Here is a 227,332-nt window from a genome sequence, read left to right as displayed (position 1 = left end):
GTTCAGCAGCACCTGCTTGTTGTTCGGGTGCCGGAAGTCGAACATGCCCGCCAGGGAGCCGGCGGTGGCGTCGAAGGAGTGGTCACCGATCCGGCCGGTGTGCCAGTTGTCCTCGATGAAACGGATGATGGAGGACTGGTCGGTCTGCGTGTGGTCGACCTTGTTGACCTTGCTGTACGGGGAGACCACAAGCAGCGGCTGGCGGGTGCCGGGGCCGCAGCGGTCCTGGTAGCCGCCGGCCGGGGCCGGGCCCGCCTGGCAGGCCGGGCTGTCGGTGGCCTTGCCGTTGGAGCCGGTCGAGGTGTCCGTGGAGCCGTTGCGCGGCTTGGCGTACGCGTGGTCGTACCAGCCGTCGGAGTCGTCGTAGGCGATGACGACCGCGGTCGACTTCCACTGCGGCGACTTCTGGATCGCGTTGATCTCGTCGACCAGGAAGTGCTGCTCGTCGATCGGGTCGGAGTAACCGGCGTGACCGTCCTGGTACTCGGCGGCCTTGAGGAAGCTGACCGCCGGCAGCTTGCCCGCCTTCAGGGCCGCGTCGAAGTCGGTCAGGTCGTAGTTGTGGTTCGCCTGCCCGTTGTGGCCGATTTCGTCGACGCTCTTCGGCGGCAGGTGGTGCGGGTTGGACGTCGACTTGTAGTACTCGAACGGCGAGTGGTGCGGGCTGTAGTCGACGACCGCGGCACCGCCGACGTTGGTGTGCGTGGTGTCGCACTTGGCGTAGTCGCCCTGCTTGCCGTCCCACGCGGTGGACGGACGGAAGCCGCCCTGGAACCAACCCCAGGTGACCTTCTTGGAGTTGAGCAGGTCACCGATGTTCTGGCCCTGCATCGCGGCCAGCGCGTTCTTGCTGGTGTGGTCCTTGCCGGAGCAGTCGTCGTAGGCCGGGTCCGGGTCGTTGATGACCGTGCCGACGCCCTTGGCGTCCGGCGACTGGACGGTGTACGAGTCCGGCGTCGAGGTCTGCTTGGGGTTCTCGGTGCCGGTGGTGGGGTCCACGGAGATGACGCCGTGCGTCTGCCCGGAGACCAGGTTGAGCGCGCCGGGGGTGGACGGGCCGTAGACCGAGCTGTAGGAGCGGTCGTTGAGGGCGTAGTGCTGGGCGTAGTTCCACAGCCCGGTGACGGTGTTGCCGTCGTAGTAGTCCATGACCAGGCCCGGCTCGCCGAACAGGGTGCCGGAGCACTTGCCGGAGTCGGTGTTCTGCACGAACTGGTCGTTCTTGCCGCCGTTGTACGCGTACTGCTCGGGCCCGTAGGCGTGGTTCTGGTCGCAGGTCATGGCCTGGGACGGAGTGAGCCGCTTGGGCGCGTACTGGTTGGGGTTCTTCGTCAGCAGCCCGGCGTTCGCCAGGGTGTCGATGTCCTTCGGGGTCTTCTTCGACGCCGTGAACTTCGTGCCGTCGGTGTTCGCGGCCTTGGGGTAGGTCGCGAAGTAGTGGTCGAAGGAGATGTTCTCGTCGAAGAGGACGACCACATGCTTGATCGGCGTGGCCGTCGAGGAGTGGGTCCCGTGGCCGTCCGGCGCCGCCGCCCAGGCGGGCGCGCCGGCCCCCAGGGCCGTGAGCGCGGCGGCGCTCGCGAGCGCGCCGAGGCTCCTCATCGTTGCTCGTCTACCTCTGCTGGCCATGCTGGTTCACCTTCCGGGCACGAACGTGATTGCGCCATACGGTCAGGGATGCTCTGCCGAACGAACGGCACGATGCTGGAGGCGCGGTGGCGGTCAAGTGAACACCGGGTCAGGGATGCCTAGGGAAATCTTGACCGCCTGTTGACCCGGCGGCGGCCCGTACCCGTTCAGGACGTTCCGGCCAGCAGTTCCCGTCCGTACCAGTCCGCGCTGTCCCGCACCCCGGGCAGGGCGAAGAAGTAGCCGCCGCCGAATGGCTTGATGTAGTCGGTGAGGGGTTCGCCCGCGAGGCGGCGCTGCACGGTCTCGAACTGCCGGGCGAGGTCCTGCTGGTAACAGCAGAACAACAGCCCCATGTCGAGGTTGCCGTTGCTGTCCAGCCCCGCGTCGTAGTTGTAGCCGCGGCGCAGGATCCGCTGGTCGGTCGTGGCCGCCGTGCGCGGGTTGGCCAGGCGTATGTGGGCGTCCAGCGGGATGACGTCGCCCTTGGGGTCGTTGGCGTAGTCGGGTGTGTCGTGCTCGGCGTCGCCGTCCAGGGGCGCGCCGGTCTCCCGGGACCGGCCGAACATCCGCTCCTGCTCGGTGAGGGAGACCCGGTCCCAGAACTCCACGAGCATGCGGATCAGCCGGACGACCTGGTAGCTGCCGCCGACGGCCCAGTCCGGTTCTCCCAGGCCGGGGCCCACCCACACCAGGCGGTTCATCTCGCGGGCGTCGGCGGTGTCCGGGTTGGCCGTGCCGTCCTTGAAGCCCATCAGGTTGCGCGGTGTGCCCGAGGGGCGGGGCGGGCTGGAGAAACCGTCGAGGCGCCAGCGGACCTGCAGGCCGCCGCGGGTGTGCCGGGCGATGTCGCGCAGGGCGTGCAACACGGTGTCCGCGTCGTCGGCGTGCAGCTGGAGGCTGAGGTCGCCGTGGCACCACTCGGGTCGGAGGTCGTCGTCGGGGAAGGACGGCATCGTCGTCAGCCTGCGCGGACGGTGACCGGAGAGGCCGAAGCGGTCGTCGAAGAGGGACGCGCCGACGCCGACGGTCACCGCGAGCGCACCGGTGGGCAGCCTCTCACCGAGGATGCCGGAGTCGGCGGGCGGGCCGGTGATGCCGACCGGCGAGGGCGTGCCACCGGAGGTGAGGAAGCGGGCGCGGGCGGTGAGGGTGCGCAGGAGGTCGCCGAGGTCGGCGCGGTTCTGGGCGGTCACGTCGAGGGCCGCGAACGCGGTGACCCGGCGCGGGGTGGCGAGCACCGACTGCTGGTGGGAGCCGTGGAACGGCGCGACTGGCGACGCACTCGCGCCTCCGGTGGCGGCCGGGGCCGCCGCGCCGCCCACCGCGAGCCCGGCGCCCGCGAGGGCCGCACCGCGCAGGAAGCCGCGCCGCCCGACCCCGTTGGTCTCCGCGGACGCGCTCACACCGTCCTCCGCGGGTCGCAGAGTGTCGCCACCGAGGCGAGTCGCTCGACCAGGTCGTCGAGGGCCGCGTCGACCTGTTCGCGCTGCGAGCGGTCCAGGCGGTCGAGCGGCGTCCAGCTCTCCTCGTGGTGGAAGCCGTCCAGCGTGTGCTGGGCACGGTCCAGTTCGCGGTCGAGGCCGGGCAGGTCCGGGTACCGGGTGGTGAGCAGGGGGTGCAGCCGGGACAGCACGGCGCGGGTGCCGTCGAGGTTGGCGCGTGCGGTGGCGAGGTTGCTGCCGCTGCCGTAGTCGGTCCGCCCGGTCAGCTCGAACTGCACGGTGTTCTCCAGGATCTCGTGTGCCCTCAGGCCCAGCTGCGCCGGGTCCATACGGGCCTGCGCCCAGCTGTCGCGCAGCGCGGTGACCGCCTTGACGAGGGCGCCCGCCGGGGCGCGCAGGGCAGCGGCCGTCTGGCCGTGCCACAGTCCGTACTCGATGCGGTGGAAGCCGGTGAAGGACGGGTCGTGGACGCCCCCGGCGAGTCCCGCGTCCGTTCCGTTGATCTGCTTGTCCGCGTCGCCGAAGGCGTCGTACGCCGCGCCCAGCCGCTCGTACTCCAGGTGCGCGGGGAGCCAGGCGGCCCTGGCCCCCTTGAGGTCGCCGCCGTCGATGGCGTCGTTCAGCCGTCCGGTCAGCCGTACGACCTGGTCAAGACCGCCCGCGACCCACTTCTGGTAGTCGATCGCCAGGGGGATCAGGTCGTGCTCGGTGACCGGGGCCGCCGCGGGCCCGGACTGTCCCGAGGTGATGCGGACAGTGGGGCCGGTGACCGCGTCGGCGTCGTCGGGCAGGCAGCTGAAGGCGTACGAGCCCTTGCCGAGGCGCACGGTCAACGCCCGTGTCGTGCCCGGGGCCAGGCCCTCCATCTCGCCGTAGACGGCCCTGGTGCGGGCGTCTTCGAGGTAGACCTCGGCGGGGCCGCTGGAGGTGTTGTGGAGATCGAAGACCTGCAGGCCGGGGACCGGCCGGTCCCAGCCCCGTCCGCAGCCGCTCGGTGACACCTCGACGGTGGTGTGCGGCAGCCCGTCGTCGGCGGCGGCCCGCGCGCGCCGGGCTCCGCCGAGGGCCGTGGCCAGCAGCGCCGTCGCCAGGACGAGGGTGAGGAGAGCTCCGCCCGCGGCCCAGAGTCGGGCCCGCCGTGATGCGAGGCCGGGCACCGGCATTTTGCTCCGCGCCTCCCCGGACGACGTGCGAACGTACCGACGCGCCCGGGTGCCGGGCGCGATCATTCATGCTAGGCAGCACGGTACGCCCGAACGGCCCTGCGACGGGGGCGGACACCAAGAGTTCCGTCAGGGTTCACCGGGTGCTCGCCGGGCGCGGTCGTCGTCAGTCCCAGCGGGCGCGGTCGTAGTCAGTCCCGCGGACCTCTTCACCGTGCCACGGGCCCGCACCCTTCGTACGCTGGTGCCCTCGGGGCATGTCACGGAGGTCTGCGATGCCCCGGAGCATCTGGTCGGGAGCGATCAGCTTCGGTCTGGTCACGATTCCGGTCAACGTGGTGCCCGCGACCGAGGATCACAGCGTGCGCTTCCATCAGTACCACTTGGAGGACATGGGCCGGGTGCGGGTGCGCAAGTACTGCGAACTGGAGGACCGTGAGGTCCCGCCCGAGGAGGTCGGCAAGGGCTACGAGCTGTCCAGGGACCGGGTGGTGCCCGTGCTCGACGAGGAGCTGCGTGAGCTGCCGCTGCCCACGGCGAAGGCCATCGAGATCGCCGCGTTCGTGCCGGCCGGTTCGATCGACCCGTTGCGCATCGGCGAGGGCTACTACCTGCAGGCGTCCGGCACGGTCGCCGCGAAGCCGTACGCGCTGCTGCGCAAGGCGCTGGAGCGGACGTCGAAGGTCGCGGTGGCGAAGTTCGCCTGGCACGGCCGGGAGAGGCTCGGGCTGCTGAGGGTGCGGGACGAGGCGATCGTGCTGCACGCGATGCGCTGGCCCGACGAGATCCGCGACCCGGGTGAGCTGGCTCCGCAGCAGGTCCGGCTCTCCGACGACGAGATCACCGAGGCGGAACATCTGATCGACCGCATGACCCGTGAGGACCTCCAGGGACCCGACTTCGTGGACCACTACACCGAAGCGCTCGAGCGGGTGATCGAGGCCCGGCGCGAGGGGCTGGCGCCCCCCGAGATGCCGGAGCCGGAGGCGGGGCCCGGAAAGGTGCTGGACCTGATGACCGCGCTCCAGGCGTCCGTGGCCCAGGCGAAGGCCTCTCGCGGCGAGCAGACGGAGGCCGGGGCCGAGGTCCACGAGCTGCCGAAGAAGAAGGCCGCCGCCGGCAGGGCGGCGAGGAAGGAGCCCGCCGAGAAGGCCGCGGCGAAGAAGACGGCCGGGAAGAAGACCACGAAGAAGACCGCGGCGAAGACCGCCTCGAAGGCCGGGGCGCGAACCGCCGCCCGGAAGGACACCGCGCAGAAGGACACCGCGGCGAAAGGGGCCGAGGCCAAGAAGACGGCGGAGAAGAGGACGGCCCGTCGGCCGCGCAGCGCCTAGGCTCGGGCACGGCCGACGGGAACACCGCGTATCCGGGTCGTCCACGAAGCCGACCTGGGGGAAGCTGGAACTGCGGCTACTCGTTCATCCAGGGGCACACCATGGCGTTCCACGCGATATCCAAGCGGCACCCTCCGCGCCTGCCCGCGCACCTGCTCTCCCCCGCCGACCTGGCGACGGAGAACGAGCGGCTGCACGAGGAGAACGCGCAGCTGCGGCAGGCGGTGACCTCCCACGCCACCATCGACCAGGCCATGGGCGCCGTGGTCGTGCTGGGACGGATCGCGCCGGAGGAGGCATGGCGCGTCCTGCGCGACGTCTCCCAGCACACCAACACCAAGCTGCGGGTCGTGGCCGAGCACATCCTGAGGTTCGCTCAGGGTGACGCCCTGCCCGACCCCGAGCTGAACCAGCTGCGGGAGGCGCTCAGCCGGTACGAGATCCGTTCCCGCACCGACCGGCCCGACCGGTGAACCGCCGACCGGCCCGACCGGTGAACCGCCGGCCGGTCAGTCCTTCTCTCCGCGCCCCGTGAGCGCGTCGCGGATACGGTCCACCAGGCCGGCGCCGGGCGCGAGCAGCTTGTTGGCCGGCGGCTTGTCCGGGGCGGAGGGGTGCGGGCGGGTCGGTGCCGTCTGCTTCGCCCGCCGGACCTTGTCGCCCAGCTCGTCGAGGGCTTCGGCGGAAGCCGTCGCGCCCAGCCTCGGGAAGAGGTTCCCCTCCTCGTCGGCCACATGGGACCGGATCTCGGTCATGAGCATCCCGATGAGCCGGTCGAACTCCGGGTCGTCGGCCTCGTGGCGCTCCAGATCATTCATGATCTGCTCGGCCTTGGCGTGGTCCTCGAGCTCCTTGTCGGCCACCGCGTCCCCGTCGGGCAGGAACTGCCGTACGGCCGGGTAGAGGTAGGCCTCCTCGGCCACCGAGTGACGCACGAGTTCCATGACGGCCTGTTCGGCGTACACCTTGCGGTTCTTGTCACCGGGCGGCAGTGCCTCGATCCGGCCGAAGAGCTCCTCCACTTCCCGATGGTCCGTCATCAGCTCGTTGATGACGTTCCCTCCATGTCCCATGTCCGACGCCTCCTTGTGGATTCGGCTGGATAGGACGACCCCACGAGGGCTCGCCCGGCACACCGGGTGCCCCCGTCGGCGGACGGATAACCGGGGTGTCGTGGCAGGCCCCGGTCCTCTCGGCTCACGATCGGGTCGGCGCCGGGTGACGCGGTGGCCCTGACCGCTTCGCCCAGGCCGGTGTCCAGGTCTCGGTGCCGGAGTGGTCGAACCGCCCGGAGCCGAGGTGGTCGCGGAGCGCGGCGAGCGCCGGGTGCGGGTTGTCGCGATGCCACAGCAGTGAGTGCGGGTAGACCGGTGCCGGGTCGCGCACGGCGATCCGCCGCAGGCCGTGGTCGGCGGGCCAGACCAGGCGTGTCTGCTCGCCGACGAAGGTCGCCAGTGACCGGGAGTCGGCGATGGTGTCCAGCAGGGGCTCGGTGCCGAAGTCGGGGCCGGTGATCTCGATGGTGAGTCCGAACGCGGCGGCGAGGGCATCGTAGTAGGCGGCCCACTCGGTTCCCGGAACGATGCCGGGCATCCAGATCCGGTGCCCGACGAGCTGGGCGGGCGTGACCGCGCGGGCGGCGGCGAGCTTGTGGTCCGGTCCGGTGAGAAGCTGGATGGGCTCGTCCAGGGCCCAGGCGACCTCGATGTCGTCGGGGAGCTTCCGGCCGGGCATGGCAACGGCGCGGAAGGACGCGTCGATCGTGCCGGAACGGATGGCGTCGACGGCCGCGTCGGCATCGAAGAGGGTCACGACATCGAGCTCGACCTCCGGGTGCGCGCGGTGGAAGCCGCGCAGCACGGCGGCGGGGGCCAGCCGTCGGCCGATCACATCGACGCGCAGCGCGCGGCGGCCGGGACGGACCGAGGCGACCGCCCGCTCTTCGGCACGTAGGAGATCGCGGGCGTGGGGCAGGAACGCCTGTCCGTCGATCGTCAGCTTCGCTCCTCGCGCGGTGCGGGTGAACAGCCGTACGCCGAGGATCTTCTCCAGGGTGGCGATGCGTTTGGAGACGGCCTGCTGGGTGATCGACAATTCGGCGGCGGCGTCCTGGAACCGTCCCGCGTCAGCGGCGGCCACGAAGGTGCGCACAGCATCGAGATCCACGTCACCCACCGTATCCGTACAACGAATGGTTGTGCCTTCCTGGTGGATCGGTTGTTTGCTCTCGCCGTCTGCCACTCGCTTTGATTGCCGATGGTCAGCGGCTGGTTGTTCGGGGTGGCGAGGGGTGCGTCGGGTATGGCGGGGAGACGGGCGCTGGGGCGGCGGTTCGGGTGGTTGTGGGCAGCGTATGCGGTCAGCTCGTACGGTTCCGGGTTCGGGTTCGGCGCCTTTTCCCTGATCGCGGTTCTCGTGCTGCACTCCGGGCCGACCCAGGTGGCGGCGCTGTCCGCCGCGGGGCGGGCAGTGGGGGCCGTGGTGGCGGTGCCACTCGGTCCGTGGGTGGAGTTCCGCCGTAAACGGCCGGTCATGGTGGCGATGGACCTGATCCGGTTCGCGACCTTGATGAGCGTCCCGGCCGCGTTCGCGCTCGGCCGGCTCACCTTCGCCCAACTCCTCGTCGTCTCCGTGGTCGTCGCGGCGGCCAACATCGCCTTCAACGCGGCCGGCGGTGCGTATCTGAAGGCGCTGGTGCCGCCGGAGGACCTGCTCGTCGCGAACGGCCGGTTCGAGTCCACGATGTGGAGCGCGACGGTGATCGGACCGCCGCTCGGCGGGGCGGCGATCGGCATGTTCGGCCCGGTGACGACCGTGGTGGCCGATGCGGTCAGCTACCTGCTCTCGGCGCTGGGCATCCGCGCCATCGGCGGGAGGGAGGCGCGCCCCGAGCGGACCGGCGCGCCGCGGCTGCGCGCAGGCGATCTCCTCGAGGGATGGCGCCACATCCTCACCCACGCCGCGCTGCGCCCGCTGTTCCTCAACACGATCGTGGTCAACGGCCTGATCATGGCCTCCGAGCCGCTGCTCGCCGTACTCCTGCTGGGCCGCCTGGGGTTCGCGCCCTGGCAGTACGGTCTGGCGTTCGCGGCCCCTTGCGTCGGTGGTCTCGTCGGTTCACGCCTGGCGCGCCGGCTCGTGGCCCGGTTCGGGCAGCGCAAGGTGATGCTCACCGCGGGGGTGCTGCGTGCGTGCTGGCCTGTCGGACTGGCGTTCGTCCGGCCCGGTGTCCCCGGGATGGTCCTCGTCATCGTCGTGCAACTCGGCCTGGTCACCTGCATCGGCGTGTTCAACCCGGTGCTGGCCACCTACCGGCTCGACCACACGGGCCCCGACCGGGTCGCCCGCACCCTGGCCGCGTGGTCGGTCAGCAGCAGCGCCGCCATCGCAGCCCTGACCGCTCTGTGGGGTCTGCTGGCCACCGTCACCGGCCCCCGCGCCGCGATCGCGGTCGCCGGAATGCTGCTCCTGGCCACCCCGCTGCTGGTCCCGCGCCGCGAGAACGTGCCCGGGAACGCAAGGGAACAGGCTGCCACCCTCACATGACACGGGTGCGTTGTCGGACGACGGGCTCTGGGTACTCGGCGTGCATGAACGACAAGCACCGCAACCACGACAGTGACGAGCGGCGTACGGCCGAGCAGGCCGCCCGCGAGCAGCGCGAGGCAGAGGAGCAGCGCGCCGCTTCGCGTCCGTTCGAGTACCCCTACCCGGAGCGCCGGGCAGGTGTCAGGGCCCGGCGCCGTGTGACGGAAGACGAAGCGGACGCCGACATGGCGCCCGGCGTTCCCGGCGGCTACGGCACCACCGGTGGCGGCCAGCCGGGCGGCACGGGCGCGGCCCATCCGCCCCGGCCTTCCCGGCGGCAGCGCGGGGAGGGCGAGGGCGACCCGCAGGAGCCCTGACGGTACCCACTGACAGGACGACGCCACCGCCGGTGTCCGCCGGCGGTGGCGTCGTCCGTCTGCCGGTGCGCACACCCGTTCAGCGTGCGCCCGCGTGTCTCAGGTGCGGCCCGACGATCCGGTGATCGCGTCCTTCACCCGGTCGACCATGGACGCGAAGGGACCGGTCAGCAGCTGGGCCGCGGGCGATCCCGCAGCGGTGGGGTGCGGATGGGTCGGTGCCACCTTCTCGACCATCTGCAGCCTTGCCCCGAGGCCCTTGAGCTGTTCCTCGTCGCAACCGCGCCGCACCGCGGGGAACTCCTCCTGCTCCTCGTGCTCGGCGTGGTCGATGACGGACTTCTCGAAGGCGGTGAACTTCGCGTCGAACTCGGCGCTGGTGACGTCCATCTTCTCCAGCTCGGCGAGGACCTTGTTGGCTTCCTCTTCCTCGTGGTTGCGGGCGTCGGCCTCGGCGTCCCCGGCCGTCTTCTTCGCGGTGGGACGCAGGATCAGCTCCTCCGCCGTCTCGTGCACCGCCAGCAGCGCCCTCAACTCGTCGAACGTCTGCTTCTTCTGCTCGCCCTGCACGCTCTTCACCTCGTCGAACAGGTCTCGGATACGTGCGTGCTGCTCCAGCAGGACGCGGACCACGTCGCCTTCCGGAAGCCTCGCCGCCTCCTTGCGTTCCATCGTCGCATTGCTCACGGCACTGCCCTCCTCTGAGCGTCGTTCACTGGGCGGGTAACCCCATCCCACTAGGGCAAACAGAACAAACAGGGCACAGATCGCACGGGGACCTGCCGCTCATGCCCTCATCGCGCCGCCCCGTGAGGCGGAAGCGCGGGCGTTGTGACGCACCTCTTGACCAGCCGCGATCAGGGGAAGATCGTGTGACCGGGGGCGGACCGGCACGCAGGAGGCGCCGTGACAAGCACATCAGCAGAGCCGCGGATGCCGGGCCTGGAGATCCGCTCCATCGACTACGTCCCCCTCGACGAACGCCACGGCAAGCTGTGGCACCTCGGGCCGCTGTGGTTCATGTCGAACGCGCAGATCGCCACGCTGGCGGTGGGCCTGATCAGCATCACCGAGGGCGGCAACCTCATCTGGTCGCTGATCGCGATCGTGGCGGGGACCGTCGTCGGCACCTTCTTCATGGCCTTCCACTCGGCCCAGGGCCCGCAGCTGGGGCTCCCCCAGATGATCCAGTCGCGGCCGCAGTTCGGCTATGTCGGGGCCCTTCTGGTGTGGCTCTTCGCCTACCTGCAGTACGCCGGGTTCAACGTCTTCAACACCATCCTCGCCGGGGACGCCCTGCACACCACGCTGCACGGAGGCGTCGACCTGTGGGTGGTCGTGGTCACCGTCGTCGCCTTCCTCGTCGCGTTGGTGGGCTACGACGTCATCCACCGGGCCGAGCAGGTGCTGACGTACACCTTCCTGGTCGTCTTCGGGATCTTCACGGTGGGAATCCTGTTCACCCTGCACTACCCGCCGGGCTCCTTCGACCTCGGCGCCTTCCGGTGGACGCCGTTCCTCGCCCAGTTCGGCGTGGTGGCCGGCTATCAGATCAGCTGGGCCATCTACGTCTCGGACTACTCGCGCTACCTTCCGCCGGACGTGACGGTCCGCAAGACCTTCTACTGGACCTACTTCGGATCGGCGCTCGGCGGCATCTGGCTGATGGTGCTCGGGACCCTGCTCGCCGCCTGGGCGGGCAAGGACTTCGACACCATCCGCTCGATCGAGGCCGCCGGCGACAAGGTGTTCAGCGGATTCGGCGCGATCGTGTTGCTGTTCGCCGCGCTGGGGCTGGTGTCGGTCACCGCGCTGAACATGTACGGCGGGTCACTGACGCTGATCAGCGCCATCGACTCCTTCAGGAGGGTGCGCCCGACGCTCGCCGTACGGCTCATGACCATCGGACTGACCGCGGTGCTCTCCCTCATCGGCGCACTGTCCGCGACGTCCGACTTCCTCCAGAACTTCAACAACTTCCTGTTGCTGGTGCTCTACCTGTTCATCCCGTGGACCGCGGTCAACCTCATGGACTACTACGTCGTGCGCCGCGGTCACTACGCCATCGCCGAGATCTTCAATCCGCGCGGGGTCTACGGGCGCTGGGGGTGGCACGGCATCATCGCGTACCTGGTCGGGTTCGCCGCCATGGTGCCCTTCTTCTCCGTCGCGAACCTCTACGTCGGGCCCGCCGCCGAGGCACTCGGCGGAGCCGACATCTCCTTGTTCATCGGACTGCCGGTCGCCGCGCTGCTGTACTGGCTGCTGACCCGGTCCATCGATGTGGAGGCCGAGAAGCGACTGGCCGAGGCGGAGGCCGCGGAACTGGAACGAGCGGCACACGAGCACCGCGAACCCTAACGCCCGTCCACGGATCAGCTCATACGGCGGTCACGACCAGCGCGGCCTGGTCGTCCAGCGAGGTGTCGTGCGTGAAGGCGGCCACGGCCGTGGTGACGGACTCCAGCAGGGCGGTGGCTGTGGGCGGAACCGTGGTCAGCGTGTCGGCCAGCCGTTCCTCACCGAACAGCTCGCCCTCCGGGGACCGCGCTTCGGTGATGCCGTCCGTGACGAGGACCAGGCCGTCGCCCGGGTGCAGGTCGACGCGCGCGGGTGATCCCACACCGCCCAGGCCGAGGCCCAGCAGCAGGCCGGGCGGCACGAGCCGCTCGACGGTGCCGCCTGCGCGGCGCACGAGCGGCGGCACATGGCCGGCGCGCATGAGGGTCACCGCCTGTCCGGTGGCGGTGTGCCGCAGCTCGCCGTAGACGAGCGACACGAACAAGTCCTGGCCCTCGGTGTGCTCGGCCAGAGCGTCGTTGATCGCGGCGACCACGGACACGGGGTCGCGCAGCAGACGGGCGACCGCACGTGCCGTGTGCCGGACCATACCGGTCGTGGTGGCGGCCACCGCTCCGTGACCGCACACGTCGCCGATCATGACGGCCCACCGGTCGCCGGGCAGCGGGAAGACGTCGTAGAAGTCGCCGCCGACGTCGAGACCCTCGCCGGCCGGATGGTACGAGGCCGCCAGGGCCGCGCCCGGCACGTGCGGCAGCTTCGGGGGCAGCAGCCCGGCCTGGAGCTCATGCGCGAGCCGCACCCGGTGCGTGAACTGGCGGGCGTTGTCCGCACTCATGGCCGCCCGGCCGGCGAGTTCTTCGGCCAGCGCGACGACGTGGCCGTCCCAGTCCCGGTCGACGGCCAGCAGCGCCAGGGCACCGAACGTGGATCCGCGAGCCGTGAGCGGTACGCACAGGTAACCGGCGCCGCGTCCGCCGGGCACTGTGCCGGGGCGGAGGAGGAGGGACCCGGTCTCCGTCGTGCCGGAGGCCAGGACGCGGGCGACCGCGCGGTCCACCACCTCGCACCACTCAGGTGCCACGAGCAGCTTCTCGTCCGCCCGGGGCGCGGCCGCGGAGGCGATCCGGCTGCGGTGGCCGCCGTCGGCCACGTAGACGGCGCACAGCTGCGCCAGTCCCGGGACCGTCAGCTGGGCCAGACGCCGCAGACTGTTCGCGTAGTGCTGTTCGCGCGCGATGGCGGTGCTCGCCTCCAGGACGAAGGCCAGGTCTTCGCGGGCCGAGCTCTCACGCTGCCGCGCGGCTCGGCCCGCCGCCACGGCCTGGTGCCGCTCGATGGCCAGGGCCGCGATGCGCGTGAAGGCGGCGCCGAGGGCCAGGTCCTTCAGTTCCGGGATCTTCGGCGTCCGGTGGTACATGGCGAAAGTGCCCAGCAACTGGCCGTCCGTGCTCAGGATCGGGGTGGACCAGCAGGCCCCGACCCCGGCCCGCTTCGCCAGCTCGCGGTACTCCGCCCACAGCGGATCGGTGGCGATGTCGGTACAGACGACCGGGGCGCGCCGGTACGCGGTGGTGCCGCAGGATCCCTGGCCCTCGCCGATCGGGACGCCGTCGATCGCCTCGTTGTAGAAGTCGGGCAGGCTCGGGCCGGTGCCGTGCCGCAGCCGCCGGCCGTCGGCGTCGACGAGCAGCACCGAGACGAGCAAGCCCGGGGAGAAGTCCTCGATCGTCCTGGCCATGCCGGTGAGAATCTCCTGCAGCGGGGCCTCGCGCGCGATCTGCTCCAGCAGGGCGCGCTGCTCCGCCGCCAGCAGCTGTGTGTCACGGTAGGCGGTGGTGTCCATGGCGATCACCACGACCCCGTCGACCCTGCCCACGGCGTCCCGCCGGGGCTCATAGGTGAGGTCGAAGATCCTCTCCTGTTCCGCCCCCGGCTCGCCGAGAACCAGCCGTTTGTCCCGGGTGCGGTGGGGAACGCCGGTGCGGTACACCTCTCGGATGCGGTTGATCACGCCTTGCAGAGCCGCACCGGGTATCAGCTCGACGATCGGTACGCCGGTCCGCCTCCGGCCGCCGCAGACGATGTCGAAGAACGCCGAGTTCGCGGTCTCCACGATGTGCCCGGGACCGCTCAGAGAGGCGAAGATCACCGGGGCCGGTCCGAACAGGTCCGCGTCCGGCGGCCACTGGGGGGAGAGCATGGTCGCACCGGGCGGTCCTGGGACATCGGGCCTTATGGACATGACCGGGTCCCCTTTCCGCCGTCCGCTTCCAGACAATTTATACGTCTTTTTAGCGGAATTTCATGCTTGGGCGGATTTTGGCTGTCATTCGGAGAGGGGCGGGCTATGCGGCGTCCACAAACGGGCGACGCCCGGGCCGGCCGTGCGGGCCTGCCCGGGCGTCGTGATCGGGACGATCAGACGAGGTCGAACCGGTCGAGGTGCATCACCTTGTCCCACGCCGCGACGAAGTCCTTGACGAACTTCTCCTTCGCGTCGTCGCTGGCGTAGACCTCCGCGAGCGCGCGCAGCTCGGAGTTGGAGCCGAAGACGAGGTCGGCCCGGCTGCCGGCCCACTTCAGCTCGCCGGTGGCGGCGTCGCGGCCCTCGAACGTGGTCTGGTCCTCGGAGGTCGCCTTCCACGTCGTGCCCAGGTCGAGCAGGTTGACGAAGAAGTCGTTGGTGAGGACGCCGGGCGTCTTGGTGAAGACACCGAGCTGCGAACCCTGGTGGTTGGCGCCGAGGACACGCAGACCGCCGACCAGGACGGTCATCTCGGGGGCGCTCAGGGTGAGCAGGTTCGCCTTGTCGAGCAGCAGGTACTCGCCCGGCAGGCGGTTGCCCTTGCCCAGGTAGTTGCGGAAGCCGTCCGCCGTCGGCTCCAGCGCCTCGAAGGACTCGACGTCGGTGTGCTCCTCGCCGGCGTCCACGCGGCCCGGGGTGAAGGGCACCTCGACCTCGAAGCCGGCTTCCTTGGCGGCCCTCTCCACGGCGGCGGCGCCGCCGAGGACGATGAGGTCGGCCAGGGAGACCTTCTTGGCGCCGGAAGAGGCGTTGAACTCCTGCTGGACGCCCTCGAGGACGCGCAGCACCTGGGCGAGCTGGTCGGGGTCGTTGACCTCCCAGCCGCGCTGCGGGGCGAGGCGGATGCGGGCGCCGTTGGCGCCGCCGCGCTTGTCGCTGCCGCGGAAGGTGGAGGCTGACGCCCAGGCGGTGGTGACCAGCTGGGACACGGTGAGGCCCGAGTCGAGCAGCTTGGTCTTCAGCGCCGCGATGTCCCCGTCGTCGATCAGCTCGCCCTCGCGCTCAGGCAGCGGGTCCTGCCACAGCAGGGTCTCCTCCGGGACCTCCGGGCCGAGGTACAGCGACTTCGGGCCCATGTCGCGGTGGGTGAGCTTGTACCAGGCGCGGGCGAAGGCGTCGGCGAATTCCTCCGGGTTCTCGTAGAACCGGCGGGAGATCGGCTCGTAGATCGGGTCGAAGCGCAGCGACAGGTCGGTGGTGAGCATCCGCGGGCGGTGCCGCTTCGCCGGGTCGTGCGCGTCCGGGATGATCTCCGGGGCGTCCTTGGCCACCCACTGGTGGGCGCCGGCCGGGCTCTGCTCGAGCTCGTACTCGTACTCGAAGAGGTTCTTGAAGAAGCCGTTGCTCCACTGGGTCGGCGTGGCGGTCCAGGTGACCTCCAGGCCGGACGTGATGGCGTCCGCGCCCTTGCCGGTGCCGTAGGTGCTCCTCCAGCCGAGGCCCTGCTCCTCCATGGAGGCGGCCTCCGGGTCGGCGCCGACGTGGTCCGCGGGGCCCGCGCCGTGGGTCTTGCCGAAGGTGTGGCCGCCGGCGATCAGCGCGACGGTCTCCTCGTCGTTCATCGCCATGCGGCGGAACGTCTCACGGATGTCGCGGGCCGCGGCGATCGGGTCCGGGTTGCCGTTGGGGCCCTCCGGGTTGACGTAGATCAGGCCCATCTGGACCGCGCCGAGCGGGTTCTCCAGCTCGCGGTCACCGGTGTAGCGCCGGTCGTCGAGCCAGGTGGTCTCGGGACCCCAGTAGACGTCCTCCTCCGGCTCCCAGACGTCCTCGCGGCCGCCACCGAAGCCGAAGGGCTTGAATCCCATCTGCTCCAGCGCGACGTTGCCGGTGAGGATCATGAGGTCGGCCCAGGAGATGCTCTGGCCGTACTTCTTCTTGACCGGCCACAGCAGACGGCGGGCCTTGTCGAGGTTGCCGTTGTCCGGCCAGCTGTTCAACGGGGCGAAGCGCTGCTGGCCGGCGCCGGCGCCGCCGCGGCCGTCGCTGATGCGGTAGGTGCCCGCGCTGTGCCAGGCCATACGGATCATCAGCGGGCCGTAGTTGCCGAAGTCGGCGGGCCACCAGCCCTGCGAAGTGGTCAGCACCTCGGCGATGTCCCGCTTCACCGCCTGAAGGTCTAGGGACTTGAACGCCTCCGCATAGTCGAACTCCTCACCGAGGGGATTGGCCACGGCGGGGTTCTTGGCGAGGATCTTCAGATTGAGCCGCTCCGGCCACCACTGGCGGTTGCCGCCGCCCTGCGTCGGGTGCAGGGCGCGCCCGTGCGCGACGGGGCAGCCGCCGCCTCCACCCTCCGTCTTCGGGTCTGTGACGACTGCGTCGTGGTTCTCGGTCATGGCAATCCTTCCGGATGAGAGCGGATCACGGTGCTCAGGAACTGCGGGCGGTGGAACATGCGGAGCACAGGCCCCAGTAGACGACCTCGGCCTCGTCGATCGAGAAGCCGTGGTCGTCGGACGCGGTCAGGCAGGGCGCCTCGCCGACCGCGCAGTCGACGTCGGCGACGGCGCCGCACGACCGGCACACGACGTGGTGGTGGTTGTCGCCGACGCGTCCCTCGAACCGGGCGGGGCTGCCGGCCGGCTCGATACGGCGTATGAGCCCCGCCGCGGTGAGCGCGTGGAGGGCCTCGTACACGGCTTGAAGCGAGATGTGTCCTACGCGGTCGCGCACTCCGGAGGCGATCGCCTCGACGCCGAGGTGGTCGCCTTCCCGGACGGTCTCCAGCAGCGCGACGCGGGCCGCCGTCACCCGCAGGCCGGCACCGCGCAGCTCCTCGGCGGTGGTCGGAATCCGGGATGCGGTCATGGCGTCGAACCTACCCCCACAAACACGAACTGTTCAAGAAAACGAGCAGACCAAGTTTGGCGCGTCGCGACGGAGGCCGCAGACCGGAGCCTGATTGAAGCGGCCATGCCACGAAATGCTCGCCTCCCACCACTGGCCCCGGTGATGCGGCGACCGGTATACAGGCCCCGGCGAACGTGCGCCGGCCGCCGCCCGACGCGGGCTCCGCGCGCCGTTCCGGCCTCAGGGGGAGGACTTACATGGCGCACGCCGGGCTTTCCATGGCGCACAGCACGCATCCGGGCGCAGCGGCGAGACGCCGCCGATGGCCGCTCGCCGTGGGGGCGGCCATCGGCGGTTGCGCCCTCTTCGCCACCTCGACGGCGCCTGCCGCGGCGCACGGCGCGGCACCCGGCCGCCACACGCGCTACGTGTCACTCGGGGACTCCTACACCTCCGGCCCCGTCATCCCCCGGCAGGTGGACGCCGCCTGCGCCCGCTCCGACCACAACTACCCCTCGCTCGTGGCGGCGGAGCGGCAGGTGGCCGCGTTCAAGGACGTGAGTTGCGGCGGAGCGAGGACCGACGACATGTGGAAGGCGCAGGGCACCAACGCGCCCCAGCTCGACGCGGTGCGGCGCGACACCGATCTGGTGACGGTTCAGATCGGCGGCAACGACATCGGTTTCGGCTCCATCATCGCCGTCTGCGCGCACCTGAGCTCCCAGGACCCGACGGGAGATCCGTGCCGGCGCTCCTACTCCTCATCGGGGATCGACCGGTTGACGCTCGCCATCGCGGAGACGGCGCCGAAGGTGGACCGTGTCCTGCGGGCCGTGCACGCCAGGGCTCCACACGCCCGGGTGCTCGTCGTCGGCTACCCGGACCTCCTGCCCGACGACGGCGGCGGCTGCTACCCCTCGGTCCCGTTCGCGTCCAAGGACTTCCCCTATCTGCGGGACACCGAGAAGCGACTGAATCTGATGCTCCGCCTGGTGGCGGAGTGGAACCGGGCGGACTACGTCGACACCTACGGTCCCACGCGCGGCCACGACATGTGCAAGGCCCCGGCGGACCGCTGGATCGAGCCGTTGCAGCCGGCCTCGCCCGCGGCCCCCGCGCACCCCAACGCCCTGGGCGAGGAAGCCATGGCGCGGGCCGTCCTGGAACGCTTGAGCGAGGGACGCGGACGCCACTGAGCCGGGCGACACCCGCAGCCCCGCCCCTGTGGCGGATCCGGACACGCGGCCAGGGGAGATCGTCCGTGCCGGTGTGACGTTCCCAACTGCCCCCGAATGAAACGTCGCGAACGGGCAACGGTCCCCCTCATGCCCGTTCGCACACCCCCGGTAGATGACACGACGACGGCGCCCGCCGCCACCACCGAGCCCGCCACAAGAGTCCCTCCATCCGCTCCGGCGCCCTCGCTGCCGTCCCTCACCGGACTGCGCTGGATGGCCGCACTCCTGGTCTTCGGACTGCACGTGGGCAACTTCGGCTATTTCGGAGGCACCGGCGGCCACATCATGACCTGGGCGTTCCAAGCCGGTAGCACGGGGGTGTCGTTCTTCTTCATCCTGTCCGGGTTCGTTCTGATGTGGACCGCGCGGCCGAACGACCGCGCGGTCTCCTTCTGGCGGCGGCGCATCGCCCGTGTATTCCCCGTTCACCTGGTCACCGCCGGGATCGCGCTGATCATGGTCTACACGCCCCCCCATCTGGCGAAGCCGACGGCGGCCCAGGGAGTGGCCAACGTGCTGCTGGTGCACTCCTGGCGGCAGTCCTGGTGGCAGACGCTCAACCCGGTCAGCTGGTCGCTGGCCTGCGAGGCCTTCTTCTACGCCGCCTTCCCGCTGATGATGGTCGTCCTGCGCCGTACGGGACCCCGGGCGTCGGCGGCGCTGGCCGGGGCATCCGTGCTGGCGGTCCTGGTCCTCGCCCGGGCGGACATCCACGACTGGGTGAGCCAGTCGCTCTACTCCCTCCCCGCCGCCCGCCTGCCCGAGTTCGTCCTCGGCGCCGCCACCGCCCGGCTGGTGCGGCTCGAACGGTGGCGCGGTCCCGGCCTGGAAGCCTCACTCGCCCTGGCGATCATCGGCTACTTCCTCGTGCCGCAGATCACCGAAGGGGGTTACCCGGCCACCGCCTGCACCCTCATCGGCTTCGCGCTGCTCATCCCGGCGGCGGCCGTCGCCGACCTGCGCGGCCTGCCCTCGCTGTGGCGGCACCGGCGACTGGTGCGCCTGGGGGAACTCTCGTTCGCGTTCTACATGATCCACCTTCTGGTGCTGCGGGCCGGCACCAGCCTGCTCGGCAACACGCCCCACTTCGGCCTGCCGACGGCCGTGGCCGCCACCGCCGTCGCGTTCGGCCTGTCCCTCGGCCTGTCCTGGGTGCTGTACGAGGCGGTGGAACGCCCCGCACGACGGCTGCTGCTCCGCGGTCTCCGGTCCTCCCGTACACAGCCCGCCCCGAAGGCCGCCAGGCCGGAGCCCGTCGCGCCCGTCCGCGAGGCTCCGGCCGCGGCACCCGACTGACGGGGGGTGCCCGCACGGGCGGGCGCGGCGGCGCCCCCATCGGGGTGACGCCACGCCCGCCCGCATCGGACTCACTCGCCGCTCCCGGGCCACCACGTCACACCGCGCCGGCACCCCCGCGGGGCCGGAGACGGACACTCGGGACGAATGGGCGCGGATGCGAGCCCTCCGCCGGACCCATGCATGAGTGCGGCACCCAGAGGATCGGGCGCCGCTTCCGGCAAGGTCAAGACATCGGCGGCACGTCGGGGCGGCAGCCCACACGGCGACAACTTCCGTCCCCCGCGGGTATTGACCGCCCATGACGCGCATGAGAACGTTCTCTCACCCAATCGGGAGAACGTTCTCCCGCTCACTCTGAGAGAACGTTCTCAGCAAGCACGGGAACACGCTCTCGCGCCCCTCGCGTGCCGTCCGCGGTCGCGGAGGGGCATCCGGCTCCGCAGTCGTCGACCGCCCGGCCACCGCCGTTCGGCCCCGTCGATCAGGCCGTCACCACCCGCACCAATCGACCGGAATCCCGTGCGCCCGGGCACGGATCCGGTGCTCAGCGCACGCATGACGTTCCAGCACGCATGGAGGAGACATGGGGAAGTTCCGCTCGGCCAGAGGGGTGGCCGCCGCGGCGGCCGTGCTGGCCCTCGCCGCGACCGGCTGCGGTTCCGGTTCCGCCGCGGACGGGAGCTCTTCGGCCGCGAACGCGTCCGGCGTTGCCCAGGCCGGCACGCTGAAGGTCGGCACGTCGAACGACACCAAGCCGTACACCTACGAGGACGACGGCAAGCTGACCGGCTTCGACGTCGACCTGATCTCGGCAGCGGCACAGAAGCTGAAGCTGAAGCCGGAGTTCGTGTCGCTGGACTTCGCGGGACTGCTGCCGGCGGTCAACAACCGGCAGTTCGACGTGGCCGCCGCGGCCGTGGGCATCACCACCGACCGAGTGAGGATGGTCGACTTCTCCGACGGCTATCTCGCGGGTTACTTCGGCCTGTTGACGGCCGCCAAGAGCGGCATCACGTCCAAGGTCTCCAGCGTCGAGGGGAAGAAGATCGCGGTCCTCCAGGGCTCCATCACCGACGTCAACTCCGCCACACTGATCCCCGGCGCCCAGATCGTCCGCTTCCCCGACAACAACACCGCCGCCCTGGCCTTGAAGAACGGCCGCGTCGACGGGTTCTTCAACGACTACGGCCCCAACCGCGCCATCGCCGGCAAGTACCCGGCCCTGCATCTGAGCCAGCCCCTCACCGTCCCCGCAACCGACTTCCCCGCCGGCTGGGCGGTCCGCAAGGGCAACACCGCGCTGCGGAGCAAGCTCGACACCGCGCTGAAGGAAGTCGTCGCCGACGGCACCTGGCTGAAGCTCTACAAGAAGTACTTCCCCGAGGACCCGGTGCCGAGCAGCAGCCAGCTGCCTCCCTACAAGGCGAAGGCACTGAAGTGAACGACCTCATCGGCAACTTCTTCGACTGGCACCTGATCGGGCGGGTACTTCCGGACCTGCTCACCTACGGTCTGCGCAACACCCTGCTGCTGTCGGTGCTCTCCGCACTCCTCGGCAGCGTCATCGGCATGGTGCTCGCGGTCATGGCCCTGTCGTCCCGCTCCTGGCTGCGGTTCCCCGCCCGCGTCTACACCGACGTCTTCCGCGGTATGCCCGCCGCGCTCACCATCCTGGTGATCGGCGAGGGCGTGTTCGCGGCCAGGATCAGCTGGCTCGCCTCGCCGTACCCGGCGGCCATCCTGGCGCTGAGCCTGATGTCCGGGGCGTACATCGGGGAGATCTTCCGCTCGGGCATCCAGAGCGTCGACAAGGGACAGGGCGAGGCGTGCCGGGCCCTCGGCCTCACCCACGGCCAGGCGCTGCGGCTGGTGGTGGTGCCGCAGGGTGTGCGGCGGGTGCTGCCGGCGATGGTGAACCAGTTCATCGGCATCATCAAGGACTCCAGCCTGGTGTACTTCCTGGGGCTGATCACCACCCAGCGCGAGCTGTTCCGTATCGGCGAGGACGAGTCGGTGACCTCGGGCAACCTGTCACCGCTGCTGGCCACCGGCCTGTGCTACCTGCTGCTGACGGTGCCCCTCACCCACCTCGTCAACCACATCGACCGGCGACTGCGCGAGGGGACCCGTCCGGCCGCGGCGCCCGAGGAGCCCTCGCTCGTCGACCCGAAGGAGGTGCTGGCGTGAGGACGCCGGACCTGACCGTCTCCCCGACCGAGCAGCGGTACACGGGAGCGTCCCTTCAGGCGCGCGACATCCGGATGCGGTTCGGGCCCGTCGAGGTGCTGCGCGGTGCGGACCTGACGGCGCCGGCCGGTGAGGTGGTGTGCGTGATCGGTCCCTCCGGCTCGGGCAAGTCGCCCCTGCTGCGCTGTCTGAACGGCCTGGAGACCCGCACGTCGGGCGAGGTGCTGCTGGACGGCGAGGACACCACGGCGATGGACCCCAACGTGCTGCGGCAGCGCATCGGCATGGTGTTCCAGCAGTTCAACCTGTTCCCGCACAAGACAGCCCTGCAGAACATCACGCTGGCACTGCGCACCGTGAAGAAGCTGTCGAAGGAGGAGGCCGCCGGGATCGCGCTGCGGCGTCTGCGCGACGTAGGGCTCGGCGACCGTGGCGGGCACCGGCCGGGCCAGCTGTCCGGAGGGCAGCAGCAGCGGGTCGCCATCGCACGGGCTCTGGCCATGGAGCCGCAGGTGATGCTGTTCGACGAGGCCACCAGCGCGCTGGACCCCGAACTGGTCAAGGGAATCCTGGAGTTGATGGCCGAGCTGGCCGACGCGGGCATGACCATGGTGGTCGTGACCCACGAGATGGGCTTCGCCCGGCAGGTCGCCGATACAGTGGTGTTCATGGATGCGGGAGTCGTCGTGGAGTCCGGGCCGCCGGAGCAGATCTTCGACGCGCCGCGGTCCGCGCGGCTGAAGAAGTTCCTCTCGCAGGTGCTGTGATGGCGGGGAACGGTACGGGAGCGCACGGCGGACGCAGGCGTCCGACGGTGGCCGACGTGGCCCGCGAGGCCGGCGTGTCGGTGGCCACCGCGGGCCGCGCCCTCGGCGACTACGGCCGCGTCGGTGACGCCCTGCGCGACCAGGTGCGGGCCGCCGCCGCCAGACTCGGCTACTCCCCCAACGGCGTCGCCCGCAGCATGCGCTCCGGCGGCACCCGCACCATCGGCTTCATCGGGGTCGACATCTCGAACCCCTACTTCGCGACCGCGATGCGCGGCATCTGCGACGTGGCCCGTGAGGAGGGCTACGAGGCGATCCTGGCCAACAGCGACGACCGTATGGACGCCGAGCGGGCCGCGGTGAAGGTCTTCCTGGAGAAGCAGATCGAGGGCCTCGTCGTCGCGCCGAACGCCGTGATCGACGTCGCCCACCTGCGGCGTGCCCAGGACCTCGGGGTGCCGGTGGTCCTGCTCGACCGCCACAGCAGCGCCCTGGACGCCGACAGCGTCGTCATCGACAACGAGGGCGCCGCGAAGGAGGCGGTCGAGCATCTGCTGGAGCTGGGCCACCGGCGGATCGGGATGCTCCTGTACGTGGATCCCGACGAAAGCCCCGAACTGGTCACGTCGGACAGCGGCCGGATGACCGTACGGGGTGCGGCACGCCCCTCGATCGACCGTATTCGCGGCTACCTGGCCGCTCTGGACGCGTACGGCGCGGAGTCGTCCCGGGAGCTGATCCGCTGCTCGGTGATCGGGGACGCCGCCGAGTTCGAGAAGGAGGCCCACGCACTGCTGTCGCTTCCCGAGCCTCCGACCGCCGTCTTCGCCGCCGACAACGTCGCCACGCAGGGGCTGTTCACGGCCGTCCGGCAGCGCGGCCTCGCACTCCCGGGCGACATCTCGCTCGTGGGCTTCGACGACCTGGACTGGACGACTCTGGTCGATCCGCCGCTGACCGTGGTGGGCCAGTCGCCGATGGACATGGGCCGCACCGCGGCCGAGCGGCTCTTCGCCCGCATCAAGGGCGACGACGGCCCCGGCGAACGGATCGTCCTGCCCACCCGGCTGCTCGTCCGCTCCAGCGCCGCACAGCCGCGGCGCGGCGGCGCCCGCGCCGACTGACACAGGGCCTCACCCCCGAGACCCTCACCCTCGTCCTCACTCCGCGCAGCGCGATCACGACGCGGCGCACGCACACAACACGCTCATGCGAGCGCATCCCTCACGGCGCCCGCGGAAAGGCACGTTCATCATGCCCGTTTTCTCACCTTCGTCCTCCTCTTCCTCCAGCCGTCGCCGCGTGGCCGTGGTCGGCGGCGGCGTGCTCGGCGTGTCGACCGCGGCACAGCTCGCCCGGCGCGGCGCCGAGGTCGTCCTGGTCACCGACTCCGACCTGGCCTCCGGCGCGTCGGGGCGGTCCCTGTCGTGGCTGAACTCCTTCGGCGGTCCCGGCGTACGGTCGGCGGCCTACCACGACCTGCGGATGCTGGGCCTGGACCGCTACCGCACGTTCGCACACCGGGTTCCGTCCTCTTCTCCTTACCTCCGCTTCGACGGCGGGCTGACCTGGGCGCCGTCCGGGGACGCCGGACAGCATCGCTCGGCGTTCGCACACATGCGGCGGTGCGGCTACGACGCGGTGTGGCTGAACCGCGACGAGGTCGCCGACTGGACGCCGGGCGTCGACCCGGCCGCCATCCCCGACGAGGGGGCGATCTTCAACCCCGGTGAGGGCTGGGTGGACCTCGCGGCGCTCGTCCGGAAGCTCGCTGCCGACCTCACGGGGGCGGGCGGCCGGATCGTCACCGGTGCGGGAACGGCCTCGGTCGTGGTGGAGGGAGGCCGTGCCAGGGCCGTGCGGACCGGGTCGGGTGAGCGGATCGAGGTCGATGCCGTGCTCCTGGCGACCGGTGCCGCCGTGCCGCGGATGGTTCAGGAATACGGTGTCACCGTCCCGGACGCCACCCCGGTGGCCCTCCTGGTGCGGACCCCGCCCGTGGACACCGCCCTGCGAGCGGTGCTCAACACCCCGCGTGTGGCGGTGCGTCCAGCGCCGGACGGTTCACTGGTGATGGACTCCGACGCGGCGGCGGACGAGGTGGTCGTCCACCCGGACGGCTGCTACGAGGTCAAGGACGCCACGGTCGAGCAGCTGCTGCGCGAGGCGTCGGCCGTGCTGGAGGGCAACCCCGTGCTGACCGCTGCCTCCTACGGCGTCGGGCCCAAGCCGATCCCCGGCGACGGCGAGCCGGTCTTCGGCGAACTGGAGGAGGTACCCGGTCTGTTCGTGGCGTTCTCGCACAGCGGGGCGACGCTCGCTCTGATCGCGGGTGAACTGCTGGCCGACGAGATCGTCACCGGGGAGCCCAGCCCGCTCCTCGCGGCCTTCCGTCCGGGCCGCTTCGGCTGACCCAGTCCGGAACGGCAGGGTGCACCGGGGGCGCCCTGCCGTTCCGCCGTGCGGTCAGGCACCCTGACGGCGCGCCGCACCGGCCGGAACCCGCACTTGCGGGGCCCGTCCGCTCACTCCCCGGCCGGAGGCTGAACGTCGTAGACGAGCAGTCCGTCCTCGCGCAGCCGCACTCCCTGGCTGAGGGAGTGCGGGACGAGCCGGCCGTCGTGCATCAGATGCAGGACGGGTCGGCCGCGTGCGAGCACCACGAAGTCGGCGATGAGGCGACGGTGGCAGCGCCACCAGACGGCCTCCCCGCACATCACGGCCGTCCGGCGCTGTGCGGCTTCCTCGAGGAGCAGCGTGATCGCGTCGACGAACTCGGCCGTCCGGGTGTGTCCGGCGTATCCGCGGAAGGACTCGTTGCGCCACACGGTGTCGGGTGAGTCCTGCGGCACCTTGCGGAATCCGCCCAGCCGCGGCTCCCAGCGGTAGCCGATCCCGCACTCGGGCAGCCACTGCCGCAGCCGCTCCCTGCCGACGTCCGGGTTGCGGCGGCTTCCCGGCGCGGTCCTGACATCCACCACGGCGGCAATCCGCGCCTCGCGCAACAGGTCCGAGAGCCGGTCGCGGTCCGCCGTACCGTGTCCGAAGGTGACGAGCGCCTGTTGCCTCACAGGTCCAGGATCGTCCGAACGCCTGGTCCCGCAGCCGCTCAGGCTCGGCGGCCGACCCGGGTCGTGGGCGCTCCCCGCGAGGTTCGGTTCACCGTGTCAGCACACTGACGCCCAGCGCGATCAGGCCGACGACCTTGAGGATCTCCAGGGCCACGTAGTACAGGTGCGCCCGGGAGCGGGGCGCGGCGTCCCCGCTCTCTCCGGCCAGCACACGATCGGACCGCCGGTTGAGAATCGGCCGGACCAGAGCGAGCTGCACCGCGAGCAGCGCCACCACGCACACGGTGGGCACGACGACGCCGGTCGGCGGGCCTCCGGCCGCCACCGCCGCGATCACGACGACGGCAGCTCGACGCCAACCTCATCCGCCTGCCCGCCCGGCAGCGCGTGGACACCCACACCGAGCCGGACCTGGACGTCCTTCTCCTGGTCGTCGCGGGCGACGGCGTCCTCGGCAGCCCCGAGGGGCCACGCCAACTCACCGAGGGCACGCTGCTCTGGCTGTCGCGCGGCTCGACCCGCAGCGTCACCGCGGGGGAGACGGCCTGTCCTACCTCACCGTCCACAAGCGCCGCCCGGGCATGCAGATCCGCCGCCGCTGAACGATTCGCGGCTCAGGGCCCGTCACAGCGCATCTTTTGCGGCGCCCGGCGGGGCCATACAGGACAAAAGCGATCGATTTGGAGCCGCATCGCGCCATGCCGGACCATGGGTCCGCCCCGGCGATCCCGGGCACCAGTTCGATGAAAGGCGCACCACCTCATGCACGTCACCGGAACCGTCCCTCCGTCGGCTCCGGCCCCTCAGGAGGCCCTCAAGACCTCCGATCCCGCCGAGGACTCCAGCGGCGACACCGGCAGGCACGCCCGCCGCTTCGGGCTGCCCGTCGCCACCGCGCTGGTCATGGGCAACATCATCGGCGGCGGCATCTTCCTGCTGCCGGCCTCCGTCGCCCCGTACGGCACGGTCAGCCTGGTCGCCTTCGGCGTCCTGACCGTCGGCGCGATCGCCCTCGCCCTGGTCTTCGGCCGGCTCGCCGAGCGTGACCCGCGCACCGGCGGGCCCTACGTCTACGCCCGCGAGGCGTTCGGTGACTTCGCCGGTTTCCTCGCCGCCTGGGCGTACTGGATCACCACCTGGGTGTCGAACGCGGCGCTCGCCGTCGCCGCCGTCGGCTACCTCGACGTGCTGATCCCGGTGAACGGTCACCGCTGGAGCGCCTGCCTGGCCGCGCTGACCCTGCAGTGGCTGCCCGCCCTCGCCAACTTCGCGGGCACCCGCTATGTGGGCGCCGTCCAGTTGGTGTCCACCGTGCTGAAGTTCGCACCGCTGCTGCTTGTCGCCGTCGGTGGGCTGTTCTTCTTCGACCCGCACAACCTCGGCCCGTTCCACGCGGGCGGCGGCAGCGCGATCGGCGCGGTGTCCGCCTCCGCCGCGATCCTGCTCTTCTCCTACCTGGGCGTGGAGTCCGCCGCCGTCAGCGCGGGCGAGGTCAGGAACGCCCGGCGCAACGTGGGACGCGCCACCGTCATCGGCACCACGGGCGCGGCACTGGTCTATCTCCTCGGGACCCTGTCCGTCTTCGGCACGGTCGCGCACGACCGCCTGGTGAAGTCCACCGCGCCCTTCTCGGACGCCGTCAACGCCATGTTCGGCGGCAGTTGGGGAGGCTGGGCCGTAGCGCTCGCGGCGCTCGTGTCGATGACCGGCTGCCTCAACGGCTGGACGCTGCTGAGCGCCCAGACCCCTTACGCCGCGGCCAGGGACGGCCTGTTCCCCGCCCCCTTCGCGCGCCGGCGGCGGGGCGTTCCCACTGTCGGCGTCGCCGTCACCGTCGTCCTCGCCTCGCTGCTCACCGTCTACAACTACACGTCAGGCTCGGCGAAGGTCTTCGAGATCCTGGTCCTCCTCACCACGTTCACCGCGACCGTGCCCTATCTGCTGGCCACCGCCGCGCAGCTCTTCCATCTCGTCTCGGGGCGGCAGGAACTGGTCGACCGGGCGCGGCTGGTACGGGACGCCCTGGTCGCGTCGGTCGCGGCCGCCTTCTCACTGTGGCTCGTGGCGGGCGCCGGATACGCGGCGGTGTACCAGGGCGTGCTGTTCCTGTTCGCGGGGGTCATCGTGTACGCGGTGCTGGCCGCCCGGCGGCAGAGGACGGCCTGATCCCACCGCTGCCGTTCCCGCCGGACTCGGCCGGTCGCGGTGCCGGAGGGAGTGCCGGATTCGGCGGCGGGGCCTGGCCGTGCAGACCTGAGAGGCGGTTGACGCCGATTCCGTCCGGTTGCGTGGCGCGGCGGGGGGTACCCGCGCCCGCAGCGTTTCGCTGGTTGCACTGCTCGGTGACGGTGACGGAGGACAGATGAAGGGCCCAGGTTCCGGGTTCCGGTCGGCACTGCATGTCTCCTCGGAAATGGTGGGTGGCCGCTACCGGCTGGGAGCCGGGATCGGCCGGGGAGGCGCCGCCGACGTCCATGAGGCGTTCGATGTCCGCCTGGGGCGGGAGGTGGCCGTCAAACTCTTCCGGCCGGACACCGATCCGCGGATGGAGGAGCGGTTCTCCGAGGAGGCCGTCCTCCTCGCGCGCATGCAGCACCCCGGCCTGGTCACCATCTACGACGCCGGCCGGCACAGGGGGCGCGCCTATCTGGTGATGCAACTGATCAAGGGCGAGACTCTGCGCACGCGTCTGGCCGCAGGGCCCCTGCCCCCCGGGCGTGTCGCCGAGCTGGGTGCCGCCCTTGCGCAGGCGCTCGCCCATGTGCACGGCGCCGGCATCGTGCACCGTGACGTGAAGCCGTCGAACGTCCTGCTGAACGCCTCCGGGGCCCCTCACCTGGCGGACTTCGGTATCGCCCGCCTGGTGAACGCCACGCGGCACACGGCCTCCGACGTACTGATCGGGACCGCGGCCTATCTGGCCCCGGAGCAGGTCATGGGCAAGGGAGTGGGACCGTCCGCCGACGTCTACGCGCTCGGCCTGCTCCTGCTGGAGTGCCTGAAGGGCGAACTGGAGTACGAGGGCACCCCGTTGGAGTCCGCCGTGGCCCGTCTTCACCGCCAACCCGTGGTTCCGCCCTCGGTGCCCCATGAGCTGGCCTGTCTGCTGCGAGCCATGACCGCTCAGGACGCGGAGGCCCGTCCCGACGCCGAGCACTGCGCCCAGGTCCTGTCCGCTCTGCGCGCCGATCGGCACGTCCTGTCGTCCTCGGCCTCCTTCGGTCCCCGGTCGACCGCATCCACCGATACACGTGTCCACGCGCGTACCGGTGGGATCGCGGTCCAGGAGGCCAAGGAGCCCGCGGTCGACACCACAGCCGCGGATCCGCGCACCGGAACGCGGCATCCGAGCCGGCCGCAACACGGACGCCGCCGTACGGCGGGCGCCGTCCTCACAGCGCTCTCGGCCACGCTGACGGTCACGCTCGCCGTGGCTCCGGGCAGCAGCGAGACCAACGCCGGACGAGCCGACTCCGCCCCGCGCACGTCCCCGTCGGCGAAGCCGCCCACCAAAACCGCGACCAGGGAAGCTCCGTCCACGGCAGCCCCTCGACCGACCGCGTCCGTGTTCCCGACCGACTCGAAGACTTCGCCCTCCTCCGTGGCCGGCGCCTCGGGCGACGGCCACGGCGCGGGCAGCCGTGCTGCCCGAACGGGGGCCGCCCTACGCGACGCCCGTCAGGCGACCAAGGAGGCCGAAGAGGCCAGGAAATCCAAAGAGACGGACGCAAACGAGGCCGCCCGGGCCGCGGAGGCCAAGGAGGCCAAGAAGCCTCAAGCGCCCAAGGGACGCGAAGGCCACGGTTGACCCGCGTGCAAGGCGGACGTTCGGAGCATGAGTTCGGTCTGTCGGTCACTCTGTCGATCGCGTCCGATCTGGACCGAGTCGGCGTCTGCCGGGCCTCACGGCCCGGCAGACCTGTCCCGTCACACTGTCACTGACTGCGGCGCCCGGACGGATCGTGCGCGACCGTGTCCCGGGCTTCACCGGGGACGGGCCCGGAACCGAGGGATCCGTCGACTGTGCCGTCCGCCGCTTCCTCTGCGCGGTCCCCGTGCCCCGGCCACCAGGCCGCGTGGCCGATCAGCGCGGTGAGGCTCGGTGTGAAGAACATCGCCATGACGAAGGCGGCGACCGCGATGCCGAATGAGACCGCGAAACCCATCTCCGTGAGCAGCGAGTTGCCCGCCAGCATCATCGTGGCGAAGGTCGCCGCCAGGATGAAGCCCGCGGCGGCCACGGTCGGTCCGGCGTGCCTCAGCGCCATGCCGGCCGCCTCACGTGGCTCGCGGCCCTCCCGGGCCTCCTCGCGGAGCCGGGCGATCATGAGGATGTTGTAGTCGGTGCCGATGGCGACCACGAAGAGATACATGATCACCGGGAGCATGAACATCAGCCCCGAATGTCCCTGTCCCGCCTGGAAGATCCAGACCGTGGCGCCGAGGGTGGCGCCGAAGCCAAGGCCCACCGAGGCGATCAGGTACCAGGGGGCGACCACACTACGCAGCAGCAGCCCCAGGATGACCATGATCAGGACAGCGGCGACAGGGAAGACCGTCCGGTAGTCGTGGTTGACCGCGGCATTGATGTCCTTGTAGATCGAGGACATGCCACCGACGAGGGCCTCGGTGCCCTGCGGGGCGGAGGAGTGGGCGATGTCGCGCACCCTGCCCACGGCGTCGATCGCCTTGTCCGTCGACGCCTCGTACTTGAGCGTGACGGTGAAGTCCGCGGTGGTGCCGTCCTTGTCGACCTGGGCCATACGGGCGCTTGCGACGCCGTCCACGGCGCCGAGTTTCTTCGCGTACGCGTCGAAGGCGGCCCTGTCCAGCGGCTTGCCGTCGGTACTGGAGAGGTAGACGTCGGTGGGTGCGGCGGCGCCCGCCGAGTACGCCTTCTGCATCTCGTCCTGGACGACCATGGACTCCTTGGTCTTGGGCATGGAGCCCGAGGCCAGGTCGAAGGTGGCCTTGTAGCCGAACGTGCCGAGCGACAGCGCGACCAGGACGAGGCCGGACACCGCGGCGGTCAGCGCCGGGCGGCGCTGCACACCGCGACCGAGGGCGGCGAAACGGGCGTTGTCCGGCTCGCGTTGCCAGGACTTGGAGGGCCAGAAGACCTTCGGTCCGATGAGCGAGACCACGGCCGGAATCAGGGTCAGGCCCGCGATCAGGGTGGCGGCGACCGCGATGGCGAGCGCCGGGCCCATCTGCTTGAGGAACCCGAGCGTGGACAGGACCAGTGCGAGGAAGGCGATGATGACCGCTCCGGCGGCCGAGGCGATGGCCTCGCCCACCCGGTCGACCGCGTTGACCATGGCCTGCTTGGGCTCGTCGCCGGCGCGCAGGCGTTCGCGGTAGCGGAACATCAGGAAGAGGAAGTAGTCCGTGCCCACGCCGAAGAGCACGACGATCAGGATGGATGAGATCGAGCTGTTGGCCTGCAGGTCGAACAGCTTGGTGGCGTACGCGATCAGCCCGTTGGCGACAGCGGACACCAGGCCGATCAGGACCAGGGGCAGTAGGGCCAGGATCGGCGCCCGGAAGATGATCAGCAGCGTCACCAGGATGATCACGAAGGTGCCGATGCCGATCAGTGCCTGACCGCGCTGGGAGGAGTCCTGCTGGTCGAGGGCCTGCGCGGCGGAGCCGCCGAGCCTGGCGTCGAGATGCGTGCCTTTGGCGAGCTCCTTGGCATCCGCGCGCAACACCTTGGCCGCGTCCGCCTGTTTGGGCTGGCCGGCGTTCTTGCTGTCCATCTGGACCAGGGTCAGGGCGTACCTGCCGTCCTTGGACGGCTGGCCGGGGACGACCTTCTGCACCTGGTCGATGTGCTTCCTGCCCAGTTCGGAGGTGATCCGGGCGACGTCCTGCTGGTCCGAGGCCGTCAACTTGCCGCCGTCGGTGCGCTGGTACAGCACGATCGCGGACGGGGTGAAGGCGCTGGGGAACGCCTTCGTCTGGAGGTCCGCGGCTTTGATGGACTCGTAACTCTTGGGCAGGAAACTGCTCTCGTCACTGTTCGAGGGCAGGCCGGGAGCGGTGGCGACGATCGCCACCGCAGCGATTAACCATGCCACGATCGTCCAGACGGGATGTCGGACGACGGCGTTCCCAATACGTCGGAACATGCGGGAGGGTCCTCCTGATGCAGGAAGATCACCGCAGCCCGGGGAGCGGACCCTGGCATCGGCGACCCCGACCGGCACGCACCGAACGGGCCGGTCGAATGGTTGTCTTGGGGTCCGATCGTAGTGGCCGCACGCCGAGATCAATCCGTCGGGCGTCCCCTGATGTGACAAACCGTTGCCTTGGGCTCAGGGCTGTCGGGTCTCCGGCGCTGAGCAGTGAACTGCGGTTCACCGAGGGAGCGTTGGAGCGTCGCACGGGGTCACGCGGGAGGGGCCGTCAGCGGCGGCGGCCCCTGCTGGGCCGCCGGGTACGTTGCCCTAGCCTCCCGCGGTCACGGCCTTGAGCTCGTCCAGCGATTCCCGCATCAGCTGCGACATCTCGCGTTCCTCGGCGGCCTCGATCCAGCGCTCGAAGCCGACCTTGAAGACGGCCACCCCCGCCTCGGCGGTCAGGCTCGCGGCCGGCTCCTCGACGCCCCGCCGGCGCAGGGTGTCGGCGAGCGCGGCAGACATCGAGGCGAGCTTGATCAGTTCACGCTCGCGGAGTTCCGCGTTCGCCACGATCACAGCGTGCCGCTTCCGCGCGTGCTCGCGCCGGTCGGTGAACACCTTGGAGACCGCGTCAAGGCCCAGGGCCACCGCGTCGATCGGCGCTGCGGACTCCGGAGCGCCGGCGACCGCCTTGACGAACAGCTCCTGCAGTTCACCGGAGCCGGAGAACAGCACCTCGCGCTTGTCGGCGTAGTGCCGGAAGAAGGTCCGCTCCGTGAGCCCGGCCCTTCTGGCGATCTCGGCCACGGTGGTCTGCTCGAACCCGCGCTCGGTGTAAAGCTCCAACGCCGCCTTCGCCAGGCGCCCGCGCGCGTTCGGCTCCCATCTACCCATGCACCGATCCTAGCGTGATGACAGCAACTGACATCGAGTGCTAGCCTCGATGACAGTAACTGACATCAACAGTTCGGGGTCTTCGTCATGCGCATCTTTGTCACCGGCGCGTCCGGTTGGATCGGTTCCGCCGTCGTGCCCGAGCTCATCGACGCGGGGCACCAGGTCGTCGGGCTCGCCCGCTCCGACACCTCCGCCGACGCGCTCACCGCCGCCGGGGCGGGGGTCGTCCGCGGCACCGTCGACGACCTCGGCGTCCTGCGGGACACGGCCGCCGCCTCGGACGGGGTGATCCACCTCGCCTTCAAGCACGACATCGCCTTCACCGGCGACTTCCAGGGCGCCGCGGAGGCCGATCGACGCGCCGTCGACGCCTTGGGCGACACGCTCGCCGGCACGGACCGCCCCTTCGTCATCGCCTCCGGCGTGGTCGGACTCGCGCCCGGGCGTGTGGCGACCGAGCAGGACATGCCCACGATCGACGGCTCGCCGATGTCGATCCGGGCGGCCACCGCGCAAGCGGTGCTGGCACTCGCCTCGCGCGGTGTGCGCTCGTCCGTGGTGCGGCTCTCTCCGACCTGCCACGGCGAAGGAGACCACGGCTTCATGGCGACCCTGGTCACCATTGCCCGCGCCAAGAAAGTCTCCGGCCACATCGGCGACGGCGCCAACCGCTGGCCGGCCGTCCACCGCCTCGACGCCGCACGGCTGTTCCGTCTGGCGGTCGAGAAGGCCCCCGCCGGATCGGTGTTGCACGGCGTCGCGGAAGAGGGCGTCGCGATCCGCGACATCGCCGAGGTGATCGGCCGTCACCTCGACGTGCCGACGGCTTCCGTGACCCCCGAGGCCGCAGCCGAGCACTTCTCCTGGCTGGGCGCCTTCCTCGGCGCCGACGCCCCGGCGTCGAACACCCTGACCCGCGAACTGCTGGGCTGGGAACCGACCCAGCCCGACCTCCTCACCGATCTCGACAAGGGTCACTACTTCCACACCTCTGCCACCACCGACTGACACCGGCCGCCGGGACGCCGTCTGCGGCAAAGGCCTCCGGTCAGGGAGCCACACGTCGAAGCCCTGGGCAGAAGCCCACGTCAGGAACCCTGTCGCAGTCCGGACCGGCCCAGGCGGAGCCGCTGTCGCATCACCGTCGGCACTCAGTCGTCGGCCGGGAGCTCTCCGGTGAAAGCGGCGGCCATGCGCAGCCAGGGCGCGGCGTCCTCATGACGCCCCTGGCGTTGCAGCGTGCGGCCCAGCATCAGGTGGGCGTAGTGCTCCACGGGGTCACGGTCGATGATCCGCCGCAGCTGCTCCTCAGCACGCCGCAGCTGGGCCGACTGGTAGTAGGCGCGGGCCAGCAGCAGCCGGGGCGCGGTCTGCTCGGGGACCTCCTCGACGACGGCGGCGAGCAGTTTCGCGGCGCCGATGTAGTCCTTCGCCTCGAACAGCAGTCGGGCCCGCTCCCAGCGCTCCGCCGTGGTCTCCTCGTGCGGGACGCCGGCGCCCTTGTCGAACAGGTGCAGGGCGCTCGCCCAGCGGTCCGGCGCGACTCCGTCCGTCGCCGGGTAGCCGTTGAAGGTGTCGCTCATCAGTCCTCCTCTTGGAGTTGTCCGGCGTGAGCACGGTCCCTCACAGGGGCCGGAGCTCAGCCGGTCGCCGTTCGTACGGCACGGTGGGCACGCCGCCGCCGCGCGCCCTCGGACACCGGCTCGGCCGGGCGACTGTTGATGTATCAACTGACTGCCCGAACATGTGCCGACCGCCCTCTATTCCAGGCGCGGAGCGCCGGCCTGCCCCTCCGGTAAACCCCTCGAATTGCCGGCCGGCGTCGTCTCCGCCTCCGGCGTCGTTCCCCCCACTGCTCGGCAAGGGCGGCGGCCTGCAGGCTCAGGGAAGAAGGTCGCGCAGGGCTGTTCCGATGGCGGCGATGCCCTCGTCGATCTCGTGCGCCGGGCCCGCCGCGTAGCCGAGGACCAGGCCCGGAGGGCCGGGCGTGATGCGGTGCCAGGACAGGGGGTGCACCTTGACGCCTCCTGCGAGAGCGGCCGCGGCGAGGTCGGTGTCGCGGAAGCCGCTGTCGCGGGCACCGTCCCGCGGGTCGCTGAAGGTGACCATCAGGTGCAGGCCGGCTGCCGCCCCGTGGACGCGGGCGCCGGGCAGATGCCTCTCGATCGCTCGCAGCATCACGTCCCGGCGCCTGCGGTGGCGCTGCCGGACATGGCGCAGGTGCCGTTCCAGCTCGCCCGAGTCCATCAGGCGGGCGAGGACGAGCTGGGTGAGGACGCCGTTTCCGAGGTCGGCGTACCGCTTGGCCGTCACCAGGGCGTCGCGGCGGTCCGGCGGTACGAGGAGCCAGCCCACTCGGAGCGCCGGCGCGAGCAGTTTGGAGACGCTGCCGGCGTAGCAGACGCCGCCGGGCAGCAGCGAGCGCAGCGCAGGCACCGGCGGCCGGTCGTAGCGGTGCTCGGCGTCGTAGTCGTCCTCGATGACCACGCCGCCCTCGGCCGCCCAGCTCAGCAGCTCGCGACGGCGTTCCCCGTCGAGGACGACACCGGTGGGGAACTGGTGGGCCGGGGTCAGCAGCACCGCCCGGGTACCACTGGCACGCAGCGCTCCCACGTCGAGGCCGCCCGCGTCCACGGGAACAGGCACGACCTCGTGGCCGCCGTACTCCAGCTGCTGGCGTGCCCCGAGCGAACCGGGATCCTCCACGGCGACGCGGCGGATCCCGTCCGCCCGCAGGATCTGCCCGAGCAGGCCGAGAGCCTGCGCCACGCCCGCGACGACCACCACCTCCTCCGGGTCGGCCCGAATGCCGCGGTTGCGGGCCAGCCAGCCGACCACGGCCCGGCGAAGGGCGGGCGCACCCCGGGGGTCGCCATAGCCGAAGTCGGCCGGTCCGACTCCCGCGAGGACGGCGCGTTCGGCGCGCAGCCAGCCGGTGCGCGGGAAGGCCGCGAGGTCGGGGACGCCCGGGGAGAGGTCGATACGGCAGGGCAGGGCGCGCAGAGCGTCGATGAGGCCGTCGCGGTCGCCCGAGCCGAACAGCGCGGGGCCGGCCACGGCCCCCGATCCGGCCGCGTCGCGGGCGTGGTCGCGGGGCGCGGCGGGAGCCGCCACGACCACCGTGCCCAGCCGGCCGCGCCCGGCGATCTGACCGGACTCGGCGAGGCGCCGATAAGCCTCGGTGACCACGCCCCGGGTGACGCGCAGCTCCTCGGCGAGTACGCGGCTGGCGGGCAGTCGTGCGCCGATGGGCAGCCGACCGTCGGCGATGGCTGACCTCAGCCGGTCGGCGAGCCAGGCGGTACGCCCGCCGGGCGGTGCCTCACCGATGTCCAGCTGGAGGAAGTCCGAGCCGGCAACCGCGCCTGAGGCTGCCCTGCCGTCCACCGGCACGTCCGCTGCCGCGGCCCTCGAGCGTGCACTTTTGGACCCCTGAGCCGATGGCTTTGTGGACCTGTCCATGGCGTCCATTGTCACGGCAGCGTGGGCGGTATGGACACACCTTCCGCTTCGTTCACCAAACTCCTCCCCGGCATGGTCGGGATGACGCTGGTCGGCAGCAGCGTCACCGTCTCGCGCACGCTGGTCGACGCCCCGCTGTTCACCACTCAGGCGGTCCGGTACGCGGCCGCCACCGTGATCCTTTTGCTCATGGCCCGGCTCGCCGGGGCTCGCCTGCTGTGGCCCCGTGGCCGGGAGTGGCTGTGGCTGGCCGGGATCGCGGTCACCGGTCTGGTGCTGTTCAACGTGGCCGTGGTCCGGGGCGTCGGCCATGCGGAGCCCGCGGTGGTCGCCGTCGCGATCGCGTGCGTACCGGTGGTGCTCGGGGTGGTGGGCCCGGCGCTGGAGCGGCGCAGGCCGAGCCGGCAGGTCCTGTTGGCGGCGCCGGTCGTCATGGCGGGCGCGGTGCTGGTGGAGGGGACGGGTCGCACCGACGCCGTGGGGGTGGGCTGGGCGGTGGTGGCCCTCGGGTGCGAGGCCGCGTTCACACTGCTCGCGGTGCCGGTGCTGCGACGGCACTCGCCCTGGGGGGTGTCCGTGCATGCGATGTGGCTGGCCGCTGTGCTGCTGGCCGTTCTCGGCGCGACCTCGGAAGGTCCTTCGGCGGTCCGGGAGTTGTCCCGCTCCCAGTGGGCTGCCGCCGGCTATCTGGCGCTGATGGTGACGGCGGTCGCCTTTGTGCTGTGGTACTCGACGGTCCGCGCCGTCGGGGCCGGACGAGCCGGGCTGCTCACCGGCATCGCGCCGCTGTCCGCGGCGGTCGTCGGCGCCGTCTCGAGCAGCGGCGCGCCGGGACCGTCGGTATGGCTGGGCATCGCCGTGCTGATGCTCGGGCTGGTCGGTGGCCTGCGCCCACACGGCGATCCCTCCCGCGGCGTCACAGCCATGGATCAGTCGCCCACGGCGGACTCCTCACCCGCGACGGCGCGCTCCAAGTAGCGGGCCGCACGCACAACAAGGTTGCCGCAACGTCCTCGGGACCCGCGAGCACCGGCGCCGCACGGTGGCCACCGCCCGCAGCCGGGCTCGACATGCCCCTCTCCTCTCTCCTCGTTCCGCGTCCTGCGGAGCACGCCCCGCCGCTTGCACGGACGGTGACCTGGGCGGTCGGTCAGTCGCTGCCTCGGCGGGTGTGTGCTTCGGCGAGGAGGAGGTAGCTGCTGGCCGTCCAGGTGTAGGCGCGGTCGCGCAGACCGGCTCCGGTGAGGGCGTCGAAGTTCTCGGCGAAGCCGTGGGTCTCGCACAGGGCGCGGAAGCGGGCGCTTATGTCGTCAGCCAGCCGCAGGTGGCCGGCCCTGCGCAGGCCGTCCTCGATGAGGACGGTGGCGGGGGCCCAGATGGGGCCGCGCCAGTAGCCGTCGGCGAGGTAGCGCGGTGATGTGGTGAGCTCGGTGGCCAGGCCGTGCGGCGTCAGATGGGCCTTGATGCGGTCCGCAAGTGCGCTGCCGACGGGGCCGGGCAGGTGCTCGCCCAGCACGATGGGCATCAGGTCGAGGAGGCTGGTGCTGCTCCAGGTGTCCCCGCTGTCGACCCCCCGGGAGACGAACCTGTCGTGTGACCAGAGCTGGTCGAGCAGGGCCGAATGGGCGGCATCCGCCGCTCGCGTCCAGCGGAGCGTCTCATCTGCCCTTCCCAACTGTGCCGCCAAAGCCGCGAGTTCCCGCATCTGGAGGATGAGGAATGCGGTCAGGTCCGCGGTGACGACCACCCGCTCGGGGTCGAAGGTGGTGGCGTTGTCCCAGCCGCTGTCGTTGCCGTGCTGGTAGTGGGCCAGTTCGCTGCCGGGGGCTCGCCGTGCGGTGAGCCAGAAGTCCGTCCACCGTTCCAGCCGGTCATAGGTCTGGGCGAGTTCCGCACGGCCGGGAGGTGTCGGCAGACGGCGGCGCAGGTGACCGTAAGCCCAGCCGTGGATGGGCGGTTTGACGAAGTTGTACAGGACTTCGGAGTGGGTGACCGAGTCGGGCAGGGCGCCGCCGGGTTCCTGGTGGTCGAAGGGCAGTGCGAACTGGTCCGATGCGAGTTCCGGGCACCCGGGAGCCAGAGCGAGCGCGTTGAAGCAGTGGTCCCAGCTCCACACCTTGTCCATCCAGTGCTTGGACATGAGCACGGCATGCCTTGTGACCAGGCCCGCAGGGCGTACGGTGGCCGACCAGAGGACGTAGGCGGCGAGTTCGGCGGCCGGGGTGGCGGATGAGCGCCAGGGTGCCACCGCCTCGAGGAAGTCCGCGAACGAGCTCCGCGCGGACGCCACGATCTCGCCGAAGGTCGCCGAGGACGCGTACGGCGGGCGGGACGCGTCGAACTCCTCGAGCGCGACCTCCCAGGTGCCGTTCGCGCCGGCGGTCGTGACGAGGCCACGCTCGCCGGTGCCGAGCGCCTGGCCTCCGGCTCTGCGGGCCACGGTGCCGGAGAGCACGGTGACACGGTAGCGGCGCCCGGTCTCGTACGACGTGAACACGTGCGCGTCCGCTGCCGGGTCGTGGAAGAAGTACGTGCCGCTGAACGGGGTCAGGGCCTCGGCGGCTGCGGACACCTCGAGGTCCAGACCGGTGCCCCGCAGGCGCACGGTGTCCGGCGACTCGAAGGCGAGGTCGACGCGCCCGCCCTCGCCGATCCAGCTGAGCAGGCCGGGCGTCGCCTCGACGCGGGTCTCGGCACGGTCGCCGGTCCCCAGCAGGGGCATCAGGCGCAGAACGGCGTGCATGCCGTTCTGGTGGGAGACGAGATGGAGGTCCTCGGCGTACGTCTTCTCCGCCACGACGGGCGAGATGTCGAACCAGGATCCGTGCGTGCTAAACGGGATGTCGTGGACGGAGAAGGCCGGACCGGATCGGGCGGCGGTCATAGGGTGAGACTCGTTTCTCGAGCAGGGGAGATCGGCGGTCCGACGGGCGGACGGTGGAGCCGTGACGGTGTGAGGCCGTCAGTCCTTGACGGCACCGGCGGTCACGCCGGCGGCGACGTAGCGCTGGGCGAGGACGAGGATGACCGCGGCCGGCAGGGAGGCCACGACGGCGGTGGCCATGATGGCGTTCCACTCCTGGTTGTTGTTGCCGATGTAGTGGTAGATGCCGAGGGTGATCGGCTCGTGGGCGCCGCCGTTGACCAGCGTGCCGGCGAAGACGAAGTCCGACCAGGACCACAGGAAGGCGAACAGCGACACCGTGACGACGGCGTTGCGGCTCATCGGCAGGACGATCGACCAGAAGGTGCGCAACGGTCCGGCGCCGTCCGTCTTCGCGGCCTGGAGCAGTTCGCCGGGGATGCCGGACATGAACGCGGTGAAGATGAGGACCGCGAAGGGAACCGCCAGGGTGGAGTCGGCGACGATCAGGCCGGGGACCGTCTGGAGCAGACCGAGCTGGAGGTAGATGGCGTAGAAGCCCATGGCCATGATGATGCCGGGGATCATCTGCGCGGCCAGCAGGACGAAGCCCAGGACGCCGCCGCCGCGTGGACGCAGCTTGGCGAGGGCGTAGCCGGCCGGTGCGGCCAGGACGACGGTCAGGACGACGGTGCCCACGCCGATGACGAGGCTGGTGCCCAGGTAGGGCAACTGCTCGTCGAGGACGGTGCGGTAGCCGGCCAGCGTGCCGTGGACGGGGAGCAGGTCCGGCGGGCTCTTGCGCATGTCCTGGTCGCGGGTCAGGGAGACGTTGAGCATCCAGTAGACCGGGAAGAGCATGATCGCGGTCAGCAGCAGGCCGACGGCCGTCCTGGTCCACGTACGGCTGGTGCTTCGGTTCATGACAGCGCCTGCTTTCGCTGGGCCCTCACGTAGACCAGACCGAACACCAGGGCGGCCACCACCAGGAGGTTCCCGACGGCCGCGCCCGGGCCGAAGGCGGGCAGGAGATTGCCGAAGCCGAGCCGGTAGGACCACGTGGCGAAGGTGGTGGACGAGTCCGCCGGGCCGCCCTTGGTCATGATCCAGATGATGTCGAAGACCTTGAGCGTGTAGACCAGGCCCAGGAGCAGCGTGATCGCCGAGACCGGGCGGAGCAACGGGAAGGTGATGCTCCGGAACCGGCGCCAGGCGCCCGCACCGTCGAGGGCGGCGGCCTCGTACAGGCCGGCCGGGATCGACTGCAGGCCGCTGTGGAGGACCACCAGGTTGAAGGGGACGCCGATCCAGATGTTCGCGATGATCACCGAGGTCAGCGACCACGACGGCGAGGTCAGCCAGTTCACCGGTCCGATGCCCATGACGTGCAGGGCGGCGTTGACGATTCCGGAGTCGCTGTTGAGCATCCACGACCAGATGGACGCCGACACGATCAGCGGCAGCAGCCAGGGCACCAGGAACAGGGCACGCAGGGTCGCCGACAGCCGGAAGTGCTGGTTGAAGAAGACCGCGAGGGCCAGCCCGATGGCGTACTGGAAGACCAGGCACACGGCGGTGAACACCACCGTGTGCAGCAGGGCGGGGGCGAAGGTCGGGTCGTCGAAGACGGTCCGGTAGTTCTTCAGGCCCGTGAAGGGCGCGTCGCCCTGCACGAAGGAGCGGACCGTGTAGTTGCGCAGGCTCAGATCGATGTTGCGGTACAGCGGATAGGCGTAGAAGAGGGCGAGATAGAGGGTCACCGGGGCGAGGAAGCCCCAGGCGGCCCACTGCGTGGAGGTGGGCCGGCGCCGTGACCCGGTGCGGGCGGGGGCCGGGGCGGCGGAGACCGCCCCGTTCCGGGTGTGCGCGGAGCGATGGTCCGGCAGCTGTGTCGTGTGGTTCATGAACGACCCCCGTGGTCGGGTTACTTGGCGGCGGACTGCGCCGCGGCCAGCGCGTCCTTGGGCGACTTGGACCCGCTGAGGGCGGTCTGGACGGCCTTCCACATCTGCTCGGAGATCTTCGGGTACTTGGTGCCCAGATCGTCGCTGGTGCGGCCCTTGGCCGACTTGACCGCGTCGACCCATGGCTTCAGTTTCGCGTTCGCCGCCACCTGCTTCGCCTGCACCTCGCTGGTGGGCGCCACGTAGGACAGCGTGGTGTCGGTGTCGTAGAGGTTCTGGGTGCTGGTCAGGCAGGTCGCCAGCTTCTGGGAGGTGGCGTAGCGACCGGTGTCCTGCTGGACGGGGACGGTCACGAACTCACCGCCGGTCGGGGCTGCGGCGGTGCCTTCGTTCGCGCCGGGGACGGGCAGCACCCCGTAGTCGAAGCCGACTTTCTCCGCGTTCGCGAGCTGCCAGGTGCCGTTCTCCGCGAACGCGTAGTCACCACTGGCGAACTCCTGCCAGCTGGTCGTCTGGGTGTTGTTGAGCACCGAGTTGGGTGCGTAGCCCTGCTTCAGCCAGTCCCTCCACAGCGACAGGGCGGCCACGCCCTGGGCGGAGTCGAGTTCGGTCAGCTTGGCGCCCGCGCCCCAGAACCACGGCAGGAACTGGAAGCTGCCCTCCTCCGTGCCGATCGCCGAGAAGGTGACGCCCTTCTTGCCCGCCTTCTTGACCTTCTCCAGTGCCGCCGTCAGCGACCTCCAGTCCTTGACCGAGGAGATGTCCACCCCGGCCTCCTTCAGCACCTTCTTGTCGTAGTAGAGGGCGAGCGTGTTGGCGCCGATCGGTGCGCCGTACGTCTTCCCGCCCGACTGGCCGGCCGCGAGCAGGTTGGGGTCCACCTTCGAGGTGTCCAGCTTGTTGTCGTCGGTCGTGGTGAGCACGCCCGCCTCGGCCAGGGTCGACACCACCGGGTTGTCCACGATGAGGACGTCCGGGGAGTTGCCCTGCTGCGCCGCCAGCAGCGTCTTGTTCGCCAGGTCGCTGGTGTCGAACCCGGTCCGCTTGATCTTCACGCCGGCCTGGGTGCCGCACTTGTCCAGCAGCCGCGTCCACGCCGAGCCCTTGGCGAACTGCGGGTACGGGTCCCAGACGGTGTACGTGCCGCTGTCCGCGCCCTTGGTGCCGGTGCTGCCCGAGCCGGAGGAGCAGGCGGTGCCGACGAGGGCGACGAGTGTCGACAGAGCGGCGGCAAGGAGCCGTCGGGAGGAGCTGTGCATGGGGGGTCCTTCGTTTTTGGGCACAGGGATGCCGTGGGAGGGGCGACGTGGAGGAAACGGGCACGCCGAACGACGGGGGGAGACGGGATGCCCGGTGTCGAGAGGAAGGGGGAAGGAGGGAAGGAGGGTTACGGGTACGGCGGCCGTGATGGTGCGGTCAGGAATGCCGGCCCTCGGTGCAGGACGTACCGGCGGCGGGCCCGGTGCTGGCCCGCAAGGAGATCGGCGGCGTGAGCAGGTGGTGCCGGGCGGGAGCGGCAGGATGGTCGAGCCGCTCGACGAGCAGGTCGACGGCGCGCCGGCCCATCTCCGCAGCCGGTACGTCCGCCGCGGTGAGCTGCGGGGTCACCGTCTCCGCCCACCGGCCGGCCACGACCCCGGTGACGGAGAAATCGCGCGGCACATGGCGGCCCGCCTGGGCGAGCCCCCGGTACAGGCCGCCCAGCGCGGCCTCGTTCAGCGTGACCAGGGCCGTGGTGGCCGGATCGTCGTACAGGATCTGTTCCAGGCATGTCTGACCCGATGCGGCATCGTCCCCGCAGCAGTACGTCCGCACGGTGAGCCCGCGCTCGGCCGCGGCCTTGGTGAAGCCCTCCAGGCCACGGTGCGCGGACTCGTACCCGGCCCGCAGCAGTTGCTCGGGCCGGTTGACGAAGGCGACCCTGCTGTGGCCGAGGTCCGCCAGGTGGTGGACGCATGCCGCCGCCAGCGCGGTGTGGTCCAGGCCGACCCACCAGCCGCCCTCCGGATGGGCGGTACGGCCGATGGCGACGGAAGGGAAGCCGAGTGCCGCCAGGTGATCGACCCGGTCGTCCTCCAGCCTGATCTCCATCAGGATCGCGCCGTCGACCCGCCGCTCCCCCAGCAGCCGCTGGAAGGACCGGTCGCTGTCCATGCCGCTGGGTGACAGCAGGACGTCGTAGTCGTATGCCGCGGCTGCCTCCACGACACTGCCGATGAAATCCAGCTGCATCCCCGTGTAGTGGTTCCCGGCCGGGGGGAAGACCAGGCCGATCGTGCTGGTCCGGCCGTTGGCCAGGGCGCGCGCGCTGGCATTGGGCCGGTACCCCAGCTCGTCGATGACCTGCTGGATCTTGCGGCGGGTGTCGTCCGACACGGGGCGCTTGCCGCTCAGCGCGTAGGACACGGTGCTCCGCGAGACACCGGCCCGCCGGGCGATCTCACCGATGTTCACGGTGACTCCTTGCTCGAACCGGTTCGACACTCGCAGGAGAGCACGGCTGCCGGTCGTCAGGGGATTGGAATGAGGTGCGGGGCGAGGGCCGGCCGTCGAACCGGTTCGCGTGAAGCGAAGGTAGGGAGGCCATGCACGTCTGTCAATACCTCGGACCCGCTTGCCGAAACCCCGTACGACTCCCGGAGCACGCGGCGTCGAAGGGATTGCTGGTGGCCTGTCCCGGTGCTAGCTTCACCGAACCGGTTCGATGAAGTGATCAGCCCCGCAGCCGCGTGTTCGCCTGGTCCACAGCTCCGCAGCACGGTCCCGGCGTCCCCGGCTTCCGCACACGGTTCCCCGCTCCTGGGCGCATGCGAACGAACCGGTTCGACAGTCTGCTCACTCAAGGGATTGAGGACGCGATCGATGTCATCCGCTGACAGACCCGCCCGGCCACGCCGGGCCCCGGCCGCCGTGGCCGTGGCTCTCGGCGCGGGCCTGCTGACCACGCCGGCCGTCCCCGCACAGGCGGCGGACCCGCCCCAGCCCGCTGCCCACTACACCTTCGACCAGGACGACCTCGCCTCCGGAAGGATCGCCGACAGCTCCGGCAACGGCCTCACGGCGAGCCTGGTGAACAGCTCCACCGCCCAGTCCGTCGCGGGCGCGGACGGCGGCAGCGCTCTGGCCCTGCCCGGCGGCGCGCCCGACTCCCATGGCGCGTACGTCCGTCTGCCCCGCGAAGTGCTCGGGGACGCGGCCGACCTGACGGTCTCCGCCCGCGTGAAGTGGAGCGGTGCCGACTCGTCCTGGCAAAGGATCTTCGACCTGGGCACCGACACCACGAAGTACCTCTTCGCCACCCCGTCCGACAACGGCGGTGTGCTGCGCACCGCCGTGACCACCGGAGGCGGCGGCGCAGAGGCTCAGGTGAGCGGCTATGCGGCGCTTCCCGCGGACCAGTGGCGAACCGTCACCGTCACCCTCGACAGCTCCGCCCAGCGCGTCACCACCTACCTCGACGGCGTCGCGGTCTCCTCCGCCGCGACCGGCGTCAAGGCCAGGGACCTGCTGGACAGTTCCGCAACGGCCGCCGGTTACATCGGCAAGTCCTTCTACCCGGACCCGCTGTTCAAGGGCGCGATCGACGACTTCACCGTGTGGCACACCGCGCTCACCCCCGAGCAGGTGGCCGGCACGGTCGGGCACGTGCCCACCCTCCAGCAGCTCTCGCAGACGTCCTTCGAAGCCCGTACGGCGACGGGGACAGCCCCGGCTCTCCCGGCCGCCGTCCGCTCCTCCTTCTCCGACGGCTACGACCGTGACACGCCGATCTCCTGGGACGCCGTACCCTCCGAGAAGTACGCCCGGCCGGGGACCTTCACGGTGGCGGGAACGGCGGCCGGGCGCGCGGTGAAGACAACCGTCACCGTCGTCCGCGAGGGACAGCTGGATGTCGACCTCGGTTCGGACACCGGCGCCTTCCACGGCGGCGCCTCCGGCACCCTGTACGGCGTGTACGGACCGGGCGTGCCGACCAACAACCTCATCGAGGGCATGGGCCTGCGCACGGTCTCCACGAAGGCGCAGGACGGCCCGCAGCACCCCGGTGCCGACGCGCTGGATGTGGTCGGGCCGCTGGCCGACTCCACCGACGGTGACGTGTACATCTACATGACCGACATCCACCGCGGCTTCCCGTACGAGTGGCCGGGCGACACGCCCGAGGAGAAACTCAAGCGCTACGAGGAGAAGATCGCGGGGCAGGTCGACCAGGTCCTGCGGCTACCGGCGAAGTACCAGGACAACATCGTCTTCGTGCCGTTCAACGAGCCCGAGGGCAACATGTTCGGCACCGGCGAGTGGAGCTACGACAAGGTCAGCTGGCTCAACGACCCGCACGACTACTTCGCCGCCTGGGACGAGGTCTACCGGCTCATCAAGGGGAAGATGCCGAAGGCCCGCATCGCCGGCCCCAACACCAGCGTTCTCTACGACCAGGTCAAGGGCTTCCTCATCCATGCCCTGGCCGCCGGCACTCTCCCCGACGTCATCACCTGGCACGAGCTGAGCCATCCCGAGGCGGTGCGCGCCAACGTCGCCAAGTACCGGGCGTGGGAGAAGGAACTGTTCAAGGGAACCGGTCGTGAGGGCACCCAACTCCCGATCAACATCAACGAGTACGCCTTCAACTACCACACCTCCGTCCCCGGCCAGATGATCCAGTGGGCCTCCGCGATCGAGGAGTCGAAGGTGGACGCCGACATCGCGTACTGGAACATCGACGGCAACCTCTCCGACTCCGCCGTGCAGGCGGGCCGCGGCAACGGCCAGTGGTGGCTGCTGCACTCGTACGCCTCGATGAGCGGACACACCGTGAAGGTGACACCGCCGTTCCCCGGCCAGAACTACACCATGCAGGGCGTCGCCACCCTCGACAGGGACAAGCGGCAGGCGCGGCTGCTCTTCGGCGGATCCACCGGCGACGGCCACATCACGTTCGGCAATGTCCCGAAGGCGGTCTTCGGGGACCGCGTGCACGCCTGGGTCCGGGAGATCGAGTGGAGCGGGCAGATCGGCGACTCCTCAGGCCCGAAGCTGCTCACGGAGACGAACCTCCAGGTCGGTGACGACGGCAAGGTCGTCGTCGACTTCGGCGACGGCGCGCTGCCGAAGCTGAAGGAGTCCTCGGCGTACGAGATCGTCCTCAGCCCGGCCGGCAAGGCGAAGGGCGCACAGTCCCCGCCCGTGCGCTGGCAGGCGTCGTACGAGGCGGAGGACGCCGCCCACACCGGGTCCGGCTACTCCAGGAACGGCCCGGAAGGCTCTCCCCGCGACGTGTCGAAGTTCTACACCTCCGGTGGCTACGACGTGGGCGGCCTGCGCACCGGCTCCGACATCACGCTCGGCTTCACCGTGGACGTGCCCGAGGACGGCACGTACGACCTGAGTGTCTTCGCCAGCTCCCTCAACACCTTCGACAAGGTCAAGGAGCAGGGCCCCACCAACGTCTTCCTGCGCGTGGACGGCGAGGCGGACAGCGAGCAGGAGCTCTACCTGCCGCTGGGCTACAAGTGGGTGGTCTGGGACCACACCGACACCAAGGTCCACCTCACCAGGGGCAAGCACACCCTCACGCTCGCCGCGAAGAGCCTCGACGGCAAGCGCGCCACCAAGGGCGACGCCATCGTCGACCGCCTCACCCTCTCCCTGCCCGCGCCTTCGGCCACCACCCAGGTGTACGAGGGCGAACTGGCCTGGCTGGGCGGCGGGGCACGGCCCGTCTACGACCTGTCCGAACACGCCGGAACCCCTCCCACCGGCTCGGGCGCGGCCCGGCTTCCGCGAGGTGGGACGGCCACGTTCTGGGTCTACTCCCCCGCCGACCGGGAAGCCACCCTGAGCGTCGACACCCTCGGCGCCCCGAACGCCCGGCTCTCCGTCAACGGGCACGAGGTCGCGCAGGTGACCCGGGGCCGCCGAAGCGTGGCGGTCTCCCTCTCGGGCGGCATCAACAAGGTGACACTCACCGGCGGTTCGTCCGCCACCCTCGTCGACCGCCTCACGGTCACGCCGACCGAGGGCACCCTCACGGCACGTACCTACGAGGCTCAGGACGCCAGGCTCACGGGCTCCGCCACACTCACCCCGCTCTCTCTGGCCACCGACGGCACGGCGATCACCGGCATCGGAGGCGATCCCGGCAACGGCAACACCGCGACCTTCACCGTGGACGCCGACCGAACCGGCCTCTACGCGCTCCGCATCCGCTACTCCAACCCCGAACAGTCCGAAGCCACCCACTACAACCCCGACCCGCTCGCCCGCCACGCCGACATCACCGTCAACGGCGGCGACACGCGACGCGTCAGCTTCCCCCACACCTTCCACCAGAACAACTTCTGGGAGCTGACCGTCCCGGTCCACCTCACGAAGGGACGGAACACGATCACCTTCCGCTCCGAGGAACTGCCGAACTTCGACGGCACCACCTACGCCTCGGACACCTTCCCCGGCATCCTGCTCCGCTCCCGTTACGCACCGCTGATCGACCGGATCACCGTCGCGCCCTACGCACGGGAGCTCCGATGAAGTGATCACCACCGGCGGGCCGGCCGCACCGGGCGAGTGCAGTGAGCCACCGCACAGCTCCGGCCGGCCCGCCGGCGCCCCAAGCAGACGCCTGGGTCCGTCACGGGCCCCGGTGCCCTTCGAGAGCCACGCTCTGCGTTGCGTCCGGCAGCCAGGCGGAGGTCGGCGCGTCGGCGCGGTGAGTTTCGTAACGCGGCCGATTCACCGGTCATCCGATCGATCCCACCGGGCTGCCGCACGCGCCATTCTCACAGCATGACTGACACCCCCCGCCCCCATTCCACAGACCGCGAGCCCGGCCCCGAGCCGGCCGACGGGCCGGTCGGCGCCACCCGCAGGACCGTCATGGCCGCACTGGGCGGTGCGACCCTCGGAGCGGCCGCTCTGGGTCTCACGGCCGCGCAGGCGACGGCAGCGGCAGACCGGAAGAACGAGGCCCGGCCCCCGGCCGGGCCGGCCGCCGACTGCGTCCTCACGCCCGAGCAGACCGAGGGGCCCTACTACCTGGACCTGGAGACGGTCCGCAAGGACATCACCGAGGGCAGGCCGGGCGTGCCGCTCACCCTCCGCGTCAAGGTGATCGACACCACGACCTGCTCCGCGCTGCCCGGCACGGCGGTCGACATCTGGCACTGCGACGCCCTCGGCGTCTACTCCGGATACGTGGCAGGCGGCTCCACCCCGGACACGACCTTCCTGCGCGGTGTGCAACTGACCGACTCCACCGGCGTCGCGGAATTCACCACCATCTACCCCGGCTGGTACGTCGGCCGTGCCCTCCACATCCACGTCAAGACGCATGTCGGCGGCACCGTCACCGGCGGCAGGTACCAGGGAGGCCATGTCTCCCACACCGGCCAGCTCTACTTCCCGGAAACGTACAACAGCAGGGTCGCCACATTGACCCCCTACCGGAACAACACCGCCACCCGCACACTCAACGCCAGGGACGGCATCTACCGCAACGGCGGGTCCTCCACCCTGCTGACCCTCACACAAGTCGGCGGCGACCTCGGCAAGGGAGTGACCGGCACCGTTGTGCTCGGCGTCAAGCCCGACGCCGTGCCCTGACGCTCCCGCCGGAGCGGTGGCCGGTCCGCTGCAACGATGCCGGCTACCGCCGCTGCGGCGGTCCACCGCACACGCCCGCCGCTCGGCGTCGCGTGCCGGCGTCGGAATGGGCGACGCGGAATCGGGGATGACCGGAGCATGACATGTGAGGTGTGCGGTGCACCGCTGACCGGTCGACCGCTCGGCGGTCGACCGGCTCGCTACTGCTCCGGCGCATGCAGGCAACGGGCGTTCAGGCAGCGCTCGGCCCACCGCGATACCCGCGGGGCGCAGACGGGCGCGTCACCGTCCGCCCAGAGCGCCGCCTCCCCGAGCGCCCAGGGCCGCGGTCTGCCACGGGCCCTCGACTCCTTCGTGGGCCGACGGGCGGAGCTGTCGCGGTTGCGCACCCTGCTGAGGGCGTCCCGGCTCCTGACCCTGACCGGTACCGGCGGCGTCGGCAAGACGCGGTTGGCTCTGGAGTTCGCCAAGGGCCTGCCCGTCCGCCACGGGCGGGTCGATCTGGTCGAACTCGACGCGCTGCACGACGGCACCGCGCTCGCACAGTCCGTCGCCGCCGCGCTGGCCGTGGGGGAACGGGCGGGACGATCCGGTGTCGACGTCCTGGTGCACGCGATCGGCGACGCCCGTCGGTTGTTGATCCTGGACAACTGCGAGCATCTGGCCGAGCCGTGCGCCCGGTTGATCGCGACCTTGCTGAGTCACTGCCCCCGGCTGCGGATCCTGACCACCAGTCGAGAGGCCCTGCGGGTGCCCGCGGAGACCGTGCTCCGGGTCGGTGAGCTGTCGCTGCCGCCGGCCGACACCGGAGACGACCCGGTGGCCCTTCTGCGGGCGGACGCCGTCCGGCTGTTCGTCGAACGGGCCTCGAGCCGCTCACCAGGATTCACGCTCCACCGCGGAAACGGCCGGACGGTCGCCGAGATCTGCCGCAGGCTGGACGGCCTGACGCTCGCCGTCGAGCTGGCGGCACGCCGGGCCGGAACTCTTCCGCTGAGTGACATCCTGGCAGGACTGGACGACCACATGTCCCAGCTGTCCCTCTTGACGGGCGGACACAGGACCGGGCCAGGGCGCCACAGCGAGCTGGCCGCGGCGATCGACTGGAGCCACCGGCTGCTCGATCCGGCCGAACAGGCGGTCTTCCGGCGTCTTGCGGTCTTCGTCGGCGGGTTCGACACGGCTGCGGCGCGGGCGGTCTGCGCCGGTGACGGTATCGCTCCGCCGCAGATACTCGGCATCCTGTGTGCCCTCGAGGCCAAGTCCCTGATCGCACGTCTCTCAGGAGACGCGCGGACCGCACGATTCAGACAGCTGAGCGCCATCCGCGCCTACGCCCTGGAGCGCCTGCTCGCATCCGGCGAGCTGCACGTCACCAGGCGCCGGGTCCTCGAGTGGCTGAACGGGCTGGCTGAACGGGCCGGTGACGAGGTGTTCCCCGACCAGGCAGGCAGCCCACTGGCCGGGGAGCGGGACAATCTCGCGGCGGCCTTGGCCGGCACCGCCGTCCGCGACGGTGCCGCGCACCCACGGCTGGAGCTCGAACTGGCGCGTGTGCGCTACGAGCAGGAACAGCCGTCAGCCGCCCACGCGCTGCTGACGGGGCTGCTTCGGAGAACCGGCGGCCGAGCGCTCGGCGGAGCGGTACCTGCGCTTGCCGCGCGCGTGGCCTGCCAGCGGGCCGACCTGGCACAGGCGCTGCGCCTCGGTGAGCAGGCGGTGGCCATGGAGCGCACCCGCGATCACCCCGCCGGACTTGCCAACGCCCTGGACGCGCGGGCCGCGGCGCGGCTGTGCCGAGGGGAGTTCGCCGCGGCCGTCGCGGATCTGCGCGAGGGGCTTGATGTCGTCGCCACGCTGGGCAGACCGCAGGACACCGCGTGGTGCACCCATCACCTGGCATGGGCGCTGCTGCAGGCGGGCGGGGAACTGGAGGCCGACATCCTCATGTCCCGTTGCCTGCCCGTGCTCAGGGAGCACGCCCCCTGGAGCCGGGTCGCGGCCGCTCTGCACACAGCGGGCGCCGTGCGGCTGGCTCTGGGGGATCTGGAGAGTGCCGAGGCGCTCTTCGCCGAGGTGCTGCGGATCGTCCCCGAAGCAAGTTTTCACGCGCTCTACCCGGTGGAGGGTCTGGCTCTCGTGGCCGCCGAAAGCGGTGACATGCGGCGAGCCCTCCTGCTGTACGAGGCGAGCGCACAGGAGCGCCGCCGACTCGACACCGTGTCGGAGGCTCCGTGGCGACACCAGGTGGAGCGCACGGTGGCTCGTGCCAGGACAGGGCTGCCGGCAGCCGCCCGGGAAGCAGCCGTCAGTGGCGGCCGCCGACTGCGCGGGGATCGGCTTGTCGCGTACGCGCTGCGGACAGGGAACGAGGACCGCCGAGCGACGGCCGACACCGCAGAGGTCGTCGACGACCGGCCCAGGCTCACCGGAAGGGAGTTCATGGTGGCCGAGCTCGTCGCCGGCGGGCTGACCAACCGGCAGATCGCGGAGCGGCTCGGGCTTTCGACGCATACGGTTGCCACGCACCTGGACAAGGTGCGCGACAAGCTGGGCATGCGGTCGCGCACGCAGATCGCCTTATGGGTGGCCGCACGGACCAAGGACGGGCACATGTCCGGGTGACGTGTCACCGGCTCCGCACCCCCGTTGCGCCCTCTCCAGGCGGTGGCCGGGAGAGCCGACCCGAGCCACTCGCCTCGTGCCGTCAGTCCTTGCCGACGACGACCACCTCGTCCTCGACCGACCAGTGGCGTCGCTCGGCTTTGGGCGGGTTGATCCGTAGCCGGCTGCGCGACCCCTACGCCTACGGGGAGGCGTCCGTGCTCCTGCCCGGCCAGCACACGGAGCTTCTTCCCGTGATCCCCGCGCCCGAGGGGCCGTTGCACTTCGCGGGGGACCACACGTCCGTCAAGCCGGCCTGGATCGAGGGAGCCGTGGAGTCGGCCGTGCGTGCCTCGTTGGAGATCCACACCGCGTGAGCCCCGCCATCCGCTGAGCCGTGACAAGGAAGGCAGGCCCCGGCGCTGCGGCGCCGGGGCCGTACGCGGGTGCGTCAAAGGACGTTGACCGCGCTCCAGGCCGCGGCCACGGCGGCGTACTCGGCGCTGGTGGCGCCGTAGAGGTCCTTCGCCGCGTTCAGAGTCGCCGTGCGGGCGCCCTTGTAGTCCGTGGTGGAGGTCATGTAGACGGTCAGCGCCCGGTACCAGATGGCGGAGGCCTTCTGGTTGCCGATGCCGGTGACGGTGGAGCCGTTGCAGGTGGGGCTGTTGTAGGAGACGCCGTTGATGGTCTTGGCGCCGCTGCCCTCGCTCGCGAGGTAGAACCAGTGGTTGCCGACACCCGAGGAGTAGTGCACGTCGAGGCGGCCGACCGACTTCGACCAGCAGTCGGCGGAGCGGCCGTCCAGGGACGGCTTGTCGAAGCGGCGCAGCCACGGCGGCGTGGACTGGTCGCTGAACAGGTAGTCGGGGGTGTCGACCGGGTTGTCGGCGTACCACTCGACCATGGTGCCGAGTATGTCGCTGGTGGCCTCGTTCAGGCCGCCGGACTCGCCGCTGTAGCGCAGGTTCGCGGTGGCCGAGGTGACGCCGTGGGTCATCTCGTGGCCCATGGTGTCGAGGTCGACCTGCTCCGGGTCGGTGGTGCCGTTGCCGTCGCCGGTCATCATGCAGAAGCAGGAGTCCGACCACTGGGCGTTGTCCCAGTTCGTGCCGACGTGGACGAAGACGGTGGCGCCGCGGCCGTCGTTCTTGATGCCGTTGCGGCCGAAGGTCGTCTTGTAGTAGTCGAACGTCTCCGCGGTGTTGGCGTGCGCGTCGACGGCGGCGGTGGCGCGGTCGGTGGAGAACCTCTTGCCGTCCCCCCAGATGTCGTCGGCGTCGGTGAACAGGGTCCCGGAGGAGCTTTTCAGGGACGAGGACGAGAGGTTGTGCGCGTCCTTGGTGATGTGGCCGCGCACCGGGTCGATCAGGGCGAAGGTGCCGTCGGCCTGCTGGGTGGTGTCGATGCCGACATCACCGGTGTACTCGGAGTGGCCGGTGCCGGTCGCCTCGCGCTCGGCGTCGTAGTTCTCGATCGCCGCGCCGGTGGTGGCGTCGGTCACGAAGACCTCGCCGTGCGGCTGTCCCTTGTCGCCCAGGCCCTGCACGGTGGTGCGCCAGGCCAGACGCGGCGTGCCGTCGGCGGCCCACACGATCAGCTCGGGAGTGGACTTGGCTTGCCGGACCAACCCGTGCGCGCGCTTCAGGGCGCCGGCCGCTGTGCCCCTGGCGTCGACGGCGGGAGTGACGGACTTGAGCGCCACCGTGTGGGCCTGGGCGCGGGTGGATCCCTTGAACGAGCCGTCGGCTCTCTGGTGGACGACGAAGTCGCCGCCGACGACAGCAAGGCCGCGGTAGGTTCGCTCGAAGCGGACGTGCTGGGTGCCGTCGGCGTCGATCACGACGTCCTTCGCCTGGAGCGTCTGGCCCGCACCGAAGCCGAAGGTGCCGGCGTGCCGGGTCACGTTCGCCTTGGCCTGGGATATCGCCGTGTCGCGGACGAAGGTTCCGCGCTGCACTGCTTGTGGCTGCGAGTGCGCAGGTATGGCCATCGCACCAGTGGTGATGACGCCGGCGGCGACCATCGCGGAAAGAGCAAGAAGAGGACGGGACATGACGGGGTGATTCCTTCGCTCGTCGTGGGGTGACGACGTCCTTGGACGTTGACGCGAAGTGTTCAACAGATGGCATGTCCCTGACGTGACTTCATCTGGGATACAACTGCGGAGCTATAGGGCAGGGAGACCCGTGGCCCGGCTTGTCACCTGCCCTCGCCGAGGGCGAACTCCTCTCCCCCGCCCTCCCACCAGGCCAGATACCGCGGCCGTTGCCGCACCAGCGACAGATAGGCGGCCAGCAGTCGCTCGCCCGCCGCGTCGGCGAGCCCGGGCGGAACCGATGCCGTGTTCCAGGCCAGCAGCAGCCGCCGGTGGAACGGGACGTCCACGAGCGGCCGCTGCACAGTGCCCCGGGCGGAGACATCGGCAGTCGGCCATACGCCGCAGACGGCACGCCGACCGGCGACCAGGATCTGCGCCACGGACAGGTCCGGGGTCACATGGGCGATGCGCGGAGTGAATCCCGCCGACCGGCAGGTGAGATGAAGGTACGCGTGCACGCCGCTCTCGTCCGCCTCCGGCATGACCCAGTCCTCGTCCGCCAGATCACGGAGGCTGACCATCTCCTGGCACGCCAGCGGGTGGTCTTCGGCGAGCAGGACGAAGACCGGCTCGCGGAGCAAGGTGCGGGTCGCCACCGACTCGCCGACCGGAAGGGGAAAACCGGGGAACTCGCCGAACACCGCGATGTCGCATTTCGACTGGCTCAGCGATTTCACCAGGGTGTGCACGGAACGGCGGGCATCGATGGTGAGCCGGCGTTCCGGGACGAGTTCGAAGAGGGCGGAGACCAGCAGGGACACCAGAGGGCCGGCGGTTCCGCCCGCTCTCAGCGGCGCGGCCGCCACTCTGTCCGCCTCGGCCGCCGATCGGGCGTATTCACGCAGCCGGTCGAAGCCGACGACGAGGTCGCGGGCGCAGCGCAGGACGTACTGTCCGTTCTCGTTCGGTTTCACCCCGTCAGCACTGCGGATGAAGAGCGGGCCGCCCAGCTCGTGTTCGATCCGCTTCAGCTGAGCGCTCGTGGCCGGCTGAGAGAGCTGCAGCCGTGCGGCGGCCTTGCGGATGCTGCCGGCCTCGGCGACGGTGAGCAGGATACGGAGGTGCCGGAACTCGAGGTGCATGAACATTCCCCCGCTCAGCGCCGGGGGACCGCTGCAATCCCCGTGACCTGCGTATCCAGCTATCCGACGGCATGGTGACCAGCAATCCGACGGACCCGTCGGGCCGGCAACCACGGGACGGTAAAACCTACGTGCGAATGTTACGGCTTGCTCCGACAGCCGCGCACTCCACGCTCCGGTAACGGAAAGCCGGTCGGCTGCGCTGCAAGTGATGAGGGACGCCGTCACTCTGGGAGGCCGGATGGCGAACGAGGCCATTTTTGGCAATCGTTACCTTTGTTGCGCTATAAAGTCCGCGTAAACCCCTGTGGTTGAGGGAGGGCACGGGAGTACGGTTCCGGCGCTCGGCAGTAGGAGATCAAGTGTGGTCGTAGGGGCGACCGCGACTTACGCCGAAGAAGCCGGAGACAGTCCATGCGTGTGTATTCCGCACGGCGCAGACCGCGCCGCGAGGCGGAGAGCGGTGGCAGGAGAGTACTCGCCGCCGCGGCCGCCGCACTTCTGATAGCGGGGACGGGACCCGTCGCCGCGTTCGGGGCGAGCGCCACGGACTCCAGCCGCCATGACGTGGCGGGCGAGGAGTCCCATGAACTCATGGAGTCCCTCGACGCGTTCAACGAGCCGAGGCTCTCGCCCAGCGGCGAGATCGCGTCGGGCGCCTACGCCGACGCCTGGGCGCACATCAAAAACATGCCCGTCAGGTCCGGCAGTTGGTCCGAGGTCACCACCTCCCCGTACAACGAGGACGCGCTGCACTACCGAGACCAGTCGGCCTCCAACTCCGGTGGCGGCGCGGGGCACTCGGCGGGCCGGATCGCCGCCCTGGCCACCGATCCGACGCACCAGGGCGTGGTCTACGCGGGCGCCGCCGGCGGCGGTGTGTTCCGTTCCAGCGACGACGGGAAGACCTGGGCGCCGATCGCCGACCGGTTGCCCGCCCTGTCCGTGGGCGCCCTCGCGGTCGCACCCGACGGCTCGCTGTGGCTGGCCACCGGCGAGGCGACCACCGCCTCCGACAACTACCTGGGCAGCGGCGTCTACCGGCTCGCGGACCCGGTCACCGGCACCTTCAGCGAGAGCGACAAGGTGGGCGGCACGGAACTGGACTCCGCCTCCATCCACACCCTCACCTTCGACAAGGCCGCCGGGTACGTCTTCGCGGCCTCCTCACACGGCGTCTTCCGGCGCCCGCTGTCGGCCGGCCAGTCCTCCGTCTGGACGAAGGTCCTCGCTCCCTGCGCGGGCGTCGGCATCAGCGGCGTGAGCTGCGGGGTGGACGGCCACTACGCGGACATCGCCAACGACATCGCCGTACAGTCCGGCAGCGACGGAAGGAAGCTGCTGGCCAATGTGGCCTGGCGGAGCGGTGCCGACTACAACGGCTTCTATTACTCCGACGACGCGGGCACCACCTGGAAGCGCGCCAACCCGACCGGTGCGATCAACCCCGCCGAGATCGGCAACGCCGCCTTTGCCTACGCGGCCGACGGCAGCAGGCTGTACGTCTCGATGGAGTCCCCGAAACTCCTCAACAAGTCCTCCGGTTCCGGGGTGTACTCCGTCCTCGCCGGTGTGTACGTCAGCCAGAGCGGCAACGCGAGTGGCCCGTTCCAGCAGATCGCGACCTCCTCGTCGCTGTCCGCGAGCGGCTCCGCGATGAAGGTCAACGAGATCGGCAGTGGCTACCAGCCCGGCTCCCAGGCCTGGTACGACCAGGTCATCGCGGTCGACCCGAGCGACCCGAACCACGTCTACCTGGGCCTTGAGGAGATGTTCGAGTCCCGGAACGGCGGCGCGACCTGGAAGGCGATCGGCCGGTACTGGAACTTCGGTATGCCGTGCTTCTCGTACGAGCCGGCCGCGAACACCTGCGACGGCGACGTGATGCACTCCGACCAGCACGCCCTCGCCTTCTCGCAGTGGAAGGGCAGCACGCCGGAGGTGTTCGTCGGAAACGACGGCGGCGCCTACGCCCGCCCGACCACGCAGACGACCGCCGGATGGCGCAACCTCAACGAGTCCGGCACCCTGCGCGACCTCCAGTACTACTCGGTGCGTGCGGGGCGGATGACCGACGGCAGCGGTGACGCCGTCTGGGGCGGCCTGCAGGACAACGGCGTCTCGCTCCTCGCGCCCAAGGGCGCCACCTACCAGGGGCAGCAGCTCAACCCGGACGGCGAGATGGTCTCCCCGTTCGGCGGTGACGGCGGCGACCAGCTGGTCAATCCCGCCAACGGCTGCCAGACGGTCGGCGAGTACGTCGACCTGGCGCTGCAGATCACGAACAACTGCGGCTACACCGCGAGCGACGACGGCTCCGAGGACGTCATCACCGACATCGCGCCCGGCGACCCCGGCGCCCGCTTCATCGCCCCGTTCAGCGCGGACGAGACCGACCCGAACGGCCTGTGGGTCGCGGGCGGCCAGTACGTGTGGGGCAACACCAAGACGTGGAACAGCACCTCCGGCGCCGACTGGACCAAGCTGTACGACTTGGGCGCCGGCCACTCCGCCTCGGCGGTCGCCAGCCGGGGCCACGTGGCGTGGGCGGCCTGGTGCGGCCCCTGCTCGAAGGTCGACGGCACCTTCGGGCGGGGCATCGCCACGAACTACGGCGGCACCTGGCACCAGGTGAGCCTGCCCACCGCCTTCCCGAACCGCTACATCTCCGGTCTGGCCATCGACCCGTCCGACGCCTCCGGCAAAACGGTCTACGCGGTGATCAACGGCTTCTCGCGGCATTGGAACGAGGGCCCCGGCGCCGGCTACGGCCACGTCTGGAAGACCACCGACGGCGGGACGACCTGGACGGACATCAGCGGCGACCCTGCGGCCACGGACTCCTTCCCGGACGCCCCGGCCAACGCGGCGCTCATCACCAGGAACGGCACCCTTGTGGTCGCCACCGACCTGGGCGTGTTCACCAGCACCTCGGCGGGCCACTGGGCGCGCCTGGGCACGAACCTGCCCACCTCGCCGGCGGTCTACCTCTCGCCGAGCCCGGACGGCAGCCAGGTGTACGTGGCCACGCACGGCCGCGGCATCTGGAGGACACAGACGCCGTAACGCCACACCGGCTGCTTCTGCGCTGTGCCGCGCATTCCCGGACACGGCGCAGAAGCACGGCGCCCGACGGTCACTCTTCGCAGTGCGGAAGCGTCGGCTTCGGGTTCCGGAGTCGGTGGGGCGGCAGGCTACGAGGCTGACGGTCTGCCTGCGTCTGCGGGTGATCCACGGAGCGTGGCCAGACGGCGGTGGTATTCCTCGTCGTCGATCTCGCCGCGTGCGTACCGTTCGGCGAGGATCTGCTCGGGGCCGCTGCCCGGAGGCGTCTTCTGCCAGGTGCCGTGCCATCCGCCGGGAGGGGTGGGGCGGACCAGAGCCCGGAAGAGCAGGACGCCGAGGATGATGAGCAGCGCCCAGAACAGCAGCGTGCCGATCGACATCACGAACCAGCCCCAGCCGTTCATGCCGTGGCCGTACCAGAACATCATTTCCGCCTCACCTTCCCAGGTCCTCCCGGGCACGAGCCCGCGGCGGCAGATCTCTCGAGATCCATCGTCGCTCGCCTCTGGGGGAAAGGGCGACGGGCCGGACGGCCCTGCTCCAGGGCCACCGAGCCCATCTGCCCGTGGAAGATCTGTGCACGACCCTCGCGGCCCACAGTCCCAGCGACGGCCACGACGACCCGGTCATCCTCGCCCGATTTCAGGGCCGACCGGCCCGCATTCCACCCCGGTCAGCCCATGTGATCGCCGGAAAAGTCGCGGATGCTCGAAATGTCGAAAGGCTGGAGGAGAGCACGATGACGGATGGCACACCCAGCCGCCCGCAGATCCACGCCCTGCTCGCGGACCACCGTGTGCATCCGGCCCGTGGAACCGGATGACCACGAGCGATCTGCCCCAGCCGGCGGAGGCCGGCTTCGACCCCGTCCTCGCCGCACCGGGCGCAGTGACCGTGCTCGACGCGCGCGTACGTCTGCTGCCCCGCACGCCCCAGGACCCGTATCTGCGCCGGTTCCGCCGAGGAGGGAACGGACATGAAGCACAACAAGGTCGGCTCCGTGATGACCATGGATGTCGTCCGCGCCGAGTACCGCACTCCGTTCAAGGAGGTCGCGCGGCTCCTCGCGGACCGCCGGATCAGCGGACTGCCCGTCGTGGACGACGACGACAAGGTCCTCGGCGTCATCTCCGAAACGGATCTGGTGACCAGGCAGTCGGAAGCTTCCGACAGGGACAAGCCCAGGCGTCGCTTCCGGTTCGTCGCACCCAGAGCGCACCGGCAGGCCGCCAAGTCCAGTGCCTTCACCGCCGGTCAGCTCATGACCGCACCGCCCGTCACCGTTCACGCCGAGGAGACCATCGCCGAAGCCGCGCGCACCATGGCGCACCACCACGTGGAGCGGCTGCCCGTACTGGACGAGGAGGACCGGCTCGTCGGGATCGTCACCCGCCGGGACCTGCTTCAGGTCTTCCTGCGTCCCGACGCCGAGATCCGCGACGAGGTGATCGAGGAAGTTCTCGTCCGCACACTGCGGCTGCCACCCATGACCATCGACGTCTTCGTGGTCGAAGGCGTGGTCACACTCACCGGACAGTTGGAACGCAAGAGCGAGACGGAGATCGCCGTCTCCATGACCCGGCAGACCGACGGAGTGGTCACGGTCATCGACCAGCTCACCTACCGGTTCGACGACTCCCGCCTGTCGTCCGGCGGGCGGTCACCGCACAGTTCGCCCACGACCGGACGCGCGACCTCTGAGAGAAGGTGACGGGCTGTGGCCGCACAGACGTCGCCGAACGCGGCGGGAGGCAACCCGACCGGTGACCTCGGACGCCGAATCGCCAAGCGGCGCGAGGAACTCCGCTTGACCCGGGAGGAGACGGCCGATCGGGCCGGAATGGCTGCCGGCTACCTCCGGTACCTCGAGGAGCAGCCCACCGCCGCACCGAGTGCGGCCTCCCTCCTACGGTTGGCCGGAGCACTCGAGACCACCGTCCGGGACCTCTCCGGCGGCGACGTCGATCTGCCGCCCGGCCTCGGACAGGCAGGCCGGCACCCGAGGTTCACGGAACTGACCGCGCAGGAGTGCCGGGAGCTGCTCTCGACGCACGGCGTGGGAAGACTCGCGGTGACCACCGCCTCGGGACCGGTGGTCGTCCCTGTGAACTACAGCGTCGTGGAGGGCACGCTCGTCTTCAGGACGCAGCCGCACGCGGTACCTGTGCAGGCGTCGGGTTCTCAGGTGGCCTTCGAGATCGATCACATCGACGGAGCCTTGAGCCAGGGGTGGAGCGTCCTGGTGCGCGGACACGCCCGAGGCGTGACGGACCCCGACGCCGTACGGCGGCTGGAGGAACAGGCGTACAGCGCACCCTGGGCAGGCGGGCAACGGGAGCTGTGGATCCGCATCGAACCTCTCAGCATCACCGGGCGCCGGATCACCGTGTGAGGACAGCGACGATCCGCGACTCATGTGCGATTGCGGTCGGGCAGTTCACGATCAGCGGACCGTTCCAGCTGGGAAGCGGTGACCGGCCGAGTGCCGCGGTGGAGGACCCGGCCGATTCCGGAGTGCGCAGAGCGCGGTCAGCGCCACCGGTCGAGGGCCTGCTGGAAGGCGGTGCCATGGCGGGCTTCGTCCGCGGCGGTGTCGCGGACGAAGCGGACGGCGGTGGTGTCACCGACGGCGGCGGCCTGGGCGGCGAACCCCGGGTACAGGTTGGTGGCCTCGTCGTGCTCCCCGGTGATGGCCTTGCGCAGGTTCTCCTTGGTGCTGCGCACGAGGCCGGCCGGCACCGCTTCGGCTGCCGCCATGCCGCGCCTGTGTGACGGTGAAGACGGAGCCCACCCCCTCCATGGCTCCGCGGTACGACGTCGACACCGCACTCGTCCTCCTTCGCCGGTGTGGACCGCCGCAGCTCGAGGCTCCGGCGCGAGGCCGGCGCCAGTGCGCACACCGCCGAACGCATCAAGGAACCGCTGGTGGGAGGAGCGCCGCAGCGACGGCCTGGACTTGGCAGTACGAGGGTTACGAGCCCGCCGAGGAGCGCCTGCGGGAGTCCCTGTGCACGCTGGGCAACGGTTACTTCGCCACCCGTGGGACGCTTCCCGAGTGCGCCGCGGACGACGTGCACTACCCGGGCACGTATGCCGCCGGCTGCTACAACAGGCTCGTCTCACACGTGGCGGGCCGCCGGGTCGAGAACGAGGACCTGGTCAATCTTCCCAACTGGCTGCCGCTGCGCTACCGCCTCACCGGGCAGCAGTGGCTCACGCCGGACACGGGCACCGTGCTCGACCACCGCCAGGTCCTTCACCTGTCCACGGGCCTGCTGGAGCGCCGCACCCGGCGACCTAGGTCCGTGCCCATGGGTCTCACCTCTTTCGCGGCCTTCTCGTCGGCCACGCCGGATGCCGTCGTTCACCTCCACGCTGCGCGACTTCGGGGTGGCGCGCCAGGGGGATGCGGCGAACGGGAGGACCGGAGAAGGTGGGCGTCGAAACGAGCCGAACGAGGGCCCGGCCTCAGATCTCGTCGAGCGGGCCCGGAGGGGGACGCCCGCGCGGCACCGGAAGCACCTTCGCCGTCACCAGCCAGCGGCGACCGGGGCGTCGGGTCGGGGCACTGAACGGCGACCGCTACCCGTCGGCCAAAGTCCCTTCACCGGGCGCGACGCCCCGTCCACCGTGGTTCCACGATCTCCCACTCCCGATCCCACTGCTCGAAGCGGCGGCGATCGAGGCGGACGCGGACGCCTTTCCACGCGCCGCCCACTACCAGGACAGCACCCGCCGCGGCAGCGAAGCCCATTTCGACGCCGGCGAGCGCTGCCGAGTCCGACGTGGGAGGCGGCGTGGTGACGTGGCCGTGGGCATCCAGCCACACGGTCGCCGTGTCTCCTTTCCGCTGCCATGCCCCCACCGGTACCGGAGCGGCGTGGGTCCCGCGGGCATCGCTCCAGCGGACCGACGCATGAGAGCTGAGGGTCCCGTCCGTGCCGTCGCCGCCGTCCTGGGCATCGGACAGCAGCCGTGCCGTGACCGGGTGTCGTTCAGCCATCTGCACTTGCCGGAGCTGGCTGTCATGGTTGTAGGTCGTGCTTCCGGCGACCCACGCCGCCATCGGCACGGCCACGGCGAGCACAGCCATCACCAGGACCCGGAGCCTGCGCTCGAAGCGGTCCGACGGTCGTTCGAGGGGATTTCGCCGACAGTCCACTGCCCTGGCATGCCGCCCCCGCCCCGGCTGATGCGGAGGCCGGTGTCCCCGAAGATGCGGTGTCCGCATGGCGTGACCTCCTCGCAACAGTGGTTTGCGCCTCGTGCCCACCGTGGCGTGGTACGGACCCGACCGGACCGGTAAGGGCCCTGCAACCCGTTTGAGCGCCGCCCCGGTAGACCCATTTTTCTCTTCAGGAACGGTGAGGAACGACGGCGACGGGGCAGTCCGCGTGGTGCAGTACGGCGTGGGCGACCCGGCCCAGTTGCAGACAGAGGTGGTGGCCGGTCCGCCGCTGCGCGCCGACGACCAGAAGGTCCGCGTCCGCCGCGGCGTCCAGCAACACCTCGTGCGCAGGTCCCTGCACCGTGCGGGGGTGCACCTGAACACGGGGATGCTCCCGTTCGGTCTCACGCAGCGCCTCGGTGAGGGCGATGGCGGCCCTTTCCTCGTGCGCGGTGCCTGCGTCGTCGACGATGAGGGGGCTGTCCCGGTGTTCATGGGCCGGACGGCGCCAGGCGCGGACGGCGTGAAGGGCGCAGCCGCGTGCTTGGGCTTCACGGAAGGCGAAGTCGACGGCGGCCTCGTTCTCGGGCGAGTCCCCGACACCGACCACCACCCGTCCGAGGCGGCCGTCCCGGTTCCGCTCGGGACCACGGACCACGACGACCGGGCTCACGGCGGCGCGCCGCCACCGCCAGGCTCACCGAACCCAGCAGCAGCCCGGCGATCTCACCCCGGCCCCGGCATCCGACCACCACGGCGAACGCCTCCTGGCTCGCCTGGACCAGCGCGTGCGCGGCCTCGTCGGGCAGCACCTCGGCCGACACCTTCACCTCCGGATCGCGGCGCTCGACACGCTCCGCGCAGGACGCGGCGATGTGTTCCGCCATGAGCTCGTCGGAGGGACGCTCGGTGCTGAAGGACGGCCGGCTGCCCTCGTAGCGCTCCCAGAGGGAGGCATACAGCAGCCGCAGCGACAGTCCGTGGCGCGCCGCCTCGTCCGCAGCCCAGTCCACCGCTCGAAGACTGGATTCCGAACCGTCGGCGCCGACAACCAGGGGCAGCTCCATCGTCCCCACCGCCTTCCCGTCGCAGCTCACTGTGAGGACCCCCTGTCACCACCGTCGCACCGTCCGGTGAGGCCCGCGACAGGCGCGATGGCCCTGCGACGAGGACCTTCGGCCGGGTTCCGACGGGTCGCTCCCCTGGGACGCCCGAGGTACAGGGCCGAGGCTGCGACGCGCCGGCGTCTTCCGGCGAAGCGCCGTGCGCCCTTTTGCCGCGCCCGACCGCGGCGCCCTCATGTTGGGCGAACGCACCTCGACACCCGGAACTATGGTGTCCCACCACATACGCCTCTGACCTGCATCTTCCTACCGTGTGCCAGCACGTACCCGTCCCCACCGCACACGAGGAAGTGGCGCACATGGCCTCCGGAACCACCGCTCCCCCACCCCCGGCGAAGCTCCCCCGTATCGTCGCCGCCAGCCTCATCGGCACCACCATCGAGTGGTACGACTTCTTCCTCTACGGATCCGCCGCCGCGCTCGTCTTCAACAAGCTCTTCTTCCCCGACTCCGACCCGCTGGTCGGCACGCTCCTGTCGTTCCTGACCTACGCGGTCGGTTTCGCCGCCCGGCCGCTCGGGGCCCTGGTGTTCGGGCACTACGGCGACCGGCTCGGGCGCAAGAAGCTGCTGGTGCTGAGTCTGCTGCTGATGGGCGGGGCGACCTTCGCCATCGGGCTGCTGCCCACCCACGCCACCGTCGGGAGCGCCGCGCCCGTGCTGCTCACCACGCTGCGTCTGGTGCAGGGCTTCGCGCTCGGCGGCGAGTGGGGCGGCGCCGTTCTGCTCGTGTCGGAGCACGGCGACGCGCGGCGCCGAGGCTTCTGGGCCTCCTGGCCGCAGACCGGCGCGCCGGCCGGGCAGTTGCTCGCCACAGGTGTGCTCTCGTTGCTGACCGCTGTGCTCTCGGACGACGCGTTCGGCTCCTGGGGCTGGCGCATTCCGTTCCTCCTGTCCGGAGTGCTGGTGATCGTCGGTTTGTGGATTCGTCTCTCCGTCGACGAATCGCCCGTGTTCCAGCAGGCGTTGGCGCAGGCCGAGGCCCGTAAGGCGGCCTCCGACGGCGGTCCGGAGAAGTTGCCGCTGGTGTCCGTGCTGCGTCACCACTGGCGGGACATACTGGTCGCGATGGGCGCCCGCATGGCGGAGAACATCAGCTACTACGTGATCACCGCCTTCATCCTCGTCTACGCCACCACGTCGGCCGGCGTCTCGAAGCAGACGGCCCTCAACGCCGTCCTCATCGGCTCCGCCGTGCACTTCGCCGTCATCCCGGCCTGGGGCGCGCTGTCGGACCGGATCGGCCGCCGGCCCGTGTATCTGCTGGGCGCGGCCGGGGTCGGCCTGTGGATGTTCCCGTTCTTCTCGCTCATCGACACCGGCGGCTTCGGGAACCTGATCATTGCCGTGACCGTCGGCCTCGTGCTGCACGGGGCGATGTACGCGCCTCAGGCGGCCTTCTTCTCCGAGATGTTCGCGACCCGCATGCGCTACTCGGGCGCGTCCATCGGCGCCCAGTTCGCCTCGGTGGCGGCGGGCGCTCCGGCCCCGCTCATCGCGACCGCGCTGCTGTCGGACTACGGCGGTTCGACGCCGATCGCCCTGTACGTGATCGCCGCCGCCGTTCTGACCCTGATCGCCGTCGGTGTCGCCAAGGAGACACGCGATCGCGACCTTGCCCGGGTGGAGTCCGCGGACGCCGAAGTCTCGGGGGCGCGGGCCGCCGACGCGCGGACCGTCTGAGTCCGAGTCTTCCCGGCCGGCCCCGTGCGTTCACGCGTGCGGGGCCGGTGCGCGTCGTGCCGGCGGCGTGCCGAGTGAGCCCCTCAGTGTCCGGGCCGGGACGACAACCGGTGCAGCCGAAGCGCCAGTTGTATCTCCAGGGCGCGGGCCGGGCTCTGCCAGTCGTCGCCGAGGAGCCGGCCCACCCGCTCCAGGCGCTGCGCCACCGTGTTCACATGGACGTGCAGTTCGTCCTTGGTGCGGGCCGGGCTCATCCCGCAGGCGAAGTACGCGTCGAGGGTGTGGACGAGGTCCGTGCCGCGCCGTTCGTCGTAGGCGACGACCTCGCCGATCGTGCGTTCGACATAGGCGGCGATGTCCCGGTCCCCGGCTAGCAGGAGTCCCAGGAACCCGAAGTCCTCGGCGGCGGCCCCGTCTCCGGCACGGCCCAGCAGGCGAAGGGCGTCGAGGCAACGCTGTCCCTCCGCGTATGCGGCGGCCACGGCGTCGGGGTGGCCGGCGAGGTCCTCGACGGGGGCGGAGGCGCCGACGGTGACCGGTTCGTGGACCGCGGTGCCGAGGTGCCGGGCGGTGCGGCGGGCCAGGTCCGTCGCCGTGTCGCCCGCCTCGAGCGGCAGCAGCAGCACCGTACCGCCGTCGCGGGCGGCGGCGAGTCCACGCCGTGTGGCCGCCAGATGGGACGCCGCGGACCACAGGCGGCGGCGCGCGGCCGCTTCCTGGTCGGCGTCGGCGGCGGCGCCGTCCAGGCGGGCGGCGAGCACCACATGGGTGGCGTCGAGGTCCGCGTGCAGACGGGCGGCGCGCTCGCGCAGCACGCGCGGATCGCGGTCGCGGGCATCGAGCAGGTCGTCCAACAGCTCGCCGCGGACACGCTGTTCGGCCTCGACGGCCGAGCGGCGGGCGAGCAGCAGCAGGGAGGTGACCATCGCGGCGCGCTCCAGGGTGCGCTGGTCGACGGGGTCGAGCCCCGGATGGCCGCGCAGCACCAGCGCGCCGAGCAGTTCACCGCCGGCGGTCACGGCGGCGATCCAGTCGTCCTCGTGCCGTACGGCGTGGCCCTCGGCACGGGATGCCTCCAGGGGCGCGGCGGGCGCGCCGTCCGCCTCGGTGAACTCGACCGTGCCGTCAAGGACCTGGGACACCGCCGCCGCCACGTCGTGGACGCCGCCGCCGCGCAGGACGAGTTCGGCGAGCCGGTCGTGGACGTCGGAGGCGCGCTCGATGACGGCGCTGCGGTCGCGGATGATCTCGTTGGCACGGGCGAGCCGGTCCAGGGCCGACCGTGTCTCGGTGAGGAGGTTGGCGGTGTCGATGGCGGCGGCGGCCAGCGCCGCGAACGAACCGAGGAGCGCGATCTCCTCCCGCTCGAAGACCCTGGCCCGCCGGTCGGCGGCGAACAGCACTCCGATGACCTGTGCGCCGATCATCAGCGGCACGCCGAGGATCGCCACGAGCCCCTCGTCACGCACGCCCGTGTCGATCGTCCGGGTGTGCTGGAAGCGGTCGTCCTCGAAGTAGTCGGGCGTCACATAGGGGCGGGCGGTCTGGGCGACGAGCCCGCCGAGCCCCTCCCCCATGCCGAGCCTGAGCTGCTGGAAGCGGGCGGCGACCGACCCCTCGGTGACCCTCATATAGGTGTCGCCGGCGGCCTCGTCGTGCAGGGTGAGATAGGCGACGTCGGTGCTCAGCAGGGAGCGGGCGCGCTGGACGATCGCCTGCAGGACGGCGTCGAGATCGCGCAGCCCGGCCAGGTCGTGGGCGGTCTCGAAGAGCGCGGACAGCTCCGCCTCGCGGCGGCGTCTGCCTTCCATCTCGGCGCGCACGTGCAGCGCGAGCCGCTTGGCCTGCTCGAGCGCGCGGATGCGCTCGGACGGCAGGCCCTCAGCGCGGGCGAGCAGCACCGGTTGCTCGTAGGCGTCGGCCGACGCGCCCCGGGCCAGGAGCTCCAGGAAGGGCGCCTCGGCGCCGGTGCCGGGGCGCTGCGCGGACTGTACGTGATCGCGAGACATGCCCCCAGAATGGCCCACGACCGGCCCGGACCCACCGGGCCTGTGGACAACTTCCGACATGTCCCTGCTCAGTGGGCGGTCCAGCCGCCGTCAAGGACCAGCGAGGTGCCGGTGATGAAGGACGCCTGTGGGCTGCACAGATAGGCCACCGCCTCGGCGACCTCCTCCGGTTCGATCAGCCGTTTGACGGCGCTGTCCTGCAGCAGCACCTCGGACAGCACGCGCTCCTCGGGAATCCCGTGCGCCCGCGCCTGGTCGGCAAGCTGCTTCTCCACCAGGGGGGTTCGCACGTACGCCGGGTTCACACAGTTCGATGTGACGCCGTGCGGGGCGCCTTCCAGGGCGGCGGTCTTCGAGAGCCCTTCCAGCCCGTGCTTGGCGGAGACGTACGCCGCCTTGTACGGGGAGGCGCGCAGCCCGTGGACCGACGAGATGTTGACGATACGGCCCCAGCCCTGCCCGTACATATGGGGCAGCGCTCCGCGGATGAGCCGGAACGGGGCCTCCAGCATCACCGTCAGGACGGTGTGGAACACGTCGGGCGGGAAGTCCTCGAGCGGCCGGACCAGTTGGATCCCGGCGTTGTTGACGAGGATGTCGGTGCCGGCGGCGGCGTGTTCGCCGGCGTCCAGGTCGGTGAGGTCCAGGACGTGTGGTTCGACGGTGCCCGCGAGGTCGCGGGCCACGCCGGCGAGGGCGTCGAGGCCGGCGGCGTCCCGGTCGACCGCTCTCACCTTGGCCCCGGCGGCGGCCAGCCGCAGCGCGCAGGCGCGGCCGATTCCGCCGGCGGCGCCGGTGACGAGGGCGGTGCGTCCGCCGAGATCGACTGAAGTGGTGTGGGGGTGGGGCGCGGTCATGTGCCGACCCTAAGCAGTGCCGGTACCCCACCCCATATGGTCACCACCCATACTTCACAGTGGATTGGTGGGGTCGAACCATGTGGGTGCCTCCGACAGGGCCTGCTTGATCCGCAGCAGGCCGTACTCGTTGAGCTCCGGCAGAGAGTCCACCGGGAACCAGCCGACCTCCAGCGACTCGTCGTCGTTCACGCGCGCCTCGCCCCCGACGGCCCGGCAGCGGAACGTGATGTCCATGTACTGGCAGGTGTCGCCGTTGGCGTAGGTCACCGGAGCCAGGGCCTGCACGAGAACCACGCGTTCGGCGACGCAGCGCACGGCCGTCTCCTCGTAGACCTCGCGTATGGCGCAGGCCGCGGGCTGCTCCCCCGGCTCCGGGATGCCGCCGATCGCAGACCACCGGCCGGTGTCTGCCCGGCGCCCCAGCAGCACTCTGCCGTCGTCGTCGAAGACGACGGCGGTGACGCCGGGGAGCCAGAGCAGCTGATGACCGGCGGAGGCCCGGATGGTCCGGATGAAGTCGGGAGTAGCCATGGGCCGACCCTAGCGGGTCGGTTCCGCCACTCCCGCGTCTTCGGGACGGACGGCCCGGACGTGACGGTCGCGGCGGTCCCGTGCCGCCGACGCCGCCGCCCATCCGAGGCCGCCGGCCGCCACGAGCACCAGGATCATCTCGGGGAGGGTGCCGAGCCGGGTGGCGGGGGTCGTGTAGGAGCGCAGCGGCACCTTCTGGACGAGCGAGTCGGCGACGAACATGCCCGTGCGCTGGGTGATCCTCCCGTCGGGCATGATGATGGCGCTGACGCCGCTGGTCACCGGGACGGTGACGGTGCGGCTGTGCTCCACCGCCCGCACCCGGGACATGGCGAGCTGCTGGTAGGTCATCTCGCTGCGGTCGAAGGTCGCGTTGTTGCTGGGCACCGATATCAGCTGGGCGCCGTCGGTGACGGTCGAGCGCACCGTCCAGTCGAAGGCCGCCTCGTAGCAGGTGACCAGCCCCACCTTGGCGCCCGCCATGGTGAACACTCCGGGCTTGTGTCCGCGGCTGAAGTCCTGGCGGACCATCGCCGTCCAGTCGGGGTTGACGGCGTTCAGCAACGAGCGCAGCGGAAGGTACTCGCCGAACGGCTGCACCTGCCGCTTGTCGTAGGTGTCGACGGGGCCCTTGGCCGGGTCCCACAGGATCTGCTCGTTGTAGAGCCTGCCGCCCCGCTCGACGACGCCGCCGACCGAGATGGGCACTCCGATCGCCTTGGCGGCGCGGTCGATCACTGCGGCGGCGTCGGGGTTGGCGAAGGGGTCGACGTCGGAGGAGTTCTCGGGCCACAGCACGAAGTCCGGCCGCGCGACCTTGCCCGCCTCGACCTCGGCGGCCAGACGCTCGGTCTCCCGCGCGTGGTAGTCCAGGACGGCGCGCCGCTGGGCGTTGAACTCGAGTCCGGAGCGCGGCACGTTGCCCTGGATGACGGCCACGGTCGCGGTCCCGTCCTCCGCCTTGTCGCTGACCAGGGAGCGCGCGGCGACGGCGCCCACCACGGGAGCGGCGACGCTGATCAGCGCCGCGACGGCCGCCCCGCGCCGCAGCGCGTTTCCGGTGCGCCGCCAGTCCAGGACGAGCCGCACGATCTCGTAGAGCCCGAAGCCGCACAGGACGACCGCGAAGCCGAGCACCGGGGTACCGCCGACCGCAGCGAGCGGCAGGAAGACACCGTCCGCCTGACCGAAGGCGATCTTTCCCCAGGGGAAGCCGCCGAACGGCACGCGCGCGCGTGCCGCCTCTCCGGCGGTCCACACGGCCGCCGCCCACACCGGCCAGGCGGGCAGCCGGGAGACCAGCGCGATGCCCGCGCCGACCAGCGCGATGAAGATCGCTTCCACCGCGACGAGTGCGAGCCACGGTCCGGAGCCGACCTCGACACCGGTCCACACGAGCAGCGGCAGCAGAAAGCCGAGGCCGAACAGATAGCCGAGACCGAGACTCGCCTTCCAGGTATGGCCACGCAGGGCCCAGCCGAAGACGGCGAACGCCGGAAGGGCCAGCCACCACAGTGTCCGGGGCGGAAAACTGACGTAGAGCAGCACGCCGGACAGCGGCGCGGCGGCGGCCGGAACGACACGCCGCACCCGGCGTACGCCATGGGCGGGTGCTGGTGCGGCCGCGGGCTCGAGCTGTTCCGGCTCGCCCACGGATGTTGCGGTGACGGTCACCCGGGGAGTCTACGGCGCGCCACCACGGCGCGGACAGCGCGGCCGGTGCCTGCACCATGGTCGGTCCCGCCCCTTGCCCGGACATGGGTCCGCACCCTGCTGCATCGTTTCTGCACAACCCGTCCACAAACCGGCGCATCACCCGATACGGTGTGCCGGAGCTCTGCACCACGGCCGGACGGGGCGGCCGGGACGGTCGGGTCCGTCAAGGCAGGGGGCGGCAGTGGGATCCACGGGAACGAAGTCCGAGGCCAGGGCCGCGGACACGGAGGACGAGAGACGGAACGCCTCGGACACGGCGGGCGTCCTGGTGCTGGGCGCGTGCGCCGTGTGGTCGCTGATCACGGCCGCCGCCCACGGCGGCAGGCCCGAGGGCGTCCTGCTCGCGGTGCTCGCGGTCACCGCGGGATACGCGTCCGGACGTATCTTCGGGGCGCTGCTCCCGGTCGCGGCACCCGTCACGGGCGCCTTGGCCGGTGTCGGAATCACCGTGGCCGCCCCGCACGTCGCGGTGGGCCCGCAGTTCGCCGTGCCGCTCGGGCACACCGGCGGGACCGCAGCGCTGCTGGCGCTCTCCTCGGGGGCGGCGTGCTGCGCCGCCTGGGCCGCCCGGGCCCCCGCGGCACGGCTGGTGCTGCGCCTGTCGGCCGCCGGGATCGCGGTGGTCGCGGCGGCGATCGGTTCCACGACCGGGCTCGTGGCCTGCACCGGGGTGCTGCTGTGCTCGCTCGCCGCCGACCGGACCCGGCACCGCGCCCCGGCACTCGCCGCTCTCGGGCTCGCGGCGGCCCTGGTGACCGGCCTCACCTGGGGGATCACCCAGGACGTCCTGCCCGACGGGCTCAGGGCGTTCCTGACCGACCAGCTCAGCCGGCACCGGGTACTGCTCTGGCACGACGCCCTGGCGCTGGTGCACCAGGACCCCGCGCTGGGCGTGGGCCCCGGACGCTTCGGGGATCTGAGCGTCACGGCCGCGCAGTCCCTCCTGCCCGACGGCAAACCGCACTCCGCGCCCTTTCAGCAGGCCGCAGAAGAGGGGCTGCTCGGCGCGGCCCTGCTCGCGGCGGTCTTCTGCTGGGTTCTGTACGCGCTGTGGCGCACCCGGCGCCCCACTCCGCTCGCACTCACGGCGGGCGCCGCACTGACGGCGCTAGCAGTGATCGCGTCGCTCGGCGACGCGCTGAGCTTCACGTCGGTGACGGCGGGAGCGGGACTCCTGGCCGGGATCGCCACCGCGCGTCCACTGGTGGACGAGGAGCCACCGCACCGATGAAGAGGAGGCCGGCCACTGATACCGCCCGCCGACGCAGAGGTAGCCGAGCCGGTACGTCGAGTAACACGAGTAAGAGTCGAGTAATACGAGTAAGAGGGGAGAGGGAAGGCGGCAGTCAGTGCGTGGCGCCGGGAAGCGTCGGATGCAGTCGGGCGCGGATGACCCGTACCGCCGTCTCGGCGTTGTCCACGGTGATCGTGAAGGTGTGACCGTCCCACAGACGCAGTACGAGACCCTCACCGCGCCGTACGACGACGGCGGTGCCCTTCTCCGGTCGCCACCGGTAGCCCCAGCCTCCCCACTGGCGTGGTGTGACGCGGGGCACGAATTCGGCACCGGCGACGTGGGCGAGGGGGATGCGGCGGCGCGGCACACCGATGTGGCCGCACCGCACCTCGAGGCATTCCTTGTCGACCTTGACGGCGACGTGCACGAACGCGAGCGTGCCGAAGAGAACCAGCAGGCCGGCCGCGATACAGCCCACGACCGACATCACGAGCGGCGCGACGCCGGACGTCCAGGCGGAGTCGACTGCCAGTTCGATACCGAGCGCCATGCAGGCCGCACCCACGAGTGCCGCCAGCCACTGCGCCCGATTGGTCGCCCGCCCGGTCCAGATGTCGGGGTGCGGGGCTTCGTCGCCGTGGGGGTGGTCCCTCATGCCACGAGAGTACCCATGTTCCGTAACGGGGGCACCGCATCGTGCGGCGTCACCGGTTCGGGCCAAGAGCCGGTCGCCCCGCCCGCGTCGCTCACCGCGCGGGGCTGACCGCCTGCAGGAACCTGCCCTCGGGATACGCCAGCGCCTCGGCCGGCAGTACGCCCTCCCGACCGCTCAACAGGACCGTCAGACCGCCCTCGGCGGGAGCCTCCGGCACCGGGACCTCACCGATGCGGCGCAGCGCCTGCGCGGCCACCGCCCCGGCGCTTCCGTGCAGGATGAGCGGCACCGCGCCGGGTTTCTGCACGGCTTCGCGGATGCGGTCGGCGACCAGTTCATAGTTGGTGCAGCCGAGCACGACGGTCGTGACATCGTCCGGGGTGAGCGCCGCGGCGGCGGCGATCGCGGCCTCGGTCGCCGGGTCGTCCGCGTGGTGCACGGCGTCCGCGAGTCCGGGGCACGGCACCTCGGTGACCGTCACGCCGTCCGCGAACTCTTCGATGAGCCCCCGCTGGTAGGGGCTGCCCGTGGTCGCGGGCGTGGCCCAGATCGCGACGGGTCCGCCCCCCGCGGCGGCCGGCTTGATCGCCGGGACCGTGCCGATGATCGGCAGGTCCGGTTCGAAACGGGCGCGCATCTCCGGCAGCGAGTGCACGGACGCGGTGTTGCAGGCGACGATCAGGACATCGGGACCGTGGGCGGCGGCGGCCTCCGCGACGGCCAGTGCCCGCTCCGTGATGTCCTCCGGTGTGCGCGGCCCCCACGGCATCCCGTCGGGGTCCCAGGAGAGGACGAGGTCCGCGTCCGGCCGCAGACGGCGTACCGCGGCGGCGGCCGGCAGCAGTCCGATTCCGGAGTCCATGAGCGCGATCTTCACCCGGCAACCATAGACGATGCGCCCAACGGACCCCGTGGTGGGGCAGACTGCCACGGGTGAGTGCCGTTGTCTGGATCGCCGTCGCGTCACTGGCAGCCTGGTTGTGGCTGCTGCTCGGCCAGGGCTTCTTCTGGCGTACGGATGTGCGGTTGCCGCCGCGCCGGGACCCCGAGGAGTGGCCGTCCGTCTGTGTGGTCGTACCGGCTCGGGACGAGGCCGCCGTACTCCCGCACAGTCTCCCCTCGTTGCTCGCGCAGGACTATCCCGGGCGCGCCGAGGTCTTCCTGATCGATGACGGAAGTTCCGACGGCACCGGGGAGCTGGCCCGCGAGCTGGCGGAGCGGCACGGCGGGCTGCCGCTCACCGTCGGCTCCCCCGGCGAGCCTCCTCCGGGCTGGACGGGCAAGCTGTGGGCCGTACGCCACGGAATCGGACTGGCACGCGCGCGTGCGCCCGAGTATCTGCTGTTGACGGACGCCGACATCGCCCACGCGCCCGACAGCCTGCGGGAGTTGGTGGCGGCCGCGCGCACCGGCGGCTTCGACCTCGTCTCCCAGATGGCGCGGCTGCGGGTGGAGAGCGTGTGGGAGAGGCTCGTCGTGCCCGCCTTCGTGTACTTCTTCTCGCAGCTGTACCCCTTCCGCCGGATCGCGGTGAAGGGGTCGCGGACGGCGGCCGCGGCGGGCGGGTGCGTGCTGCTGCGGGCCGACGCCGCCGAGCGGGCGCGGATTCCGGACGCCGTCCGGCAGGCCGTCATCGACGACGTGGCGCTCGCTCGCGCGGTCAAGCGGAGCGGCGGCCACATCTGGTTGGGGCTTGCCGACCGGGTCGACAGCGTGCGCCCGTACCCGCGGCTGCACGACCTGTGGCGGATGGTCTCGCGCAGTGCCTACGCCCAGCTCAGACACAGTCCGCTGCTGCTCGTCGGTACGGTGCTCGGACTTTCGATCGTCTACCTGGTGCCGTCCGTCGCGCTGGTCGCCGGGATCGTCACCGGCGATGTGGCGGCCCTGGTGGTGGGCGGGCTCGCGAAGGCGGTGATGACGGCGACGTACGTGCCCATGCTGCGCTACTACCGTCAGCCGCTGTGGCTCGCTCCGCTGCTGACGGTCACCGCTTTCCTGTACCTGCTGATGACGGTCGATTCGGCGGTGCAGCACTACCGGGGGCGCGGCGCGGCATGGAAGGGTCGCACATATGCACGCCCGGACGCGGTGCTGGACGAGCAGTGAGCGGGCCGGAGGCGATCGCACGCGATCCGGTCATTTCCTGCCGGGCGTCCAGTTCATGCCCCACCCGTAGGCCCGGTCGACGGTGCGCTGCGGGCTGACCCCGCGCTCCGGGACGAGATAGCGGGCCTCGCGCTGGACGACCAGGTCGCCGCCGGTGTTCGTGATGAGGGCGAGCGCGCACACGGTGGAGGGCACCGTGCAGTCGTCCAGGAAGAACTCGACGGGGGCGCCGTGCTGCGGCTGGAGCGTGACCGTGGCGTGCAGGTCGGCGAAGGACCGGGCGCCTGCGTAGATGGTCACGAAGACGAGGATGCGCCGGAAGCGGTCCTTGTGGTCCAGGTTGACGGTGAGGTTCTCGCCCGCGTCCAGGGCTCCGGTGCGGTCGTCGCCGTCGAGGTGGATGTACGGCGGCCGGTGCAGCGAGCCGAAGGCGTTGCCGAGCGCCTGGACTACGCCCTTGCGGCCGTCGGACAGCTCGTACAGGGCGCACAGGTCCAGGTCGAGGTCCGCGTGACGGGGTACCGCCCGGCCCTGTTCCCGGCCCCCTCCGGAGTACTGCCCGCGCACCTGCCAGTTGAGGTTGACGCGCATCGCTCCGGAGGAGCCGCCCTGTTTGGCCAGCGAGACGGTGGGGGCCTGCTTGGTGAGCGTGACCTTGGTGAGGCGTACCGGGGCGGGGGGTGCCGCCGGCGGGGCGGGCGGCGGAGGCGGGGGCGCGGCGCGCTGCGGCTCGTCCACGGTGATCCCGTAGTCCGTGGCCAGGCCCTCGAGTCCGCTGCTGTAGCCCTGGCCGACGGCGCGGAACTTCCAGGCGCCCTGGCGGCGGTAGAACTCTCCCAGCACGAACGCCGTCTCGACGGTGGCGGCGGGGTCGAAGCGCGCGACCTCAGTGCCCTGCCGGGCGTCGAGCACCCGGATGTACAGGCCTGGCACCTGGCCGAAGGTGCCGCCGTCGGCCGAGGCGGCGAGCACCACCGTCTCGACCTCGGGTTCCACGCGCGTGAGGTCGACGAGGAGGGTGTCCGTCACCTGGCCGCCCAGGTCCCGTTTGCCCTCGTGGCGCACCGCGCCGGAGGGATGCGCGGGCTGGTTGTAGAAGACGAAGTCTCCGTCCGTACGGACCCTGCCGGAGACCAGAAGCAGCGCCGAGGCGTCCGCGTCGGGCACGCCCGGTCCGGAACGCCGGCCCAGTTCGACGCGCAGCGCCGTGGTCGGCACCTGAAGGTTGGACCCCTTCGCCATCGACATGTCCGCCCCCATCCACCTGTAGCCACGCCGGGACCGGGGCCCGGGCAGCGCCGCGCATCCGTGCCTCGCATCCGTGGGGCCAACCTATTCCCCCCGGGGCCCGAACTCCCGCGACCCGCCCCGCAAGACCGCGGAGCAACCGCCGGTAACCCACTCGGAACTCGGCCTTTACACGATCCAGAACCGGCTTGCTGCCCCTTTTTGTCAAGTTCGCTCGCATTGGGGATCCCGCGTCACCCCGGACACGGAAAACAACCCTCTTATCGGTCTCCCCAACCAGCACATCGTGGGCTTAACTTATGTCCCATGACCTCCCCCCGCTCCACCTATGGCGGCGGTTACTACTCCGCGTCGCCCTTCCCGGACACTCCGATCTACGACAAGCTCGTCGCCGAGCGGGGCACCCCGCAGATCGCTCCGATCCGGGTCCCCTCCGCTTACGAGACGCCGGGCAGCAGCCTGCCCGCACTGCCGTCGGCGCTTCCCGCGCTGCCGTCCGGGCCCTCCCACCAGGCCCCGGCGTACGGCTACCCCCAGACACCGCAGCCCGCACCGTTGCAGCAGGCCCCGACCGCGTACATCCCGCAGCAGGCGGGGCCCCGCGGCTACCCGGCCCCGCAGCAGATGCAGCAGATGCAGCAGATGCAGCAGATGCAGCAGATGCAGCAGCCGCGCCCGATGGCCTCGGGCTACGAGTCGATGCGTCCCGCGGCGCAGCGCCCGGCCCCGGCGCCCTACCAGGACCCGTACACCAACGGGCAGCAGTACCGCGGGTACTGATCCGCGAACCGGATGAGGCCGTCGATGCCGGTGGCACGATGGCCTCATGCCGAATTCAGCGCTGCACTCGATTCACGTCCACCCGGTCAAGGCACTGCGGGGCCAGGCGCCCCACGAGGCCGTGGTGGAGCCATGGGGGCTGGCCGGGGACCGGCGCTGGGCACTGGTCGACGACACCGGCAGGGTCGTCACCCAGCGCGAGCGCCCGACTCTGGCGTTGGCGGCCGCCGAGCCGCTGCCCGGGGGCGGTGTCCGGGTGTCCGCGGAAGCCCTTGAGCCGCTGACCGTCGCCGTGCCCGATCCCGTCGGCACGACGACCGCGAAGTGGGCGGGAGAGAAGATCGAGACGGTCCCCGCAGGCCCTGAGGCGAGCGAGTGGTTCAGCGCCTTCCTGGGCGAGCGTGTGACCCTCGTCCACCTCGACGACCCGGCCACCCGCCGCCCGATCGACGACCCGCCGTACGGGCGTCCTGGCGAGACCGTGAGCCTGGCGGACGCCTACCCGCTGCTGCTCGCCTCGGTGGCCTCCCTGGATGCTCTCAATTCCCTGATCGCGCAGGGCGATCACGCCGACGAGGGCCCGCTGCCCATGAACCGGTTCCGGCCGAACCTCGTCGTGGCCGGAACCGAACCCTGGGCCGAGGACGACTGGACACGGATCTCCATCGGCGAGGTCGCGTTCCGGGTCACCAAGATGTGCGGGCGCTGTGTCGTGACCACCACGGATCAGAGCACCGCCGAGCGGGGCAAGGAGCCGCTGCGCACGCTCGCCCGCCACCGCCGCTTCGGCGGCCAACTCGCCTTCGGGCAGAACCTCGTACCGGAGACGACCGGCGTGGTCCGCATCGGCGACCCGGTCACGATCCTCGCGTAGGGCGGTCGGCCGGCCGCACCGGCCGTTTCCCCGGCCGGGCCGAATCGTCTCCGGCCGTTTCCCTGACCGGGCCGAGCCGTCTCCGGCTGCCCGCGCCGTCGTGCGGGCAGGATCCCTCCGAACCCGGGGCGGGAAAGGCCACGATGCCGCGCGCGGGTGGGAACCCGGGCGAGGGCCGCGGTCGTTGAGTCCGCGTGAGAAGTTCGTGAGAGGCGTGCGGGGCGGGAGAGAGGTGATTTCCCTCTCTCTTCCCCGGCCTCGAGAGTGAACGGCCGGGTGCGGGGGTTATCACGGACGCGGAAGGGGGTGCGGGACGTGCGAGCAATCAACGGCCTGTGGCGCTGGCGGCACAATCCGCTGCGCCGTACGACCGACCTGATCGAGGCCTGGGTGGCGCTGGTCGCCCTGCTGCTGATCCTCGTCGCCGCGCCCGCCGCCGGGTCGCTGATCGGCTCGGTCGCCCAGGACTCCCTGCAGCGCTCCGCTCGGGACCAGCAGCACAGCCGTCACCAGGTGGCGGCCACCGTCGTCAAACAGCTCAACCGAGGGCCGCTGGACCCCGATCCCGACTCCTCGACGACCCGGGACGCGCACAGCCGGGTTCTCGCCGACTGGACCGCCCCGGACGGCACCGCACAGCACGGCGCCGTTCTGGCCACCCTGTCCTCCCCGCACCCGGGCGACCGTTTCCCGCTCTGGACCGACGGCCACGGCCGAATAACCGCCCGCCCGCTGGACAGCGCCACCGCCACGACGCACGCCGTGCTGGCCGGTTTCGGCGTGGCCGCGCTGACCGCGGGACTCATAGAGGGCTGCCGGCGGCTGATCGTCTGGCGCCTGGTCCTCCGCCGTTACGCCCGCTGGGACCAGGCGTGGGACAAGGCGGGCCCGGACTGGGGCCGTACCGGCGCGGGCAGTTGACGGCGTTCGGCCTCCGGTCAACCGGCCTCGTCCCCGCACGCTACGGTGGACCCGCCGGGCCGTCCGGCATCTTCGCGAGAACCCGCGTGAGCAACGAGGTAGGGGCACAGCAGCGCCATGGCACAGGGCACGGTCCAGGTGACGCACACCGGCACATCGCGGTGGCGGCGCCGCACGGGTGAATACGCGTCACTCGCCGCCGCCCTGGAGGCCGCCGGCGACGGGGACGTCCTGACCGTCGCGCCCGGCACCTACCGGGAGAACCTCGTCGTCCAGCGGGCGGTGACGCTGCGTGGACCCGAGGGCTCCCCCGGCTCGGTGCGCATCGCGCCGGTGGACGGCGTGCCGCTGACCGTGCGCGCCTCCGCCGTGGTCCAGGACCTGCACATCGAGGGGCAGGACGCGGCGGCGCCCGCGCTCCTCGTGGAGGAAGGCACACCGGAGCTGGTCGACGTGCGGGTCATGACACGCTCCGCGGCCGGCATCGAGGTCCGCGGCAACGCTCGCCCCACGGTGCGGCGCTGCACGGTCGACAATCCGGCCGGCGTCGGCATCGCCGTCCTGGACGGCGGTGGCGGGGTGTTCGAGGAGTGCGAGGTGGTGGCGGCGGCCCAGTCCGGCGTCGCCGTGCGAGGCGGAGCGCACCCGCGCCTCGAGCGCTGCCGGGTGCACCACACCTCGGGCGCCGGCCTCTCGGCGACCGGCGAGAACACCTCGCTGGAGGCGGTCGGTTGCGAGGTCTACGAGGTGAGGGGCTCCGGTGTGCAGATCACCGGGCGGGCCACGGCCCACCTGACGGACTGCGAGGTGCACCGCACCACCGCGGACGGCGTCACCATGGACACCGACGCGGTGCTCACCCTGGCCGACTGCCGCATCCACGACATCCCGGAGAACGCGGTCGACCTCAGGTCCCGCTCGGTGCTCACACTGACCCGCACGACGGTGCGGCAGTTCGGCCGCAACGGCCTGTCGGTGTGGGACCCGGGCACCCGCGTGGACGCCAACCAGTGCGAGATCTTCGACAGCACCGGGGACTACCCGGCGGTGTGGGTCAGCGACGGCGCGACCGCGGTGCTCGACTCCTGCCGGGTGCACGACGTGCCGGACGCCCTGTTCGTCCTGGACCGGGGTTCGCGGGTGGACGTCGTGGACAGCGACCTCTCCCAGGTGCGCAACACGGCGGTGTCGGTGAGCGACGGTGCCACCGCGCAACTGGACGACTGCCGCATCCGGGAAGCCGCGACGGGGGCCTGGTTCCGGGACCACGGCAGCGGCGGCACACTGTCCGGCTGCACCATCGACGGTACCCAGACCGGCGTGATCGTCACCAAGGGCGCCGACCCGACCATCGAGCGCTGCACGGTGACCTCGCCGGCGGAGGCGGGCTTCTACGTCTCGGCGGAGGGCCGGGGCAGCTTCCTGAACTGCCGGGTCACGGGCAGCGGCGGCTACGGCTTCCATGTGATCGACGGCTGCCGCGCCACGCTGCGCAAGTGCCGTACGGAGCGGTGTGCGCGCGGGGGCTACGAGTTCGCGGACGGCGGCCCGGGCGCGCCCGGTGGGGGCGGTGCGGTCGTCGAGGACTGCACCAGCGACGAGAGCGCCGGGCTGCGGCCCGCGGTGACCCAGGAGACGGCCGTGCAGACGACGAGCCCGTCGCCCGGTCTGCTGGGCATTCCGAGCCAGCGCACCACCGAGCAGGAGCCGCTCGTGGCGCCGGCCCCCGAGCAGCCGAGGCCCGCGCGCACCTCGCAGGACGTGCTCGGCGAACTGGATGCGCTGGTGGGCCTGGAGAGCGTCAAGCGCGAAGTGAGGGCCCTCACCGACATGATCGAGGTGGGGCGTCGCCGGCAGCAGGCGGGCCTGAAGGCGGCATCCGTGCGGCGGCATCTGGTGTTCACGGGCTCCCCCGGCACCGGCAAGACCACGGTCGCCCGCCTCTACGGCGAGATTCTGGCCTCGCTCGGCGTCCTGGAGAAGGGCCACCTCGTGGAGGTGTCCCGGGTCGACCTGGTCGGCGAGCACATCGGTTCCACGGCCATCCGCACCCAGGAGGCATTCGACCGGGCGCGCGGCGGAGTGCTGTTCATCGACGAGGCCTACGCGCTGTCGCCGGAGGACTCGGGGCGGGACTTCGGGCGTGAGGCGATCGACACGCTGGTGAAGCTGATGGAGGATCACCGCGACGCGGTGGTGGTGATCGTCGCGGGCTACACGGCGGAGATGGAACGCTTTCTGTCCGTCAACCCCGGTGTCGCCTCGCGCTTCTCGCGGACGATCACCTTCGGCGACTACGGTGCGGAGGAACTGCTGCGGATCGTCGAGCAGCAGGCCGAGGAGCACGAGTACCGGCTCGGACCGGGGACCGCCGAGGCGCTGCTGAAGTACTTCACGGCGATCCCGAAGGGGCCGACGTTCGGAAACGGCCGGACCGCGCGGCAGACGTTCGAGGCGATGGTGGAGCGGCACGCGGGCCGGGTCGCCCAGCTCGCGGACGCCAGCACCGACGACCTGTCCCTGCTCTACCCCGAGGACCTGCCGGAGCTGCCCTGAGCGCGCCCGCCGGGCGCCGCGCCCGGCGCCGAGGAGGTGTTCGCCTCCCGCGGCGCCGGCAGCCCGGGTCTGAGGCGCGCCAGCAGTCGCTCGCGCTCCTCGGCGAACGCGGGATCCGCCTGGTAGTCGCCGTGCCCGAGGATCGGCGCGGGCAGCGGGTGCTCGGGGGTCCGGCCGTAGGCGAGCGGGTCCTTGAGCGGTGGGTGGTCCACCTGCGGGCCGCAGTCGCCGGGCAGCCGGATCGGTCCGCCGATCGGGTCGGTGAGGCGGTACAGATTGCGCCAGCAGTCCACCTCGCGGTGCAGGGAGCTGAGCGCGGCCGGGCCGAAGTACGCCGGGAACCAGCGCCCGTAGAGCCGCTCCAGGGGTGAGCCGTACGTCAGCAGGGCCACCCGCCTGCGCACGGAGGGCCCCAGCTGCCGGGCCGCGGCCGCCGCCAGCACGCTGCCCTGGGAGTGCCCGGACAGGACCAGGCGCCCTCCGGTGGAGCTCGTCCAGGTGGCCATGCGCCAGGTCAGGTCGGGCACGGCGCGCTCGGCGTAGCAGGGCGGGGCGAAGGGATGGGCGGCGCGCGGCCAGAACGTGCCGACGTCCCACAGGATGCCGATGGTGCGGCGCGCGGAGGCGTCCTTGTAGGCGCGGCGACCCCACGTGACGAAGAGCAGGAATCCGATGCCGATCAGCCAGGAGCCGAGGCCCTGGCAGGTTTCGGCGGCGGCCCGGACGAACGGTGGGCTCTCGCGTGCGGCGCCTTCGGGAGTGTCGCCGGTGGCGAAGGCCCCCGCCAGGGCGACGGCGCCCAGGAGCAGCGTCATGGCGGAGGTGACGGCGACGACGAGCGGTGCCCGGTCGGTGAAGGCGGCCATCGCGCGCGTGTGCGCGATCCGCAGGGTGCGGGCCGTGTCCCTGGGCTCCCCCGGGTACTCCGCTTCGACCGCGGCGGTCTCGGCCCGCCGTAGCAGCCAGGTGCGCCGGGCCAGCCGGCCGGCGAGGACGAGCAGGACGAGGAGCAGCGGCGGGATCGTGGACGCCTGCCAGGTCAGCAGGGCCGACGGGCCGGCCAGGGTGTTCCCGGTGCCGTCCAGCCAGTCGGCGACCCGCTGGGCCACGCCGCCGGACATCACGCCGCCGAGCGCGCAGGCCAGCAGCGCGACGGCGGGTCCGGCCTGTCCGCGCATCGCGGTGCGTGTGTCGGGGTGGGTGCGGTACAGGACGCGGGCGACGACACCGAGTGCGATCACCAGGACGCCCTGCGTCAGGGTGAGCGCGCCGAACGCCGCGTCGCCGGGCAGCCGGCCCGACGAGTGCCAGCCGGGTCGGGACCAGGCGGCGTACACCATGGTCAGGACGAGCAGGGCAAGGGCGCCGGCGGGCAGCCATCGCACCAGGGCCCGGTCGAGATCCTTGTCGAGCCGGTTCTCCGAGCGTCCCCGGCGGCACACCACCCACAGCACGATCGCCGCGCCCGCGAGGAACACCAGGTGCAGCAGCCAGCCGAGCACTTCCAGCTGGACCGAGCCATGGCGGCGGTCGTAGCGGGCGGCGCTGCCGCCGAGCGCAGCGGTGACCGTGAGGAAGCCGGCGGCGGTGTGCGCGGCGCGCAGCCGGGCCACCAGCCGGCGCCCGTACCAGAACCCGGGGCGGCCGAGCGGGGCACGGTGGGAGTCGTCGTCGGGCCCGGGATCGCGTGAGATCGGCTGCTGGGACTCGTAGGCGCTCCAGGTGCGGTGCGACAGGTACCACAGCAGGCAGGTGAGCGCCGTCGGCATCAGCGACGCCAGGGCGAGGCGCCTGCCGGGCCGGTTCCACCAGCCGTGGCCGGAGACGGCGGGCGAGAGGAAGCCGAGCCAGGTGTGGCGCTCCGCGCACGCGCGCGTACCCGCGCACTGCCAGGCCACCAGGTCCAGGGCGACCTCGCAGGCGGCGGCGACCAGCAGCACGGTCAGGGAGAGGCCGACGAGCCGGATGATCACTCCGTACAGGCGGACGGTCCGCCGCCGGCCGATGGCCGTGGGGCGCATCCAGTGGGCGAGATTGGCGACCATGAACGGCAGCAGCAACAGCCACAGGGCGCGTGCGGCGTTCCCGGAGGTCAGGTTGCACCAGACGTACGCCTCGGGCACCGGCTCGTCACGGTGGTCGCCCGGCCGCCGTTCCGCGTCGGCGTCGTCGGCGCGCCGGTACACCGCGGCCGTCTCGTCACCGGTGATCCTCACCGTGCGCGGATCGCCGAGCATCTCCTCCGGCGTGGTGCCGCCGACTCCGTGGACCCGGAGTTCCAGGGCCGCTCCGGCCGGCGCGGACGGCTCGGCGAAGTCGCCGCGCTCCCCCTCGTGTTCCCGTGCACGCTCCACTGTTCCGCTCTTCCCCCGTGCTGCGTACGGTGTCTCCCGGGCAGCGACAGGTTCTCCGCTGTGCCGGTGGCGCACACCTGCCGGCGCGAAATCTCCCCGATATGTGTGACAGCGGCGGGGAGGACGGAAGGATCCCAGGTGGCGGGCGATGGCGCCACCTGCGGCGAGGCGTGCGAGGATGGGGCGTCCGCGGTGCCGGCGGCGGGAGAATGACCTCGTCGGAGCCGATATAGGCGACATGTGGGGCGTGATGGGATGAAAGGGGACGGAGCGGACGTGAGCGAGAATCAGAACCTCCTCGCGGAGCAGCGCCGTGCCCTGATCCTGGACGAGCTGCGACGGCGCGGCGGCGTCCGCGTGAACGAGCTGACGCGCAAGCTCGGCGTCTCCGACATGACGGTCCGCCGCGATCTCGACGCGCTCGCCCGCCAGGGCGTGCTGGAGAAGGTGCACGGCGGCGCGGTGCCCGTGGTGGAAGCCAGTACGCACGAACCGGGGTTCGAAGCGAAGTCGGGCCTGGAGCTGACGGCCAAGGAGGACATCGCCCGGGCCGCGGCCGAGCTGGTGACTCCGGGCACGGCGATCGCGCTGTCCGGTGGCACGACGACGTACGCGCTGGCCCAGCACCTCCTCGACGTGCCGGATCTGACCGTCGTCACCAACTCGGTGCGGGTGGCCGACGTCTTCCACGCCGCGCAGCGCACCTCGGGCCAGCGGCAGGGCGCGGCCACGGTCGTCCTGACGGGCGGCGTGCGCACCCCGTCCGACTCGCTGGTGGGCCCTGTCGCCGACCGGGCGATCGCCTCCCTCCACTTCGACGTGCTGTTCCTCGGAGTGCACGGCATATCACTGGAAGCGGGCCTGTCCACGCCGAACCTGGCGGAGGCCGAGACCAACCGGCAGCTCGTGCAGTCCGCACGGCGTGTGGTGGTGGTCGCCGACCACACCAAGTGGGGCACGGTGGGCCTGAGTTCGTTCGCCGCGCTGGAAGAGGTCGACACACTCGTGACCGACGCCGGACTGCCGACGGACGCGCGGATGGAGATCTCGGAGCATCTGCGGCGGCTGGTGGTCGCGGGAGAGTCCGAGGAAGGCGCAGACAGCTGACAGCGCGTCAGCTAAGGTGAGGCGGAGCCGGCTTCCGTTCGCGCACGTTCCGCGAGGAGGTTTCGTCCATGGCACACCGCCTGCGCCCCGTGGGACTCGCGTTCACGCGGACCGCTCCCGTACGGCTCGTGTTCGCCGAGGAGATGGCCGCCTCCCCCGAGGTGGTCTTCCGGGCCCTCGCCGACGACGTCCCCGGCTGGAGCGACTGGTTTCCCGCGGTGAGGTCCATAGGTCTCATCGACGAGGGCGCGGGACGGAAGGTGCGTCTCGCCGGCGGCACCCGCTTTCGCGAGACGATCGTCGCGGCCGAGCCCGACGAGCTGTACGCGTACCGGGTCGACGAGGCTACCGTCCCCGGCATCCACGCCTTGCTCGAGGAGTGGCGGCTCGCCCCCGCCGGCACGGGCACCCGTGTGCAGTGGACGTGGGCTGCCGACGGCAACGCTCTGTTCCGTCTGCTGACGGGACTGTCGCGCGGTGCCCTGGCACGGGTCTTCCGCGGTGCGGTGACGGCCCTGGACCGCAGGCTCGCCGGTCAGGGCTCCGAACAGGACGGGCGCCCGGCTGGCGACGCCTGAGACGCACTCCCCCGAGCTCTTCGAGCAGCACCCCAACCGCGTCTCCGAGGCGCCGCGGGATCAGCCCGGCCAGACCCCCGTCCGCAGGAGCGACTCGATCGCCGCGGCGTACGGCACGATGTCCAGTCCCTGTTCGGCCAGCCACACGTCCGAGTAGTACTTGTCCAGATAGCGGTCCCCCGGATCGCACAGCAGGGTGACCACGCTGCCCGTGCGCCCGTCGGCCACCATCTCCGCGACGATCTTCAACGCGCCCCACAGGCCCGTGCCGGTCGAGCCGCCCGCCTTGCGACCGATCGCCCGCTCCAGCGCCCGTACCGCGGCGACGGCGGCCGCGTCCGGGACCTTCATCATCCGGTCGATGGCGCCGGGTACGAAGCTGGGCTCCATCCGGGGCCGGCCGATGCCCTCGATCCGCGAGCCGCGGTCACAGGTGACCTCCGGATCGCCGGTCGTCCATCCCTCGAAGAAGCAGGAGTTCTCCGGGTCGGCGACACAGACGCGGGTGTCGTACCCCATGTAGTGCACGTACCGCGCGATGGTCGCCGAGGTGCCGCCGGTGCCGGCGGTGGCGACGATCCACGCGGGTTCCGGAAACCGCTCCAACTCCAGCTGGCGGAAGACGGATTCGGCGATGTTGTTGTTGCCGCGCCAGTCCGTGGCGCGTTCCGCGTAGGTGAACTGGTCCATGTAGTGGCCCCCGGTCTCCTCCGCGAGGGCGGCCGAGGCCTCGTACATCGTGCGCGGGTCGTCCACGAAATGGCACCGCCCGCCGTGGAACTCGATCAGGCGGCACTTCTCGGCGCTCGTCGTGCGCGGCATGACCGCGACGAAGGGCACGCCGACGAGCTTCGCGAAGTAGGCCTCCGAGACGGCCGTGGAACCACTGGACGCCTCGATCACCGGGCGGCCCGGCCGGATCCATCCGTTGCACAGCCCGTACAGGAACAGCGAGCGCGCCAGACGGTGCTTGAGGCTGCCCGTGGGGTGGGTCGACTCGTCCTTCAGATACAGGTCGATGCCCCAGTGCTCGGGCAGCGGGAAGCGCAGCAGATGCGTGTCGGCGGAACGGTTGGCGTCGGCCTGGACCTTGCGGACGGCCGCTTTCAGCCAGGCCCGGTACTCGGGGTCGCTGCGGTCCACGTCGAGGGTCTCGCCGGGTCGGGTCATCTGGGAGGTACTCACGGCGGGACTCCTTACCGGGGCGTGCCGATGTCCGGATCACTCGGTCGGACCTCTGCATCATAGGCACCTTTCACATGCCTTCTCACCTGCATAAACGCATCTTTGAGCCACTCAAAGGAGCACCTGGGAAGGGCTCTGGGAAAAGGCGGAAATCCGTGGGGGCGCATCCGCGCGAGTGCGCCCGGTGGCCGCCGCCACCTCGGTGTGCGCACTGGTGCGACGCGCCGGGCCGGGGCAGACTGCACCGCGGGACGGGAGGCGGTGCGGCGCGCTCCGCCCGGCAGACCCGTCCGAGCCGGGGTGCACACTGGATCACGACCGAACTCTCGATCGAGGCCGCGGGATCGCGCCGCCGGGCGGGATGCGCAGCGGGACCCAGCCGAACGCACAAGGGGGCGGACATCATGGCGGAGCCGGAGTTCACGGCCACGGGTGTGCGGATCGGGAAGGGGCTGCGGTCGCTCACCCGGGCCGGGCAGGTCCGGATCAGCGACGGCAGGTTGCGACTGCTCACCAGTTACGGCAGCGAGATCGACAGCGCGCCGGTGCAGGCGGTGCGTGCGTCCCAGCCCTGGTTCGCTCCCGAGGACCGGGCGCTGGCCGATCTGAACGGCACCCGCTACTCACTGACCCTCGGTGAGCACGACCCGGCACCGGGGCAGCCGGGGCCGCCGTCGGCGCGCCGGTTCATCGAGGCGGTCCGCAAGGCGGCAGGTCGCGGCGGCTGAGCGCGGCGTGAGTTGCGGCCCGGCGTGCCCTGCGTCACTCTGGTCTCACATCACTCTCGGTTTACCGGCGATTACGCTGAAGAACCAGCCGCCGGTCACGACAGCGGGCGGCCCCCGTACGAAGCCGCTCCGCACCAGGCGGCCGGAGTACTCAGCCGCACAGCAGGCGGCGTGCACACCCGGCCACCCTGCTGGATCCGATCTCCGTGTCTTCTTCCGGACCTCAATTCGGGGAGTCGCAGCCGTGATCAGCCAGCCAAGCAGGCACTGCACGGTGGAGCTCCAAGCCCTGCCGTCGCGGATCGGCCAGGTCCGCAGAATCGTATCGGCGCAGTTGCGCTACTGGCATCTCGATTCCTTGATCGACCGGGCCGCGCTCGGTGTGACGGAGCTGTTGACCAACGTCCACCTGCATGCCCAGCCCGACAAGACGTGCACCGTGGAGATGGAGTTGCTGCTGGACCGGCTCACCGTCTCGGTGCACGACCACGATCCGCGCCTGCCGGAGTTGCGCGCGCCGGATCCCTCCGCCACCAGCGGACGCGGTCTGGCGATGGTCGCCGCCGTGGCCGCCAGCTGGGGGGCGCGTCCGGACGGCGATTCGGGAAAGGTCGTCTGGTTCACGCTTCCCGCGCCGTCGGCGGCGCCGGCCGGGCCGGTGCGCAGCCGTACCCCGTACGAACGGGCTCTCGAGGCACCCGCCCTTGGGCCGGCGGTCGACGAGAACGCGACCCGACATGCTCCCGCCCGGTCCGCCGTTGCCGGCTGACCGGGCGGTGACCCCTCCTTCCCGTGCGCGCCGGGCGGGTCATTCCAGGGGGATGGCCCGCATGCCGTCAAGGCGGGCCGCCCCCGAGCAGTGCCACAGCGTGGACTCGCCGGACGCCGAGGTGTCGGAAACCACGGTGGAACGGCCGGTCGGGAAGCCGGAACCCACCCTGTCGAGGGCCCGCACCGCGGGCTCGCCGCCGGACACCTTGTCGGCGTCGACTGCCCCGGCCGCCCGCGCACCGGTCACCGCGATCACGCGGGACCGCCCTTCCCCGTGCGGAAGTACTCGTCCAGGACGGACAGCCGGCGCCAGTACTCCTCCTCGTCGATCTCGCCGGAGGCGAAGCGACGGCCGAGCACCGCGATCGGCGAGTCACCGGCGGGGCGGCCGTCCATCGGGCGCCAGGGGCCGCCGCGGCCGCGCCCGGCGGTACGGCGCAGGACGGTGACGGCGCCTACGACGACGGCCGCCCAGATCAGCGGGAAGAACAGGATCCACGGGCCGGGGCCCCCGTCCCAGTGAGCCAGGGTCTGCATCGTGAGGTCATCTCCCTCGGTGGGTTGTCGGGTGATGCCTCGAGACTGGCTCCCGGAGGGGGTCCGGGTCGTCGTACGGCCAGCGGCAGTGCGCATACCTCCCGGGGAGTAGGCGGGCGGCCGAGTGCTGCTCCTTGAAGGGGGCGCCCACATCGGCACCCGGACCGGGTGAGCTGCCGCGGGGGCGGCCGTCGGCCGAGTGCGCAATGCGCCTCGCCCGGTGCCTGAAGCGGCGTCAGGTGAGGGCGGCCAGTGGGTCGTCCAGTACCGGCTGCCACGCCAGCTCCGCCGCTCCGACCAGGCTGTTGTGGTCGAGTGTGCAGGCGAGGACGGGGACTTGGCCGCTGCGGCCCCACAGGCTGCGGTCGGCGACGACGGCGCGCAGCCGCTCGGGATCGGCGTCGAGCAGGGTGCGGTGCAGCCCGCCGAGGATGATGCGGTCCGGGTTGAGGATGTTGACCAGGCCGGCGAGGCCGAGGCCGAGCCGGTCGATCAGCAGGTCGACGGCGCCGCGGACGGCCGGGTCGGTGGCGTACGCGGTGCGGATGAGGTCGTTGGCCTGCTGGAGCTGTGAGACCTCGGGGCCCGCCTCGCGCCCGGCCGCCGCCAGGAAGGCCAGCGGGTCCGCCTCCACGTCGAGGCAGCCACGGCTGCCGCAGTGGCAGGGGCGGCCCTCCGGGTTCACGGTGAGGTGGCCGACCTCGAGCGCCAGACCCGAACTGCCCGTGTGCAGCCGTCCGTCGAGCACCAGCGCGCCGCCCACGCCCCGGTGCCCGGTGGCCACGCACAGCAGGTCCCTGGAGCCGCGGCCCGCGCCGTGCCGGTGCTCGGCGAGCGCGGCCAGGTTGATGTCGTTGGCGGCGAAGGCGGGCCCGGTGATGCCGGCGGCGCGCACCCGCTCGGCGAAGATCTCCCGTACGGGCGCTCCCGCCGGCCAGGCGAGGTGCAGCGGGTTGAGCGCCAGGCCCTCGGGTTCGGCGACCGCGGACGGCACGGCGAGCCCGGCGCCCACACAGCGCCGCCCGGTCTCGCGCAGCAGTTCGGCGCCCGCTTCGACGACCGAGCCGAGCACCTTGGCCGGGTCGGCGTCAACGGTCTCGCAGCCGGGGGCGGTCGCGACGATGCGGCCGCCGAGGCCGACGAGCGCGGCCCGGAAGCCGTCGGCGTGCACCTGGGCGGCGAGCGCGACGGGTCCGTCGTCGGCGATCTCCAGCCGGTGCGAGGGCCGGCCCTGCGTCCCGGCGGCGGCCCCCGGGTGGGCGTCGACGCGGATCAGGCCGAGCGCCTCCAGTTCGGCGGCCACCGCTCCGGCGGTCGCCCGGGTGACGCCCAGCTCGGCGGTGAGCACGGCGCGCGTCGGCGCACGGCCGGTGTGCACCAGCTCCAGCGCGGGTCCGAGCGCGCCGCGCCCCCGGTCCAGCCGTGTCCGTGTGTTCCCTTCCCCTGCCGCCCGGGGGCCCGCCTTACCGCTCATGAGGGGGAGTCTCCCATGATCCGCTCCGGGTCCCGACCGAAGCCGCTGACCCTGAGCGTGATGTTCAACCGGCCCGTCAGTCCCAACGCGGGCGGCGCGGTTCCCGGCCGCACCTTCGGCACCCCGTGGTGGGCGAGCCGCGCCGGGCCGCCGAAGACGAACAGGTCCCCGCTGCGAAGCTCCACGTCCGTGTAAGGGCGCGTCCGGGTCCGGGTGTTGCCGAAACGGAAGACGCACGAGTCGCCGAGACTCAGCGACACCACGGGCGCGTCGGACTTCTCGTCGCTGTCGCGGTGCATCCCCATCCGGGCGTCCGCGCCGTAGAAGTTGATCAGGGCGATGTCGTACGGCTCGGATGGCACCGCCCGCTGACCCAGGGCGGCCTCGACCGCGTCGCGGCCCAGTGCGGCGAGCCATTCCGGGAGCGGCTTCACTGGGGCGCCGTCGCCGTCGACGACCGTGCGGGCGTATCCGTAGGGATACCAGTGCCAGCCCAGGCAGACCTGCCGTGAGGTCATCGTGCCCCCGCCGGGCGTGCGCACGGTCCGCAGTCCGGCCGGCGGGCGGACCCACTCCCGGCAGGCGTCCAGGAGCCGCAGCTGACGGTCCGCGCCCAGCCAGTCGGGCACATGGACCGCGCCTGGGGCGACCTGTGCGCGGCTCCGCGGGAACAGCTCGGCGTCCATGGCCCCATCATCACGTATCCGGCCCACCGGGGACGGGGCCCCACCTGCGGCTCGGCTAGCCTGGACGCACCATGAACGACCGATTGACCACGCCGTGGGGCGAGTACGCGCTGGCCCGCTTCCCGGAGGACCCCCGCGACCGGCTGCGCGCCTGGGACGCCTCCGACGCGTATCTGCTGCGGCATCTCGCGGCGATCGGCACCCCGCTCGACGGTGCGGTCGTGGTCGTCGGCGACCGGTGGGGTGCGCTCACCACGGCGCTCGCGGCGCACCGCCCGACACAGATCACCGACTCGTTCCTGGCGCACGAGGCGACCCGCGCCAACCTCGCGCGCAACGGCGTCGCTGCGGGCGCCGTCCGGCTGCTCAGCACCCGGGACGACCCGCCGTCACGTATCGACGTGCTCCTCATTCGCGTCCCGAAGAGCCTCGCGCTGCTGGAGGACCAGCTGCACCGGCTGGCGCCCGGCGTGCACGAGGGCACGGTGGTGATCGGCACCGGCATGGTCAAGGAGATCCACACCTCGACGCTGCAGCTGTTCGAGCGCGTCCTCGGGCCGACCCGTACCTCGCTCGCCGAGCAGAAGGCGCGGCTGATCCTCTGCACCCCCGACCCGGCCCTCGACCGGGGCAGCAACCCGTGGCCGTACCGCTACCGACTCCCCGACGGCATCGGCGCGTTGTCCGGCCGGACCGTCACCAACCACGCGGGCGTCTTCTGCGCCGACCGCCTCGACATCGGCACCCGTTTCTTCCTCCGGCACCTTCCGCGCGGCCGGGGCGCCGAACGGATCGTGGACCTCGGCTGCGGCAACGGCATCGTGGGGCTGGCGGCCGCGCTGGCCGACCCCGAGGCCGAGGTGTTGTTCACCGACGAGTCGTACCAGGCGGTGGCCTCGGCGGAGGCCACCTACCGGGACAACGCCCGGGGGCGGGCGGAGTTCCGGGTCGGTGACGGTCTGTCCGGGGTGCCCGCCGCGAGCGTCGACCTGGTCCTCAACAACCCGCCGTTCCACTCCCACCAGGCGACGACGGACGCCACCGCCTGGCGCATGTTCACCGGCGCGCGGCGCGCCCTGCGGCCGGGCGGCGAGCTGTGGGTGATCGGAAACCGCCACCTGGGCTACCACCTGAAGCTGCGCCGCCTCTTCGGCAACAGCGAACTCGTCGCGAGCGACCCCAAGTTCGTCGTGCTGAAGGCGGTCAAGAAGTAGCCGAGCCCACGACGGTCCCCCGCGTGGGGCGCGCGGGGAGGCACGCCTACGTGGGCGGGGGCTGCGATGCGGGCGTGCCGCCGTCCCGCAGCACGGTCACGAGACGGGTCACCGTCCGGGCCATCGCCTCCCGTCCCACGCCCAGGTAGCCGCGCGAGTCGACCGCCTCGGGCCGCCCGACGAGGAACTCCCGGATCGCGTCGGTCATCGCGACGTTCAGGGCGGTGCCGATGTTGATCTTCGTGATGCCGCCCGCCACGGCCGCCGTCAGTTCGTGGTCCGGCAGCCCGGACGAGCCGTGCAGCACGAGCGGTACGTCGAGGGTGGCACTGAGCCGTTCGATCAGGCCGTGGTCGAGTGCGGCCGTGCGCGTGGTCATCGCGTGTGTGCTGCCGACGGCGACGGCCAGCGCGTCGACGCGGGTGTCCGCCACGAAGGCGGCGGCCTCGGCCGGGTCGGTCCGGGCGCCGGGTGTGTGCGGGTCGGGCGGCGGTTCGCCGTCCTTGCCGCCCACCTGCCCCAACTCGGCCTCGATCCAAAGCCCTTGGGCATGTGCCCAGTCGGCGGCGGCGCGGGTCGCGGCGAGGTTCTCCTGGTACGGCAGCCGGGCCGCGTCGTACATCACGGAGCCGAACCCGGCGCCGGGTGCCTGGCGGAGCAGGTTGTCGCTCTGGACGTGGTCGAGGTGGAGGGCGACGGGAACCGCGGCGCGCGCGGCGGCCGCGGCGGCGGCGCGGGCGAGCGGGAGAAGCCGCCCGCAGCGGTACTTGACGGCGTTCTCGCTGACCTGGAGCACGACGGGGGCGTCGGCGGCCTCCGCGCCCGCGATCACGGCCTCGATGTGTTCGAGGGCGATGACGTTGAACGCGGCGACGGCACCGCCCGCCGCGGCAGCGGCGGCGACCAGCTCACCGGTGGGGGCGAGGGGCACGGCTGCTCCTTCTCACCTGGCGCGGGAATCGGGTGCGAGGATCACGGAGCGGGTCAGATGGCGCGGCCGGTCGGGATCGCGTCGGCGGGCGACGGCGAGGGCGACGGCGAGTCGCTGGACGCGGACGAGTTCGGCGAGCGGGTCGAGGCCGCCGGCCACCCACAGCCCGCCCGTCTCCCGGACCTGTGCGGCCAGTCGGCCGGGTGCCTCGCCGAGCATCCAGGTCGCGGTCGTGCGGGTGGTGATGCTGATGGGGCCGTGCCGGTACTCCATCGCGGGGTATGCCTCCGTCCACGCCTGCGCGGCCTCGCGCAGCTTCAGCGCGGCCTCGTGGGCGAGCCCGACGGTCCAGCCGCGCCCCAGGAAGGTGAACTGCGAGCGCTGGACGAGCCCTTCGGGCAGCGGGGTCTTCAGGGCCGTGCGGGCGTCGGTGACCACGGCGGCCGAGTGCAGCCCGAGGTGGGCGCGGAGCAGGGTGAGGGCGGTGGTGGCGAACCGGGTCTGCACGACGGAGCGTTCGTCGGCGAAACCGAGCTCCACCACCTCGTCGGCGCACTCCGTCACGGGCGTGCGCGCATCGGCGGTGATCGCGGTGGTCCGCACCTGACCCCGGAGCCGGCCGAGGAGGTCGAGGACCTCGGTGGTGGTGCCTGACCGGGTGAGGGCGACGACCCGGTCGTAGGCCCGGCCGTGGGGGAACTCCGAGGCGGCGAACGCGTCCGTCTCGCCCTGCCCGGACCGCTCGCGCAGCGCGGCGGCGGACTGCGCCATGAAGAACGAGGTCCCACACCCCACGATCGCCACCCGCTCTCCCACCGCCGGCAGCGCGTCCTTGTGGCCCTGCGCACTCTCGGCGGCGCGCGTCCAGCACTCGGGCTGGCTGGTCAGCTCCTGCTCGACAAACGTCATGCCGCACCTTCCCAGCAATCCGGCGTTGCTTTTTCTTGCAAGATAGAGGGAGTTTTCAAGCATGAACAAGCATTGCGACGAAACTGCGGTGCGCTAGGGTCACCCGCAGGATCAAGGAAACGGAGAGTGGGGATGTCCCGCGACGCCCGGTGGAAGGCGCTGCTGGAGCTGCTCGTCGAGCGGGGCCGGCTGGAGGTCGAGGAGGCGGCGGCCGAGCTCGAGGTGTCGGCCGCGACGATCCGCCGCGACTTCGACCGGCTCGCGGAGCAACAGATGCTGGTGCGCACCCGGGGCGGCGCGGTCGTGCACGGGGTCTCCTACGAACTGCCGCTGCGCTACAAGACCGCCCGCCGCGCCTCGGAGAAGCAGCGCATCGCACAGGCGGTGGCCGGTCTGATCACGCCCGGCGAGGCGGTGGGTCTCACCGGCGGCACCACCACCACCGAGGTGGCGCGGGCACTCGCGGTGCGGGGTGACCTGGCGTCGGCCTCCCACGCGCTGACGATCGTCACCAACGCGCTGAACATCGCCAACGAGCTGGCCGTGCGCCCCCAGTTCAAGATCGTGGTCACCGGCGGGGTCGCGCGACCGCAGTCGTACGAGCTGGTCGGTCCGCTCGCGGACGGCGTGCTCGGCCAGGTGACCCTGGACGTGGCCGTGCTCGGTGTGGTGGCCCTGGACGTCACGCACGGCGCGGCGGCGCACGACGAGGCGGAGGCCGCGATCAACCGGGTGCTGTGCGAGCGCGCCGCGCGCGTGGTCGTGGCCGCGGACTCCAGCAAACTGGGGCAGCGCGCGTTCGCCCGGATCTGCGCGACGGAGGCGGTGGACACCCTGGTCACGGACACGGCGGCCGGAGCGGACACGGTGCGGCGGTTCGAGGAGGCGGGACTGCGGGTGATCACGGTCTGACGGCCGGTGGCCGGGCGACCGGCAACCGGGGGCGGATCCGCTCCCCGTGCCGCCCCCTCGCCTTGCGCCTACTCTTGGACCTGCGGTGCGCGTACCCGGTGGTCAGGGAGGCTGCGATGGCCGAAACGCCGAGCGAGCAGTACGGGCCCGGGCCCTCCCGGTACCTGCCGATCGCCGACCACGGTCTGATCGGTGACATGCGCACCGTCGCGCTGGTGGGAAGCAACGGCACCATCGACTGGTACTGCTGCCCCTCCTTCGACAGCCCGAGCGTCTTCGGCGCGGTCCTGGACGCCGAGCGGGGCGGGTGCTTCGAACTCGCCGCGACCGTGCCGGGCCGCACGAAGCAGTTCTACTTCCCGGACACCAACGTCCTGATCACCCGGTTCTTCACCGAGGACGGCGTCGGGGAGGTGCAGGACTTCATGCCCGTCGGAGCGGCATCGGTCGAGACCGAACGACACCGGCTCATCCGGAGGGTCCTCTGTGTGCGGGGCTCCCTGCCCTTCCGGGTACGGGTGGCTCCACGGTTCGACTACGGCAGGCAGCCGCACACCCTGCGGCTGCTCGGCGACGTGGCGGTCTTCGAGTCCGCCGACCTGTCACTGGCCCTGACCGCCACCGTCCCCCTGGAGGGCGACGACCGGGACGTGTGGGCGGACTTCAAACTCGCCGAGGGCGAGTCGACGGTGTTCACGCTGGACCAGGTCGGTCGACATCTGGCACCGCGCATGTGCGCACGCGTCGAGGCAGAGAACCAGTTCGCCGCCACGGTGGAGTACTGGCGGCGCTGGCTGCACCAGTCCCGCTACCGCGGTCGCTGGCGGGAGATGGTGCACCGCTCCGCCCTCACCCTGAAGCTGCTCACCTACGCCCCGACCGGCGCGATCCTGGCCGCGCCGACGACCAGCCTGCCCGAGCGGCTCGGCGGCGAACGCAACTGGGACTACCGCTACGTGTGGGTGCGCGACGCGGCCTTCTGCGTCTACGCCATGTTGCGGCTGGGGTTCGCCGGCGAGGCCGAGGCGTTCATGAAGTTCGTGAACCGGCACATCACCCCCGGCGACGGCGGACCGTCCGGCCCCCTGCAGATCATGTACGGCATCGACGGCCGCACCGACCTGCCGGAGTACGAACTCGACCACCTGGAGGGCCATCAGGGCTCCGCACCGGTCCGGGTCGGCAACGCGGCCGCCGACCAGCTCCAGCTCGACATCTACGGGGCCCTGATCGACTCCATCTATCTCTACGACAAGTGGGCGCAGCCCATCTCCAGCGACCAGTGGGACCAGCTCTGCGCGCTGGTGGACTGGGTCTGTGACCATTGGGACCAGCCGGACGAGGGCATCTGGGAGACCCGGGGCGGCCGCAAGAAGTTCCTGTACTCGCGGCTGATGTGCTGGGTGGCGATCGAACGGGCCATCCGGATGGCCCGCCGCCGGGGCCTGCCCGCCGACATGGTGCGCTGGCTGCAGTGCCGGGACACCATCTACCGGCGGATCATGCAGCGCGGCTGGTCCGTCAAGCGCCAGGCCTTCGTCCAGTACGAGGACGGCGACGTGCTGGACGCGTCCGTGCTGATGATGCCCCTGGCCAAGTTCATCGCGCCCACCGACCCCAAGTGGCTGTCCACACTGGACGCACTCACCCAGGACCTGGTCTCCGACTCCCTGGTCTACCGCTACGACCCACAGGCCAGTCCGGACGGCCTGCGCGGCGACGAGGGCACGTTCTCCATCTGCTCCTTCTGGTACGTCGAGGCACTGGTCCGCGCCGGACGGCTGGACGAGGCACGGCTGGCGTTCGAGAAGATGCTCACCTACGCCAACCATCTGGGCCTGTACGCCGAGGAGATCAGCCACACCGGCGAGCAACAGGGCAACTTCCCGCAGGCGTTCACGCACTTCGCCCTGATCAGCGCGGCGTTCAATCTCGACCGGGCGCTGGGGTGAGGCGGAGCAGGACGGCGGACGGGGCGGTGGGGAGGGCCACGGTGTACCGCTCCTTCAGCTCTGCCTGCGCGTCAGACGGATCATGTTCCAGGACAGCGGCTCCAGTTCGGCACGCAGGACCCCGTCCTTGACGAGCGTGCCGGTGGCCGGGTGCGGTGTCACCCGGTCGGGGTGGTCCAGGGTGTTGCGGGCGTCGGGGTCGGCGTCGGCCAGCACCAGGTGCTCCTCGACGGTGTGCGCGTCGACGCCGTTCAGGTCGGCCTCCAACGGCAGCGCCTCGCTCCGGCTCCGGTTGCCGGCGAACACGGTGACGGTGCCGGTCTCGTCGTCGGTCACGGCGGTGGCGTGCAGCAGGGGCACATCGCCGAACCGGGCCGTGGGGTACGTGGGGCTGTCCACCTCGACGCGCAGCACCCGGCCGCGGCCGTACCGCGACGCCTGGGCGAAGGGGAAGAAGGTGGTCTGCCGCCAGGCGGGCCCGCCCGGCTCGGTCATGATGGGCGCGATGACGTTGACGAGCTGGGCGAGCGAGGCGGCGGTGACCCGGTCGGCGTGCCGCAGCAGGGTGATCAGCAGCGAGCCGAAGACCACGGCGTCGGTGACGGTGTAGACGTCCTCCAGCAGGCGCGGCGCCCGCTGCCAGTCCTCCACGGTGTGCGGGTTGGGCCGGCTCTGGTACCAGACGTTCCACTCGTCGAAGGAGAGGTTGACGCGCTTGGTCGCCTTCAGCCTGGCGCGGACGTGGTCGCAGGTGGCCACGACCGACTCGATGAAGTGCTCCATGTCGACCGCGGAGGCGAGGAAGGAGTCCCGGTCGCCGTCGGTCTCCTCGTAGTAGGCGTGCAGTGAGACGTGGTCGACCAGGTCGTACGCGGCCTCGAGGACGGTCGCCTCCCAGGCGGCGAAGGTGGACATTCCGGAGCCCGAGCTGCCGCACGCCACCAGTTCCAGGTCCGGCTCGATCATCCTCATGGCGCGGGCGGTCTCGGCGGCGAGCCGCCCGTACTCCTCGGCCGTCTTGTGGCCGATCTGCCAGGGGCCGTCCATCTCGTTGCCGAGGCACCACATCCGGATGCCGTACGGCTTCGTGCCGCCGTGGGCGATGCGCAGGTCCGACACTTCGGTGCCGCCCGGATGGTTGCAGTACTCCAGCAGCCGTACGGCGTCCTCCACGCCCCGGGTGCCGAGGTTGACGGCCATCATGGGCTCCGTGCCGGTCTTGCGGCAGAAGTCCATGAACTCGCCGAGGCCGAACTGTTGGTCTCGGTGGTCTTCCAGGCGAGGTCGAGGCGCACCGGCCGCTCCTCGCGCGGTCCGACGGTGTCCTCCCAGCGGTAGCCGGAGACGAAGTTGCCGCCCGGGTAGCGCACGGTGGTGACGCCCAGCTCCCGGATCAGCGCGAGCACGTCCTGACGCAGGCCGGCGGCGTCAGCGGCGGGGTGGCCCGGTTCGTACAGACCGCTGTAGACGCAGCGGCCCAGGTGTTCCACGAACGACCCGTACAGACGGGGGTGGACGGTTCCGATCCCGAAGGACGAGTCGAGGGTGAAGCGTGCGGGGGCGGTGGCGGACATGGCTGCCTCTCGGTCATATGTGCGCAGGGCGATGATGCGGGCCTTTCAGAGGGGAAGCGTGCAGACCACCGACGGCAGGAAGGCCGCCGGGGCGGGCTGTTCGAGCGTGCCGTCGTCCCGGACCCGCAGCGCGGCGAGGGTGCCGCTGTGCTGATTGGCGACGAGGAGGTGACCGGCCGTCAGGGTGAGGCCCCGGGGCCAGGTGCCGCCGCTGGGGAACTCACCGATCGGCGTCAGGCCGGGGCCGGTGATCCGGAACGCGGCCACCCTGTCCGCTCCGCGGTTGGTCACCCACACGAAGCGCCCGCACGGCGAGGCGACGATTCCGCCGGGATAGTTGTCGACGTCCTGAGCCGTGGTGGCGGGCACGGCGGAGCCCGCCGTCAGGATGCCCGTCCCGGCGTCGTAGCGGTGGCAGGTGACGGTGGAGGAGAGCTCGTCGGCGCTGAACACCAGCTCGCCGCCGGGGGCGAACGCGAGATGGCGGGGGCCGGAGCCCGGGCGCAGCCGGCTCACCGCGGTCTGTGTGAGCGTTCCGGCGCGGGTGTCCAGCACGTAGGCGAACACCGCGTCCGCGCCCAGGTCGGTGGCCAGCACGAAGCGGCCCGCCGGGTCGACGACGACCTGGTGGGCGTGGCTGCCCTCCTGCCGTCCGGTGACCGGGCCCGAGCCCTCGTGCACGACGACGTCGGTCGGCTCGCTCACCCGCCCGTCCTCGTCGAGCCTGTGCACGGCCACGGTGCCGGGTGCGGTGTCGCTGCCGTAGTTGGCGGTCAGCAGCCAGCGGCCGTCGGGGTGGACGGTCAGATGGCACGGGTTCGTCCCGCCGCCGGCGACCGGGGTGCCCAGGGGCGTCAGAGCGCCGTCGGGCTGCCTGGTGACCGCGGTGACGGTTCCGGGGTCGGCCTCGTTCGTGCTGTAGACGACGTCCAGGGTCGGGTGCGCCGCCAGGAAGGAGGCGCCGCTGACGGGCAGCGGTGGCAGCCCGCTCTCGGGGGCCAGATGGCCGCTCGCCGGATCGAAGCGCACGGCGGCGAGTCCGGCGCCCTCGCCCCCGGTGTCGGGTGTGTAGGAGCCGGTGAGGACGAGGAGGGGGCCGGACGCGGCAGGTGTGGGCATGGGGTTTCCCGGGGCTTTCCTTGAAAGGAGGGCGGTGGCGGGTTGTCAGCGGAGGTTGTCGTCGTGGTGGTCGAGCAGAGCCAGTTCGGAGCGATGGGGCAGGCCCTCCCAGTCGCCCGCGGTGCTGACCGCGAAGGCGCCGAGCAGGGCAGCCGTCCTCAGCCGCTTCTCGGGCGGTTCGCCCGCGAGCAGTTCGGCGAGGTATCCGGCGGCGAAGGCGTCCCCCGCGCCCACGGAGTCGTGCACGCGCACGGGTGTCGCGGGCTCCCGGTGGGGCTGCCCGTCGAGGAGGGCGAACGCTCCCTCGGCCCCCAGTTTGATCACGGCGCCGGAGGGGCCGAGGTCGCGGATCCCCCGGGCGAGTTCCTCCGGGTCGTCGGTGCCGGGGACCGCGAGCCGGGCCTCGTGCACTCCCGCGAACACCAGGTCGCAGCGGCGCAGCAGCGGCAGCAGGGCGCTTGTGGCCTCCTCCTCGCTCCACAGCAGGGAGCGGAAGTTGATGTCGAGTGAGATGGTGACTCCCGCGTCGGCGGCGATGTCCACAGCCCGGGTGACGGCCTTCGCGGGTCCGTCGCCCAGCGCGGGGGTGATCCCGGTGAGATGCAGGACGGCCGCGCCGGCGACGACGTCTTCGGGGATGTCCTGCGGGGACAGTCCGGTACCGGCCGTGTGGGTGCGGTAGTAGCGCGTGCGGTGGTGGCCGGCGGTGCGTCGTTCCTTCAGCAGGAGCGACGTGGGGGCGGGGTCGCGTACGGCGAGGGCGGTGACGCCTTCCGCGCGCAGCTCGCGCAGGATGAGGTCGCCGAGCGCGTCCTCGCTGACGCGGCCGATCCAGACGGCGCGGCCACCGAGCCGGCTGACCCCCACGGCGACGTTCGACTCCGCTCCGGCGAGCCCGAGGCGCAGTTCGGCGCCCAGGGAGAGCGGGCCCGGCCGCGACGCGGACAGGGCCGCGAGGGTCTCCCCGACCGCCACCAGGTACGGCGGGGTGCGCGGGGGCCTGTTCATCGGCCGACCTCCTCGGCCGCGGAGGTCGCCCCGACCGTGGCGAGCAGGGTGCGCGCCCTCTCGGTGAGCGCTCCCAGGGCCTTGGCGCCCGGGTCCCGGTCCGCTCCGCGCAGCAGCGGCGAGCCGATGCCCACGGCGCCGGCTCCCGCGTCGATGTAGTCGCGCGCTTGGGAGATGTCGACGCCGCCGACGGCCATCAGCGGGATCTCCGGCAGCGGCGCGCGCAACTGCCGCAGATGGGCGGGGCCGCCCGTGCAGGCCGGGAAGAGTTTGACCGCGGCGGCGCCCGCCTGCCACGCGGCGGCCACCTCGGTCGGCGTCCAGGCACCCGGGTAGCACGGGATGCCGCTCTTCGCGGTGCTGCGGATCAGCTCGGCGTCCACGACCGGGGCGACGAGGAACTCGGCTCCGGCGGCCAGCGCGTCTCGGGCCTGGCCGGTGGTCAGCACGGTACCGGCGCCGACCGCCACCGAGGGTCCGAGATCGTCCCGGATGCAGGCCAGCGCGTCGAGGGCACCGACGGTGGTGAGGGTGACCTCGAGGCAGGTGATGCCGCCGTCCGCGAGCGCGCGGGCCACGGCGGGCAGTCCGGAGGCGTCGGCCGACCGGAGGATGGCCATGACCCGGGTCCGGCCGAGCTGTGGGGTGACGGGGGGACGCTCCATCACCCCACCGTCCTGGGCGCCTTGCCGATGCCTTGCATGTCGGTCATGCGAAGTTCCTTTGGCAGAAGGTTCGGTGTCATGCCCGGTCGGCCGATGTGCCGGGCCACACGACAGAACTCTTGTTGGGCTTCGCCTAGATATATCGCCTATTTCCGTCTGAGGAAACCGGTTGACCATGACTCCCGCGGACGTTAGGTTCCATCGCCGGAACATGTCAAGACCGCCCAATCCAGCGAGAGGGGTGCCCTGTTGGCGCAACAGACCGTCCGGGCCAGGCTGGTGGACGTCGCACAGGCGGCCGGGGTCTCCAAGGCCACCGTGTCCAAGGTGCTCAACGGCCGCCAGGACCTGTCCGTCCGGCCGGAGACCCGGCGCCGCGTCCACGAGGCCGCGAAAGCGCTCGGCTACCGTCCCCACTCCGGGGCGCGGGCGCTGGCGGGTGCCAGCACCCACGCCCTCGCTCTGCTGGTCCCCGCCCTCACCAACCCGACGTACGTCACCATCGCCCGCGGCGCCTATCAGCGGGCCCGTGAGCTCGGCTATCTCTCCCTGCTGGCCGAGGACTTCGACGGGCAGGAGGCGGACGAGTCCTTCAACGACCTGGTCCAGGAAGGACGCGTGGACGGCCTGCTGATCGCCTCGGCCCGTCCCGGTCACCCCCTGCTCGACGCGCTCCGCCGCAGTCCGGTCCCGCACGTCTTCCTCAACCGGTCGGTCGATGGATCCGGCCGGAACGTCACCATGGACGTGGCCCGTTCCAGCGTCACCGCCCTGGACCACCTGTACGACCTCGGCCACCGAGCGGTCGGCCACATCGCCGGTCCGCCGGGCATCGCCCCCAGCGACACCCGCAAGCAGGCGTTCCTGCGACACGCCGAGGAGCTCTCGGTCGCCGCTCCCGTCGCCTCCGGCGACTTCACCGAGGACGGCGGTGTGTCCGCGGCACTGGAACTGCTCCTGCCCGCCGACGGCGACCCGCACCCCCCGGTCACCGCGCTCTACACCAGCTCACTCGCCCAGGCCATCGGCGCGATGGGCGCGATCCGGAGCCTGGGGCTTCGGATTCCCGAGGACATCTCGGTGGTCGGCAACGACGACCTGCCCGTCGCCGGGCACCTCCACCCGCCGCTGACGACCGTGGCCATGCCCCTGTACGAGCTGGGAACAGCCGCCGTCGACGCCCTCGTCGCCGCCATCCAGGGCACGCCGCCAGGAGACGTGGTCGTACCCACCGAGCCGCACCTGGTGCTGCGCGGTTCCACCGCACGCCCCGGAGACGCTCCGTGACCGTCGCCTCCGCTCGCTTCGCGGGCCGCACCGCCCTGCTCACCGCGGCCGGCTCCGGCATCGGCGAGGCCACCGCCCACCGCCTTGCCGCGGAGGGGGCGTCCGTCGTCGTCACCGATGTCGACGCGGAGGCCGTTCACCGGGTGGCCGAGGCGATCCGCGCCAAGGGGGGCCAGGCGCACAGCCGCCGTCTCGACGTCACCTCGCCCGGCGAGTGGGCCGCCGCCGTCGGCGAGATGCGCCCCGAACTCCCGATGTCCGGCCGGAGCTACAGCGTGCGCTCCAGGCGGTCCGCCACCAGCTTCACGAAACGCGCGGGCTCCTTGGGCTGGCCGCCCTCGGCGAGCACCGCCAGACCGTGCAGCAGTTCGGTGGTCTCGGCGAGCACGGTGCGGTCCTCGCGTTCCTTGTACGCCTGGTTCAGGCCCTTCACGAGCGCGTGGTCGGGGTTGAGTTCCAGGATCCGCTTGGTGCGCGGCACCTCCTGGCCCATCGCCCGGTACATGTTCTCCAGGGCCGGGGTCAGGTCCTGTGCGTCGGAGACGATGCAGGCCGCCGACACGGTGAGGCGCGACGACAGCCGCACCTCCTTGATGTCCTCGTCCAGTTGCTCCTTCATCCAGCCGAGCAGACCCGCGAACTCCTCGGCCTGCTTCTCCCGCTCGTCGTCGCCCTTCTCGTCCCCCCGCGCGCCGAGGTCGATCTCGCCCTTGGTGACGGACCGCAACGCCTTGCCCTCGTACTCGCCCACGGCGTCGACCCATACCTCGTCGACAGGGTCCGTGAGCAGCAGCACCTCGATGCCGCGGTCCCGGAACGCCTCCATGTGCGGGGAGTTCTCGATGCTCTGCCGGGACTCACCGGTGATGTAGTAGATGTCCTCCTGCCCGTCCTGCATCCGCTCCACATAGCTCTTCAGCGTGGTCGGCTCGTCGTCGCCGTGCGTGGTCGCGAACGAGGAGACGGCAAGGATCGTGTCGCGGTTGTCGGGGTCGGTGACCAGCCCCTCCTTCAGGACGGCGCCGAACTCCCGCCAGAAGGTGGCGTACCGGTCCGGGGCACCGGTCATCATGTCCTTGACCGTGGACAGGACCTTCTTCGTCAGCCGGCGCTGCATCATCCGGATGTGGCGGTCCTGCTGCAGGATCTCGCGGGACACGTTGAGCGAGAGGTCCGCCGCGTCGACGACACCCTTGACGAAGCGCAGGTACGGCGGCAGCAGCGCCTCGCAGTCGTCCATGATGAAGACGCGCTTCACATACAGCTGCACCCCGCGCCTGAAGCCCTGCGTGAACAGGTCGTGCGGGGCGTGCGACGGGAGGAACAGCAGGGCCTGGTACTCGAAGGTGCCCTCCGCCTGCAGCCGGATCGTCTCCAGCGGATCCCGCCAGTCATGGCCGATGTGCTTGTACAGCTCGTGGTACTCGTCGTCGGACACCTCCTCGCGCGAGCGCGCCCACAGGGCCTTCATCGAGTTCAGCGTCTCGGGTTCGCGCGCGGTCTCCTCGCCCTCTGCCGCGGCCGCCCGGGAGACCAGCCGGATCGGCCAGGTGATGAAGTCGGAGTACCGCTTGACGATCTCCCTGATCTTCCACTCGGAGGCGTAGTCGTGGAGCTGGTTGTCCGGGTCCGCCGGCTTGAGGTGCAGGGTGACCGCGGTGCCCTGCGGCGCGTCGTCGGCCTTCTCCAGCGTGTACGTGCCCTCGCCGCGGGACGTCCAGCGGGTGCCCTGGCTCTCGCCGGCGCGGCGGGTCACCAGGGTCACCTCGTCCGCCACCATGAAACCGGAGTAGAAGCCGACACCGAACTGTCCGATGAGCCCCTCGGCTCCGGCCCCGTCCTCGGCCTCCTTGAGCTCCTTGAGGAACTTGGCCGTGCCGGAGTTGGCGATGGTGCCGATGAGCTGCCCGACCTCGTCGTACGACATGCCGATGCCGTTGTCCCGCACGGTGAGGGTGCGGGCGTCTTTGTCGATCTCGATCTCGATGTGCAGGTCGGACACATCGGCGTCGAGCGTGTCGTCCCGCAGCGCGGCGAGGCGCAGCTTGTCCAGCGCGTCGGAGGCGTTGGAGACGAGCTCGCGCAGGAAGACATCCTTGTTCGAGTAGACCGAGTGGATCATCAGCTGCAGCAGCTGACGGGCCTCTACTTGGAACTCAAACGTCTGGGTCGGCATGGTTCGCGATTACCTCACGGGTCTGAGTCGCCGGAACGGTTGGTAGTCACTGTAGGACACCAGGTGAGGGTGGGGTGCCGACCCGTCGCCGATAATCGAACGACAGGGGTTAGCATATGAGCGCCGCCTAGCTCGAAAGATAAGACTGTGACTGTCAATGACGACTCGTTCACCAGCTGGAAGCACCGCGAGGAGATCGCGGAGTCGATGATCCCGATCATCGGGAGACTGCACCGGGAGCGGGACGTCACAGTCCTCCTTCACAGTCGCTCCCTGGTGAACAAGTCGGTGGTCAGCATCCTCAAGACCCACCGGTTCGCCCGGCAGATCGCCGGGGAGGAGCTCTCGGTCACCGAGACGCTGCCGTTCCTCCAGGCGCTCACCGCCCTCGATCTCGGCCCCTCCCAGATCGACATCGGCATGCTCGCCGCCACGTACAAGGCCGACGACCGGGGTCTGTCGGTGGCGGAGTTCACCGCCGAAGCCGTCGCCGGCGCCACGGGGGCGAACAAGATCGAGTGCCGTGAGCCGCGTGACGTCGTCCTCTACGGGTTCGGCCGCATCGGGCGCCTGCTCGCCCGCCTGCTCATCGAGAAGGCCGGCTCCGGCAACGGGCTGCGACTGCGCGCCGTCGTCATACGCGGCGGTGGTGACCAGGACCTCGTCAAGCGCGCCTCGTTGCTGCGCCGCGACTCCATCCACGGCCAGTTCCACGGCACGATCACCGTCGACGAGGCGAACGGCACGATCGTGGCCAACGGCAACGAGATCAAGGTGATCCACGCCGAGGATCCGAGCGAGGTCGACTACACGGCGTACGGCATCAAGGACGCCATCCTCATCGACAACACCGGCAAGTGGCGTGACCGCGAGGGCCTGTCGAAGCACCTGCGTCCCGGTATCGACAAGGTCGTCCTGACCGCCCCGGGCAAGGGCGACGTGCCCAACATCGTCCATGGTGTGAACCACGACATGATCAAGCCGGACGAGCGGATCCTGTCCTGCGCGTCCTGCACCACCAACGCGATCGTGCCGCCGCTGAAGGCGATGGACGACGAGTTCGGCGTGCTGCGCGGGCACGTGGAGACGGTCCACTCGTTCACCAACGACCAGAACCTGCTGGACAACTACCACAAGTCCGACCGCCGCGGCCGCTCTGCGCCGCTCAACATGGTCATCACCGAGACCGGTGCCGCCTCGGCCGTCGCCAAGGCACTGCCCGACCTCAAGGCGAGGATCACCGGCAGCTCGATCCGCGTCCCGGTGCCGGACGTCTCCATCGCGATCCTCAACCTGCGACTCGCCCGCGAGACCACCCGCGACGAGGTCCTCACCCACCTCCGTGACGTGTCGCTGACCTCGCCCCTCAAGCGCCAGATCGACTTCATCAGCGCCCCCGACGCCGTCTCGAGCGACTTCATCGGCTCGCGCCACGCCTCGATCGTCGACGCCGGCGCCACCAAGGTCGATGGCGACAACGCGATCCTCTACCTGTGGTACGACAACGAGTTCGGCTACTCCTGCCAGGTCATCCGGGTCGTCCAGCACGTCTCCGGCGTGGAGTACCCGACCTACCCGGCGCCGGCGGTCTGAGCGGACGCGTCGGCCTGGACCGGATCCGGCGGACTCCCGGCACGGCGGACACGCGGTGCCGGGAGCGGGACGCCCCTCAGCGCGCTCGGGGTCGCCCTCTGCCGGAGTCCGCCGCGCCCGACGTGCGCAGGGTGCCGACCGTCTTCAGCAGCCGGTCGGCCGGTTTCCGCAGCTCGGGGTGGGCCAGGACCGTGTTGCGCAGGCCGCGCACGGGCCTGCGCCACAGCCGGTAGGCCGCAGCCACCGGGTGGGGGCGGGTGGCGAACCCCTCGCCCACCCGCAACTCCCGGGTCTTGAGCCAGTCCTTGTACTCCTTGTCGCCCCGCCCCAGATCCACGAGCGTCACACCGTGCCGGGCCGCCGCATCGGCCAGCCGGAGGTGCATCATCAACCCGGGCGAGTAGTAGTGCAGTTCGGGATCGTAGGCGGTGAACCAGGCAGCGAGCACCGTGCTGGACCTGGGCCCGAAGTGGGCGGCCATCGGCCGGTCGCCCGCGTACAGCACGGACAGCACGCCGGTGAAGTGCTCCTCGCGAAGGCGGGAGAGGTGGTCCACCAGGTCGACGATCCACGGCCGCGAGAACCGGTCCATCCGTCCGGTCCGGCGGTACTGGGCGGACTTCCACTGCATCAGCGTGCGCAGCGCCCGCGGATCGCGCTCGTCGAAGACGAACCGCACCTCGCCGACGTCACGCCCCACACGGCGCTCCTTCTTCAGGACCGTCTTGGCCAGCCCCGGATACGTGCCGCGCAGCCAGTGCGGGTAGTCGCCGTCGCCGGGCTTCACATCGATCACCGGTGAGGCGAACGTCCCCGTGACGTGTCGGCCGAAGGGTTTCTGCTCCTCGACGAGATGGTCGAACTCGAAGATGGACAGCCCGCAGGCCTCCAGGAGGTCCCGCGCGTCCCAGGAGATCCCGGGTCGGTGCACGAGCGCCTGGCAGTCGGACAGTCCGAGACCGATGGCCCGGCCCACGCCCAGGGCGTTGCGCTCGTACGGGAGGAATCCGACGGGTTCCCCGTTCTCGCGCAGCACCGCCACCCGTGCCCCACCGCGATACCGGCCGATACCGGTCGCGAACTCGGGTGCCAGGAAGGGGTTGGCGTATTCGGGCGACGCGTCCATGGCCCGGTGCCAGGCCCCGCGGAGCGCGTCGCTCAGCTCGTGCGGCCGGTGAATGGTGACGTCCACCTCACATCAACCGCCCTTGCGCAGGCTCCGCGAGGAACGTGCCGGTGACGGCACAGCCCGGCAAGGCGTGGTGAAGACTACTCATGGATCTGCTCGTGGATCGCATCGGACGACCGCTCCCCCCTGTGACGCTGTCCGCGTCCTGTCACTGCTTCGGGCCCCTGCCGGCCCACGCCGTGTACGCGCTCGTTCCACGATCGAGGACCGGGACGGGAACGTTCGGCAAGGATCAAACGTCGCGAAACAGTGCGCACACTGTCAAGGGTGCCTACGGCCACGAAAGTTCGCGCGTGAGACGTTCTGTTCGGCAGGCTCGGGGCCGCCCGCCTACCGGACTCCCCGTTCCGGCGCGTGCGACGCCCGGCTCGGCCGGTGTCCGCCATCGTCTTGCCCGGCCCAGGAGAACTCTCCTAGCCTCATTTTGTGCCGCTCATAAACAAATCAGTCCTGCACAAAGGCGTGCCAGGCAGCGACCTCACCCGGCTCCGGGTCGCCCTCACCGCCTTCTTCGCCCTCGACGGATTCGTCTTCGCCGGTTGGGTCGTCCGTATCCCCGACGTCAAGGAGCAGGCGGGCGCGTCGGCGAGCGCCATGGGGCTCGCGCTGCTCGGAGTGTCCGCGGGCGCGGTGATCACCATGACGCTCACCGGCCGGCTCTGCCGCCGGTTCGGCAGCCACCCGGTGACCGTCGTCTGTGCGGTCCTGCTGTCGCTGAGCGTGGCCCTGCCCCCGCTCGCCCACTCCGCACCGGCGCTCGGCGCCGTTCTGCTGGTCTTCGGGATGGCGTACGGAGGCATCAACGTCGCGTTCAACAGCGCCGCCGTCGACCTGGTGGCCGCACTGCGACGGCCGGTGATGCCCAGCTTCCATGCCGCGTTCAGCCTGGGCGGCATGGTGGGCGCCGGGCTCGGCGGGCTGGTCGCGGGATCGCTGTCGCCCACCAGGCACCTGCTCGGGCTGACCGTGACGGGCCTGCTCGTGACCGCCGCCGCCGGGCCGACGCTGCTGCGTCAGCGGCCTCCGGAACCGCCTGACAGGGCGCGGCCCGAGGACACCGCGCCGCACCGTCCCGGCACCCGCACGCGGGGCCTGGTCACCGTGTTCGGTCTGATCGCGCTGTGCACCGCCTACGGTGAGGGCGCGCTGGCGGACTGGGGCGCGCTGCACCTGGAACAGGACCTCGGCGCCCACCCCGGGGTGGCGGCGGCCGGATACTCCTGCTTCGCGCTCGCCATGACGGTGGGCCGGATCAGCGGCACCACGCTCCTGGAACGGCTCGGGCGGGTCCGTACGGTGGTGGCCGGCGGCGCCACCGCGTCGGCCGGCATGCTGCTCGGCTCGCTCGCGCCGTCGGTGTGGGCGGCCCTGCTCGGTTTCGCCGTCACCGGGCTGGGCCTCGCCAACCTCTTTCCGGTCGCCGTGGAGCGCGCCGGTGCGCTCGCGGGCCCCGGCGGAGTCGCGGTGGCCTCGACACTCGGTTACGGCGGCATGCTCCTCGGCCCGCCCGCCATCGGGTTCATGGCCGACTGGTTCTCGCTGCCCACCGCGCTCACCAGCGTGGCGGCCCTCGCGGCCGTCGCCGCCGCGATCGCCTACGGGGCGCGCCGCGCGACCGCCGGCCGCCTGTGAGCGGAAGAGGCCGTCGAGGACGGCACACAGGCCGGGGGCCCTTGGCACATGGGGCGCTCTCGCCCTGGAGCGCGCATCATCCGGCACACTGGCCCCCATGGAGACTGCCGAGTTCGTGCGAGCCGTGGACCGGGAGGGCCGGCTGCTGGCCGCTGCGGCCGAGGAGGCGGGTACCGAGGCGAAGGTGCCGACCTGCCCGGGCTGGCAGGTGCGGGATCTGCTGCGGCACACCGGCGTGGTGCACCGCTGGGCGGCGGCCTTCGTCGCCGAGGGGCACACCTCCTACCACCCGGACGGCGGGCTGCCGGACCTCGACGGGACGGAGCTGACGGCCTGGTTCCGGGAGGGGCACCGGTACCTCGTCGACACCCTCTCCACCGCCGCGCCCGACGTCCGGTGCTGGCACTTCCTGCCCGCGCCCTCGCCACTGGCCTTCTGGGCCCGGCGGCAGGCGCACGAGACGACCGTGCACCGGATCGACGCCGAGTCGGCGCGCGGCGGTACGTCCATCGCGATCGGCCGGGAGTTCGCGGTGGACGGCATCGACGAGCTGCTGCGCGGCTTCCACGCCCGTGCCAAGAGCAGGGTCCGCAGCGAGGAGCCGCGGGTGCTGCGGGTGCGGGCGACGGACGCCGACGGCGCGGTGTGGACCGTACGGCTGTCGGGCGAGCCGCCCGTGACCGAGCGGGGCGGGAGCGGCGGCGCCGACTGCGAAGTGGCCGGTCCCGCCGCGGGGTTGTATCTGTCGCTGTGGAACCGGCTGCCGTTCCGGGAGGTGACCGGTGACGCCTCCCTCGCCACGCTGTGGCGCGAGAGGTCCGCCGTCACCTGGGGCTGAGCATTTTCGTCAGCACCGCGCGCTGCACCGGCCGCACCTCGCCGTGCAGGGCGCGGCCCTTGTCGGTGAGCGTCACCCGCACACCCCGCCGGTCCTCGGCGCACAGGGCGCGCTCGACCAGACCGTCCTTCTCCAGGCGGGCGATCAACCGTGACAGCGCGCTCTGGCTGAGGTGGACCCGCTCGGAGATCTCCTGGACGCGGTAGGAGCCGTCCGCCGCCGGCCCCGGCCCGTCCGACAGCACGTCCAGCACTTCGAAGTCGCTGGCGCACAGGCCGTGCTGGTGCAGGGCGCGGTCGAGCTCGCACTGGGTGCGGGCGTGCAGCGCCAGGATGTCGCGCCACTGGTCCACCAGCGCCCGATCGGGAGTGTCCGCCTCGTCCTTGGCAGCCATGGCCGCACCGTAGCAGAGAACCGGCTTTCATGCATCTGAATTAAATGCGCTTGCATTGGATGCAGATGCATGAAAGTCTCTTGGCATGACCTCTCCGCTCACCACACCCGCGTTCGAAGGACGCTGGACCCCCCGGCTGTGGGGCACCCTGCTGGTGCTCTGCGCCGCGATGTTCCTCGACGCACTGGACGTGTCCATGGTCGGCGTCGCCCTGCCGTCCATCGGGACCGACCTCCATTTGACGACGTCGACGCTCCAGTGGATCGTCAGCGGCTACATCCTCGGCTACGGCGGGCTGCTCCTCCTCGGCGGACGCACCGCCGACCTGCTCGGCCGGCGCCAGGTCTTCCTGGTGGCGCTGGGCGTCTTCGCGCTCGCCTCGCTGCTCGGCGGGCTCGTCGACTCCGGTCCGCTGCTGATCGCCAGCCGGTTCATCAAGGGCCTGAGCGCCGCGTTCACCGCACCGGCGGGCCTGTCGATCATCACCACGACGTTCCCCGAGGGCCCGCTGCGCAACCGCGCCCTGTCGATCTACACCACCTGCGCCGCCACCGGCTTCTCCATGGGCCTGGTGCTGTCCGGCCTGCTCACCGAGGCCAGTTGGCGCCTCACCATGCTGCTGCCCGCGCCGATCGCGCTGCTCGCCCTGCTCGCGGGCCTGAGGCTGCTGCCGCGCAGCGCACGCGAGAAGGACCACAACGGCTACGACATCCCCGGCGCCGTCCTCGGCACCGCGTCGATGCTGCTGCTCGTCTTCACCGTCGTCGAGGCGCCGCACGTCGGCTGGGCCTCCGCCCGCACGCTGCTGTCCTTCCTCGCCGTCGCCGCGCTCCTGACCGTCTTCGTCCTGGTCGAGCGGCGCTCCGCGGGACCGCTCATCCGGCTCGGCGTGCTGCGCTCCGGCAACCAGGTCCGCGCCCAGCTCGGGGCGATGGCCTTCTTCGGCTCTTACGTCGGCTTCCAGTTCCTGGTCACTCTGTACATGCAGTCGCTGCTCGGCTGGTCGGCACTGCACACGGCACTCGCGTTCCTCCCGGCCGGCGCACTGGTGGCCGTGTCCTCGACGAAGGTCGGCGCGATCGTGGACCGCTTCGGCACCCAGCGGCTGATCGCGGTGGGCTTCGCCCTCATGGTCGTCGGATACGCCCTGTTCCTCCGCGTGAACCTGCACCCGGCGTACGCGGCGGCCATCCTGCCGAGCATGCTGCTCATCGGCGCGGCCTGCGCCCTGGTCTTCCCCTCGCTCAACATCCAGGCCACGAACGGCGTCGACGACCACGAACAGGGCATGGTGTCGGGCCTGCTCAACACCTCGGTCCAGGTGGGCGGCGCGATCTTCCTCGCCGTCGTGACCGCGGTGGTGACCGCCAACGCCCCCGCGCATCCCTCGGCGCAGGCCGTCCTCGACAGCTACCGGCCCGGCCTGATCGTGGTAACGGGCATCGCCCTGACAGGTCTGCTGATCACCCTCTCGGGTCTGCGCACGCGTCGGACACAGCGGTCCCTGGTGGTCGCGAAGTCCCTCCAGGAGGAGGTGAACGCGGAACCGGTGGCGGTCCGCGACTAGGGGGACGCCTCCTCGTGTGCGCCCGGCGGGGTTCCTTGCCCCGCCGGGCGCACACCTGTTTGACTCGGGACATGGAGAACCGCGGGGGGCGTTCGTCCGGGAGCGGCCGGCGTACACAGGCGCAGCGCGACGCGATCACCGTCGAGATCGGATACGCCCTGTGCAGTGCGGTGTTCGCGGCCGCCCTGGTGTTCGGGGTGGTGGCGGGGCCCGCCTTCGCCTTCGGGCTGCCGGGCGGCACGCGGCACATGCTCGTCGTCCCGGGCATCGCGGTGGCGTCCGTGCTGTTCGCCGTGCGCGTCGTCAGCGTGCTCGTCCGCTTCGGGCGCGGCGTGGGCGCTCAGCCCAGCCAGCCCGGTCGCACCAGCCCCGACTCGTAGGCCAGCACCACCAGTTGGGCCCTGTCCCGCGCACCCAGTTTGACCATGGTGCGGCTGACGTGGGTCTTCGCGGTGAGCGGGCTCACGACGAGCCGGCGGGCGATCTCCTCATTGGACAGGCCGATGCCGACCAGGGCCATCACCTCCCGTTCCCGCTCGGTGAGTTCGGCGAGCGACGCGGTGGCCGCGGGCTCCTTGGAGCGGGCCGCGAACTCGGAGATCAGCCGCCGGGTCACACTCGGAGAGAGCAGGGCGTCGCCGGCGACCACCGCCCGTACGGCGCGCAGGAGTTCCTCCGGCTCGGTGTCCTTGACGAGGAAGCCGGAGGCACCGGAGCGGATCGCCTCGAAGACGTACTCGTCGAGTTCGAAAGTGGTCAGCATGACCACCTTCACACCGTCCAGGTCCGGGTCCTGAGTGATCCGGCGGGTCGCGGCGAGCCCGTCGAGCAGCGGCATGCGGATGTCCATCAACACGACGTCTGGCCGCGCCTCGCGCACCGTGCGCAACGCCTCCTCGCCGTCGGCCGCCTCCCCGGCCACCTCGATGTCCGGCTGGGCGTCGAGCAGCGCCTTGAACCCTGCCCTGACCAAAGACTGGTCATCGGCGAGCAGTACGCGGATCAACGGTCCTCCCTGTGCGCGAGTGCCCCCTCGGTCGATGTCCGCAGCGGCAGGACGGCAAGCACCCGGAAACCGCCGTCCGCGCGTGGGCCCGCCTCGATCGTGCCACCGAGCGCGGCCGCCCGCTCCCTCATCCCGGCCAGGCCGTTCCCGCTCCCGCCCGCCTCGGCGCCCGTCACGGGGCCGTCGTCGTCGACGCGAAGGCGCAGCACGCCCTGAGCGCCGTCGATGTGCACGCGCGCGTGCCGCGACCCCGAGTGGCGTACGACGTTGGTGAGCGCCTCCTGCACGATGCGGAACGCGGCGAGATCGGTGCCCGGCGCGAGTCGCGGCGCCTCGCCGTCGACCGTCACCGTCAGCCCGGCGCCCGCGGCCTGCTCGACGAGTTCCGGCAACCGGTCCAGCCCCGGCGCGGGCGCGCGCGGCACGTCCCCGGGCGTGCGCAGGCTGTCGAGCACCTGGCGCACCTCCCCGAGCGCCTCCTTGCTGGCGGCCTTGATGGTGGTCAGCGCCGTACGCGCCTGCTCCGGGTCGGAGTCCAGCAGCGCCAGGCCGACGCCGGCCTGGACGTTGATCACCGAGATGCTGTGGGCGAGGACGTCGTGAAGCTCACGGGCGATGCGCAGCCGCTCCTCGTCGGCGCGCCGTCGCGCGGCCTGCGCCCGTTCGGCCCGCTCACGCGCCCACTGCTCGCGCCGGATGCGCACGAGTTCCGCCATCGCCACGATCGCCACCAGCCAGGCGGAGATGAGCAGTTCCTGCCCCCAGGAGGCCGCGGAGTCCCCGGGCGGCGGCAGCCATCGGTACAGCCAGTGCGCGACCAGGACGTGCCCGGCCCAGAACATCCCGGCAGCCGTCCACGCCGCGGCGCGGCGCCCGGCGGCGAGGGCGCTGAAGCAGCCGACGGCGACGGTGAAGAAGACCGGGCCGTACGGGTATCCGGCGCCCAGGTACACCATGGCCGCCGCGGCCGTCACGAAGACGACCGGCACGGGATGCCGCTGCCGCCACAGCAGCGCTCCCGAGGCGACGACGACCAGCACGTAGGCGAGGACGTCGAGGGACGCACGGTGGCCGTGCTGGTTGCGGGCGGAGAAGTGCGTGCCGACGGCCACCGAGGCGGTGAACAGCAGGGTGGAGCGCCAGGGCAGGCCGGAGCCACGCGGCTCCTGCCTCCACCACGGCGGTCCGTGCCACCGCCACGGGACGTCTGCGTACTGCTCCTCCATGCCGTTCACGCTAGACGCCCCTGACGGGGGACGGCGTCGACCGGGCGAGGTGATCACGGGTACTCCCCGGGGAGTACGCCTACGCCTACGGGAACACCGGACCCATTACGGGAATACCAGGCCCACGCCGTGCGCGAGCTGGGCCGCCGCGTGCCGGAAGAACGTCGCGCGGTCCTCCACGACGTTGTTGAACTGCCCGAACAGCTCGAACCCCACCAGTCCGTACAACTGCGCCCAGGCGGCGACCAGGGCGGCGACCGCCTCGGGCGGCAGGTCGGGCGCCAGCTCGCGCGCCATGCGCCGGGCTTCGGGCTCGAGCTCGGCGGGGATCCGGGTGCGGGCCACACCGCGCTGCCGGTACGCGTCGCGGACGATGCCGATCAGCAGGACCCCGACACGGGAGGCGGCCGGGACGGTGGCCTGGGGTGCGGAGTATCCGGGCACGGGCGAGCCGTAGATGAGCGCGTACTCGTGCGGATGCGCCAGCGCCCAGGCGCGCACGGCCTCGCACACGGCGACCCAGCGCCGAGCGGGGGCGGCGTCACCGGCCTCGGCGTCGGCTGCCTCGGCGGCCTCACCGAGGGAGTCGTAGGCGTCGATGATGAGCGCGGTGAGCAGGTCGTCGCGGCTGGGGAAGTAGCGGTACAGCGCGGAGGAGACCATGCCCAGCTCGCGGGCGACGGCGCGCAGGGAGAGCGCGGCGGCGCCTCCCGCGGCGAGCTGTCTGCGCGCCTCGTCCTTGATGGCTGCGGTTACCTCCATGCGGGCGCGAGCGCGGGCTCCTTGGGGGAAGTTCATGCTGGGCAGTGTGCCACGATTGCGGAGCAGCGCACACAAACGAGAGCAGTGCACTCTGAGGTGAGCGGCGGGCTCGGAGGGGAGCGGCGGGCTCACGTCCGGCCGAGCGGTGAGAGCGCTGCCCAAAAAACAGAGCACTGCTCTTGCTTTGGATCACCGGTCTCGAGCACACTGCTCTCAAGCGAGAGCACCGCTCACACTTCCAGGCCCCCAGGAGCCCCGTCATGTCCGACGCCCCGTCCGCGCACGTCAAGAAGCCCGGCTGGTTCACCGTCAACGTCTTCAACCGCGCCGTGGCCTGGCTGACCCGCCGCGGCATCAGCGTCTGGGGCTCCCGGGTCCTCGCGGTCCGCGGCCGCAAGACCGGCGAGTGGCGGACCACCCCCGTCAACCTGCTGACCGTGGACGGGCAGCAGTATCTTCTCGCCCCCCGCGGCCACGTCCAGTGGACCCACAACATGCGCGCCGCCGGCGGCGGCGAGCTCCGGCTCGGCAAGCACGTGGACGTCTTCACCGCCACCGAGGTCACCGACGACGACAAGGTCCCGCTGCTGCGCGCCTACCTCAAACGCTGGAAGGCCGAGGTCGGCGTGTTCTTCAACGGGGTCGGCCCCGACTCCCCCGACACCGACCTGCGCCGTATCGCCCCCGACCACCCCGTCTTCCGGATCACGGTCACGAGCTGACCTCGCCGCCCGTCGGCCCCCGGTCCAGCGCGGTCAGGGCGCGCTGGGCGATCGGGCGGTTGCGGACGATCTCTCCCAGGGACGTGGCGCCCTGCGTGATGTCCTTGAACGCGTTCCAGGCGGGCCGGAAACCGGTCAGCGCCGCGTGGAAGAGACCGGGGCGGCGTTCGAACACGCTCAGCAGCCGCTTGCCGACGCTCATCTCGACGCCGAGGCCGGCCTTGATCGCGAAGGCGTAGTTCAGGGCCTGGCGGCGCGTGTCGACCGCGTCGTGCGCCTCCGCGATCCGTACCGCCCACTCTCCCGCCAGCCGCCCCGACCGCAGCGCGAACGAGATCCCCTCCCGGGTCCACGGCTCCAGCAGCCCCGCAGCGTCCCCGCACACCAGCACCCGCCCGCGCGACAGCGGCGAGTCGTCGGCGCGGCAGCGGGTCAGATGCCCCGAGGAGACGCTCGGCCGGAAGCCGGCGAGTCCGAGCCGAGCGATGAAGTCCTCCAAGTACCGCTTGGTCGCGGCGCCTTCACCACGCGCCGAGATCACGCCCACGGTCAGCGTGTCACCCTTCGGGAAGACCCAGCCGTAGCTCCCCGGCATCGGCCCCCAGTCGATGAGGACCCGCCCTTTCCAGTCCTCGGCGACGGTCTCCGGAACCGGGATCTCCGCCTCCAGGCCGAGATCCACCTGGTCCAGCTTCACCCCGACGTGCGCTCCTATCCTGCTGGCGCTGCCGTCCGCGCCCACCACGGCCCGGGCCAGCAGCGTCTCACCACCCTGCAGGACGACGGCGACCGTGCGCCGGTCCGGCACCGCCGAGCCGTGCTGCTCGACCCGCGACACCGTGGCCCCGGTGCGCAGCTCGGCGCCCGCCTTCTGCGCGTACTCGACGAGCTGCTGGTCGAACTCCGGCCGGTTGATCAGCCCGAACAGCATCTGCTTGGAGCGGCGGGTGCGGGTGAAGCGGCCGTTGTTCGAGAAGGTGACCGCGTGCACCCGGTCGCGCAGCGGCAGCTCGAAGCCGGGCGGCAGGGCGTCCCGCGAGGGGCCGATGATGCCGCCGCCGCACGTCTTGTAGCGGGGCAGCTCGGCCTTCTCCAGCAGCAGCACGCTGCGTCCCGCGACCGCCGCCGCGTAGGCGGCCGAGGCCCCCGCGGGTCCCGCGCCCACCACGACGACGTCCCACACCCGCTGCACGCCGTCCGCCGAAGAGTTCTCGCCGCTCACGATGGTCTACTGCTCCCGATCAAGCCGCCTGCCGCATCTGTCCCCCGCATCCTACGGCCGCGTCCTCACAGACCGCTGTGGGAGGATCTGCAGCGTATGCGCCCTGCGCCGGCATGCGCGTACGCCCGAAGGACCGCCCGTACACACCCACACACGTACACACCAGAGGTACTCATCGGTACCTGAGTCGCAACCCACGAGGAGCGCTTCCATGTCGTCGAATCCGGTCGCCGAGACCGTCGCCTCGCTGATGCCCAAGGCGAAGGAGGAGCTCACCGAGCTGGTGGCCTTCAAGTCGGTGGCGGACTTCGACCAGTTCCCGAGGAGCGAGAGCGAGGGCGCCGCGCGGTGGGTCGCCGACGCGCTCACCGCCGAGGGCTTCCAGGACGTGGCGCTGCTCGACACCCCGGACGGCACGCAGTCGGTCTACGGCTACCTGCCGGGCCCCGAGGGCGCGAAGACCGTACTGCTCTACGCCCACTACGACGTACAGCCGCCGCTGGACGAGGCCGGCTGGGCCACGCCGCCGTTCGAGCTGACCGAGCGTGACGGCCGCTGGTACGGGCGCGGCACCGCCGACTGCAAGGGCGGCGTCATCATGCATCTGCTGGCACTGCGCGCGCTCAAGGCGAACGGCGGCGTGCCCGTGCACGTCAAGGTCATCGCCGAGGGTTCGGAGGAGCAGGGCACGGGCGGCCTGGAGCGGTACGCCGAGGAGCATCCCGATCTCCTCGCGGCCGACACGATCGTCATCGGCGACGCCGGCAACTTCCGCGCCGGTCTGCCGACCGTGACGACCACGCTGCGCGGTATGACGCTGGTCCGCGTCCAGATCGACACCCTCGAAGGCAACCTGCACTCCGGTCAGTTCGGCGGCGCGGCGCCCGACGCGCTGGCCGCGCTGATCCGTGTGCTGGACTCGTTGCGCGCGGAGGACGGTTCGACGACCGTGGAGGGACTCGACGGCGAGTCTGCGTGGGAGGGCCTCAGTTACGACGAGGAGCAGTTCCGCAAGGATGCCAAGGTCCTCGACGGGGTGAGGCTGATCGGTTCCGGGTCGGTCGCGGACCGCCTCTGGGCGCGCCCGGCCGTGACCGTCCTCGGCATCGACTGCCCGCCGGTCGTCGGTGCGACCCCGTCGGTGCAGGCGAGCGCGCGGGCGCTGATCAGTCTCCGGGTGCCGCCGGGCATGGACGCGGCCGAGGCGACGAAGCTGCTCCAGGCCCACCTGGAGACGCACACGCCGTGGGGTGCCCGGGTGCGGACGGAGCAGATCGGTCAGGGTCAGCCGTTCCGCGCGGACACCTCGAGCCCGGCGTACGCGGCGATGGCCGAGGCGATGGCGGTCGCGTACCCCGGTCAGGAGATGAGTTACGCGGGCCAGGGCGGCTCCATCCCGCTCTGCAACACCCTCGCGTCGCTCTACCCGGGTGCGGAGATCCTGCTGATCGGTCTGAGCGAGCCGGAGGCCCAGATCCACGCGGTCAACGAGAGTGTGTCCCCGGAGGAGTTGGAGCGGCTGTCGGTCGCGGAGGCGTTGTTCCTGCGGAACTACGCGACGAACTGAAACCGTTGGGCGGCGACGTCCACGGCGTGGTGCCCGAAGGGCGTCGGCGGGCGGTCCCGGTGCGGCGCGAGACGCCCGCCCCGTCGCACGCCGAGCGCCTCGCGGGCGTAAGCGCTCGGCAGGGGCCCCGGTCAGGAGCTCCTCTCGGTCGGTGACTTCTCCAGCGCGGTGAGCGCCGGGGCGAAGACGTTGTCCTCGCCACGTGCCTCGGCCGTCGGTTCCTCGGGAAAGTGGCAGGCCGTCAGATGTCCCTCGGGGTTGCCCATGAGGCGAACGAGCGGCGGCTCGTCGGTCGCGCACTTGTCCTGGGCCTTCCAGCAACGGGTGCGGAAGCGGCATCCCGAGGGCGGGTCGATCGGGGACGGCACGTCGCCGGCCAGGCGGATGCGCTCGCGCCGCTCGGTGCTGTGCGGATCGGAATTCTCAGAATTCCCGCCGCCGTCCGAGGGCGGACGGGTCTCGGCTCTCAGCCGAGCGGAATCCCTGCTTCGAGGTACAGCGCGGCACCGCGTTCGCGCGCCCGCAGTGCCCAGCGGAGCCGTTCGTAGCGCACGGGCGGAAGCAGATCGGCCGCCTCCTCTTCGGTGACGAACCGCCAGGCGCGCAGCTCCGGGCCGGGCAACAGGAGTCGGCCGGCTTCGGCGCTGTCGAGGCGGCCCCCGTCGAAGAGGAGGCGCAGGCCGCCGTAGCCGGGCGGCACGGGGGGTTCCCAGTCGAGGACGAGCAGCCGGGGGACCTCTTCCAGCCTGATCCCGGTCTCCTCCTCGACCTCGCGCATGCCCGCCCGGGCCGGCGCCTCGCCGGGTTCGACGACTCCGCCGGGGAACTCCCACCCGGCCTTGTAGGTGGGGTCGACGAGCAGCACGCGGTCCCGTTCGTCGAACAGAAGCACTCCGGAGGCAACGGTCTCGGAGGTCGGCTCGGGTGTCTGCACGATCTCGCAGGCGGATGCCTGGCCGGTCCGGACGGCCTCGGCGATCCGCAGGGCGGCCTCGTGCGGGGTGAGGGCGCTGGTGTCGACGGGATGCGCGTCGGCGGCGAGCCAGGCGGCGAGGGCGGTGCGATAGGGCTCGATGTGGTCGTACGACCACTGGCGGATTCGCATCTCCCCGTCGGGGAGGTCGGGCGGGACCTCCCGGTCGGCTATGCGCTGACGCAGGATCGTTTCGGCCGGAGCGAGGAGGACATGGCGTACGGGGATGCGCCGGGCGGCGAGGCCGCCGAAGATCTCGTCACGGTACTCCTGGCGCAGCAGGGTCATCGGTACCACGAGGACGCCGTCGAGCTCGGCGAGCATCGCGGCCGCGGTGTCGATCACGAGCCGTCGCCAGATCGGCAGGTCCTGGAAGTCGCCGACCTCGGCGAGGTGTTTCGGCGGCAGCAGATGGGTGACCATTGCGCCGATGACCTCGGGGTCGAAGAGCGTGCTGTTCGGGATCAGTTCGATCAGTTCCCGTGCGGTGGTCGTCTTCCCCGCACCGAACGCACCGTTGATCCAGACGACGGTCACGGTTCCCCCTCTTCTGTTGGCCCCCTGGGGCTTGCCCGCTCCACCCTGCCACGGAAACCCGGCGCTGATGAGGGCGCCTCGGCGTGGCCGAGGTCACCACCGCCGCGGCCGCCGGGCTCCGCACACCGCGGCGCCGGGCCCCCACCGTCCAGGGGCTCCGGCGCCGCGACGTCGACTCCCCCTCAGCCGTCGTGTCCCAGGGCGTCGTCGTCCACCGCCAGGCTGTCCTGGCCGAGGGTGTGGTCGACGGCGCCGAGGGTGTCCTTGACGTTCAGATCGCCGAGCCTGTCGTGGTCGGCGGCATGGGAGGGGCTGACGGCGGCCACGACGAATCCGGTGGCGAGGGAGGCGATGGCGAGCATGCTGCGCTTTTTCATGCCCTGTTCAACTGCCGAAGGACGCCGGAGTCACGCAACCGACCCCGGCAGGGCTCTCCGGCTTCACACCCCGGCAGCCGTGGCGTCCGTGCCCTTCGACAGAGCCGCGGCGGCCGCGCCCACCAGGCCCGCGTCCGTGCCCATCAGCGCCGGCGCCACCGTCAGGCGCTGGACGAAGGACAGCGTGGCGTAGTCGGTCAGGGCCTTGCGCAGGGGGGCGAACAGGAGGTCGCCGGCCCCGGCCACTCCCCCGCCGATGACCGCGATGTCGATCTCGACCAGCGTCGCGGTCGCGGCGATCCCCGCGGCCAGCGCCTGGGCGGCCCGCTCGAAGGACGCCACGGCCACGGGGTCACCCGCACGGGCGGCCTCGGCCACCGCGGCGGCCGAGGTGTCCCCGTCGGGCCCCGGCCGCCAGCCGCCCTCCAGGGCGCGGCGCGCGATGTTCGGCCCGCTGGCGATGCGCTCCACGCAGCCGCGCGAGCCGCACGGGCACGGATCGCCGTCCAGGTCCACGCTGATGTGCCCGATGTGGCCGGCGTTCCCCGTCGGGCCGGGGTGCAGCCGCCCGCCCAGGACCAGACCGCCGCCCACCCCCGTCGACACCACCATGCACAGCGCGTTGTCATGCCCGCGAGCCGCGCCCTGCCAGTGCTCGGCGGCGGTGATGGCCACGCCGTCGCCGATCAGCTCGACGGGCAGGCCGCCCGTCGCCGACCGGACCCGCTCCACCAGCGGATAGCCGCGCCACCCCGGTACGTTGACCGGGCTCACCGTGCCCGCGGAGGCGTCCACCGGCCCCGCGCTGCCGATGCCGACGGCACGCGCCCGCCCCCACAGCGGGGAGCCCGCCAGCTCCCGTATGACGTCCTCGACGACCCCCATCACGGTGTCGCCGTCCTCCTGCGCGGGCGTCGCGCGCTGCGCGCGCAGGAGGATCCGGCCGTGGCCGTCCACCAGCGCTCCGGCGATCTTGGTGCCGCCGATGTCGAGCGCGGCCACGAGGTCGGTGTGCATCAGTGTCAGATCTCCCAATGCGTGAGTGGTGTCGGCCCCGGCGTACGGCGTGCGGTCGCCGCCGCGGGGTCCGGGCGCCGGGCACGAGCGGGCAGGGAGCGCCCTGGGGAAGGCCGGGGCCGGAGAGTGCGGTGGACAGTCTCTCCCGCATCTGACAACGTTGTCCAGGTTCTATGCTCGACGCCACATCCTCATACAACCCCATGGAATCCCGGTAGAGCCCGGGACCGACGCATCTTCCGTGGACTACAGACAGGACAGCGCATCGTGCCCGAGACCGCCCGTCGCACCGGCCGCCCCGCAGACCGCCACGCCGGGACCCGCTACGGCAACCGTCCGACCATGAAGGACGTCGCGGCACGCGCAGGGGTGGGTCTGAAGACGGTGTCGCGTGTGGTCAACGGCGAGCCGGGGGTCACCCCCGACACCGAGCGCCGGGTCCAGGAGGCGATAGAGGCGCTGGGGTTCAGGCGCAACGACAGCGCGCGGGTGCTGCGCAAGGGCCGCACCGCGAGCATAGGCCTGGTCCTGGAGGATCTAGCGGACCCCTTCTACGGGCCGCTGAGCCGCGCCGTCGAGGAGGTCGCCCGGGCGCACGGGGCCCTGCTGATCAACGGCTCCAGCGCGGAGGACCCGGACCGGGAGCAGGAGTTGGTGCTGGCGCTGTGCGCACGCCGCGTGGACGGGCTGGTCATCATCCCGGCGGGTGACGACCACCGCTATCTGGAGCCGGAGATCAGGGCGGGCGTCGCCACGGTGTTCGTGGACCGCCCCGCGGGGAGGATCGACGCCGACGTGGTGCTGTCCGACAGCTTCGGCGGCGCCCGGGACGGAGTCGCCCACCTCATCGCGCACGGCCATCGCCGGATCGGCTTCATCGGCGACATGCCGCGCATCCACACCGCGGCCGAGCGGCTGCGCGGCTACCGGGCCGCCATGGAGGACGCGGGCATACCCGTGGAGGACTCCTGGATGTCCCTCGGCGTCACCGATCCCGAGCGGGTGCGCCGGGCCGCCGAGGCGATGCTCGAAGGGCCCGCCCCCGTCACCGCGATCTTCACGGGCAACAACCGCGTGACCGTCACCGTCATCCGTGTCCTGGCCGCACACAGCCGTCCGGTCGCCCTGGTCGGCTTCGACGACATCGAGCTGGCCGACCTGCTCCAGCCCGGCGTCACGGTCGTCGCGCAGGACTCCGCCGCCCTCGGCAGCACGGCCGCCGAGCGCCTGTTCCGCCAGCTCGACGGCACGCTCATCACCCCGGAACGCATCGAGCTTCCCACCCGGCTGATCACCAGGGGCTCGGGCGAACTGCCGCCCGCCGACTGAGGTTCCGCCCGGGACGGCGACCGCATGCCAGTGCAAAAGCCACAGCGCCCGTCACTGCGCCGAGGCAGTGAGGTCCCCTCGCCTCGACGCCGCGAAGCCCTCCAGGCCGGCCCGGGTCAGGCCGGTGGCCCGCGTGACCTCCCCCATGTCCAGAGCGCCGCAGTCCAGCCCCCGCAGCAGATAGCCGCTCAGCGCCTTGGCCGTGGCCGGTTCGTCCAGGACGTCGCCGGCGGTGCGGTCGGCGTAGCGGGCGAGACGTGCCGCGGCCTGCTGGAAGCCCTCCCGGTAGAAGGCGAAGACGGCCGCGTACCGGGTGGGAAGGTGACCCGGATGCATGTCCCAGCCCTGGTAGTAGGCACGGGCCAGCGCCCGCCGGGTGAGCCTGTAGTGCAGCCGCCAGGCGTCGTGGACCTGCTCGGTCGGGCCGACGGGCAGGACGTTCGTGGAGCCGTCCGACACGCGGACGCCGGTGCCCGCCGCCGCCACCTGCATGACCGCCTTGGCGTGGTCGGCGGCCGGGTGGTCGCTCGCCTGGTGGGCGGCGGACACACCGAGGCAGGCGCTGTAGTCGAAGGTGCCGTAGTGGAGTCCGGTGGCGCGGCCGTCGGCGGCGTGGATCATGCGGGCGACGGTGGCGGTGCCGTCGGCGGCGAGGACGGCCTGGCTGGTCTCGATCTGGATCTCGAAGCCGAGGCGCCCCGCATCGAGCCCGTGCGCCTTCTCGAACGCCTCCAGCAGCCGCACCATGGCGGTGACCTGCTCCGGGTAGGTCACCTTCGGCAGCGTCAGCACGAGCCCGTCCGGCAGCCCGCCGGCCTCGACCAGTCCGGTGAGGAAGATGTCGAGCGTGCGGATGCCCCGGTCGCGTACCGGCGCCTCCATGCACTTCATGCGGATGCCCATGTACGGGGCCGCGGTGCCCTCCCGGTACGCCCGGGCGACCAGCCGTGCCGCGCGGGCGGCCGCCTGGTCCTCCTCGGCGTCGGGGCGCGGCCCGTACCCGTCCTCGAAGTCGACGCGCAGGTCTTCGATCGGCTCGCGCTCGAGTTTGGCGCGGACGCGGTCGTGGACCGGCTCGGCGAGTTCGTCGCCGAGACCGAGGATGGAGGCGAACGAGGCGGCGTCCGGGGCGTGTTCGTCGAGGGCGGCGAGGGCCTTCTCGCCCCAGGAGCGCACGGTGTCGGCGGCGAAGACGTCACCGGGGACGTAGACCGTGTGGACGGGCTGGCGGGTGCCGGGGTCGCCCGGGTAGCGGCGGGCCAACTCGGCGTCCACCGGGGCGAGGGAGGCACTGATCTCCTCGCCGACGGCACGCGCGAGGCTCGTCGACACCCGCTCCTGCCGGCCCTGGACCATTCCACACCCCTTCCGCTTTCCACTCCACGGAATCAACAATCCGTAGAGCGAAGCTATCCATGGCTCTTGCCGCCGGTCAACACCGTCTCGTGCACCAACTGCCCCTCACCGGCAACCCGGGGACGACGAAGGCCCCCGCGACCGCCCCGGTGCGGTCGCGGGGGCCTCCCAGCCCTGGAGTCGCTCAGCCCTTGCGGGCCTTGATCTGCTCGGTGAGCTGCGGGACGACCTCGAACAGGTCGCCGACCACGCCGTAGTCGACCAGGTCGAAGATCGGGGCCTCGGCGTCCTTGTTGATCGCCACGATGGTCTTCGAGGTCTGCATACCGGCGCGGTGCTGGATCGCGCCGGAGATGCCGGTGGCGATGTACAGCTGCGGCGAGACGCTCTTGCCGGTCTGGCCGACCTGGTTGGTGTGCGGGTACCAGCCGGCGTCGACGGCGGCACGCGAGGCGCCGACGGCCGCGCCCAGGGAGTCGGCGAGGGTCTCGATGAGCGCGAAGTTCTCCGCACCGCCCACACCACGGCCGCCGGAGACCACGATCGCGGCCTCGGTCAGCTCCGGACGGCCCGTGGACTCACGCGGCGTACGGCCGGTGATCTTCGTGCCGGTCGCCTTCTCGGAGAAGGTCACCGACAGGGCCTCGACCGTGCCCGCGGCCGGGGCGGCCTCCACGGCGGCCGAGTTCGGCTTCACGGTGATGACCGGGGTGCCCTTGCTGACACGGGACTTGGTGGTGAAGGAGGCGGCGAACACCGACTGGGTGGCCACCGGGCCCTCGTCGCCGGCCTCGAGGTCGACGGCGTCGGTGATGATGCCCGAGCCGATGCGCAGCGCCAGACGCGCGGCGATCTCCTTGCCCTCCGCGGAGGACGGGACCAGCACGGCGGCCGGGGACACCAGCTCGTGGGCGGCCTGCAGGGCGTCCACCTTCGGCACGACCAGGTACTCGGCGTACTCGGATGCATCGTGCGTGAGGACCTTGACCGCGCCGTGCTCGGCGAGCGCGGCGGCGGTGTTCTCGGCGCCGGGGCCGAGGGCGACGGCGACCGGCTCGCCGATGCGGCGGGCCAGCGTCAGCAGCTCCAGCGTGGGCTTGCGGACGGCACCGTCCACGTGGTCGACGTAGACGAGAACTTCAGCCATGGGAACGGATCTCCTTGCGGATTGCGAAGTCTGCGGGACGGTAAGGGAGTCGATCCCTTAGATGAACTTCTGGCTCGCGAGGAACTCAGCGAGCTGCTTGCCGCCCTCGCCCTCGTCCTTGACGATCGTGCCCGCGCTGCGCGCCGGGCGCTCGGCCGCGGCCTCGACCGTGGTGTAGGCACCCTCGAGACCGACCTCCTCGGCCTCGATGTCCAGGTCGGACAGGTCCCAGGACTCCACCGGCTTCTTCTTGGCCGCCATGATGCCCTTGAAGGACGGGTAGCGGGCCTCGCCCGACTGGTCGGTCACCGAGACCACCGCCGGAAGAGACGCCTGGAGCTGCTCGGAGGCGGCGTCGCCGTCCCGGCGGCCCTTGACCGTGCCGTCCTCGACCGAGACCTCGGACAGCAGGGTCACCTGCGGCACGCCCAGACGCTCGGCCAGCAGCGCGGGGACGACACCCATGGTGCCGTCGGTGGAGGCCATGCCGGAGATCACCAGGTCGTAGCCGGCCTTCTCGATCGCCTTGGCCAGCACCAGAGAGGTGCCGATGGCGTCCGTGCCGTGCAGGTCGTCGTCCTCCACGTGGATCGCCTTGTCGGCGCCCATCGACAGCGCCTTGCGCAGCGCGTCCTTGGCGTCCTCCGGGCCCACCGTCAGGACGGTGACCTCGGCGTCGTCCGCGTTCTCCGCGATCTGCAGCGCCTGCTCGACCGCGTACTCGTCGAGCTCGGAGAGCAGACCGTCCACGTCGTCCCGGTCGACGGTCAGGTCATCGGCGAAGTGCCGGTCGCCAGTGGCGTCGGGCACGTACTTCACAGTGACAACGATCCTCAAGCTCACGCCGGCTCTCCTACTGCATCGTCATTTCTGGGCTGCCTTCTTGCAGGCAGCATAGGCGCCTGAAGCGGCCGATCCCGGTCGGGGCGACCCCACGCTCCGAACGAAATATTACTCACCAGTACATCGAGTGAATGCCCGCTAAGCAAGCGCTTTGAACTGTGACCTTGACAACGCTGTGTAACCGGCCGGGCGGGCGACTCGGCCACCGGGTCCGCCGAGGGCGACTCAGTCGCGGAGGCCGTTGAACCGGCCCTGGTGGTACAGGAGGGGGCGTCCGGCACCCGAGGGGTCGCCGAGGACGACCTCGGCGAGGACGATGCGATGGTCCCCGGCGGGCACCCGGGCCACCACGCGGCAGACCAGCCAGGCGAGGACGTCGTCCAGAAGGGGCACCCCCTCGGGGCCCTCGCGCCAGCTGGTCGGTGGCCCGAACCGGTCGGCGCCGCTCGTGGCGAAGGTGCCGGCCAGGTCCTCCTGGTGCTCGCCGAGTATGTGCACGCCGACGTGCTCGGCCTCCGAGACGACGGGCCAACTGGAGGAGCCCACGCCGATGCCGAAGGAGACGAGCGGGGGCTCGGCGGAGACGGAGGTGAGGGAAGTGGCGGTGAAGCCGACCGGCCTGCCGCCGCCCAGCGCGGTGATCACGGCGACTCCGGCGGCGTGCCGCCGGAAGACGGAGCGGAGCAGGTCCGGGGAGGCGAGCCGATGGGTGACGAGGTCGGGCGTGGCCCTCATGCGATGGTCCTTCTGGGAGAGGTGACCTGGGGTCCGTGGGTGCTCAGCACGCCGGACAGCAGGCACTCGCGGTGCGGGCCAGATCCACGTGGACACGCTCGAAGAGAAGGAGTTCCGGGGGCATACGGTCAGGCTGACGATAGGTGGTACGCGCAGTCAAGTGCGTCCCGGCATCCGGGAGGCACGTCACCGTCGTGGACACAACCGTCAAACCGCCTCCCCCAGCGCCGCGATGACGTCGGCCTTGCGGGGCTGGCCGGTGGCTCGCCGCACGACCCGTCCGCCGGCGTCGAGGATCAGGACGGTGGGCGTCTTGAGGATGTCGAGTTCGCGCACGAGGTCGAGGTGCGCCTCGGCGTCGATCTCGATGTGGTTCACGCCCGGAACCATGCCGGCCACCTCGCCGAGGACCCGCCTCGTGGCCCGGCAGGGAGCGCAGAAGGCGCTGGAGAACTGGACGAGCGTCGCCCGCTCGCCGAGCCCTTGGCCCAACTCGGCCGCGCCGAGCCGCTTTCCCTCGTCCCGCCCGCGCACTCTCACCCTCCCGCTCCGTCGCCGGTGCAGCACTCCGTACGCGCTCGCCAGCGCGAGCACGGCCACGCACACCACAATTCCCGTCATCGTCTGCTCCAGCGTTCACCAGACCGCAAAGATTCCCGGCTCCCCGATCCGATTGTCGTGCGGAATGCTTGATTCATGGACATTGATGTGAGGGGCCCGCGCTTCGGGGCGGCCGTGACGACCGTTGTGCTGGCCGTGGTCCTGGTCACCGGCAGCGCCTGGCTGCTGGCCTGGCAGTTGCTGGCCTTCGCGCTGGGCGCGGCCGGTGGCGTGACGCGTTCACCGTACGGATGGCTGTTCCGGAGAGTCGTACGCCCGCGGCTCGGGCCACCGACGGAGTTCGAGGCGCCCCAGCCGCCGCAGTTCGCCCAGGCGGTCGGGCTCGTCTTCGCCGTCGTGGGGCTGGTCGGCTACACCGCGGGGCCGCTGTGGCTGGGGCTGGCGGCCACCGGGGCCGCGCTCGCCGCCGCCTTCCTCAACGCCGCGTTCGGCTACTGCCTGGGGTGCGAGGCGTATCTGCTCATCCGGCGCGTGGCGGTCCGCGCGGACTGACCGGGCATCAGACCCGGGTGGTGCGAACGGCTGACGTGACGAGGATCTCGCCGTACACGGGCACCAGGGCTGGCCCTGCGTCCGTTCTTCAGGCACGATCTGCGGCAAGCCGTTAAACCTACGGCTGCGTAACTTCCCGCTGGGAGTCCCTTCCCAGGCAAAGAGAAGGGTCCGTCCCCATCCATGGCTGAGCTCGTCTATCGTCCCGTCATCGGTCTCGCCCGCACGATGTTCAAGGCGTGGGACCTGAAGATCGACTGCGAGGGTTCGGAGAACATCCCCCGCTCCGGCGGTGCGGTGCTGGTGAGCAACCACATCAGCTATCTGGACTTCGTCTTCAACGGCCTGGCCGCGCTGCCGCAGAAGCGCCTGGTGCGCTTCATGGCCAAGGAGTCCGTCTTCCGGCACCGCATCTCCGGCCCGCTGATGCGCGCCATGAAGCACATCCCGGTGGACCGCAAGCAGGGCGAGGCGGCGTACGCGCACGCGCTGGACTCACTGAGGTCGGGCGAGGTGGTGGGAGTCTTTCCCGAGGCGACCATCTCCCAGTCGTTCACCCTGAAGAGCTTCAAGTCCGGTGCGGTGCGCCTGGCCCAGGAGGCGGGCGTCCCGCTGGTCCCGATGGCCCTGTGGGGCACCCAGCGGCTGTGGACCAAGGGCCACCCGCGCAACTTCAAGCGCAGCCACACCCCGATCACGATCCGGGTCGGCGAGGCGATCGAGGCCCCCCGTGAGACATACGCGGGCGTCGTGACCCGTCAGCTGCGCGAGCGGGTCCAGGAGTTGCTGGAGGCTGCGCAGCGCGCCTACCCGGGTCGGCCCAAGGGCCAGGAGGACGCCTGGTGGATGCCGGCCCATCTCGGTGGCACCGCGCCGACCCCCGAGGCGCTGCGCGCCGCCGGGGTGCACTGAGGCCCGTCAGGCAGGGGCGTGCAGGGTGACCCGCGCTCCCGGGCTGAACTTTTCGAGCAGTTCCGCCAGTTCGGCGCCGGCCTGCTCGACGTCGGCCACCGGCATCGGCTCCAGGCTCTCCAGCAGGAAGAGCGCCGAGGTGGACTCCTCGGTGAGCCGGGTGCGCGGACCCTGGCGCCAGTTCCAGCGGCGGCAGGTCACGCCGGCCTCGTCGCGCCAGACCACCTCGCCGGCGTCCGGATGCTCCAAGGTCTCCTCGCCCGCCGCGACGGTCACGAACTCCTCGTCCCCCTTGGCCCGTACGAGGTGCATGGCGCCCTGGATGCGGTCGATGTCCTCGCCGCCGACCGGGATGAGATGCGCGACGCTGATGGCGTTGTAGAGGTCGACGAGCAGGTTGATCCTGGGCAGACCGGCGTCCGACAGGGCCCGCTTGGCGAGCGCCTCGGCGGAGTTGCGCGTGCGGGACGGCTTGGCGCCGAAGGCCGTGTACACCGCGCGCCAGGCCGCCATGTGCGGGTCCTCGTGCGGGGCGCGTCCGTCCAGGCGGGTGGCGAGCCGGCGGGCGGCGTCGTCGAGCAGGGTGGACGTGGCCTCGGTGCTGGGCCCGCTCACGAGACCATGGGCCTCGATCGCGAGATGCGTGAAGCCGGGCGCGAGGGCACGCACCTCGTCGGACACGGTCAGGGTGGGAGTCATCGCCTGCCTCAGAGTGCGGTGGGGAGCGTCTTCCAGAGGGCCGGCCGGTCGGGTGCGGCTCTGAGAGCCGTCACGACCGTCGGGTGAGGTACAGCATACAGGACTAGGTAGTCCACCTCACTGGACTGCGCGTCGGGCGTCCAGGCGAGGCGCTCGCCGTCGAGGGAGAACCGGGCGTCGACGCCCGGTTTGTTGCCACGGGGGTCCTGGCGGTGCCAGGCGCCGTTGAACCGCACGGCGACCAGGCCGTGCACGGCGTGACCGCCGCCGTCGTGCGCCAGCCGCTGGTAGCACAGGGCCGTCGGAATGTCCTCGGCCCGCAGCAGCGCGGCCAGGGCGTGGGCTTTCGCGTAGCAGATACCGGTGCGCTGCTCCAGCACGTCGGAGGCCCGCCAGGTGACCCGCAGGTCACCGCTGTCGGCGGAGTGCGGAATGGCGTCACGGACGTATTCGTAGGCCGCTTGCGCATAGGCATACGAGTCCTGCACTTCTTTCGCAAGGCGCGCAGCGGTTTCCCGCACCAGGGGATGGTCATGGTCGATGACCTCGTCGGCAGCCAAGTATGCAGACAGGTCGGGCGTTTCCTGGATCAGCTCCATGCCCGCAGAGCATAGGAATGCGGCCACCCGAGAGTCAATGACTTTTCGAGTGGCCGCATAACTATGCAGTCTGACGTGCTGACCGGTGCCGACGGCGGCTAGCGCGCCATCTCTTCCTTCAAGGCCGCCACGAACCGGTCCACGTCGTCCTCGGTCGTGTCGAAGGAGCACATCCAGCGGACGTCGCCCGCGGCCTCGTTCCAGAAGTAGAAGCGGAAGCGCTTCTGCAGGCGCTCGCTCACATCGTGCGGCAGCCGCGCGAAGAGGGCGTTGGCCTGGACCGGGTGGAGGATCTCCACTCCGTGGACCGCGCGCACCCCCTCCGCGAGGCGCTGGGCCATCTCGTTGGCGTGGCGGGCGTTGCGCAGCCAGAGGTCCTTGGCGAGCAGGGCCTCCAACTGCACCGACACGAAGCGCATCTTGGAGGCGAGCTGCATGGACAGCTTGCGCAGGTGCTTCATGCGGCGGACGGCGTCCTGGTTGATGACGACCACGGCCTCGCCGAACATCGCGCCGTTCTTCGTCCCGCCCAGGGACAGGATGTCCACTCCGGCCGCGTTGGTGAACGTGCGCATCGGCACGTCCAGGGAGGCGGCCGCGTTGGCTATGCGGGAGCCGTCCAGGTGCACCTTCATACCGTGCGCGTGGGCGTGCTCGCAGATCGCGCGGATCTCGTCGGGCGTGTAGAGGGTGCCCAGTTCGGTGCTCTGGGTGATCGAGACCACCTGCGGCATCGCACGGTGCTCGTCCTCCCAGCCGTACGCCTGCCGGTCGATCAGCTCGGGTGTGAGCTTGCCGTCCGGGGTCGGCACGGTGAGCAGCTTGAGGCCGCCCACACGCTCCGGCGCCCCGCACTCGTCGACGTTGATGTGGGCGGACTCCGCGCAGATCACCGCGCCCCAGCGATCGGTGACCGCCTGGAGCGCGACGACGTTGGCGCCGGTGCCGTTGAAGACCGGGAAAGCCTCGGCCGTGGCACCGAAGTGGCTGCGGATGATCCGCTGGAGGTTCTCGGTGTACGCGTCCTCGCCGTACGCGACCTGGTGCCCGCCGTTGGCCAGGGCCAGGGCGGCGAGCACCTCCGGGTGGGCCCCGGCGTAGTTGTCGCTGGCGAAACCGCGGACCTCCGGGTCGTGATGACGGCGCGCGTCGGTCTTGGGAGGGTTCACGGCTTCTCGGTCAGCCACAGACGGGTTCCGTTCACTTCGGTGGCGGACTTCTCCCAGACGCCGACGATGGCCTCGGCCAGGTCCTTGACGTCGGTGAAGCCCGCGAACTTCGCGTTGGGGCGTTCGGCGCGCATCGCGTCGTGCACCAGTGCCTTCACCACCAGGATGGCAGCCGCCGACGTCAGCTCGCCCTCACCCTTCGCTTTGTTGAAGGCGTCGGCCATGGCGAGCGTCCAGGCCTCGGCGGCGGCCTTCGCGGCGGCGTAGGAGGCGTTGCCCGCGGTGGGCTTGCTCGCGCCTGCGGCGCTGATCAGGACGTACCGGCCGCGGTCGCTGCGCTGCAAAGCGTCGAAGAAGGCGAGCGAGGTGTGCTGCACCGTACGGATGAGCAGCAGTTCGAGCAGATCCCAGTCGTCGAGCTTGGTCCTGCTGAAGGTCTCGCTGCCGCGCCAGCCGCCGACGAGGTGCACCACACCGTCGACCCGGCCGAAGTCCTTCTCGACGTGGGCAGCCCAGTCGCGGGTGGACTGCAGGTCGAGCAGGTCCACCGTGTCCCCGGTGACGGTGGCGCCGCCGTACGCGTAGCGGGCCGCGTCCACGGCTTCCGCGAGCCGCTCCGGGTCGTTGTCCGAGCCGACGACGGTGGCCCCCGCCTCGGCGAGCCGGAGCAGCGCCGCCCGGCCGGCCGGTCCGCCCGCGCCGGCCACTGCGATCACCGCACCGGTCAGTGGCCCGTTCCCGTTCCGCATCTTCGCCTCCTGCCGCGCGGCCGTACCGGTTCCAAGGGCGCTCACGCGGCGATCCGCTCGGCCGCCTGAGCCGTGATGCCCTTGGTCGAGGCGATCACGTTCTTCAGCTTCTTCTGCAACGCCTCATAGAACATGCTCAGCGGAAACTCGTCCGGAAGCACGTCGTCCACGAGCTTACGCGGCGGCTGCGACAGATCGAGGGCTTCGGGGCCCTTGGCCCACTTGGAGCCCGGGTGCGGGGCGAGGTAGGTGGAGACCAGCTCGTATCCGGCGAGCCAGTGCACGAGCTTGGGGCGGTCGATGCCGTCCTTGTACAGCTTCTCGATCTCGGCGCACAGCTGGTTGGTGACCTGCGGGGCGCGCTCCCAGTCGATGGACAGCCTGTTGTCGGTCCAGCGGACGACGTCGTGCTTGTGCAGGTAGGCGAAGAGCAGCTGCCCACCGAGGCCGTCGTAGTTGCGCACGCGCTCGCCGGTGACCGGGAAGCGGAACATACGGTCGAACAGCACCGCGTACTGCACGTCCCGGGCCTGCGGCACACCGTCGGCCTGGAGCTTCACGGCCTCCTTGAAGGCGGTGAGGTCACAGCGCAGCTCCTCGAGGCCGTACATCCAGAACGGCTGGCGCTGCTTGATCATGAACGGGTCGAACGGCAGGTCGCCGTGGCTGTGGGTGCGGTCGTGGACCATGTCCCAGAGCACGAAGGCCTCTTCGCAGCGCTTCTGGTCGTGGACCATCGCGGCGATGTCCTCCGGCAGCTCGAGGCCCAGGATGTCGACGGCGGCCGCGGTCACGCGACGGAAGCGGGCGGCCTCGCGGTCGCAGAAGATACCGCCCCAGGAGAACCGCTCCGGCGCCTCGCGCACGGCGATGGTCTCCGGGAACAGGACGGCGGAGTTGGTGTCGTAGCCCGCCGTGAAGTCCTCGAACTTGATCCCGCAGAACAGCGGGTTGTCGTAGCGCGTGCGCTCAAGCTCGGCCAGCCAGTCGGGCCAGACCATGCGCAGCACGACGGCTTCGAGGTTGCGGTCCGGGTTGCCGTTCTGCGTGTACATCGGGAAGACGACCAGGTGCTGGAGGCCGTCCTCGCGCCTGGCGGCAGGCTGGAAGGCCAGCAGCGAGTCCAGGAAGTCGGGCACTCGGAAGCCCTCGTCGGCCCACCGGTGCAGGTCCTTCACGAGCGCCTCGTGGTAGGCGGCGTCGTGCGGCAGCAGCGGGGAGAGCTCCTCCACGGCCTGCGCCGCACGGCGCACGGCGGCCTCCGCCTCCGCGCGCTCCGGTGCGCCCTCGGCGTCGAAGTCGATCGAACCGTCCTTGGCCTGCCATGGCCGGATCTGCTCCACGACATCCTTGAGCACGGGCCAAGCCGGATGGTCCACCACCCTGTCCTGCGGAGGAACCCGCTCCTCCGAACCCACCTGCACAAGAATTTCCGTCATGACCCATCCTTCACGGGAGAACCTCGCGTAAGCACACCGTATGCATACGGGGTTTCTCCCAGCAAGGGGGCACTCGACAAATTATCCTGCCCAGCCATCCCTTCACCGTTCATTTTCCTGTGCTGCACGTAACAGACGACGACTTCAGCTGAACGCTTGTTCGGTCCCCATCCGCAGGACAGAGAGGCGGCTTCCGGCCATCGGACGTGGGGGCACGGGACGGTCAACACGGGCGAGACGCGCCCACCACGGAGTGACACCGGACCGGCCGCCCAGTCCGGTTTCGCGCCGTTCCCCACGCCCAGGGCCCCGGTACGAGCGGGTTCGGGGCGCGGCCGGGCCATTAGGCTGCGGCCGAGCCGCGCCGGTCGGGGAGCGCCGCGCGGCTGCCCGAGCCGCCGTCGACGGAAGCGAGCCGAACCTTGAACTTCCTCACCATCGGTCACCGCGGAGTGATGGGTGTCGAACCCGAGAACACCCTCCGGTCCTTCGTCGCCGCCGAACGCGCGGGCCTCGATCTGATCCAGCTGGATCTGCGTCTGAGCAAGGACGATGCACTCGTGGTCATGCACGATGACCAGGTGGACCGTACGACCGACGGTACGGGGCCGATCGTGGAGAAGACCCTCGCCGAGTTGCGCGCGCTCGACGCGGGCCGCGGTGAGCGCGTCCCCGTCCTCGAGGAGGTCCTGGACGCGGTCAGGACACCGGTCCAGGCGGAGATCAGGGACGTGGCGGCGGCACAGGCGCTGGCGGAGGTGATGCACCGCCGGGACCTGGTCGGCCGGGTGGAGGTGTCCTCGTTCGACGACGAGGCGGTCAGGGAGATCGCCCGGCTCGTGCCGGGCGTCCGCACGGCGCTGATCGCCGGCCGCTACGGCACCGACGTCGTGGAGCGTGCCGTGCAGGCCGGCGCGGCGACCGTGTGCCTCGACATCCGCCGGCTGACCCTGGAGGTCGTCGAGCACGCGCGCCAGGCGGGCCTGAGGATCATCGGCTGGGTCGTCAACACCCCGGAGCACCTGCGGCTCGCCCGTGCGCTCGAGCTGGACGGCGCGACCACCGACTACCCGGAGATCAAGCGCACCGGCCGCTTCACGGCGTGACCTTCACGCACACGGTCACACCAGCGGCTTGACCAGCAGCTCGAACTGGAGGTCGTCGCGCTGGGGGATGCCGAAGCGTTCGTCGCCGTACGGGAAGGGGCTCATCCGTGCCGTACGGCGGTAGCCGCGCCGCTCGTACCAGGCGATGAGGTCGTCCCGGACGGAGATGACGGTCATCTGCATCTCCTTGACGCCCCACGTCTCGCGGGCCGTGCGCTCCGCCTCCGCGATGACCGCCTTGCCCAGGCCGCCGCCCTGCAGCGTGGGGCTGACCGCGAACATGCCGAAGTAGGCGTGGTCGCCGCGGTGCTCGAGCTGACAGCAGGCGATGATCGCCCCCTCGCGCTCCACGGTCAACAGCCGGCTGTCGGGCGACTTGATCACCTCCAGCACGCCCTCCGGGTCGGTCCGCCGGCCCTCCAGGATGTCCGCCTCGGTGGTCCAGCCCACCCGGCTGGAGTCGCCGCGGTACGCCGACTCGACCAGCGCGACCAGCGCGTCCACGTCGGCCTCCGTGGCGTCGCGGAAGGCAAGACCGGTCGGGGCGGTGTCAGCGGTGGCGGGGCTGTCCATTGGGATGCTTCTCCGTGTTCCGTGGCGCGGCGCGGGCACCGATGAGGGTAACCCGCCCACTAGGCTCCACATGCATGGTCCACGTACTGAGCAGCCGCACCCTTCTGCGCCCGGCCGATCCGGAGCGGTCCCGGGCCTTCTACGGTGGGAAACTCGGGCTCCCGGTCTACAGGGAGTTCGGGACGGGGCCGGATCGCGGGGTCGTGTACTTCCTCGGCGGCGGCTTCCTCGAGGTGGCGGGCCGCAGCGAGACCCCGCCCTCACCGGCCCTGAAGCTGTGGCTGCAGGTACCGGACGTGGCCTTGGCGCACACGGAGCTGGCCGACGCGGGGGTCGCGATCGTGCGGCCGCCGGTGAAGGAGCCGTGGGGTCTGATCGAGATGTGGATCGAGGACCCGGACGGCACCGAGATCGTGCTCGTCGAGGTCCCGGCCGACCACCCCATGCGGTACCGCCCGGGGACCTGATGCCTCCCGCCGGGTGGCCTTGGCGTGGTCCGGGGGCCCCGGTGACGGAGATGTCTTGGGCCCGGTCTTCCAGCCGGGTGCCGCTCCGCCTCGGCGGACGAGCTCCGTCAAGGGGCCGCCGTCAGCGGCGTGACCGTCACCCGGTCGATGACCGGGGCGTGCGCCGGGCGCCGACCGTAGGGGTCGGGGGTGTCGCCGTCGACCAGCCGACGTGACGGGCGTACGGCCCGGGTGTGCGCTGTCAGCCGCGCGGTGCGCCGAGCCGGCCTTCCAGCTGGACGAGCAACTCGCCCAGCAATTGCGCGAGGTGACGCCGGTCGTCGGTGCCGAGCCCGGACAGGGCGGCGGTCTCGTAGGAGAGTTGCTCGGGCAGGACGGCGTCGACCAGCTCGCGGCCCTCCTCCGTCAGATGCACATGCGCCACGCGGCGGTCACGGGAGTCCCCGCGCCGCTCGACGAGGCCGCGCTCGGCGAGCTGCTTGATCCGTTTGGTGACCGCTGCGCCGGAGGAGAAGGTCTCCCGGGCCAGCTCGCCGGGCGTCAGCTCGTGCCCCGTGCGGCGCAGCGTGCCGAGGACGTCGAACTCCGGCCGGGTGAGCCCGGCGCGGCGCAGCGGTGCGTCCTCGGCCTGCTGCAGCAGGGCGGCGCAACGGTTGACCCGCCCGATGATCTCCATGGGCCCGGTGTCGATGTCGGGACGGACGGCCCGCCACTGGCGCACGACGGCGGCGACGATGTCGCTCGCGACGGGACTCGGCCCGGCCGCACCGCCCTGCGCCCGCGTCGTCGGTCCGTTCACTGCCGTCATGTCCGTGCGCCTTCCGTCCGTGCGCCTTCCGAGGCGGGCAGCCCCTGCCGTCGTACCGTCGCCGCGAGCGTACGGTGTCCGGCCTGTTCGGTGCGCAGCACCCGCTCCTCGGGCAGGGCGCGCTGCCACCACTCGCCGGCCGCGGCGTCGGCCGTGGCGCGCAGTTCCACGAGGGCCGCGGCGAGGGCGCGGCGTGCGCTTTCCAGGGCACCCGGCTCGGCGTGCCCGGCGGCCAGGAGCCGGGCCGCGCGCTCGCGGGCACGGTCGACGGCGGCGAGGGCGTGGTCGAGGCGGTCGCCGGCCCGCCGATTGGTGACGACGATCGCGGCGACGAAGCCGACCAGCGCTCCGATGAGGGTGTCCAGGACCCGGTCGGCCATCAGCGCTGCGGCCTCCTGGTGGCGGGCGAACTCGGTGATGAGCAGGGCCATCGGCGTCACACAGACGCTGCCGAGCCAGTAGTTGCGGCTGATGAGCGCCTCGGCGCCGAAGTTGAAGACCAGGCCGCAGAGCACGAGGGCAAGCTGGTTCAGGTGCGCGAGCGGGGCGATGGCCGCGAAGAGGAGGACGCCGAGGAGGTTGCCGATGACGCGCTGGACACCTCGGCGCCAGGTGAGGGTGACATTGGCCTGGTAGAGCGAGGCCGCGGTGACCAGCGCCCAGTACGGGCGGCCGACGCCCAGCGCGAGGGAGACGTATCCGGCGAGGGCGCAGCCGAGGGCGGTGCGCAGGGCGATGGGGGCGAGCGGGCCGAGCCTGCGGTGCAGGGCGCGCGGCGGGCTCGCGAGTTCGGCTTCCATGCCGAGGAGTTCGTCGGCGGTCGCGCCGAGGTCGTCCGGGAGCGGGACGGGCCCGGTGCCGCGCAGGTCGCGCGCCCAGGAGCGCAGCCGCTCGGGGTCGGTGTCGCCGGGCGCCGCGAGCGCCACCTCGGCACGGACGACGAGCCGTGCCAGCGCGCGCCGAGGTGCGGAGCCGGTGGACAGCAGCGACTGCCAGGCGGTGTGCACGGCGGCAGCGGCACCGGCCCGGGCGGTGGGCGCCCCGGTCTCGGCGAACACGGCGGCTGCGCTCAGGGCGTGGGCGGTGGCGCGGCGCTCGGGCCCGTGCGGCCGCAGCAGGCCGGGGGCCATGCCGACGACCCAGGACCAGGCACCCGCCGCGGCGGCAAGACCCAGGTGGGCGGGGACCTGACCGAGGGTCTGCGGGGCGAACAGCGACGCCGAGCCGACGAAGGTGAAGATCACGTTGCCGGGCGGCCCGATGCGGGTCGCGTCGCAGAGCGCCTTCTGCACCGCCGCCAGCAGGGCGCCCACGGTCACCAGGACCACGGCGTTCGTGGTGAGGGACGCGGCGACCAGCGCGACGGCGAGACCGCCGAGCATGCCGAGGACGACCCGGACGAGGGTCAGGGCGCGGGCCGCGTACGGGCGGTTGTGCGCGTAGAGGGCGCACAAGGAACCCGCCATCGTGTAGACGGCCAGGTCGAGGCGGCCGAGGGCGAGCAGCGTCAGGTTCGGCGGGGCGATCGCGGCGACCACGCTCAGCGCGGGCTTGAACCAGATCTCGGAGGGTCGGCCGAGGCGCAGATGGCCGGAGAGCGGCAGAGGGCGCACTCGGGAGGTTCGCGGGGTGACACTGCTCATGGACATAAGCTTAGCAGATGTTTTACTCGTAAATGATTGGGTGGCGACCGCACTCCGGCCTGCCGCGCGATCCCCGCGCTCCCCCTCATACCCCTGTGCGCTTGCGTACGCACCCTGCGTCACGGGCATGCCCCCCGTGACCGTCCCAGACCGTCCAGCGGGGGAGGTGCGCGGTGCACGGACCGGCTTCGCCCGGCTGGCTGCTCGTCGCGCTGTGCGCGGCGACCGGGGCCTACTGTCTGCTGCGGATGCGCAGCGCCGTCGAGGAACAGCGCCGAGCCGCAGGAGGCGAGGCGCTGATGGGGTTCGGCATGGCGGTGATGGCCGTGCCCGCGGCGGTCGCCGTGCCGCCACGCGCCGTGTGGATCGCGTACGCCGTGGTCTTCGGCGGGGCCGCCGTACGGGCCCTGTGGGAGGCCCGGGGCGGCGCCCACCATCTGCACCATCTGGTCGGCGCCTGCGCCATGGTCTACATGGCGGCGGCGATGGCCGCCTCATCCGGACACCACGCGCACGGCGGCGTATCTCTGCTGACCGGCGCACTGCTGCTCTACTTCACGGTCTATGTGCTGTGGTCCGGAGCACGGCTGGTGCCCGCGGTGGCGGTGGCCGCGGCCGGGGGTGCGCCGGGCACGGGCTGGGGCGACCGGCCCGAACTCGCGCGTGCCTGCCGCCTGTCCATGGCGATCGCGATGCTGGCGATGCTCCTCGCGCTGTGACCCGGGCGCTGGCCCAGCCTGCGTCAGGTCGGCGGTGGGACAAGGCGCCGGCGCAACCGTGGCGTGCGTCACTTTGCCACGACAGTACGTAGGCCGTGCCCCTGCCCGGCTCATAGGCTTCGGCCCATGATGGTCCCCGCGGCACTGCTGCTGCTCGGCGCCCTGACCGCCGTCCTCGCTCCGCGGCTGCTCGCCCGGGCGGACTGGCCGGACCGCGAGCCGGTGGTCGCCCTGTGGGTGTGGCAGTGCGTGGTGGCGGCGGTCCTGGTGTGCTGCGTGCTGTCGATGACGCTGAGCGCGGCCGCCGCGTGGGCGGCCGTTCGGGGCCATGTGTTCGCCCCCGCCCCGCACTCGGTCGTGGCCGCGTACGCGCTGAGCACCGGGAGCCCCTGGGCCGCCACGACCGCGGTGGCGCTGGCGTGCGGTGGCGCGTGGAGCGCGGCGATGCTGGTCCGGGAGGTCTCGCGGGCACGGGTGCGCCGCCGGCGCAGCCGCGCCGCACTGCTGGTGCGGGCCCCGCTGCTGCCCGGCGAGGAGCCGCGCGGCGACCGACTTGTGGTGCTGGAGGGGGAGCGCCCGGACGCCTGGTGGCTGCCCGGGCCGGCACCCCAACTGGTCATCACGACGGCCGCGTTGCGCCGACTCAAGGGCAGTCAACTGGACGCGGTGCTCGCCCATGAGCAGGGCCACGCGCGGGCCAGGCACGACTGGCTGCTGCACTCCTCGGCCGCACTGGCCAACGGATTTCCCCAGGTGCCCGTCTTCGCCGCGTTCCGCGACGAGATGCACCGGCTGGTCGAACTCGCCGCCGACGACATGGCCTCGCGCCGCCACGGCCGCCTCACCACCGCGCTCGCACTGGTTGAACTCAATGAGGACCGTGGCGTGTTCGGGCCCTGCCCCACCCCGCAGGCCCATGTTCCGCAGCGTGTGCACCGCCTCCTCACTCCCCCGGACCGGCTTCCGGCGGCGCGGCGGCTGCGGCTGACGGCGACCGCGGCGCTGGTTCCGGTGATTCCGCTGCTGGTGGCGTTCGTACCGGGACTGCGCGCACTCGGGTAGCCACGGGAGGCGCCCGGCGGCCCTGGCTTGACCGGTGGCCGCACGTGTCGGCGAGGATCACGGTATGCACCCCGCGCCCGTCGACTCACCGTCCCGTCCTCCGGCTCCGCGGACCGCGGCGCTCACCGCCGCCGCCCTCGCCGCCCCGTCAGTGCTGCTCCTGGTGCTCGTCGCCGTCTCCTGGCGTCCGCTCATGACGCTCGACGGCGACATCGCGACCACCACACACCGCTGGGCGGTCGAACACCGCGGAATCACGCACGCGTCCCGGATCCTCACCGACTGGGTGTGGGACCCCCAGACCATGCGCGTCCTGTGCGCGGCCGCCGTCGTCGGGCTGCTGTGGCGGCGCAGAGCGCGGCTCGCGCTGTGGGTGGCGGCCACGTGCGCGCTCGCGGCGCTGGCGCAGAACGCGCTCAAGGCGGCTGTCGGCCGACCCCGCCCTGTGTGGCCGAATCCCGTCGACTCCGCCCACTACGCGGCCTTCCCCTCCGGTCACGCCATGACGGCGACCGTGGTGTGCGGACTGCTGCTGTGGCTCCTGCACCGCCACGGCGCCGGGCGCCTGTTGTGGGGTACGGCACTCACGGTGGCCGTGGTCTCGGTCGTGGGCGTCGGGCTGACGCGCATCTGGCTGGGCGTGCACTGGCCGTCGGACGTGCTGGGCGGCTGGCTGCTGGGGGCCCTGCTGGTCGCGCTCGCGGCGGCGTCGTACGAGCGGTGGTGCCGAGGGGAGGAAGAGCCGGTCCGGCGCGAACGGCGTCCTTGACCGTGGGGTGCGGGTCACGAAGGATCGCCCCCATGGCGATCAAAGGCGTGCTCTTCGACTTCTCCGGGACCCTCTTCCGCGTCGAGTCGACCGTGTCGTGGCTGCGCGCGGTGCTCGCGGAGGCCGACGTGACGCTGCCCGAGAGCGAGTTGCTGCGGCTGGCGGGCCGGCTGGAGGCCGCGGGCGCGCTGGCGGGCGGTGCCTCGCCCACGGGGCCGCTCCCGGACGACCTGGCCGCGCTGTGGGCGGTACGGGACCGCAGCGCCGAGGCTCACCGGGCCGCTTACACCGGGCTCTCCCGCCGGGTGGAACTGCCGGACGCGCGGCTGCACGACGCGCTGTACGACCGTCACATGACGCCCGCCGCCTGGCGGCCCTACCCGGACACGGTCGAGGTGCTGGCCGCGCTGCGCGAGCGCGGGGTGGCCGTCGGCTTGGTCAGCAACATCGGCTGGGACCTGCGGCCGGTCTTCCGCGAGCACGGCGCCGACCGGTATGTGGACGCGTACGTGCTGTCGTACGAACACGGCATCCAGAAGCCGGACACCCGGCTGTTCGGGCTCGCCTGCGACGCGCTCGGCGTCGCTCCTCAGGACACACTGATGGTCGGCGACGACCGCCGCGCCGACGGCGGCGCGGCGGACCTGGGCTGCGCGGTGCACTTCGTGGAGCACCGCACGGTGACGGAGCGCCCGGACGGGCTCCGCCCGGTGCTGGACCTGATCGGCTGAGCCGGGTGCGCGCCCAGGCTCTCAGCTCTCGTAGCCCTCCACCTGCGACGCCGGGCGGACCTGGGCCTCGTCCGGGTTCTCGCCGAACTCGGCCTTCGCGCGGCGCTGGCGCAGCAGGTCCCAGCACTGGTCCAGGGCGCGCTCCACCTCGCCGAGGCGCTCCTGTTCCGTCGCACTGTCGATGCGGCCGGACGACAGCGCCTCGCGCAGGGCTCGCTCCTCCTCAACCATGGCCGAAATCCTGCCCAGGATCTGGTCCTGATCCATGTCTGCACGCCTCCTCGGTGACTGCTGACCACTCTAGGGAGGGTCGACCCGCCGTGCGACAGCGGTGGCCGGAGAGAAAGAGGTCCGCGCCTGCCCTGGACCATCCCCCGTGTGGCCCGGGGCAGGCGCCGCCCGGAGCCGGCCTGCGAGGCCGGTCCCGGGACGCACTGAGTATAGTTGGCTGGCAGCCAGTCAACGCAGGAGTCCAGGATGTCGCCGCGCAGCGCCTCGGTCAATGAAGAATTGCGGCGGCGTTCCCGCGAACGGCTTCTGCACGCGGCTGTCGAACTGGTCAGCGAGCGCGGCTACGACGCGACCACGCTCGGCGACATCGCGGACCGCGCCGGCTCCGCGCGGGGCCTGGTGTCGTACTACTTCCCCGGCAAGCGGCAGCTCCTCCAGTCGGCCGTGCACCGGCTGATGCACCGCACCCTGGAGGAGGCGCTGGAGCGCGAGCCGCGCACGGAGGACGGCCGGGAGCGGATGGCGCGGGCCATCGACGCGATCCTGGGCCTGACCGTGCACCACCCCGTGCTGATGCGGCAGCACATGGCGGGGATCCTGCAGGCCGAGGGGTTCGTGCAGTGCCCCGAGCAGAAGCGGCTGGCGGAGCTGCTGCGGGACACGGTCGCACGGCACGGCTCGACGGACCCCGACGCCGACTACCCGATGCTGCGGGCCCTGCTGATGGGCGCGGTCTACGCGGCACTGGTGCCGGGCGTTCCGATGCCGCTCGCCGTCCTGCGGGCGGAGTTGTTCAAGCGGTACGGCCTCGCCTGGGAGATGGGTGCCCCGCCGGCCCCCGAGGGGACCGACGAGGCGTACGACGCGGATCTGTCGCGGTTCTTCGCGACGGAGGACCGCCCGCCGGAGAGCGGCGGTCAGCCGAAGTAGTCCGGCTGCGTCTGGACGTTCAGCTCACCGAGCCGCACCCGTTGCGCGGGGTCCGTTCGGCGGTCGGTCAGCTTCAGGACGTCGAACCCCTTGGCGATGTCGTTCGAGTAGATGTACCCGTTGTAGTAGTACGCCGACCAGGAGCCGCCGACGGTGAGGGTGTCCGTGGTGAGCGGTCCACGCTCGAAGTAGGCGATCTCCTCGGGGTGCGCGGAGTCGGTGAAGTCCCAGACGGAGACACCGCCCTGGTACCAGGCCTGGACCATGAGGTCGCGGCTCTTGACCGGGATCAGCGACCCGTTGTGGGCGACGCAGTTCTCGGTGTCCGCCTGGTGGCGCGGGATCTTGTAGTAGCCGCGGAATACGAGCTTGCGGCTCTCGCCCTTGCCGACGATGTCATAGATGCCGTCGGCGCCGCGGTTCGGACCGATCTGCGCGTTGCAGGTGGCCCCGCCGCCTCCGCCCAGCTCGTCGGTGAAGACGACCTTGTCCGCCTTCTGGTTGAAGGTGGCCGAGTGCCAGAACGCGAAGTTCACGTTGTCCTGGACCCGGTCGATGACCTTGGGATGCTCCGGGTCCTTGATGGACATCAGGATGCCGTCGCCCATGCAGGCGCCCGCCGCGAGGTCCTTGGAGGGCAGCACGGTGATGTCGTGGCAGCCGGTGGTCTTGGAGACGCCCGGGTTGGTGGGTGCGCCGGGGTTGCCGCCGCCGTCCGGTCCTTCACCGGGGAAGAGCACCGGGAAGCTCACCACCGCGGCCTTCTCGGGCGCCTTGCGCGGCACCTTGATGACCGAGATGCCGTCGTGCGGCGGCTGGCAGTCGGGGAACGTGCTGCTCGGCGAGTACGAGGAGACGTAGATGTAGACGTTGTCGCGCTTCGGCACCAGCGAGTGCGTGTGCGAGCCGCAGGCGGTCTCGACGGCGGCGACGTACCTGGGGTTCTTCTTGTCGCTGATGTCGAAGACCTTCATGCCCTCCCAGGACGACTTCTCGGTCGCGGGCTGCGTGGTGCTGTTGCAACTGCTGTCGCTGCGCGAGGAGTCGGTGGACAGGAAGAGCAGATTGCCGGAGACGGAGACGTCGTTCTGCGAGCCGGGGCACAGGACCTGGGCGACCGTCTTCGGGGCCTTGGGGTCGGCGATGTCGAAGATGCGGAAGCCGTCGTAGTTGCCGGCGAAGGCGTACCTGCCCTGGAACGCCAGGTCCGAGTTGAAGCCGGGCAGTGCGTCCTTGGGGATGTTGGCGAGGTGCTGGAGGTTGGCGGAGTGGACGATCTCGTCCTGGCCGGGTATCCCGCCGTCCGCGATCGCCTTCCTCGCCTGGGTCTCGGTGCTCCTGGACACCTCGCGGGAGGCGGGAACGTCTCCGGGATCGGGGGTGGCGGCCGCGGGTTGGGCCGTGAGCAGTGCGGCCAGGAGTCCGGCCGCGACGGCGCCGACTCCCAGGCGTCTGCGCCGCGTTCGGTGGTCGTGGGACAGGGTCACTGTGTCCTCCCTGGTGGCCGTTCGGGCTTGAACGGATCACGGACCTCCGAAGTATCGTCTTTCTCATGGGCAGATCAACAGATGGCAATGCACTCGTAACGAACGTCTTTGGTCGCGCGCGTGCTCCGCGCCGCCGTGCGTCCGTCATGTCGCTGGCGGCGCTGCCGCTGGCGATCGCCCTGATCACCGGGTGCGACTCCGGGTCGGGAGGCAACTCGGCCGCCACGGGCGGCCCTTCGGTCATCGCCCCCGGAAAGCCCGGCGAGGCGGCGCAGACGCTTTCCGCGGAGGAAGCCGGCAAGCGGCGCGCGGAGGACGACACTCCGAACGCGGCGGACTTCTCCTACGCGCGGATGATGATCGAACATCACCGGCAGGCGCTCGAGATGACACGACTGGCGCCGCAGCGTGCGCAGTCGGACGGGGTGAAACGACTCGCGGCAAGGATCACTGCCGCGCAGAAGCCTGAAATCGACTCGATGGAAGCCTGGTTGACGGAGCACGCGAAGGACGACCACGGCAGCACCCACCAGCACGACGCGATGCCGGGCATGGCGACCGAGGCCCAGTTGAAGCAGTTGCGCGCGGCGGAGGGCAAGGCGTTCGACGAACTGTTCCTCAAGCTGATGATCGCTCATCACGACGGCGCCGTCACGATGGCTACGGAGGCGAAGGGCGAGGGCAACAACATCCAGATCGAGGAGATGGCCGACGATGTGATCGCGCAGCAGACAAGCGAGATCAGCCGGATGCGCCAGATGCTGTGAGGGGTTCGCCAGCGCGTGCCCGGCCCGGTCAGCTCCGGGTATGACGCGGCGTCAGGAACCCGGCGTCCCGCGCTCCGGCGATCAGTTTCAGCGAGCGGCGCCGGCTTCGGCCCGTCGCACACATGACCGCGTACACCGGGTCGACGCCCTCGGTCTGGGCAGCGCGGTACTCCTCGGCGGCCAGACGCCACCCCTCGACGCCGCGCGGCCAGGCGGCACGGTGCCGGTCCGCCGGTGCCCCCAAAGGCTCGTACGGCGCCCCGGAGTCCGCACCGCACGCCTCGAGCAGCGGTTCCTCGATCCAGTCGACGAGGGCCGTCAGATCGCCGAGCGACAGGGGCGGCTGGGCCCGCACCTCCTCGATCGACACGCCGCCGCCCGCAACCACGGCGAGGACGTCGACCTGGCCCCCGTCGGGCAGATCGAGCCGGACCGCGTACCACGACGTGACACTCCCGTGCTCCCGCACTTCCCAGGCGGGCCACACGGCCACCGGCACATCCGACCGGGATCGATCGGAAAAATCCTGAAAGGACACCTCCAGCACACACGGAACGTAAGCGACTGATCACATACCATGCGGAGAGCCACGCACAGAAGGAGCGCGCACCGCACCCCGTCGGCCCAGCGGCACGCCCCCTCCCCTCCCGCCGTGCGCGGTGCAATGCTGGAGCCACCAGCGATCTCCTCCGCGAGGGAGTTCCGCCGTGCTGCATGTCGCCGTCGTCGGCTCGGGTCCGAGCGGGGTCTACACCGCCCAGGGTCTGGTCCAGCAGGATCCACAGGTGCGCGTCGACGTTCTCGACCGCCTGCCGTGCCCGTACGGGCTGGTGCGGTACGGCGTGGCCCCCGACCACGAGAAGATCAAGTCCCTGCAGAACAATCTGCGCACGGTCCTGGAGCACGAGCGGATCCGCTTCCTCGGCGGCGTCCAGGTGGGCGGGGGCGGCGTGCCGGCCGCCCGGCTGCGGGAGCTGTACCACGCGGTGGTCTACTGCGTGGGCGCCGCGACCGACCGGCATCTCGGCATCCCGGGCGAGGACCTGCCGGGCAGCTGGTCGGCCACCGAGTTCGTGTCCTGGTACAGCGCGCACCCGGACTCCGTCGAGAAGGGCTTCCTGCACGACGCGCGGGCGGCCGTGGTGATCGGCGTCGGGAACGTCGCGGTCGACGTGACCCGGATCCTGGCCCGCGAGGTGGCGGACCTGAGCCCCACCGACATGCCGCAGGCGGCGCTCACCGCACTGGCCGCCAACAAGGTCACGGAGATCCACATGGTGGGGCGGCGCGGCCCTTCCCAGGCCCGCTTCACCACCAAGGAGCTGCGCGAGCTGGGCACCCTGCCGGACACCGACGTGGTCGTGGACGAGGGCGAACTGGCGCTCGACCCGGCGTACGTCGATCCGTCCGGGCTGCCGGCCACCCAGCGCCGCAACGTGGAGGTGCTGCGCGGCTGGGCCGCGGCACCACCGAGCGGTGCGGCGCGGCGGATCCGGCTGCGGTTCTTCCTGCGCCCGGTCGAACTGCTGGCCGACGGGGGCCGGGTGGGCGCCGTGCGCTTCGAGCGGACGCTGCCCGACGGACAGGGCGGGGTAACCGGCAGCGGGCGGTACGAGGACATCGAGGCACAGCTCGTGCTGCGTTCGGTGGGCTACCGCGGAGTGCCGCTGGAGGGGCTGCCGTTCGACACGAAGACCGGCACCGTGCCTCATCGGGCGGGACGGGTGCTGCGCGACGGGGAGGTCTCCCCCGGCGAGTACGTGGCGGGGTGGATCAAGAGGGGCCCGACGGGCGTCATCGGAACGAACCGCCCCTGCGCGAAGGAGACGGTGACCTCGTTGCTCCAGGACGCGCCCGGGCTGGCCGCCCGCGAGGTCCCGGAGGATGCGCTCGCCGCCCTGCGGGGGGAGGGAGCGCGGCCGGTCGAATGGCCGGGATGGCTGGCGATCGAACGGGCGGAGGCGGCGCTCGGGGCGTCCCTGGGCCGGGGAGTGGTGAAACTCCCGGACTGGCAGTCGCTGATGGCCGCCGCGCACGACACAGTCCCGCAACACCCCTGAAATCAACAAACTGTTCAAGGAGCCTACGTTCTCCCCCATGCCCACCGTGCACCCCGTTGACGAAGTCCCCCCTATACGCCAACTCACCGCCTACGCCCTGCAACACGTCCTCGCCATGTACGCCGGCGCCGTGGCGGTACCGCTCATCGTCGGCGGTGCCATGAAACTGCCGGCCGCCGACCTGGCCTATCTCATCACCGCCGACCTGCTGGTGTGCGGGATCGCGACCCTCATCCAGTGCGTCGGCTTCTGGCGCTTCGGCGTACGGCTGCCCATCATGCAGGGCTGCACCTTCGCCGCCGTGTCCCCCATGGTGCTCATCGGGACGACGGGCGGCGGTCTCCCCGCCATCTACGGCTCGGTGATCGTCGCGGGCCTCGCGATCATGCTGCTGGCGCCCGTCTTCGGCAGACTCCTGCGCTTCTTCCCACCCCTTGTCACCGGTACGGTCATCCTGATCATCGGCCTGTCGCTGTTGCCGGTGGCCGGCAACTGGGCCGCCGGCGGCCAGGGTTCGAAGGACTTCGGGGAGCCGGGGAATCTGGCCCTCGCGGCCTTCGTGCTGCTGGTCGTGCTCGCGGTGCAGCGCTTCGCGCCGGCGTTCCTGAGCCGGATCGCGGTGCTGATCGGCATCGTGGTGGGACTGGCGGTCGCGGTGCCGTTCGGCTTCACGGACTTCGGCGGGCTAGGACGCGCCGACTGGGTCGGGATCAGCACGCCGTTCCACTTCGGTACGCCCGTCTTCCACGCTTCGGCGATCGCGTCCATGCTGGTGGTCGCGGTGGTGACGATGACGGAGACCACCGGCGACCTGATCGCGGTCGGCGAGATGACCGGCCGCGGGGCAGAGCCGCGCTCCCTCGCGGACGGCCTGAGGGCCGACGGGCTGTCGACCATCCTCGGCGGTGTGTTCAACACCTTCCCCTACACGGCGTACGCCCAGAACGTCGGCCTGGTCGGCATGACCCGGGTGCGCAGCCGCTGGGTCGTGGCGGCCTCCGGCGGCATGCTCGTGCTGCTGGGTCTGCTGCCCAAGCTGGGCGCGGTGGTCGCGGCCGTTCCTGCGCCGGTGATCGGCGGGGCGGGTCTGGTGATGTTCGGGACGGTCGCCGCGAGCGGACTGAGGACGCTGAGCGGCGTCGACTTCCGGGGCAACCACAACCTGACGGTGGTGGCCGTCTCGCTGGCGGTCGGCATGCTGCCGGTCGGGGTGCCGACGGTCTACGAGAAGTTCCCGGACTGGTTCCAGACGGTGATGAACAGCGGCATCAGCGCCGGCTGTCTGACCGCGATCGTATTGAATCTGCTCTTCAACCACCTGCCCTCGAAGGCCGGTTCAGCCGTCCTGGAGGCGGACGGCCTGACGCGCGGCGGCGGCGAGGAGGGTGTCGAGGAGCCCCGGGAAGAGATCGTCTAGGTCGTCCCTGCGCAGGCCGTTCATCTTGGCCGTGCCCCGGTAGACCTGCCGGATCACCCCGCTCTCGCGGAGCACCCGGAAGTGGTGCGTGCTGGTGGACTTGGTGACGGGCAGGTCGAAGTGCGAACAGGGGAGCTCGTCGCCGACGGCGGCGAGCTCCCGCACGATCCGCAGCCGTATGGGGTCGGACAGCGCGTGCAGCACGGCCTCCAGACGGATGTCCTCACGCACCGGGTGCGGAAGGTCGCGGCTGCCGAGAGCGGGGGCGGCGGGGGTCACAACGGCTCCAGTTCGTCCGGGGGTCCGTCCGGCGGGGCGTCCGGGAGACTCCCCTTCACGCCTTCATCGTACGAGGACCATCGTAGTTTGACATCCGCCGTACTACGATGGCTATCGTACGACGGTCGTTGTCGGCACCGCACCGAATGGAGTCCGCCGTGAGCGCGCTCTTCGAACCCCTCACCCTGCGCGATGTGACGGTCCCGAACCGCCTCTGGATGCCTCCGATGTGCCAGTACTCGGCGGCCCCCGAGGGGCCCGGCACGGGCGCACCGACCGACTGGCACTTCGCGCACTACGCGGCGCGCGCGACCGGCGGCACGGGACTGATCGTCATCGAGGCGACGGCCGTCTCCCCCGAGGGCCGCATCTCCCCGTACGACCTCGGCCTGTGGAACGACACCCAGGTCGAGGCGTTCCGGCGGATCACAGGCTTCCTCAAGGAGCAGGGCACGACTCCGGCGGTCCAGCTCGCACACGCCGGGCGCAAGGCGTCGACGGACCGGACCTGGAAGGGCGGCGCGCCGGTCGGCCCCGACGCGCACGGCTGGCAGCCCCTCGCGCCGAGCCCGGTGCCGTTCGACGCACGCCATCCCGTGCCGACGGAGCTGACCGCGACCGGTGTCCAGGAGATCGTGGGGCGGTTCGCGGACGCGGCCCGCCGCGCCCTGGCCGCCGGCTTCGAGGTCGTGGAGATCCACGGCGCGCACGGCTACCTCATCAACGAGTTCCTCTCCCCCCACTCCAACCACCGCACGGACGCCTACGGCGGCTCGTACGAGAACCGCACGCGCTTCGCGCTCGAGGTCGTCGACGCGGTGCGGGAGGTGTGGCCGCAGGACAAGCCGCTGTTCTTCCGCATCTCGGCCACCGACTGGCTGGACGAGGGCGGCTGGACGGCCGACGACACGGTCCGCTTCGCGGCCGACCTGAAGACGCACGGCGTGGACCTCCTCGACGTCTCGACCGGCGGCAACGCGGCGGGCGTCCGCATCCCGACGGGCCCCGGCTACCAGGTGCCCTTCGCCGCCCGGGTGAAGGCGGAGACATCCCTGCCGGTGGCCGCGGTCGGACTCATCACCGAACCCGAGCAGGCCGAGAAGATCCTGGTCAACGGGGAGGCGGACGCGGTGCTGCTGGGCCGCGAACTGCTCCGCAACCCCTCCTTCGCCCGCCTCGCGGCCCGCGAACTGGGCGGCGAGGTGCGGGTCCCGGACCAGTACCACCGTTCCGTCTGATCCTGTCCTCCCCACCCGCGAGAACGTCCAGCGCACCGGGGACACGGCCGGCGGTGTGTCCCCGGGCGTCGGCACATCGGCGAGGGTCAGGTCGCGTGCGGCCGGTCGCGGGTCAGCCCGTCATCCGGCCCCACATCGGTCCGAACCGCGCCCAGGACTCGTCCCACTGCGCCATGCGCCGGCGTTCCAGGCGTTCGCGCAGGATGCGTCCGCCCACGAACGGGACCGCCGCCGCGCCGGCCCCCGCCAGCACCCCGACCATGGCCGCGCGGACCTGGGCCTGGGACTCGGTGGCAGGCTGGGTCACCAGGGCGCCCGCACGGTCCGTCCACACGGTGACGGCCGTGCCCGTGGGGCTGCCGGCGGCCACCCGGGCCTGCCCGGCGTGCGACGAACCGTCTTCGCCCGTCCACCGCACCTTCGCCCAGACCCGCTGCGCCCCGGCGGCGCCCCCCTTCGGGGCGTCCTGGGTGACCAGGGCCACGACCGGGTGCCACTGCGCCCGCTCCTCGGCCAGCCCTCGCTCCACCGAGTGCGTCGCCGCCCATCCCGTGAGCACTCCCCCGGCCACGGTCACGGCCCAGACCGCCAGCACCACCCAGGCCTCCAGCGCATCGCTGCGGCGCCGCAGCGGATTGCGCCGCCACCGCCACAGCCACACCCTGCGACCGCGGAACGTCATCGACGACAGCCACCTCATCGATGGCATCCTCCTCACGCATACACGGACACCCCCCGACCGCCCTCCCATACGCGAGCGGGCCCGCCGCTGCTCACCCGACGTCCGCCGGTCCTCGGGTCCGAGGTCTCCGCGCGAAGCCTCCAAGGCTCGCCCGTCGCCCGGCGTGTGCCCTTCTCCGGTCTTCGGAAACACTGCTCTGACCTGCGGTGACTCCGTCCACGAGGGTGACTGTCAGTGCCGGGGTGCACACTGGCCCATGTCTGGAACAACGGCGTTTCGGAGGTGGCCGGCATGGCCGACGTACTGCTCACCGTGGGCACACGCAAAGGACTGTTCATCGCGCGGCGGCGAGGCGGCGCCTGGGAGTTCGACGAAAGCCCGTACTTCAACGCACAGGCCGTCTACTCGGTGGCCATCGACACCCGGGGCGCCACCCCGCGCCTGCTGGCCGGAGGGGACAGCTCGCACTGGGGGCCCTCGGTGTTCCACTCCGACGACCTGGGCCGCACCTGGACGGAGCCCGCGCGGCCCGCCGTCAAGTTCCCCAAGGACACCGGCGCTTCGCTGGAGCGCGTCTGGCAGCTGCACCCGGCCGCGGCGGAACCCGACGTGGTGTACGCGGGCACGGAACCGGCCGCGCTGTACCGCTCGGAGGACCGCGGCGAGAGCTTCGAGCTGGTGCGCCCCCTGTGGGAGCACCCGACGCGCGGCAAGTGGGTGCCGGGCGGAGGCGGCGAGGGCCTGCACACCGTGGTCACCGACAGACGGGACCCGAAGGCCGTGACGGTCGCCGTGTCGACGGCCGGCGTCTTCCGCACCCGGGACGGCTGCGCGAGCTGGGAGCCGTCCAACTACGGGGTCTCCGCGGTGTTCCTGCCCGACCCGAACCCCGAGTTCGGCCAGTGCGTGCACAAGATCGCACAGGACACGGCGGCTTTGGACCGGCTCTATCTGCAGAACCACTGGGGGGTGTACAGAAGCGACGACGCGGGCGCCCACTGGACGGACATCGGCGAGGGACTGCCGTCGACGTTCGGGTTCGCCGTGGCCGCCCATCCGCATCGCGGGGACACGGCGTACGTCTTCCCGATCAACGCGGACGCGGACCGCGTCCCGGCCGGTCGCCGATGCCGCGTGTTCCGGACGGCGGACGCGGGCAAGAGCTGGGAGCCGCTCACGGCGGGCCTGCCGGCCGAGGACCACTACGGCACGGTCCTGCGGGACGCCCTGTGCACGGACGACGCGGACCCGGCGGGCGTCTACTTCGGCAACCGCAACGGCGAGGTCTACGCGTCGGCGGACGACGGTGACAGCTGGCAACAGCTCGCCTCCCATCTTCCGGACGTGCTGTGCGTACGGGCGGCGGTGATCGCCTGATCCGACATCAATCCACCGGTTGAGGCCCCTGTTCACGCGCCGCGCGATCATTCCCGGTCACCCATGGGTTACCGGTTGATCGCCAGTGCGCGCGCGGCAGTAGGGTGACGCCCGTGGCACCACGACCGTTGCATGAAATCGTCGAAGCAGGCTGGGCGAAGGCCCTGGAGCCGGTGGCCGAACGGATCGCCGCGATGGGAGACTTCCTGCGCGCGGAGATCGCCGCGGGGCGCACCTACCTCCCGGCGGGACCGAACGTCCTGCGGGCCTTCCAGCAGCCCTTCGACGACGTCCGGGTCCTGATCGTCGGCCAGGACCCCTATCCCACACCGGGCCACGCCGTCGGGTTGTCGTTCTCGGTCGCCCCGGACGTACGGCCGCTGCCGGGCAGCCTGATCAACATCTTCCGGGAGCTGACCGCCGACCTGGGCCTGCCCCAGCCGTCCAACGGCGACCTCACCCCGTGGACCAGGCAGGGCGTGCTGTTGCTCAACAGGGCGCTCACCACGGCTCCGCGGCGACCCGCGGCCCACCGTGGCAAGGGCTGGGAGGAGGTCACCGAGCAGGCGATCCGGGCGCTGGCCGGGCGCGGCAAGCCGCTGGTGTCCGTCCTGTGGGGCCGCGACGCGCGCAATCTGCGCCCGCTGCTGGGCGATCTCCCTGCGATCGAGTCCGCACACCCGTCGCCGATGTCGGCGGACCGGGGCTTCTTCGGCTCACGGCCGTTCAGCCGGGCCAACGACCTGCTGATCCGGCAGGGCGGACAGCCGGTGGACTGGCGTCTGCCGTGACACCCTCCGGGCCGGGGCCCGTTCCGTCGGCGGGTGTACCCGGCGCCGTGCCGGCGGCCGTGCTCGCCGTGGACTCCGGGGGCTCCGGCCTTCGGGTCGCCCTCGCCCCGCGCGGCGGCCCGGCCTCGGCGGCGACGGTCCCGCGCACGTCCCGGGAGCCGGTGCGCACCGGTGCCCGGGGGATCGATGCCGAGCATCTGCTCGAACAACTCCTGCCGATCGCACGGGGATTGCTGGCGGACGCCGGTGGTGCCGAACTGCGGGCGGTCGCGGTCGGGGCGGCAGGTCTGGCCACGTTGGGCGACGACCTGCGCGCCCGGCTTCCCGGCGCGCTCGCCCGTGAGCTCGGTGTACGCAGGGTGGCGCTGGTCGCGGACGCCGTCACCGCCTACGTGGGCGCGCTCGGCGCACGCCCCGGGGCGATGGTGGCGGCCGGCACGGGCCTGATCGCGCTCGGCACGGATCTGACGGGCTGGCACCGTGCGGACGGCTGGGGTCATCTGCTGGGCGACTGCGGCGGCGGCGCGTGGATCGGGCGGGCCGGGCTGGAGGCGGCGCTGCGCGCGCATGACGGGCGGCCCGGCGGTTCGGAGCGTCTGCTGGCGCGGGCCGAGGCGATGTTCGGCCCGGTCACCGGCCTGCCCGGCAAGGTGTACCCGCGCCCCGACCGGGCCGCGGTGCTGGCCTCGTTCGCTCCCGAAGTGGCCGCCTGCTCCGCGGAGGACCCGGTCGCCGACGGCATCCTGGGCGCGGCCGCCCGGCACATGGCCGAATCCGCGGCCACCGTGTGCCCCGCCTCGGGCGAGCCCCGCGTCGCCCTCACCGGGGGCGTGTTCCGCATGGGCGAGCCCCTTCTCGTACCGCTGCGGCGCGAGTTGGCGCGCCAGGTGCCGCAGGCACGCCTGGTCCCCGCGGAGGGCGACCCCCTGCACGGCGCCGTACGCATCGCGCTCGCACTCGCGAACGATTCATTGACACTCCCCGACGACGAACACCTGTTGCATGTCGTGACCGAAAAGAGCGAGTGATTCCCCTTGCCGGGAGAGGGAAGTTACGTCCTCGTAAGCGGCGGAAAAGTCACACCGTATCGATCACTTCTCATAGGCACGTAACTCATCAGACAAAACCGGACGGATACCGCTCACCTGCACCCTCCCCGAACAGAGGAGCCCACAAAGCCAGTAGCATGCGGCGCCATGAGCTCCCCCACTGGGCCCGCATCCGGCCTGCCTGTACGAATGCCGCGACCCCGCCAGCCCGGGCGGCACCGCCGCCCGGAACCCGTGGTGGCTCCCGAGGGCGCGCCTGCGCTCGTCCTCGCGGTGCCGGGCACGCCCAGCGCCGCCACGCGCAGCCTCGCCGAGGAGGTCGTGAGCATCGCGCGTTCCGAGCTGCCCGGCCTGGACGCGCGCATCGGCTACCTGGACGGGGACGACGCGGAGTTCCCCGCGCTGAAGTCCGTGCTCACGCACACCGCCGAGGAGCGCACCGCGCGCTACGAGCAGGCGGTCGCCGCCGGCCTGGAGGTCAAGGAGCCCGACGGCCCCGTCGCCGTGGTGGTGCCGCTGCTGGCCGGGCCGGACAGCGCGCTGCTGCGCCGGGTCCGCCAGTCCGTCATGGACAGCCGGGTCGCGGCCGACCTGACCGATGCCCTCGGCCCGCACCCGCTGCTCGCCGAGGCGCTGCACGTGCGTCTGTCCGAGGCCGGTCTGGCCCGTGCCGACCGTGCCCGTCTGTTCACGGTCGCGACGGCCGCGGACGGCATCATCCTCGCCTCCGTGGGCGGTGACGAGGCCGTGCAGGCGGCCGGGATCACGGGCATGCTGCTGGCCGCGCGGCTCGCCGTCCCGGTGATGGCGGCGGCGCTGGACCAGGAGGGTTCGATCACGTCCGTGGCCGAGCAGCTGCGCTCCTCGGGCTCGCAGCAGCTGGCGCTCGCGCCGTACCTGATCGGCCCGGAGCTCGAGCCGGGGCTGCTGGAGGCGGCCGCCGAGGAAGCGGGCTGCCCCGCCGCCGAGGCGCTCGGCCCGTACCCGGCGATCGGCAAGCTCGCGCTCGCCAAGTACACGACGGCGCTGGGCATCGCCCCGCAGCAGCCGCAGGGGGCGCCGGTCCGCTGACCCCACCGGACACCCGTACGACCAAGGGCCCGCTCCCGGAGGAGCGGGCCCTTGGTCGTGTCACGGACAAGGCTGCCGCCGGTCCCACTGTGGAGTGACCGGCGTCACACCCGAACCGGGGTCGAACCATGCAGCGGAACGGCCAGGGCGATCAGGGCCCGTTCCAGTCCGTGGAGGTGGCTGAGGGCCTGCTCGGCGCCGGGGTGGTGACCCGGGACGCCCGCGAAAGACGTCAGGGCGCGTTCGGGGACCGCTCCGAGCAGCGCCTCCACCGCGGTTTCGACGCGCCGGCACGCGTCCGTGAGACGGGCGTCGTGCGAGGCGTCCGGGTCGGCGGCGACGGCGACGAGGCCGCGCGTTTGACGGGCGCACTCGTCGAGCAGCGCCAGTACCTGGCGGGCCCGGGCCTTGCGCGCCCGCAGCGGATTCAACGGATGCACCAACGGCGCGAGCGCCTGCCGGACGCGCCCCAGCAGCGCCTCCAGCTCCGCCGCGCGCGGCGCGGGGTCCGCCTCCGGGTCGCCCGCGAGCCGCCGTGCCGCCGCGGCGGTGCAGGCGTGCACCGCGCGCACGGCCCGGCGCACCCACTGGTCGGTGACCGTGTGCGTGGTGACCGGCAGCACGAGCGCGACGGCGAGGGCCGCCCCCAGGGCCCCGGCAGCCGTCTCCGCGAGGCGCAGTGCGAGCAGCCCCGGGTGCAGCACGCCGAGGAGGCCGTAGAGCAGGCCCGCCATCACGGTGACGAAGAACATCATCCAGCTGTACGACGGGGCCGCCGTGTAGAAGATGCCGAACACGCAGACGGCGACGAGCACGGCGGTGGGCGTCGGGGCGCCGTGCAGCGGCACCGCGACCAGCAGTCCGGCGAGGATGCCGGTGACCGTGCCGACGACCCGTCGGAAGCCGCGCACCAGCGTCTCGCCGCGCGAGGCGGTGTTCACGAAGATCCACCAGGCGGTGCCGACGGCCCAGTACCAGCGCTCGTGGGACAGCACCTGGCCCGCTGCGACGGCGAAGGCGCAGGCGGCGGTCGCCTGGAAGGCTTGGCGGGTGGTGGGCCTGGCGAGGCCGCGGCCGCCGAGCGGTGCCGGCGCGGCGGGCGGAGGCGTACGGCGTTCGACGCACCACACCCCGAAGCGCACCGTCGAGGCGGTGGCGAGCGAGAGCGCCACGGCCGCGTACAGCTCCGGCAACTGCTCCGGCACGGCGTGCAGGAACTGCGCGACGAAGAAGGTCATGAAGGCGAAGATGCCGAGCGCATGTCCGCGCGGCCCCCAGCGACGGGCGTACACACCGGTGAAGACGACCGCGAGCCAGACCGCGTCCCGCACCGCCGGCACAGCGTGCAGGGCGGTCGCGAGCGTGAGGACCGGAAGGCCGACGGCGGGCAGCAGCGCGGTGGTGACCGCCTGGCCGCGCACGGTCGGGTCGGCGACCGTGAACAGCGCCAGCAGCGCGGCGAGCCCGCCGGTGACCGAGGCCGCCAGCGGCAGCCCGGCCGTCTCGCACGCGGTCACGGCGAGGCCGATGCCGAGCACCGCGCGCAGCGACACGCGCAGCCGGAACAGCCCCGGATCCGGAGCCGTGAACATCTTCTTGAACTTCTTCAGCGCCGGGTGAGTCACCGTCGTCCGTCCGCCCCCACTCTCATGTCATCGCGACGCCAGGACATGGGAATGGCGCCGCGGGCACGGATTCCGGCCTCGTCACCGGTCCTGCGCTGCGCGGCGCCATTGATACCCCTAAGGAAAGCATCAGAGCCGCAATGGCTCAACCGGCGCACTGTTCACTGGTCCATTGGTACAGTCGAAGAAGATCCACTGATACCACCGGGAGGCCAACGGACCATGGCTGTGGACGGACTCGACACCCGCATCCTGCGGCTGCTGCTCGAACAGCCGCGCACCAGCGTGCGCGAGTACGCGCGCATCCTGGGTATCGCCCGGGGCACCCTGCAGGCCCGCCTCGACCGTCTGGAACGCGACGGAGTGATCACCGGCACGGGGCCGTCCCTGTCCCCCGCCGCGCTCGGGCACCCGGTGCTGGCGTTCGTGCACATCGAGGTCACGCAGGGGCACCTGGACGAGGTGGGCGACGCGCTCGCGGGTGTGCCGGAGATCGTGGAGGCGTTCTCCATCACCGGTGGCGGCGACCTGCTGACCCGGGTGGTCGCACGCGACAACGCACACCTGGAGGACGTCATCCAGAAGCTGATCAGCCTGCCCGGGGTGGTCCGCACCCGCACGGAGGTGGCACTGCGCGAACGCGTACCCCGCCGTCTGCTGCCGTTGGTGGAGTCGATCGGCCGCGCGGCGGCGAACTGACCCCCGGCCGGGGCACAGGCCGTCCCTTGGCCTGCTGGAGCCCATGAGCACCTCGGCGCCACCGCTGTCGTCTTCGATCTCGACGGACGGCCGTCTCGGCAGACGAGGTCGCGCACGGCGAGCCGGCCCCGGACGTCTTCATCGAAGCCGCGCGCCGCCTCGGCACCTCCCCCGCCGACTGCGTCGTCGTGGAGGACGCGGTGCCGGGGGCCGTCGCCGCGCACGCGGCGGGGATGTGGTGCATCGCCGTCCCGTACGTGGCAGCTCAGGCCGACGACCCGGCGTTCGCGACGGCGGGGTTGCTGCCGCGCGGCGGGCAGGCGGAGTTCACTGCCCGGACGGCCTACGACTGGCTGCCGGGCTCCGCGCCCTCGTAGCCTTCTTGCGACCGGGGAGGGGTTCAATGGGTTCCGAGGCCGTACTCGTCGCCAACCGCGGGGAGATCGCCGTCCGGGTGCTGCGTGCCGCCGCCGAACTTGGCCTGCGGACGGTCGCGGTGTACGCGGACGGCGACGACGCGCACATCCGGCACGCCTACGAGAGTGTGCCGGTTCCGGACTACCGGGACGCGGAGGCGCTGCTGACCGTCGCACGTTCGACAGGCTGCGCGTTCATGCACCCGGGATACGGATTCCTCAGCGAGGACGCGGAGTTCGCCCGACGCTGCGCCGCCGAGCAGGTCACGTTCGTCGGCCCAACCCCCGACGCCCTCGCCCTCTTCGGCGACAAGGCACGCGCGCGTGCCTTCGCCTCGGAGCTGGGGGTGCCCGTCCTGCCCGGAGGGGGAACGACCCTGGAGGAGGCCCGGGATTTCCTGCGCGACGGCCCGCTGATGATCAAGGCGGTCGGCGGGGGCGGCGGGCGCGGTATGCGGGTGGTGCGGACGGCCGATGAGCTGGCGGAGGCGTGGGACCGCTGCCGCTCCGAGGCCCGGCGGAGCTTCGGACGCGACACCGTGTACGCGGAGCGGCTGGTGGAGGGCGCCCGGCACATCGAGGTGCAGATCCTCGGCGACGCGCACGGCGCCCTCACGCATCTGTGGGAGCGGGACTGCAGCGCCCAGCGCCGGCACCAGAAGCTCGTCGAGATCGCGCCCGCGCCCGAACTCCCGGACCACGTACGGGTCGCGGTCGTGACGGCCGCCCTGCGGCTGGCGCGCGCCGCGCATTACACCGGGCTCGGCACGTTTGAATTCCTGGTGCGGGACGGGGAGTTCCACTTCATCGAGGCCAATCCACGGCTCCAGGTGGAGCACACGGTCACCGAAGAGGTGACCGGCGTCGATCTGGTGGCCGTGCAACTGCGCTTGGCGGGGGGTGAGTCCCTCGCGTCACTGGGGCTGGCGGGACCGCCCGATCCGCCGCGCGGTTTCGCCGTGCAGGCGCGGGTCAACGCCGAGGTGACAGAAGCGGACGGCACGGTGCGCCCGTCGTCCGGGCGGCTCACGCGCTTCGACGTGCCGACGGGCCCGGGGATCAGGGTCGACACGGCGGTCCGCGCGGGCGCCGAGGTCGGCGTGCGCTACGACGCGCTGCTCGCCAAGGTGGTGGCACACGTCCCGCACGGCGACTGGCAGGCCGCCTGCGCCCGGGCCCGCCGCGCGCTGGGCGAGTTCGCGATCGAGGGGGTTCGGACGTCTGTCCCGCTGCTGCGGGCGGTCCTCGCTCAGCCCGGGTTCTGGGCGCACACGGAATTCGTCGAGCAGCACCTGCCGGATCTGCTGCCCGAGGAATCGAGCGTGGCGTCCGGGTGGGCGGACGGCACCGTAGGGGCACCGCTCAGCGGCACGGTGCTCTCGGTGGAGGTCGCGCCGGGTGACGCCGTGCACTTCGGGCAGCAGCTGCTGGTGCTGGAGGCGATGAAGATGGAGCACGTCGTCCGCGCACCGGGCTCCGGGGTCGTCCGCGCTGTGCACGCGCGCGTGGGGGACACGGTGGCCGAGGGACGGGCCCTGGTGGAGCTCGACGTCACCGACGACGATCCGCACGAGGACTGCGGAGTCCCGGCGGTGGATCTGGATGCCGTGCGGCCCGACCTCGCGGAGGTGATACGGCGGCACGCCTTCGGCCTCGACGAGCACCGCCCGGAGGCCGTCGCCAAGCGGCATGCCACCGGGCGGCGTACGGCGCGCGAGAACATCGAGGACCTGTGCGACGAGGGGTCGTTCACCGAGTTCGGTGCGCTGGCGATCGCGGCGCAGCGGCGCCGGCGGTCGCTGGAGGACCTGATCCGGGCGACTCCGGCGGACGGCATGGTCACCGGCACCGGGCGCGTGAACGGCGAGCCGTGCGTCGTCATGTCGTACGACTACACGGTCCTCGCGGGCACGCAGGGCCTGCAGAACCACCGCAAGACCGACCGCATGCTGCAGATCGCCGAGGAGCGGCGGCTGCCGGTGGTGCTGTTCGCGGAAGGCGGTGGGGGCCGCCCCGGCGACACGGACGCAATCTCCGTCTCCGGCCTGGAGCTGACCACGTTCCACCAGATGGGCCGTCTCAGCGGTCTCGTCCCACTGGTAGGCATCGCCTCGGGGCGCTGTTTCGCGGGCAACGCGGCCCTGCTCGGCTGCTGCGACGTGGTGATCGCCACGCCGGACGCCACGATCGGCATGGGCGGTCCGGCGATGATCGAGGGCGGCGGGCTCGGCGTGTTCCGGCCCGAGGAGGTGGGGCCGCTGTCGGTCCAGGCGCCGGGCGGGGTGGTGGACGTGGCCGCAGCCGACGAGGCGGAAGCGGTGGAGGTGGCGCGCCGCTATCTGTCGTACTTCCAAGGAACGCCGACCGCCTGGGAGGCCCCGGACCAGCGGCTGCTGCGGCACGCCGTTCCGGAGAACCGCAGGTGGGCGTACGAGGTGCGTACGGTGATCGAGGCTCTGGCCGACTCCGGGTCGGTGCTGGAGCTACGGCGGGCCTTCGGCGTGGGAGTGGTGACGTCACTGGTGCGGATCGAGGGCCGCCCGATGGGGCTGGTCGCGAACAATCCGGGGCACCTGGGCGGAGCCATTGACCGGGACGCCGCGGACAAGACGGCGCGCTTTCTCCAACTGTGCGACGCCTTCGGCCTGCCGGTCCTCTCGCTGTGCGACACGCCGGGTTTCATGGTGGGACCGGACGCAGAACGGACCGCGACGGTACGGCACTTCGCGCGCATGTTCGTGACGGGCGCGAACCTGCGGGTGCCGCTGGTGAGCCTGGTGCTCAGGAAGGCGTACGGGCTGGGCGCGATGGCGATGATGGGCGGCTCCACCCGCGCGCCGCTCGCCTGCGCCGCCTGGCCCACGGGGGAGTTCGGCGGCATGGGACTGGAGGGCGCGGTCCGCCTCGGCTACCGCAGGGAGCTGGCGGCGATCCCGGACCCGGAGGAGCGGGCCCGCGCGTTCGAGGAACGGGTCGCCGAGCTGTACGAGCGGGGAAAGGCGGTCAATGCGGCCGCGGCCCTGGACATCGACGCGGTGATCGATCCGGCCGAGTCGCGGCGCTGGGTCCTGGCGGCCCTGGACGGCTGGGAGGGGCCCCGCGACGCGCGCGGGCGGGGGTTCGTCGACACGTGGTGAGCGGGGGTGGCGGCAGTCCGGAGGGCTCCTGCGGTGAGGCTCCGAGCCGCGGCCGAACCCTGGTCACGATCCTTCCGCGCCGGGTCCTGTGGTTTCTCGCACAGTGTCCGCCGCGGTCACGACCGCCGACGGGGCTTGCCGCGCCGTGCGGCCTTGGGCCCGCCGGAACCGCTGCGGGGACTGCGGCCGGTCGACTTCCCCGGGGCGGGCTTGCGCCGGGTCCCTGCCGCGTCGGCGCGCTGGCGCTTCGCTTCGGCGGGGGGCTGGGCGGGGGTGCGGCCCCTGGTGCTGTTGACCGTCCGTCCGCGCACGATCCCGATGAAGTCCTCCACCAGGTCGGTGGTCGCGTCCTCGGGCCAGGACAGGGCGACGCTCGACTGGGGCGCGTCCACGACCGGGCGGTAGGTGAGGTCGCGGCGGTGGTACAGCCGCGCCAGCGACTGGGGCACGACGAGCAGGCCCACGCCCGCCGCCACCAGTTCGATGGCGTCCTCGGTGGTGGCAGGGCGCTCGAAGGCGGGCTCGCCCGGCGGTCGCTCCCACCCCAGGACGTCGTCGAGGGGGTGGAGGACGACCTCGTCGGCGAGGTCGTCGCAGGACACCTCGTCGACGGCTGCCACCACGTGGTCCTTGGGGACGACGACCACCGTGGTCTCGGTGTAGAGGGGGATCGCGCTGAACACCGTGCGATCCACCGGAAGCCGTACGAGCCCCGCGTCCGCCTCGCCGTCGCGCAGCACCCCGGGCGCTTCGGCCGCCGGCGCCTGAAGAAGGGTGAGGGGTACATCGGGCAGGCGCTCGTTCCAGATCCGCACCCATTTGGCGGGCGTCGCCCCGGGGACGTACACGAGCCGGAACGAGGGGGATGCATCCGTGCCTGTCACTCCGCCAGGTTACCGGGCGTGGTCAAAGGGCCCGAATCCGGCCGATAGTCTGGACAGCATGAAGTCGCAGCAGACCACCCAGACGATGAAGCCCGCCACCGCGGCGAAGAAGCTGGGTGTGTACCTCCCCGCCACCCCCGCCGAGTTCCAGGAGGGTGCCGTCTCACGGGCCGAGCTGAACGAGCTCCAGGCCAACCCGCCCGAGTGGCTGCGGGAGCTGCGACGCAACGGCCCGCACCCGCGCTCGGTGGTCGCCGCGAAGCTGGGCGTCTCCATCGCCGGCCTCGCACGCGGCGGAGTCACCGAGGCGCTCACCACGGATCAGATCGAGGCGCTGAAGAAGGACCGTCCCGAGTGGCTGGAGAAGGAGCGAGCCACCCAGGCCGAGGTCCGCAAGGAGGCCGCGCGCATCAAGAAGCGGGACGCCGAGCGCGCCGAACAGGCCGGTCGTCCGCGCCCCTGACGCCGCCGAGCACCGCGCCGGCCGTACGCGCGGCAGCGGGGCCGGGCTGATGCCCGGCCCCGGATCGTCCCGCCCGCGGTGTCCTAGACGTTGGGCTCCGCCGCGCTGATGTCGCCGAGCGCCGACTTCGGCTGGCGCTCCACTGCCAGGTCGCCGAGGGAGATGATCCCCACCGGCTCTCCGCCCTCGACGACGGGGACACGGCGGATGTGGTGCTCTCGCATCACCTGCACCGCGCGGTCCAGGTCCTCGTCGGGGGTCAGGGTGACCAGCTCCTCACTGCACGCGCGAGCCACCGTCGTCTCCTGCGGGTCGGCTCCCTCCGCGAGCGCGCGCACCACGAGGTCGCGGTCGGTGACCAGGCCACGCAGATGGTCCTCCTCGGTGACGAGGACGGCTCCGATGTCCCGATCGCGCATGATCTGCGCCACCGCCGCCAGCGAGGTCTGCGGTTCGACCTTGACGGGCTCGGCGGTCATGATGTCGCGTACGTGCTGGGCCATGACTTGTCCCTTCTCCACAGGTCTCCCAGGTCTCCCCAGGGCTTCCCCGGGGCGGCGGTTCCGGTCCCCGCCGCTCAGGCGCCGAGTACCCGATGGGCGCGGTCCTGCACGGCTGCGGCGCGGTCTCCCGCGCCGCGCGGCAATCCGCCGGGACGGGCCACCTCCGGTCAGGTGGCGCCGGAGCCCCCGCTGCCGAAGGAGCCACCGGAGCCGGGGCTCCAGCGCGGGCGCTTCTGCTCCCCGCTGCGCCGGGTGCCGGAAGCGTGGACCTCGTGCGGGGTGAGACGCTCGCTCTCGTTCTGCGCACGCGGAACCTCGTTCGGCTCCCTGACCTCCCGGGACTCCATCACGGGTCCGGAGGTCGGCCGGGTCGGCTGGTCGGAGGGGTGCGGCGGCGACGGTTCGCGGTGCCGCACCTTGATGCCGAGCCGGACGGCCCACACCAGGGCTCCCGCGATGACGAGACCGCCGACGAAGGCACCGAGCACGCCCCAGGCGGCATTCGAAGCGGCCATTTGAAGAGAGATCGTCAGCATGTCCCCCGGGTACCCCGCTGCCGGGAATGAACCCTCGCTCCCGGGCGCCCGCGACGGCGGCGGCGCCGGGGCGGCGGACCGGCTCGCAGCACGGGGCCGCACGGGCCCTTCTCGTCCTCCCCGACCGGTTTTCAGCGGCCGAGCCGGGGCACCCGCGTTGCGCCCGCGTGCCGTCCGGCCCGTGCGCCGGGTGTGACACCGCGGGCGACGGCGTGTGGAGGAGGACGATGACGGAACTGTCGGAATACACCGCGAACCTCCGGCGGAAGGCCACCGCCCCCTCCCCTTTCGGCCGGGCCGCGCTGAACTGGATGACGACGACCGACCACAAGGTGATCGGTCGTCTGTACATGGTCACGGCGTTCTGCTTCTTCCTCTTCGCCGGTCTGCTGGGGATGGCGATGCGGGCCGAGCTGGCCCGTCCAGGCCTGCAGTTCATGTCCGAGGACTTCTACAACCAGCTCTTCACGGTGCACGGCACGGTGATGATGCTGCTCTTCGCGACCCCCATGTTCGCCGGGTTCGCCAACGCGGTGATGCCGCTGCAGATCGGTGCGCCCGACGTGGCGTTCCCTCGCCTGAACGCCCTGTCGTACTGGATGTACCTGTTCGGCGGCCTGATGGTGGTGTCCGGGTTTCTGACGCCCTCCGGGGCCGCCTCGTTCGGCTGGTTCGCCTACGCCCCGCTGAACAGCGCCTACCGCACGCCCGGCGCCGGCGGCGATCTGTGGACGATGGGCCTGGTGGTGACGGGTGTGTCGACGACACTGGGCGCGGTCAACTTCATCGCCACGATCATGTGTCTGCGTGCCCCGGGCATGACGATGTTCCGGATGCCGATCTTCACCTGGAACGTCCTGTTCACCTCCATCCTGGTGCTGCCCGCGTTCCCCGTGCTCACGGCCGCACTGCTGGCACTGGAGGCCGACCGGAAGTTCGGGGCACACGTCTTCGATGCGACGAACGGCGGCGCCATCCTGTGGCAGCACCTGTTCTGGTTCTTCGGGCACCCGGAGGTGTACATCGTCGCGTTGCCGTTCTTCGGGGTGATCTCGGAGATCCTCCCGGTGTTCTCACGCAAGCCGCTGTTCGGCTATCTGCCGATGATCGGCGCGACGACCGCGATCACCATGCTGTCCGCGGTGGTGTGGGCGCACCACATGTTCACCACGGGTGCCGTGCTGCTGCCGTTCTTCTCCCTGATGTCGTTCCTGATCGCGGTCCCGACGGGGATCAAGTTCTTCGCGTGGATCGGCACGATGCACCGCGGGTCGCTGTCGTTCGAGACACCGATGCTGTGGTCGCTCGGCTTCCTGGTGACGTTCCTCCTGGGCGGGCTGAGCGGTGTGCTCCTCGCGTCGCCGCCGATCGACTTCCACGTCACCGACTCGTACTTCGTCGTGGCGCATCTGCACTACGTGCTCTTCGGCACCGTGGTCTTCGCGATGTTCGCGGGCTTCTACTTCTGGTGGCCGAAGTTCACCGGGAAGATGCTGGACGAGCGGCTCGGCAAACTGCACTTCTGGCTGTTGTTCCCCGCCTTCCAGCTCACCTTCCTGGTACAGCACTGGCTGGGCGCGGAGGGTATGCCCCGCCGCTACGCCGACTACCTGCCGGCCGACGGCTTCACCCTGCTGAACACGCTCTCGTCCGCGGGCGCGTTCCTGCTGGGCGTCTCCACGCTGCCGTTCCTCTACAACGTCTGGCACACCGCGCGGTACGGCGAACAGGTCACCGAAGACGACCCCTGGGGCTACGGCCGCTCGCTGGAGTGGGCGACGTCCTGCCCGCCGCCGCGCCACAACTTCGTGACCCTGCCCCGGGTGCGGTCCGACTCGCCCGCCTTCGAACTGCATCATCCCCAGGCCCTGCGGCAGTCCCTCGAGGAGGGAGCGCGATGAAAACCGAGGCCGTGCTCTTCGGCGGCGTCGCCGCGTTCTTCGCGGGCTCCGCCGTCCTCTACGGTGCCTGGTCGAGGGATCCGTCGGGTACGGCGTGCCTGGTCATCGCCTTCGGGATGGCGGCCTTGGTCGCCTTCTTCTGCGCCGTGCAGTACCGGCGCAAGGGGCGCCGCCCGCAGGACCGCAAGGACGCCGAGGTGATGGACGCGGCTGGTCCGCTGGAGTTCTTCCCGGCCCACAGCCCGTGGCCCGTGGTCACGGCGCTCGGCTTCGCCATCGCCGCGACCGGTGCGGTCTTCGGGCTGTGGCTGTTCCTCATCGGCCTCGGGGTGCTGGCTCGGGGTGTTCTCGGGATGGTGTTCCAGTACGCGGCTCGAGGGAGCTGAGCGGCTTCCTCGGCGCTCCCGGCCGGAAGTCGGTCACCGGCTCGTGGCCGCTCTCGTAGCCGCCCTCCACGGTCTGCCGCACCTCCCCGGTCTCATCGCCCTCGGCCAGGCGCTTCTGCTCCGCCTCCAGAAGGGCGTGACACAGTCGGCGGGTGAGCAGGAAGGCGACCGCGGGCGCCGCCACGAGGGCGATGCGCAGGGTCCACGTCAGCGAGTTCAGCGAGATCTGGAAGGTGTCGGCCACGATGTCGTTGCCGCCGGCCAGCAGCAGGACGCCGTAGAAGGTGATCCCGGCGACGCCGAGCCCGGTGCGCACCGGGCGTTCCCGCGGCCGGTCGCACAGGTGCTGTTCCCGGTGCCGCTCCCCCGTCAGCCGCTGTTCGGCGAACGGGTAGGCGTACAGGACCGCGAACAGCAGCAGCGGCAGGACGACCCCCGGCAGGAGCACGTTCCACATGATCGTGTGGCCGGCGACGGTCGTCTCCCAGCGCGGCATGAGCCGCAGCGATCCCTCCAGGAAACCGACGTACCAGTCGGGCTGCGAGCCGGTCGACGCCTGGTCCGGCCGGTAGGGGCCGTACGTCCACACCGGGTTGATCTGGGCGACCGCGCCGAGCAGCGCGATCACGCCGGAGACCATGAGGGACAGGCCGATGGAGGACGCGGCGAACTGCGGGAACAGCGGCTTGCCGATGACGTTGCGGTTGGTCGCGCGCGGGCCCCGCCACTGGGTGTGCTTGAGGTGGAAGACCAGGATCAGATGCAGGGTGACCAGGGCGAGCAGGGCTCCGGGCAGCAGCAGGATGTGCACGGGATACAGGCGGGACACGATGTCCTCGCCTGGGTACTGGGACCCGAACACGAACATGCTGACGTAGGTCCCCACGACCGGCAGGGACAGCATGATGCCCTGGGCGATGCGCAGCCCCGTGCCGGAGAGCAGGTCGTCGGGGAGCGAGTAGCCCGCGAAGCCCTCGGCCAGGGCGATCAGGAACAGCGTGACACCGATGATCCAGTTGATCTCCCGCGGCCTGCGGAACGCACCGGTGAAGAAGATCCTCAGCAGATGCAGCCCGATCGCGGAGACGAACACCAACGCGGCCCAGTGGTGCATCTGCCGGATGAGCAGGCCACCACGCACCTCGAAGCTGATGTGCAGGGTCGAGTCGAACGCCTCCGACACCAGCGTTCCGCGCAGCGGCACGTAAGGCCCGTGGTAGACGACCTCGTGCATCGCCGGCTTGAAGAAGAGCGTCAGCCACACGCCGGTCGCGATCAGCACGAGCAGGCTGTAGAGCGCGATCTCGCCGAGAAGGAACGACCAGTGCTCGGGGAATGCCTTGCGCAGCAGCCGTCCGCCGCCGTCCAGCACGGGCAGCCGCCCGTCCGCCGCGTCGGCGAACCGCTCCCCGGGTCGGCGGGCCCCGGATTCCGCGTCCTGGGCCGGTGGCCGGTGCCCCGCCTTCACCGTGCCTCCCCCGGGTGGTCGGCGACACCCTCACCCCGGTCCCGGTCCACGGAACGCCTCCTTCTACCGTCTCTCACCGACCGTTCCGTGCCCTGCGCGGCCCTCGGACCGCCGACGACCACCCCTGCCTTCATGCGGCCCGTCCTCAGGGGAAGAGCGCGATGCCGAGGACGACCAGCAGGACGACCACGACGATGATCGCCACCATGCTCCAGGACCCGCGGTACTTCGCCGGTGCCTTGGCCTTCCCGCCGCGGGGCCGGTCCTCCTCCAGGGTCGGCTGGGCCGGGCGGTCACGCTTGTAGAACTCTTCGTCATCTCGGTGATCGGTCATGACGACTCCTTCCCGATGTGCCCCTGTCCTTGTGTGCCCTGTTCTTGTCGCGGAGCGGGTTCCCCCTCCGCGCTCCGGGATTCCGGACGCGTCAGGCGGCCAGTGCCCCCGTGCGCAGGGCGCTGTCCCCACCGCGCCATGCCTTGAGGAGGTGGGCGCCGAGCCGGTCCTCGAGGAACCCTGTGGCCCGGATCCCGAAGACGACGTCCGTCTCCAGATCGGGTTCGCTCTCCAGCAGCCCGCCAACCACGTCATGGCGTACGACCTGTTCGTGCACGGCGTCCGCCACCACGTGCTCGTCGTAGAAGCGGGCGGCGGCCTCCCCCGCGCCCGCCCGGCGCATGGCCTCGGCCAGGCGGCGGGAGCCGGGAGAAGAAGTGACCTCGACCGCCGCGAAATGGCCGGTCAGAGCGCCGCGCAGGCTGCGGTGCAGGCCGAGGAGGGACATGAGGTTGACCGTCGCGAGCATCTCCGCGGGCGCGGCCTCCACGTAGTAGCCGTAGGCCGTGTTGAGCCCCAGGTCCTCCATCAGGTCGGCGAAGAGGCGCGCGTGGATCTCGTCGGCACGTCCCGCCCCGAACTCGTCGAACTCGACGGCCACCATGGCCGCCTTGGCCCTGCCGTGCAGCCGGGGGATCACCCAGGCATGGGGGTCCGCCTCCTTCAGGTGGTAAAGCGACCGCAGCGCCGCGTACTCCCTGAGGTGGCGCAGTCCGCCCTCGCTCCGCAGGAAGTGGGTGACGCTCCCCCCGTCGTCGCCGACCGGTTCGACCTGGAGTTCGTCCAGGGCCTCCTGCGCGCCGGCGTCGACGGGGACGTCGGCACGCAGAGAGTCCAGGAAACGGTCCTCGAGGGCGCGGCGGAAGGTGAGCAGGGTGGGGTCCCACTCGTGGTCGTCGTCGACCCCGTCGAACCCCTGGTAGTGCAGTTCGTACAGGACGTACAACGCCAGCTGCAGGTCTTCGCCGTACGGGTCGCTGTCCGCGAGGGACGCCAGCGACAGCGGGCTGCCCCGCTCACGCAGCGCGCTGACCGCACCGTGTGAGAGCGGGCCCCTGGGCAGGGGGAGCGGCGGGCTGAACTGGCGTGGTTCACGTCGGCCGGTCGTCACGCGTGCGTCTCCTCTTCTTCCGGGTCCTGATCCCCAGGAGTCCTTCCGCACCCCGCTCGGGCCTGCTCCGGCATCTCCCTCGACCCGGTTTCCCGGTCGTCCCGCATCTCCCTCGACCCGGTTTCCCGGTCGTCCGTCGGCTTCCCGCGGCGGCGATGGCTGGTGTCGCACCACGGGTAGGTGCGGCTGCGCCGGCAGGTGCAGATCGCCACCACGAACCGCCGGCTGACGACGGTGCCGCCGTCGGGGCCGGTGACCTCAACAGGGCCTTCGACCAGCAGCGGGCCGTCGCGATCGGCCCGGATGCGTACCACGCGTTCACTCTCGTACGGCACGGACGACCACCAGCTCTTCCACCATGTCGTCGGCGGGCAGACCGCGCTGCCGCAGCCAGGCCAGCCGGGACCGCAGCACCCGGCCGAACGGAATGGGCACGCGATCGGTGACCCGGGCACTGAGCCCCGCCGAGGCGAGTCGGTCCAGGGTCTCGTCCACCCCGGACAGCACGGAATGCACCATGAGGAGCACTCCGCGGGGGCGCAGGTGTCCGGGCGCGGCATCACAGATGCGGTCCAGAAGCAGCCGCCCGTCCCAGCCGGCGTCCCAGGCGCGGGCGGGGCCCCGGGGGCTTCCGCCATCGGGTGAGGGAACGTACGGCGGATTGCTGACCACCAGGTCGAAACGGCGTCCGGGCACGGCCGCCGTGAGGTCGCCGCGGCGCACGCTGATGCGCTGCCCGCTGAGCAGCGCGTTCACCCGGGCCGCCAGCACCGCCCGCCAGGAGATGTCGATGGCGGTGACACGCGCGCCGAGCCGTGCGGCCTCCAGCGCCAGGGCTCCGCTGCCGGTGCCCAGGTCGAGGACGTCCGCCCCGGGGGTGATGTCCTCCCGGCGCAGGGCCCGGGTCAGCAGCCAGGTGTCCTCCTGCGGCTCGTACACGCCCGGTGGGGTCCACGCGGGGGCGGGAAGGGGCGGACAGGGGGTTTCGACGGTCATCGGCTCCTCCGTTGCGGGTACACGCAGGCGCCGTCCGCACCCGGCCTGGCACATCACGGCGGGTGCGGATCTTTGCCTGCGCACCACGAGTCCCCCACTGCACGTGGTCGACACTTTGTCCGTCTCACCCCGGGCGCCCCAAGCGGTCGTTCAGAGGGTCTCCCCGGGGAACTCCGGAGAACTGCCTTTCACTGCTGTCCGCGCGCCGAACGGACACGGCAGCCGTCAGCTCCTGATCGGCCTTGGCCCCGGTCGCTCGAGTGCCCGCTCAGCGGTGTCGTCTCCGCAGCGAGTGGCGCGGCAGGGCCCGAGCGCGGATGTCGACGGCAGATGTGCATGCGTAAAGTCCCAGGTCACCATGACGCATGTGCCGGGACGACGCGCCCGCGTCACACATGGGACGGCGTTCGACGGCCCCGACCAGCGACCGGCCGACAAAGGTTGCTCCTCGGGAGGCAGGGAAGTCACCCCAGGAAGCTCAACCGGACCCGACGGTCTGTGTTATCGGTGTTCGTGTCCACCAGGCACACCGACTGCCAGGTCCCCAGTTTCAGCTCTCCGCCGATGACCGGCAGCGTCGCGTGAGGCGGGACAAGGGCCGGCAGGACATGGTCACGGCCGTGGCCGGGGCTGCCGTGGCGGTGCTGCCAACGGTCGTCGGCCGGGAGGAGGGTGTGCAGGGCGGCCAGGAGGTCGTCGTCACTGCCGGCGCCCGTCTCGATGATCGCCACGCCGGCCGTGGCGTGCGGCACGAAAACGTTCAGGAGGCCGTCCCTGCCCCTGCTCACCTCGCGCAGGAAGGTCACACATTCTTGGGTGAGGTCGAAGACCCTCTCCGAGGATCCGGTGGCGATATTCAGGACGCGGGTGCTGAAGGCATCGGACATGCCTCCATCGTCACCCACACGACCGAACTCACACACAGCTGGTGGCCGTCCGACGATACGAGCGGTCCACTTCTCGAGACACCGTTGACCCGGAAGGCGCCATCTGGCTACTTTCAACCGCATGTTGCGTTCAGCCCTGCTCACCACGCGCGGTCACATCGACCTGCTGCGGGTGGCCTCTGCCGCGTGTCGCCGCGGTCGCTGACGCACTCTTTCCCTCTCTTTCACCTCTTTTCCTCGCCTTGGCACCGCCCTGCCCGCACGCCTGAGTCCTCTCTGACGCGGCGCCGCCAAGGTGCGTCCCCGTCCGGCCGCTCTCCTCCTCATGGAGCACGTATGAGCATCAGCCATGCCCCACCTGGCGCAACAGAGTCCGACATTTCGGCGATATCAACAGATGGGCAGGTCGCGCCCGAGCTCGAGCCCCTCGTCCCCTCCTCCGCTCGCCGCACACGCGTCCCCCGCTGGCTGCGGCGCACCTCCGGCCCGCTCCTGCTGCTCGCCCTGTGGCAACTCCTCAGCAGCACAGGCGTGCTGCCCTCCGACATCCTCGCTTCTCCCGGCAGGATCGCGCAGGTCGCGGGCGATCTCGTCGCCGACGGATCCCTGCCCTCCGCGATGGGCACCTCGCTGCGCCGGGTCGCGGCCGGTCTGCTGTTCGGCACCCTCATCGGCACCGGACTCGCCCTCGTCTCCGGGCTGTTCCGCATCGGCGAGGACCTCGTGGACGCGCCCGTCCAGATGCTGAGAACGGTCCCATTCGTCGGACTGATCCCGCTGTTCATCATCTGGTTCGGCATCGGCGAGGCCCCGAAGGTCGCCATCATCACCCTCGGCGTGACCTTTCCGCTCTACCTCAACGTCTACGCCGGCATCCGCGGCGTGGACGCCCAACTGATCGAGGCCGGGGAGTCCCTGGGGCTCTCCCGGTGGGGGCTCGTCCGGCATGTGGTCCTGCCGGGCGCGTTGCCCGGCGCGATGACCGGTCTGCGCTACTCCCTCGGCATCGCCTGGCTCGCCCTCGTGTTCGCCGAGCAGGTCAACGCGGACGCCGGGATCGGCTTCCTCATGGTGCAGGCGCGGGACTTCCTGCGGACCGACGTGATCGTGGTCTGCCTCATCGTCTACGCCTTCTTCGGTCTGCTCGCCGACTTCATCGTCCGCTCCCTCGAAAGGCTGCTGCTGCAATGGCGACCGACGTTCACGGGCCGGTGACGACCGGCGCCGCAAAGGGCCCGGCCCCCGCCTCGGCGGTCCGCGTCGAGGGGCTCACCCGCTCTTTCGACGGGCGCGCCGTCATCGACCGCCTGCAACTCCAGGTGCGGCCGGGAGAATTCGTGGCTCTGCTGGGCCGCAGCGGCTGCGGCAAGTCGACCCTGCTGCGCATCCTCGCCGGCCTCGACCGCGACATCGAGGGCACCGTCCTCGTCCCGCGCCGCAAGGCGGTCGCCTTCCAGGCCCCCCGGCTGATGCCGTGGAAGAAGGTGTGGCGCAATGTGCTGCTCGGGCTGCCCGGCAAGCCCGAACGCAGCGTCGCCGAAAAGGCGTTGGAGGAGGTCGGTTTGGCGCACCGCTCGGACGCCTGGCCGAAGACCCTCTCCGGCGGCGAGGCCCAGCGTGCCTCCCTGGCTCGCGCCCTGGTGCGCGAACCGGATCTGCTGCTGCTCGACGAGCCGTTCGGCGCGCTCGACGCGCTCACCCGCATCAAGGCCCAGCGCCTGGTGGGCGAGCTGTGGCAGCGGCGTGGCTGCGCCGTGCTGCTGGTCACGCACGACGTCGAGGAGGCGGTGCTGCTCGCCGACCGCGTCCTGGTGATGGACGGCGGCGTCATCGCCCACGAGACGACGGTCGACCTGGACCGCCCGCGCGACATCACCGATCCACGCTTCGCGGAGGTGCGCGCCGGACTGCTGGAACGCCTCGGCGTCGCCTCGGCCGCGCAAGCCGGCTGACTCCCCTCCTCTCTTCCTGCAACTCCTGCACACGAACGGATCCGTCATGCGACGACGCCTCCTGCCCGCCGCGCTGCTCCTGCCCTTCGCCCTCCTGCTCACCGCCTGCGGCGGGAACTCCTCCGCCGAGACCTCCGCCGGCGGGCGAACCGACGGCAAGGGCTCCCTCACCCTCAACGTCGGTGACCAGAAGGGGGGTTCCGAGGCGGTCCTGGAGGCCGCCGGTGAGCTCAAGACCCTCGACTACAAGATCAAGTGGTCCACCTTCACCTCCGGACCGCCCCTGCTGGAGGCGGTCAACGCGGGCGCCGTCGACATCGGGGGCGTCGGCAACACCCCACCGGTCTTCGCCGCGGGCGCCGACTCGAAGATCACGGTGGTGGCCGCCTGGCACGGCACGTCCAAGGGCGATGCCGTCCTCGTACCGAAGAACTCCCGGCTGAGCGCGGTGCAGCAGCTCAAGGGCAGGTCGATCGCGGTGGCGCAGGGTTCGTCCGCGCATTACCAGCTGGTCGCCTCCCTCAACAAGGCCGGGCTGAAGCTGAGTGACGTGAAGGTCAAGTACCTCCAGCCGGCCGACGCTCTGGCCGCGTTCACCAGCGGCAAGGTCGACGCCTGGGCGGTGTGGGACCCGTACACCTCGCAGGTGCTGCAAGGGGGTCAGGGGCGCGTCCTCACCACCGGCGACGGCGTGACCAACGGCCTCACCTTCCAGGTGGCGGCTCCGAGCGCCCTGAAGGACAAGAAGAAGGCCGCGGCCGTCAAGGACTACCTGGAGCGGCTGCGGCGCGCCCAGAACTGGGTCTACGCGCACCCCGAGGCCTGGGCCAAGGTGTGGGCGAAGGACACCGGCTTGTCGTACGAGGTGGCGCTCGCCGCCGTGAAGCGCACCAACGCCTCCCGGGTCCCGGTCGCCGTGGACAAGTCGCTGATCGCCTCCGAGCAGCAGATCGCGGACACGTTCACCAGCCTGAAGCTCATCCCGCGCAAGGTGAACTTCGGCGACTTCGTGGACACCGAGTTCAACGGTGACCTGCCCCCGTCCACCGCGACGCCCCGTGTCCTGAAGGAGTCGTGACATGACCGTCCGACTTCACTGGTTCCTGCCGACGGGCGGGGACGGCCGCACCCTCGTCGACCGGCACGCCTACGCGCCCAACGAGGCGGGTGCCGCCCGGCAGGTGCGCGGGGTGCGCCCACCGGACATCGAGTACCTGGCGCAGATCGCCAAGGCCGCCGAGCAGTTGGGCTTCGAGGCGGTACTGACCCCGACCGGCACCTGGTGCGAGGACGCCTGGCTGACCACGGTCGCGCTCGCCCAGCACACCGAGCGGCTGAAGTTCCTGGTCGCCTTCCGGCCGGGACTGATCTCGCCGACGCTCGCCGCGCAGATGGCGGCGACGTACCAACGTGTCACGCGTGGCCGGCTGCTGCTCAACGTGGTCACGGGTGGCGACTCGGCCGAACAGCGGCGCTTCGGCGACCGTCTGGACCACGACCGGCGCTATGACCGGACCGACGAGTTCCTGACGGTCGTCCGCGGGGTGTGGCGTGGGCGGCCGTACGACTTCGACGGCACCCACTACCAGGTCGAGGGCGGGCTCACCGCGGTTCCGCCGGACCCGCTGCCGCAGCTGTTCTTCGGCGGCTCGTCGCCGGCGGCCGGACCGGTCGCCTCGCGGCATGCGGACGTGTATCTGACCTGGGGCGAGCCTCCCGCCCAGGTCAAGGAGAAGATCGACTGGATTCGCTCGCTCGCCGAGCGCGAGGGACGCACGGTCCGCTTCGGGATCCGGTTGCACACCATCTCCCGGGACTCCGCCGCCGAGGCCTGGGCGACCGCCAACCGGCTGCTCGACGATCTCGACGCGGACACGGTCGCGGCAGCGCAGGCGGCGCTCGGCCGCAGCGAGTCGGTGGGGCAGCAGCGGATGCTGGCCCTGCACGGCGGCTCCCGGGAGGCGCTGGAGATCCACCCCAACCTGTGGGCGGGCGTCGGCCTGGTCCGTGGCGGGGCGGGCACCGCGCTCGTCGGCAGCCACGCCGAGGTCGCCGACCGGATCGAGGAATACCACACGCTCGGCATCGAGCACTTCGTGCTGTCCGGCTATCCGCATCTGGAGGAGGCGTACTGGTTCGGGGAGGGCGTGATCCCGGAGCTGGCGGCCCGCGGGCTGCTGGACCCTGGAGCATCGGCGGCGGGCGCGCCGCTCCTCGTCGCGAGCGGACGCTGACCCGCCGGGAAGATCCACGCCCCCGACAGGGTTGGTGGAAGCGTGAACAACACACGCGAGGTCGAGGTCGTCGTCATAGGCGCTGGACAGGCCGGCCTGTCCAGCGCCTATCACCTGCGGCGTACCGGGTTCGAGCCGGATCGCGACTTCGTGGTCCTCGACCACTCCCCCTCTCCGGGCGGCGCCTGGCAGTTCCGCTGGCCCTCGCTGACCTACGGCAAGGTGCACGGGATGCACGCGCTGCCGGGCATGGAGCTGACGGACGCGGATCCGGCGCGGCCGTCGTCGGAGGTCATCGGCGCGTACTTCGACACCTACGAGCGCACCTTCGACCTGCGCGTACGGCGGCCGGTGCATGTACGGGCCGTGCGGGAGGGCACGGAGGGGCGGCTGCTCGTCGAGACGTCGGCCGGGACCTGGTCGACACGGGCCCTGATCAATGCCACGGGCACCTGGGGCCGGCCCTTCTGGCCGCGCTATCCCGGGCAGGAGACCTTCCGGGGGCGGCAGGTGCACACCGCCCAGTACCCCGGGCCCGAGGAGTTCGCCGGACAGCAAGTGGTAGTCGTCGGTGGCGGCGCCTCCGGCACCCAGCATCTGATGGAGATCGCCCCCTACGCCGCCGCGACCACATGGGTGACCCGGCGTCCGCCGGTGTTCCGCGAGGGCCCGTTCACCGAGGACGTGGGGCGGGCTGCGGTGGCACTCGTGGAGGAGCGGGTGCGGCAGGGGCTGCCGCCGCGGAGTGTGGTGTCCGTGACCGGGCTGCCGCTCAACGACGTGGTCCGGCAGGCGATAGCCGACGGCGTACTGGACCGGCAGCCGATGTTCGACCGGATCGTGCCGGACGGGGTGGAGTGGAACGACGGGCGGCATGTGGACGCCGACGTCATCCTGTGGGCGACCGGCTTCCGGGCCGCTGTCGACCACCTGGCTCCGCTGCGGCTGCGCGAGCCGGGCGGCGGCATCCGGGTGGAGGGCACGCGGGTGGTCTCCGACCCGCGGATCCACCTGGTCGGCTACGGTCCGTCGGCGAGCACGATCGGCGCGAACCGTGCGGGACGAGCGGCTGTGCGGGACATCAGGCGTCTGCTGGCGGGGGAAGCGGTCGCCGCCGCGTGAGGCGCGAGGCGCCGGCCCTCTAACCCGTGGTCTCCAGTTGCGCGTCCCGCCGGACCAGGGCCGCGTACCGGCCGTCCAGCTCCAACAGCTCCTCGTGCGTGCCGCGTTCGACCGCGCGTCCGGAGTCGAGGACGACGATCTGGTCGGCGCTGCGGATGGTGGACAGCCGGTGCGCGATGGTGAGCGTCGTGCGGTTGGCCGACAGGGCGTCGATGGCCTCCTGGACGGCGTGCTCGGTCCGTGTGTCGAGCGCGCTGGTCGCCTCGTCGAGGATGAGGACCGGCGGGTCGCGCAGGATGGTGCGGGCGATGGCAAGCCGCTGTTTCTCACCGCCGGAGAAGCGGTGGCCGCGCTCGCCGACGACCGTGTCGTACCCGTCGGGCAGGGACATGATGTGGTCGTGGATCTGGGCCGCCCCGGCCGCCGCGTACAGCTCCTCGTCGGTGGCGTCCGGCTTGGCGAAGCGCAGGTTGTCGGCGACCGAGGCGTGGAAGAGGTAGGTCTCCTGGGAGACGACGCCGACCGCGCGGGCGAGTGTGTCGAAGTCCAGATCGCGCACGTCCACGCCGTCGAGCGTGACCCGCCCGCCCGTCACGTCGTACAGCCGGGGCACCAGGTAGCCGAGCGTGGACTTCCCGGAGCCGGTGGGTCCCACCACGGCGAGGCTGCCGCCTGCCGGGACGGTGATGTCGATGTCCTTGAGGACCGGGCCCCTCTTGTCGTCGTAGTGGAACTCGACGTCCTCGAAACGGATCTCTCCCTTGACCTGGTCGAGGTGGACCGGCTCGTCGGGCGCGGTGATGTCGATGGGCAGGTCGAGGTACTCGAAGATGCGCTGGAAGAGCGCCAGGGAGGTCTGGATCTGGACACCGGTGGAGAGCAGGCTGACCGTCGGCCGGAACAGTCCCTGCTGGAGCGAGACGAACGCGACCAGGGTGCCTATCGAGATGGACGGGCCTCCGAGTTGGAGCGCCAGCCCCGCGGTCCAGTAGATGACGGCGGGCATGGCGGCCATGACGATGGTGATGACGGCCATACGCCAGCGGCCCGCCATGTTGGACTTCACCTCGAGGTCGACCAGGCTCTCGGACTCACGCCCGAAGGACTGGGTGAGCGAGTCGGCGCGGCCCATCGTGCGGCCGAGCAGGATGCCGCTGACGGAGAGCGACTCGGTGACCGTGGCGGCCATCGCGGCCATCTGCTTCTGGCGCTGGGTGGCTATCTTCTTGCGTTCGTTGCCGACACGCCGGCTGATCCACACGAACAGCGGCAGCAGGAGAAGCGAGACGACGGTGAGGCGCCAGTCGAGGGCGACCATGGCGACGATGGTGGCGACCACGCTGGTGAGGTTGGACACCAGGGAGGTCGCGGTGGAGGTGACCGTCGCCTGCATGCCGCCGATGTCGTTGGCGATCCTGGACTGCACCTCGCCCGTGCGGGTGCGGGTGAAGAAGGCGAGCGACATGCGCTGCAGCCGGCCGTAGACCGCGGTGCGCAGATCGTGCATGACGCGCTGGCCGACAGTGGTGGAGATCAGGGTCTGCAGCACGCCGAAGACGCTGGTGACGACGGCGCTGAGGATCATGCCGAGGGCGAGCAGGGTCAGCAGACCGGTGCGGCCCTGCGGGATCGCGACATCCAGGGTCTCCTTCAGCAGGAAGGGCGTGGCGACGGAGACCAGAGACGAGGCGCCGACCAGCAGGCCGACGATCGCGAGTCGGCCACGGTAGGGCTTGAAGAGGTTCAGGATGCGACGGACCTGCCGCGGCTGCTCCGGTGAGCCGCCGGGCGACGGTGTCCATGTGGGTTGGTCGGGGTGCATGGGCTCCTACGGAGGTGAGGCGTTGGAACGCGCCGGGACGCGTATGGACGAGCATCGGGTTCCATCGGATCTTAGCTCATTGTTACCTATACTCACAATGCACAAGGTCCTGATATTGTTCCCGCATGACGACCCCCGATCCGGACAGCCTGCTCGCCGAGCAGCTGCTGCGGCTCACCCGTCGGGTCCACCGAATCCAGAAGCGCCACCTGGAGCGGTGCGACCTGGGCATCACCCCGGCCCAGTCCCGGCTGCTGCGCACCCTCGCCCACTTCGGCTCACCGCCCCGCATGGCGGATCTGGCCGAGCGTCTGGAGGTGGTACCGCGGGCGGTGACGACGCTGGTGGACGGCTTGGAGGCGAGCGGCAGGGTCCGCCGGGTACCGGATCCGACCAACCGGCGAGTGATCCGGATAGAGGTCACGGACGAGGGGCGCAGGGCGTTGCGCGCGTTGCGCGGTGCGCGCCGGTCCGCGGCCGAGGAGATTCTCGCTCCCTTGACGGACGAGCAGCGTGAGGTGCTCGGCGATCTGCTCACCACACTGATCGACGGCGGGGACGTCGCCCCGGTGGCCGAGCGCGACCTCACAGCCGAGCGCGGGCTCGCAGCGGAACGGGAGCGCCGGTGCTGACATCCGGCACCTGAACCGCGTGTGACGGGGGGCGGCTCCCGCTTTCCCCGTCGCGGTTTCCACGGGGACTTGCCGCCCCCCGTCGGGGCCTCACTGGGCGTCAGGGAGCACCGCCGGTTGCTCCCAGGTCTCCAGGTGGGCCCTGTCGCCCATCACCACCACGGGCTCCTGGTCGGGATCGAGCACGCGCAGCAGGTGCCTCATACCGGATTCGGGCAGTGTGACACAGGCCAGCGTGCCGTCCTCGTGATCCACGTGCAGCCAGATACCGCCGCCCTTCTCCTCGCCCTCGGGGCGGGCCGGATCGTGGGGCGGGGTGCCCCTGAGCCGGTTGTAGTCGATGGCGATGACGTAGTCGAAGACGTCCCGGTGCGACTCGCCCAAGTCCTCCGGCGCCTGGTACGACTCCCCCTGGCTGTACGGGAGCCTGGTCCCCGGATCGTCGAGGAGACCGCCGGCGTCGCTGAGCGTGAACACGCCGACCGGACTGCGCAGATCGCCCAGGTGGTGGTCCGTCGTCCAGCCCGCCTTCCCGTTGTGCCCGCGCCAGCGCCCGGACTCCTTCCAGGCCGAGCCCTCCTTCATGTAGAGCACGACCGTGGACTCCGGAGAGTCCTCGTCGTCGCCGTAGACCACCACGACCTGACGCGACCCACCGGGAATCCGCCGGTTCAGCCCGTCACCGACACCCGGAATACGGCTCGGCCCGGGCGTGGGTACAGGTGTTCTCCCGGCCCCGTTCCCCGGGGCACCGCGAACGGTCCGGCCGTCTCGTGTCGGATCGGGGCCTTTCGCCCCGCGGCTCTCGCCCGCCGAACCGCCGCACCCGGGCACGGACATCAGCAGCACGCCGCAGGCCGCCACCGCCATCCGCCTGTCCACAGCCGCACCGCGTCCACCACCAGTTCGCATATGTCGTATCGTCACATCACTTTCCAGGCCCTTCCGTCCGGATGTCCGCCATTCGGCCGCAAGCGACGACGGAGGCCGGTTCTCTGCTGCCGGGCCGGAAAACCGTTTGCTTTCGAGCGCGTTCCGACGCGAGGCTGTCACGGCTTGTCACGGGCAGCCGCGGACCCGCAGACGCTGCCCGCCTGCCGCCGACCCGTTTCCGCTGACACGAGCCACTGGGACGTCATGCAGATTCACGACCTTCCGTATCCCGACCCGGGTGTGCCGGACGCACGCTCGGGCCCCCGATTCCTGTGGTGGCTCGGCCGGAACCAACTGGGCGGGCAACTGAAGTCCCTGGCGTGGGGGCTGCTGCACTTCCTGTCCGTCTGCGGGCTGCCCTTCTGCGTCGGTCTCGCCGTTCAGGCCGTCGTCGACCGGTCGGGCGCCCGGCTCGCGCTGACGGGCGGACTGCTCCTGCTGTGCGGGGCCGGTCTCGCGCTCGGCGACACCATGCTGCACCGCACCGCGGTCACCAACTGGATCACCGCCGCCGCACGGGTCCAGCAGCTCCTGGCGCGCAGGACGGCCCTGCTCGGCTCCGCCCTGACCCGGCGGGTGGCGGCCGGTGAGGTCGTCGCGGTCTCCACCGGTGACGTCGAGAAGATCGGCTGGTTCGTGGAGGCCGTCTCGCGGTTCAGCGCGGCCGCGCTCACCGTCGTCGCGGTCTGCGTCGCGCTCGTCGTCTATCAGCCCGCGCTCGGCGTCATCGTGGCGGTGGGCGTGCCGGCGCTGGCGCTCACCGTGCTGCCGCTGCTGCCCCGGGCGACCCGGCGCGCCGACATCCAGCGCGAGAAGGCGGGCCGCGCCACCGAGCTGGCCTCGGACACCGTCGCCGGCCTGAGGGTGCTGCGCGGCATCGGCGGCGAGGAACTGTTCCTGGAGCGCTACCGCCGGGCCTCCCAGGAGGTCCGCACCGCGGCTGTGCGCAGCGCCCGCATGTGGTCGCTGATCGCGGCGATCCAGGTGCTGATGCCGGGTCTGCTGATGATCGCGCTCGTCTGGCGCGGTGTCCAACTGGCCCATGAGGGGCGTATCGCAGTCGGCGAACTGGTGACCGTGTACAGCGCCGTCATGCTGCTCACCTACCCACTGCAGCACTTCCAGGAGATCGCCATGGCGTACTCCTTCTCTCGGCCGTCCGCCCGGCGCGCGGCCCGGGTGCTGGCCCTGGAACGCGCCATGGACGCCGCGGGCTCCCGCGAGGCAAGCCTGCCGGTCGGCGACCTGTACGACCCGCAGACCGGGCTGCTCGCGCCCGCGGGGGAGTTCACCGCCGTCGTTTGCGGCGACCCGGACGCGGCGGGGGTGCTGGCCGAACGATTGGGCGGACATCCGGCGGAGGAAGGCACCTCGGTGCTGCTGGGCGGCGTCCCGCTGGACGAACTACCGCTCCAGACGGCCCGCACCGCCGTCCTCGTCCAGGACAAGGATCCGGTGCTGCTGTCCGGTTCCCTGCGCGACCTGCTCGACGTACCCGCCTCCGGCGAGGTCGGCGCCGAGGAGGCGCTCGCCGCCGCGCAGTGCGGTGATGTCCTGGACGCCCTCGTGGAGGGTTCGACGGACACCGACGACCCGATGGACGCACGGATCACCGAGCGCGGCCGGTCCCTGTCCGGTGGCCAGCGCCAGCGGCTCGCCCTGGCCCGGTCGCTCATCACGGATCCGCAGGTGCTGGTCCTGGACGAGCCGACGTCCGCCGTCGACTCGCACACCGAGGCACGGATCGCCGACGGGATCCGCCGTCTGCGGGCGGGGCGCACGACGGTCGTGTTCACCTCCTCGCCCCTGCTCCTGGACCGAGCGGACCGGGTGGTGCTGGTGCACGAGGGAGAGGTCGCGGCGGTCGGCCTGCACCGCGACCTGGTGCACGCCGAATCCCGGTACCGCTCGGTCGTCACCCGCGAGACCGACGACGAGGCCGCCGCGCGCGCCGACGTCCTGGCCGAACTGCACGAGCTCGAAGACCTGGAAGAGATCGAGGAGACCGCATGATCGGCGTGGCGCCACCGGCGTACGACCCGGCGGCCCCGACGACGGCGACCACGCTGCCCGTCGGCGCCCCCGAGACCGTACGCGCCTACGTGGCCGAACTGTTCCGCCGGCACCGCCGCCCCTTCCTGCTGCTCATCGCCGTGAACACGATCTCCGTGGTCGCCTCGATGGCCGGCCCGTACCTGCTGGGCGGGCTCGTGGAACGCGTCTCGGACGACGCCCGTGAACTCCATCTGGGACGCACCGTCGCGCTGTTCGTCGTCGCGCTCGTCGTCCAGGCGGTTTTCGTACGCCTGGTACGGCTGCACGGCGCCGTGCTCGGCGAGCGGATGCTGGCCGACCTGCGCGAGGACTTCCTCGTACGGTCCGTGAGGCTGCCGCCGGGCGTCCTGGAGCGGGCCGGTACCGGCGACCTGCTGTCCCGGATCACCACCGACATCGACCGGCTCGCCAACGCCATGCGCGAGGCCGTGCCGCAGCTCGCCATCGGCGTGGTCTGGGTCGTGCTGCTGCTCGGCGGCCTCACCGTCACGGCCCCACCGCTGGCACCGGCCGTGCTCGTCGCGGTACCGCTGCTGGTGATCGGCTGCCGCTGGTACTTCAAGCGCGCCCCGTCCGCCTACCGCTCCGAAGCCGCCGGGTACGCCGCCGTGGCCGCGGCCCTCGCCGAGACCGTGGATGCGGGACGCACCGTCGAGGCCCATCGCCTCGGCGACCGGCGCATCGAGCTGTCGGACCGACGGGTCAAGGAGTGGACCGCCTGGGAGCGCTACACCCTCTGGCTGCGGTCGGTCCTCTTTCCGGTCATCAACGTCACACACGTCACCGTCCTGTCCTCGGTCCTGTTGATCGGCGGGGTGTTCGTCCTGCAGGGCTGGATCGGCATCGGCCAGCTGACGACCGGCGCGCTCATCGCTCAGATGCTCGTCGACCCGGTGGGGCTGATCCTGCGGTGGTACGACGAGCTGCAGGTGGCCCAGGTGTCGCTGGCCCGGCTCGTCGGGGTCCGTGAGATCGAGCCGGACGCCGGCGACATCTCCCTGGCGCCCGACGGCCGTGACGTGGCCGCCGAGGAGGTGCGTTTCGGCTACCGCGCGGGCGTCGACGTGCTGCACAAGGTCTCCCTGCAGGTGGCGCCCGGCACCCGCCTCGCCCTGGTCGGCCCGTCCGGCGCGGGCAAGTCGACGCTGGGCCGGCTGCTCGCCGGCATCTACGCGCCCCGGGACGGCCGTGTCACTCTCGGCGGCGCGGAACTGTCGCGGATGTCGGCCGAGCGGGTGCGCTCGCACGTGGCCCTGGTCAACCAGGAGCACCACGTCTTCGTGGGCTCCTTGCGCGACAACCTGCTGCTGGCCCGGACGGACGCCGTCGACGCCGAACTGTGGGCCGCCCTCGGAGCTGTGGACGCGGACGGCTGGGCGCGTGCCCTGGACGACGGCCTGGACACCGAGGTGGGCTCCGGTGGTCTGGCGCTCACCCCGGCGCAGGCGCAGCAGATCGCGCTGGCCCGGCTGGTACTCGCCGACCCGCACACGCTGGTCCTGGACGAGGCGACCTCCCTGCTCGATCCGCGGGCGGCCCGCCATCTGGAGCGCTCGCTGGCCCGTGTGCTGGACGGCCGCACGGTCGTCGCCATCGCACATCGGCTGCACACCGCCCACGACGCCGACGTCATCGCCGTCGTCGAGAACGGGCGGATCGGCGAGCTGGGCAGCCATGAGGAGCTGGTCGCCGCCGACGGGGCGTACGCGGCGCTGTGGCGCTCCTGGCACGGGTGACCTCGGCCACCCGCCCGCGGGGGCCCGGGGCCGCCTGCCGGGGATCGGCGGCCCGGGCGGTCGGCGGCCCGGGCGGTCGGCGGGACCACTGCCCTCACGGGTGCGCCGGTCCGCCCGCTCACAGACGTCTGTCCCGGCCTTTCCCGGCCGCTGCCCGGCTGCCGTTGCGCGGTGCCGACGCGGGGTGGAAGGCTGGAGGTGGCACCGGCCCGGGGGACGTGCCGGAACCGTCCGGCTCGGGAGGGCGCGGCCCGTCCGAGTGGCCCCGCGTCCGCGACGCGTGCATGGCGGCAATCGGTTCCGTCCCACCACCTGGAGGTATCAGTGGACAGCACCGAGGGATGGGGCGACGACGTCTACCAGCCCGACGGATCCGAGGTGCAGGACGACGCGGGGCTGCTCGACGCCGAGGACACCCTGGAGAGCGACGGTGTCACCAACCCGCTCGACCGGGGCTGGTCGCCTCCCGAGCGGCCCTGGGCGGTGGAGCACGTGGGCGTGACCGCGGCCGAGGGGCATCAGGGCGAAACCCTGGACCAACGGCTCGCCGAGGAAATCCCGGACGTCTCCGTCCCGGACGACGACGGGATCGGGGACTGGTCCGACGGCGACGGGGAACCTCTGGACAACGAGGTCGGCGACGCCCGCTCCGGCCGTCTCGTCGCCCCGGACGAAGGGGCACACGAGGACGAGGAGAACGGACTGGTCGCCACCGATGTCGGCATCGACGGCGCGGCGGCCTCGGCCGAGGAGGCGGCCGTGCACATCGTCGACGAGGACACGCTGTCCGGCTGAACGCCACCCGCCGCACGCGTCACGCCAGGAGGCCCCATGCAGCAGGACAAGCACCCCGCCTACCACTCCGTCGTCTTCCGCGACCGCGCCGCCGGCTACGCCTTCCTCACCCGGTCCACCGCGACCAGTGACCAGACCATCGAGTGGGACGACGGGAGGACGTATCCGGTGGTGGACGTCGAGATCTCCTCCGAAAGCCACCCCCTCTACACGGGCAAGGCCCGCACGGTGGACACGGAGGGGCGCATCGCCCGCTTCGAGCGGCGCTACGCCGGGGGACAGGGAACGGACGGCGACTCCGGCCAGTAGGCCGCCGCCTTCGCCGAACGGCCGTCGTCGCCCAGCCGCCCTCAGATGACGTTGAGCGCCGCCGCGCAGCCCACCCCGCCCAGCAGCATGAACGCCGGCATCAGCACCTTCAGCTCGACCCAGCTGCCCGCCCGGAACCGCAGCGCCTTCGGGGGGCCCACCGGATACCAGCGTTTGCGGCCCAGGGGTATCGGCCACAGGATCGGGCAGCCGGAGACCGTCAGCGCGTCCCCGATGTCGTGCACCAGGGCGCCGAGGACGATCGGCAGGCCGAGCCACAGGTAGTGCTGGCCCGGCGCCGTGAACAGCCAGTCGGCACCGTTGCCCGGTTTGTCGAGTATGCCGGCCAGAATCCAGGCGCTCGTCGCGGCCAGCAGCCACACCAGCACATCGCTGCTCGAACCGCGCGCCGCCCGCCACAGCAGTCCCTCGATGGCCAGCACCATGTGCGCGAAGAGGATGGCCAGCACCGTCCAGCGGCCGCCCGTGACGGCCGCCACGGCCGTTCCCGCCCCGATCAGCACCGCCCACAGCCAGGTGTGCGTGAGCGTGCGGTGCCCGCCCGACCGGCGGGCATCGCCCGACTTCCTGGTCGCCTTGTAAACGGCGTACGACAGCTTGTCGACGATCTCGCAGACCCAGCGGGAGAGGGGGCCGAAGGCCCGCGAGATGGTGGCCGCCTTGTGATCCAGATCCGGGGCGAGCGCGGCACCAGCGCAGATCAGCGCACCGACGAGAAGGACCGGCCAGGGCATCGGATGACCCGACGCTGCGGCGGCCGCTCCCACCCCGAGCCAGGCCGCGGCCCCTGACAGTGAGTGTGCTGGTCCCATCATGGCCGCATCCCGCCCCATTCCTCTTGTAGCGCTGTCCAGTTGTCCGTGTGCGTCGACGTACTGTCGGCGCCACAGCGTAGCGTTCATGATCTTCGGGTCGGCAGCCGATTCCCTCATCGGGTGCGCGGGCAGGCAAGATGGGGACGTGACCCTCATCGATCAGCTCCCGCAGACCGCAGACCCCGACGCCCTCTACGAAGCCTTCGAGTCGTGGGCCGGGGAGCGCGGGCTCACCCTCTATCCGCACCAGGAGGAGGCCCTGATCGAGGTGGTCTCGGGAGCGAACGTGATCGTTTCCACTCCCACCGGGTCCGGCAAGAGCATGATCGCCGCGGGCGCGCACTTCGCGGCGCTCGCCCGGGACGAGGTCACCTTCTACACCGCACCGATCAAGGCACTCGTCTCGGAGAAGTTCTTCGAGCTGTGCAAGCTCTTCGGCACCGAGAACGTCGGCATGCTGACCGGTGACGCCTCCGTCAACGCCGACGCGCCTGTGATCTGCTGCACGGCCGAGGTCCTGGCGTCGATCGCGCTGCGCGACGGCAGGCAGGCCGATGTCGGCCAGGTCGTGATGGACGAGTTCCACTTCTACGCCGAAGGTGACCGCGGCTGGGCGTGGCAGATCCCGATCCTGGAGCTGCCACAGGCACAGTTCATCCTGATGTCGGCGACGCTCGGCGACGTCTCGATGTTCGAGAAGGACCTGACCCGCCGCACCGGTCGCCCCACCTCGGTGGTTCGCTCGGCGACCCGTCCGGTGCCGCTCTCCTACGAGTACCGGCGCACGCCGCTCACCGAGACGCTCACCGAACTGCTGGAAACCCGGCAGGCCCCTGTCTACATCGTCCACTTCACCCAGGCGCAGGCCGTGGAACGGGCCCAGGCGCTGATGAGCATCAACATGTGCTCGCGGGAGGAGAAGGACAAGATCGCCGAGCTGATCGGCAACTTCCGCTTCACCACCAAGTTCGGCCGCAACCTCTCCCGTTACGTGCGGCACGGCATCGGCGTGCACCACGCCGGCATGCTGCCGAAGTACCGGCGCCTGGTGGAGAAGCTGGCCCAGGCCGGCCTGTTGAAGGTGATCTGCGGCACCGACACCCTGGGTGTCGGCGTCAACGTCCCGATCCGCACCGTGCTCTTCACGGCCCTGACCAAGTACGACGGCAACCGGGTGCGCACCCTCCGCGCCCGGGAGTTCCACCAGATCGCGGGCCGCGCCGGGCGCGCCGGCTTCGACACGGCCGGCCTCGTCGTGGCGCAGGCTCCGGAGCACGTCATCGAGAACGAGAAGGCGCTCGCCAAAGCCGGCGACGACCCGAAGAAGCGTCGCAAGGTGGTGCGCAAGAAGGCGCCGGAAGGCTTCGTCGGCTGGACGGAGAACACCTTCGAGAAGCTGATCGCCTCCGAGCCGGAGCCGCTCACCTCCCGCTTCCGGGTCACCCACACGATGCTGCTGTCGGTGATCGCCCGCCCGGGAAACGCCTTCGAGGCGATGCGCCATCTGCTGGAGGACAACCACGAGCCTCGCAAGCAGCAGCTGCGGCACATCCGGCGGGCGATCGCGATCTACCGCTCGCTGCTGGACGGCGGCATCGTCGAGAAACTCGACAAGCCGGACGCCACCGGCCGCATCGTGCGCCTCACCGTGGATCTCCAGCAGGACTTCGCGCTCAACCAGCCGCTGTCCACCTTCGCGCTGGCCGCGTTCGAACTTCTCGATCCCGAGTCCCCGTCCTACGCCCTCGACATGGTCTCCGTCGTCGAGTCCACGCTGGACGACCCGCGTCAGATCCTCGTCGCCCAGCAGAACAAGGCCCGCGGCGAGGCTGTGGCCGCCATGAAGGCGGACGGTGTCGACTACGAGGAGCGCATGGAGCGGCTCCAGGACGTCACCTACCCCAAGCCGCTGGAGGAGCTGCTCTTCCAGGCGTACAACACCTACCGCAAGAGCCACCCCTGGGTCGGCGACCATCCGCTCTCGCCCAAGTCGGTCATCCGTGACATGTACGAACGGGCGTTGTCCTTCACGGAGTTCGTCTCGTTCTACGAGCTGGCACGCACCGAGGGCATCGTGCTGCGCTACCTGGCCAGTGCCTACAAGGCCCTTGAGCACACCGTCCCCGACGACCTGAAGTCGGACGACCTGGAGGACCTGATCGCCTGGCTCGGCGAGATGGTGCGCCAGGTCGACTCCAGCCTGCTGGACGAGTGGGAGCAGTTGGCCAACCCCGAGGAGATGACGGCCGAGGAAGCCCAGGAGAAGGCCGACCAGGTGAAACCGGTCACGGCGAACGCACGCGCCTTCCGGGTGCTGGTCCGCAACGCCATGTTCCGCCGCGTCGAGCTCGCCGCCCTGGACCAGATCGAGGAACTCGGCGAGATGGATGCCGAGTCCGGCTGGGACGCCGAGGCGTGGGGCGCCGCCATGGACAAGTACTGGGACGAGTACGACGAACTCGGCACCGGCCCCGACGCCCGAGGCCCCAAGCTGCTGATCATCGAGGAGGAGCCGGAGAACGGGCTGTGGCGGGTTCGCCAGACCTTCGCCGATCCGAACGGCGACCACGACTGGGGCATCAGCGCCGAGATCGACCTCGCGGCCTCCGACGAGGAGGGCCGCGCCGTCGTCCGGGTAACCGACGTCGGCCAGCTGTGAGCACAGGAGCACACCACCCATGACGAACCCAGCCGAGAGGCTCGTCGACCTGCTCGACCTTGAGCGGATCGAGGTCAACATCTTCCGGGGCCGCAGCCCCCAGGAGTCCTTGCAGCGGGTCTTCGGCGGCCAGGTGGCCGGCCAGGCGCTGGTCGCCGCCGGCCGCACCACGGACGGCGAACGGCCGGTGCACTCACTGCACGCGTACTTCCTGCGCCCGGGCATACCGGGCGTGCCCATCGTGTACCAGGTCGAACGGGTCCGTGACGGAAGGTCCTTCACGACCCGGCGGGTCACGGCCGTGCAGCAGGGCCGCACGATCTTCAATCTGACCGCCTCCTTTCACAAGCCTGAAGAGGGGAGCTTCGAGCACCAGTTGCCGCCTGCCCGGGAGGTACCGGACCCGGAGTCGCTGCCGACGGTGGCGCAGGAGGTCAAGGAGCATCTGGGCGCGCTGCCCGAGACGCTGGAGCGGATGGCCCGGCGTCAGCCGTTCGACATCCGCTATGTGGACCGGCTGCGCTGGAGCACCGACGAGATCAAGGACGCCGAGCCACGCAGCGCGGTGTGGATGCGTGCCGTGGGCCCTCTCGGGGACGATCCGCTCGTGCACACGTGCGCGCTCACGTACGCGAGCGACATGACGCTCCTGGACGCCGTCCGCATCCCCGTCGAACCGCTCTGGGGCCCGCGGGGCTTCGACATGGCGTCGCTGGACCATGCCATGTGGTTCCACCGGCCGTTCCGCGCGGACGAGTGGTTCCTGTACGACCAGGAGTCCCCGATCGCGGTGGGTGGCCGGGGTCTTGCCCGGGGCCGCATCTACGACGTCGAGGGCCGCCTGCTCGTCTCGGTCGTCCAGGAGGGGCTCTTCCGCCGGCTCGAGCGGTGACGGCACGCCTGTCTCACGCCCGCGTGGGCCGGTCGCCGCGACGCCGGTCAGGGGTTTCTGCGGCGCAGCCACCCGAGCACGCCTCGCGACGGCGTCTGTTCGTGGCGTCCGGCCGTCGCCTGCCGGTCGGGCGCGGTCCCGGTGTGCCTCGCGGGCTCGCCCCGGATGGCCGTTTCGGTGAGGCTCGCGGTCCGGCCCATGTCCGTGGCCCTGTGCACGGTCGTGTTACCGCAGACCGTCGCGGTCCTGCCCGCACGGGCCGGCGCAGGGCGGTGGACGGTCCGGGGCCGGAGGCGTTCGTCGTCGGGGACCTCCGGTGACAGCCACGACGCGGGCCGCTCTCGCCGCGCCTCGATCAGTGCCCGGCCCAGATCGGCCCGGAGCCAGCCGACCTCGTCGAGATCGTCCGCGATCATGATCTGCGCGGTGATCCGGGCCGCGGGCGAGTCGGGCGGCCACTGCACGGACTGGGCAGGCCGCAGGCGGTACAGCTCGGCGCGCTCGTACGGATCCCGGACGACATCGGCCACGTGCGCCGGGTCCAGCAGGGACGCCACCACGGCGGCCTTCGCCCACGGGTCCTGCGTCAGCCGCAGCCGGAATCCGAGGTGGCGTCCGCGCCAGTTGCGGGGCCGCAGGTCCAGCCCCGCGTCCAACTGGTCACGCAGCCCCTCCGGCGTCCGGCCGGTGAGCAGCGGCGCGTTCGCCTCTCCGGACGCGAACTGTTCGACCTCCTCGGCCAGATACAGCCACACCACGGCACGGTAGCGGTTCAAATACCACTTCACCGGCACGATCAGACCCAGGCGTGCGAACCGTGTGAACCGAGCGGGCGTCACGTCCATCAGGGCCGCGCCGTCCCTGGTGCCCACTGTCGCCACCCGTTTCCGCAGCCTCTCGGGGAACCCGTCCTCGCATCGGATCCGGTCGATTTCGGCGCGCGTGATGCGGCGGCCGCCCCCTCCCCTGTCGTCGGGTACCGTCCGCACACAGCCGAGCTGGACGGCGAGGTCCAGCTCGCCCCGTTTGACGTCCAGTTCGCGTGCGGCGCGGCTCAACGTCAGCGACGGCAGCCGCGGCGTGACGTCCGCGGCACCGGTGGCTTCCGCGTTGACGGGCGTGATCGTGTGTACGGACATGGCCGTTCTCCCCCGTGGAGTCCGCTGCGGGCGCCGTGTGCGTCCGCGTCGGAAAGACCGTAGCCTCATCGCCGGATCCCGGGACGAGCCTGTGGAAAACTCCGCTCACTCCATCAGCGGCGCAGGTCAGAGATCCACGGCGGGTGTGTCCCGCTCTCGCTCGGCCACGGCGAGGTGCTCCCCGACCCGGTTCACCATCAGTGTCATCTCGTAGGCGATCTGGCCGACATCGGCCTCGGCGGCGCTGAGCACGCACAGGCAGCTTCCGGGCCCGGCCGCCGTGACGAACAGGATCGCGTCCTCGAATTCGATCATGGTCTGCCGTACCTGACCCGCGCCGAAGTGGCGGCCTGAGCCCTTGGCCAGGCTGTGCAGACCGGACGAGACGGCGGCGAGGTGCTCGGCGTCCTCGCGCCGCAACCCGGTGCTGGTGCCGGTCACGAGTCCGTCGTTGGACAGGACCAGCGCGTGCCGTATCGGCTCCACACGCTCGGTCAGGTCGTCCAGGAGCCAGCCGAGCTCCGTGTTCTGCGCCATGGTCCGCTCTCCCCGTGTTGTAGCTCTCCCTGGCCGGAGGATCCGGTCAGCCAGCCTTCACCACAGCCGCCGTCCCGGCAAGCAGGATGGGGGGTATGGCACAGAAGATGACCGACGAGGAATGGCGGGCCTTCGTCTCGCACGGGACCCGCACCGGGAAGCTGTCCACGGTCCGCGCCGACGGCAGCCCGCATGTGGCGCCGATCTGGTTCCTGCTGGACGGTGACGACGTGGTCTTCAACACGGGTAAGGAGACCGTGAAGGGGCGGAACCTGGCCAGGGACGGCCGGGTCGCCCTGTGTGTGGACGACGACCACCCTCCGTACGACTTCGTCGTGCTCCACGGGCGGGCCGAGTTGTCGGAGGATCTGGAGGACCTGCGGCACTGGGCGACTCGGCTCGGTGCCCGGTACATGGGTGAGGACCGGGCCGAGGAGTTCGGAGCCCGAAACGGCGTTCCGGGAGAACTCCTCGTCCGGGTACGGGTCGAGAAGGTCCTGGCCTACTCGTCGGTCGCCGAATAGGACCGCCGGCCTGGCCGGCTGACGCGTCAGCCCACGGAGTCGAGCAGCCGGGCGGTGTGCATCCGCCCGGCGTACTCGACGAGGCGGATCAGCACCTCCTTCCCCGAGTCGCGGTCCCGCGCGTCGCACAGCACCACCGGTGTGCCCTGGTCGAGGTCGAGGGCGCGCGACACGTCCTGGGCCGCGTGGGCGCGGGATCCGGCGAAGCAGTTGACGGCGACCACGAACGGGATGCGCCGGTGCTCGAAGTAGTCCACCGCCGGGAAGCAGTCCTCGAGCCGTCGGGTGTCCGCGAGCACCACGGCACCGAGGGCGCCCTGGGAGAGCTCGTCCCACAGGAACCAGAACCGGTCCTGACCCGGTGTGCCGAAGAGGTAGAGCGAGAGCCCGGACCGGATGGTGATGCGCCCGAAGTCCATGGCGACGGTCGTCGTGACCTTCTGGTCCACACCATCGGTGTCGTCCACGGACTGGCCCGCTTCGCTCAGCAGTTCCTCGGTGCGCAGCGGCCTGATCTCGCTGACCGCGCCCACCAGGGTGGTCTTGCCCACGCCGAATCCGCCGGCGACCAGTATCTTCAACGCCAGGGCGGCCATCTCGTCCTCGGTGGCGTCGGAGTGCTCGGAGACCATCGATCACTTCTCTCGGGAGTGTCGACCACGGTCGACTTCAGTACATCCGTGCGGAGTCAGCATCATGGCAACGGCGGTGCCTCCACGGGGAGTTCGACCGCTTTTGACCGATACGACCACCTGACGTCCATTCGGCGCCCGAATGAACGTACAACTCGGTACGGGTCCGGCCCGCTGTGGTTGCGGCCCATCGCCTACAGCGCCCTCAGTCCCTCGATGACCTCGCGCAGAATCCGTTCGTCAGGAAGTTGGGCCGGCGGTACGGGGCGGCTGACCGTCACGCACCCCAACTCCAGGAGGTCCCCGAGGAGCACTCGGACGACACCCACGGGCAGGTCGGCCCCCGCGGCGAGTTCGGCGACGGACTGGGTCTCGATGCGGCAGAGGTCGATCAGGGCCCGGTGTTCCGGGCCCAGCGCGGCGTCGTCGTCGAGGTTCGGTGCCCCGGGGTCGAGCGAGACGAGGGCGATGAGGTCGAAGCGCACCCCGGTGGGGCCCGGCTTGGTGCGGCCGCCCGTCATCGCATAGGGCCGCACGAGGGGGCCCGCCTCGTGGTCGTACCACTGGCTGCCCGGCTGGTACGGGACGCCTGTCCTGTCCTCGGTCATCTGCGACCGCCCTCGGTCCTCATCCGGCGGCGGGCGGTCGCGCGCCCACCCTGGGCGCGGTGTAGAGGTGCTCGCCGACGCGTTTGACCAGCCGTGCCATCTCGTACCCCACCAGGCCGATGTCGGCGGTGACCGCGGTGAGGACGGCGAGGCAGGAGCCGTCGCCCGCGGCCGCCACGAAGAGGAAGCCGTCGTCCATCTCCACCATGGTCTGGCGTACACCGCCCGCACCGAAGTGGCGGCCCGCGCCCTTGGCGAGGCTGTGGAAGCCGGAGGCGACGGCCGCCAGGTGTTCCGCGTCCTCCCGGCTGAGGCCGGTGGAGGCGCCAACCGCCAGGCCGTCGTTCGACAGCACCACGGCGTGTCGGACTTCGGTCACGCGTACCACCAGGTCGTCCAGCAGCCAGTCGAGTTCACCCGACCGCTGGGCGGCCCTCATGCTCGGGTCCTGGATCATGCGGGGTCTCCTTCGCTGCTGTCGCCGGCGGGCCGGGCCGCCTGTCCGGGTGCGCGGCCACCGCCGCGTGCCCAGCCGTCTCGGTAGGCCGCCATGCGGTCCCGTACCAGTTCGGGGGTGCGCTCGTCGTCGCGCGGGGAGCCGGGAGCGCTTGTCGCGCCTTCCTCCGGGCGTCGGTCGCGCAGCTGGGGGGCGAGGCTCGCCTGCCGTACCCGTCGCGGGAGGTCGTCGGAGGCCTCGGGATCGTCCGCGGGGCGGTGCAGCCTCAGGGGAGCGACTCCTGGGGGATGGTTCTCGGGCGGCAGGTCGGCGGAGCGTGCCGCTCCGACCCGGGCGGAACGTGCCAGGGCGGGCCGTTCCGCGGCCTGCGCCACTGGCTCCCTCGGCGGCGGGACCGCGGCCACGCGCGCGTACTCGCGGTCCTCGTCCCGCTCGGCGTCCGCCGTACGAGGAAGGGGTTCCGCCGCGCCGTCGTGCAGAAGGGCGGTCGGCAGGAGGACGACGGCGGTGGTGCCGCCGTAGGGCGAGGTGCGCAGGTGCACCTTGACGCCATGCCGGGAGGCGAGCCTGCTGACCACGAAGAGGCCGAGCCTGTCGCTGTCGAACAGGTCGAGCGCCTCCGACTGCTCGATGCGCCGGTTGGCCTCGGTGAGGGTCTCCCTGCCCATGCCGAGTCCCCGATCCTCGATCTCGACGGCGTAACCGTTGCCGACGGGTTCTCCGTTGACGCGCACGCGCGTGTGGGGCGGCGAGAACTGTGCGGCGTTCTCGATGAGTTCGGCGAGGAGGTGCGTGAGGTCGGCTACCGCGGTGCCGATCACGAAGGCCTCGGGTAGCTGCCGTACCTCCACGCGCGCGTAGTCCTCGATCTCGGAGACCGCGGCCCGTACCACGTTGGTCAGTGAGACGGGCATGCGCCAGGCGCGGCCGGGTGCGGCGCCGGAGAGGATGATGAGGCTCTCGGCGTGGCGGCGCATCCGCGTGGTCAGGTGGTCGAGCCGGAAGAGGTCACTCAGTTCGCTCGGGTCCTCGGAGCGGCGCTCCATGCTGTCGAGCAGGTTGAGCTGGCGGTGCACCAGGACCTGGCTGCGCCGTGCGAGGTTGACGAACACCCCGGAGATCCCGCTGGCGAGTTCCGCGCGTTCGACGGCGGCACGCAGGGCGGCGCGGTGCACGATGCCCAGGGCCTCGGCGACCTGCCCGGTCTCGTCCTCGGCGGGTGGGCCGCCGGGCGCCTCGGAGTCGACGTCGATCTCCTCCCCCGCGCGCAGCCTGCGCATGGCCTGGGGGAGTTTGTGGCGTGCGATCTCCAGGGCGCTGTTGCGCAGGCTCACCAGTTCGACGACGAGTCCGCGTCCGATACGTACGGAGATGACGAGCGACGCGGCGACGGCGACGAGGCCGAGCAGGACGGCTGCGCCGGCGGGTGTGAGCACACCGCGGGTGAAAGGGTCGGCCTGGCGTGCGACGCTCCGGCCCGCCTCCGCCTCGATGGTCCGCATGCCGTCCTGCACGCGCGCGTGTGCCGGGTTCCAGGCGGCTTCGGGGGCGGCCGCGACGGCCGAGGCGCCGGCCCGTCTGGCCAGCGCCCTGTCCTCCATGGCGCCGACGTCGGCGTACGCACTGCTCTTCGCCAGCCGGTTCCATGATGTGCGCTCGGCGCCGCGCAGGTCGGCGACGGCGGACGCGGTCAGGGTGCGGCGCGTGTCGACGGCGCCGGTGAACAGCCTCAGCCGGTCGCCGTCAAGGCTCCGTGCCAGGCGGGCGCCGGCGAGAACGGCGTCCTCCTGGGCGAGCGACTCGCCCGCGCGGGAGAACTCGAGCAGCACGCGCGCGTCGGATCCGAGGTCGGCGTCCTGCACACCGGTGAGCGCACCGCCCACCTGGAAGGCGGTGGCGATGGTCCTCGTGTACTGCTCGTACGCCTCCTTCCAGCCGACCCGACGGGCGAGTATGTCGCCGCGCAGGGAGCGCAGGTGTTCGGCCCCGGTCACGAAGGATTGGAGACGGCCTGAGACGCCGGAGGGCAGGTCGGTGCCGTCGGCGACGGTGTGGTGGCCGCCGAGCCTCAGTGCGGCCACGGCCCGGTCGGTGCGTCCCACGAGAGCCTGCAGATCGCTCTGCTGTTGGGCGGCGGGATCGGTGGCATAGCGCACGGCGGCGACGCGCTCGTCCTGGAGCGCGGCCACGGCGTCGCCGACCGGCACGCGCACGCTGGAGTCCACTCGCTGCAGCTGGCGCAGCTGGGCGACGTCCTGGGCGGTGCTGACGGTCGCGTATGCCCACAGGGCGATCAGGGAGATCACGGGCACCATGAGCAGACAGACGATCTTCGCCCGGACGGTGCGGGGCCGTATGCGCCACCGTCCCGCCCGCACCGCGGTGCCGGGCGGTTCCGTGCCGCCCGCCTCGTCGGTCCCGGCACGCTCGTCGGCCGGCGGGCCGGCGTGTGCACGGCGGCCGCGCGCCGGCGGCCGGGGCGGCGGCTCGGCGCCGGCCGTGGGTGTACTACGGGGTGTTCGCATGGCCTTCTCACTCGGAGTGTGTCGCGACATGTGGTCCGTGCCCCGTGTCAGCGGGCGGCGCTTTCGAGCGGTCGCTGGGCCGACTCGGAGGCCTCGCGCTCCCCGGCGGTCGGCGACAGTGCTACGAACGCCGAGGTCAGGAAGAGGTAGGACCCGAGGCCAACGGCGAGGGGGAAGATGAACTGCATCGCCGTGGCCCCGGGCAGGACCTCGCCGGACGGGGTCACATCGACGCTCACCGCGAACATCCCTGTGTAGTGCATGCTGCTGACCGCCGCGCCCATGACGAGCGAGGCGACGGTGACCGCGATCGGCGACTTGATGTTGAGGGCCGCCCACAGGGCCGCCGTCGCCGCGGCCACTGCGATCAGCACGGAGAGCGCGACGAGCACCGGGTCGTAGTGCACCGCCCCGTGCAGCCGCAGCGCCGCCATACCGAGGTAGTGCATGCTCGCGACCCCGAGACCGGTGGTGAGCCCGCCGAGGAAGAGCGCCCGGGGGCGGCCACCGCCGTAGCCGACGGCGAACACACCGGCGCCCACGACGATCATGGCGACGAGCAGGCTGAGGATGGTGAGCGGCACGTCGTAGCGGATCTCGGTCCCGGTTACGCCGAAACCGAGCATGGCCACGAAGTGCATGGTCCAGATGCCGGTGCCGATCGCCGAGGCCGCGGTGACGAGCCAGTTGCGACGCGACCTGCCGGTGGCGCCGAGCGCACGGACCGTGCAGCGCAGCCCGAGGGCGGCGCCTATGCACGCCATCACGTACGACAGCACGGGGGTCAGCCAGCCGAATGTGGCGTGGTCCAGGTGTCCCATGGCCACGGGACGCTAGCCCGGGCGGAGGGGCGCAAAGGGGGCGCATTTCGAAAGCTGTTGAAATCTGACGCAGACGAGACACGGAACGATCGCGTCATGCTCGAACATGTGCACAGAGGCATCCCTCGTGAAGGTGAGGGATCATGCGGGGCATGAGCGACGTCCATACACACGTCCAGGAGTTCTTCACCGCGCGAGCGGCCGGCTGGGACGCGAAGTTCCCCGACGACGGCCCGGCGTACGCCGCCGCGGTCGCCGCTCTCGGCCTGCGCGAGGGCGACCGGGTGCTCGATGCGGGCTGCGGTATGGGGCGGGCTCTGGCGCCGCTGCGCGCGGCCGTGGGAGCCGCGGGGCTGGTCCTCGGTGCCGATCTCACCCCGGCGATGCTTCAGGCAGCGGTACGGGCCGGACGGGACCGCGACGGCCTGTTGCTGCTTGCCGACGTGGCCGCGCTTCCGCTGCGCACGGAGTCCCTGGACGCGGTCTTCGCGGCAGGGCTGATCGCGCACCTCCCTCACCCGGCCGGGAATCTGCGTGAGCTGGCGCGCGTGGTGCGTCCCGGCGGACTGCTCGCGCTCTTCCATCCGGTCGGCCGGGCGGCCCTCGCGGCCCGCCAGGGCCGGCAGGTCACCCCCGGCGATCTGCGCGCCGAGCCCAACCTCCGTCCGCTGCTGGCCGGTTCCGGCTGGCGCATGACGTCGTACGTCGACGAGGACACCCGCTTCCTCGCCCTGGCCGTCCGCGAGGGCTGAGTCTCGGCCTTGCCGCGCTACTACGGCGGTCCGTCGCGGAGAGCACGCTGTATGCGGCGGTGCGCTCGGCTCCCTCCACTCACTCCGTGGGGGAGATCGTCGAGGAGGCCCCTGCCTGCCGGACCGGGCAGCCGTTGACCCCGGGGACCGGACGGGTGCCCAGGTCGGCGATGCGGTAGCCGTTCGGGTAGCCCTTGATCTCCCAGTTCTGCCGTGCGTAGTGGGGGCTTCGGCGCGGGGGCATGAGGCGGACGAGGCGGCCGCGGGCTCTGACCGCACGACGTACCCACGCGCGCGTGGCGACGCTCGGCGGCTCGTACCGGAAGGCCCGCAGGAGCGAGTCGTCGAGCAGGGAGAGAGTCGCCCGGCGCAGGACCGGTGCGAGGGGACGCGGATACCAGGAGGCCATCAGGTCCAGGGTCGCGTCGGACACGCGCCGGGCTTGCGGGTCCCAGGCGAAGTGGGCGGCCTCATAGGTGTCGAGGCAGGTCTCGAACTCCTCATAGGTACCTGGGATGTCCTTGATGCCCATGTGCCGCCCCAGGGTGCGGTAATGGACGGCGGAGGCGACGGTCTCGTGCCGGGACAGGCGGCGCCATCCGTAGGCGTCGATCCACCGCTTGGGCATCACCACGAAGGTGCACAGCACGTACCTCATGTCGTCATTGCTGATGTCGTAGCTGCGGTGCATCTGGTTGATGCGGCGGATCGCGGTGCGCCCCTCGTCGCTGTCGAAGCCGTGCTCGACAACGGTGTCGAGGAGCAGCGAGGTGTCGTCGTACCGCTTCTGTGTGCGGTCGGTGAGCTCCCTGGTCTCGGCGAGCAGCCGACCGATGGCGGGGACGGCGTACGTACGATAGAGCGCCAGTTCCAGGGCGCGGGTGTAGTCCCAGGGGAACTCGTATGCGGCACTGAGCCGGTAGATCTCCAGGGCGTCCCTCTCGGGGTGCAGACGCCGGATCTGTTCAAGCCGCTCGAACCGCTTCACCGTTCCGTCCCCCTTCTGCAGCGGCGACTCCAACCCTACGTTGAAGAGCAGCAGATGCACGTCGGCGAAGGCAACCACACAGGGGGAAGGTGGCTTGGCATGTTCGACAAGATCCGCACATCGGTGGGCAGACTCGTCAACAACTCGTCGCGCGCACGGGCGGCCGCGGCCGGGGGCAAGCGCACACACAACCTGTTCGAGGCGGCAGCGGCTTACGTGTCGGCGTGCGCCGAGGACGACCAGGACCGGATGGACGAGGCCGCGGCGTGGGTCTCGCCGGAGGCCCTGTCGTTCGGTGTGACGGAGCTTGCCTGCCGTGCGCTGATCGCTCTCGCACGAGAGCACGACGACTCTCCGCGGGCGGTCGCGCGGACGCTCCTCGGCCTGCCCGCCGCCTGACACCGGAACTCGCCGGGTGCTTTCGTCCCGTCCGGCCGGAGACGTGCGGTTCCTTCTGCGCTTCGCAGTCGTGACAACCGGCCGACGTGCGCATTAGGGTGCGCCGACGAACCAGTGATCGGGAGGACGGCATGACCGGGACGGACGAGGACTCCGTCGCCGCCACGGACGACGCGCTGTATGTACTGACGGCGATTCTGCTGACGCCCGCGCAGTTCCCGAGCGTGCTGGGCGACGACTATCCGGAGGCCTGCGCGGCGCTCGGTCTGCCGCCGGTGGCGGACGGGTACGGCCTGGTGCTCGGCCAGGACGGCGACGGTGCGCGCTGGACGGTGGTCGTCGACGATGTGTCGCTCGTGGCCGTGGCGATCGCGTCCTGGGACTGCGGCATGGAATACGACCTGTCGCCCGACGAGCGCACGGTCGTCGCCGCGCTGCCGGGCTGGCCGCTGGCTGTGGCCGTCGCGGCGCCCGGTGTGCCCGCCCCGCATGATCCGGCACCGGAAGACACCGACCGTGAGCCGCTCTCCCCGCCGGACACCGACACCTGGGGTCCGGCGCAACGGCGCCTGGGCGCCGATCAGATCGCGCTCCAGTGGGCCATGTGGCGAGACCAGATCGACGCCGCGGACTTCGCACCCGTGGACGATGCGGACCCGGCGGCGGAGGCCGGCGAGCCCGCAGACGGCAAGCCCGCCGGCGCGCCCCGCAGCGCGATACATCGCGCGCTCGACGAGGCACACGGATACGTGGACTCCCCTCCGCCGCCGGGCCGTGTCCGTTCCTCGTTCGCACCCGGTGACGCGCGCCTGCTGCGTGCCGACGGGCCCGGCTGGTCCATGGTGGCCAGGACCGACGACATCGCGTTCTTCCTCCTCGACGAGAGGCCCGGAGAGGTGATCCCGGTGGGCCGGGGGTCGCAGTTGCCCGGACTGCTGGAGGGCCTCGACAAGGTGGCGGCACGTCCGGCCTGAGGCACAACAATTGGGTGCGGGGGCTTGGGATGCGTTGTGAGCCACCATACGATCGCCTGCGCGCATATGGCCCACACCTATGGTCGGCGAACTTCCGTGGTCGCAGCATGGGCAGCCCCGTGCTCCCGTTCCGACCCGGAGGTCCCTCATGCGCCTGTCCCGTCGCGTCGCGTTGTGCGCCGCCGCTCTGCTTGTCTCGGCCCACCCCGGCCGCGCGGCTGCGGGCGACGGTGGCCCTTGCCAACCCCAGGAGCGGATACGGGTACCTGGTGCGGCGTTCCAACAGAGTGCCTGTCTGGGCGATATGACGACGGCGGGGCTCGCGGGGACGCCGTACACGGACATGACCGACCAGGCGGGCCTGACCGCCGCGGCCACCCGCAATCCGTCCGGTGTGCCGGGGCTGCAGATCGACGGCTACTTCCCGGACGACTCGAATTTCAACACCACGCACGGCTGGCGGCACGACGCCCAGTTCGTGATCCGGCTCCCCGACCGGTGGAACGGCGGCCTCGTCGTCACGGGCGCCCCCGGTACGCGCCGGCAGTACGCGACCGACACGGCGATCTCCGACCAAGTGCTGGCGCAGGGCTACGCGTACGCGGCCACCGACAAGGGCAACAGCGGGCCGGACTTCTACCGCGACGGAACCCCCCCGGTGACGCCATCGCCGAGTGGAACCGGCGCACGACTCAGCTCACGCTGGCCGCCAAGCGGGTGGTGGCGCAACGCTACGGACGGGCTCCTCGGCGCACGTACATGACCGGGATCTCCAACGGCGGCTACCTGACGCGCTGGCAGTTGGAGCACCACCCCGAACTGTACGACGGCGGGGTGGACTGGGAGGGCGCCCTGTGGACGGCCGACGGCCCGAACCTGCTGACGTCACTGCCGGTGGCCGTGGCCCGCATGCTGGGCTCCGCCCGGGACGAGGATCTGTACGCGGCCGGGTTCGCCCGGGGCTCCGAGTTCCTGTGGCCGTACCACGAGAAGGCGTACTGGGGCATCACGCAGAAGATCTACCGCGCTGAGTTCGACCCTGCGTACGACCCCGCCTGCCCCGGTGCGTCCGCCGGGTCGACGGCGGAGCAGATCCTGTCGCCCTGCCCGTCGGACGCGGCCTACGACTACGCGGCGCGCCCCGCGTCCGTGCACCGGGCGGTCGCCCGGGTCGCCCTCACGGGACGGATCGGCAAACCGCTGATCACGCTGCACGGCGACCTGGACGCCCTGCTGCCCAAGAGCGCGGACTCCGATGTGTACGCACGCATGGTGCGGGAGGCCGGTCGCGGACCGCTGCACCGCTTCTACACCGTCGCGGGCGGTACACACGTCGACGGCCTGTATGACTCCTATCCCGATCGGCTCAGGCCGATTCTTCCGTGCTACCGGGCGGCCTTCGACGCGCTCACCACGTGGGTCGAGCGGGGCGAGCGGCCGCCCGCGGACCGTACCGTCGGCAGGCCCGCGGGCGGTGACGTGGTCAACTCCTGTTCACTGACGGGGCCCCGGGGCGACCGCTGACCTCTCAGCGGCCGAGCTCCTTGCGCGCCACTCGGCGCAGCCTGCGCCGCTGCGACGGATCCAGGGTGAAGTACGCGGCCGCCGGGACTCCCAGCACGATCAGGAGGGCGGCCCACCACGGCAGCCATATCCACAGGATGAGTCCGGCCAGCACTCCCCCGATGGCGATCTTCGCGTTCCTCGACATGTGTCGCCTCCTTCGCGGCCACTGCCGCTCCTTGTTCTGAGAACGGGTGCCTGCTGCGCTCGGTTCCGGGCCTCGACCCTGAGAGAACCCTGAGCCCCGCCCCTCAGCCATCCCCGAGAGACCCCCTCAGGGGACGGCCGTGACCTCGGTGGGCGTCGACGGTGCGGCGGCAGGCGCCGTGAAGAGTGACTCCAGGTCGCTGGGGAAGCCGCTGGCAAGCACGCCGGGCCACCCCGACGGCAGCCTCGTCGGCAGGCCCGAGGGAAGCTTCGAGGGCAGTACGGTGGGCAGCCCCGTGGGGATGCCCGGGGACGGGGCAGCCGTGCGGCTCGTGCGCACGCCGCTCTCCGTGGGCGATTTCCGCTGCGCCGCACCACCGCCGCTGCCGACCACCAGGATCACGGCGACGATTCCGAGGCCCACGATCGCGGCGAGTGCCAGGAATAGGCCGGCGCGGCGGCGGACGGGCGCACCGGGTGGTCCGGGCGGCGACTGGAACGGCGGGCCGAACCCGGTGTGGTCCGAGGGCGGCGTGTCTCCCGGCGGCATTGCCATACGGTCAACAGTCGCCTCGAGCCGGTCGTGGCGGTACCCCCGCACGGCTGTCGATACGGACTCATGCCGGGGACCGCATGATTCCGGGACATACCGCGCGAGGGTCTGTCACTCCGGGTGGGTCGGCTGCTCAGCCGCGCACGCCCAGCAAATGATCCATGGCCAGCTGATCCAGGCGTTCGAAGGCCATTCCGCGCGCGGCGGCCGCCTCCACGTCGAACTCCTCGAAAGCAGTGCGGTCGGCGAGCAGCGCCTCCAGTCCGTCCTCGGCGGTCGGCTGCGCCAGCTGGTCCAGACGCGAGGCGCGCAGGGCCTCCTGGACCTCCGGATCGGCCCGGAAGGCGGCCGAACGCTCCTTCAGGATGAGGTAGTTGCGCATGCAGCCCGCCGCCGACGCCCACACGCCGTCGAGGTCCTCGGTCCGCGGCGGCTTGAAGTCGAAGTGGCGCGGCCCGCTGTAACCGGCGCTCTCCAGGAGGTTGACCAGCCAGAACGCGGCCCGCAGGTCGCCCGCGCCGAAGCGCAGGTCCTGGTCGTACTTGATGCCGGACTGGCCGTTGAGGTCGATGTGGAAGAGCTTGCCCGCCCACAGGGCCTGGGCGATGCCGTGCGGGAAGTTGAGGCCGGCCATCTGCTCGTGGCCCACCTCGGGGTTGACGCCGTACAGCTCCGGACGCTCCAGGCGCTCGATGAAGGCCAGAGCGTGGCCGACGGTGGGCAGCAGGATGTCGCCGCGGGGCTCGTTCGGCTTGGGCTCGATGGCGAAGCGCAGGTCGTAGCCCTGTGAGGTGACGTACTCGCCCAGGAGGTCGAAGGACTCCTTCATGCGGTCGAGCGCGACCCGCACGTCCTTGGCCGCGCCGGACTCGGCACCCTCACGGCCGCCCCAGGCGACGTACGTCTTGGCGCCCAGCTCCACCGCCAGGTCGATGTTGCGGATGGTCTTGCGCAGGGCGTAGCGGCGGACGTCCCGGTCGTTCGCCGTGAAGGCGCCGTCCTTGAAGACGGGGTGCGTGAACAGGTTGGTGGTGGCCATCGGCACGGTCATCCCGGTCGTGTCGAGGGCCTGACGGAAGCGCTTGATGTGCGCCTCTCGCTCGCTGTCCGAGGACCCGAAGGGGATCAGGTCGTCGTCGTGGAAGGTCACACCGTAGGCCCCGAGCTCGGCGAGGCGCTGCACCGTCTCCACCGGGTCCAGGGCGCGCCGGGTGGCGTCGCCGAACGGGTCCCGTCCCTGCCAGCCGACGGTCCACAGGCCGAAGGTGAACCTGTCCTCGGGGGTGGGCTGGTAGCTCATGCCGCGGCTCCTTGCTCGTTGAGACTATTTCGTCATGGCGCTTAACAAATTAGTATGCGGAGGCATCTCTGGGAAGAGACGATGTGTCCTCCGTACGGTGACTCCGTACGGTGACGACGGGCGCACGTCGGGCCACTTCGGCCGACGGCACGCCCGTCCACAGGCCAGAACCCGCGAGCCGCGGAAGAGGGAGAGCCCGATGTCAGCAGCCGAGGGTCCGCTCGTCGTCGGAGTGGACTCGTCCACCCAGTCCACCAAGGCCCTGGTGGTCGACGCGTCGACCGGACGGGTGGTGGCGAGCGGTCAGGCACCGCACACCGTCACGTCGGGCGCCGGTCGCGAGAGCGACCCACGCCAGTGGTGGGAGGCACTGTGCGAAGCCCTGCACCAGTGCGGCGAGGCGGCGCGCGAAGCCGCCGCCGTGTCGATCGGCGGCCAGCAGCACGGCCTGGTCACCCTGGACGGCCGGGGTGAGCCGGTCCGCCCGGCCCTGCTGTGGAACGACGTGCGGTCGGCGCCGCAGGCCCGCCGCCTGGTGGAGGAGCTGGGCGGTCCCAAGATCTGGGCAGAGCGCACGGGAAGCGTGCCCGGCCCGTCCTTCACGGTCACGAAGTGGGCCTGGCTGGCCGAGAACGAGCCGGAGGCCGTCCGAGCGACCAAGGCCGTGCGGCTGCCCCACGACTACCTGACCGAGCGCCTCACCGGCCAGGGCACGACCGACCGCGGCGATGCCTCGGGCACCGGCTGGTGGGCGTCGGCGACCGAGTCGTACGACGAGGAGATCCTCGCGCACGTGGGCCTCGACCCCGCCCTGCTGCCGCGGGTGGTCCGGCCCGGGGAGGTGGCCGGCACGGTGCGCGACGCGCATGACCTGCCGTTCTCCAAGGGCACCCTGGTCGCGCCTGGCACCGGCGACAACGCGGCCGCCGCGCTGGGCCTGGGGCTGCGCCCCGGGACCCCGGTGCTGAGCCTCGGAACATCCGGAACGGTGTACACGGTCTCGAAACGACGGCCCGCCGACCCGACCGGGACCGTGGCGGGCTTCGCGGACGCGCACGGCGACTGGCTGCCGCTGGCGTGCACGCTGAACTGCACGCTCGCCGTCGACCGGATCGCCGCCCTGCTCGGCCTGGATCGCGAGGCCGTCGAGCCCGGTACCGGTGTGACGTTGCTCCCCTACCTGGACGGCGAACGCACCCCCGCCCTCCCGCACGCCTCGGGGCTGCTGCACGGCCTGCGGCACGACACGACGGCCGGGCAGCTGCTGCAGGCGGCCTACGACGGCGCGGTGCACTCGCTGCTCGGCGCCCTCGACCTGGTGCTCGACGCAGACGCGGACCGCGCCGCTCCACTGCTGCTCATCGGGGGCGGGGCGCGGGGCGGGGCCTGGCAGGAGACCGTACGGCGGCTCTCGGGACGTCCGGTCCAGGTTCCGGAGGCCGGAGAGCTGGTCGCGCTGGGGGCCGCCGCGCAGGCTGCCGGGTTGCTGACCGGTGAGGACCCGGCAGCCGTGGCTCGGCGCTGGGACACCGCGCGCGGGCCGGTCCTCGAGGCCGTGGAGCGGGACGAGGCGACGCTGGCCAGGATCGCCGGGGTACTCTCCGACGCGGCGCCGCTGCTGGAGCGGGAGCCGGACCGGCGCTGACGAGATCCGAGGGAGGCATGACCGCACCGCTGCACGAAGCCCATCCGTCCAGCCCCGGCCGACGGCTGCCGGACACCCAGCAGGGCATGCGCCGCCGGAATCTGGCGCGGGTCATGCACACCGTCAGCGCCGAGGGGCCGCTGTCGCGTGCCGCGGTCGCCTCACGGATCGGGCTGACCCGTGCCGCCGTCTCGACGCTGGTCGACGAGCTGATCCGGTCGGGGCTGCTGGAAGAGCTGGGGCCCGAGCGGCCCGGCCGGGTCGGGCGCCCGGGTTCCGCACTGGCCGTCAGCGGGCGCGGTCCCGCCGGGATCGGCGCCGAGATCGGTGTCGATCATCTGGCGGTGTGCGCGGTCGATCTGCGCGGCGACGTACGGGCTCGGGCGGTGCGGCACGGCACGAGCCGTGGCCGCCCGCCGCAGCCGGTGCTCGGCGAACTGACCGCGCTGATACGGCAGGTGGTCGAGGAGGCGGAGCGGGAAGGGCTGTGGCCGGCAGGTCTCGCCGTCGCCGTGCCCGGCCTCGTCGCGCGCGACGCCCGGACCGTGGTGCGCGCCCCCAACCTCGACTGGCACGACGTCGACCTGGGGCCCCTCCTGCCGGACGAGCTGCCGCTGACGGTGGACAACGAGGCCAACTTCGGCTCGCTCGCGGAACTGTGGCTCGGTGACGACACGCCTCGCGACTTCGTACACGTCTCGGCGGAGATCGGCATCGGCGGGGCCGTGGTCGTGGACGGGCGGCTGCTGCGCGGGACGCGTGGATTCGCGGGCGAACTGGGTCATGTGCCCGTGCGTCCCGAGGGTCCCGCGTGCGCCTGCGGCGGGCGTGGCTGTCTGGAGCAGTACGCCGGTGAGGAGGCCGTGCTGCGCGCGGCCGGGCTGACACCGGGCGAGGACCGCGTCGAGCTCCTGGCCGAGCGTGCGGCGAAGGGCGACCGGGAGGTACTCCGGGCGCTGCGCGGCGCCGGAACCGCGCTCGGCGTCGCGCTCACCGGAGCGGTCAACCTGCTCGACCCGGAGGTGGTCGTGCTGGGCGGAGCGCTGGCCGCTCTCGCGCCCTGGCTCCTGCCGTCCCTGGAGCGGGAACTGGCCCGGCGAACGGCCGGCCCGGCCTGCGCCGTGAGCGTCTCACGGCTGGGGTCCGAGGGGCCGCTGCTGGGGGCCGCGCACTCGGTGGTGCGGGCGGTGCTGGACGATCCTGCGGCGGTGGCGGCGCGGATGCCGACCGCTGACCCCGGGGCTTCCGGGAGCCCGGTCACGTAGGGCCACCTCCCTCGAACGGGTGACGGAGATATCCACAGTCTCCTGGTTGTCCACCGGCGACACCGCCCTCTTCCTGCCCAACCGCCCAGCGCCGTACCGTGATTCACGCGAGGCGCAGCCGCCGGTCAGTGGCTGCGCGGCAGCGGAATCGGGGGGTTCACATGGCGGGGGACACGGCTTTCGGCCTGAGGCGTGAGGCGATCGGCCTGCGCGAGGTCCTGTTCCAGAGCATCACAGCGATGGCGCCGGCGGCAGCGGTCGCGGCGTCCATTCCCTCCGGCGCGGCCTTCGCGGGCGGCAGCCTGCCGTTGTCGGTGCTCGTCGCCCTGGTGGCGTGCCTGTTCACCGCGTCGTGCGTGGCCGAGCTGGCGCGGCGGCTGCCTGCCGCCGGCTCGGTGGCGACCTATGCGGCGCAGGGGCTGCATCCGGCCGTCGGCTTCCTCGTCGGCTGGGCGTACGTGTTCGTGGAGGCGCTGGTGCCGCCGCTCCTGCTCCTGCAGCTCGGCTTCACAACGGCGGGCACGCTCCACCAGGAGTGGTCCGCGTACCCGGACGATCTGTGGTGGCCGTGGGCGCTCGCCGGTGCGGTGGTCATCGGGGTGACGGGTTACTTCGGCGTGCGCGCCTCGGCCCGGTTCGGCACCGTCCTCGGCGTTTTCGAAGTGCTGGTGTTCCTGGTCTTCGCCGTCTGGCTGGTCGTCAGAGCGGGTGGGCACAACACACTGTCGGTGTTCGGGACCTCCCACGCGGCGAAGGGGTACGAGGGCGTGAGCGGCGTGTTCGCCGGGTCGGTCTACACGGTGCTCGCCTTCGCCGGATTCGAAGCGGCTGCACCGCTGGCGGAGGAGACGAAGGATCCGCGACGGACGATGCACCGCGCGGTCCTCGGAGCGGCGCTCGCGATCGGACTCTTCTACGTGGTCACGACCTACGCGATGACCGTGTTCGTCGGTCCCGACCGCTTCACGGGATTCGGCGCGTCGGGGGCGGCGTCCTGGGAAGGCGTGGCACGGGCCTCCTTCGGGCTCTTCTGGGTGCTGGTCTTCCTGGCCGTCGTCAACTCGACGGTCGCCAACGCCAACGCGTGCGCCAACGTCTCGACGCGTACGGCTTTCGCGTTGGCGCGCATCCGGGTGTTCCCGCCGCTCTTCGCGCGCCTGCACCCGCGGTACCGCTCCCCCGCCGCCGGCGTCGCCGTGCAGAGCACGGTGGCCGTGGGGGTCGTGCTGGGGCTCGGCCTCGCCTACGACCCGGTCACGGCGTTCCTGCTGCTGGCCACCATCATCGTGACGGTCGTCATAGGTGTGTACATCGTGGTCAACCTGGCGTGCGCGGGCTACTTCCTGCGCCGCGGGCGGGATTCGTTCAGCCCGGTGCGGCACCTGCTGTTCCCGCTGCTGGGCGTCGCCGCCTTCGTGCCCGCCCTGCTGACCGCGGCGGGTCTGCCGGTGTTCCACTTCGTGTCCACGCTGACGGCACCGGTGTCGTACGCCGGCCCCGTCGTCGGGGTCTGGATGGCCGCGGGGGTCGTGGTGCTGCTCGTCCTGCTGCGGCGCCACCCCGCACGGATAGCCGAGACCGCCCGCGTCCATCTCGAAGACTCCCCCAAACCCGACCCTCTGCCGAACGGAGCCGTGCAGCCATGAGCGATGCCCGAATCCTTACCGTGCGGCCCGCGCCGGAGGAATACGCCTGGACCTTCGGCGGCGCACCGCCCGTCGCGCGGATCGCGCCGGGTACGGTCCTCGACCTGTACACGGAGGACTGTTTCGCCGGACGGGTCCGGTCCGAGAAGGACCTGGTGTCGGAGGTGTGCGAGTTCCCGTTCCTGAATCCGCAGACCGGTCCGTTCCATGTGGAGGGCGCCGAGCCGGGCGACACCCTCGCGGTCCACTTCGTGTCGATCGAACCGGCCCGGGACTGGGCGGCCTCGACGACGGTGCCCCTGTTCGGCGCGCTGACCTCGACGCACACCACCGCGACACTGCAGCCGCCGCTGCCGGAAACCGTGTGGATCTGGCAACTTGACCGGGAGCGGCGCACCGCTCTGTTCACCGCGCGCGACAGCGACATCCGCGTCGAGCTGCCGATGGACCCCATGCACGGCACGGTGGGCGTGGCACCGGCCAACCTGGAGGTGCGCTCCGCGCTGGTGCCGGACGCGCACGGCGGGAACATGGACACCCCGGAGATGCGGGCGGGCGCCACCTGTTATCTGGGGGTGAACGTCGCGGGCGGGCTGCTCAGCCTGGGCGACGGCCATGCCCGGCAGGGAGAGGGCGAGACCTGCGGAGTGGCCGTCGAGTGCGCGATGAACACCGTGGTGATCGTCGAGCTGCTCAAGGGCGTCGCGACACCCTGGCCGCGCATCGAGACCGACACGCACATCATCTCGACGGGCTCGGCACGCCCGCTGGAGGACGCGTTCCGGATATCCCAGCTCGACCTGGTGCAGTGGCTGGTGCGCGACTACGGGTTCAGCGAGCTGGACGCCTACCAGTTCGCCACCCAGACGGTCGAGTCTCCGCTGGCGAACGTCTGCGACACCAACTACACGTGCGTGGCCAAGCTCCGCAAGGAATGGCTGCCGGCACGCGAGACGCACCGAGGAATCCATGCCCGGATGCGCGAAACGGCGACCACGCTGGGGCGTTGAGCAAACCAGGAACAAAAGCGGCATTTCTTTGAAAGCCAGGCGCGGAAGGCACTTCGTCCATGAAACGAACCGAGCAGGAGCGGGCCAGACCCCTCACCAGCAGACGCCGGTTGCTGCAGGGCGCGGCCCTCGCAGCGGTTCCCTACACGCTGCTTCCCTCCGCACCGGCCCAGGCCCGGCCCCGGGTCGTCGACCATCCCTTCGCGGACTGGATGTCGGCGGACCCCCGTAACTACACGCCGTCCCACCGGCCCTTCACGTATCCGCTCGACCTCGTCGTCATCCACGTGACGCAGGCGACGTACACGAACACCCTGGGCATCTTCCAGAACCCGCGGAAGAACGTGTCCGCGCACTACGTCGTCCGGTCGGCGGACGGGCACATCGCGCAGTGCGTCCGCGAGCACGACATCGCCTGGCACGCGGGAAACTGGGACTACAACACACGGAGCATCGGTATCGAGCACGAAGGGTGGGTGGAGCGGCCCGGATATTTCACGGACGCCCTGTACGCGGAGTCGGCCGGACTCACGGCGGCGATCTGTGACCGACACGGCATCCCGAAGGACCGGGCGCACATCATCGGCCACTACGAGGTCCCGGGCACCGACCACACCGACCCCGGACCGAACTGGGACTGGACGCGCTACATGAGGCTGGTCAACCTCTCTTGACACCCGCCCGCGAACTGCCCGTCCTGTTCGGGTCGATGGCGGTCGAAACGGTTGTCGGCGGCCGACTCCGGAGTGACGATGTCACCCATCGCACCGCCGTTCCCGGGAGGCCGAGTTGACCGAGCCGTGGGTGGCCCTGGAGCCAGGGGCCGATCCCGTCGAACGGGTACGGGAGCTGCGTCGCGCGCACGAGACGTTCACGGCGGTGGGGACGGTGGCGCGGCGGGTCCGTCCTGTGGTGGCCGACTCGTGGCGGCGTTCGGCGCTGGCGGGCGTCGGACCGGACAGTACGGCGCCGGTGGAGCTGGCGGACGGCGACCTCGGCTCGTACCGGGCCGAGCATCCGCTCGCTCGGGTGATGCCGCTGGTGCGTGAACTGATGGGCCCGTTCGCGGCGGACGGCGAGCATCTGCTGGCGGTGTGCGACGCGCAGGGCAGGCTGCTGTGGGTCGAGGGGCATCCGGCGACACGACGGCGGGCGGACGGCATGAACTTCGTGCCGGGCGCCCGCTGGGCGGAGTCCGCGGTGGGGACGAACGCGCCCGGGACGGCCGTCGCGGTGGACCGGCCGGTGCAGGTGTTCGCCGCCGAGCACTTCATCCGGCAGGTCCAGCCGTGGACGTGCGCGGCGGCGCCGGTGCACGATCCGCGCACCGGGCGGGTGCTCGGCGCGCTGGACATCACCGGCGGGGACCGGCTCGCGCATCCGCACAGCCTGGGGTTCGTGCAGGCGGTGGCCCGGGCCGCCGAGTCCCAACTGGCGCTCCTGACACCGATCGAGGACGCGGCGGACACACTGCGGCTGACGGCACTGGGCCGTGACGAGGCGCGGCTCCTCGTCGGCGGCCGAAGGGTCCGGCTCAGCCGCCGGCACAGCGAAATCCTGGTGCTGCTGGCCCGGCACCCGGAGGGGCTGACCGGGGACGAACTGCTGTGCGCGCTGTACGAGGACGAATCGGTGACGCCGGTGACGCTGCGCGCCGAGCTGGCCCGGCTGCGCCGGATCCTCGGCCCCGGTCTGCTGGCGTCACGCCCGTACCGGCTCACGGTGGCGGTGGAGTCGGATGTCAGCGTCGTGGAGCGCCGACTGGCGTCGGGGGCGGTGGCGGAGGCGGCGGCCGCGTACCGGGGCCCGCTGCTGCCCGGTTCGCAGGCACCCACCGTGGCCCGGTTGCGGCGCAGGCTCGCCGACGGCCTGCGGACGGCGCTGATCGCCCGCCGCGACCCCGACCTGCTGGCCGAGTGGGTGCACGCGCCGTGGGGCGAGGACGACCTCGACGTCTGGCGGGCACTGGCGGCGGTACGGCCGACTGCGGCGGTAAGGGCCCGCCTCGAGGACCTGGAGACGGAGCTGGCGGCACCGGCGGGATGGGAGCTTCCCGGACCTCGCTGACGCCGGGAAGCGAAGATCGGCATTCGTCCGTGAGCCCCGGGACGCAACGTCCTCGCAACGTCCCCGTTCCTAGCCTCGGCGTCGAGAGCTGCCCAACGGCGGGCAGCGCCGTCCCAGGAGGCAGAGCCGCAATGACCCGTTACGCAGCGCCCGGCACCGAGGGTGCGATCGTCTCCTACCAGGCGCGTTACGACCACTTCATCGGCGGAGAGTACGTACCGCCGGCGCGTGGCCAGTACTTCGAGAATCCGACTCCGGTCAACGGGCAGCCGTTCACGGAGATCGCGCGGGGCACCGCCGAGGACGTGGAGCGCGCGCTGGACGCGGCGCACGCCGCCGCGCCCGCCTGGGGCCGTACGTCGGTGACCGAGCGCTCCGACATCCTCCGGAAGATCGCCGACCGGATGGAGGCCAACCTGGAGCAGTTGGCGGTGGCCGAGAGCTGGGAGAACGGCAAGCCCGTCCGGGAGACCCTGGCCGCGGACATTCCGCTCGCCATCGACCACTTCCGCTACTTCGCGGGTGCGATCCGCGCGCAGGAGGGTTCGCTGGGCGAGCTCGACGACGACACGGTGGCGTACCACTTCCACGAGCCGCTCGGCGTGGTGGCACAGATCATCCCGTGGAACTTCCCCATCCTGATGGCCACCTGGAAGCTCGCGCCGGCGCTCGCCGCGGGCAACGCGGTCGTGCTGAAGCCGGCCGAGCAGACCCCGGCGTCCATCCACTACTGGCTGAGCCTGGTCGCCGATCTGCTGCCGCCGGGTGTGGTGAACATCGTCAACGGCTTCGGTGTGGAGGCGGGCAAACCGCTGGCGTCGAGCCCGCGGGTGGCGAAGGTCGCGTTCACTGGCGAGACCACGACGGGGCGGCTGATCATGCAGTACGCCTCCGAGAACATCACCCCCGTGACGCTGGAACTCGGCGGGAAGTCCCCCAACATCTTCTTCGACGACGTGTGGTCGGCGAACGACGACTTCCGCGACAAGGCGCTGGAAGGCTTCACGATGTTCGCGCTCAACCAGGGCGAGGTGTGCACCTGCCCCTCACGGGCGCTGGTGCAGCGGGGCCACTACGCCGAGTTCATGGAGGCGGCGGTCGCCCGCACGGAGAAGATCAGGACCGGGCATCCGCTGGACACCGACACCATGATCGGCGCCCAGGCGTCGAACGACCAGCTGGAGAAGATCCTCTCCTACCTGGACATCGGCCGGCAGGAGGGCGCGAAGGTCCTCACGGGCGGAGAACGCGTGGAGCACGACGGCGAGTTGAAGGGCGGCTACTACGTCCAGCCGACGATCTTCGAGGGCGACAACCGGATGCGGATCTTCCAGGAGGAGATCTTCGGGCCGGTGGTGTCGGTGACGTCGTTCCACGACTTCGACGACGCCATCAAGATCGCCAATGACACTCTGTACGGGCTCGGGGCGGGCGTGTGGACGCGGGACATCAACACCGCGTACCGCGCGGGCCGCGCCATCCAGGCGGGCCGTGTCTGGACGAACTGCTACCACGCGTACCCGGCACACGCGGCGTTCGGCGGCTACAAGGGCTCGGGCATCGGCCGTGAGACCCACAAGATGATGCTCGAGCACTACCAGCAGACGAAGAACCTCCTGGTGTCGTACTCGCCGAAGAAGCTCGGCTTCTTCTAGACGCAGAAAAAAGGGCGCCTGACCGGGTAGATGCCCGTCAGGCGCCCTTCTCGGCGTGCATCCAAGCAGGCCTTCTCCGCGTGCATCCAAGCAGCGAGGAGCCGCGTCCGCGGCGCGGATGACGACCGATGGGAGCCTTCCAGGCCCGGCACGCCGTGGTGCACGAACAGCGGGAAGCCGTTGCCGAACCGGGCGTCGTGGAAGGCCCGCTGCAGCTCGCCGATCATTACCCCGCGTGGAAGCCGTGCCCGGGGTCGGGCGAGTTGCTGGACCGCGCGGTGGCGACAAGGCACCCGTAGACGGTGACCGATCACTGGATCCAGCCTCAAAGCTTGAACACAAATTACACACATCCTCTCTTCATACCGGCCCTGATGGTCTAGATTGACCGTGCTTCAGCTGTTCGTTCATGAGGCGACCTTTAACGATCTATAGGTCCGGCGCCATGGAAAGCCAGCAGTCCCGTCCCCGGCGCCGGGCGTGGGGGTGATCAATGCCGGGAGCCCGCGAGGGGGGCCTTGGGTGCGGGGAGCGCCCGAGGTGTCGACGGGTCCCGCGCAGCACGAGAGTCCGGCAGGACATGCGAGTCCGCTGCGGCCGGGGTGGGTTGTTCAAGTAGCTCTGACACAGCGGGATTTCATGCGCGGGGAGGCGGGGGCCTCCCGAGGGGAGAACAGCGCGGTACGGGGGGCGGGGGCCTCCCGAGGGGAGCAACAGTGTTGGGCGAACACGTCGAACCACTGGGGACCTGGGGGGTTCTGTGCGGCAAGGGGGACTTGTCAGCCCGTTTCCGTCGGCGCGCGGGCGTCTGGCGAACGGGGCAATCAGATGGCCCGCGATTGCCTGGGAGCAGCGGTACAGACGTGCCGTGATCACCAGCGATACCGTGGCCACCGCCTTCGTGGTGGCGGCGATCGGCGAATTCTTCGGGGCCCGGGACGCGGCCAACTGGCACGAGAAGTGGGGAATTCTCGCGTTCGGCACCGAGCTGTTGGTGCTGGGGGCGCTCGCGGTGAGCCGCTCGTGGGCTCCGGCCGTGCTCGGCCAGGGCGCCGAGGAATTCCGCCGGCTCGGACGCTCACTGTTCGCGGCGACCGTCGTACTGGCGCTCGGCGGAATAGCACTGACCTCGCGCAACATCAAACTCTGGATCTTCGTCGCGATCCCGGCGATCGCGCTCGTCACCATGACCGCGCGGTATCTGCTGCGCCTCTGGCTGCACAAGCAGCGCAAGGAAGGCCGGTGCCTGAGACCGGTGCTCGCTGCCGGGAGCCCGGCCACCGTGCGCGACCTGATCACCCGAACCCGCAAGTTCCCGCACATCGGCTGGCGGGTGGAGGCGGTGTGCACGACGGACGGTCGCGGGCTCGACGGTGACCAACTGGACGGAGTGCCGGTCGTCGGTCAACTGGCGGACGTCGCCAAGCACGTCCGCCACGACGGCTACCGCGTCGTCGCGGTCACACCGGACCCGCACTGGTCACCGGACCGGCTGCAGCGGCTGGCCTGGAACCTCGAAGGCAGCGATGCCGAGATGGTCGTGGCCCCCGTGCTGATGGAGGTGGCCGGCCCGCGGCTGCACGTCGACGCGGTGCTCGGGATACCGCTGCTGCGGGTCAGCATGCCGGCCTTCACCGGGGGCCGCCGGGCGATCAAAGCGGTCGTCGACCGGGTGGGCGCGGCGGTCCTGCTGGTGCTGTTCGCGCCGCTGATGGTGCTCGTCGGGCTGCTCGTGGCGGTGGACAGCCGGGGTGGGGTTTTCTACCGCCAGCGCAGGGTCGGCAAGGACGGCCGCGAGTTCACCATTCTCAAGTTCCGCACCATGGTCTCCGGGGCTCACGCGGCACGTGGGCAGCTGGCCGACCGCAACGAGGGCGCGGGCCTGCTGTTCAAGGTCCGCCGGGATCCGCGGGTGACCCGGGTGGGAGCAGTGCTGCGCCGGTACTCGCTCGACGAGCTCCCGCAGCTCTTCAACGTGCTCACCGGATCGATGTCGCTCGTCGGACCCCGGCCTCCGCTACCGGAGGAGTGCGCCGCGTACGACCCGGACATCCGGCGGCGGCTGCTGGTCAAGCCCGGGCTCACCGGCCTGTGGCAGATCAGCGGACGGAGCGATCTGCCGTGGGAGGAGGCGGTCCGCCTCGACCTGCGGTACGTGGAGGACTGGTCGCTCGCCCTGGACACAGTGATCTTGTGGAAGACGCTGCGTGCAGTGCTTCACGGGCAGGGGGCCTACTGATGCGCGGGGGTCGTCCGACCGGCGCGCGGACCGCAGGCCCAGGGGGCCTGCCTGGGGGGAGAGACGGGTCATGAGAGTCAGCGTTTTCGGGCTCGGCTACGTGGGCTGCGTGTCGGCCGCGTGCCTGGCGAGCCTGGGTCACGAGGTCATCGGGGTGGACGTCAACCAGGTGAAGGTCGACCTGGTCAACGACGGCAAGGCCCCGGTGGTCGAGGAGCGGATCGGCGAGCTCATCGCCGAGGTCGTGCGGACCGGAGCGTTGCGCGCCACCGGTGACGTCCGCGAGGCGATCACGGACAGCGAGGTGTCACTGGTCTGCGTGGGCACACCGTCGGAGCCCAACGGCAGCCTGTGCACCACGTACTTGGAACGGGTCACCGAGCAGATCGGCGCCGCGCTGGCCGAGCGGGGTGGGCGGCACACCGTCGTGTTCCGCAGCACCATGCTTCCGGGCACCTGCCTGAACCTGCTGGTACCGATCCTGGAGAAGTACGTCGGCGGCACGGCCGGGGTCGACATCGGGGTCGCGGTCAACCCGGAGTTCCTGCGCGAGGGCACGAGCGTGCGGGACTTCTTCGACCCGCCCAAGACAGTCATCGGCGAGCTCGACGCGGCAAGCGGCGATGCGGTGATGGCGCTGTACGACGGCCTGCCCGGCGAGGTGTTCCGGGTGCCGGTCCCGACGGCCGAGGCGATCAAGTACGCGGACAACGCGTTCCACGGCCTCAAGATCGGCTTCGCCAACGAGCTCGGCGCGGTGTGCCAGGCGCTCGGGGTGGACTCGCACCAGGTGATGGACGTGTTCCTGGCCGACCGCAAGCTGAACATCAGCCCCGCCTACCTGCGGCCCGGCTTCGCGTTCGGTGGCTCCTGCCTGCCCAAGGACCTGCGCAGCCTGGTCCACGCGGCGCAGCGGGCCGACGTCTCGGTGCCCATCCTCTCCCACGTGCTGCCCTCCAACTCCGATCATCTGCAGCGCGCGGTGGACCTGGTCGAGCGCAGCGGCAAGCGCCGGGTGGGCCTGTTCGGGCTGTCCTTCAAACCCGGCACCGACGACCTCCGCGAGAGCCCGCTCGTCGAACTGGCGGAGAGGCTCTTCGGCAAGGGTTACGACCTCAAGATCCACGACGCCAATGTGAGCCTCTCCCGGCTCCTCGGCGCGAACCGCGAGTACATCGAGATGCGGCTGCCGCACCTTGCGCAGCTGCTCGCGGACTCCGTCGACGAGGTGCTCGAGCACGCCGAGGTGTGCCTGGTCGGGACCAGGGATCCAGCCGTGCTGTCGGCGCTGCCCCATGGGGACGGCCCGGTGATCGTCGACCTCATCCGCCTTCCCGACGCCGAGGCGCGCCGGACCGAACCGGGGTACGTGGGCCTTGCTTGGTGATGCAATCAGTGGCGGCGGGGCGGGCCGGCGCGCGCTGATCCTGGTGGAGAACCTGTCGGTGCCGTTCGACCGGCGGGTGTGGCAGGAGTGCACGACGCTGCGCGACGCGGGCTGGGAGGTGCACGTCATCTGTCCCCGGGGGGAGAAACGGGACACGGAGCCGGAGGCGGTGATCGACGGGGTGCGGATCCACCGCTACCCGTTGCGCGCGGCCGCCGGAGGGCCGGCCGGCTATGTGCGGGAGTACGGATCGGCGCTGTGGCACACGGCCCGGCTCGCCCGCAAGGTCGGCCCGGTGGACGTGGTCCACGCCTGCAACCCGCCCGACCTGCTGTTCCTGCCGGCGCTGTGGCTGAAGCGGCGCGGCGCGCGGTTCGTCTTCGACCAGCACGACCTGGTACCCGAGCTGTACCTCTCCCGGTTCGACCGCGGCAAGGACCTGCTCTACCGCGCCGTGTGCGCGCTGGAACGGCGGACCTACCGGGCCGCGGACATCGTGCTCGCCACCAACGAGAGCTACCGGGACGTGGCGATGCGCCGTGGCGGCCGGCGGTCGGAGGACGTCTTCGTGGTGCGCAGCGCCCCCCAGATCGAGCGGTTCCAACCAGTGCCGCCCGAGCCGCAGTTGAAGCGCGGCAAGCCTCATCTGCTGTGCTACCTGGGCGTCATGGGCCCGCAGGACGGCGTCGACTACGCTCTGCGCGCCCTCGCGAAGCTGCGCGACGAGTTCGGGCGGACCGACTGGCACGCGGTGTTCGTCGGCTCCGGCGACGCCTTCGACGCGATGGTGGAGCTGTCCCGGGTGCTCGGGCTCACGGAGCAGGTGCAGTTCACCGGGCGCATTCCGGACGCCGACCTGGTGCGCTACCTGTCCACCGCGGACGTGTGCCTCTCTCCCGACCCGCGCAATCCGCTCAACGACGTGTCGACCATGAACAAGGTCCTGGAGTACATGGCGATGGGCCGGCCGATCGTCTCCTTCGACCTGAAGGAGGCGCGCGTCTCCGCCGGTGACGCCGCCGTCTACGCCCCCGCCAACGACGAGGTCCGATTCGCCGAGCTCATCACGGTGTTGCTGGACGATCCGGAGAAGCGCGCCCGGATGGGAAAGATCGGCCAGGAGCGGATCAGCGGTCCGCTGTCGTGGGAGAACTCGCAAGCGTCGCTTCTCGCCGCCTACGCCGCCGCGAGCCGCGATCGAACTCCGGAGTCGGCGGGCGACCCGGCCCGCACAAGGAAGAGGCAGCGGCGTTGAACGAAGACACGATCCGCCTAGCCACGATCGGGCGGATACTCCGCCGGCGTTGGCGACTTCTCGTCGTCCTCGCCGCGGTGGGCGCACTCGTCGGCTACGGCACCTCGGTGGTGGTGTTCCCACCGCGATACACCGCGTCGGCACCGGTACTGCTGCCGGGGCAGTGGGAGGAGCGCGAGCTGCTGACCCAGGTGGACATCGCCACCAGTTCGGCGGTGCTCGACCGCACGGCCGCCGCCCTGCACTGGTCCGGCGTCGACGGCACCACGCTGCAGGACCGGGTGACCGCCAAGGCCGCCGACGGGAACATCATCAAGATCTCGGGTACGGCCGACACCCCGACGAGCGCACAGCGTCTCTCCGACCAGGTGGCCAAGCAGTTCGTCGCCTTCGCCGCCGGGGTCGCCGGCGGCAGCACCGATTCCGCGGCGGGCTCGGGGACCGAGGCCCTGCGGAAGCAGGTCGCGGAGACCAACCGCCGCATCACCGAACTGGCCAAAGCGGCCGATCCGGGACAGACCGTGGAGAGCGTGCAGGCCCGCACCGAGCTCGAGCAGCTGCGCACCTCGCTGGAGGAGGCCATGCAGAAGCTCGACCAGGCCAACCCGGCGAACAACAAGGCAGGCATGGTCGTCATGGGTCCGGCTCCCAGGCCGACCGGTGAGGCGCCGCCCACGAGGCTGCAGCTCATCGTCGGCGGGGCGCTGCTGTTCTTCCTGCTCGCGCTCATCGGCCATCTCGTCGCGACACGGATGAACCGCCGACTGCGCACCGAACCGGAGATCGCGGCGGCGCTGGGCTCGACCCTCCTCGGCACCGTCGACGTGCCCACGGAACAGCCGGTGCACCGGCCGGAAGGCGGGGGCCCACGAGCCCGGATCCACCGCCTCCTCGGTATGGACACGCGGTGGGACATGCCCGCCCCGCAGAAGTCCGGCGACCAGGCGGGCAGTCGGCTCCGCTACCGGCGGGTGTGCGCTCGCCTGAAGGAGCGACTGCCGGGAGCCCAGCGGCTGCTGGTCGTCGTACCGGACGGCGACGAGACCGCCCGCCGGGCCGCGGGGCAGCTCGTCGCCGAGGCCAAGAACGGTCTGCAGCTGCGAGTGGTGGAGGTCTCGGTGGACCGGCCGACAGTGCCGGACCGCGACACCGAGTCCGGCGCCCTGGTCGTCCTCAGCGCGGGCAGCTGGACCGCGGAGGAACTCGCCGGCATCGCCGAGGCGTGTGCGGACGGCAGGCACGAGGTCGTCGGCATCGTCGTCGCCGGCATGGTCCTGGCCCGCCCCACGCGGTCCGCCGGCCGGCTTCCGGACGACGCCACCCTGACGCTCGCGGTGCCCGGCCACGGAACGGGAGGTTCAGCGTGACGACGAGCACGACTTCGGAGTCGACGGCCGCCGCCCCGCTCGTCGACCTGCAGGCACTGGTGGTGTCGGTGCGCAGGCGCCGGCGCCTGTGGAGCGCCATGGCGCTGGTCGGCCTGCTGCTCGGGGCGGCGGTGGCGATCCTGATGCCGCCGCCCCCGAGCGCGACGACCAAGGTGCTGGTCGCGCACAAGGAGGACCAGCCGAACGACCCCGGAACGCTGATCCGTACCGACGTCGCGCTGCTGCAGACCACGCGGATCGCCGACGCGGCTCTCAAGGCCCTCAAGTCCCCGGAAAAACCGGAGACCTTCATGCGGGACTACAGCGGCGTCGGTCTGACCAACAACCTGCTGCAGATCAATGTGACCGGTGCCAGCGACGCGGAGGCGGAGGCCCGCGCCAAGGCGCTGGCCGACGCGTTCGTCGCTGACCACGTGCGGCGGATACAGGAAACCTCGAACGCCGAGGCCAAAGCCCTGCGTGACCAGCAGAACCGGCTGCGGGACGAACTCGCCCAGGTCAACAAGGCGATCGGAAACGGATCGGCGGCGAGCGGGTCCAAGACGTCGGCGGATCTGGAGTCGCTCTTCGCCCGCCGGGCCGACCTCACATCGAAGATCACCGATTTCGGCGAGCGCGCCGCGGAGGCGAGCGTCGGCACGCCCCAGCTCATCGCCGGCACACAGGTCGTGGACGCCCCGCACGCGGTGCGGCACTCCCTGCCGAAGGCCGCCGCCACCGACGCCGCGATCGGACTCCTCCTCGGACTCGTCCTCGGGCTGGCGGTGGCCGCGGTCGGCGCGGTGGTGGCGGACCGCCCCGTGCTGCGCCGGGACATCGCGGTGAACCTCGGCACCTCGGTCATCGCGGAGCTCCCCGCCCGGTCGCCCAGGCTGTGGCGCCGTCGACGGATCCGGGCGGCACACGAACGCCTCACCGGGTTCCTGGCGCGCACCGTTCGCGGCTCCGCGGAACCGCTGTCGCTGCTGGAACTGGGGTGTGCGCGCAGCACGAGCGTGATCGCCCTGGACCTCGGCCGGGCACTGGCGGCGGAGGGGCCGGTGGTCGTCATCGACGGTCTGCCGGGCTCACAGCTCGCCGGCCACCGCCCGAAGCCGGGAGACCCGACCGTGGTCAGCGGCGAACGTGCCGCAGCCGTGTCGCATCAGGAGCGCACGCTCGGCGTCGGCTCGGTGGCGCCCGGCACGGCGTGGACCGACCTCCGGTACCTCGGCACTCAGACCGTGCTCGTCGTACGTGCCGGGCACGGCAGCGCCGCATGGCTGCACACCGTGGCCCGGCAGCTCGCCGACCAGCGCATCGCGGTGATCGGGGTGGTGCTGATCGACCCCGATCCGCGCGACCGGACCGACGGCACGCTGTGGGACGGGCTGCACACCGCTCTGCGCGGTCAGAACGACCGGCCGGCCCGGCAGAACGGTGGGGGTACCTCCCACGCCGTTCATGCAGTGGGTGAGGGCCGGCATCGGACGGAGCGGCAGCCGATGTGGGCGGCACCGGTCCCGGACAGCGAGCAGGAGGTGCGGTAGTACATGTGTGGCATCGCAGGCACGTACCGGTGGCCGGACGGGAAGGCCGTCACCGACCGGCTCACCGAAACCCTCGCCCATCGCGGTCCGGACGGGGCGGGCCGGTACGGCCATCCCGCCGGTGACGGGGAAGTGCATCTCGGGCACCGCCGGCTGGCCATCATCGACCTGTCCGAGACCGGCGCCCAGCCGATGGTCTCGGACGGCCTCGTCCTGACGTACAACGGCGAGCTGTACAACGCGCCCGAGCTGCGTGCCGAGCTGGCCGCCGCCGGCGTGCGCTTCCGCGGTACCTCCGACACCGAGGTGCTCCTCGAGGCCTGGCGGCGCTGGGGCACGGACTGCCTCCCCCGGCTGCGCGGCATGTTCGCGTTCGGCATCTTCGACGAGCGAACCGGCGAGCTGGTGCTCGCCCGTGACCAGCTCGGCATCAAGCCGCTGTTCCTGCTCCGGCGCGGCGAGGGCCTGGTGTTCGCCTCCGAGCTCAAGGCGCTCGCCGCCGCGACCGGTGGATCGCTGGAGGTGGACCACGCGGCGCTGGTGGCCTCGCTGCTGTACTACTGGGTGCCGGACTCACGGTGCGCGTTCCGCGAAGCGGAGAAGCTGCCGCCGGGGAGCTGGCTGAGGTGCCGGCCCGACGGCCGAATGGAGCGCGGTCGGTTCTGGAACCTGAAGGACGTCGCCGCCGAGGGCCGGGAGCGGGCCCGGGCCGGCGAGCAGCCGGACCTGGCCGCCGTCGTCGAGGAGTCGACCCGGCGCCATCTGCTCTCCGACGTACCCGTCGCGACCTTCCTCTCCGGCGGACTCGACTCCAGCTATCTGACCGCGCTGGCGGCTCGCCACCAACCCGGGATCTCCGCCTACACGATCGGGTTCCGTGCCGAGGACGCCAAGTTCGAGGCGATGCCGGACGACCTGCGCTATGCCCGGCAGGTGGCCGAGCGGTTCGGCGTCGACCTGCACGAGATCGAGATCGCTCCGAACGTGCTCGATCTGCTGCCGCAGATGACGTACTCCTTGGACGAGCCGATCGGTGACCCCGCCGCGATCAACACGTTCCTGATCTGCACGGCGGCCCGGGAGGCCGGGGTCAAGGTGATGCTCTCCGGGATGGGGGCCGACGAGCTGTTCGCCGGGTACCGCAAGCACCTGGCCAACCTGCTCGCCCTGCGCTACCAGCGCGTCCCGCGGCCCCTGCGGCGTGGTGTGTCCGCGGCCGTGGACCGGCTGCCGGTCGCCACGTCCCGCCGGGGATACCGGTCGGTGCGCTTCGCCAAGCGGTTCCTCTCCTTCGCCGATCTGCCGGAGGAGACCGCGTTCCGGCGCAGCTACACCATGTACGACCAGGACGAGTTGCTCGCCCTGATCGATCCGGACCTGGCCGGGACGGTCGACGACGTGCTGACCGAACACGCGGACGTCTATGAGGACAACGACCTCGACGACTTCGTCAACCGCATGTGCCTGGGCGACGCCCGGATGTTCCTGCCCGGCCTGAACCTCACGTACACGGACCGCTCCAGCATGGCCGCGTCGACCGAGGTGCGGGTTCCGTACGTGGATGTCGAGGTGGTCAAGGCGGCGTTCGCCGTGCCCGGCGATCGCAAGATCGTCGGACGGCAGGGCAAGGCGGTCCTCAAGGAGGCGGCCACCTCGATCCTGCCCCGGGAGATCGTGTACCGGCCCAAGGGCCTGTTCAGCGCCCCGCTGCGGGCCTGGATGAGCCGGGATCTGGCGCCGCTGGTGCGCGAGGTGGTCAACGACGGCGAGCTCGTACGTTCCGGATTTCTGCGCCGCGACGCGCTGGCGCGAATGGTCGCCGAGGACGCCGCCGGGCAGCAGGACTTCTCCAAGCATCTGTGGCATGTGCTGACCCTCGAGTACTGGTATCGCGACGCGACCTCTGGGTCCGGCCAGAGCACTCGGCAAACGGCTTAGGAATCAGGGGAGTTCCGGTGAAACAGGTTGTACAGAACTACAAGAGCGGCGAGCTGGCGGTGCTCGACGTGCCGGTGCCGGGGTGCAAGCCGGGCGGTGTGGTGGTCCGCAGCGCCTACTCGCTGATCTCCACAGGGACCGAACTCATGAAGGTGTCCGAGGCCGGCATGTCGATGCTGGGCAAGGCGCGCTCGCGGCCCGACCAGGTCGCCAAGGTCATGCAGAGCGTGGCCACCAACGGCGTGCCCGCCACGTATCGCAAGGTGATGGGCAAGCTGGACTCCTACACGCCGCTGGGCTACTCGCTGTGCGGGGTGGTCGAGCAGGTCGGCGCCGGGATCGACGATGTGAAGGTCGGCGACCTCGTTGCCTGCGCAGGCAACGAGCATGCGCTGCACGCCGAGCTGAACTGGGTGCCGAAGAACCTCTACACCCCGGTCCCCGACGGCCTCGCGCCGCGGCACGCGGCCTTCGGCACCGTCGGATCGATCGCGCTGCAGGGTGTCCGCCAGGGTGAGCCGCGGCTCGGCGAGGTGGCGCTGGTCATCGGTCTCGGGCTGATCGGCCAGCTGGTGGTGCAGCTCCTCGTCGCCTCGGGAGCCCGCGTCGTAGGCGCCGACCCCGACCCGGCGCGCTGCGAACTCGCCGAGCGCCTGGGTGCCGCGGCCTGTGGCGATCCGGCGTCCGCGGCCGTGGAGACCGCCGTCGCCGAACTCACCGGCGGTCACGGCGTGGACCAGGTGTACCTGGCCGCCGGCGGCGGCAGCAACCAGCCCGTCGAGCTGGCCGCCCGGCTCTGCCGGGACCGCGGCCGGGTCGTGGACATCGGCAAGTGCCGCCTGGACCTGCCGTGGAACGCGTACTACGAGAAGGAACTCGACGTCCGGTTCTCCCGCAGCTACGGCCCCGGGCGCTACGACCCGGAGTACGAGCTCGAGGGCCGGGACTACCCGATCGGCTACGTGCGCTGGACCGAGCGCCGCAACCTTGCCTGCTTCCTCGATCTCCTCGCCCGCGGCAGCGTCGACGTGGAGCCCCTCGTCTCCCACATCGCCGACTTCGACGACGCCGTCGAGACGTACCGGCGTCTGAAGGACGGCGACCTGAAGGCCGTGGCCGTGCTGTTCCGGTACCCCGAACAAGCGGCTGAGGCGGACGAACCGGCAGCTCCAGCAGTGACCGTGCCCGCCGTGAACGTGCAGCGGAGTCCGGCCCGGGCCGCCAAGTCGCCGGTGCGGCTCGCGTTCGTCGGCGCGGGGAACTACGCGACGTCGATGCTGCTGCCGCACCTGGCGCAGCGCGAGGGAGTGGAGTTGTCGACGGTCGTCACCACGACGGCGCTGTCCGCGGCCAACGCGCAGCGGAAGTTCGGCTTCGCCGAGGCGACCACCGACCTCGACGCCGTGCTCGGCGACAAGTCCGTCGACGCCGTGTTCGTCGTCACCCGGCACAGCTCGCACGCCGAGCTGACCCGGAAGGCACTGCTCGCCGGCAAGACCGTGTTCGTGGAGAAGCCCCTCGCCCTCACCGAGGACGAACTGGCCGGCGTGCTGGCGGCGGTGGAGGAGTCCGGCAACGACCGGCTGCAGGTGGGCTTCAACCGCCGGTTCGCGCCGTTGCTGCAGGAGGCCAGGCAGCGGTTCGGCACCCGGACCGGCCCGGCCAACCTCCGCTACCTGGTCAACGCGGGGCGCCTCGACCACGGCAGCTGGTACCTCCAGCAGGGCTCCGAGGGCTCGCGGTTCGTGGGCGAGGGCGGGCACTTCATCGACACGGCGAGCTGGCTGCTGGACGCCGACCCGGTGTCCGTGTACGCGACCGCGCCGTCCGGCAACGAGGACCTGCAGGTCGTGCTGCGCTACCCGGACGGGTCCACCGCCACCATCAGCTACGTCACCTCCGGCCCGTCCGGCTTCCCGAAGGAGACGCTGGATCTGATCGCGGACGGGCGTGCGCTGCGGCTCGACGACTTCGTGCGTGCCTCGGTGTACGGCCGCAAGCGGTGGGTCAGTTCGCGCCTGCCCAAGGCCCGGGACAAGGGTCAGAACGCCGAACTGGCCGCGTTCGTCAAGGCCGTGCGGACCGGCGGGCCGATGCCCGTGCCGCTGGAGTCGCTGGTCGCCACCACGGCGGCCACCCTCGCCGTGCAGGCCGGTCTGGCGAGCGGCGCCCCGGTGACGCTGGCGAGGGCACGATGACCATGAGCGCGGGCTGGTACCTGCGGCGGCTGTCCCGGATGGGACCGCAGGAGGTCGCGGGCCGGGTGGGCGACGCGGTGCGCAGGCGGCGGTGGCGGTCGGCGCGGCCCGGCTGCCCGAGCGTGACCGGCGCCGGGTTCACCGCGGTCCTGCCGGCCGGGACGATCGCCGCCCTGCCTCCCGACGCCGCGAAACGCCTCGTCGCCGAGGCGGACCGGCTCATGGACGGGCACGCCGAGTACTTCGGCGTGGTCCGCGACGACCTGACCGACCCGGACTGGTGGCGCGACCCGAAGACCGGGCGGCGGGCTCCCTCGGACTACGCCTTCGACGTGCCGTACCGGAACGAGGAGGCGGTCGGGGACATCAAGCAGATCTGGGAGCCGTCCCGGCACCAGTACCTCACCCAGCTCGCCGCCGCCTACGCGATCACTGAGGACGAGCGGTACGCCGAGCGCGTGGCCGAGCACCTGCGGTCGTGGTGGGCGGCCAACCCGCCGCTGCGCGGCGTCCACTGGATCAGCGGCATCGAGCTGGGCATCCGGCTGCTGTCCTGGGTGTGGATCCGCCGGCTGCTGGACGGCTGGCCCGGCGCGGCCGGTCTCTTCGAGGACAACCAGGTGGCGCTGAACCAGATCTGGCACCACCAGCGCTGGCTGGCCGCCTTTCCCAGCCGGGGGTCTTCGGCGAACAACCACGTCATCGCCGAGGCCGCCGGGCAGTTCGCCGCGGCCTGCGCGTTCGGCTGGTTCCCCTCGTCGGGACGTTGGCGGGCCGACGCGCTGCGGTCGCTGGAGCGGCACCTGCGCGGCAACACCTACGTTTCCGGCCTCAACCGTGAGCTGGCCACCGAGTACCACGGACTCGTCCTTGAACTCGGCCTGGCCGCGGTGGCCGAGGCGGATGCCGCCGACGTACCGGTCCCCGCGACGATCCGCCTTGTGCTGCTGCGGATGACCGACGCGCTCGCGGCCATCGTGGACAACCGGCTCCGACCGCCGCGTCAGGGGGACGCGGACGACGGGTACGGCCTGGTCGTGGACGGCGCGGGCACCGACCGCTGGGGCTCGCTGCTGGCCACCGGGGACGCCGTGTTCGGCCGGCTCCCCTGGTGGCCGGAGGTGACCGGCACCGACGTGCGCACGCCGCTGCTGGCCGCGCTCATCAAACCCACTGAACCGTCCGCGCGCCGCCCGGCGGTCCGGCCGGCGCACTTCGCCGACGCGGGCATGACGATCCTGCGCGGTCCGGAGGAGATCTGGTGCCGCTGCGACGGTGGTCCGCACGGCTTCCTGTCCATCGCCGCGCACGCCCACGCGGACGCGCTGTCCGTGGAGGTCCGGCACGACGGGGTCGACGTGCTCGCCGACCCGGGGACGTACTGCTATCACGGGCAACCCGAGTGGCGGCAGTACTTCCGGTCGACCCTCGGCCACAACACCCTGCAGCTGGACGGCGGTGACCAGTCCGTCTCCGGCGGCCCGTTCCTGTGGACCCGGCATGCCCAGAGCCGTGTCCTGACCGTGGAGACATCCGGCGAGGACGTGGCCCGCTGGTGTGCCGAGCACGACGGCTACGAGCGCTCCGTGCACCGCCGCCGGGTGGAGCTGACGGCCGCGCGCCGGGAGCTGCGGGTGATCGACGAGGTACGCGGCCCGCGCCGGGCCGTACGCCTGGCGTTCCACCTCGGCCCGGCGATCGCCGCGGACCTGGTGGGGAACCGGGCGGTGCTCACCTGGACCAAGGACGGCGAGGACCGTTCCGCGGTCCTCGACCTGCCCGGGCAGCTGTCCTGGCAGGCGCATCGCGGCGAGACCGATCCTGTGCTGGGCTGGTACTCCGCCGGATTCGGGCGCAAGGAACCCGCGACCACGTTGATCGGTTCCGGCTTCGCCGACGGCACGGAGGACTTCACCACCGTGCTCGGGTTCCGCGGCTAGGGGGGCACGTGGCGATCAGGACGCGGCCCTGGGCGCCGGCGGTGGCACCGCTGGCGCTGGCCCTGCTGGTGGCGACCGGCTGCGACAGTACGCCGCACGCGCATGCGAAGCCGACCGCCGTGCCCACCACGTCAGGGGCGCGGTCCACATCCCTGGCCCGGGTGTGTGACAGTCCCGCGGCCGGGCCGGCCAAGGCACCGGCGGGCGCGGTGACGGTCGACCCCTCGGTGGTCGGCGACCTGGCGGCGAAGACCAAGAGCAGTCCCCCGCACACCACGTTCTGGCTTCGACCGGGCACGCACACGCTCGACCCGGACCGCTACGCCCAGGTCATCCCCAAGGAGGGGGACCGCTACCTCGGCGCGCCGGGCGCGGTGCTGGACGGGCGGAAGAAGAACCAGTACGCGTTCGCCGGTACCGCCCGCGACGTCGCCATCCGCTACCTGACCGTGCAGGGATTCGTCGCCCCGCAGAACGAGGGCGTGGTCAACCACGACTCGGCCGACGGTTGGGTGATCGAGCACACGACGATCCAGAACAACTCCGGCGCCGGGCTGATGGCCGGTGCCCACCAGCAGGTCCGCGCCAACTGCCTGCGCGACAACGGCCAGTACGGCATGAACGCGTACAAGACCGACGGCCCTGTCACGGACCTGGTGGTCGAGGGCAACGAGATCGTGGGCAACAACACCGGAGACTGGGAACGGCGGCAGTCGGGCTGCGGCTGCACCGGAGGCATCAAGTTCTGGGCCGTCAACCGCGCCGACGTGCGCGGCAACTGGGTGCACGACAACCGCGGAACGGGGTTGTGGGCGGACACCAACAACAACGACTTCCTCATCGAGAACAACGTGATCGAGGCCAACGACGGTGCCGCACTGATCTACGAGATCAGCTACAACGCGATCATCCGGAACAACACGATCCGGCGGAACAACTGGGTCGAGGGCCGTGCGGCGGCCGACCGCGGCGACAACTTCCCGTTCGCGACCGTCTACCTGTCCGAGTCGGGCGGCGAACCACGGATCAAGGCGCGCACCAGCGAGATCGAGATCTACCGGAACGTGCTGGAGAACAACTGGTCCGGGATCACCCTGTGGGAGAACGCCGACCGGTTCTGCAACAGCCCCGCCAACACCTCGTCCGGTGACTGCACGTTGCTGGTGAAGAACACCAAGCGCTGCGTCCAGCCGGCCATCGCCAAGGCACCGCTCTACTCCGACTGCCGGTGGAAGACCCAGCGGGTGGACGTCCACGACAACCGCTTCGTGCTGGACAAGTCCGTCATCAAGTGCACGGAGAAGTGCGACCGCATGGCGGTGCTGGCCAACTACGGCACCTATCCCGACTGGTCGCCGTACAAGGGCGAGCGGGTGGCCCAGGCGATCACCACCGAGCAGCACAACCGCTGGCACGACAACGTCTACGTCGGCCCGTGGAAGTTCGTCGCCTACGACCCGAGCCGGGTGCTCGACCTCGGGCAGTGGCAGGGCACGCCGTACCGGCAGGACGCGGGCAGCGCCTTCCGCGCAGAGGACGGTGGCTGAGATGGAAGCGGACCGCACACCGAAGATCATCGGGACCGTCTGGGGACTGCTGATCCTCAACACCCTCGGCTCCGCCGGGGCGAAGACCATCGTCCCGCTGCCCCGCTCCCTCATCCAGATGGTCACCATGGGCGCGCTGGTGGCCGCGTTCACGCTGGCGCTCCTGGTCAATCTCCAGCTGCGCATACGACCCAGTGCGTACGTGCTCCTGCTCACCCTCCTCCTGGCGACGAGCGTGATCTCCAGCGCGCACCTGGAGTCCGGGTTCGGCGCGCTGTTCCGGTGCTTCCGGCTGACTCTCTTCGTCGGCACGCTGTGGCTGCTCAGCCGCTGGTGGGACGGCAGTGAAACGCTCATCCGGCACCACATCCGGATGTACTTCGCGGTGCTCGGTTCGGTGGCCGCCGGCCTGGTCGTCTCACCGGGCGCGGCCCTGCCCGACCTCTACGGCGGGCGGCTGGTCGGCGCGCTGTGGCCGCTCACCCCGCCGCAGATCGGACAGTACGCCGCGGTGATCATCGGGCTCACCGTGCTGCTCCTCCTGGGCGGCAGGACCGACAAGACCAGCGCGGCGGTGGTCATCGTGCCGTCACTGGTCCTGCTCGGGCTGACCCACACCCGGACGGCCACTCTCGGTCTGCTGGTCGGACTGGCGTTGGCGATCGGCTCGCTCCTGCTCACCAGCACCGCGGCCCGCCGCTTCTTCACCTGGGCGGTGCTGAGCGCCACGGTGGCCGCGGTGGGGTTCGCCTCCGTGCTGCAGGCGTGGTTCCTGCGCGGACAGAGCAAGGAGAACTTCTCCAGCCTCACCGGTCGGGCCAAGGTCTGGGACGCCCTGCTGGCGGCGCCCCGGACGACCGGGGAGCAGTTGTTCGGCGTGGGCCTGGGTGACAAGTCGTTCGGGGGGCTGCCGATCGACAACAGCTGGCTGGCCGTCTACAACGAGCAGGGCCTGGTCGGCGTCACCCTTGTCGCGGCGTTCCTCATCGTGCTGGGCGGCGTCGCGTTGCTGCGGCCCCCGTCGTTGCAGAGGGCCTGCGCGATCTTTCTGATCAGCTACTGCGCACTCGCGTCGTACACCGAGGCCGGTCTTGGCGACGCCTCGCCCTATCTGCTGCATCTGGCCCTGGCCGCCTCGCTGTTGGCGGCACCCGCAAAGGCCACGTCCCCCGCGATGCCCGACGTAACTCGACGGCACATCGCGCGCCGGGCCCGGAGAACGGAGGTGAGGTGAGCATGCACGTCCTCGTGGTGCACAACCGCTACGCCTCGGCGCAGCCGAGCGGAGAGAACAAGGTCGTCGACCAGGAGGTGGAGCTGCTGAGGGCGGCCGGCCATCGGGTCGAGGTGTTCGAGCGGCGCAGCGACGACATCGCCGCCAGATCCCTGCCCGGCAAGGTCGCGGTGCCGCTCCTCGTGCCGTGGAACCCAGCGGTCCGCTCGGAACTCGCCTCCCGGCTGCGCACCGAGCGACCGGACATCGTCCATGTCCACAACGTCTTCCCGCTGCTGTCGCCCGCGGTACTCGCCGCCTGCGCCGACGCCGGCGTGCCCGCCGTCGCCACGCTCCACAACTACACCCAGGTCTGCCCGCCGGGCACCCTGCAGCGGGACGGCCGGCCGTGCACCGAGTGCGTCGGGTCCGCGCCGCTGCCCGCCGTCCGGCACGGCTGCTACCGGAACTCCCGCCTTGCGACGGTGCCGCTCGCGGTCAGTCTGTCGGTCAACCGGCGGCGGTGGTGGTCCGGCGTGGAGCGGTTCTTCTGCATCTCCGCGGCACAGCGCGACGTCCTGGTAGGGGCCGGCATGCCGGCAGAGCGACTGGCGGTGAAGCACAACTTCGTGCCCGACCCGGACGACCGCCGAGCGGGCGACGGCGAACATCTGCTCTATCTCGGCCGGCTCGCGGAGGCCAAGGGCGTACGGCTGCTCATGGCCGCGTGGGACGAGATCGCGGCGAGCGGCGGTGTGGGCGTGCCGCTCGTGATCGCCGGCGCGGGGCCACTGGAGCCGGAGGTGACCGCCTGGGCGGCGGGCCGGGACGACGTGCGCCACGTCGGCCTGTACGACACGGCGGAGTGCCGGAAGGCCATCGCGCGGTCGGTCGCCGTGGTGGCTCCCTCGACGTGGCTGGAGGCGTTCGGCCTGGTGGTCGTGGAGGCGATGGCGGCGGGGGTCCCGGTCGTCGCCGCCGGTCACGGCGCCTTCGTCGAACTCGTCGAGGACGGCGTGACCGGGCTGCTGCACCAGCCGGGCGAGTCCGCCTCGCTGGCGTCCTGCATACGCCGGATCGCGGCCGAGCCTGAGCGCAACCGGGAGATGGGCCGGGCCGCCCGGCGCCGTTACGAACAGGGTTTCAGCCCGACGGTCGGCCTCGACCGCCTGGTTGATGAGTACCGCACCGCGATCGCGGGTCGGTCAGCACTGGCTCGCGGCGGGGACACCCGCGCGAGCAGGGGGGATGGGGACAGTAGATGACACGATGCCGACTGTGCGGCTCGGAGGCGATGGCGAGCGTCGTCGACCTCGGGGCGACGCCACCCTGTGAGAGCTTTCTCGCCGCGGACCAACTGGACCAGCCGGAACCGGCGTACCCGCTGCACCTGCGGGTCTGCACCGACTGCTGGCTCGCGCAGAT

Annotated in this window: 198 protein-coding genes and 10 pseudogenes (2 of these 208 running past the window's edge); 110 read left to right on the top strand and 98 right to left on the bottom strand. The window is 71.4% G+C overall.

The genetic code is table 11. From position 1 onward, the window contains the following. From ACFYZE_RS09570 to ACFYZE_RS09560, 3 genes are all read right to left on the bottom strand, one after another. A protein-coding gene (locus ACFYZE_RS09570; RefSeq protein WP_388990541.1) for a phospholipase C crosses the window boundary here: on the bottom strand, positions 1–1,629 show its 5' portion. The gene continues 216 nt to the left of window position 1, outside the view; 1,629 of the gene's 1,845 nt are visible here — the first part of the coding sequence; it begins with the start codon at positions 1,627–1,629; its stop codon lies off the left edge, out of view. A gap of 167 nt (positions 1,630–1,796) precedes the next feature. Next, entirely contained in the window at positions 1,797–3,035 is a 1,239-nt protein-coding gene (gene efeB, locus ACFYZE_RS09565; RefSeq protein WP_388990539.1) for an iron uptake transporter deferrochelatase/peroxidase subunit, read from the bottom strand. Further along, positions 3,032–4,237: an EfeM/EfeO family lipoprotein gene (locus ACFYZE_RS09560; protein ID WP_388990537.1), complete on the bottom strand. Its 1,206-nt coding sequence runs from the start codon at positions 4,235–4,237 to the stop codon at positions 3,032–3,034. The genes efeB and ACFYZE_RS09560 overlap by 4 nt, the downstream gene beginning before the upstream one ends. A gap of 275 nt (positions 4,238–4,512) precedes the next feature. Between ACFYZE_RS09560 and ACFYZE_RS09555 the strand changes: the two genes are divergently transcribed. Together ACFYZE_RS09555 and ACFYZE_RS09550 are read left to right on the top strand one after the other, a co-directional pair. Next, positions 4,513–5,571: a Ku protein gene (locus ACFYZE_RS09555; RefSeq protein ID WP_388990535.1), complete on the top strand. Its 1,059-nt coding sequence runs from the start codon at positions 4,513–4,515 to the stop codon at positions 5,569–5,571. A 101-nt stretch (positions 5,572–5,672) separates the two neighbouring features. After that, a complete protein-coding gene (locus tag ACFYZE_RS09550; RefSeq protein ID WP_388990533.1) occupies positions 5,673–6,044 on the top strand; it encodes an ANTAR domain-containing protein in 372 nt (123 codons plus the stop codon). A 36-nt stretch (positions 6,045–6,080) separates the two neighbouring features. On the opposite strand, the gene ACFYZE_RS09545 is transcribed toward ACFYZE_RS09550, so the two are convergent. Both ACFYZE_RS09545 and ACFYZE_RS09540 read right to left on the bottom strand, forming a co-directional pair. Further along, positions 6,081–6,644 (bottom strand): hemerythrin domain-containing protein, encoded by a 564-nt coding sequence (locus ACFYZE_RS09545; RefSeq protein WP_388990531.1) that lies wholly within the window; start codon positions 6,642–6,644, stop codon positions 6,081–6,083. Positions 6,645–6,768: 124 nt separating this feature from the next. Next, positions 6,769–7,737: a LysR family transcriptional regulator gene (locus tag ACFYZE_RS09540; protein WP_388990529.1), complete on the bottom strand. Its 969-nt coding sequence runs from the start codon at positions 7,735–7,737 to the stop codon at positions 6,769–6,771. A gap of 135 nt (positions 7,738–7,872) precedes the next feature. Here ACFYZE_RS09540 and ACFYZE_RS09535 point away from each other — a divergent pair, with 135 nt between their 5' ends. After that, a complete protein-coding gene (locus ACFYZE_RS09535; RefSeq protein WP_388990527.1) occupies positions 7,873–9,117 on the top strand; it encodes an MFS transporter in 1,245 nt (414 codons plus the stop codon). 44 nt (positions 9,118–9,161) lie between these two features. Then, entirely contained in the window at positions 9,162–9,476 is a 315-nt protein-coding gene (locus ACFYZE_RS09530; protein ID WP_388990525.1) for a hypothetical protein, read from the top strand. Positions 9,477–9,575: 99 nt separating this feature from the next. On the opposite strand, the gene ACFYZE_RS09525 is transcribed toward ACFYZE_RS09530, so the two are convergent. Then, on the bottom strand, positions 9,576–10,163 hold the full coding sequence (locus ACFYZE_RS09525; protein WP_388990523.1) for a hemerythrin domain-containing protein: 588 nt from the start codon (positions 10,161–10,163) through the stop codon (positions 9,576–9,578). A gap of 219 nt (positions 10,164–10,382) precedes the next feature. On the opposite strand from ACFYZE_RS09525, the gene ACFYZE_RS09520 reads away from it, so the two are divergent. After that, positions 10,383–11,837 carry a purine-cytosine permease family protein gene (locus tag ACFYZE_RS09520; RefSeq protein ID WP_388990521.1) on the top strand — a complete coding sequence of 485 codons (1,455 nt, stop codon included), beginning with the start codon at positions 10,383–10,385 and terminating at the stop codon, positions 11,835–11,837. Positions 11,838–11,856: 19 nt separating this feature from the next. Here the strand turns inward: ACFYZE_RS09520 and ACFYZE_RS09515 are convergent, their stop codons facing one another. The 3 genes from ACFYZE_RS09515 to ACFYZE_RS09505 all read right to left on the bottom strand — a co-directional run bounded on the left by ACFYZE_RS09515 (position 11,857) and on the right by ACFYZE_RS09505 (position 16,896). Continuing rightward, on the bottom strand, positions 11,857–13,980 hold the full coding sequence (locus ACFYZE_RS09515; RefSeq protein ID WP_388990520.1) for a SpoIIE family protein phosphatase: 2,124 nt from the start codon (positions 13,978–13,980) through the stop codon (positions 11,857–11,859). Between the two features lie 218 nt (positions 13,981–14,198). Then, positions 14,199–16,424, bottom strand: coding sequence for a catalase/peroxidase HPI (gene katG, locus ACFYZE_RS09510; RefSeq protein ID WP_388990518.1), 2,226 nt, complete (start codon positions 16,422–16,424; stop codon positions 14,199–14,201). A gap of 34 nt (positions 16,425–16,458) precedes the next feature. Further along, the gene (locus ACFYZE_RS09505) at positions 16,459–16,896 is read right to left on the bottom strand and encodes a Fur family transcriptional regulator (protein ID WP_388990516.1); all 438 of its coding nucleotides are present in this window, start codon (positions 16,894–16,896) and stop codon (positions 16,459–16,461) included. 260 nt (positions 16,897–17,156) lie between these two features. Between ACFYZE_RS09505 and ACFYZE_RS09500 the strand changes: the two genes are divergently transcribed. The 7 genes from ACFYZE_RS09500 to ACFYZE_RS09470 all read left to right on the top strand — a co-directional run bounded on the left by ACFYZE_RS09500 (position 17,157) and on the right by ACFYZE_RS09470 (position 24,781). Then, on the top strand, positions 17,157–18,074 hold the full coding sequence (locus ACFYZE_RS09500) for an SGNH/GDSL hydrolase family protein (protein WP_388990597.1): 918 nt from the start codon (positions 17,157–17,159) through the stop codon (positions 18,072–18,074). 129 nt (positions 18,075–18,203) lie between these two features. Continuing rightward, positions 18,204–19,412, top strand: coding sequence for an acyltransferase family protein (locus ACFYZE_RS09495; RefSeq protein WP_388990514.1), 1,209 nt, complete (start codon positions 18,204–18,206; stop codon positions 19,410–19,412). A 586-nt stretch (positions 19,413–19,998) separates the two neighbouring features. After that, positions 19,999–20,856 (top strand): ABC transporter substrate-binding protein, encoded by an 858-nt coding sequence (locus ACFYZE_RS09490; protein WP_388990513.1) that lies wholly within the window; start codon positions 19,999–20,001, stop codon positions 20,854–20,856. Beyond that, a complete protein-coding gene (locus ACFYZE_RS09485) occupies positions 20,853–21,602 on the top strand; it encodes an amino acid ABC transporter permease (RefSeq protein WP_388990511.1) in 750 nt (249 codons plus the stop codon). The genes ACFYZE_RS09490 and ACFYZE_RS09485 overlap by 4 nt, the downstream gene beginning before the upstream one ends. Further along, positions 21,599–22,369 (top strand): amino acid ABC transporter ATP-binding protein, encoded by a 771-nt coding sequence (locus ACFYZE_RS09480; protein ID WP_388990509.1) that lies wholly within the window; start codon positions 21,599–21,601, stop codon positions 22,367–22,369. Before ACFYZE_RS09485 ends, ACFYZE_RS09480 begins: the two co-directional genes overlap by 4 nt. Then, a complete protein-coding gene (locus tag ACFYZE_RS09475; protein ID WP_388990507.1) occupies positions 22,369–23,493 on the top strand; it encodes a LacI family DNA-binding transcriptional regulator in 1,125 nt (374 codons plus the stop codon). Before ACFYZE_RS09480 ends, ACFYZE_RS09475 begins: the two co-directional genes overlap by 1 nt. A 178-nt stretch (positions 23,494–23,671) precedes the next feature. Continuing rightward, positions 23,672–24,781: an NAD(P)/FAD-dependent oxidoreductase gene (locus tag ACFYZE_RS09470; protein ID WP_388990505.1), complete on the top strand. Its 1,110-nt coding sequence runs from the start codon at positions 23,672–23,674 to the stop codon at positions 24,779–24,781. A gap of 113 nt (positions 24,782–24,894) precedes the next feature. Here ACFYZE_RS09470 and ACFYZE_RS09465 read toward each other — a convergent pair whose 3' ends face one another. Continuing rightward, on the bottom strand, positions 24,895–25,440 hold the full coding sequence (locus ACFYZE_RS09465) for a DUF488 family protein (RefSeq protein ID WP_388990503.1): 546 nt from the start codon (positions 25,438–25,440) through the stop codon (positions 24,895–24,897). 88 nt (positions 25,441–25,528) lie between these two features. Then, positions 25,529–25,786 (bottom strand): annotated as a pseudogene (locus ACFYZE_RS09460) (hypothetical protein); the annotation flags it as partial. Here ACFYZE_RS09460 and ACFYZE_RS09455 point away from each other — a divergent pair. The 3 genes and pseudogenes from ACFYZE_RS09455 to ACFYZE_RS09445 form a co-directional block, all read left to right on the top strand. Beyond that, positions 25,783–26,042: pseudogene (locus tag ACFYZE_RS09455) on the top strand (hypothetical protein); the annotation flags it as partial. The pseudogenes ACFYZE_RS09460 and ACFYZE_RS09455 overlap by 4 nt on opposite strands. Positions 26,043–26,202: 160 nt before the next feature. After that, a complete protein-coding gene (locus tag ACFYZE_RS09450) occupies positions 26,203–27,606 on the top strand; it encodes an amino acid permease (protein WP_388990502.1) in 1,404 nt (467 codons plus the stop codon). Positions 27,607–27,802: 196 nt separating this feature from the next. Beyond that, positions 27,803–29,248: a protein kinase gene (locus ACFYZE_RS09445; RefSeq protein ID WP_388990500.1), complete on the top strand. Its 1,446-nt coding sequence runs from the start codon at positions 27,803–27,805 to the stop codon at positions 29,246–29,248. 127 nt (positions 29,249–29,375) lie between these two features. Here the strand turns inward: ACFYZE_RS09445 and ACFYZE_RS09440 are convergent, their stop codons facing one another. Both ACFYZE_RS09440 and ACFYZE_RS09435 read right to left on the bottom strand, forming a co-directional pair. Further along, positions 29,376–31,571, bottom strand: coding sequence for an MMPL family transporter (locus tag ACFYZE_RS09440; protein ID WP_388990498.1), 2,196 nt, complete (start codon positions 31,569–31,571; stop codon positions 29,376–29,378). Positions 31,572–31,889: 318 nt separating this feature from the next. After that, complete coding sequence (locus ACFYZE_RS09435) at positions 31,890–32,456, bottom strand: TetR family transcriptional regulator (protein WP_388990496.1); 567 nt, start codon at positions 32,454–32,456, stop codon at positions 31,890–31,892. An 87-nt stretch (positions 32,457–32,543) separates the two neighbouring features. Between ACFYZE_RS09435 and ACFYZE_RS09430 the strand changes: the two genes are divergently transcribed. Beyond that, positions 32,544–33,467, top strand: coding sequence for an SDR family oxidoreductase (locus ACFYZE_RS09430; RefSeq protein WP_388990494.1), 924 nt, complete (start codon positions 32,544–32,546; stop codon positions 33,465–33,467). A 143-nt stretch (positions 33,468–33,610) separates the two neighbouring features. Here the strand turns inward: ACFYZE_RS09430 and ACFYZE_RS09425 are convergent, their stop codons facing one another. Both ACFYZE_RS09425 and ACFYZE_RS09420 read right to left on the bottom strand, forming a co-directional pair. Next, positions 33,611–34,042, bottom strand: a complete 432-nt coding sequence (locus ACFYZE_RS09425; protein WP_388990492.1) for a tetratricopeptide repeat protein — start codon at positions 34,040–34,042, stop codon at positions 33,611–33,613. A gap of 298 nt (positions 34,043–34,340) precedes the next feature. Then, the gene (locus ACFYZE_RS09420; protein ID WP_388990490.1) at positions 34,341–35,930 is read right to left on the bottom strand and encodes a PLP-dependent aminotransferase family protein; all 1,590 of its coding nucleotides are present in this window, start codon (positions 35,928–35,930) and stop codon (positions 34,341–34,343) included. A gap of 21 nt (positions 35,931–35,951) precedes the next feature. Between ACFYZE_RS09420 and ACFYZE_RS09415 the strand changes: the two genes are divergently transcribed. Next, positions 35,952–36,899: a DMT family transporter gene (locus tag ACFYZE_RS09415; protein ID WP_388990488.1), complete on the top strand. Its 948-nt coding sequence runs from the start codon at positions 35,952–35,954 to the stop codon at positions 36,897–36,899. Between the two features lie 172 nt (positions 36,900–37,071). Here ACFYZE_RS09415 and ACFYZE_RS09410 read toward each other — a convergent pair whose 3' ends face one another. The 5 genes from ACFYZE_RS09410 to ACFYZE_RS09390 form a co-directional block, all read right to left on the bottom strand. Continuing rightward, positions 37,072–38,805, bottom strand: a complete 1,734-nt coding sequence (locus tag ACFYZE_RS09410) for an amylo-alpha-1,6-glucosidase (RefSeq protein ID WP_388990486.1) — start codon at positions 38,803–38,805, stop codon at positions 37,072–37,074. Between the two features lie 78 nt (positions 38,806–38,883). Continuing rightward, positions 38,884–39,708: a carbohydrate ABC transporter permease gene (locus ACFYZE_RS09405; RefSeq protein ID WP_388990484.1), complete on the bottom strand. Its 825-nt coding sequence runs from the start codon at positions 39,706–39,708 to the stop codon at positions 38,884–38,886. Then, positions 39,705–40,688, bottom strand: coding sequence for a carbohydrate ABC transporter permease (locus ACFYZE_RS09400; RefSeq protein WP_388990482.1), 984 nt, complete (start codon positions 40,686–40,688; stop codon positions 39,705–39,707). Before ACFYZE_RS09400 ends, ACFYZE_RS09405 begins: the two co-directional genes overlap by 4 nt. 20 nt (positions 40,689–40,708) lie before the next feature. Next, positions 40,709–41,947, bottom strand: coding sequence for an extracellular solute-binding protein (locus ACFYZE_RS09395; RefSeq protein ID WP_388990480.1), 1,239 nt, complete (start codon positions 41,945–41,947; stop codon positions 40,709–40,711). Between the two features lie 157 nt (positions 41,948–42,104). Further along, positions 42,105–43,142 (bottom strand): LacI family DNA-binding transcriptional regulator, encoded by a 1,038-nt coding sequence (locus tag ACFYZE_RS09390; protein WP_388990478.1) that lies wholly within the window; start codon positions 43,140–43,142, stop codon positions 42,105–42,107. A gap of 408 nt (positions 43,143–43,550) precedes the next feature. Here ACFYZE_RS09390 and ACFYZE_RS09385 point away from each other — a divergent pair, with 408 nt between their 5' ends. The 4 genes and pseudogenes from ACFYZE_RS09385 to ACFYZE_RS09370 form a co-directional block, all read left to right on the top strand. Then, positions 43,551–47,216, top strand: a complete 3,666-nt coding sequence (locus ACFYZE_RS09385) for a LamG-like jellyroll fold domain-containing protein (RefSeq protein WP_388990476.1) — start codon at positions 43,551–43,553, stop codon at positions 47,214–47,216. Positions 47,217–47,471: 255 nt separating this feature from the next. Next, positions 47,472–48,287, top strand: a complete 816-nt coding sequence (locus ACFYZE_RS09380) for an intradiol ring-cleavage dioxygenase (RefSeq protein ID WP_388990474.1) — start codon at positions 47,472–47,474, stop codon at positions 48,285–48,287. A gap of 354 nt (positions 48,288–48,641) precedes the next feature. Further along, the gene (locus tag ACFYZE_RS09375) at positions 48,642–50,912 is read left to right on the top strand and encodes an ATP-binding protein (RefSeq protein WP_388990472.1); all 2,271 of its coding nucleotides are present in this window, start codon (positions 48,642–48,644) and stop codon (positions 50,910–50,912) included. Between the two features lie 146 nt (positions 50,913–51,058). Further along, positions 51,059–51,268, top strand: a pseudogene (locus ACFYZE_RS09370) (FAD-dependent oxidoreductase); the annotation flags it as partial. Positions 51,269–51,342: 74 nt separating this feature from the next. Here the strand turns inward: ACFYZE_RS09370 and ACFYZE_RS09365 are convergent. Further along, on the bottom strand, positions 51,343–52,944 hold the full coding sequence (locus ACFYZE_RS09365) for a M4 family metallopeptidase (protein WP_388990470.1): 1,602 nt from the start codon (positions 52,942–52,944) through the stop codon (positions 51,343–51,345). 146 nt (positions 52,945–53,090) lie between these two features. Then, on the bottom strand, positions 53,091–54,071 hold the full coding sequence (locus ACFYZE_RS09360; RefSeq protein ID WP_388990469.1) for a LysR family transcriptional regulator: 981 nt from the start codon (positions 54,069–54,071) through the stop codon (positions 53,091–53,093). A 414-nt stretch (positions 54,072–54,485) separates the two neighbouring features. Between ACFYZE_RS09360 and ACFYZE_RS09355 the strand changes: the two genes are divergently transcribed. Continuing rightward, positions 54,486–57,137 (top strand): WD40/YVTN/BNR-like repeat-containing protein, encoded by a 2,652-nt coding sequence (locus ACFYZE_RS09355; protein ID WP_388990467.1) that lies wholly within the window; start codon positions 54,486–54,488, stop codon positions 57,135–57,137. Between the two features lie 128 nt (positions 57,138–57,265). Here the strand turns inward: ACFYZE_RS09355 and ACFYZE_RS09350 are convergent, their stop codons facing one another. Further along, the gene (locus ACFYZE_RS09350; RefSeq protein WP_388990465.1) at positions 57,266–57,565 is read right to left on the bottom strand and encodes an SHOCT domain-containing protein; all 300 of its coding nucleotides are present in this window, start codon (positions 57,563–57,565) and stop codon (positions 57,266–57,268) included. A 548-nt stretch (positions 57,566–58,113) separates the two neighbouring features. Between ACFYZE_RS09350 and ACFYZE_RS09345 the strand changes: the two genes are divergently transcribed. Continuing rightward, positions 58,114–58,848, top strand: a complete 735-nt coding sequence (locus ACFYZE_RS09345) for a CBS domain-containing protein (RefSeq protein WP_388990463.1) — start codon at positions 58,114–58,116, stop codon at positions 58,846–58,848. Between the two features lie 6 nt (positions 58,849–58,854). Continuing rightward, the gene (locus tag ACFYZE_RS09340) at positions 58,855–59,529 is read left to right on the top strand and encodes a helix-turn-helix domain-containing protein (protein WP_388990461.1); all 675 of its coding nucleotides are present in this window, start codon (positions 58,855–58,857) and stop codon (positions 59,527–59,529) included. 137 nt (positions 59,530–59,666) lie between these two features. On the opposite strand, the gene ACFYZE_RS09335 is transcribed toward ACFYZE_RS09340, so the two are convergent. Then, on the bottom strand, positions 59,667–59,894 hold the full coding sequence (locus tag ACFYZE_RS09335) for a ferritin family protein (protein WP_388990459.1): 228 nt from the start codon (positions 59,892–59,894) through the stop codon (positions 59,667–59,669). A 236-nt stretch (positions 59,895–60,130) separates the two neighbouring features. Between ACFYZE_RS09335 and ACFYZE_RS09330 the strand changes: the two are divergent. Next, positions 60,131–60,430, top strand: a pseudogene (locus tag ACFYZE_RS09330) (glycoside hydrolase family 65 protein); the annotation flags it as partial. Positions 60,431–60,741: 311 nt separating this feature from the next. On the opposite strand, the gene ACFYZE_RS09325 reads toward ACFYZE_RS09330, so the two are convergent. Continuing rightward, positions 60,742–61,230: a hypothetical protein gene (locus ACFYZE_RS09325; protein ID WP_388990458.1), complete on the bottom strand. Its 489-nt coding sequence runs from the start codon at positions 61,228–61,230 to the stop codon at positions 60,742–60,744. A gap of 262 nt (positions 61,231–61,492) precedes the next feature. Further along, a pseudogene (locus ACFYZE_RS09320) lies at positions 61,493–62,372 on the bottom strand (universal stress protein). 356 nt (positions 62,373–62,728) lie between these two features. On the opposite strand from ACFYZE_RS09320, the gene ACFYZE_RS09315 reads away from it, so the two are divergent. Then, positions 62,729–64,111 carry an MFS transporter gene (locus ACFYZE_RS09315; protein WP_388990456.1) on the top strand — a complete coding sequence of 461 codons (1,383 nt, stop codon included), beginning with the start codon at positions 62,729–62,731 and terminating at the stop codon, positions 64,109–64,111. Positions 64,112–64,194: 83 nt separating this feature from the next. On the opposite strand, the gene ACFYZE_RS09310 is transcribed toward ACFYZE_RS09315, so the two are convergent. The 4 genes from ACFYZE_RS09310 to lnt all read right to left on the bottom strand — a co-directional run bounded on the left by ACFYZE_RS09310 (position 64,195) and on the right by lnt (position 69,185). Then, on the bottom strand, positions 64,195–66,120 hold the full coding sequence (locus ACFYZE_RS09310) for a helix-turn-helix domain-containing protein (RefSeq protein WP_388990454.1): 1,926 nt from the start codon (positions 66,118–66,120) through the stop codon (positions 64,195–64,197). A gap of 68 nt (positions 66,121–66,188) precedes the next feature. Next, positions 66,189–66,977, bottom strand: coding sequence for a 3-hydroxybutyrate dehydrogenase (locus tag ACFYZE_RS09305; RefSeq protein WP_388990452.1), 789 nt, complete (start codon positions 66,975–66,977; stop codon positions 66,189–66,191). A gap of 54 nt (positions 66,978–67,031) precedes the next feature. Further along, positions 67,032–67,511: an NUDIX domain-containing protein gene (locus ACFYZE_RS09300; RefSeq protein WP_388990450.1), complete on the bottom strand. Its 480-nt coding sequence runs from the start codon at positions 67,509–67,511 to the stop codon at positions 67,032–67,034. Between the two features lie 9 nt (positions 67,512–67,520). After that, positions 67,521–69,185: an apolipoprotein N-acyltransferase gene (lnt, locus tag ACFYZE_RS09295; protein ID WP_388990448.1), complete on the bottom strand. Its 1,665-nt coding sequence runs from the start codon at positions 69,183–69,185 to the stop codon at positions 67,521–67,523. A 223-nt stretch (positions 69,186–69,408) separates the two neighbouring features. On the opposite strand from lnt, the gene ACFYZE_RS09290 reads away from it, so the two are divergent. Continuing rightward, entirely contained in the window at positions 69,409–70,458 is a 1,050-nt protein-coding gene (locus tag ACFYZE_RS09290) for an O-antigen ligase family protein (RefSeq protein ID WP_388990446.1), read from the top strand. A 115-nt stretch (positions 70,459–70,573) separates the two neighbouring features. On the opposite strand, the gene ACFYZE_RS09285 is transcribed toward ACFYZE_RS09290, so the two are convergent. Beyond that, on the bottom strand, positions 70,574–71,119 hold the full coding sequence (locus ACFYZE_RS09285; RefSeq protein ID WP_388990444.1) for a hypothetical protein: 546 nt from the start codon (positions 71,117–71,119) through the stop codon (positions 70,574–70,576). 91 nt (positions 71,120–71,210) lie between these two features. Continuing rightward, the gene (locus ACFYZE_RS09280) at positions 71,211–71,996 is read right to left on the bottom strand and encodes a glutamate racemase (RefSeq protein WP_388990442.1); all 786 of its coding nucleotides are present in this window, start codon (positions 71,994–71,996) and stop codon (positions 71,211–71,213) included. 56 nt (positions 71,997–72,052) lie between these two features. Here ACFYZE_RS09280 and ACFYZE_RS09275 point away from each other — a divergent pair, with 56 nt between their 5' ends. After that, the gene (locus ACFYZE_RS09275; RefSeq protein ID WP_388990440.1) at positions 72,053–73,228 is read left to right on the top strand and encodes a glycosyltransferase; all 1,176 of its coding nucleotides are present in this window, start codon (positions 72,053–72,055) and stop codon (positions 73,226–73,228) included. A gap of 30 nt (positions 73,229–73,258) precedes the next feature. Here ACFYZE_RS09275 and ACFYZE_RS09270 read toward each other — a convergent pair whose 3' ends face one another. Beyond that, positions 73,259–74,476: a TerD family protein gene (locus tag ACFYZE_RS09270; RefSeq protein ID WP_388990438.1), complete on the bottom strand. Its 1,218-nt coding sequence runs from the start codon at positions 74,474–74,476 to the stop codon at positions 73,259–73,261. Positions 74,477–74,782: 306 nt separating this feature from the next. On the opposite strand from ACFYZE_RS09270, the gene ACFYZE_RS09265 reads away from it, so the two are divergent. From ACFYZE_RS09265 to ACFYZE_RS09250, 4 genes are all read left to right on the top strand, one after another. Next, positions 74,783–75,256, top strand: coding sequence for a DUF6643 family protein (locus ACFYZE_RS09265; RefSeq protein ID WP_388990436.1), 474 nt, complete (start codon positions 74,783–74,785; stop codon positions 75,254–75,256). Between the two features lie 46 nt (positions 75,257–75,302). Next, positions 75,303–76,130, top strand: coding sequence for an MOSC domain-containing protein (locus ACFYZE_RS09260; RefSeq protein WP_388990434.1), 828 nt, complete (start codon positions 75,303–75,305; stop codon positions 76,128–76,130). 315 nt (positions 76,131–76,445) lie between these two features. Then, on the top strand, positions 76,446–77,051 hold the full coding sequence (locus ACFYZE_RS09255; RefSeq protein ID WP_388990432.1) for a hypothetical protein: 606 nt from the start codon (positions 76,446–76,448) through the stop codon (positions 77,049–77,051). Between the two features lie 117 nt (positions 77,052–77,168). After that, positions 77,169–79,607 carry a right-handed parallel beta-helix repeat-containing protein gene (locus ACFYZE_RS09250; protein ID WP_388990430.1) on the top strand — a complete coding sequence of 813 codons (2,439 nt, stop codon included), beginning with the start codon at positions 77,169–77,171 and terminating at the stop codon, positions 79,605–79,607. Here the strand turns inward: ACFYZE_RS09250 and ACFYZE_RS09245 are convergent. Next, entirely contained in the window at positions 79,577–81,961 is a 2,385-nt protein-coding gene (locus tag ACFYZE_RS09245) for a hypothetical protein (protein WP_388990428.1), read from the bottom strand. The two genes, ACFYZE_RS09250 and ACFYZE_RS09245, sit on opposite strands and share 31 nt — an antisense overlap. A 276-nt stretch (positions 81,962–82,237) precedes the next feature. Here ACFYZE_RS09245 and ACFYZE_RS09240 point away from each other — a divergent pair, with 276 nt between their 5' ends. Further along, positions 82,238–83,068 carry a DeoR/GlpR family DNA-binding transcription regulator gene (locus ACFYZE_RS09240; RefSeq protein ID WP_388990427.1) on the top strand — a complete coding sequence of 277 codons (831 nt, stop codon included), beginning with the start codon at positions 82,238–82,240 and terminating at the stop codon, positions 83,066–83,068. A 68-nt stretch (positions 83,069–83,136) separates the two neighbouring features. Then, the gene (locus ACFYZE_RS09235; protein ID WP_388990425.1) at positions 83,137–83,646 is read left to right on the top strand and encodes an SRPBCC family protein; all 510 of its coding nucleotides are present in this window, start codon (positions 83,137–83,139) and stop codon (positions 83,644–83,646) included. A 60-nt stretch (positions 83,647–83,706) separates the two neighbouring features. Here the strand turns inward: ACFYZE_RS09235 and ACFYZE_RS09230 are convergent, their stop codons facing one another. Then, the gene (locus tag ACFYZE_RS09230) at positions 83,707–84,816 is read right to left on the bottom strand and encodes a PLP-dependent cysteine synthase family protein (protein WP_388990595.1); all 1,110 of its coding nucleotides are present in this window, start codon (positions 84,814–84,816) and stop codon (positions 83,707–83,709) included. Between the two features lie 419 nt (positions 84,817–85,235). Between ACFYZE_RS09230 and ACFYZE_RS09225 the strand changes: the two genes are divergently transcribed. Then, positions 85,236–85,559 carry a hypothetical protein gene (locus tag ACFYZE_RS09225; RefSeq protein WP_388990423.1) on the top strand — a complete coding sequence of 108 codons (324 nt, stop codon included), beginning with the start codon at positions 85,236–85,238 and terminating at the stop codon, positions 85,557–85,559. 244 nt (positions 85,560–85,803) lie between these two features. Then, positions 85,804–86,328 (top strand): ATP-binding protein, encoded by a 525-nt coding sequence (locus tag ACFYZE_RS09220; protein WP_388990421.1) that lies wholly within the window; start codon positions 85,804–85,806, stop codon positions 86,326–86,328. Positions 86,329–86,367: 39 nt separating this feature from the next. On the opposite strand, the gene ACFYZE_RS09215 is transcribed toward ACFYZE_RS09220, so the two are convergent. From ACFYZE_RS09215 to ACFYZE_RS09200, 4 genes are all read right to left on the bottom strand, one after another. Continuing rightward, positions 86,368–86,586: a hypothetical protein gene (locus ACFYZE_RS09215; RefSeq protein ID WP_388990419.1), complete on the bottom strand. Its 219-nt coding sequence runs from the start codon at positions 86,584–86,586 to the stop codon at positions 86,368–86,370. Continuing rightward, a complete protein-coding gene (locus ACFYZE_RS09210) occupies positions 86,583–86,867 on the bottom strand; it encodes an SHOCT domain-containing protein (RefSeq protein WP_388990417.1) in 285 nt (94 codons plus the stop codon). Before ACFYZE_RS09210 ends, ACFYZE_RS09215 begins: the two co-directional genes overlap by 4 nt. A 235-nt stretch (positions 86,868–87,102) precedes the next feature. Further along, complete coding sequence (locus ACFYZE_RS09205) at positions 87,103–88,341, bottom strand: ROK family protein (protein ID WP_388990415.1); 1,239 nt, start codon at positions 88,339–88,341, stop codon at positions 87,103–87,105. Continuing rightward, complete coding sequence (locus ACFYZE_RS09200; RefSeq protein ID WP_388990414.1) at positions 88,338–89,027, bottom strand: alpha-ketoglutarate-dependent dioxygenase AlkB family protein; 690 nt, start codon at positions 89,025–89,027, stop codon at positions 88,338–88,340. Before ACFYZE_RS09200 ends, ACFYZE_RS09205 begins: the two co-directional genes overlap by 4 nt. Before the next feature lie 71 nt (positions 89,028–89,098). On the opposite strand from ACFYZE_RS09200, the gene ACFYZE_RS09195 reads away from it, so the two are divergent. Beyond that, positions 89,099–90,241: a methyltransferase gene (locus tag ACFYZE_RS09195; RefSeq protein WP_388990412.1), complete on the top strand. Its 1,143-nt coding sequence runs from the start codon at positions 89,099–89,101 to the stop codon at positions 90,239–90,241. Between the two features lie 46 nt (positions 90,242–90,287). On the opposite strand, the gene ACFYZE_RS09190 is transcribed toward ACFYZE_RS09195, so the two are convergent. Together ACFYZE_RS09190 and ACFYZE_RS09185 are read right to left on the bottom strand one after the other, a co-directional pair. Next, a complete protein-coding gene (locus ACFYZE_RS09190) occupies positions 90,288–91,172 on the bottom strand; it encodes a ketose-bisphosphate aldolase (RefSeq protein WP_388990410.1) in 885 nt (294 codons plus the stop codon). 12 nt (positions 91,173–91,184) lie between these two features. Then, positions 91,185–92,081, bottom strand: a complete 897-nt coding sequence (locus ACFYZE_RS09185; RefSeq protein WP_388990408.1) for an SIS domain-containing protein — start codon at positions 92,079–92,081, stop codon at positions 91,185–91,187. A gap of 132 nt (positions 92,082–92,213) precedes the next feature. Between ACFYZE_RS09185 and ACFYZE_RS09180 the strand changes: the two genes are divergently transcribed. Together ACFYZE_RS09180 and ACFYZE_RS09175 are read left to right on the top strand one after the other, a co-directional pair. Next, the gene (locus tag ACFYZE_RS09180) at positions 92,214–92,993 is read left to right on the top strand and encodes a DeoR/GlpR family DNA-binding transcription regulator (protein ID WP_388990406.1); all 780 of its coding nucleotides are present in this window, start codon (positions 92,214–92,216) and stop codon (positions 92,991–92,993) included. Positions 92,994–93,109: 116 nt separating this feature from the next. Beyond that, positions 93,110–94,945 carry a glycoside hydrolase family 15 protein gene (locus tag ACFYZE_RS09175; protein ID WP_388990404.1) on the top strand — a complete coding sequence of 612 codons (1,836 nt, stop codon included), beginning with the start codon at positions 93,110–93,112 and terminating at the stop codon, positions 94,943–94,945. A 54-nt stretch (positions 94,946–94,999) separates the two neighbouring features. Here the strand turns inward: ACFYZE_RS09175 and ACFYZE_RS09170 are convergent. The 4 genes and pseudogenes from ACFYZE_RS09170 to ACFYZE_RS09155 form a co-directional block, all read right to left on the bottom strand. After that, positions 95,000–96,519: pseudogene (locus ACFYZE_RS09170) on the bottom strand (alpha-N-arabinofuranosidase). Positions 96,520–96,564: 45 nt separating this feature from the next. Beyond that, the gene (locus ACFYZE_RS09165; protein ID WP_388990402.1) at positions 96,565–97,638 is read right to left on the bottom strand and encodes a lactonase family protein; all 1,074 of its coding nucleotides are present in this window, start codon (positions 97,636–97,638) and stop codon (positions 96,565–96,567) included. Between the two features lie 45 nt (positions 97,639–97,683). After that, a complete protein-coding gene (locus tag ACFYZE_RS09160; RefSeq protein ID WP_388990401.1) occupies positions 97,684–98,646 on the bottom strand; it encodes a sugar kinase in 963 nt (320 codons plus the stop codon). Further along, a complete protein-coding gene (locus tag ACFYZE_RS09155) occupies positions 98,643–99,311 on the bottom strand; it encodes a bifunctional 4-hydroxy-2-oxoglutarate aldolase/2-dehydro-3-deoxy-phosphogluconate aldolase (protein ID WP_388990399.1) in 669 nt (222 codons plus the stop codon). The genes ACFYZE_RS09160 and ACFYZE_RS09155 overlap by 4 nt, the downstream gene beginning before the upstream one ends. A 249-nt stretch (positions 99,312–99,560) precedes the next feature. On the opposite strand from ACFYZE_RS09155, the gene ACFYZE_RS09150 reads away from it, so the two are divergent. Next, a complete protein-coding gene (locus ACFYZE_RS09150) occupies positions 99,561–100,598 on the top strand; it encodes a LacI family DNA-binding transcriptional regulator (protein WP_388990397.1) in 1,038 nt (345 codons plus the stop codon). Continuing rightward, positions 100,595–100,828, top strand: a pseudogene (locus tag ACFYZE_RS09145) (SDR family NAD(P)-dependent oxidoreductase); the annotation flags it as partial. The gene ACFYZE_RS09150 and the pseudogene ACFYZE_RS09145, both read left to right, overlap by 4 nt. 38 nt (positions 100,829–100,866) lie before the next feature. Here ACFYZE_RS09145 and htpG read toward each other — a convergent pair. Further along, entirely contained in the window at positions 100,867–102,774 is a 1,908-nt protein-coding gene (gene htpG / locus ACFYZE_RS09140) for a molecular chaperone HtpG (protein WP_388990395.1), read from the bottom strand. A 147-nt stretch (positions 102,775–102,921) separates the two neighbouring features. Here htpG and ACFYZE_RS09135 point away from each other — a divergent pair, with 147 nt between their 5' ends. Next, positions 102,922–104,367 (top strand): glyceraldehyde-3-phosphate dehydrogenase, encoded by a 1,446-nt coding sequence (locus tag ACFYZE_RS09135; RefSeq protein ID WP_388990393.1) that lies wholly within the window; start codon positions 102,922–102,924, stop codon positions 104,365–104,367. A 76-nt stretch (positions 104,368–104,443) separates the two neighbouring features. Here the strand turns inward: ACFYZE_RS09135 and ACFYZE_RS09130 are convergent, their stop codons facing one another. Then, entirely contained in the window at positions 104,444–105,559 is a 1,116-nt protein-coding gene (locus ACFYZE_RS09130) for a GNAT family N-acetyltransferase (protein WP_388990391.1), read from the bottom strand. Between the two features lie 459 nt (positions 105,560–106,018). Between ACFYZE_RS09130 and ACFYZE_RS09125 the strand changes: the two genes are divergently transcribed. Beyond that, on the top strand, positions 106,019–107,188 hold the full coding sequence (locus ACFYZE_RS09125) for an MFS transporter (RefSeq protein WP_388990388.1): 1,170 nt from the start codon (positions 106,019–106,021) through the stop codon (positions 107,186–107,188). 97 nt (positions 107,189–107,285) lie between these two features. Then, positions 107,286–108,026: a maleylpyruvate isomerase family mycothiol-dependent enzyme gene (locus tag ACFYZE_RS09120; protein ID WP_388990387.1), complete on the top strand. Its 741-nt coding sequence runs from the start codon at positions 107,286–107,288 to the stop codon at positions 108,024–108,026. Here ACFYZE_RS09120 and ACFYZE_RS09115 read toward each other — a convergent pair. Continuing rightward, positions 108,013–108,420: a MarR family winged helix-turn-helix transcriptional regulator gene (locus ACFYZE_RS09115; RefSeq protein WP_388990385.1), complete on the bottom strand. Its 408-nt coding sequence runs from the start codon at positions 108,418–108,420 to the stop codon at positions 108,013–108,015. The genes ACFYZE_RS09120 and ACFYZE_RS09115 overlap by 14 nt on opposite strands. Positions 108,421–108,505: 85 nt before the next feature. Between ACFYZE_RS09115 and ACFYZE_RS09110 the strand changes: the two genes are divergently transcribed. Both ACFYZE_RS09110 and ACFYZE_RS09105 read left to right on the top strand, forming a co-directional pair. Further along, a complete protein-coding gene (locus tag ACFYZE_RS09110; RefSeq protein ID WP_388990383.1) occupies positions 108,506–109,987 on the top strand; it encodes an MFS transporter in 1,482 nt (493 codons plus the stop codon). A gap of 71 nt (positions 109,988–110,058) precedes the next feature. Continuing rightward, positions 110,059–110,367 (top strand): DUF6332 family protein, encoded by a 309-nt coding sequence (locus tag ACFYZE_RS09105; RefSeq protein WP_388990381.1) that lies wholly within the window; start codon positions 110,059–110,061, stop codon positions 110,365–110,367. Here ACFYZE_RS09105 and ACFYZE_RS09100 read toward each other — a convergent pair. The 3 genes from ACFYZE_RS09100 to ACFYZE_RS09090 form a co-directional block, all read right to left on the bottom strand. Continuing rightward, entirely contained in the window at positions 110,328–110,993 is a 666-nt protein-coding gene (locus ACFYZE_RS09100) for a response regulator (protein WP_388990379.1), read from the bottom strand. The two genes, ACFYZE_RS09105 and ACFYZE_RS09100, sit on opposite strands and share 40 nt — an antisense overlap. After that, positions 110,990–112,219, bottom strand: coding sequence for a sensor histidine kinase (locus tag ACFYZE_RS09095; protein WP_388990377.1), 1,230 nt, complete (start codon positions 112,217–112,219; stop codon positions 110,990–110,992). Before ACFYZE_RS09095 ends, ACFYZE_RS09100 begins: the two co-directional genes overlap by 4 nt. 105 nt (positions 112,220–112,324) lie before the next feature. After that, positions 112,325–113,017, bottom strand: a complete 693-nt coding sequence (locus tag ACFYZE_RS09090; protein ID WP_388990376.1) for a TetR/AcrR family transcriptional regulator — start codon at positions 113,015–113,017, stop codon at positions 112,325–112,327. A gap of 224 nt (positions 113,018–113,241) precedes the next feature. Between ACFYZE_RS09090 and ACFYZE_RS09085 the strand changes: the two genes are divergently transcribed. Then, the gene (locus ACFYZE_RS09085) at positions 113,242–113,703 is read left to right on the top strand and encodes a nitroreductase family deazaflavin-dependent oxidoreductase (RefSeq protein WP_388990374.1); all 462 of its coding nucleotides are present in this window, start codon (positions 113,242–113,244) and stop codon (positions 113,701–113,703) included. On the opposite strand, the gene ACFYZE_RS09080 is transcribed toward ACFYZE_RS09085, so the two are convergent. After that, positions 113,693–114,925, bottom strand: a complete 1,233-nt coding sequence (locus ACFYZE_RS09080; RefSeq protein ID WP_388990372.1) for a geranylgeranyl reductase family protein — start codon at positions 114,923–114,925, stop codon at positions 113,693–113,695. The genes ACFYZE_RS09085 and ACFYZE_RS09080 overlap by 11 nt on opposite strands. A gap of 211 nt (positions 114,926–115,136) precedes the next feature. Between ACFYZE_RS09080 and ACFYZE_RS09075 the strand changes: the two genes are divergently transcribed. After that, positions 115,137–116,492 carry a dipeptidase gene (locus ACFYZE_RS09075; protein WP_388990370.1) on the top strand — a complete coding sequence of 452 codons (1,356 nt, stop codon included), beginning with the start codon at positions 115,137–115,139 and terminating at the stop codon, positions 116,490–116,492. Between the two features lie 131 nt (positions 116,493–116,623). On the opposite strand, the pseudogene ACFYZE_RS09070 reads toward ACFYZE_RS09075, so the two are convergent. From ACFYZE_RS09070 to ACFYZE_RS09055, 4 genes and pseudogenes are all read right to left on the bottom strand, one after another. Further along, a pseudogene (locus tag ACFYZE_RS09070) lies at positions 116,624–116,896 on the bottom strand (oligopeptide/dipeptide ABC transporter ATP-binding protein); the annotation flags it as partial. Positions 116,897–116,958: 62 nt separating this feature from the next. Further along, a complete protein-coding gene (locus ACFYZE_RS09065) occupies positions 116,959–118,002 on the bottom strand; it encodes an NUDIX domain-containing protein (RefSeq protein WP_388990368.1) in 1,044 nt (347 codons plus the stop codon). Between the two features lie 182 nt (positions 118,003–118,184). Beyond that, entirely contained in the window at positions 118,185–118,379 is a 195-nt protein-coding gene (locus ACFYZE_RS09060) for a hypothetical protein (RefSeq protein WP_388990366.1), read from the bottom strand. A gap of 63 nt (positions 118,380–118,442) precedes the next feature. Beyond that, the gene (locus ACFYZE_RS09055; protein ID WP_388990364.1) at positions 118,443–119,396 is read right to left on the bottom strand and encodes an ROK family protein; all 954 of its coding nucleotides are present in this window, start codon (positions 119,394–119,396) and stop codon (positions 118,443–118,445) included. 267 nt (positions 119,397–119,663) lie between these two features. Between ACFYZE_RS09055 and ACFYZE_RS09050 the strand changes: the two genes are divergently transcribed. Next, positions 119,664–120,725, top strand: a complete 1,062-nt coding sequence (locus ACFYZE_RS09050) for a LacI family DNA-binding transcriptional regulator (RefSeq protein ID WP_388990362.1) — start codon at positions 119,664–119,666, stop codon at positions 120,723–120,725. A gap of 51 nt (positions 120,726–120,776) precedes the next feature. Here the strand turns inward: ACFYZE_RS09050 and ACFYZE_RS09045 are convergent, their stop codons facing one another. The 5 genes from ACFYZE_RS09045 to ACFYZE_RS09025 form a co-directional block, all read right to left on the bottom strand. Continuing rightward, a complete protein-coding gene (locus tag ACFYZE_RS09045; protein WP_388990360.1) occupies positions 120,777–122,081 on the bottom strand; it encodes a DUF6986 family protein in 1,305 nt (434 codons plus the stop codon). A gap of 184 nt (positions 122,082–122,265) precedes the next feature. Next, on the bottom strand, positions 122,266–123,228 hold the full coding sequence (locus tag ACFYZE_RS09040; protein ID WP_388990358.1) for an electron transfer flavoprotein subunit alpha/FixB family protein: 963 nt from the start codon (positions 123,226–123,228) through the stop codon (positions 122,266–122,268). Positions 123,229–123,285: 57 nt separating this feature from the next. Next, positions 123,286–124,071, bottom strand: coding sequence for an electron transfer flavoprotein subunit beta/FixA family protein (locus ACFYZE_RS09035; protein WP_388990356.1), 786 nt, complete (start codon positions 124,069–124,071; stop codon positions 123,286–123,288). Positions 124,072–124,296: 225 nt separating this feature from the next. After that, positions 124,297–124,806, bottom strand: coding sequence for a flavin reductase family protein (locus ACFYZE_RS09030; RefSeq protein WP_388990354.1), 510 nt, complete (start codon positions 124,804–124,806; stop codon positions 124,297–124,299). A gap of 207 nt (positions 124,807–125,013) precedes the next feature. Continuing rightward, positions 125,014–125,427: a thioredoxin family protein gene (locus ACFYZE_RS09025; protein WP_388990352.1), complete on the bottom strand. Its 414-nt coding sequence runs from the start codon at positions 125,425–125,427 to the stop codon at positions 125,014–125,016. Between the two features lie 75 nt (positions 125,428–125,502). Between ACFYZE_RS09025 and ACFYZE_RS09020 the strand changes: the two genes are divergently transcribed. Both ACFYZE_RS09020 and ACFYZE_RS09015 read left to right on the top strand, forming a co-directional pair. Then, positions 125,503–125,919 (top strand): DUF4395 domain-containing protein, encoded by a 417-nt coding sequence (locus ACFYZE_RS09020; protein ID WP_388990350.1) that lies wholly within the window; start codon positions 125,503–125,505, stop codon positions 125,917–125,919. A gap of 183 nt (positions 125,920–126,102) precedes the next feature. Then, on the top strand, positions 126,103–126,831 hold the full coding sequence (locus ACFYZE_RS09015) for a lysophospholipid acyltransferase family protein (protein ID WP_388990348.1): 729 nt from the start codon (positions 126,103–126,105) through the stop codon (positions 126,829–126,831). 6 nt (positions 126,832–126,837) lie between these two features. Here ACFYZE_RS09015 and ACFYZE_RS09010 read toward each other — a convergent pair whose 3' ends face one another. The 5 genes from ACFYZE_RS09010 to ACFYZE_RS08990 form a co-directional block, all read right to left on the bottom strand. Beyond that, positions 126,838–127,530, bottom strand: a complete 693-nt coding sequence (locus tag ACFYZE_RS09010; RefSeq protein WP_388990346.1) for a B3/4 domain-containing protein — start codon at positions 127,528–127,530, stop codon at positions 126,838–126,840. A gap of 8 nt (positions 127,531–127,538) precedes the next feature. Further along, positions 127,539–128,129 carry a transglutaminase domain-containing protein gene (locus tag ACFYZE_RS09005; RefSeq protein ID WP_388990344.1) on the bottom strand — a complete coding sequence of 197 codons (591 nt, stop codon included), beginning with the start codon at positions 128,127–128,129 and terminating at the stop codon, positions 127,539–127,541. Positions 128,130–128,227: 98 nt separating this feature from the next. Further along, positions 128,228–129,298, bottom strand: a complete 1,071-nt coding sequence (locus ACFYZE_RS09000; protein WP_388990342.1) for a threonine aldolase family protein — start codon at positions 129,296–129,298, stop codon at positions 128,228–128,230. Beyond that, positions 129,295–130,047 (bottom strand): SDR family NAD(P)-dependent oxidoreductase, encoded by a 753-nt coding sequence (locus ACFYZE_RS08995; protein ID WP_388990593.1) that lies wholly within the window; start codon positions 130,045–130,047, stop codon positions 129,295–129,297. The genes ACFYZE_RS09000 and ACFYZE_RS08995 overlap by 4 nt, the downstream gene beginning before the upstream one ends. Positions 130,048–130,088: 41 nt before the next feature. Next, a complete protein-coding gene (locus ACFYZE_RS08990) occupies positions 130,089–131,486 on the bottom strand; it encodes a DUF6421 family protein (RefSeq protein WP_388990340.1) in 1,398 nt (465 codons plus the stop codon). Between the two features lie 422 nt (positions 131,487–131,908). Here ACFYZE_RS08990 and ACFYZE_RS08985 point away from each other — a divergent pair, with 422 nt between their 5' ends. Further along, positions 131,909–132,592 (top strand): glycerophosphodiester phosphodiesterase, encoded by a 684-nt coding sequence (locus tag ACFYZE_RS08985; RefSeq protein WP_388990338.1) that lies wholly within the window; start codon positions 131,909–131,911, stop codon positions 132,590–132,592. Between the two features lie 15 nt (positions 132,593–132,607). Here ACFYZE_RS08985 and ACFYZE_RS08980 read toward each other — a convergent pair whose 3' ends face one another. Continuing rightward, positions 132,608–133,165, bottom strand: coding sequence for a GNAT family N-acetyltransferase (locus ACFYZE_RS08980; RefSeq protein WP_388990336.1), 558 nt, complete (start codon positions 133,163–133,165; stop codon positions 132,608–132,610). Between the two features lie 74 nt (positions 133,166–133,239). Here ACFYZE_RS08980 and ACFYZE_RS08975 point away from each other — a divergent pair, with 74 nt between their 5' ends. Next, positions 133,240–133,632, top strand: coding sequence for a VOC family protein (locus ACFYZE_RS08975; protein WP_388990334.1), 393 nt, complete (start codon positions 133,240–133,242; stop codon positions 133,630–133,632). A gap of 241 nt (positions 133,633–133,873) precedes the next feature. Here ACFYZE_RS08975 and ACFYZE_RS08970 read toward each other — a convergent pair whose 3' ends face one another. Beyond that, complete coding sequence (locus tag ACFYZE_RS08970) at positions 133,874–134,440, bottom strand: MarR family winged helix-turn-helix transcriptional regulator (RefSeq protein WP_388990332.1); 567 nt, start codon at positions 134,438–134,440, stop codon at positions 133,874–133,876. Further along, on the bottom strand, positions 134,437–136,083 hold the full coding sequence (locus tag ACFYZE_RS08965; RefSeq protein ID WP_388990330.1) for an FUSC family protein: 1,647 nt from the start codon (positions 136,081–136,083) through the stop codon (positions 134,437–134,439). The genes ACFYZE_RS08970 and ACFYZE_RS08965 overlap by 4 nt, the downstream gene beginning before the upstream one ends. 173 nt (positions 136,084–136,256) lie before the next feature. Between ACFYZE_RS08965 and ACFYZE_RS08960 the strand changes: the two genes are divergently transcribed. The 4 genes from ACFYZE_RS08960 to ACFYZE_RS08945 all read left to right on the top strand — a co-directional run bounded on the left by ACFYZE_RS08960 (position 136,257) and on the right by ACFYZE_RS08945 (position 139,364). Further along, on the top strand, positions 136,257–136,802 hold the full coding sequence (locus ACFYZE_RS08960) for a DUF5134 domain-containing protein (protein WP_388990328.1): 546 nt from the start codon (positions 136,257–136,259) through the stop codon (positions 136,800–136,802). Between the two features lie 126 nt (positions 136,803–136,928). Continuing rightward, positions 136,929–137,864, top strand: coding sequence for a M56 family metallopeptidase (locus tag ACFYZE_RS08955; RefSeq protein ID WP_388990327.1), 936 nt, complete (start codon positions 136,929–136,931; stop codon positions 137,862–137,864). Positions 137,865–137,928: 64 nt separating this feature from the next. Continuing rightward, a complete protein-coding gene (locus ACFYZE_RS08950) occupies positions 137,929–138,633 on the top strand; it encodes a phosphatase PAP2 family protein (protein WP_388990325.1) in 705 nt (234 codons plus the stop codon). Between the two features lie 32 nt (positions 138,634–138,665). After that, a complete protein-coding gene (locus tag ACFYZE_RS08945; protein WP_388990324.1) occupies positions 138,666–139,364 on the top strand; it encodes an HAD family hydrolase in 699 nt (232 codons plus the stop codon). A 21-nt stretch (positions 139,365–139,385) separates the two neighbouring features. Here the strand turns inward: ACFYZE_RS08945 and ACFYZE_RS08940 are convergent, their stop codons facing one another. After that, complete coding sequence (locus ACFYZE_RS08940) at positions 139,386–139,631, bottom strand: DUF2630 family protein (RefSeq protein ID WP_388990322.1); 246 nt, start codon at positions 139,629–139,631, stop codon at positions 139,386–139,388. A gap of 210 nt (positions 139,632–139,841) precedes the next feature. Here ACFYZE_RS08940 and ACFYZE_RS08935 point away from each other — a divergent pair, with 210 nt between their 5' ends. Next, a complete protein-coding gene (locus ACFYZE_RS08935; RefSeq protein ID WP_388990320.1) occupies positions 139,842–140,525 on the top strand; it encodes a TetR/AcrR family transcriptional regulator in 684 nt (227 codons plus the stop codon). Here ACFYZE_RS08935 and ACFYZE_RS08930 read toward each other — a convergent pair. Continuing rightward, positions 140,513–142,012 (bottom strand): LVIVD repeat-containing protein, encoded by a 1,500-nt coding sequence (locus tag ACFYZE_RS08930; protein ID WP_388990318.1) that lies wholly within the window; start codon positions 142,010–142,012, stop codon positions 140,513–140,515. The genes ACFYZE_RS08935 and ACFYZE_RS08930 overlap by 13 nt on opposite strands. A gap of 65 nt (positions 142,013–142,077) precedes the next feature. On the opposite strand from ACFYZE_RS08930, the gene ACFYZE_RS08925 reads away from it, so the two are divergent. Beyond that, complete coding sequence (locus ACFYZE_RS08925; protein ID WP_388990316.1) at positions 142,078–142,779, top strand: DUF305 domain-containing protein; 702 nt, start codon at positions 142,078–142,080, stop codon at positions 142,777–142,779. Positions 142,780–142,807: 28 nt separating this feature from the next. Here the strand turns inward: ACFYZE_RS08925 and ACFYZE_RS08920 are convergent, their stop codons facing one another. Continuing rightward, entirely contained in the window at positions 142,808–143,272 is a 465-nt protein-coding gene (locus tag ACFYZE_RS08920) for a DUF6214 family protein (RefSeq protein ID WP_388990314.1), read from the bottom strand. Between the two features lie 214 nt (positions 143,273–143,486). Between ACFYZE_RS08920 and ACFYZE_RS08915 the strand changes: the two genes are divergently transcribed. Together ACFYZE_RS08915 and ACFYZE_RS08910 are read left to right on the top strand one after the other, a co-directional pair. Continuing rightward, a complete protein-coding gene (locus tag ACFYZE_RS08915) occupies positions 143,487–144,839 on the top strand; it encodes an FAD-dependent oxidoreductase (protein ID WP_388990312.1) in 1,353 nt (450 codons plus the stop codon). 37 nt (positions 144,840–144,876) lie between these two features. Beyond that, the gene (locus ACFYZE_RS08910) at positions 144,877–146,256 is read left to right on the top strand and encodes a nucleobase:cation symporter-2 family protein (protein WP_388990310.1); all 1,380 of its coding nucleotides are present in this window, start codon (positions 144,877–144,879) and stop codon (positions 146,254–146,256) included. Here ACFYZE_RS08910 and ACFYZE_RS08905 read toward each other — a convergent pair. Then, positions 146,176–146,535, bottom strand: coding sequence for an ArsR/SmtB family transcription factor (locus ACFYZE_RS08905; protein ID WP_388990308.1), 360 nt, complete (start codon positions 146,533–146,535; stop codon positions 146,176–146,178). The genes ACFYZE_RS08910 and ACFYZE_RS08905 overlap by 81 nt on opposite strands. Positions 146,536–146,693: 158 nt before the next feature. On the opposite strand from ACFYZE_RS08905, the gene ACFYZE_RS08900 reads away from it, so the two are divergent. Next, positions 146,694–147,773, top strand: coding sequence for an NADH:flavin oxidoreductase/NADH oxidase (locus ACFYZE_RS08900; protein ID WP_388990306.1), 1,080 nt, complete (start codon positions 146,694–146,696; stop codon positions 147,771–147,773). 112 nt (positions 147,774–147,885) lie between these two features. Here the strand turns inward: ACFYZE_RS08900 and ACFYZE_RS08895 are convergent, their stop codons facing one another. Further along, the gene (locus ACFYZE_RS08895; RefSeq protein WP_388990591.1) at positions 147,886–148,455 is read right to left on the bottom strand and encodes a hypothetical protein; all 570 of its coding nucleotides are present in this window, start codon (positions 148,453–148,455) and stop codon (positions 147,886–147,888) included. Between the two features lie 291 nt (positions 148,456–148,746). On the opposite strand from ACFYZE_RS08895, the gene ACFYZE_RS08890 reads away from it, so the two are divergent. The 4 genes from ACFYZE_RS08890 to ACFYZE_RS08875 all read left to right on the top strand — a co-directional run bounded on the left by ACFYZE_RS08890 (position 148,747) and on the right by ACFYZE_RS08875 (position 152,743). Then, a complete protein-coding gene (locus ACFYZE_RS08890; RefSeq protein WP_388990304.1) occupies positions 148,747–149,832 on the top strand; it encodes a WD40/YVTN/BNR-like repeat-containing protein in 1,086 nt (361 codons plus the stop codon). Between the two features lie 113 nt (positions 149,833–149,945). Further along, positions 149,946–150,623 (top strand): uracil-DNA glycosylase, encoded by a 678-nt coding sequence (locus ACFYZE_RS08885; protein WP_388990302.1) that lies wholly within the window; start codon positions 149,946–149,948, stop codon positions 150,621–150,623. A 47-nt stretch (positions 150,624–150,670) separates the two neighbouring features. Then, positions 150,671–151,651: an N-acetylglucosamine kinase gene (locus ACFYZE_RS08880; protein WP_388990300.1), complete on the top strand. Its 981-nt coding sequence runs from the start codon at positions 150,671–150,673 to the stop codon at positions 151,649–151,651. A gap of 168 nt (positions 151,652–151,819) precedes the next feature. Continuing rightward, positions 151,820–152,743 (top strand): sirohydrochlorin chelatase, encoded by a 924-nt coding sequence (locus tag ACFYZE_RS08875; protein WP_388990298.1) that lies wholly within the window; start codon positions 151,820–151,822, stop codon positions 152,741–152,743. A 104-nt stretch (positions 152,744–152,847) separates the two neighbouring features. Here the strand turns inward: ACFYZE_RS08875 and ACFYZE_RS08870 are convergent, their stop codons facing one another. Next, complete coding sequence (locus ACFYZE_RS08870) at positions 152,848–154,335, bottom strand: FUSC family protein (RefSeq protein ID WP_388990590.1); 1,488 nt, start codon at positions 154,333–154,335, stop codon at positions 152,848–152,850. Positions 154,336–154,590: 255 nt separating this feature from the next. Here ACFYZE_RS08870 and ACFYZE_RS08865 point away from each other — a divergent pair, with 255 nt between their 5' ends. From ACFYZE_RS08865 to ACFYZE_RS08855, 3 genes and pseudogenes are all read left to right on the top strand, one after another. Continuing rightward, entirely contained in the window at positions 154,591–155,067 is a 477-nt protein-coding gene (locus ACFYZE_RS08865) for an Lrp/AsnC family transcriptional regulator (RefSeq protein WP_388990296.1), read from the top strand. Between the two features lie 62 nt (positions 155,068–155,129). Next, positions 155,130–155,444: pseudogene (locus tag ACFYZE_RS08860) on the top strand (HAD family hydrolase); the annotation flags it as partial. Between the two features lie 26 nt (positions 155,445–155,470). Continuing rightward, positions 155,471–158,620 (top strand): carboxyl transferase domain-containing protein, encoded by a 3,150-nt coding sequence (locus tag ACFYZE_RS08855; protein WP_388990295.1) that lies wholly within the window; start codon positions 155,471–155,473, stop codon positions 158,618–158,620. A 116-nt stretch (positions 158,621–158,736) separates the two neighbouring features. Here ACFYZE_RS08855 and ACFYZE_RS08850 read toward each other — a convergent pair whose 3' ends face one another. Next, positions 158,737–159,504: a LysR substrate-binding domain-containing protein gene (locus ACFYZE_RS08850; protein ID WP_388990293.1), complete on the bottom strand. Its 768-nt coding sequence runs from the start codon at positions 159,502–159,504 to the stop codon at positions 158,737–158,739. Positions 159,505–159,562: 58 nt separating this feature from the next. Here ACFYZE_RS08850 and ACFYZE_RS08845 point away from each other — a divergent pair, with 58 nt between their 5' ends. After that, entirely contained in the window at positions 159,563–159,967 is a 405-nt protein-coding gene (locus ACFYZE_RS08845; RefSeq protein ID WP_388990291.1) for a DUF5997 family protein, read from the top strand. Positions 159,968–160,050: 83 nt separating this feature from the next. Here the strand turns inward: ACFYZE_RS08845 and ACFYZE_RS08840 are convergent, their stop codons facing one another. Both ACFYZE_RS08840 and ACFYZE_RS08835 read right to left on the bottom strand, forming a co-directional pair. Next, positions 160,051–160,470 (bottom strand): CBS domain-containing protein, encoded by a 420-nt coding sequence (locus tag ACFYZE_RS08840; RefSeq protein ID WP_388990290.1) that lies wholly within the window; start codon positions 160,468–160,470, stop codon positions 160,051–160,053. A 167-nt stretch (positions 160,471–160,637) separates the two neighbouring features. Next, positions 160,638–160,985, bottom strand: coding sequence for a DUF6479 family protein (locus ACFYZE_RS08835; protein ID WP_388990288.1), 348 nt, complete (start codon positions 160,983–160,985; stop codon positions 160,638–160,640). Positions 160,986–161,317: 332 nt separating this feature from the next. On the opposite strand from ACFYZE_RS08835, the gene ctaD reads away from it, so the two are divergent. Together ctaD and ACFYZE_RS08825 are read left to right on the top strand one after the other, a co-directional pair. Further along, on the top strand, positions 161,318–162,907 hold the full coding sequence (ctaD, locus tag ACFYZE_RS08830; protein ID WP_388990588.1) for a cytochrome c oxidase subunit I: 1,590 nt from the start codon (positions 161,318–161,320) through the stop codon (positions 162,905–162,907). Continuing rightward, complete coding sequence (locus tag ACFYZE_RS08825; protein WP_388990286.1) at positions 162,904–163,293, top strand: cytochrome c oxidase subunit 4; 390 nt, start codon at positions 162,904–162,906, stop codon at positions 163,291–163,293. Before ctaD ends, ACFYZE_RS08825 begins: the two co-directional genes overlap by 4 nt. Here the strand turns inward: ACFYZE_RS08825 and ACFYZE_RS08820 are convergent. The 6 genes from ACFYZE_RS08820 to ACFYZE_RS08795 all read right to left on the bottom strand — a co-directional run bounded on the left by ACFYZE_RS08820 (position 163,223) and on the right by ACFYZE_RS08795 (position 168,089). Further along, positions 163,223–164,761 (bottom strand): cytochrome bc complex cytochrome b subunit, encoded by a 1,539-nt coding sequence (locus ACFYZE_RS08820; protein ID WP_388990284.1) that lies wholly within the window; start codon positions 164,759–164,761, stop codon positions 163,223–163,225. The genes ACFYZE_RS08825 and ACFYZE_RS08820 overlap by 71 nt on opposite strands. 145 nt (positions 164,762–164,906) lie before the next feature. Continuing rightward, complete coding sequence (locus ACFYZE_RS08815) at positions 164,907–165,095, bottom strand: hypothetical protein (RefSeq protein WP_388990282.1); 189 nt, start codon at positions 165,093–165,095, stop codon at positions 164,907–164,909. A gap of 91 nt (positions 165,096–165,186) precedes the next feature. Further along, positions 165,187–166,206 (bottom strand): iron-containing redox enzyme family protein, encoded by a 1,020-nt coding sequence (locus ACFYZE_RS08810; protein ID WP_388990281.1) that lies wholly within the window; start codon positions 166,204–166,206, stop codon positions 165,187–165,189. Beyond that, a complete protein-coding gene (locus ACFYZE_RS08805; RefSeq protein WP_388990279.1) occupies positions 166,203–166,520 on the bottom strand; it encodes a CDGSH iron-sulfur domain-containing protein in 318 nt (105 codons plus the stop codon). The genes ACFYZE_RS08810 and ACFYZE_RS08805 overlap by 4 nt, the downstream gene beginning before the upstream one ends. Positions 166,521–166,524: 4 nt before the next feature. Continuing rightward, a complete protein-coding gene (locus tag ACFYZE_RS08800; protein WP_388990277.1) occupies positions 166,525–167,202 on the bottom strand; it encodes a HemK2/MTQ2 family protein methyltransferase in 678 nt (225 codons plus the stop codon). Positions 167,203–167,666: 464 nt separating this feature from the next. After that, complete coding sequence (locus ACFYZE_RS08795) at positions 167,667–168,089, bottom strand: secondary thiamine-phosphate synthase enzyme YjbQ (protein ID WP_388990275.1); 423 nt, start codon at positions 168,087–168,089, stop codon at positions 167,667–167,669. Between the two features lie 121 nt (positions 168,090–168,210). Here ACFYZE_RS08795 and ACFYZE_RS08790 point away from each other — a divergent pair, with 121 nt between their 5' ends. The 6 genes from ACFYZE_RS08790 (at position 168,211) to ACFYZE_RS08765 (ending at position 173,397) form a co-directional block, all read left to right on the top strand. Beyond that, entirely contained in the window at positions 168,211–168,294 is an 84-nt protein-coding gene (locus tag ACFYZE_RS08790; protein WP_313884353.1) for a putative leader peptide, read from the top strand. A 131-nt stretch (positions 168,295–168,425) separates the two neighbouring features. After that, complete coding sequence (locus tag ACFYZE_RS08785; protein ID WP_388990274.1) at positions 168,426–169,304, top strand: ABC transporter permease; 879 nt, start codon at positions 168,426–168,428, stop codon at positions 169,302–169,304. Next, positions 169,277–170,041: an ABC transporter ATP-binding protein gene (locus ACFYZE_RS08780; protein WP_388990272.1), complete on the top strand. Its 765-nt coding sequence runs from the start codon at positions 169,277–169,279 to the stop codon at positions 170,039–170,041. The genes ACFYZE_RS08785 and ACFYZE_RS08780 overlap by 28 nt, the downstream gene beginning before the upstream one ends. A 46-nt stretch (positions 170,042–170,087) precedes the next feature. After that, on the top strand, positions 170,088–171,119 hold the full coding sequence (locus ACFYZE_RS08775) for an ABC transporter substrate-binding protein (protein WP_388990270.1): 1,032 nt from the start codon (positions 170,088–170,090) through the stop codon (positions 171,117–171,119). A gap of 1 nt (position 171,120) precedes the next feature. Next, on the top strand, positions 171,121–172,275 hold the full coding sequence (locus ACFYZE_RS08770; RefSeq protein WP_388990268.1) for an LLM class flavin-dependent oxidoreductase: 1,155 nt from the start codon (positions 171,121–171,123) through the stop codon (positions 172,273–172,275). A 42-nt stretch (positions 172,276–172,317) separates the two neighbouring features. Beyond that, entirely contained in the window at positions 172,318–173,397 is a 1,080-nt protein-coding gene (locus tag ACFYZE_RS08765; protein ID WP_388990266.1) for an NAD(P)-binding domain-containing protein, read from the top strand. A gap of 19 nt (positions 173,398–173,416) precedes the next feature. Here ACFYZE_RS08765 and ACFYZE_RS08760 read toward each other — a convergent pair whose 3' ends face one another. Then, positions 173,417–175,219 carry an ABC transporter ATP-binding protein gene (locus ACFYZE_RS08760; RefSeq protein WP_388990264.1) on the bottom strand — a complete coding sequence of 601 codons (1,803 nt, stop codon included), beginning with the start codon at positions 175,217–175,219 and terminating at the stop codon, positions 173,417–173,419. A gap of 125 nt (positions 175,220–175,344) precedes the next feature. Here ACFYZE_RS08760 and ACFYZE_RS08755 point away from each other — a divergent pair, with 125 nt between their 5' ends. After that, positions 175,345–175,851, top strand: a complete 507-nt coding sequence (locus ACFYZE_RS08755; protein ID WP_388990262.1) for a MarR family winged helix-turn-helix transcriptional regulator — start codon at positions 175,345–175,347, stop codon at positions 175,849–175,851. A 90-nt stretch (positions 175,852–175,941) separates the two neighbouring features. Here ACFYZE_RS08755 and ACFYZE_RS08750 read toward each other — a convergent pair whose 3' ends face one another. Continuing rightward, complete coding sequence (locus ACFYZE_RS08750; protein ID WP_388990261.1) at positions 175,942–176,763, bottom strand: hypothetical protein; 822 nt, start codon at positions 176,761–176,763, stop codon at positions 175,942–175,944. A gap of 225 nt (positions 176,764–176,988) precedes the next feature. On the opposite strand from ACFYZE_RS08750, the gene ACFYZE_RS08745 reads away from it, so the two are divergent. The 4 genes from ACFYZE_RS08745 to ACFYZE_RS08730 all read left to right on the top strand — a co-directional run bounded on the left by ACFYZE_RS08745 (position 176,989) and on the right by ACFYZE_RS08730 (position 181,679). After that, entirely contained in the window at positions 176,989–178,797 is a 1,809-nt protein-coding gene (locus ACFYZE_RS08745) for an ABC transporter transmembrane domain-containing protein (protein WP_388990259.1), read from the top strand. Beyond that, positions 178,794–180,575 (top strand): ABC transporter ATP-binding protein, encoded by a 1,782-nt coding sequence (locus ACFYZE_RS08740; RefSeq protein ID WP_388990257.1) that lies wholly within the window; start codon positions 178,794–178,796, stop codon positions 180,573–180,575. Before ACFYZE_RS08745 ends, ACFYZE_RS08740 begins: the two co-directional genes overlap by 4 nt. 324 nt (positions 180,576–180,899) lie before the next feature. After that, a complete protein-coding gene (locus tag ACFYZE_RS08735; protein ID WP_388990255.1) occupies positions 180,900–181,370 on the top strand; it encodes a DUF5709 domain-containing protein in 471 nt (156 codons plus the stop codon). 36 nt (positions 181,371–181,406) lie between these two features. After that, entirely contained in the window at positions 181,407–181,679 is a 273-nt protein-coding gene (locus ACFYZE_RS08730; protein ID WP_388990253.1) for a type B 50S ribosomal protein L31, read from the top strand. Positions 181,680–181,720: 41 nt separating this feature from the next. On the opposite strand, the gene ACFYZE_RS08725 is transcribed toward ACFYZE_RS08730, so the two are convergent. After that, positions 181,721–182,515 (bottom strand): metal-dependent hydrolase, encoded by a 795-nt coding sequence (locus ACFYZE_RS08725; RefSeq protein ID WP_388990251.1) that lies wholly within the window; start codon positions 182,513–182,515, stop codon positions 181,721–181,723. Positions 182,516–182,660: 145 nt separating this feature from the next. On the opposite strand from ACFYZE_RS08725, the gene ACFYZE_RS08720 reads away from it, so the two are divergent. Both ACFYZE_RS08720 and ACFYZE_RS08715 read left to right on the top strand, forming a co-directional pair. Next, positions 182,661–185,174 (top strand): DUF3516 domain-containing protein, encoded by a 2,514-nt coding sequence (locus ACFYZE_RS08720; RefSeq protein ID WP_388990249.1) that lies wholly within the window; start codon positions 182,661–182,663, stop codon positions 185,172–185,174. A gap of 19 nt (positions 185,175–185,193) precedes the next feature. Then, the gene (locus ACFYZE_RS08715; protein ID WP_388990247.1) at positions 185,194–186,066 is read left to right on the top strand and encodes an acyl-CoA thioesterase; all 873 of its coding nucleotides are present in this window, start codon (positions 185,194–185,196) and stop codon (positions 186,064–186,066) included. A 47-nt stretch (positions 186,067–186,113) separates the two neighbouring features. Here ACFYZE_RS08715 and ACFYZE_RS08710 read toward each other — a convergent pair whose 3' ends face one another. Beyond that, the gene (locus ACFYZE_RS08710; protein WP_388990245.1) at positions 186,114–187,205 is read right to left on the bottom strand and encodes a DUF6397 family protein; all 1,092 of its coding nucleotides are present in this window, start codon (positions 187,203–187,205) and stop codon (positions 186,114–186,116) included. Between the two features lie 126 nt (positions 187,206–187,331). Further along, on the bottom strand, positions 187,332–187,742 hold the full coding sequence (locus tag ACFYZE_RS08705; protein ID WP_388990243.1) for a roadblock/LC7 domain-containing protein: 411 nt from the start codon (positions 187,740–187,742) through the stop codon (positions 187,332–187,334). A gap of 95 nt (positions 187,743–187,837) precedes the next feature. Here ACFYZE_RS08705 and ACFYZE_RS08700 point away from each other — a divergent pair, with 95 nt between their 5' ends. Continuing rightward, a complete protein-coding gene (locus ACFYZE_RS08700) occupies positions 187,838–188,266 on the top strand; it encodes a PPOX class F420-dependent oxidoreductase (RefSeq protein ID WP_388990241.1) in 429 nt (142 codons plus the stop codon). Between the two features lie 26 nt (positions 188,267–188,292). Here the strand turns inward: ACFYZE_RS08700 and ACFYZE_RS08695 are convergent, their stop codons facing one another. From ACFYZE_RS08695 to ACFYZE_RS08675, 5 genes are all read right to left on the bottom strand, one after another. Then, positions 188,293–188,898, bottom strand: coding sequence for an ATP/GTP-binding protein (locus tag ACFYZE_RS08695; protein WP_388990239.1), 606 nt, complete (start codon positions 188,896–188,898; stop codon positions 188,293–188,295). 194 nt (positions 188,899–189,092) lie between these two features. Beyond that, positions 189,093–189,506, bottom strand: coding sequence for a DUF742 domain-containing protein (locus ACFYZE_RS08690; protein ID WP_388990237.1), 414 nt, complete (start codon positions 189,504–189,506; stop codon positions 189,093–189,095). 19 nt (positions 189,507–189,525) lie between these two features. Continuing rightward, positions 189,526–189,963: a roadblock/LC7 domain-containing protein gene (locus ACFYZE_RS08685; protein WP_388990235.1), complete on the bottom strand. Its 438-nt coding sequence runs from the start codon at positions 189,961–189,963 to the stop codon at positions 189,526–189,528. Continuing rightward, complete coding sequence (locus ACFYZE_RS08680; RefSeq protein WP_388990234.1) at positions 189,960–192,488, bottom strand: nitrate- and nitrite sensing domain-containing protein; 2,529 nt, start codon at positions 192,486–192,488, stop codon at positions 189,960–189,962. Before ACFYZE_RS08680 ends, ACFYZE_RS08685 begins: the two co-directional genes overlap by 4 nt. Before the next feature lie 47 nt (positions 192,489–192,535). Further along, entirely contained in the window at positions 192,536–193,309 is a 774-nt protein-coding gene (locus ACFYZE_RS08675) for an MHYT domain-containing protein (RefSeq protein WP_388990232.1), read from the bottom strand. Between the two features lie 152 nt (positions 193,310–193,461). Between ACFYZE_RS08675 and ACFYZE_RS08670 the strand changes: the two genes are divergently transcribed. Further along, the gene (locus ACFYZE_RS08670; RefSeq protein ID WP_388990230.1) at positions 193,462–194,061 is read left to right on the top strand and encodes a class I SAM-dependent methyltransferase; all 600 of its coding nucleotides are present in this window, start codon (positions 193,462–193,464) and stop codon (positions 194,059–194,061) included. Positions 194,062–194,140: 79 nt separating this feature from the next. On the opposite strand, the gene ACFYZE_RS08665 is transcribed toward ACFYZE_RS08670, so the two are convergent. Then, a complete protein-coding gene (locus ACFYZE_RS08665) occupies positions 194,141–195,049 on the bottom strand; it encodes an oxygenase MpaB family protein (protein ID WP_388990586.1) in 909 nt (302 codons plus the stop codon). A gap of 99 nt (positions 195,050–195,148) precedes the next feature. Between ACFYZE_RS08665 and ACFYZE_RS08660 the strand changes: the two genes are divergently transcribed. From ACFYZE_RS08660 to ACFYZE_RS08650, 3 genes and pseudogenes are all read left to right on the top strand, one after another. Next, positions 195,149–195,448 (top strand): hypothetical protein, encoded by a 300-nt coding sequence (locus ACFYZE_RS08660; RefSeq protein WP_388990228.1) that lies wholly within the window; start codon positions 195,149–195,151, stop codon positions 195,446–195,448. Between the two features lie 131 nt (positions 195,449–195,579). Further along, the gene (locus ACFYZE_RS08655; protein WP_388990226.1) at positions 195,580–196,422 is read left to right on the top strand and encodes a hypothetical protein; all 843 of its coding nucleotides are present in this window, start codon (positions 195,580–195,582) and stop codon (positions 196,420–196,422) included. A 148-nt stretch (positions 196,423–196,570) separates the two neighbouring features. Continuing rightward, positions 196,571–197,946 (top strand): annotated as a pseudogene (locus ACFYZE_RS08650) (tannase/feruloyl esterase family alpha/beta hydrolase). Between the two features lie 4 nt (positions 197,947–197,950). On the opposite strand, the gene ACFYZE_RS08645 reads toward ACFYZE_RS08650, so the two are convergent. From ACFYZE_RS08645 to xylA, 3 genes are all read right to left on the bottom strand, one after another. After that, entirely contained in the window at positions 197,951–198,133 is a 183-nt protein-coding gene (locus tag ACFYZE_RS08645; protein ID WP_388990224.1) for a hypothetical protein, read from the bottom strand. A 126-nt stretch (positions 198,134–198,259) separates the two neighbouring features. Further along, entirely contained in the window at positions 198,260–198,682 is a 423-nt protein-coding gene (locus ACFYZE_RS08640) for a hypothetical protein (RefSeq protein WP_388990223.1), read from the bottom strand. A 136-nt stretch (positions 198,683–198,818) separates the two neighbouring features. Then, positions 198,819–199,985, bottom strand: coding sequence for a xylose isomerase (gene xylA / locus ACFYZE_RS08635; protein ID WP_388990221.1), 1,167 nt, complete (start codon positions 199,983–199,985; stop codon positions 198,819–198,821). Positions 199,986–200,184: 199 nt separating this feature from the next. On the opposite strand from xylA, the gene xylB reads away from it, so the two are divergent. The 20 genes from xylB to ACFYZE_RS08535 form a co-directional block, all read left to right on the top strand. Next, entirely contained in the window at positions 200,185–201,630 is a 1,446-nt protein-coding gene (xylB, locus tag ACFYZE_RS08630) for a xylulokinase (RefSeq protein ID WP_388990219.1), read from the top strand. Positions 201,631–201,647: 17 nt separating this feature from the next. After that, a complete protein-coding gene (locus ACFYZE_RS08625; RefSeq protein WP_388990217.1) occupies positions 201,648–202,895 on the top strand; it encodes an ROK family protein in 1,248 nt (415 codons plus the stop codon). Positions 202,896–203,056: 161 nt separating this feature from the next. Further along, positions 203,057–204,541 (top strand): APC family permease, encoded by a 1,485-nt coding sequence (locus ACFYZE_RS08620; RefSeq protein WP_388990215.1) that lies wholly within the window; start codon positions 203,057–203,059, stop codon positions 204,539–204,541. Beyond that, a complete protein-coding gene (locus ACFYZE_RS08615) occupies positions 204,538–205,551 on the top strand; it encodes an acetamidase/formamidase family protein (RefSeq protein ID WP_388990213.1) in 1,014 nt (337 codons plus the stop codon). Before ACFYZE_RS08620 ends, ACFYZE_RS08615 begins: the two co-directional genes overlap by 4 nt. Positions 205,552–205,610: 59 nt before the next feature. Beyond that, positions 205,611–206,225, top strand: coding sequence for an N-acetylmuramoyl-L-alanine amidase (locus tag ACFYZE_RS08610; RefSeq protein WP_388990212.1), 615 nt, complete (start codon positions 205,611–205,613; stop codon positions 206,223–206,225). A gap of 115 nt (positions 206,226–206,340) precedes the next feature. Then, positions 206,341–207,618 (top strand): GAF domain-containing protein, encoded by a 1,278-nt coding sequence (locus ACFYZE_RS08605; protein WP_388990210.1) that lies wholly within the window; start codon positions 206,341–206,343, stop codon positions 207,616–207,618. A 131-nt stretch (positions 207,619–207,749) separates the two neighbouring features. Further along, a complete protein-coding gene (locus tag ACFYZE_RS08600) occupies positions 207,750–209,273 on the top strand; it encodes an aldehyde dehydrogenase family protein (RefSeq protein ID WP_388990208.1) in 1,524 nt (507 codons plus the stop codon). A gap of 128 nt (positions 209,274–209,401) precedes the next feature. Further along, positions 209,402–209,572: a hypothetical protein gene (locus ACFYZE_RS08595; protein ID WP_388990207.1), complete on the top strand. Its 171-nt coding sequence runs from the start codon at positions 209,402–209,404 to the stop codon at positions 209,570–209,572. Between the two features lie 461 nt (positions 209,573–210,033). Then, on the top strand, positions 210,034–211,512 hold the full coding sequence (locus ACFYZE_RS08590) for a sugar transferase (protein WP_388990206.1): 1,479 nt from the start codon (positions 210,034–210,036) through the stop codon (positions 211,510–211,512). Positions 211,513–211,582: 70 nt separating this feature from the next. Beyond that, positions 211,583–212,899 carry a nucleotide sugar dehydrogenase gene (locus ACFYZE_RS08585; protein ID WP_388990205.1) on the top strand — a complete coding sequence of 439 codons (1,317 nt, stop codon included), beginning with the start codon at positions 211,583–211,585 and terminating at the stop codon, positions 212,897–212,899. After that, the gene (locus ACFYZE_RS08580; protein ID WP_388990204.1) at positions 212,889–214,154 is read left to right on the top strand and encodes a glycosyltransferase family 4 protein; all 1,266 of its coding nucleotides are present in this window, start codon (positions 212,889–212,891) and stop codon (positions 214,152–214,154) included. The genes ACFYZE_RS08585 and ACFYZE_RS08580 overlap by 11 nt, the downstream gene beginning before the upstream one ends. Then, entirely contained in the window at positions 214,151–215,521 is a 1,371-nt protein-coding gene (locus ACFYZE_RS08575; RefSeq protein ID WP_388990203.1) for a Wzz/FepE/Etk N-terminal domain-containing protein, read from the top strand. The genes ACFYZE_RS08580 and ACFYZE_RS08575 overlap by 4 nt, the downstream gene beginning before the upstream one ends. Further along, a complete protein-coding gene (locus ACFYZE_RS08570; RefSeq protein WP_388990202.1) occupies positions 215,518–217,071 on the top strand; it encodes a Wzz/FepE/Etk N-terminal domain-containing protein in 1,554 nt (517 codons plus the stop codon). The genes ACFYZE_RS08575 and ACFYZE_RS08570 overlap by 4 nt, the downstream gene beginning before the upstream one ends. 3 nt (positions 217,072–217,074) lie before the next feature. Further along, on the top strand, positions 217,075–219,009 hold the full coding sequence (gene asnB, locus ACFYZE_RS08565; RefSeq protein WP_388990200.1) for an asparagine synthase (glutamine-hydrolyzing): 1,935 nt from the start codon (positions 217,075–217,077) through the stop codon (positions 219,007–219,009). 17 nt (positions 219,010–219,026) lie between these two features. After that, the gene (locus tag ACFYZE_RS08560; protein WP_388990198.1) at positions 219,027–221,207 is read left to right on the top strand and encodes a bi-domain-containing oxidoreductase; all 2,181 of its coding nucleotides are present in this window, start codon (positions 219,027–219,029) and stop codon (positions 221,205–221,207) included. Next, a complete protein-coding gene (locus ACFYZE_RS08555) occupies positions 221,204–223,147 on the top strand; it encodes an alginate lyase family protein (RefSeq protein WP_388990196.1) in 1,944 nt (647 codons plus the stop codon). The genes ACFYZE_RS08560 and ACFYZE_RS08555 overlap by 4 nt, the downstream gene beginning before the upstream one ends. Positions 223,148–223,155: 8 nt before the next feature. Continuing rightward, positions 223,156–224,694, top strand: a complete 1,539-nt coding sequence (locus ACFYZE_RS08550; protein ID WP_388990194.1) for a right-handed parallel beta-helix repeat-containing protein — start codon at positions 223,156–223,158, stop codon at positions 224,692–224,694. A gap of 1 nt (position 224,695) precedes the next feature. Next, positions 224,696–225,928 (top strand): O-antigen ligase domain-containing protein, encoded by a 1,233-nt coding sequence (locus ACFYZE_RS08545; RefSeq protein WP_388990193.1) that lies wholly within the window; start codon positions 224,696–224,698, stop codon positions 225,926–225,928. A 2-nt stretch (positions 225,929–225,930) separates the two neighbouring features. Next, positions 225,931–227,172, top strand: a complete 1,242-nt coding sequence (locus ACFYZE_RS08540; RefSeq protein WP_388990584.1) for a glycosyltransferase — start codon at positions 225,931–225,933, stop codon at positions 227,170–227,172. After that, positions 227,169–227,332, top strand: the start of a protein-coding gene (locus ACFYZE_RS08535; protein WP_388990191.1) for a class I SAM-dependent methyltransferase. Its footprint extends 1,072 nt past the window's final position; the window shows 164 of its 1,236 coding nt (coding positions 1–164); the start codon lies at positions 227,169–227,171; the stop codon falls past the right edge of the window. The genes ACFYZE_RS08540 and ACFYZE_RS08535 overlap by 4 nt, the downstream gene beginning before the upstream one ends.

It is taken from the genome of Streptomyces sp. NPDC001796 (assembly GCF_042892355.1).
Classification (GTDB): Bacteria; Actinomycetota; Actinomycetes; order Streptomycetales; family Streptomycetaceae; genus Streptomyces.
This window is presented reverse-complemented; position numbering and strand designations above follow the sequence as displayed.

Coding starts and splice junctions, on each gene's coding strand:
- ACFYZE_RS09010 (WP_388990346.1), bottom strand. CDS start 127,530: ATGACTCCCACCCTGACCGTGTCCGACGAGGTGCGTGCCCTCGCGCCC.
- ACFYZE_RS08740 (WP_388990257.1), top strand. CDS start 178,794: ATGATCGGCGTGGCGCCACCGGCGTACGACCCGGCGGCCCCGACGACG.
- ACFYZE_RS09315 (WP_388990456.1), top strand. CDS start 62,729: ATGGCCTCCGGAACCACCGCTCCCCCACCCCCGGCGAAGCTCCCCCGT.
- ACFYZE_RS08825 (WP_388990286.1), top strand. CDS start 162,904: ATGAAAACCGAGGCCGTGCTCTTCGGCGGCGTCGCCGCGTTCTTCGCG.
- ACFYZE_RS08925 (WP_388990316.1), top strand. CDS start 142,078: ATGGGCAGATCAACAGATGGCAATGCACTCGTAACGAACGTCTTTGGT.
- ACFYZE_RS09205 (WP_388990415.1), bottom strand. CDS start 88,341: ATGAGCGGTAAGGCGGGCCCCCGGGCGGCAGGGGAAGGGAACACACGG.
- ACFYZE_RS08750 (WP_388990261.1), bottom strand. CDS start 176,763: ATGCGAACTGGTGGTGGACGCGGTGCGGCTGTGGACAGGCGGATGGCG.
- ACFYZE_RS08875 (WP_388990298.1), top strand. CDS start 151,820: ATGAGCTCCCCCACTGGGCCCGCATCCGGCCTGCCTGTACGAATGCCG.
- ACFYZE_RS09325 (WP_388990458.1), bottom strand. CDS start 61,230: ATGGCTGTGCTCGCCGTGGCCGTGCCGATGGCGGCGTGGGTCGCCGGA.
- ACFYZE_RS08655 (WP_388990226.1), top strand. CDS start 195,580: ATGACCGGGACGGACGAGGACTCCGTCGCCGCCACGGACGACGCGCTG.
- ACFYZE_RS08815 (WP_388990282.1), bottom strand. CDS start 165,095: ATGACCGATCACCGAGATGACGAAGAGTTCTACAAGCGTGACCGCCCG.
- ACFYZE_RS09155 (WP_388990399.1), bottom strand. CDS start 99,311: ATGGAGCGTCCCCCCGTCACCCCACAGCTCGGCCGGACCCGGGTCATG.
- ctaD (WP_388990588.1), top strand. CDS start 161,318: ATGACGACGACCGACCACAAGGTGATCGGTCGTCTGTACATGGTCACG.
- ACFYZE_RS08755 (WP_388990262.1), top strand. CDS start 175,345: ATGACGACCCCCGATCCGGACAGCCTGCTCGCCGAGCAGCTGCTGCGG.
- ACFYZE_RS09550 (WP_388990533.1), top strand. CDS start 5,673: ATGGCGTTCCACGCGATATCCAAGCGGCACCCTCCGCGCCTGCCCGCG.
- ACFYZE_RS08845 (WP_388990291.1), top strand. CDS start 159,563: ATGAAGTCGCAGCAGACCACCCAGACGATGAAGCCCGCCACCGCGGCG.
- ACFYZE_RS09415 (WP_388990488.1), top strand. CDS start 35,952: ATGGACACACCTTCCGCTTCGTTCACCAAACTCCTCCCCGGCATGGTC.
- ACFYZE_RS09345 (WP_388990463.1), top strand. CDS start 58,114: ATGAAGCACAACAAGGTCGGCTCCGTGATGACCATGGATGTCGTCCGC.
- ACFYZE_RS09045 (WP_388990360.1), bottom strand. CDS start 122,081: ATGGTCCAGGGCCGGCAGGAGCGGGTGTCGACGAGCCTCGCGCGTGCC.
- ACFYZE_RS09195 (WP_388990412.1), top strand. CDS start 89,099: ATGAACGACCGATTGACCACGCCGTGGGGCGAGTACGCGCTGGCCCGC.
- ACFYZE_RS09435 (WP_388990496.1), bottom strand. CDS start 32,456: ATGGGTAGATGGGAGCCGAACGCGCGCGGGCGCCTGGCGAAGGCGGCG.
- ACFYZE_RS09420 (WP_388990490.1), bottom strand. CDS start 35,930: ATGGACGCCATGGACAGGTCCACAAAGCCATCGGCTCAGGGGTCCAAA.
- ACFYZE_RS08725 (WP_388990251.1), bottom strand. CDS start 182,515: ATGATGGGACCAGCACACTCACTGTCAGGGGCCGCGGCCTGGCTCGGG.
- ACFYZE_RS08955 (WP_388990327.1), top strand. CDS start 136,929: ATGATGGTCCCCGCGGCACTGCTGCTGCTCGGCGCCCTGACCGCCGTC.
- ACFYZE_RS09300 (WP_388990450.1), bottom strand. CDS start 67,511: ATGGCTACTCCCGACTTCATCCGGACCATCCGGGCCTCCGCCGGTCAT.
- ACFYZE_RS09250 (WP_388990430.1), top strand. CDS start 77,169: ATGGCACAGGGCACGGTCCAGGTGACGCACACCGGCACATCGCGGTGG.
- ACFYZE_RS09085 (WP_388990374.1), top strand. CDS start 113,242: ATGTCCGACGCCCCGTCCGCGCACGTCAAGAAGCCCGGCTGGTTCACC.
- ACFYZE_RS09095 (WP_388990377.1), bottom strand. CDS start 112,219: ATGGAGGAGCAGTACGCAGACGTCCCGTGGCGGTGGCACGGACCGCCG.
- ACFYZE_RS08585 (WP_388990205.1), top strand. CDS start 211,583: ATGAGAGTCAGCGTTTTCGGGCTCGGCTACGTGGGCTGCGTGTCGGCC.
- ACFYZE_RS08950 (WP_388990325.1), top strand. CDS start 137,929: ATGCACCCCGCGCCCGTCGACTCACCGTCCCGTCCTCCGGCTCCGCGG.
- ACFYZE_RS08840 (WP_388990290.1), bottom strand. CDS start 160,470: ATGGCCCAGCACGTACGCGACATCATGACCGCCGAGCCCGTCAAGGTC.
- xylB (WP_388990219.1), top strand. CDS start 200,185: ATGTCAGCAGCCGAGGGTCCGCTCGTCGTCGGAGTGGACTCGTCCACC.
- ACFYZE_RS09535 (WP_388990527.1), top strand. CDS start 7,873: ATGGCGGGGAGACGGGCGCTGGGGCGGCGGTTCGGGTGGTTGTGGGCA.
- ACFYZE_RS08780 (WP_388990272.1), top strand. CDS start 169,277: ATGGCGACCGACGTTCACGGGCCGGTGACGACCGGCGCCGCAAAGGGC.
- ACFYZE_RS09495 (WP_388990514.1), top strand. CDS start 18,204: ATGCCCGTTCGCACACCCCCGGTAGATGACACGACGACGGCGCCCGCC.
- ACFYZE_RS08785 (WP_388990274.1), top strand. CDS start 168,426: ATGAGCATCAGCCATGCCCCACCTGGCGCAACAGAGTCCGACATTTCG.
- ACFYZE_RS09335 (WP_388990459.1), bottom strand. CDS start 59,894: ATGGCGGCAGCCGAAGCGGTGCCGGCCGGCCTCGTGCGCAGCACCAAG.
- ACFYZE_RS09185 (WP_388990408.1), bottom strand. CDS start 92,081: ATGACGTTTGTCGAGCAGGAGCTGACCAGCCAGCCCGAGTGCTGGACG.
- ACFYZE_RS09260 (WP_388990434.1), top strand. CDS start 75,303: ATGCCGAATTCAGCGCTGCACTCGATTCACGTCCACCCGGTCAAGGCA.
- ACFYZE_RS09075 (WP_388990370.1), top strand. CDS start 115,137: ATGTCGTCGAATCCGGTCGCCGAGACCGTCGCCTCGCTGATGCCCAAG.
- ACFYZE_RS08675 (WP_388990232.1), bottom strand. CDS start 193,309: ATGGGACACCTGGACCACGCCACATTCGGCTGGCTGACCCCCGTGCTG.
- ACFYZE_RS09405 (WP_388990484.1), bottom strand. CDS start 39,708: ATGAACCGAAGCACCAGCCGTACGTGGACCAGGACGGCCGTCGGCCTG.
- ACFYZE_RS09165 (WP_388990402.1), bottom strand. CDS start 97,638: ATGCCCACACCTGCCGCGTCCGGCCCCCTCCTCGTCCTCACCGGCTCC.
- ACFYZE_RS09060 (WP_388990366.1), bottom strand. CDS start 118,379: ATGAAAAAGCGCAGCATGCTCGCCATCGCCTCCCTCGCCACCGGATTC.
- ACFYZE_RS09515 (WP_388990520.1), bottom strand. CDS start 13,980: ATGCTCTCCCCCCAGTGGCCGCCGGACGCGGACCTGTTCGGACCGGCC.
- ACFYZE_RS09410 (WP_388990486.1), bottom strand. CDS start 38,805: ATGACCGCCGCCCGATCCGGTCCGGCCTTCTCCGTCCACGACATCCCG.
- ACFYZE_RS09450 (WP_388990502.1), top strand. CDS start 26,203: ATGCACGTCACCGGAACCGTCCCTCCGTCGGCTCCGGCCCCTCAGGAG.
- ACFYZE_RS09090 (WP_388990376.1), bottom strand. CDS start 113,017: ATGAACTTCCCCCAAGGAGCCCGCGCTCGCGCCCGCATGGAGGTAACC.
- ACFYZE_RS09030 (WP_388990354.1), bottom strand. CDS start 124,806: ATGAGGGCCACGCCCGACCTCGTCACCCATCGGCTCGCCTCCCCGGAC.
- ACFYZE_RS09530 (WP_388990525.1), top strand. CDS start 9,162: ATGAACGACAAGCACCGCAACCACGACAGTGACGAGCGGCGTACGGCC.
- ACFYZE_RS08795 (WP_388990275.1), bottom strand. CDS start 168,089: ATGTCCGATGCCTTCAGCACCCGCGTCCTGAATATCGCCACCGGATCC.
- ACFYZE_RS09545 (WP_388990531.1), bottom strand. CDS start 6,644: ATGGGACATGGAGGGAACGTCATCAACGAGCTGATGACGGACCATCGG.
- katG (WP_388990518.1), bottom strand. CDS start 16,424: ATGACCGAGAACCACGACGCAGTCGTCACAGACCCGAAGACGGAGGGT.
- ACFYZE_RS08730 (WP_388990253.1), top strand. CDS start 181,407: ATGCAGCAGGACAAGCACCCCGCCTACCACTCCGTCGTCTTCCGCGAC.
- ACFYZE_RS09500 (WP_388990597.1), top strand. CDS start 17,157: ATGGCGCACAGCACGCATCCGGGCGCAGCGGCGAGACGCCGCCGATGG.
- ACFYZE_RS08695 (WP_388990239.1), bottom strand. CDS start 188,898: ATGGTCTCCGAGCACTCCGACGCCACCGAGGACGAGATGGCCGCCCTG.
- ACFYZE_RS08965 (WP_388990330.1), bottom strand. CDS start 136,083: ATGAGCAGTGTCACCCCGCGAACCTCCCGAGTGCGCCCTCTGCCGCTC.
- ACFYZE_RS09365 (WP_388990470.1), bottom strand. CDS start 52,944: ATGTCCCGTCCTCTTCTTGCTCTTTCCGCGATGGTCGCCGCCGGCGTC.
- xylA (WP_388990221.1), bottom strand. CDS start 199,985: ATGAGCTACCAGCCCACCCCCGAGGACAGGTTCACCTTCGGCCTGTGG.
- ACFYZE_RS09015 (WP_388990348.1), top strand. CDS start 126,103: ATGGCTGAGCTCGTCTATCGTCCCGTCATCGGTCTCGCCCGCACGATG.
- ACFYZE_RS09560 (WP_388990537.1), bottom strand. CDS start 4,237: ATGCCGGTGCCCGGCCTCGCATCACGGCGGGCCCGACTCTGGGCCGCG.
- ACFYZE_RS09210 (WP_388990417.1), bottom strand. CDS start 86,867: ATGCAGACCCTGGCTCACTGGGACGGGGGCCCCGGCCCGTGGATCCTG.
- ACFYZE_RS09285 (WP_388990444.1), bottom strand. CDS start 71,119: ATGAGGGACCACCCCCACGGCGACGAAGCCCCGCACCCCGACATCTGG.
- ACFYZE_RS08705 (WP_388990243.1), bottom strand. CDS start 187,742: ATGGCGCAGAACACGGAGCTCGGCTGGCTCCTGGACGACCTGACCGAG.
- ACFYZE_RS08600 (WP_388990208.1), top strand. CDS start 207,750: ATGACCCGTTACGCAGCGCCCGGCACCGAGGGTGCGATCGTCTCCTAC.
- ACFYZE_RS08980 (WP_388990336.1), bottom strand. CDS start 133,165: ATGGACAGCCCCGCCACCGCTGACACCGCCCCGACCGGTCTTGCCTTC.
- ACFYZE_RS09180 (WP_388990406.1), top strand. CDS start 92,214: ATGTCCCGCGACGCCCGGTGGAAGGCGCTGCTGGAGCTGCTCGTCGAG.
- ACFYZE_RS09105 (WP_388990381.1), top strand. CDS start 110,059: ATGGAGAACCGCGGGGGGCGTTCGTCCGGGAGCGGCCGGCGTACACAG.
- ACFYZE_RS08940 (WP_388990322.1), bottom strand. CDS start 139,631: ATGGATCAGGACCAGATCCTGGGCAGGATTTCGGCCATGGTTGAGGAG.
- ACFYZE_RS08690 (WP_388990237.1), bottom strand. CDS start 189,506: ATGACCGAGGACAGGACAGGCGTCCCGTACCAGCCGGGCAGCCAGTGG.
- ACFYZE_RS09380 (WP_388990474.1), top strand. CDS start 47,472: ATGACTGACACCCCCCGCCCCCATTCCACAGACCGCGAGCCCGGCCCC.
- ACFYZE_RS08835 (WP_388990288.1), bottom strand. CDS start 160,985: ATGGCCGCTTCGAATGCCGCCTGGGGCGTGCTCGGTGCCTTCGTCGGC.
- ACFYZE_RS09225 (WP_388990423.1), top strand. CDS start 85,236: ATGGCGGAGCCGGAGTTCACGGCCACGGGTGTGCGGATCGGGAAGGGG.
- ACFYZE_RS08660 (WP_388990228.1), top strand. CDS start 195,149: ATGTTCGACAAGATCCGCACATCGGTGGGCAGACTCGTCAACAACTCG.
- ACFYZE_RS09430 (WP_388990494.1), top strand. CDS start 32,544: ATGCGCATCTTTGTCACCGGCGCGTCCGGTTGGATCGGTTCCGCCGTC.
- ACFYZE_RS08865 (WP_388990296.1), top strand. CDS start 154,591: ATGGCTGTGGACGGACTCGACACCCGCATCCTGCGGCTGCTGCTCGAA.
- ACFYZE_RS08615 (WP_388990213.1), top strand. CDS start 204,538: ATGAGCGATGCCCGAATCCTTACCGTGCGGCCCGCGCCGGAGGAATAC.
- ACFYZE_RS09110 (WP_388990383.1), top strand. CDS start 108,506: ATGACCTCTCCGCTCACCACACCCGCGTTCGAAGGACGCTGGACCCCC.
- ACFYZE_RS09400 (WP_388990482.1), bottom strand. CDS start 40,688: ATGAACCACACGACACAGCTGCCGGACCATCGCTCCGCGCACACCCGG.
- ACFYZE_RS08910 (WP_388990310.1), top strand. CDS start 144,877: ATGCCCACCGTGCACCCCGTTGACGAAGTCCCCCCTATACGCCAACTC.
- ACFYZE_RS08685 (WP_388990235.1), bottom strand. CDS start 189,963: ATGATCCAGGACCCGAGCATGAGGGCCGCCCAGCGGTCGGGTGAACTC.
- ACFYZE_RS09055 (WP_388990364.1), bottom strand. CDS start 119,396: ATGCACACCGACCTCGTGGCCGCGCTCGACATCGGCGGCACCAAGATC.
- ACFYZE_RS09505 (WP_388990516.1), bottom strand. CDS start 16,896: ATGACCGCATCCCGGATTCCGACCACCGCCGAGGAGCTGCGCGGTGCC.
- ACFYZE_RS08745 (WP_388990259.1), top strand. CDS start 176,989: ATGCAGATTCACGACCTTCCGTATCCCGACCCGGGTGTGCCGGACGCA.
- ACFYZE_RS08935 (WP_388990320.1), top strand. CDS start 139,842: ATGTCGCCGCGCAGCGCCTCGGTCAATGAAGAATTGCGGCGGCGTTCC.
- ACFYZE_RS09555 (WP_388990535.1), top strand. CDS start 4,513: ATGCCCCGGAGCATCTGGTCGGGAGCGATCAGCTTCGGTCTGGTCACG.
- ACFYZE_RS09355 (WP_388990467.1), top strand. CDS start 54,486: ATGCGTGTGTATTCCGCACGGCGCAGACCGCGCCGCGAGGCGGAGAGC.
- ACFYZE_RS09395 (WP_388990480.1), bottom strand. CDS start 41,947: ATGCACAGCTCCTCCCGACGGCTCCTTGCCGCCGCTCTGTCGACACTC.
- ACFYZE_RS09160 (WP_388990401.1), bottom strand. CDS start 98,646: ATGAACAGGCCCCCGCGCACCCCGCCGTACCTGGTGGCGGTCGGGGAG.
- ACFYZE_RS08800 (WP_388990277.1), bottom strand. CDS start 167,202: ATGACCGTCGAAACCCCCTGTCCGCCCCTTCCCGCCCCCGCGTGGACC.
- ACFYZE_RS08620 (WP_388990215.1), top strand. CDS start 203,057: ATGGCGGGGGACACGGCTTTCGGCCTGAGGCGTGAGGCGATCGGCCTG.
- ACFYZE_RS09440 (WP_388990498.1), bottom strand. CDS start 31,571: ATGTTCCGACGTATTGGGAACGCCGTCGTCCGACATCCCGTCTGGACG.
- ACFYZE_RS09475 (WP_388990507.1), top strand. CDS start 22,369: ATGGCGGGGAACGGTACGGGAGCGCACGGCGGACGCAGGCGTCCGACG.
- ACFYZE_RS09360 (WP_388990469.1), bottom strand. CDS start 54,071: ATGCACCTCGAGTTCCGGCACCTCCGTATCCTGCTCACCGTCGCCGAG.
- ACFYZE_RS08715 (WP_388990247.1), top strand. CDS start 185,194: ATGACGAACCCAGCCGAGAGGCTCGTCGACCTGCTCGACCTTGAGCGG.
- htpG (WP_388990395.1), bottom strand. CDS start 102,774: ATGCCGACCCAGACGTTTGAGTTCCAAGTAGAGGCCCGTCAGCTGCTG.
- ACFYZE_RS09175 (WP_388990404.1), top strand. CDS start 93,110: ATGGCCGAAACGCCGAGCGAGCAGTACGGGCCCGGGCCCTCCCGGTAC.
- ACFYZE_RS08595 (WP_388990207.1), top strand. CDS start 209,402: ATGGGAGCCTTCCAGGCCCGGCACGCCGTGGTGCACGAACAGCGGGAA.
- ACFYZE_RS09490 (WP_388990513.1), top strand. CDS start 19,999: ATGGGGAAGTTCCGCTCGGCCAGAGGGGTGGCCGCCGCGGCGGCCGTG.
- ACFYZE_RS08890 (WP_388990304.1), top strand. CDS start 148,747: ATGGCCGACGTACTGCTCACCGTGGGCACACGCAAAGGACTGTTCATC.
- ACFYZE_RS09265 (WP_388990436.1), top strand. CDS start 74,783: ATGACCTCCCCCCGCTCCACCTATGGCGGCGGTTACTACTCCGCGTCG.
- ACFYZE_RS09115 (WP_388990385.1), bottom strand. CDS start 108,420: ATGGCTGCCAAGGACGAGGCGGACACTCCCGATCGGGCGCTGGTGGAC.
- ACFYZE_RS09020 (WP_388990350.1), top strand. CDS start 125,503: ATGGACATTGATGTGAGGGGCCCGCGCTTCGGGGCGGCCGTGACGACC.
- ACFYZE_RS09230 (WP_388990595.1), bottom strand. CDS start 84,816: ATGACCCGACCCGGCGAGACCCTCGACGTGGACCGCAGCGACCCCGAG.
- ACFYZE_RS09270 (WP_388990438.1), bottom strand. CDS start 74,476: ATGTCGATGGCGAAGGGGTCCAACCTTCAGGTGCCGACCACGGCGCTG.
- ACFYZE_RS09235 (WP_388990425.1), top strand. CDS start 83,137: ATGGCACACCGCCTGCGCCCCGTGGGACTCGCGTTCACGCGGACCGCT.
- ACFYZE_RS09425 (WP_388990492.1), bottom strand. CDS start 34,042: ATGAGCGACACCTTCAACGGCTACCCGGCGACGGACGGAGTCGCGCCG.
- ACFYZE_RS08760 (WP_388990264.1), bottom strand. CDS start 175,219: ATGCACCCCGACCAACCCACATGGACACCGTCGCCCGGCGGCTCACCG.
- ACFYZE_RS08945 (WP_388990324.1), top strand. CDS start 138,666: ATGGCGATCAAAGGCGTGCTCTTCGACTTCTCCGGGACCCTCTTCCGC.
- ACFYZE_RS09385 (WP_388990476.1), top strand. CDS start 43,551: ATGTCATCCGCTGACAGACCCGCCCGGCCACGCCGGGCCCCGGCCGCC.
- ACFYZE_RS08775 (WP_388990270.1), top strand. CDS start 170,088: ATGCGACGACGCCTCCTGCCCGCCGCGCTGCTCCTGCCCTTCGCCCTC.
- asnB (WP_388990200.1), top strand. CDS start 217,075: ATGTGTGGCATCGCAGGCACGTACCGGTGGCCGGACGGGAAGGCCGTC.
- ACFYZE_RS08680 (WP_388990234.1), bottom strand. CDS start 192,488: ATGCGAACACCCCGTAGTACACCCACGGCCGGCGCCGAGCCGCCGCCC.
- ACFYZE_RS09445 (WP_388990500.1), top strand. CDS start 27,803: ATGAAGGGCCCAGGTTCCGGGTTCCGGTCGGCACTGCATGTCTCCTCG.
- ACFYZE_RS09120 (WP_388990387.1), top strand. CDS start 107,286: ATGGAGACTGCCGAGTTCGTGCGAGCCGTGGACCGGGAGGGCCGGCTG.
- ACFYZE_RS08555 (WP_388990196.1), top strand. CDS start 221,204: ATGACCATGAGCGCGGGCTGGTACCTGCGGCGGCTGTCCCGGATGGGA.
- ACFYZE_RS08640 (WP_388990223.1), bottom strand. CDS start 198,682: ATGCCGCCGGGAGACACGCCGCCCTCGGACCACACCGGGTTCGGCCCG.
- ACFYZE_RS09350 (WP_388990465.1), bottom strand. CDS start 57,565: ATGATGTTCTGGTACGGCCACGGCATGAACGGCTGGGGCTGGTTCGTG.
- ACFYZE_RS08700 (WP_388990241.1), top strand. CDS start 187,838: ATGGCACAGAAGATGACCGACGAGGAATGGCGGGCCTTCGTCTCGCAC.
- ACFYZE_RS08545 (WP_388990193.1), top strand. CDS start 224,696: ATGGAAGCGGACCGCACACCGAAGATCATCGGGACCGTCTGGGGACTG.
- ACFYZE_RS08790 (WP_313884353.1), top strand. CDS start 168,211: ATGTTGCGTTCAGCCCTGCTCACCACGCGCGGTCACATCGACCTGCTG.
- ACFYZE_RS08610 (WP_388990212.1), top strand. CDS start 205,611: ATGAAACGAACCGAGCAGGAGCGGGCCAGACCCCTCACCAGCAGACGC.
- ACFYZE_RS09025 (WP_388990352.1), bottom strand. CDS start 125,427: ATGACGGGAATTGTGGTGTGCGTGGCCGTGCTCGCGCTGGCGAGCGCG.
- ACFYZE_RS08970 (WP_388990332.1), bottom strand. CDS start 134,440: ATGACGGCAGTGAACGGACCGACGACGCGGGCGCAGGGCGGTGCGGCC.
- ACFYZE_RS09305 (WP_388990452.1), bottom strand. CDS start 66,977: ATGACCGCGCCCCACCCCCACACCACTTCAGTCGATCTCGGCGGACGC.
- ACFYZE_RS08990 (WP_388990340.1), bottom strand. CDS start 131,486: ATGACGGAAATTCTTGTGCAGGTGGGTTCGGAGGAGCGGGTTCCTCCG.
- ACFYZE_RS09200 (WP_388990414.1), bottom strand. CDS start 89,027: ATGGACGCCGAGCTGTTCCCGCGGAGCCGCGCACAGGTCGCCCCAGGC.
- ACFYZE_RS08540 (WP_388990584.1), top strand. CDS start 225,931: ATGCACGTCCTCGTGGTGCACAACCGCTACGCCTCGGCGCAGCCGAGC.
- ACFYZE_RS08645 (WP_388990224.1), bottom strand. CDS start 198,133: ATGTCGAGGAACGCGAAGATCGCCATCGGGGGAGTGCTGGCCGGACTC.
- ACFYZE_RS08995 (WP_388990593.1), bottom strand. CDS start 130,047: ATGCGGAACGGGAACGGGCCACTGACCGGTGCGGTGATCGCAGTGGCC.
- ACFYZE_RS08855 (WP_388990295.1), top strand. CDS start 155,471: ATGGGTTCCGAGGCCGTACTCGTCGCCAACCGCGGGGAGATCGCCGTC.
- ACFYZE_RS09040 (WP_388990358.1), bottom strand. CDS start 123,228: ATGGCTGAAGTTCTCGTCTACGTCGACCACGTGGACGGTGCCGTCCGC.
- ACFYZE_RS08625 (WP_388990217.1), top strand. CDS start 201,648: ATGACCGCACCGCTGCACGAAGCCCATCCGTCCAGCCCCGGCCGACGG.
- ACFYZE_RS08975 (WP_388990334.1), top strand. CDS start 133,240: ATGGTCCACGTACTGAGCAGCCGCACCCTTCTGCGCCCGGCCGATCCG.
- ACFYZE_RS09310 (WP_388990454.1), bottom strand. CDS start 66,120: ATGTCTCGCGATCACGTACAGTCCGCGCAGCGCCCCGGCACCGGCGCC.
- ACFYZE_RS08895 (WP_388990591.1), bottom strand. CDS start 148,455: ATGACGTTCCGCGGTCGCAGGGTGTGGCTGTGGCGGTGGCGGCGCAAT.
- ACFYZE_RS08670 (WP_388990230.1), top strand. CDS start 193,462: ATGAGCGACGTCCATACACACGTCCAGGAGTTCTTCACCGCGCGAGCG.
- ACFYZE_RS09005 (WP_388990344.1), bottom strand. CDS start 128,129: ATGGAGCTGATCCAGGAAACGCCCGACCTGTCTGCATACTTGGCTGCC.
- ACFYZE_RS08710 (WP_388990245.1), bottom strand. CDS start 187,205: ATGTCCGTACACACGATCACGCCCGTCAACGCGGAAGCCACCGGTGCC.
- ACFYZE_RS08770 (WP_388990268.1), top strand. CDS start 171,121: ATGACCGTCCGACTTCACTGGTTCCTGCCGACGGGCGGGGACGGCCGC.
- ACFYZE_RS08870 (WP_388990590.1), bottom strand. CDS start 154,335: ATGTTCACGGCTCCGGATCCGGGGCTGTTCCGGCTGCGCGTGTCGCTG.